We start from the raw sequence: 230,686 nt of genomic DNA on the forward strand, positions 1-230,686 counted from the left end.
AAGCAGAGCGTGGTCTAATCTATAACGCCTTTGTGGACAAAGAGGAAGATATTGTAACGGGAACGGTTCAACGCCAGGACCCTCGTAATGTTTATATTGACTTAGGTAAAGTTGAAGCGTTACTTCCTTTGAACGAATTAATGCCGAATGAGAAATTTAAACATGGCGAACGAACAAAAGCTTACATTACAAAGGTTGAGAACACGACAAAAGGTCCACAAATTATGTTGTCACGTACTCATCCCGGCTTGCTTAAACGTCTGTTTGAACTGGAAGTGCCTGAAATATTTGACGGGGTTGTTGAGATTCGTTCCGTTGCACGTGAAGCAGGTTTCCGTTCCAAAATAGCCGTTTATTCTCGCAATGATGAGGTGGATCCAGTAGGTTCTTGTGTTGGACCTAAGGGTGTCCGTGTTCAGACTATTGTTGGTGAACTGCGCGGAGAGAAAATTGATATCGTGCGTTATTCCGATAAAGTTGAAGAATATGTTGCAAATGCACTTAGTCCTTCCAAAGTACTGGAAGTTGAAGTGTTTGAGAATGAGAAGATGGCACGTGTCGTTGTGCCAGATTATCAATTGTCTCTTGCTATCGGTATTAAAGGACAGAATGCAAGACTTGCAGCAAAATTAACGGGTTGGAAAATTGATATCAAAAGTGAGACTCAAGCGGAACAGGAATTCGGTAGACCAAAAACATTCTCTGATGAGATGCCTCAAGATTCTGTCTCCGTCGATTAATTTTCTAATTAGGACGGAGGGTGCAGTATGAAGACAAGGAAAGTGCCAATGCGTAAATGCGTGGCATGTCAGGAAATGATGTCGAAGAAACAGTTAATACGTATTGTGAAGACGCCAGAAGATGAGGTACTTATTGATCTCTCAGGTAAGAAGTCTGGTCGCGGAGCTTATCTGTGCGGTAAAGTTGCCTGTTTCAAACTAGCTCAAAAGAATAAGTCATTGGATCGTGCCTTGAAACATCATGTAAAGTCAGAAATTTATGAACAATTGGCAGATGATTTTGTTGCTGCGGAAGATGAATTTCTAGACATGAAGGAGAAGTCCAATGATGAATAAGACGCTTTCTCGTCTGGGTCTTGCGATGCGTGCAGGAAAAGTAGTTACAGGTGACGAAGTCGTGCTCAAAACTATTCGTTCTTCAGAAGCTAAGCTGGTTATTTTAGCTGGCGATGCCTCACCAAATACACAAAAGAAGTTTCGTGATAAATGCGGAACATACAAAATCCCTCTGGTGATCGGATATGACCGGGAAAGTCTGGGCACAAGTATTGGGAAACCACATCGTGTTGTGCTGGCAATTACGGATCAAGGATTCGCGGAAATGATCTCCAAATCAATGGAGACAATGTCGGAGGTGGAGTATATTGACTAAACAAGAAAGTAATAAGGAAAAATTGCGCGTATATGAGTATGCTAAATCGCTAAACATGAGTAGTAAAGAAATTATTACGATTCTTAAGCGTTTGGATTTACCTGTTAATAACCACATGAGTGTAATGGAGAATGATTCTGTCACTAAAGTGGAGCAATTTTTTAAGAATATTAAGTCCAATGCAGCCGCTAAACGAGATAGCGGAGATAGCCCAGCAGTGGCAGCAACGTCATCTGTTAAGAAGGATGTCGATGTGATTAAACCAACGGAAGAGTCTCTTCCTCGTCAAGAGAATAGTTCCGTAACGGTGCAAGATGAAACCAAAAAACAACAGGAAAAGCAGGTAGGTATGAATAATAATACGAATAATAACAATGGTACAGGTACAGTAACTTCAAGACCTCAAAGTAGTAGTAATGGATCACAAAGTAGACCACAGAATAGTACAGGTTCTCAAAGACCTCAAAGTACTGGAGGTACTACAAGACCATCTTCATCTCAGGGTAGCCAAAGACCAAGCGGTCAGTCTCAAGGCGGAGGACAACGTCCAAGTAGTCCAACAGCACGTCCACAGACTCAGAACCGCGGGACAGGAGCTCCAACACGTGATGCGTCACGTAGTGAAGGTGCTGGCCAAGGTGGAGCTAACAAGAATAGATCTAACAACAATGGATCTAGACGTTTCGACGACAACAAGGGTGGTAACTACAGAAATAACCGTGGTGGCAAGAACAATAGAGGTAAAGCTCAATACCAAGCTCGTGAAAAAATTGACAATACCCCTAAGAAAATTATTGTTCGTGGTGTAACTACAGTCGGTGAATCTGCTAAATTACTTCATAAAGATGCTTCGGAAGTTATTAAAAAGCTGATTACGATGGGTGTTATGGCAACGATCAATCAGGAATTAGATGTTGAAACAGTACTCCTTCTTGCCGCTGAATTTGGTGTGGAAGTTGAAGTGAAGATCGCTGTAGAAGACGATCGCTTCGAGACTCTTGAAGAGGTCGATGAAGAAACAGATTTGAAACCGCGTCCTCCAGTAGTAACGATTATGGGTCACGTTGACCATGGTAAAACTACGTTACTTGATGCTATTCGCTCTACGAATGTTACGGGTGGCGAAGCAGGCGGAATTACGCAGCATATTGGTGCTTATCAGGTTGAAATTAACAATAAGAAAATTACGTTCCTTGATACACCAGGTCACGAAGCTTTCACAGCTATGCGTGCACGTGGAGCTCAAGTAACAGATATTACGATTATTGTCGTTGCTGCAGATGATGGTGTAATGCCACAGACTGTGGAAGCAATCAGCCATGCTAAAGCTGCTGAACTACCCATTATCGTTGCTGTTAACAAGATCGATAAACCGGGTTCAGATCCTGATAAAGTGAAGCAAGAGTTAACAGAATATGGTCTGGTTCCTGAAGAATGGGGCGGAGATACAATATTCGTTAATGTATCTGCTAAACAAAGAACAGGACTTGAAGATTTGCTTGAAATGATTCTGCTAGTAGCAGAAATGAACGAATATAAAGCTAACCCTGATAAACGTGCACGTGCGACAGTTATCGAAGCTGAGCTAGATAAAGGCCGTGGTCCAGTAGCACGAGTATTAGTACAACACGGAACACTTCGTGTAGGGGATGCATTTGTTGCAGGTAACTGCTTCGGACGTATTCGCGCAATGGTTAACGATAAGGGACGTCGTTTAAAAGAAGCAGGCCCATCAACACCTATAGAAATTACAGGTTTGACTGAAGTGCCAAAAGCGGGAGATCCGTTTATGGTGTTTGAAGATGAACGTAAAGCTCGTTCTATTGCAGACAAACGTGCTATCACTCAGCGTCAGTCTGAAATGGGTAGCAACGTTCGTGTAACTTTGGACGATCTATTCCAACACATTAAAGATGGTGAAATTAAAGGACTTAACGTCATCATCAAGGGTGATGTTCAGGGTACAGTTGAAGCTCTTAAGAGTTCACTTGAGAAGATTGAAGTAGAAGGCGTTCGCGTTAAAATACTTCACAGTGGTGCGGGTGCGATTACAGAATCCGATATTATTTTGGCTGCTGCTTCAAGTGCAATTGTTATCGGATACAACGTTCGTCCTGATCATCAGGCTGCTCTAACTGCAGAACAAGAGAAAGTAGATATTCGTCTACATCGTGTTATTTATAATGTTATTGAAGAAATTGAGCAAGCTATGAAGGGCATGCTCGACCCAATTTATAAAGAAACCATTATCGGCCATGCTGAAGTCCGTAATGTATTCACAATCACGAAAGTGGGTACTGTTTCAGGATGTATGGTTACTTCAGGAAAAATTACGCGTAATGCGGAAATTCGCTTAATTCGTAACAGCATTGTCATTCATGAAGGCAAGATTGATTCATTGAAGAGATTTAAAGATGATGCCAAAGAAGTTGCTCAAGGTTATGAATGTGGGATTACTTTGGAAAACTATAATGACGTTAAAGAATTTGACGTTATTGAAGCGTTCATCATGGAAACAGTTGAACGTAAGTAGAGAGGTGAAATAAACATGGCTAAAATTCGCACAGGACGTGTTTCAGAACAGATCAAGAAGGAATTGAGTGTTCTCATCCAAAGTGAACTCAAAGATCCTCGGATAGGCTTCGTAACCGTAACAGGGGTCGAAGTTCCAAATGATTTTGCACAAGCAAAGGTGTATCTCAGTGTGCTTGGCGACGAAGAACAAAAGAAAAACACGCTTATTGCTCTCGATAAAGCTAACGGTTTTCTTCGTTCGGAGCTCGGCAAAAGAATTCGTTTTCGGCATACGCCGGAACTTATATTTAAGTTTGACGAATCTATTGCATACGGGAGTCATATTGAAAAGTTGTTAAGCGAGATTGATAAGAATCAATGATCAGGTTTTCATAAAGGAGACGGCTATGCAGACCTACGAACAATGTCTTGATGAAGCAAAGGGATATTTGCTCAAGCATGATGATTTTCTTGTAGTGTCGCATGTTCAGCCAGACGGAGATGCAGTCAGTTCCACGGTAGCCGTGGGCTGGCTTCTCTCATGTCTAGGGAAGAAATTCACACTGCTTAATGAAGGTCCCATTCCACAACGTATGCATTTTCTAACGCTGTCAGATACGATTCTTAATATGGAGATTAATCCTCCTACACGTATGTTTCAGCATATTATTTGTGTGGATTGCGCTGATTTTGAAAGGGTAGGTTTAACGAAGCAATTTTTTGCTGAGGATGCCCTAATGCTAAATGTGGATCATCATCCAACCAACGATGGTTATGGACATGTGAATCTAATAAAAACGGATGCAGCTGCAACAGCAGAGATTTTATTTGATTTAATCAATCGATTTGATTTCGATTGGACACAAGAGGTTGCTACAGCTATATATACAGGGATGCTCACCGATACAGGTGGATTCCGTTATTCAAATACATCCCCCAAAGTGATGGCAATTGCTTCGGAATTACTTACTTATGGTGTGAATGGTCCAGAACTTTCTGAGAACTTATTAGAAGAAATGACTCCTTCTCAAATGAAAGTATTGATTAAGGCGCTTAGTACACTTGAAATGACACCAGATGGTCGCATTAGTTGGGTTCACGTTACACCTGAACATATGATGGAATGTGAAGCGATTAATGAAGATTTAGAAGGTATTGTGAACTATCCTCGAAATATTCGAGGGGTAGAAGTGGGAATTCTATTTAAGGTGATCAACGAGAATGCTGTTAAGGTGAGCTTACGATCCGCTGGAAATGTTGATGTTGCAGCATTTGCACAAAGTTTTGGTGGTGGAGGTCACGTGCGGGCAGCTGGGTGTCGCATAGAAGGTACTTTGGATACGATTATTCCACAAGTCATAGAACGGGTGAAACAATTATTATGAGTAATCTAGAGGGTATATTAGCTGTTTATAAACCAGCTGGGTTCACATCACATGATGTGGTAGCAAAAGTTCGACGTATTGTGAAGATGAAGCGAATCGGACATACAGGGACGTTAGATCCTGAAGTAACCGGTGTATTACCACTTTGTCTGGGTCGAGCTACACGTGTGGTTGAATATATGCAAGAGCTTCCTAAGGAGTATCACGCTACGCTACGTCTTGGCATGGCTACCGATACCGAGGACATGACAGGTAAGGTTATCGAACAAGTCGATTCTGTTTCTGTTACTAAGGAAGATGTAATACAGGTATTGAATTCTTTTAAAGGAGTTATATCTCAGGTTCCTCCAATGTACTCAGCTGTGAAAGTAGACGGTAAAAGGTTATATGAATTGGCACGAGAAGGTAAGACGGTGGAACGTAAGAGTCGTGAGGTTACAATTTATGAAATTGAAATGACTGACACTTCATGGGATGGCCCTTACCCTGAACTTTCTTTTCGAGCTTTATGTTCAAAAGGAACGTATATCCGAACGCTTTCTGTAGATATTGGTCGTGCTCTGGGACTACCTTCTGTTATGGTCAAGTTAGAGAGAACGAAGTCAGCAGGAATTGATGCAGAACACTGTTTAACTTTTGAAGACATTGAGCGATGTATGGAAGAGGGAACACTTGACTCGCATTTAATACCCGTTGATCAGGCCATACCTCAATTGCCAGCACATACGGTCTCTGAAGAGAAAACATCAGCAGCGATCCAAGGTCAACGACTTTCATATAAATCTGTAACACCTGATGTGACTAGTGAAACCCCGATTCGTCTGTATGATGTTAAGGGAAGATTTCTAGGTATATATCAGAAACAAGAAGAGACGGGGGCTATCGCTCCTGTGAAAGTGTTCTTACAGGAATCATAATCGGAAATTAGGCTATCTAACGGAATTGCAGGTGAATAGTTGTGAAAACTGTTATGTTATCTTATCCACTCTCGTCCGAAATGCTGTGTGATCGTCCAGGTTCACAGGTTGTGGCTATAGGACAATTTGATGGAGTTCATGTAGGACATACAAGTGTCATTTCGTCTGCTGTTTCCTTAGCGAAAGAGAAGGGGATTCCATCGGCTGTAGTAACCTTTAATCCACATCCTAAAGATGTAATGGGTAAAGGGGACTATGAAGGTTATTTAACACCCCTTAGAATCAAACAGGAATTACTTGCAGGTATGGGTGTCGATACGATGTATGTTGCACAGTTTAATGAAGTTTTTTCTCGCGTAAGCCCACAGGAGTTCTTCACGGATGTACTTATTCAACTACATATCGATACGGTTGTTGTTGGCTTCGATTTCCATTTCGGGTACAAAGGATTAGGAGATGTGGAATTGCTTCGTGAATTGGGGCAGGGAGTAATGGAGGTAGAAGTTATTCCAGCTTTCCTGTTAAAAGGTGAGAAGGTGAGTAGCTCATCCATACGTAAGGCACTTCAGGTAGGGGATTTACAACAAGCCAATGATTGGTTCGGACGTTATTATCAATTGCGAGGTACTGTGATTGATGGTGAGAAGCGAGGTCGCACAATCGGATTTCCTACAGCAAATTTGAAATTGGATGACCGATATGTCGTTCCAGTCAAAGGCGTGTATGCTATTCGTGCATTCTTCCAGGATAGATGGATTCCTGGGGTTATGAATTTAGGCGTTAAACCAACTTTTCATGAAAAAGTAATTGCTCCTAGTTATGAAGTGCATCTATTTAATTTTGACGAAACTCTGTATGGTGAGCAATTGACTGTAGAACTTGTACATTATTTGCGTGAAGAACGGAAGTTCTCTTCTGTACAGGAATTAATTACTCAGATCCAGTTAGATGCAAAACAAGCTGAGCAATTATTAGTGTCGGAATAAGTTAGGGGTACAAGACATTTACTTTTTGCAAACAGGTGTGCTATACTAATTAACGTCATTGGAGACAGTGATATCTAACCTTAGCTTGGTTACGCGATCTCACCAACGGTAACGAGGCTAACGGCGATTATAATTGAAGGAGGTGAATAGCAATGGCATTAACTCAAGAACGTAAGCACCAATTGATTGCAGAGCACAAAACTCATGAGTCCGATACTGGATCACCAGAAGTGCAAATCGCTATTCTTACGGAGAACATTACGAACCTAATTAGCCATTTCCAGACACACAAGAAGGATCATCATTCTCGTCGTGGATTGTTGAAGATGGTTGGTCAACGTCGTAAGTTGTTGAAATACCTTAAGAATAAGGATGTTAGACGTTATAGTGCGTTGATCGAGAAACTAGGATTGCGCCGTTAATAATCCAATAATCTTACTAAATGCAGCCTGGTTGTTTACCGTATGTCCTTTTAGGAGTGACTGCGGGGCAGCCGGGTTGCTTTTAAAATATAAGGAAATACAAGTCTTTTACAGTAATGTTTTCTTATATTGATCACAGAAACGGAAACCTGAAAGTGATACATTGTATCACTGGCATCAAAAGTTCAAACTTTTGATGAAGAAAGGTGTGGCCGTTTCTTCTTGTGTATTGTTATATGAAATATCAATAATAGGAAATACTGATAGAAAAAAAGGAGGGATTTCATGGAAAATCGTGTTGAAATGCAATTAGGCGGAAGAACCTTGATTTTAGAAACAGGACGTTTTGCCAAACAAGCGAATGCAGCAGTCATGGTTCGTTATGGAGAAACAGTCGTTCTGTGTACAGTAACGGCTTCAAATGAACCAAAGGATTTAGACTTTTTCCCACTTACGGTGAACTATGAGGAAAGACTATATGCTGTAGGTAAAATCCCAGGTGGATTCATTAAACGTGAAGGTAGACCAAGTGAAAAGGCTATTCTTTCTAGTCGTTTAACGGATCGCCCTATTCGTCCATTGTTTCCAGAAGGTTTCCGTAATGATGTACAAGTTGCTAATCTAGTGATGAGCGTAGATCAAGATTGTGCTCCTGATATTGCTGCGATGATCGGTACTTCAGCAGCGCTTAGCATATCTGATGTTCCTTTTAGTGGTCCTATTGGTGGAGTTGCAGTTGGTCGTAAAGACGGGCAGTTCATCATTAACCCTAACGTAGCAGATCAAGAAGTAAGTGATCTATACTTGGTTGTTGCTGGAACAAAAGATGCCATTATGATGGTTGAAGCTGAAGCAAATGAAATGCCTGAAGAAATTATGCTTGAAGCGATCATGTTTGGTCACGATGAGATTAAGAAAATTGTTGCAACAATCAATGAATTGACAGAAAAAGCTGGTAAACCGAAAATGGCAGTTAAGCTTCATGCCGTGAACGACAGCGTTAATCAAGAAGTTCGTGAATATGCTGCAGCACAACTTAAAGATGCTGTCAAAATATCGGAAAAACATGCGCGTCAGGATGCCATTGATCAAATCAATGAAGCAACGGTAACTTTCTTTGAACAAAAGTACATAGAGACACCGGAACTGATGAAAGATGTTAAAGAAATTCTGCATGATATCGTAAAAGAAGAAGTTCGCCGTTTGATTACGCATGATAAAGTGCGTCCAGATGGACGGAAATTGGAAGAAATTCGACCTATTGAATGTGACACCAATATTCTACCTCGTACACACGGAACAGGTCTGTTCACACGTGGACAAACACAAGCACTTAGTATATGTACTCTTGGTGCGCTTGGTGATGTTCAAATTCTTGATGGTATTGATCCACAGGAATCCAAACGTTTCATGCACCATTACAACTTCCCTCCATTCAGCGTAGGAGAAGCACGTCCTCTACGTCCACCAGGTCGTCGCGAAATCGGACATGGCGCATTGGGTGAACGTGCGATGGCTAAGGTCCTTCCTTCAGAAGTTGAATTCCCTTATGCAATCCGACTTGTATCCGAAGTACTTGAATCTAATGGTTCGACTTCACAAGCGAGTATTTGTGCAGGTATTCTTGCTATGATGGATGCTGGTGTTCCTATTAAAGCACCTGTTGCTGGTATCGCTATGGGTCTAATTAAAGATGATGAACATGTTTCAATCCTATCGGATATTCAGGGAATGGAAGATCACCTAGGTGATATGGACTTTAAGGTTGCAGGTACCGCAGCTGGTGTTACAGCTATTCAAATGGATATCAAGATTGATGGAATTAGCCGTGAAATCTTGCAAGATGCTTTGAATCAAGCTAGAGAAGGACGTTTGTTCATTCTAGGCAAAATGGTAGCAGCTATTGCTGAACCAAGAACAAGTCTATCTCAGTACGCTCCAAAAATTATGACGTTGAATATTAATCCTGAACGTATTCGTGATGTTATTGGTGCTGGTGGTAAAATCATCAACAAAATCATTGAAGAAACGGGCGTTAAGATTGATATTGAACAAGATGGCCGAGTGTTCATCGCTTCTACTAACGAAGAAATGAATCAAAAAGCACGTGCTATCATTGAAGGTATTGTTCGCCAAGTTGAAGTGGGCGAAATCTATGTAGGTACGGTTAAACGTATTGAGAAGTTTGGTGCATTCGTTGAAATTCTTCCGAATAAGGAAGGTCTTGTGCATATTTCTCAATTGTCAACGGAACGCGTTGCTAAATGTGAGGATGTTATTGCTATTGGTGACTCCATCACGGTTAAAGTAACCGAAATTGATCAACAAGGACGAATTAACTTGTCACGTAAAGCAACATTGACTGTTTAATCGTTGATCACAAATAGGTTCATACATGTTTTAAATGAGAGAAAAGAGACAGAAAGCTTTATATTCTGGCTCTTTTTTTAAATTCATCTCTCTATTCATATTCCATTTGTTCTGTTCATATGATGGGACAAAGGTGACAAGGGAGATGAAATATTTCATGAATACGAGAAAGTTCGCTATTCTGCTTGCTTGTTTTACGATTGTGATCGGAATTACTCAGTTGGGTAGCGTTAAACAATTTATACAAAATGGACGAGATGGCACACCATCACAAGAGGTGTCGCTACGGTTAGACAATAGTCCAGAAGAAGATCCCTTATATCTTGAAATCAAGAAAAAAGCTGAGAGTACAAAGATAGAGCCAGTAGATGCTATCGTTGATCGGGTATGGAAGGCCATTCCTGGATATAATGGAGTGGAAGTAGACGTGGATGAAACGTACAAGCTGGCCAAAACTGCAGGGAATTCAAATTCGATTACATACAAATATCGTCAACTGATTCCGAAGGTTGGGCTTAGTGATCTTGAAGTACAACCCATTTATCGAGGTAACCCATCTAAACCGATGGTATCTTTAATGATCAACGTGGCCTGGGGTAATGAATTTATTGTACCGATGCTAAATACACTAGATCAGGAAAAAGTAAAAGCGACTTTCTTTTTTGACGGGAAATGGTTAAAGAGTAATATAGAACTGGCCAAAGAAATTCAAAAAAGAGGCCATGAATTATCCAATCACGCCTATTCTCATGCAAACATGAGTCAGTTGAGTGAAGAAAAAGCTGTTCAAGAAATAAGTAAAACTCAGAAAATTCTAGAGGATGAATTAGGTGTAGAAAAGAAATGGTTTGCACCACCTTCAGGAGATTTCGATAGTGATACGGTCCGAATTGCAAAGGGGCTAGGCATGTTTACTGTTTTGTGGACGTTGGATACTGTCGATTGGCAAAATCCCTCGCCGCAGTCCGTTGTGAAGAAAATATCTAGTAAGGTTGAACCAGGGTATCTAATTTTGATGCATCCTACATCCTCCTCCTCTCAGGCGTTACAAGGGATGATCCAAGGCATTAGAGCTAAAGGTCTGAGTTTAGGGACGATAAGCGAGACGCTCTCTTCAGATCGAGTATTAGAGCGGTTAGTTGAGTGAAGCTGATTTTTTTGGTACGATAAGGAATGCATTTATACGAAGTATCTTAGGTTGCATAATAGGAGGGCCATCGGATGGAAAAAATAAAACTTAGTAACGGCCTGAGAGTAGTCATGGAGAAAATTCCAACATGCCGTTCCGTTTCTTTCGGGATATGGGTGAAAACAGGTTCGAGGTATGAGAATCTCCAGAATAATGGTGTTTCTCATTTCATTGAGCATATGCTTTTTAAGGGAACAGAACGTTTCGATGCAAAAGATATAGCGGAACAATTTGATGCCATTGGTGGCAATGTGAATGCCTTCACATCTAAAGAATACACATGTTATTATGCCAAAGTACTAGATGAACATTTGCCTATTGCGGTAGACGTCCTTGCAGATATGTTCTTTCGCTCTAACATCGATGATCAAGAATTATCGAAAGAAAAGAATGTTATTCTCGAAGAGATTTCGATGTATGAAGATACACCAGATGACATTGTACACGACCTGATGGCGAAAGCAGTGTATGGTGATCATCCATTGGCGTACCCTATTTTAGGAACAAGGGAACTTCTTGAAGGAATGAATTCAAGTCATCTTCGCTCATATATGGATCAGCACTATACGATCGAGAACACCGTAATAAGCGTAGCGGGGAACATTGATGAACATCTTGTGGAGTTATTAGAACGCCACTTTGGTGACTTTCAGGTTCATGGAAAAGAGACTGAAATCGCTGTTCCTAAGTTCCACAGTAATGTTGTATTCCATAAGAAGAAAACGGAACAGAATCATATATGTATGTCGTTCCCAGGCTGCTCAATTGAAGATCCAAGACAATATGCTATGGTGTTGTTAAATAACGTCATAGGTGGTGGAATGAGCTCTCGCTTATTTCAAGAAATACGTGAGAAACGTGGATTGGCGTATGCTGTTTATTCTTATCACAGTTCCCATGCGGATAATGGTCTATTCACGATCTATGCGGGGACAGCTCCTAAACAAACGAAAGAGGTCATGGACCTTACGAAAGAAGTTCTATTCGATATCGCAACAAAGGGTATAAGTGATGATGAGTTGCGTAAAGGAAAAGAGCAACTGAAAGGTAGTCTAATTCTGAGTCTAGAAGGTACGGGCAGTCGTATGAATAGACTAGGGAAAAATGAGCTCATGCTTGGTAAACATCATTCACTTGATGAGATGATTGCTAAAATTGAGAAGGTATCGATGGATGATGTAGAGTCAGTGTTAGATTTAATGTTTGCTGAACCTACCTCAATAGCCATGGTTGGAGCATCAGATAAAAGTATTACAGGTATAGGGAGAGATGATTTTGTTGCATTACGTTCAAATAAATAAGTTACCAGGAAATGAAGATATTCAACTTCCTGAAAAAATGTCTCGATTAGCTTCAGGGTATGATCTGTATGCTGCAGTTCCAGAAAATGTGGTATTGCAGCCAGGTGAACGAAAATTAATACCTACTGGGTTTGCGATTGCGATGCCAGAAGGTCTAGAAGCACAAATTCGTCCACGTAGTGGACTAGCACTTAAGCATGGAATCACATGTTTGAACACGCCAGGAACGATCGATGCGGACTATCGTGGGGAAATTAGAGTTCTTCTGATTAATCATGGTGATGAGCCGTTCACGATTGTTAGGAACGAACGTATTGCTCAGATGGTGTTTCAGATTGTTCCACAAGTGGAATTGGAAATGGTTGATGAACTATCGGAGACCGTACGTGGTGACGGTGGATTCGGACATACAGGTAAATAATAATTATCAATTAAAATTTTATACCTGAAAATGAGCTTACGAATACCCTTGAGAGGGTATTCGTAAGCTTTTTTTGTCCTCACATCCATCACCCCTCCTTAGGCTTTCGCATATCATGCTGATATAGTACTGGAATTGTGAAAGGAGCGACATCCTAATGCTCACTGGAGTTAGAGTTGTGTTCCTAGGCGGGGATGCAAGACAGATTGAAGTAATTCGCAAGTGTTCACAGATGGATGCCTTAGTCTCCATGGTAGGTTTTGATGAGCTCACAGATCAGCTAGTAGACATCACAAGAGATCAATTATCTACTGAGCTATTAGAGTCAGCGGATGTACTTGTACTGCCTGTCGTGGGCTGTGACGCGGATGGGAGGGTCATGACGCTGTTCTCCTCTGAGCCATTACATCTTCTTGAGGAGCATATAGCAGCATTATCGAAGGAATGCACAGTATATACGGGAATAGCAAAACCACATTTGAGAACGATGTGTGCCGAACAAGAGATTAATCTTGTGGAACTGCTCAATCGAGATGATGTGGCCATCTATAATTCTATTCCTACTGCTGAAGGTGCTTTGATGATGGCCATTCAGCAAACCGACTTCACAATACACGGATCGACTTGTATGGTTCTGGGAATGGGACGTACGGGATTTACAATGGCCAGAAGTCTACAAGGATTAGGTGCGAAAGTAAGGGTAGGAGTACGGAGTAAAGAGCACTTTGCAAGGGCAGAAGAGATGGGCTGGGATCCTTTCATGACAAGGGATTTGGGGGAAAATGTGGGCAATATCAACTTGCTTTTTAATACGATTCCGACTATGATAGTCACAGCACAAATCCTGTCCCAGATGCCCCAAACCGCAGTTATTATTGACCTTGCTTCAGCCCCTGGAGGGTGCGATTTCCGTTATGCGGAGAAGCGAGGAATTAAGGCGGTTCTTGCTCCTGGTCTGCCCGGAATCGTTGCTCCCAAAACGGCGGGTATTATCATCGCCAATGCGTTGGTACAGTTGATTTCGGAAGAAGTCAAGATTCGGGGGGATGCAGAATGAAGTGGCAGGGAAAAACGGTAGGTTACGCAATTACAGGATCACATTGTACGCTTGAAGAAGTGATGCCACAAATATCACGATTTGTAGACGAAGGTGCTAACGTAGTGCCGATTGTTTCAAATACGGTACAAAATACAGATACGCGCTTCGGATCTTCTGAAAATTGGCTAAAACAGTTGAAAGATATAACAGGGAATGATATCATTTCTACAATTGTTGGAGCGGAGCCACTTGGACCATCTAAATTATTAGATATACTTGTTATCGGGCCTTGCACGGGTACTACGACAAGCAAGCTTGCGAATGCTATGACCGATTCACCGGTGTTAATGGCAGCGAAAGCCCAGATGCGTAACTGTCGTCCATTGGTGTTAGCTATTTCAACCAATGATGGTTTAGGTCTGAACGCAGCGAACATTGCAAAGCTGTTGGTAACAAAAAATATTTATTTTGTTCCATTTGGTCAAGATAATCCTATACAGAAGCCAAATTCCCTTGTAGCAAAGATGGATCTTATTCCTGAGACATGTTATGCCGCACTTACTGGAACACAGCTACAACCTATGATTATCGAACGGTTTCAATTTGCTTAAGCACTTATAATGAATTAGAAAATGTCATAATGAGATAAGGGGAGATACGGCAAATGAGCAATCAAAAGTTTAATGTTGCTGTTGTAGGAGCGACTGGAGCAGTAGGAGAGCAGATTATAGGCCTTTTGGAGAAACGTAATTTTCCAATTGCCAAGTTGAAGCTGTTGTCATCTGCACGTTCTGCAGGCACTGTCATTAACTTTAAGGGCCAAGATATAGTAGTGGAAGAAGCTACCCCTGATAGTTTTGAAGGAATTGATATCGCATTATTTAGTGCGGGCGGAGATGTAACAAAGGAGTTTGCTCCACATGCGGTACGTCATGGTGCTGTCTGCATAGACAATACTAATGCTTATCGAATGGACCCAACTACACCGTTGGTTGTTCCTGAAGTTAATGCGGAGAAGATTGACGAGCATGTTGGAATCATAGCGAACCCGAACTGCTCTACGATTCAAATGGTAGCTGCATTGAAACCATTGCAAGATACTTACGGTATCGATCGTATTATTGTGTCTACGTATCAGGCAGTCTCCGGAGCAGGAAGTAAAGCTATTGACGAATTGCTTCGCCAAAGCAAGTCTGTATTGAATGGCGATCAGGTTGACCCGCAGATTTTACCTGTAGGCTCACTTCCGGTTAAACACCAAATTGCATTCAATGCAATTCCTCAAATTGATAAATTTCAAGATAATGGCTATACCCTTGAAGAAATGAAAATGGTCAATGAAACTAAAAAAATCATGGGTGATGACAACATAAACGTGACTGCAACTTGTGTACGTATTCCAGTTGTGTATGGTCATTCAGAGTCTGTATATGTGGAATTAAAACAGGATTATGATATAGATGCAGTTAAAACCCTTCTTGAGAACTCCCCGGGAATTACTTTAGTTGATGATCCTTCAACTCAATCCTATCCGCTCGCTACGGATGCGGCAGGTAAACCAGACGTGTTTGTAGGACGCCTACGACGGGATTTAGGACATCAACGGGGACTGAACATGTGGATCGTTTCCGATAACCTCTTAAAAGGTGCGGCTTGGAATGCTGTACAAATTGCTGAGATTATCGTATCTAAACATTCCGCACGCTCATAAGGTATAGATATATGGAGGAATGGAAATGCGCATCTTAGTTCAGAAGTTCGGCGGTACATCTTTATCCTCTCCACAGGCGAGAGAACATGTTATTTCACATATCAAAAGAGAATTAGATGGAAATTATAATCTAGTAGTTGTTGTTTCTGCTATGGGCAGACGTGGGGAACCCTACGCAACAGATACGTTGCTCGATTGGATTGTTCAGAATGGTGATGCACTACCTGATCGTGAGAAAGATCTACTGTTGTGCTGCGGTGAGATTATCTCAGCAACAACGTTGTGTAGCTTGTTAGAACGTGAAGGAATCTCTTCAACTGTTCTCACAGGGGCACAAGCAGGTTTTGAGACAGATGATCATCACGGTAATGCTAGAATTATGGATGTTCGTCCTGCTCGTATTATTGAAGAGTTCAAAAGTCATAAAGTGGTCATCGTAACAGGCTTTCAGGGGCAGACTACTTCCGGTGATTTCACGACACTTGGAAGAGGAGGTAGTGACACCTCTGCAACAGCTTTAGGTGCTGCTCTTCACGCAGAAATGGTAGATATCTATACGGATGTAAATGGTGTGTTAACTGCAGATCCGCGTATTGTTGAAGATGCGAAACCTTTAACCTATGTTAGTTATGCTGAAATATGTAATATGGCTTATCAAGGAGCTAAAGTGATACATCCAAGAGCCGTTGAGATTGCGATGCAAGCCCAAATTCCGGTTCGTATTCGCTCGACATTCTCTGAGGATGAAGGGACACTCGTGACCCATCCTGAAGGATTCCATGATGTTCAATCTGGGGTTGTGGACCGATTTGTTACAGGTATAGCTTATGTGAGTAATGTTACTCAAATTACGGTTGACTGTAGTGATGGACCTAGCAATCTTCAATTGAAAGTATTTAAATCAATGGCAGAGAATTCAATCAGCGTTGATTTTATTAACGTTACGCCTGCGGGTGCGGTATACACTGTATTTGACCAAGAGTCAGAACGTGCGCTGACTGTACTTCAAGAAATGGGTCTTAAACCGAAGAGTTTATCAGGATGCGCAAAGGTATCTGTTATCGGCGGTGGAATTAACGGCGTTCCTGGGATCATGGCCAAAATCGTTGAATCTTTAAGTGAAGAAAATATACAAATACTGCAATCAGCAGATTCAAATACAACCATTTGGGTGCTAGTTAAGAAGGAAGACATGGTTCAATCTTTACGCTCCCTTCATACGAAGTTTGAGCTGAATCGGTAGATAATGCTTACAAAGTCAAGTTTCCTACAGAAACTTAAGGATTACGCTTACGAAGTCAAGTTTCATATTGAAACTTTTAGGAGGAACGACATTGGAATTTGGAAGATTAATTACAGCTATGGTAACCCCCTTTGATGATCAGGGCCGTATTAACTGGGATGAAACCTCCAGACTAATGGATTATCTTATTGACGAACAAAAATCAGATTCCTTGGTCATTGCTGGAACGACGGGAGAATCACCTACGTTAAGTGACGAAGAGAAACTTGAGTTATTTCGGTTTGCCGTTGATAAAGCGGGAGATCGGTGCAAAATCATTGCGGGGACAGGCAGCAATAATACTCAACATTCGATTCATTTGACACAAGAGGCTGAGAAGCTTGGCGTTGATGGGGTCCTATTAGTAGTTCCTTATTATAACAGACCTAATCAAGAAGGAATGTTTCGCCATTTTGAAGCGATTGCTAAGGGTACCCAACTTCCAGTCATATTGTACAATGTGCCAAGTAGGACGGTTGCTAGTCTCTCCGTCAAGACAACCCTACGCCTAGCAGAGATCCCTAATATTGTAGCGACAAAAGAATGTGCCTCGTTAGAACAAATTACGCTGCTTGCTTCATCAGCACCTGCGGATTTCAGAGTATATTCTGGTGATGACTCTTCAGCACTTCCAACACTTGCTGTTGGTGGTTATGGAATTGTTAGTGTAGCTAGTCATATTATTGGTTCCGACATGAAGAATATGATTGATTCTTATCTCGAAGGTAATGTAAGAAAAGCAGCTGATCTACATCAGAAATTGTTCCCTATCTTCAAGGGCTTATTTGAATGTCCGGATCCACTACCTAACCCTTCGGCTGTTAAGTATGCTTTACAGTTGCTAGGACATGATGTGGGAGGAGTTCGACTACCTCTTATTACTCCTAATGAAGATGAAGCATTATTCATCAGAAACCTTATTACTAATCTGTAATTCCCAAGAAAGAGGGATTATTTATAGGTTGGATGAGCACCTCTTTAGAGGTGCTCATTTTTTAAATAAAGGTTTATAGAATAGGGAAGCTTAACACTTACATGTAAGATGACTTGTTTTTTCACTTTTTAATCATGTATAATGGGAGCAAGTGACTGGGTGCGGTATATTTTTGAAATATAATATAAATAATGGTACACGTCCAAAACCATACAAGGAGGGTAAGATTCAATTGTCTAAGAAACTAAATAACGATAAATTGACGATATTTGCTTTGGGCGGCGTCGGTGAAATCGGAAAGAATATGTATGTCATTCAATATGCAAATGACATTGTTGTAGTGGATTCTGGATTGAAGTTTCCAGAAGAGGATATGCTCGGAATCGATATAGTTATTCCAGATATTTCTTATTTAACAGAGAATCGTGATAAAGTGAGAGGCATTTTGCTAACACATGGACATGAGGATCACATCGGTGGATTACCTTACGTGTTGAAACACCTTAACGTTCCTGTATACGGAACCAAGCTTACGCTTGGATTGGTGGAGAATAAGTTAAAAGAAGCTAATTTGCTTGGCGAAACGAAACGAATTCTTATTGATGAAGATTCCGAAGTGCAAATTGGCTCAACTATGAAAGCTACGTTCTTCAGTACGAATCACAGTATTCCTGATTCTGTAGGTATTTGCATAGCGACTCCAGAGGGGAATGTGGTTCATACCGGAGATTTCAAATTTGATCATACTCCTGTAAATGGACAATTTGCTAATTTACAGCGCATGGCAGCTATTGGACAAGAAGGTGTACTTGCACTTCTTTCGGATAGTACAAATGCTGAGAAACCTGGATTTACACCATCAGAACGTAATGTAGGTGTTGTACTCGAGGATATTTTCCGCAAAGCTTCACAACGTGTTGTCATTGCAACATTTGCTTCTAACGTACACCGTATTCAACAAGTGGTTAACGCTGCTGAAGCTACAGGACGTAAGATAACCGTTATCGGTCGTAGTATGGTCAATGTAGTATCTATCGCTTCGGAACTTGGTTATTTGATCATACCAGACGGTATGTTAATTGAACCAGAAGAAGTGAACAAGATGGCTGCTGATCGTGTTGTTATTTTGTGTACAGGTAGTCAAGGGGAGCCAATGTCTGCGTTAACACGTATGGCTCGCTCTACACATCGTAAAGTTGATATCTTACCTGGAGACACAGTAATTATTGCGGCAACGCCGGTTCCTGGTAATGAGAAATTTGTAGGTCGTACGATCGATGAGTTGTTCAAACTTGGTGCTGATGTCATTTATAGCGGTTCCAATTCTGGGGTTCACGTTTCTGGTCATGGTAGTCAGGAAGAATTGAAGCTTATGCTTAATCTGATGAAACCGAAATTTTTCATTCCAATTCATGGTGAATTCCGTATGCAACGTAAACATGCTTTGTTGGCTGAATCTGTAGGCGTGGAATCAGAGAACATTTTCATTACAGAGCTTGGAGAAATCGTTGAAATCGTGAATGGTTCAGCTCGTAAAGCTGGAAAAGTAACGGCAGGAAACGTGTTGATTGATGGATTAGGCGTAGGAGACGTTGGTAATATCGTTCTTCGTGACCGTAAACTACTTTCACAAGATGGTATACTAGTTGTAGTTGTCACACTTAGTAAACAGGATGGAAGCATCATGTCAGGACCTGACATTATCTCAAGAGGATTCGTATATGTACGTGAGTCTGAAGGACTTCTAGATGAAGCTAATCGTATTGTTTCGAGTACACTTCAGAAGTTGATGAGTGAAAAGGTTAATGAATGGGCATCACTGAAAACAGGTGTGAAAGATGCATTGGGGCGTTTCTTGTATGAACAAACTCGCCGCAGACCTATGATTCTTCCTATCATTATGGAAGTGTAATTTCTAAATAAATAGACGACTAGATATAAGCAAGCACACAGTCGCCCCTATTCGCAGGCAATATTGGACGGTTCCCTGCGGAATAGGGGCATTTTATGTTGTTTTGAGAAGTTGTGTTTTATCAAAAGGGTAATGTAGTTTATACATAGTATAAATGTAGTATCTTTTCTCCCATACTAGCATAGCAGGTTATGACATGGTTGATGAAAAGGAGATATGGCATCTATGACGAATCCAAAGAATGATGAGAAGACAGTACCGAACGAGAAGGAACGCTTTGAGACGGAGGTTCCAGAGCAACATAAGGATTCTCAAGTAGTTAACACGATTGAGCAACTAGGACAAACAGCGGTACCCCATGCGGAATCAAATATATTTTGCATGACGATTATCGGTCAAATTGAGGGTCATGTCGTTCTACCGCCTCAGAATAAAACAACCAAGTATGAACATATTATCCCCCAACTTGTAGCAGCTGAACAAAGTAAGGAAATTCAAGGTATTGTGATTGTCCTGAATACGGTCGGTGGGGATGTGGAAGCGGGTCTTGCTATTGCTGAGATGATAGCTTCTCTTACAAAACCAACAGTAACCGTTGTGATCGGTGGCGGACATAGTATAGGGGTACCTATTGCCGTGGCAGCGACTTATTCCATTATTGCTGAAAGTGCTACGATGACGATCCATCCGATTCGCCTAAATGGACTAGTTATTGGTGTTCCTCAGACATTTGAGTATATGGAGAAAATGCAGGAAAGAGTCGTTCAATTTGTAACTTCTCATTCGAGAATTACGGTGGAGAATTTTAAGGAATTAATGTTTAGAACGGGAGAGTTGAATCGAGATATTGGGACGGCTGTTGGAGGAATGGATGCAGTGAAGTATGGATTAATGGATGAGGTCGGGGGAATTGGACTTGCGTTAGCTAAATTAAACCTACTGATTAACGATCAACAAGCAGCCCAACTGCAAGGGAGGCTACAATAATGACGTTATATACAGTTATGCCGATGGAAATTATTTGGGAAAATAGTTTCAAAGAACCCGAACCGACGGTAGAAATTGTTATCGAAAGTATACGCATGCAGGTTATGCCTATTGACCAGAGTAGCGCACAGATTGTGAGATTACTGGATTGTTCATTACAAGATTATTTGAATCCTTCATTTGCACCGGGTCAGATGATACGATATATTCCTTCTGTACAAAAATGATCCTTTGGACCGATAAACAGAACATAGGTACCCACGGGTAATTATGGTATAATGTTGTTTCGGGGGTGACTTTTTTGGCCAAGAGAAGGAAAAAAAGGAAGGTTACATTAGGTAGCATACTTAAATACGAAATATATGGGATTATTCTCATTACACTATCTGTTATTGCCTTATCCGGTGAAGCGACGGTCGGTTGGTCATTGTCCAAAATGTTTGGACTTTTATTAGGGAGATTTTATTTTGTCGCGCCATTGGTAGGGATATATTATGGACTGATGGTTATGATCAACAGAAAATGGCCGAATCGGTGGAACACGCGGAAGAGCGGGCTGTTGCTTGTTGTGTTCGCTTTTACTCTAATGAGTAGCATTTCGAGTATAGAATCCAAATTAGCACCCATATCTGGTTTAACATCGGGTAGTATATTTGCACAAGCACAATCGGACTTGCACGGGGATCTATTGAAAAGTTCCGATCAGATTGAGCATTCAATGATGGATAAGGATATTGGTGGCGGTTACGTCGGTGCTATCCAGTATGCTGCACTTTTTTGGTTGTTTGGTAGTATAGGATCAAAGTTGCTAATGATTGTCATGTTTATTATTAGTTTTATGCTGGTCACGAACTTATCCTATGTAGACTTAATTCGAATTGTCCGAACTAGGGTAATGAAAGTCGGCTCCTTTGTACATAAGCAATTTAGTATGCGTCAAGCAACCGGAAATAAGGCAACTTCATCTACAAGGGGGTTAGCAGAAAGAAACAGACGACTTCTTCCTGGGGATGATGACGATGATGATTTTGATGAAGTCATCCTTCCTAAAGTCAAAAGGAATACTCCTGTATTTTTTCAACTATTTGGTGGGAAAAGTGCGAAAAAAGATGATTCCTACACAGAAGAAGATTCTGAGAACATCATAGATGATATTGAAATGGTGGAACCTGTTCAGCGAAAAGGAAGAGTACGTAAATCGGAGAAACCAATCATTGACGAGGAGGTACAGTATACTTCTGATCCAATGCCAGATGACAAAGATTCTTCAAGAGAGAATATATCACCAACGGTACCGATTATACGTGATTTCTTTGAACATGTGAAAGCTGAGGGACTTACGGATGAAGATGATCTAGAAGAGGCCTTTACAGGACAGGAAGTTGCTGAGCTAAAAGAGTCAATTATGAAAAATTACGGTGAAATTTCAGGTGAACCTACATCTGAACATGGACAAGCTTCGGATATTTTATCAGATCAAGAAATGACTGATGAGTTCAATGAGATTACGGACGAAGGGTCGTCAGAGCTTGTCATTGCACCGGCTCCACCTCCAAAACCTTATGTGTTACCTCCGTTCCGCCTACTTGGTAAACCTAATAGTGCAGGGAAATCTGGAGATCAAAATGATTATATGCAGACTGCTCGTAAACTTGAAGCAACGCTAGAAAGTTTCGGTGTTCGTGCTAAAGTATTAGAAGTTGTACGTGGCCCAGCGGTAACACGTTATGAGATACAACCCGATATTGGTGTTAAAGTCAGTAGGATTGTGAACTTAACAGACGATATCGCGTTGGCACTCGCTGCCAAAGATATTCGTATGGAAGCTCCGATCCCAGGGAAATCGGCTATAGGCATTGAAGTGCCCAATAATGAAGTATCCATCGTTACGATGCGTGAAGTGATGGAGACTACGATATTTCAAGAAGCAGACTCGAAGTTGTCGGTTGCATTTGGTAGAGATATTTCAGGTCAGACGATTATTGGTAATCTGGCGAAGATGCCGCATTTACTTGTAGCAGGTGCGACAGGATCGGGTAAATCCGTCTGCATTAATGGAATTATAACGAGTATTCTTTATAAGGCGAAACCGGATGAAGTGAAATTCCTCATGGTCGATCCTAAGATGGTTGAGTTGAATGTGTATAACGGTATCCCGCATCTGCTAGCACCCGTTGTGACGGATCCCAAACGAGCATCTCTAGCACTTAAGAAAATTGTAGTTGAAATGGAGAAGCGCTATGAGTTGTTCTCTAAATCAGGTACTCGTAATATCGAGGGCTATAACAAATTAATGAAAGACAACTTACCAGCTGTGCTTCCTTTCATTGTTGTTATTGTTGATGAGTTAGCAGACTTGATGATGGTAGCGGCAAATGATGTGGAAGAGGCAATTACTCGTCTCGCACAAATGGCTCGTGCAGCAGGAATTCACCTTATCATTGCTACCCAACGTCCTTCAGTGGATGTTATAACGGGTGTAATTAAGGCGAATATTCCTTCTAGAATTGCATTCGGAGTTTCTTCCAATGTGGATTCAAGAACCATTCTAGATATGGCAGGGGCTGAGAAACTCCTTGGTCGTGGAGATATGTTATTTATGCCAATGGGCTCATCGAAGCCGATTCGGGTACAAGGAGCCTATTTAACAGATCAAGAAGTGGAGAATATTGTGGATTACGTACGTGATCAAGGTATGCCAACGGAATACGACGAATCACTCGTCCCAGAGATTGAAGAATCGACGGGGAATGGAGATGAGATGATGGATGAACTCTATGATCAAGCCGTACAAGTGATACTCGAAGCGAAGCAGGCATCGGTGTCTCTTTTACAACGTAGAATGCGGGTTGGATATACACGTGCTGCACGTCTAATTGATTCCATGGAAGCTCGAGGTATTATCGGACCTTACGAGGGAAGCAAACCACGAGAAGTGCTATTATCGATGGAGCAATATCAACAACAGAGCAGAATTAGTTCTTAAAGTGAAAAGAGTTTCCCCAATCGGGGAGGCTCTTTTTTTTCGCAGATAGAAGCTAGTTCCAGATTCACATGTTCAAAGGAGACATATTGGGTCTAGATCGGGTAACTAAGAATCTTTCTACTGGTACTCGTCGTGTGACATGCATAGGAAGCTAATGGTGAAGTCATAATAACTTTAGGCATCCTGTAAAAACACAACAGAAAGGTAGAGCTGAACTATGAACAAATCGAAAGGCTGGATCTCTATAGGATTGGTGCTTCTGTTGTCCATCTCCACGTTCGGATTTATGAATGACACATCTCAAGCAGCAATAGAACCTTTGGATCAGTCATTTGCACCGTCTCAACCGGTATTTAGCACGAATGCACTAGGAGTTGGAACGTCGGGCCAAGATGTATATGAGCTGCAAGGACGTCTTAAGTACTTAGGCTTTTATACAGGCAAGATCGATAGTAACTTTGGAAATAACACGTTGAAATCTGTCAAATGGTTTCAATCTGAGTTCGGAATGAAGGTTGATGGCGTAGTAGGAGCTAAGACGAAGTTAAAGCTATATAATGCCACTAAAGATTGGAAACCTACGGAACCCAATAACAATGCGGGAAATAAAACAACAGCCACAAAAACGAAAAAAACAGAAGAAAAGACAGCGTTAGGTTCTTCTAATTCGATGGGGCTTTCTGAAAATGATCTGAAGATCATGGCGAATGCTGTTTATGGTGAATCCCGTGGTGAACCTTTTGAAGGCCAAGTTGCCGTTGCGGCCGTGATTCTAAATCGAGTGAAGTCACCTAGCTTTCCGAATACCCCGTCAGGCGTCATATTTCAACCAGGAGCCTTTACGGCAGTAGCCGATGGGCAAATCTATTTGGAACCTAATGAAGGTGCCAGACAGGCTGTTCAGCAGGCTCTGAATGGATGGGATCCATCGGGAGGATGTTTGTATTACTTCAATCCGAAGACAGCTACGTCGAAGTGGATCTGGACACGTCCTCAAGTGAAAACGATCGGGGAACATATTTTCTGTATGTAACAAGAAAAGAAGGCAATCGAAGGTTTGTCTTCGGTTGCTTCTTCACTTTGAGGTGGGTTAGAATGGATATTATTAACGATGTCAGATTCCATATAATAACGAATAAAGGAGATTGGGACCTTGAATAAAACAAGATTTGAACACGGTATTGCAGGTCGATTACGGATTCACGTATTGCCTACCAATCGCTTTAAAACGTTCGCCATTTCTTTGTATGTGGGGATCCCGCTTTCCGAAGAAACCGTAACTACAACAGCATTAACCCCGTTCGTACTTCGTCGGGGGACAGAGACTTATCCCGAAACAACTCAATTCCGTGAAAGATTAGAACAATTATATGGTGCGGGTTTTGGATTCGATGTATATAAAAGGGGCGATTACCAAATCGTTCAGTTTCGTATGGACACCATTAACGATTCCTTTGTACAGAGTGAGGAGAGTTTACTTGCGTCATCCTTCGCATTTTTAGGTGAGGTTGTTACACGACCTGTATTAGAAGATGGCCATTTCAAAACCGCTTACGTACAGGCAGAGAAGGAGAACGTTCGTAAAAAGTTAGAGTCTATTGTGAATGATAAAATTCGATATGCTGCTGAGCGTTGTTTGGAAGAGATGTGTCGCAATGAGCCATATCGCTTACATCCACTTGGACAACGTAAAGATTTAGATCATATTACGCCAGATTCCCTTTATCGTGCATACCAGAATTGGCTCAATGATTCCAGCATGGATCTTTATGTCGTGGGAGATACCACGCTTGAGGAAGTACAGAAGTTGGTTGAACAACACTTCCACCTAGATAATACGAATCCTGTAGCATATGAATCCAAACAGTCTCTCCGTGAAGTTAACGAGGTTCGAACTATCGTTGAGAAGTTGGATGTGAATCAAGGGAAATTGAACATGGGACTTCGTACATCGATAACCTATGGCGATGACGATTATGCATCAGCACTCATGTACAATGGAATACTTGGAGGTTATCCTCATTCGAAACTGTTCTTGAATGTTCGGGAGAAAGAGAGCTTAGCTTATTATGCTTCTTCACGTTACGATGGTCATAAAGGAATCGGCACCATTCAATCCGGCATTGAGGTTCAAAATTATGAGAAGGCTGTTGAGATCATTGAGAATCAACTAGAGGAAATGCGAACAGGTGAGATTAGCGATTTGGAGATGTCTCAGACCAAGGCTATGATTCGAAACTTGTTACGTGAAATGGATGATTCTGCTTTTGAAATGATATCTTTTGACTTCAATGGTCAATTGTCAGGAAAAGAACGCACCGTAGATCAGTTGGTTCAACAGGTAGAGAGTGTTTCGGTGGAGGATGTGCGTGCTGCAGCATCTACATTTGAATTGGATACGATCTATTTCCTAAAAGGGCAGAAGGAGGAATAGCGGATGAAAAGTATACAATACGATAATTTACAAGAAACGCTATATTACGAAGTCATGGATAATGGCCTCCATGTGTACGTTCTTCCGAAGCAGGGATTCAATAAGACCTACGCTACTTTTGCCACGAAGTATGGATCTGTTGATAACCACTTTCGTGTAGAAGGTCAAGAAGAGATAGCGGTACCTGATGGGATTGCTCATTTCTTGGAACATAAAATGTTTGAGGAACCTCAAGGGGATATATTTGCAACGTTCGCTTCGCAAGGCGCTTCGGCAAATGCTTTTACAAGCTTTGATCAGACAGTATACCTGTTCTCCGCGACAGAGAATATTGAGGCTAATTTGGAAACGTTGATTAATTTTGTACAACATCCTTATTTCACAGATCAGAACGTGGATAAAGAAAAAGGCATTATTGGTCAGGAAATTGGAATGTATGAGGATAATGCGGATTGGCGTGTGTACTTTGGTCTAATTGAAGCGATGTACAAAGTTCATCCTGTGCATATTGATATTGCGGGTACAGTGGAGTCCATAAGTACGATTACGAAGGAAACATTGTATTCTTGCTACAACGCTTTTTATCATCCAAGTAATATGCTTCTATTCGTGGTGGGTGGGGTTAAGCCTGAGGAAGTATTTGAACTTGTGAGAAACAATCAAGCGAAGAAAACGTATGAGCCACAAGGTAATATTGAACGCTTCTTTGAAAAGGAACAGGTAGAAGTAGCAGAGAAAAAACGTGTAAAAAAACTAGCTGTTTCTATGCCTAAGTGTTTATTTGGTTTCAAAGAGAAACATGTGGGATTTGAAGGGGAGGAACTACTGAAGCGGGATCTAACTACCAAGCTTATGCTTGATTTACTGTTTGGTTCAAGTACTCCGTTGTATCAGAAGCTTTATGATGAAGATCTCATCTCAGATAGTTTTGGTTATGAATATAACAGCTCACCGCAGTATGCCTTTTCAATCATTGGTGGGGATACAAGGGATCCCGATCTGTTACTTCAAAGAATTCAAGAAGAAGTAGATGTAATGGTGAAGGCAGGGTTTAAGGAATCAGACTTTGAACGCTCACGTAAAAAGAAAATGGGTGGATATTTACGGATGCTTAATTCACCCGAGAATATCGCACATGAATTTACCAAATACCAGTTCCGAGGTAGCGACTTCTTCTCCATCTTACAAGTGTATGAATCGATTACACTACAAGATGTAAACGAATGTCTACAGGAGCACATTGACTGGAGTCAAGTTGCAGTATCGGTTGTGGTTAACCCTTGAACAATGAGGTAGGGAGAGACTGGACTAAATCATTTGGGGAAATGACAGTTCTGGTTACAGGCGCTAGTAGAGGGATTGGAGCGGCTATAGCAGAGCGTTTCGCGTTAGTAGGTATGAATGTTGTGATTCATTATGGAAAGTCTCATGAAGAGGCAAATGAAGTGGCACGTCTGTGCATGTCTCATGGTGCTAAAGTTCTAACCATTACGGCTGACTTGAAAGATCGAGAACAGATATGCCGCATGCGTGACAAACTTGAAAGTCATGGCTTAATGCCGGATATTCTTGTGAATAATGCTGGAATATCCCATTATGGGATGTTGTCCGACGTAACAGAGGAAATCTGGGATGATGTGATGTCAACCAATTTAAAAGGAATGTTTCTCTGTACACAAGTTTTTATGCCATTTATGATTTCTCAGCGTTATGGACGTATCATCAACATATCATCTGTATGGGGAATCTCGGGGGCTTCTTGCGAAGTTCTTTACTCAACAAGTAAAGGTGGCGTTAATGCTTTTACTAAAGCTTTAGCAAAAGAACTAGCCCCTTCCGGAATTACAGTTAATGCTGTGGCACCTGGTGCGGTCGATACCTCCATGTTGAACCATTTAGAAAAAGATGAACTTCGAATGCTTGAAGAAGAAATACCAGCTGGAAGACTGGCACGGCCTGATGAAATATCATCTCTTGTATATTTCCTGGCTCTTCCAGAATCAGGATATATTAATGGGCAAGTGATTAGTCCTAACGGTGGATGGATCACCTAAACAAATGCTTCCAGTGTTAGAGTGAATAATGAAGACGAATTAAGGTCATATTACAACTGTTGATTTTAAATCTCATGCGTCATAGCTAAGGAGGATTTATATGTCATCAACAGTGCTTAGAAATTTTGACACATGGAAAAAGTTCTTGGGTGAACGAGTGGTGCAAGCTGAAAAAATGGGAATGAGTGAAGATACCATTTCTAAATTAGCTTATGAAATCGGCGATTTCTTAGATGAAAAAGTCGATCCACAGAATTCCTCCAACCGAGCATTAAAAGAATTGTGGGAAGTTGGGGACCAACAAGAACGGCAGACAATTGCCCGTTTAATGGTTAAATTAGCCAAAAAAAACGCATAATTCCATGAGAAAAGCTCCCAAATGGGAGCTTTTCTATAATCATTACAGAGATGCTTGCCTTTCATATTTATTTTATATATCATTAACATGACCCATGATTAGTTGGATGTGAATACAGCCTCTCCCCGATGGGATAGGGGCCTGTTTTGTCGAATATATGGGAAACGTGTTAGTGAGGTGTTAAAATGGATTTTAAAGAGTCTAAACAATGGTACATGGAGTATAGGATACATAAAAACAGACCCGGATTATTGGGAGACATTGCTTCTTTACTGGGGATGTTGGAAGTCAATATACTAACAATTAATGGTGTTGAAGGCGAAACTCGAGGTATGCTTCTTGAAACAGACGATGAAGAGAAGATTCAACTTATGGGAGCCATGCTTAAAAAAGTTGATAATATAACAATTTCTGCATTACGACCTCCGAAACTTGTCGATAAATTGGCGGTACGTCATGGAAGATATATTGACAGAGATTCAGACGATCGTAAAACTTTTCGGTTCACAAGAGATGAGCTTGGTTTGCTTGTCGATTTTTTGGGTGAAATATTTAAAAGGGAAGGCAACCATGTCGTTGGATTAAGGGGCATGCCACGTGTAGGTAAAACGGAATCTATTATTGCAGGTAGCGTATGTGCGATGAAACGCTGGACGTTTGTTTCTTCAACATTACTTCGTCAAACGATACGAAGTCAGCTGTCAGAGGATGAAATGAATCCAAATCATATTTTCATTATAGATGGGATTGTAAGTACGATTAGATCCAGTGAGAAACACTATAATTTACTACAGGATATTATGAATATGCCTAGTACTAAAGTGATTGAGCACCCGGATATTTTTGTTCAAGAGTCCGAATATACATTTGATGATTTCGATATTATTATTGAACTTCGAAATAATCCTGATGAAGAGATTGTATATGATACATTTACCAATGCCTATACGGAAGATTTATAAACCTTTAATCCATTAAAAATTATAAGAAATAGGAGGTGATGGTATGTCTGAACTGGGTCAACAATTAAGAGAGGCCAGACTTGAAAAAGGAATGAGCCTTGATGATGTACAGGAAATGACAAAAATTCGTAAGCGATATTTAGAGGCCATCGAGGCAGGTGACTATAAAGTTCTCCCAGGAAGTTTTTATGTCAGAGCCTTTATCAAGACTTACGCAGAGACGGTAGGTCTTAATCCAGATGAGCTGCTAGAGGAACATAAGGAAGTGTCCTTGTCTCAACCTGAAGCGACAATGGAACCGGTTATTCAGAAACGTTCGAGTAATCGTCCTCCTACGGAACGCAATGTGAAATGGTTGTCTACCGTGTTAATGTGGACCTTCCCTATCCTGATTATTGTTGTTATTTATATTTATGTATCTTCCTTAGATGAGAAGCCAGGTGATAAGACCGTGGACTCTGGACAGAAAATAACAGGAGATCTTCAAGATCCTTCAGTGGATAAGCCGGTTACTGAGCCCACGGGTAATGGGGGGGATACAATAACTACGCCGGATCCAGAAGCTAATGGTGGGACAAACCCGATCGTGACACCACCGGTAGAGGAGATTCCTGAGATTCCTGTGACTCCTGAAGAAGTCCCTGTGACAGTGACTCAGGATAGTAAGAAAGGTAAAGACACGATATATAAGGTGTCTGGAACAGATACTACTCCTATTCCAGTAGTGATCAAGGTTAGAGGCAAGAGTTGGGTAGAAGTTTATAGAGGATCCAGTTCTAAAGGCGAAAAATTGTATTTCGGTAATACGACTGAAGGAGAAGACTTGAATTTCGATATGGACAATCAAGGAATGTACATCAAATCAGGTTACTCTCCTGCGACTGAAATTTCTGTTGCAGGTCAAGTTGTAACGGATGGAAAGACAACATCAAGAATTCTTCTGGAACGAGATACTTCTAAATCTGATGTAAGTACTGGTTCTGATTCTACGAGCACAGATACGCCTAGTTCAACAGAACCAGACGTAGATACAGGAGAATAAGGAATAAGTAGTTACTTTATAGGGAATGATATGACTAGATTCACAAGATCTTGAGTCTTTCATTTTCCGTAAAGTGAGGTGCTTGAAATGACAGTAAGTTGGATTGTAACGGGATTAGGAATTATAGTGAGTCTTCTTGGCTACTATCTTACTCCTGGTGCATGGGGTTACGGTATTTTAGGCTTTGGTATTGCACATATATATCTAGGGATTTTGGATATGTTTCGGCAACCTTCTCGTACCCGATAACGTGGATGCTTCACAAAAAAGGTGTTCCTGTTGAGGCGTTTTCTCAAGGAGTGCCTTTTTTGTTGGATATAGACTTCATTTGAAGAATCATATATATTATGACTGGTAAGTTGATAGAGAGGACGTGGGATGATGAGCTCGGAAAATTCTTTTGATATTGTATCCAAATTTGATTTGCAAGAAATGAACAATGCCCTTACCCAAGCGGAGAAAGAGATTGAAACAAGGTTCGATTTTAAAGGGAGTAAGAGTAGCCTGAAATTGGACAAAGATACACTTGTAATTATCTCCGATGATGAATTTAAACTAAATGCAGTTATTGATATCCTTCAATCCAAAATGGTGAAACGAGGATTAACACTGAAGAATGTGGAGTACGGAAAAATCGAACCGGCTTCGTTGGGAACTGTTCGTCAGAAATTAACGTTGAAACAAGGAATTGATCAGGATAATGCTAAGAAGATAAATGTGTTGATTCGTGATTCCAAATTAAAAGTGAAGAGTCAGATTCAAGGGGATCAAATTCGCGTTACGGGTAAGAGTAAAAATGATTTGCAAGCCATTATGCAGCTGTTACGTAAAGCAGATCTTTCGTTGGATCTTCAGTTTACAAACGTAAAGTAAAGATGTATTAGGATCAAGACATGGTAGTAGCTCTTGTAAATGCTTATATAAAATAATAGATCAGCAATGTGGGTTCATGCCTTTTTGACACTGTATAACCCATATATTATACTTGTAAAGATAAATTAAGGAATATTGGGTTATATCATTGGGGGAGCATGGATAATGACAGAGAGACTCGAGAATTTGACATTTAGTTGCAAGATACGTTTGGCGGATTCAAAGACTGAAGACAGGGAGGTTATCCTGTGAATTTACCCAATCGTATTACGGTAGCTAGAATACTTCTAATTCCTGTTATGATGGTGTTTTTAATGGTTGACTTTAACTTTTATCCGGACCCGATCGTATGGCATTCTTATCAATTGCCTTATAACCAACTGATCGCAGTAATTATTTTCATTATTGCAGCCAGTACGGATGGTATTGATGGTTATCTTGCTCGAAAGAATAATATGGTAACCAATCTGGGCAAACTGCTAGATCCTCTGGCAGATAAGTTGCTGGTAGCAGCTATTCTTATTTCATTAGTTGAGATGGGGAAATGCGACAGTTGGATCGCCATTATCATTATTAGTCGTGAATTCGCTGTTACTGGACTTCGTCAGATTGCATTGCTGGATGGGAAGGTAGTCGCCGCTAGTGCATGGGGTAAAGTCAAAACGGTTATTCAGATTGTAGCGATCATTGCTATGCTGATTAACAACTTTCCATTCGAGTTTATCGATGTTCCATTTGATATTATAGCTACTTGGGCTGCTGGTTTGATCACGTTGTATTCTGGAATTGATTATTTTGTTAAGAATAAGACATTATTGAATATGTCTAACAGTTAACATTGGAATCATTCATATCTGAAATTGGGGCAGTAGGGATTTTTTCCTATTGTCTTTTCTTAAAGTACGGCATTTATGATTCTACGATGTAGGCTGTTTTTGTGGAACTTATTGAAGTGTGAAGTGGAGGTTCTTAGATATGAAGGCAGAAATCATTGCGGTAGGAACAGAATTACTGTTAGGACAGATTGTGAATACCAATGCGCAATTCTTATCCGTAGAGTTGGCGGCCATTGGAATCGATGTTTATTTCCAAACGGTCGTGGGTGACAATCTAACAAGGCTCCAGGAATCCATTCAATTAGCAAGTGAGCGTGCAGATATTATTGTATTAACAGGTGGTATTGGTCCTACACAAGACGATCTAACTAAGGATGCTCTGGCCGCCCTATTGGGACGGAAATTACATATTGACCGTTTGTCTATGGATCATGTAGCTAAGTTCTTTGCCAATCGTCAAGTACCTATGACAGAGAATAACCGAAGACAAGCATTAATCATTGAAGGAAGTACACCTCTCGAGAATGTAACAGGTCTTGCAGTAGGAAATGCACTTTCACATGAAGGCAAGCACTATATCATTCTACCTGGACCACCAAAAGAGATGGCCCCTATGTTCCATGAACAGGCCAAGCCTTGGCTCTTGCAACATGCTCTAACGAATGAAACTCCGATCTATTCAACGATGTTAAAGTTTGCGGGTATTGGAGAATCCCTTCTTGAGGATCGACTATTAGACTTAATCCAGAATCAGAATGATCCTACCATAGCTCCTTATGCAAAAGAGGGTGAAGTAACCGTTCGGATTTCTACAAAAGCTCCTAGTGAAAAGGATGCGATGGTTAAGCTTAACAAATTGGAAAAACAAATTCAGTCGTTACTTCCGGAATACTTGTATGCTTCTGAAGATGTTCCCATTGAGAAGACTATTGTAGATCTGATGACTGATCTGGGATTAACTGTAAGTGCAGCGGAAAGCTGTACTGGAGGTCTATTGATGGAGAGAATTACATCGGTTCCTGGTAGTGCTACTATTTTTCTTGGTGGAATCGTGTGTTACTCCAATGCGATGAAAGAAAAGCTACTAAACGTGCCTCATGACCTTCTTGAAGGAGATGAAGCTCCAGGAGCAGTAAGCGCAGAAGTTGCACAAGTCCTTGCCGAGCAAGTTAGAATGATTACGGATACAGATTTTGGATTGTCTGTTACAGGGGTTGCTGGTCCAGCATATTCTGAGCGTAAACCCGTTGGCATGGTATATATTGCCATTTCACAGCGTGGTAAGAAAACAGAGGTTTTTGAACTTGATTTAAAAGGTAACCGAGAGACTATTCGGCTCCGTACAGTTAAAAGCTTGTTGTATCGTCTGTGGCGTGCTCTAATGCAAAATGATAAGCTACAACAAGATAGTTGAATGATTAATATAGATAGTAGTATACTGTAAATTATACGGAAGAACCGTAGCAAAACAGATATTTTGCTACGGTTCTTTTTCTATCCTAAAGACCCGTAACAAAAAGGGGAAGGGGAATAGATGACTCAAAAAAACGAATGTATGTTCGAAAAATGCTTGGCAAACGTCTTAAAACAAGGTATCATTATATTATAAATATTGAAGGATGTGAGTCTATTGTCAGATCGTAGTGCAGCGCTGGATGTAGCGCTTCGTCAAATAGAGAAACAATTCGGTAAGGGTTCTATTATGAAGTTAGGTGAATCAACACACATGCAGGTAGAGGTTGTTTCCAGTGGATCTTTGGCATTGGATATTGCACTTGGCGTGGGTGGTTTTCCAAAAGGTCGTATTATTGAAGTATACGGCCCAGAGTCATCAGGTAAGACGACTGTAGCTTTACATGCGATTGCTGAGGCTCAAAAAGTTGGTGGAACAGCGGCATTTATTGATGCGGAACATGCGTTGGATCCTAAATATGCCAGCAATTTGGGTGTTAATATCGATGAATTGCTTCTATCTCAACCGGATACAGGTGAACAAGCACTTGAGATTGCTGAAGCTCTTGTACGGAGTGGAGCGGTGGATATTATTGTCATTGACTCTGTTGCTGCGTTGGTACCAAAGGCAGAGATTGAAGGCGAGATGGGAGATTCTCACATGGGTTTACAAGCCCGTCTGATGTCTCAAGCTTTGCGTAAACTTTCAGGCGTTATTAATAAATCGGGAACAACGGCGATCTTCATTAATCAGCTTCGTGAGAAGATTGGTGTGATGTTCGGTAATCCTGAGACTACTCCAGGTGGACGGGCTTTGAAGTTCTACTCCACGATTCGCTTAGATGTGCGTAGAGTAGAAAGTATTAAGAACGGTAACGACATTATAGGTAACCGTACGAAAATTAAAGTGGTGAAGAATAAAGTAGCGCCTCCGTTTAAACAAGCTGATATCGATATGATGTACGGTCTTGGGATTTCGAAAGAAGGAGGCATCATTGATATTGGTACGGATATGGACATCGTAAACAAGAGCGGTGCGTGGTTTTCATACGAAGGCGAGCGTTTAGGTCAAGGTCGTGAGAATGCGAAACAATTCTTGAAGGATCATCCTGAGATTTCTGATGTTATTGAGAAGAAAATTCGTGAAGCTAGCAATTTAACTAATGCTGTCGTTCCTCCTACTGCATCAGAGAAAAAAGAAGAAGAGTTGGAAGAACAAGAACTGCTAGAAATGGAATAGATTCTAAATAATTGTACTCTGATTTGGTAGGGCACCCATATGTGGAATACATAGGGTGCCCTTTGTCTTGTTTATAATTTCTCTGAGGGAAAGTGAGGAGATGTAATCAATGGAAGAATGGAATGACGATCTACAAGAGGAGAACGCTGTTTCCTTGTTCCCCGATGATCAAGAATTGATCATTACAAAGGTGGAACGCGAACCCAAGCAGAAATATCGATATCTTATATCTTTTGGACAATATGTACTGTCGATTCATGAGGATGTCATGATTAAATATAGGATGATCACAGGAAATTCCTTTTGGAAAAAGGAGCTAGAAGAAATTATACTGGTTGATGAGAAGCAACAGGGATATGTTCAGGCACTTAAGTATTTAGAGAGAAAGTCACGAACGAGTAAAGAGATAGAGATTAGACTGAAGCAGAAGGAGACGTCACAGGAAGTCATAGAGGATGTGTTAGCACGTTTAAGTCGTGAGGGTTTAGTAAATGATGCAATGTATGCCCAACAGTGGGTAGAACAGCGAATTACAAGCCAACGCAAGGGAAAAGCATGGGTTAGGCAGGAACTAAGACAAAAAGGTATAGATAAAACGCTAATTACGGAAGCACTTGATGGAGTCAGCTCTGATCAAGAATATGAGAGTGCACTTATTTTAGGAAGAAAAAAGTGGAGTCATGCCAAAGGTGAAACATTAGATAAGAAAAGAAAGACGGGTTCATACCTTATGAGACGCGGTTTCTCTGGCGAGCACGTTAGACGAGTTTTAAATCAAGTGATACAAGAAGAGGAAATTGAGGATGTAGATGATGATCATTTTGAGTTTGAATAAATAAGAATACATGGGATTAAGAGTGATTCCCTTGACAATATCTTTTCACAAATACTAAAATGTAAGAGAATCTATAATCGTATAGAGAATCTTTTTCCTTCCAAAAGAGGTTCTTTCTTATGAAAGATTTTATTGAGCTAATTCATATCAATGAATTTATCGTCAGTAGTTGGCGGACAGTGCATGTGAATATGTACAAATGATCAGTGTTGATAAGCGATTGAGTATGATGTGTAGTAATTGAATGACAACTGTAGAAAAATTCCAAGGATTCCTTGGAGGAACAAACGAGGAGGTGAACAGGATGGATACCGTGATTTGGGTCTTGATCGTTCTCTTCGTAGCCGTGATCTTTGGGTTCGCCGGTTATTTTATTCGCAAATCTATTGCAGAAGCTAAGATTTCCAGTGCTGAAGAAGCTGCCGTTCATATCGTGGAGAGCGCGAAGAAGGAAGCAGAAGCAGTGAAGAAAGAAACGGTACTAGAAGCTAAGGATGAAGTCCATAGAATTCGGTCCGAGGCTGAAAAGGACACTCGTGAACGCCGTAATGAAATTCAACGGCAAGAACGTAGATTGTTGCAAAAAGAAGAGTCGCTGGATAAAAAATTGGAAGCGTTAGAACGTAAAGAAGAACAAGTGGCGAACAAAGAGAAACGAATTGAAGAAACCCAGCAACAAATTGATACGATTTATAAGAGCCAAGTAACAGAATTAGAACGAATTTCGAATTTGACTACAGAAGATGCTAAGAGCATTATTTTGACTAATGTAGAACAAGAAGTTCGTCATGAAACTGCACAAATGATTAAAGACATTGAGCAGCAAGCGAAAGAAGAAGCAGATAAGAAGTCACGTGAAATTATTACATTGGCTATTCAACGCTGTGCAGCCGATCACGTCGCAGAAACTACGGTTTCTGTCGTAACACTTCCGAATGAAGAGATGAAAGGGCGGATTATCGGACGAGAAGGTCGGAATATTCGTGCTCTTGAAACTCTCACAGGAATTGACCTCATTATTGATGATACGCCGGAAGCTGTTATTCTTTCTGGATTTGATCCAATTCGCCGAGAAATCGCTCGTACTGCTCTAGAAAAATTAGTAGCAGATGGTCGAATTCACCCTGCACGTATTGAGGAAATGGTTGAGAAATCCCGTAAAGAAGTGGATGAACGGATACGTGAGTATGGTGAACAAGCTACCTTCGAGGTAGGTGTACATGGATTACATCCTGATCTAATTAAAATTATGGGTCGTTTGAAATTCCGTACAAGCTATGGTCAGAACGTCCTCAAGCACTCCATGGAAGTTGCATACTTAACTGGACTTATGGCAGGAGAGCTTGGAGAAGACATCGTTCTGGCTAAACGTGCCGGATTATTGCATGACATCGGTAAAGCGCTGGATCATGAAGTGGAAGGGTCACACGTTGAAATTGGCGTGGAACTAGCGAAGAAATACAAGGAACATCCAGTGGTTATCAACAGTATTGCTTCACACCATGGTGATGTCGAAGCAACATCTGTCATTGCTATGTTGGTTGGTGCAGCAGATGCCTTGTCAGCTGCTAGACCAGGAGCACGTAGAGAAACATTGGAGACTTACATTAAGCGTCTTGAAAAGTTGGAAGCGATCGCTGAATCATTTGAAGGTGTGGAGAAATCCTTTGCTATTCAAGCCGGACGTGAAGTTCGCGTAATGGTACATCCTGAGAAGATTGATGATGCAGAATCGTTCCGTCTAGCACGTGATATTACGAAGATGATTGAGAATGAACTGGATTATCCAGGACATATTAAAGTAACGGTCATCCGAGAAACTCGTGCGGTTGAATACGCTAAATAATGGTAAATATGAAAAGTGGCCACATTGGGGCCACTTTTCATATTGTTTATATTTAAGGAGGAGAATCGTTATTAACGTTTTATTTATTGGAGATATTGTTGGAGAAGTTGGAAGAAAAGCACTTAAAGCTATATTGCCCGTTTTGAAATCGAAATATAACCCACACATCATTATTGCAAATGGAGAGAATTCCGCTGCTGGTCGAGGAATTACAGAATCAATAGCGAATGACTTCTATAATTGGGGTGTTCATGGTATTACCATGGGTAATCATACGTGGGATAATAAAGATATATTTGAATTTATTGATGATGAGCCAAGAATGGTCCGTCCAGCTAACTTTCCACCAGGAACTCCAGGACTTGGGCATACGGTTATTAAGGCGAATGGGAAAGAGCTGGCGATCGTCAACTTGCAAGGACGTACATTTCTTCCTGCGATTGACTGTCCTTTTCGTAAAAGCGATGAAATTATCGAAGAGTTACGTAAGAAACATAAGTGTATCTTAGTTGATTTTCATGCCGAAGCAACTTCCGAGAAAATATGCATGGGTTGGCATTTAGATGGACGAGTATCTCTAGTAGTGGGAACACATACGCATGTTCAGAGTAATGACGATCGTATTCTGCCTAATGGAACGGCTTATTTAACGGATGCAGGTATGGTAGGACCTAGAGACGGTGCTCTAGGTATGGAAAGAGAAGCTGTTATACGTAAATTTGAGAGTCAGTTACCCGTACGTTTTGTCGTAGATACCGGGAAGTGGCACTTCCACGGTGTATTTGTGCAAATTGATGAGTCTACAGGGAAAGCTACAAAAATAGAGAAAATCCGCTTAGAAGAAGATGAATGGATTATGGAATAACAAAAAAAAGGTATTTTTTCTCCTCTTCGGAATAACATCTAAGTATGTGGATGTGACCATCATCATTCCCAGGGGAGGATCAACTTATGGATGTATTAAAAGTTTCAGCTAAGTCCAATCCTAACTCGGTTGCAGGAGCGCTTGCTGGTGTTCTTCGTGAACGTGGTGTTGCTGAATTGCAAGCGATTGGAGCCGGTGCGTTGAATCAAGCTGTAAAAGCAGTAGCTATTGCCCGGGGATTTGTAGCGCCTAGTGGAGTCGATTTAATCTGTATCCCAGCTTTTACGGATATTGTGATTGATGGGGAAGACCGTACGGCGATTAAATTAATTGTCGAGCCTAGATGATATATGGATTTGTTATATGTTCATTACCTGTTTACTTTTTTAGAGGATAGCTTTACCCTTGTGGTAAAGATGATCTTTAACTGAAGTAAACAGGTTTTTTGCATGGGTATTTATGGTGAGGGAGGCGTTAAACTTGAGACGTGTAGTCGACTTTCATTGTGATGTGCTAAGTAAAATGACAGATGATCCTTCCATTTCTTTTATGAATGACCATAGACTTGATGTTACGTATGAACGATTGCAACATGGAGCCGTTTCACTTCAATGTTTCGCTATTTACTTATTAGAAAAGTGGGGACAACCACGATTTGAATACATATTGAATGGCATTGATGTCTTTCGAAATCGAGTGATCCCATCAGGGGAAGGTGTTGAATGGCTTCGTTGGAAAGATGAAGTGAGTCAGATAACACACGGGAAGCCTTGGGGAATGTTATCGATTGAGGGTGCAGATGGGCTTGAGGGTAACCTATTTTATGTGAAGACAGTGTATGAGCTCGGTGTACGATTTCTTGGATTGACATGGAATTATGCAAATTGGGCAGCTGATGGTGTGCTCGAACCAAGAAAAGGTGGGTTCACTAAGAAGGGGAGACAGCTTGTTGAATTGTGTAATGATATAGGGCTGCTGTTAGATGTATCCCATCTGTCCGAGACAGGGTTCTGGGAACTAGTGGAGATGACGAAGAGACCCTTTATTGCATCACATTCAAATGCTTATGAGGTATGCTCAAATGCACGGAATTTGAGTAATGAACAGATCCGAGCGATTGTAGCGATGGATGGTAGAATTGGTTTAACCTTTGTTCCTTGGTTCGTGAAGAGTGGCTCTAATGTTATAACTCCACATGACCTTATCCCGCACATTGAACATATGTGTGAGCTTGGTGCAGAGAAACATCTGATGTTTGGTTCAGATTTTGATGGGATTGAGTCATGGATTGAAGAGTTGGAGCACCCTGGTAAGTATATCCAATTCGCAGAACTATTACTTCAGTATTATTCGGAAGAGCAAGTGAACTTATGGTTGTCACAGAATGCATTATCTTATCTGGAAGCTTATCTACCCAGTAGAAAGGTAATTACAAAATAAGGATGGATAAATTAGATTTGTTAGTAAACAATATGACAAAACATGTAACAGAACTGAAGAAATTCGGAATTAGGTAACCCTAATATAAAGGGATACCTTTTTATTTTGAGCAAAAAGGATGTATAATGGATGTTGATGTCAGCTTGTAGAGAAAACTAGAGAAAAACTAAGGAGTGAAATTTTCATGAGTAAATCTGTACCTGTAGGTGTGTCGGCAAGACATATTCACCTTACGCAAGAGCATGTAGAAGCATTATTTGGACAAGGGTATCAATTAACAGAATTTAAGCCATTGTCACAACCAGGACAATTTGCAGCAAATGAAACTGTTGCTGTAATTGGGACTAAAGGTCAATTTGATAAAGTTAGAATTTTGGGACCAGCTCGTCCAGCATCACAGTTAGAAATTTCACGCACAGATTCCTTTGCAATTGGTGTTAAAGCACCTGTTCGCGAATCCGGAAATATTGATGGAACTCCAGGAGTTACCATTAAAGGTCCAGCTGGAGAAGTTACGATTGAAGAAGGTGTTATCGTGGCGGCACGTCATATCCACTTCCATACTTCAGACGCACAAGCTTGGGGTATTCAAGATAAACAAATGTTGAAAGTTCGTCTTGGTGGAGAACGTGGATTGGTTCTTGAGAATGTAGTAGCTCGTGTTTCTGATTCGTTTGCATTAGATATGCATATCGATACAGATGAAGCTAACGCATCTGGTGCCAAAACTGGAGATACAGCTGAAATTATTGATTAATCGATATTCAATAATTATTAAGGCATCATTCACACAATCTATTTGTGCGATTGATGCCTATTTTCGTATAAATAATTAAGGAATCACTCTAGTCAGGTGGATTGGGGAGGATCATCGTTGAAATTTTGTTCATTACTTTCTGAATATGTTAGAATATCTATATATTCAAATTGTTGAACATATAGGGAGAGAAGGTTATGTATCAAGAAATACAACATTTCAAATCGGACTTTTTCAAGGCCTTAGCGCATCCCCTACGTATAAGAATCCTCGAAGCTTTGGTTGAGGGTGATAAGAACGTAAATGAATTACAGACAATATTAGGTAGCGAGGGCTCTGCAGTTTCTCAACAACTATCTGTATTAAGAAGTAAAAACGTGGTGTATGGGATAAAAGATGGAACATCAGTCATCTATTCTTTGACAGATCCATTGATTAAGGATTTGCTTGTTGTCGCTAAACAAATATTTGATAATCATCTTGTAAATACGATCTCGATCTTAGAAAACATAAAAAATCAATAACTCCAAATAAAGAGAAGCATTTCGAACGAATAATTCCGTTCCCGATTTGCTTCTTTTTTTCTGGATAGATGGACGTGTTATCAATGGTATATTTCATTGACACTAATCACTTTAGGATATATGATTTTATATATATTCAAATAATCAGATATATTGATTGAGGGGTTAGTTATGAAATTCTCTTTTACAGGCAGATATTTAGGCTACAATAGGAGATCCTTGCAAAAAGACATCATATCAGGTCTTATTGTGGGTATCGTTGCCATTCCACTAGGGATGGCTTTTGCAATTGCATCAGGTGTTAAGCCTGAATATGGATTATATACTACGATCATCGCAGGAATACTCATTTCCTTGTTAGGGGGATCTAAATTTCAGATTGGGGGTCCTACGGGAGCTTTTATTCCCATCATCTTTGCGATTGTGATGCAATATGGATATGAGAATTTATTAATTGCTGGTTTTATGGCAGGGATATTGTTGTTTTTAATGGGTTTATTTAAGCTGGGTGGAGTTATAAAATTTATACCACATCCCGTTACGATTGGATTTACTACGGGGATAGCAGTGACTATTTTTACAGGTCAAATAGCGAATTTCTTAGGGTTACAAAATCTTGAAAAACACGAATACTTCCTGTCGAATATGAAAGAGTTGGGTATGCATATTGCAACAACTAATGGGTATAGCTTGTTAGTCGCTGCAATTTGTTTGATAGCCATCATTATAACACCTAAATTATTCTCCAAAGTCCCTGGTTCGCTTGTGGGATTGTTAGTCTCGACGCTGGTAGCAGCTACCTTATTCCCAGATAAGATTGCAACGATTGGCTCAACGTATGGAGCGATTTCGAGTAGCTTACCTAGCGCACACCTGCCGGATCTTGGAATGGATAACATTCAAAAACTAATCAAGCCCGCATTCATCATTGCGATGTTAGGTGGAATTGAATCGTTATTATCAGCCGTGGTAGCGGATGGGATGGGTAATACGAAACATAACAGTAACAGAGAACTTATGGGGCAAGGGATAGCGAATATGATTACACCCTTGTTCGGTGGGATTCCCGCAACGGGCGCTATAGCCAGAACAGCGACGAATATTAAGAATGGAGCGGTATCTCCCTTTTCTGGAATTATCCATGGAGTCGTGGTCTTGTTAGTTCTCATTCTCTTCGCACCCTATGCCTCCAGAATTCCATTAGCAAGTATGGCACCTATTTTAATGGTTGTAGCTTGGAATATGAGTGAACGTAAAGCGTTTATTCATATTATTAAAACGAGATCCGCAGAAGCATGGGTCCTATCCACGACATTCATTCTGACGGTATTCACAGACCTAACGACGGCTGTTGAGGTGGGCTTGTTATTATCTGCTATCATCTTTATTAAACATATGAGCGAGCTTCTGAGCGTATCTAAGGTCTTACCAGATCACTCAGCTAAAAATGATAAGGTAGCATCGCACATCGTAAATGAAAATCATAATTGTCCCTATATTAGTATTTATACGGTTGAAGGTGCCTTATTCTTCGGTGCGGCGAATCAATTCGAAGAATCATTAATGAGCGAAATGGATCACATGCCTAGGTTGCTCATATTGAGAATGGAGAATGTACCTTACCTGGATTCTACAGGAGAATCGAACTTTGCGAATATATTAAAACAGATTGCGACACATGGAGGTCAAGTGTTGATCTCCGAGATACAGGATCAGCCTCATCAGATCCTACAAAGAACTCATTTAGAGGAATTCATCAGACCTGAACACTTTTTTGAACAGACAGGCGAGGCGATTAGTTATGCTTTAACCCATTTGGATATATCGTATTGTCAGGGATGTAAGTCTAAGGCGTTCCGGGAGTGTCATCAAAGGTGTGCGGAGGTTCTAAGAGAACCTGTTGAATATAAACCATTACAACCTAAAGCTATGGAATAAGTGAAAAATAATGAAATGGAAGTTGCTCTCAGATTTAGATTTCTCCCATACGTAAGATGGATATACTCGTAACAGTTATGTTATAATTTCATATTGAGCCTAAAGAAAATTGCTATGGTATTTATTATAGAAGGAAGTGATAACCTATGAAAAAAGGGAGCCAAGAACCATCGGACTTAAAATCCGAAAAGGTGAAGGTCAAAGATTACTCTACATATTTTGATTTCTCTGATGCTAAGGTTCTATCGGAAGATGAGTTTGGAAAGAGAATTCGGATTAAGGGCCGTGAGATTAATATTAAGTCGGAACCTAACCATAGGCAGGAAAAACAACGGGGCAAAGAAGATGTTCAGGTGTTGTATGGTAATGCCGTTCCAGACGAGCTCAAGGGCATAGGAGAAGGCAAACATTATATTGTCTATACATTTGGTTGCCAAATGAATGAACACGATACAGAGACGATTAAAGGTCTTCTAGAGCATATGGGATATCGTAGCACAGAGGATCGTAAAGTGGCTGACATTATTCTACTTAATACCTGTGCTATTCGAGAGAATGCGGAGGATAAAGTGTTCGGGGAACTAGGGCACCTGATGCATTTGAAGACTGTGAAACCTGATCTCTTACTTGGCGTGTGTGGATGTATGGCTCAAGAAGAGAATGTGGTTAATCGGATTTTGCAAAAGCATGGTTTCGTCGACATGATCTTCGGTACACATAACATTCACAGATTGCCTTACTTGATTAAGGAAGCACTATTCAGTAAAGAGCTAGTTGTTGATGTATGGTCCAAAGAAGGCGACATTATTGAGAACCTTCCGAAGAAGCGCGAAGGTATGAGAGCATGGGTTAACATTATGTACGGTTGCGATAAGTTCTGTACGTATTGCATCGTTCCGTTTACTCGCGGTAAAGAACGTAGTCGCCGACCTGAAGATGTTATTGCAGAAGTGAGAGATCTTGCACGTCAAGGCTTCAAAGAAGTTACGTTACTTGGACAAAATGTGAATGCATACGGTAAGGATTTCACAGATATCACATACAGTTTCGCGGACTTAATGGACGATATGAGACTTATTGATATTCCGCGTGTTAGATTCACAACGTCGCATCCAAGAGATTTCGATGATCAGTTGGTTAGTGTACTAGCTAAGGGTGGTAATCTGGTAGAACATATTCATCTGCCTGTTCAATCGGGAAGTACGGAAGTTCTGAAGAGAATGAGTCGTAAATATTCGCGAGATCGTTACATGGAATTAGCTAATAAGATTAAAGAAGCTATTCCCAATGTAGGATTAACGACCGATATTATCGTTGGGTTCCCAGGGGAAACGGATGAACAGTTCGAAGAGACGATGACACTAGTTAATGAAATTGGATACGATTCAGCATTTACTTTTATATACTCTCCACGCGAGGGAACTCCTGCAGCAATTATGGAAGACAATGTTCCGATGGAAGTGAAGAAAGAGCGATTGCAGCGTCTCAATAGAGCGATTGAATTGAACAGTCGGTTGAACAATGAGAAGATGCAAGGGAGAATCGTGGAAGTGCTCGTAGAAGGTGAGAGTAAGAACAATGAGACTGTGTTAGCGGGTAGAACTCGTAGCAACAGACTAGTTCATTTTGAAGGTGGCAAAGAACTGATCGGGTCACTTGTGAATGTTGAGATAAGTGAAGTTAAGACATGGTATATTAAGGGGAAGATTGTAACGGAATCAATTATTGTAAATTCATAGATAAGGAGTGATCACTGTGGCGCAAGAGCAAGGTCAATTGAATAAATATGGGATGATGTCATATGATACACGGAACTTAGTTATTCAAGAAGACGTTATGGCTAAAGCAAAAGAGTTAGCGAACTTAATATCTAGTAGTGAAGAAGTACAGCAATTTCAGCAAGCGGAAGCAAAGATTCAGAACCATGAGCGTGTACAAGATCTAATTAGTGTCATTAAGAAGAAGCAAAAGGAGATCGTAGCTTTTGAATCTTTTGGAAATAAAGACATGGTTGCCAAGATCGAGGCTGAGATTGCAGTCTTACAAGATGAGATTGATGGTATACCTGTAGTAGTAGAATTTCAGCAGAGTCAGAGTGATATTAACTATTTATTGCAGCTAGTCATATCAGTTATCCACGATACTGTGTCTGAAAAAGTAAATGTCGAAGTGGGGACAGATTCTCCTCCATCTAGTTGCGGCTAAGAATGAACAAGGTTGCGGATATATATCCGCGCCTTTTTGTTGATGTATAAGTAAAAATAACTAAACACAGACATATAGGGGGAGCATAATATGGAAGGCTTAGACAGCATGATCTCCAAAGGTCAGGATACGTTTTGGGGATTTCTCGGATGTGAATTTATTTCAGGCAATGGACAAGAAGTGAAGATTGCGTTAAATGCTGAGAAACATCACACAAATTCGTTAGGTATTGTTCATGGTGGGGTTCTAACTTCACTTATGGATCAGGCGATGGGGATGGTAGCTACAGCGGCTAAAAATGTGGATGCATGTGTAACAACAAATATGAATGTACACTTTGTATCACCAATGAAACAAGGGCGGCTTACGGTAACTGCTATCGTAATTCATGAAGCGGGACGTAGTTTAACGACAGAAGCACGTATTCATGACAGTGAAGGTACGTTAGGATGTATATCGACAGGAAGTTTCCGTGTATTAAATATCAAATAGGTATGGAAGAATATTGGATAAGGCTTGACAAATATATTTAATAGATCATAATGATAATATCAAATAGAATGTTATGTGGTGATACGAGATGAATGAAGAAGAGAATCAACCCGAAACTTATAATGCAAAGAAATATCGTACGCCGGATGGTGTTCCTGCAGACATTGTTATGTTTACCCTGACGAAACGAGAACGCAAGACTGTTACGAAGACGTTACCTATTCGTGAACTTAAGGTCATGCTGATCCGTCGTAAGTCTTGGCCATATGCAGGTATGTGGGCATTGCCTGGGGGATTCTGCCAAGAAAGTGAATCCATCTATGACGCTGCTAAGCGAGAATTGAAAGAAGAAACGGGCGTAGACGGTGGTCATCTAGAATATTTAGGTGTCTACAGTCAACCGGGTCGAGACCCACGGGGTTGGATTATTAGTAATGCTTTCTTTGCACTCGTAGAAGAATGGATGTTGGAACAACGCCAAGCTGCGGATGATGCAGGAGAAGTAGGACTGTTCGGCATTCATGAAGCCCTCGATCAATTAGAGCTTGCTTTCGATCATCGTGAGATTATCCGGGATGCTTATGTAAGAATTCAACAGAAGATGTTGCAGACGACGATAGCTAAGCAATTTTTACCGAAGCATTTCACACTGAGTGAGCTATACCAAGTTATTCAGACGGTTGTGCCGGAATTTAAAGAGCCAAATTTCATTCGCAAAATCACTTCTACACGGAGTAGACAAGGTATTCTTGAAGAAGTGAAGGATGAGACAGGCAAGAAGGTTAGCTCCAATCAATATTCTCAACGCTCTGCACAAATGTATATGTTTACAGATGATGTTCCTTTATTATCGATCTATACTTGATTTAACAATCTTTACTTAACAATGAATTAATTAATGAGGAGTGGGATGATGAAAGCACTAATCGTCATTGATTTTACCTATGATTTCGTGGAAGGTAGTCTTCCCGTGGGACAGCCCGGCATAGACATTCAAGAGACTATTGCGATCATCACACAGAAGTATGTAGATCAAGGTGATTTCGTTATTATGGCCGTCGATCTTCATGAGGAGAATGATCCTTATCATCCGGAGACTGCTTTATTCCCGCCCCATAATATCCGAGGTACACAAGGTAGAGAATTGTATGGTGATTTAGCTGATGTCTATCAGCGAAATCAAGAGTCTATCTATTGGATGGATAAGACGAGATACAGTGCTTTTTGTGGGACAAATCTAGACATCTTACTCAAGGAACGTGGAATTACTGAGGTTCATCTAATCGGAGTGTGTACAGATATCTGCGTGCTCCATACGGCTGTTGATGCGTACAATAAGGGATATAGCATTACGGTGTTTGAGGACGCTGTGGCTAGCTTTAATCCTGGTGGACATGAATGGGCTCTACAACACTTCACAAATAGTCTAGGCGCTCATGTGATTAGAGGTTCATAAACATCTACTCCTTTTCATGTATACAACAAGGAACCGCAGAATAACAAGGGGGAGAACGTCGTGCAAACAGAAGATCTTGCGTTACATACTGATAAATATCAGATAAATATGATGTATGCGCACTGGCATTTAGGCACGCATGACCGTAAGGCAGTATTTGAAGCCTATTTCCGAAAACTTCCTTTCGGTAATGGTTATGCCGTGTTTGCAGGGTTGGAGCGAATTATTAATTATATATCTAATCTTCAATTTACAGAGGAAGATATACAATATCTCGCGGAACAAGAAGAAAATTATGATCCTGCCTTTTTGGATGAATTGCGTCAATTCCGTTTTCAGGGAACTATTTATTCCATGCAAGAAGGGGCTTTAGTATTTCCAAACGAACCTCTAATCCGAGTGGAAGGTAGGCTGATGGAAACACAGTTAGTGGAGACGGCACTCCTTAATTTTATGAACTTCCAGACGCTGATTGCCACCAAAGCATCAAGGATTAAGCAGGTTGCAGGACAGGACATGTTACTAGAATTTGGGACACGTCGTGCACAAGAGGCGGATGCTGCAGTCTGGGGAGCTCGTGCAGCTTATATTGCGGGATTCCATGCAACATCTAATATGCTAGCAGGTAAGAAATTTGGGATTCCAACGAAAGGTACACATGCGCATTCATGGGTACAGAGTTTTAACAGTGAACAAGAATCTTTCGATGCTTATGCGAAGGTACTTCCGAATCAAGTGTCATTATTAGTGGATACGTACGATACGCTGAATAGTGGTGTACCACATGCCATTGAGACAGCTAAGTACTTATCATCGATTGGGAAGGAATTATCTGCGATTCGCTTAGACAGTGGTGACTTAGCTTATCTCTCTATTGAGGCTCGTAAAATGTTAGATGAAGCAGGTCTACCTAACGTTAAGATCGTCGCATCGAACGATTTAGATGAGAATACCATTCTCGATTTAAAGAGTCAGGGTGCCCGGATTGATACATGGGGAGTTGGAACACAACTAATTACAGCGGCTGACCAACCTTCTCTAGGTGGTGTATATAAGCTTGTTGAGCGAGAAGTAGATCATGTGATGAAACCAACCATCAAAATTTCTGCTAATCCTGAGAAGGTATCTACACCTGGTAAGAAAGATGTTTATCGGATTATTGATCGAACCAGTGGTAAAGCGTTGGCAGATTATATTTGTCATCCTGAAGAGGTTCAAATACGTGAAGGTGCACCTATTAAATTGTTCAACCCGCAACATTCCTATTTACAAAAGACGATTCGTAATTATGATGCGATTCCTATGCTTGAGCCTATCTTTGTGGATGGCAATAAAGTATATGAATTACCGACACTGGATGCGATTCGTAAATTCCATAAAGAACAGCTAAATCTATTCTGGCCGCAATATCTGCGAAAGCTAAATCCAGAAATATATCGTACGAATATTAGCGAGAAGGTATGGGAGTTAAAGAAAAACATGATGGCTGAATACATGGAAGATGAGGATGTATAAGCTATAACCTAAAAGCACGTTAAAGATCCCAAGGGATCTTTAACGTGCTTTTAGGTATGAGAAATAGTGAATGATGATGTTGCTTCTGGTATATGAACCGATGGAGCGTCCTTTGCAAAAAGGACGCTCCATCTTTTTTTTTGAAAATATAAGAATTTATAAGTATTTCTGCTTATACATAGGATTATATTTCAACGCTAAACGTTTCATTGCCGCTAAAGGACGGCGAAGCCGTTTATGCTTGTATGGATATAGATCATGAAATGTTATGTATTCGTAGAGAATTATTTCTCGGGAAAGCGCAGGAGTTGTCAAATTACATTCTTGTTCGACAAGGGATTAAAGGTGCATAGACAGGCTCCGTATCGACTGAATATGATTTTTATCATATCTAAAATTTGTGATATTTCGTTAAATGAAAGCATCTACATTTTACAGAAAATATCCTGAGAGGGGTTATGTCGGTGGTAAATCTACCAAAAGTGAATGAGCTGGGTTTCTTTGAAATTCGGTTAGAATCAATTGGAGGTCTTGGGGCAAATCTTGCTGGCAAAATGCTAGCTGAAGCGGGTGTTGAAGGAGCAGGACTGAACGGGGTTAGTTTCTCCTCATATGGTTCTGAGAAGAAGGGCTCTCCTGTTAAAGCACACATCCGATTTTGTGATTTAAATACACCCATTCGGGATACATCTCCTGTAGAGCGTCCTCATGTGGTCTGTATTTTTCATGAAGCTTTAGCTAAGACCGTCAATGTAGTCAGTGGAATTTATGCAGATAGTATAGTCTTAATTAACTCGCAGAAGTCACCTGAACAATTAAAGAGTACGCTAAATATGCTCGGAGGAACAATTGCTGTCATTGATGCAACAGGGATTGCTTTAACTGAGAAGAATCGCGTTAATATGGCTATGTTAGGCGCAATGTTCCGATTGTGTCCTTTTCTAGACCCAGATACCATGAAGGACGTTATCCGCAAATCACTTGAAAGTAAGTATCCGCAAAGTGTTGCTTCAGCATTGAACACATTTGATCGTGGGTACAACGAAGTTGCGATTCAGGAGTTCCCTTTACAAGATGGATTAACAATGCCTGAATTTGTACGTGCAGATACACCTGTGCTTGGATATGAGACACAGTCCATCGGAGGAGTGATAACGAATCCTGGGAATAGCTTTTTAAAGAATCTCAGTATTTCACGTTCTGGGATGATGCCTCATTTTGAAGTAGATGATTGTATTCATTGTGCTCAATGTGACACAGTATGCCCAGACTTATGCTTTGTATGGGAAGAGCAGCCTGATAAAAAGGGAAGACCACAAATGTTCCTAAAAGGGATTGACTTCCAGTATTGCAAAGGGTGTCTGAAATGTATTGAAGCATGTCCAACAGATGCGCTTTCTAAAGTGCTTGAAGAAGATGGAGCAGCAGATGCACAGACCGTTAAGCAAGTTTTTGATTACGTTTAGAACAATGGTGAAAGGTGGGATACTCTAATGGCTGTTAATTATGAAAAAGAACTAGCTTTATCTGAAGTGGAGCAGTTAACGGTATATGAATCAGGGAATGAAATGGCTGCTTATGCTGCATATCAGATTAATTATCATGTAATGGGTTACTTTCCAATCTCCCCCTCAACCGAGGTGGCACAGTATTTGGATTTAATGAAGGCAAGTGGACAACATGATATTAAATTGATTCCCTCGGATGGAGAACATAGTTCGGCGGGAATCTGTTATGGCGCATCTACAGCGGGTGGACGTGTATTTAATGCGACTAGTGCTAATGGATATATGTTTATGTTAGAACAGATGCCAGTACAGTCAGGAACACGTTTCCCAATGGTAATGAATCTAGTATGTCGTTCTGTTTCAGGACCTCTTAACATTCATGGAGATCATTCTGATTTATATTTCGCTTTAAACACAGGCTGGCCGATCTTGATGTGTCGCGATCCTCAATCTGTTTATGATATGAACTTAATTGCGTTGAAGTTAGCTGAGCATCCTGATGTGCGACTGCCCGTGATGGTGGCTTCCGATGGCTACTTCACATCGCATCAGAAGCGCCGTGTTCAAGCTTTTGCCCATCGCGAGGATGTTCTTAAGTTCGTTGGTGAAAAGCCTCCTGAGGGCTTCCCAAATACGTTAGATAGAGACAACCCGATCACAGTCGGTCCTTATATGAATGAACCGGATTATATTAATAATAAATACCAACAGTCACAAGCGATGTACAATGCAGGAGATGTGTTTGAGGTCATTTCTAGCGAATATAAACAACTCACAGGCAGACATTATGAAATGTTAGACATGTATTGTATGGAGGACGCTGAGGTTGCTGTCTTCCTCATGAATTCAGCTTCTGAGATCATCAAAGATGTGGTCGATCAGCTTCGTAGTCAAGGAATTAAAGCGGGTTCAATCGCACCCAATATGATCCGGCCTTTTCCACAGAAACAAATAGCAGATGCGCTTCAACATGTTAAAGCTATAACCGTTGGAGATCGTGCCGACTCTTATGGGGCGCATGGTGGAAATATGGTTAATGAGATTAAAGCTGCACTGTTCACATATGGCAATACTACTACCCAAGTGATCAGCCGTATTTACGGTCTCGGAGGGAAGGAGTTCTACGCTGAAGATGGTCATCAATTATTCAATCTCGCGATCGATGCGGCCGCAAAAGGTACAGTAGAAGTTCCCTTCGATTATTATGGTCATACGGTAGGAGAAGCAGATAAGGCTCCTAAGCGGCTACTTAAGCCTATGAAGTTTGAAGATTTAAAGACAGGTTTAATTACAGTTAAGAAGGATGAAGTCACAGGGAAGTTAAGTGTTCGTATCCCTCCTATGCGATCGTTAACGAAGAAACCGAAGCGAATATCTCCTGGACATGGTGCTTGCCCTGGCTGTGGAATATTCTCGGGATTAGAGACCTTCTTCAAAGGAATTGAAGGGGATATTATTGCCCTGTATCATACAGGTTGTGCAATGGTCGTGACTACGGGTTACCCGTATTCGTCGCATAAATCTACCTTTATCCATAATCTGTTCCAGAATGGTGCAGCGACACTATCAGGTGTTGTAGAAATGTTCTGGGAGCGGAAGCGTCGGGGCGAATTGGATCATTTAGGGTTACAGGATGACTTTACATTTGTCATGGTAACCGGTGATGGAGGAATGGATATTGGGATGGGTCCTGCCATCGGGGCAGCTCTTCGAAATCATAAGATGATCATCATTGAATATGATAATGAAGGATATATGAACACCGGAGCACAGCAGTCCTATTCAACGCCTATAGGAAATCGTACTTCGACCTCGAACATAGGGAAGGCACAACAAGGCAAGACAACCCATCATAAAGATACAGCTCAGATTATGGCTGCTACTAATATACCTTATGTATTTACGGGTTCAGAAGCATTTCCTCAAGATTTGGTGAAGAAAGCCGCAAAAGCCCAATATTATGCTCAGAATGAAGGATTAGTGTATGGCAAAATATTGATCGCATGTCCATTGAATTGGCTGTCCAATGATAATGAGGGAACTCAGATCGTGAATGAAGCAGTAGATTGTTGTTTCTTCCCACTGTATGAAGTGGAACATGGATGCACAACTATCACCTATAATCCTGAGGATAAAAATAAGAAAGTCGAGCTTCGTGAATGGTTGAAATGGATGGGAAAAACACGACATCTTCTCAAACCAGAAAACCAAGAGGCATATGACAGTTTCCAGAACGAAATCAATCGCCGGTGGCATGTGTTGAAGGCGAAACATGAGAGTCCATATTTGTAAGTATATTTTAATAAAAGAAGGCCTCTCTCCTCACTAGAAGGAATAGGCCTTCTTTTTCTCATCATGGATAAGTATAATGTGGAAATCAGTTATGTGATTAGTATTTAATCTGGTTAAAAATCTGGTTAAGAAAGGAAAGGAGCACTAAAATGAAAAAGTTTAAGGCATTTGTCATTCATAAAGATGAACAAGGGTTTCGTAGTGGTGTGGAGAGTTTAGATATAGATCAATTGCCAGAAGGGGACGTTATCGTCGAGGTCTATTATTCTGGCGTAAATTACAAAGATGGGTTAGCGAATTCACCTGAAGGGAGAATCGTGAATTCATACCCTTTTGTCCCAGGCATAGATTTAGCAGGAACGGTCGTGGAATCTAGTCATCCACGCTTTAAAGTAGGAGATACCGTCTTATGTACGGGATATGGATTAGGTGTGTCCCATTTCGGTGGATATAGTCGCTATGTGAGGCTAAGTGGGGAATGGCTGGTGTCGCTTCCTACTGGACTCACCTTCAAAGAAGCAATGAGTATAGGCACGGCAGGATTTACAGCAGCATTATCCGTGGATAGCCTTATTCTGAATGGACTAACACCAGAACGTGGACCTGTATTAGTGACAGGGGCAACAGGAGGAGTTGGTAGTGTAGCCATTACTATTTTAGCTCAGCTTGGATATGAGGTTGTCGCAAGTACTGGGAAAAGTGAGCTACAAAAAGATTGGTTACATCATCTAGGTGCCACCTCCGTGATTAGTCGCGAAGATATTATTGCCCCTCCGAAAGGTGTGCTATCAAAAGAACGTTGGGCAGCTATTATTGATCCTGTTGGTGGACCTAATTTAAACAGCCTGTTAAAAAGTGTTCAGTATGGTGGAGGTGTAGCTCTATCTGGATTAACGGGAGGCGGGAACTTCGATAGTACGGTGTATCCATTTATACTTCGGGGCATACAATTGTTGGGTATTGATTCCGTCTATTGTCCGATGGAACGGAGACAGGCGATGTGGCGTAAATTGGGAGAAGAATGGAAACCTGTTAACATGTTAGAGCAAGCTGTAAGAGAGATTTCCTTAGGTGAATTGCCAAACGTTTTAGAGTCCATTTTACAGGGTGGAGCCGTTGGTCGAACCGTAGTGAAACTGGGTTAGGATGGGCAGGACATTGCTAGAATCATAGGAAATAGACAGAGTAATGGAAGGATTTGTAACGGAGTATCTACTGGTGACAGTGGTATACTCTTTCTTTTTTTTTTTTTTTGATTAAGTGGAACCTTGGAGGTGTAATAAACGTTTATATAGGAAGAGAGCGAGGGAGTATTACATGAAGAAGATTGTATCTACATTGGTCATTCTTAGCATGCTTAGTATGGGTTCTATAGCAAATGCTGCGAAACCCATATCCATATTTATAAAAGATAAAGAGGTACAAAGTACGGTCGCGCCTATCCTTGAACAAGGACGAGTTCTTGTTCCTATTCGTGTTATAGCAGAATCATTAGGTGCTAAGGTAACGTGGGAGCAGAAGAATAACACGGTAACGATCCGTAAATGGTCTGAAAGTGTCATTCTCACGCTAGGTAAGAAGACAGCGACTAGGGATGGAAAAGCGGATGAATCAGATGTAATTACATTAGATGTTTCTGTGAAAAAAGAAAACAATCGGATATATGTACCATTACGATTTCTATCTCAGCAATATGGTTATAACGTCGATTGGGACGGTATATCCGTGTTTATTAAATCCCCATTAAGTACCAAAGAACGTTCGACTCTGTATGAAGGATCTTTAAAGGAAGCGCGTACTTTAGCTAAAAAATTAATGGGGACATCTAATGTTCATTATATGAACAAGCCATTAGTGGTTACGAATGATGATGAAGAAAATCAGAGCAGTACCTTTATATTCCCTGAGGGAGAGGCGCTTCGATGTTATGTTATACAAGGAGATACGGTGTCGCTATATGAGTTCAAGGAAGATTTCCCTATTGTGACCTGGCAAGCTCATTTGCAAAAGGGGGATCCACTTCAGCAATTTATAGATAAAAAGTTTACGGCACAGAAGGGAAACACTCCCAAGATAGATAAAGAGTTTCTCTATTATGTAACTGGAGGACAGGGAGACAGCTTGTCAGAAGAAAGTGGCAAAATTGATCTTAAAGGTGTAATTGAATCAAGTGATGGAAAAGTCTCGCTAGTATTGCCAAATGAAGTTCGTAACGAGAAATAAATAGAGACAAGTGCCCAATCGTGAACTGTGACCAGACCGTATTTGTGGAAAGTTTGAAAAAGAAGACCTTTAAGAGGCAGTTAATAGGTGACTCCTAAATTCATCGGGAGTCATTTTTTTTAATGCCCATTGATATCGTTCGGAGTTATAGTAGGCGATATAATCACCAACCCTTGTTCGCAACTCAATGAGGGTCATACATGACTTGTACTCCAAATCATCCTTCATATGGCCAAAAAAATCCGGCTTCTCCATGGGTATTGTACGAATTACGCCAACGACTTAGACAATGCTTGGGCTTATTGCGGCCGATAACATCCAAGTCAAATCCCGCTTCAAGAAAAACTTCCATTGGGGTTTGACCTTCCTTGTAGGCTTTAAGCGCAGCTAGCTTAAATGTAGACGAATACGTAATACTCTTCTCCGTCACATTCTCCACATTTGGATTCATCTCTAGCTGTCTGATCTCATTTTCGTTGAATATCTTTGAAGTGCCTCCATAGCTTTTCCCCCGCTTTTTTATCCATTAGTTCGATTAAAACACAAATGACCCGCAAGAGGGTCACTTTTTTCAAAGTTTCCATCTTACGGGTCACAGTTCATCGAAGGGTGTTTGTCTCTTTTTCTAATGATTATTTATGAAGTTCTCTGATGACATGACGTAGTTCTGGTATGATAATGCGCTCCATAGCTAACTTGACGGCTCCTTTAGATCCTGGCATGGAGAACACAGCTGTATTCCCTACCGTTCCAGCAATGGCTCTACTCAATATTGCGGCGGAACCAATATCCTCACTGAAGCTCAAGAAGCGAAAAATTTCTCCGAATCCAGGTAATACACGATCCAATATGGAAGACACAGCTTCAAAAGTTGTATCTCGATGGGAAATACCCGTTCCTCCTGTTAACAAGACAGCTTCTATACTTTCATTAGAGGCAGCTTCATAGATTAATTCTCTTACGCCGTCGTAATCATCTTTGACAATAACATATTTAGTGATAGAATAACCCGCCTCTTGTAAAAGGGACATCATCAATTGCCCACTTGTATCTGTTTCTTCATTCCGTGTATCTGATACAGTAATAACCATGCAAGATACGGTGTCAGGTGCTTCACTACGATGTTGTTCTACTGAATTCATTCGTTATTCCTCTCCTTAGGTATTCATCTATTTTGCATCTATTTCTATATATAAGCATAAATCTTCCCCGATAACTCTGCAATATGCTAGTCCATATCTTTAGGTTATAGACAGAACGTCATTATTCGGAGAATGATGTGCCACTTGTATGCGGGGTATAACATCGTTAGAATGAACTATAGTTATGAGTTGTCTTTACTTTTTTCTATACAGTAAACTCGGCTAACAAAGACAGATGCATGTGGAGGAGAAGTTTAATGAATATGAATCATGTTACACCTATATATATATTGTCAGGTTTCCTAGGAAGCGGGAAAACGACATTGTTACAACGAATGGTGTCTTACTGGCAGGAACAAGGACTTCGACCAGCCGTTATTATGAATGAGATTGGCGATGTGAACTTAGAGGGTGCACTCATTGAAGAGACCGTTCCCATGACCGAAATGCTTGGTGGATGTATCTGTTGTACGATTCGAGGTGATCTTAGTCTAGAGATTTCCAATCTGATCAAGAAAGAGTCACCAGATGTCATTGTTATTGAAGCGACTGGGATTGCTAATCCTATGGAAATACTAGACGGCGTGTCGGAAGCAGCTTTATATATGAAAATTGATCTTAAAAGTGTTATTACTGTCGTGGATGCGTGCCATCTATTATCACTTTATGAGGATCAAAAGGGAAAAACGTATCGTCTGATGCAGGAACAGATTCGGTGTGCATCTTATCTTATTCTTAATAAAATTGACCGGGTAAATGAAATTCAGCAGGAGGAGTTACATAACGTTATCTCACGATGGAATGAATTCGCACCGATTATCCCAGCTGTTCGCTGTGATGTTGATTGGGTACCTTTATTTGGACAAGTTGCTCGTCCAGAGCAATGGAAGAACAAGAGTACATGTGAAGATAACCCTAATAAGGAACATCACGAAAATTGTAATCATGAACATCATGAACAAGATCATGTTCATAACCACGATCATACTCATGATGAACATGAGCATATGCATGATTCTCACGAACATGTGATGGTGTATACGCATTATTTTGATGGACCCATTGACAGCCAAGCCTTTGAGAGTCTGATTGCTCAATTACCTCGTGAAGTGTATCGTGCCAAAGGCATTATGACATTTAGTGATACTTCGGGACGATTCTTATTTCAGTATGCCTTTAGAGAATCTGATTTCTTAAAAATCACCCCACAGGGAGATGTTCCGGATGTCGTTGTATTTATTGGGGAGCATTTCTCCCAAACGGAGCTTAAGAATGCCTTGATCGATTTAGAAAAGAGAGGATAATACTCTCATTTTGTTGTTCCAAAAGAATATTTAGTATCACTATTGTATTGCTACGGCATACACATGTATAATGTTATAAATTGAACGTCTTTGAACGGGAGAGTAATGAGCGTAAACCTATACTTAGCGAGCCGGAAGTGGTGGAAGCCGGTATGTAGGAGCCTCATGAAGCGCACCCGAGAGATGGTTATTCCAACGTCGTATAGATCATTCCAATAGATCTGATCAGTAGAATAATCCGGTTGATCAACGTTAGAGATCATCAAGCGGAACAACTCAATGGGGAGAATGATATCCTCATACACGAGTGTTCAACTAGAGTGGTACCACGGGAATTATAGCTCTCGTCTCTTATTATTATAGAGATGAGGGCTTTTTTGATATTTAAAAAGTATTAAATCTGGAGGATGATTAATGATGTTAAAAGAATGGGCTTTAGAAGCAATCCAGCCACATGTCAATCTATCGGCAAAAGAAATAGAAGCTTTATTTGAACAGCCTCCCTCATCTGCCATGGGTGATATGGCTTTTCCATGTTACATGTTGGCTAAAGAGTACAGACAATCCCCACAGGCGATAGCGGTATACATTGCAAATCTGATTGATATGAAAGGTGTCAAAGCGGTAGCTGTTGGGCCTTATGTTAATTTACATTTTGACCGGAATGAGTATGCTCTTAAGATGATGGATGCATTGCAGCAATTCAATGTAGATCAATTGAACATGGGTCATGGTAAAAGAGTCATTATCGATATGTCCTCTCCTAATATTGCGAAGCCTTTTGGTATTGGCCACTTAAGATCCACCATGATTGGTGCTGCATTATACAAAATGTATCAAACAGCGGGTTATGTATCGATTAGTGTTAATCACCTTGGGGATTGGGGGACGCAATTCGGCAAGCAGATCACCGCGTATAAGCGGTGGGGTGACGATGAAGCTTTGAAGGCGAATCCGATCCAGGAGTCGTTGCGGTTGTATGTGCGTTTTCATGATGAGGCTGAACACGATGCAACTTTAGAGCCTGAAGCGAGAAATTGGTTCCGTCTGTTGGAATCAGGGGATGAGGAAGCTCTGCGACTTTGGAGATATTTCGTAGAAGTCAGTATGGAAGAGTTCAATAGAATGTACGAACGATTGGATGTTACTTTTGATCATGTTCTTGGAGAAAGCTTCTATAACGATAAAATGGGTGAAGTTGTTCAAGCGCTTGAGGACAAAGGATTATTAGAGGAAAGTGAAGGAGCACGTGTAGTAAGATTAGAGGACGCCAGGATGCCTCCATGTTTAATTATGAAATCAGACGGTACAACAATATATCCAACAAGAGATTTAGCAACGGCATTCTATCGTCATGAAGTCTTGAAAGCAGATCAGATTCTATATGTGGTCGGGGGAGAACAGAAGCTTCATTTCCAACAAGTATTTGCAGTATTAGATAAAATGGGTGCGGCGTGGGTGAAAGATTGTACGCATGTTCACTTTGGATTAATGAAATTTGAGGGGAAGAAGATGTCCACTCGTCGTGGTAAAATCGTCTATCTTGAAGAAGTGCTGGACGAAGCTATCGCCAGAGCATTGAAGATTATTGAAGATAAGAACCCTGATCTAGAAGATAAGGATCAAGTGGCACGAGATATCGGGATAGGTGCTATTGTTTTTGGTGATCTGAAGAATAATCGAGTTAACGAAGTAGACTTTTCTTTGGAAGATGCGCTGAATTTCGATGGGGAGACAGGACCCTATTTACAATATACATTCACTAGAACCCAAAGTATTTTAACGAAGAGTAATGCATTAGATCAAATTCACGAGGGTAGTCTTAACGACAATGAGCAGGGGATGTATGCAGAAGCACTAGGAGACTCAGGATGGCACCTTCTTAAGCTTCTTAACCGTTTCGAGGAGCAGTTGAGAAGAGGGATTCAGAATAATGAACCTTCTGTATTAGCTAGATATGTATTAGATGTAGCACAGGCCTTCAATCATTTCTATAGCCAGGAAAGAATTCTGAGTGAGGAAGATCAATTAAGAAAAGCACGTGTAACCTTAACACGGTTAACAGGCGAGTCCTTACAAAGAACCATGAATATCCTAGGTCTACGGACTCCAAATCGTATGTAATAAGCAACGATTAGATAATATTAATAGAATCATATATTGATTGATTCCACATATTCCTTTAACATAAAGAGTAAAAAAAGCATATCTTCTTGCACAAGTTGTGTGTGAATGGAGCGGAATATGGGAAAAGAAAAGCTGCTCGATAGTGATCATTCGAAAGATGTATTTGCATATTTTGGCCTGGCTGTATATTATTCGCAAGCTTTGGAACAACAACTGGCTAACTTATTAATGCTAATGAAGTTATCACAGGGTAAGATTCCGTCAGAAGAAGATTTCACGGAACTTTATCAACGTAAATTAAGTAGTTCATTAGGCCAATTAGTACAGGAAATTAAGCATTATTTTCCGTTCTCGGAACAGGAAACGATTCAATTAAATGAAGTTTGGAAACTAAGAAATTATATTGTCCATGATTACTTCAAGGAACGAATTCATGAGACGTTTAGTCCAGCCGGTAGATCCCGTATGATTCGAGAACTCACAAGTTTTAAAGATCAAGCGCAAGCACTTGAACGTAAACTTCAGGGTTATTCTCGTGAATTGTATCGAACACTGGGTTTGGAAAAGGACTTTACTCCTATTCGTTCTGATAAATCTTAGTAATATAACGTAACAGAAAGATCCTCACGCCAACTATCGGCCATGAGGATCTTTCTTATTTTTCATGAAATGAAATTCGTTATTACCTGTATATTATTTATACGACTCCACCAGGTATGGGTTGACCTTATTGCGAAGAGAGTACTTCAACACGCTCAGATACTGTAGGCGATTCCAGAGTATTCCCTTGTTGCAGTTGATATAACTGGAAGTATCGTCCGCCGATCTGCATGAGTTCGTCATGGCTACCTCGTTCGACAATCTCCCCGCGATGCAGTACTAGAATTTGGTCTGCACTTCGGATGGTGGAGAGACGGTGTGCAATAATGAATGTCGTACGGCCTTTTTTGAGAACCTCTAGAGCGGATTGAATAAGACTTTCTGTCTCCGTATCAATGTTAGCCGTGGCCTCATCAAGAATGAGAATTGCTGGATCATAGGCTAGTGCGCGAGCAAACGATATAAGTTGACGTTGACCCGCGGATAATGTGCTACCTTTCTCAACGACAGGTTCGTCAAAACCTTTGGGCAAGTGAGCAAGAATACGTTCTGCACCTACATCACATAAAGCTTTCTCAATTTGTTCACGTGTTATTTTATCATCACCAAGACTGACGTTGGATGCCACAGTACCTGTGAAAAGGTAGGGGTCCTGTAAGACGATTCCCATGTGATGGCGTAACCACTGCTTAGGGATATCCGTCACTTCTTGACCATCAATGGTGATTGAACCTTTCTGTGGATCATAGAATCGGAACAATAAATTGATGATGGAGCTCTTACCTGAACCCGTGTGTCCCACTAGCGCAACCGTCTGACCTTGTTTAGCTTCAAAAGAGATTTTTTTCAGCACATAGTCCTTTTTGTACGCGAAAGACACATCTTTGAATTCCACGTTTCCCTTATAACGAGGCATTTGGCCATCGGTCACGTCTTCGCCGGGTTCATCCATTAATTCAAATACTCTTCCTGCAGATACCATGGAAGAATCAAGTGCGGCAAGTTGGTTCACCATACCGGTGATGGGCTGGAAGAGTCGACCAAGAACATCGACAAAGGCATAGAGTACACCAAGAGACACAGCCGTTGAACCATTGAGTGAACCAAATCCGAAATAAGCTAATAGTACAGCGAATGAAAAGCTACGAAGTACGTTAACCAAGTTATGTGTAGTCCAAGAGTTTAAGTTAAGCATCTTGTTCTGATACTTCATATAATCCTGATTTAAGGCTTCGAATTCATCCTTCGTTTGTTGCTGACGTCGAAAGACACGAATAATAGACATTCCTTGAATAGATTCATTAATGATGGCATTAATCTCGCTAAGGCGCGACCGTATAATCGTATTATATTTCGTTGCGAATTTGCGATATAGAATAATCCATACGATTAATATAGGTACAACGAACAGGCATACAAGTCCAAGTCGTACATCAAGAAGAAATAGTGCAACATATATCCCTGTAATATAGACGATCCCAGAACTGAAATTAGCAAGGACGGCTACGAATAAATCCTTTACGGCTTCTGTATCATTAGTAATTCTAGAGACTACTTTACCTGCAGGTAAGTTATCAAAGAAATGAACCGGCAGTCGTTGAATGTGAGCATAGACATCTGTTCGCAGCTTCTGAATGACTTTGTTAGCAGATGACTGCAGCCAATACGTTTTGCCGAATTCAGTGAAGATAGTGACTAGTAATAAGATGAGATACAATCCAACAAGCTTCATAATGCCTGGGATTTCTGGCTTGTAGAAATCGAATATTTGATCAACGGTTAATGTTTTGGCAGGATAAGTATTCTGTACAGATCCTTTTGTAATCGTCAATTGTCCATCGGCATATGTTCGTTTTCCTTCAATGGATTCGACTGCTTGATCAATGAAATAAAAGCTTTTCCCTTTTTGAAGAATACGTACTTCTTGACCTTTTATTTCGTTCTCAGTAAATCGATCGCCTCGTTTTAATAAACGATCTTCATAAGGTACTACACCAACGGATGTGGGTGAATCGGTCTCATAAAAGGGTTGCTCAATACCTAGCATATGGTTATCAATCATAGCCTTGGCTATAAATGGACCCCCAAGTTCAGCCGCTACACCAATACATAATGTAATAATCGCGGCAATGAACATTCCTTTAGCTGTTAATGCGTACTGGAATAAGCGCTTTCCTACGTTCAATTAGGACACCTCCTCAGTGGTAAGTTTGTTCTCCACTTGTTGTCGTTCATATTGTTCTAAATACCAACCTCCGTGAGCAATAAGCTCTTCGTGTGTACCTTCTTCAAGGATCATTCCTTCTTCCAGTACAACAATCCAATCCGCATGTTCTACGGCGGATAAACGGTGAGTAGAGATAAGTGTCGTTTTACCGGCACGTTTCAGTCGAATGTTCTCAATAATTCGAGCTTCTGTTCTTGCATCGACTGCAGATAAGGCATCATCCAGAATGAGGATTTCAGGATTTCCGATGAATGCTCTTGCTAATGCAACACGTTGCTTCTGACCACCTGATAGGGCAATACCCTTTTCACCAACAAGGGTGTCTAGTCCATCAGATAATGTAGTCAGGTCTTTATCAAATGCGGCGGTTGCTATAGCATCCATAATGACATCGTCATTCGCATCTCTTAATCCATACTGAATATTCTGACGAACCGTCTTAGAGAACAATATTTGTTCTTGCGGAACATATCCTATCCAACTATGGAGTTCATCCTTAGCGATCTGTTTAATCGAGATACCTGAGATGAGAAGATCTCCATCGCCCGTTGGATATTCGTGAAGAAGTTGCTTAAGTAGCGTAGATTTACCACTTCCGGTACGTCCAACTACACCGAGTGTCTGCCCCTTTTGAAGTGTTAATTGAATATTTTTCAGATTGTCAACGGTTGATGTAGGGTAACGGAATGTTACATCGCGAAGCTCGATACTTCGTGGATCAGCGACCGAAGTAGGTTGAGCGACATCTTGAATATCCGGCTGAACGTTTAATACTTCGTCTACACGATCCAGTGAAGCGCTACCGCGTTGCATAATATTAATGAGTTCTCCAATGGCGAACATAGGCCAGATCATCATCCCAAGGTACATGTTAAAAGATACGAGATCCCCAAGGGTGATTTGATTCTTAAATACAAGGTATATACCAAAGGTAAGTCCAATGATATAACTCAGTCCTACGCAAAGACGAATGGTGGGTTCGAAAAAGGCATCAACCTTAGCTACATTCATATTTTTGCGATATACATCATCTGTTATGGTCTTAAACCGTTGCTGGTCGGATCGTTCTTGAACATAGGCACGAATAACACGTACACCGGCAACGGACTCAAGCACTTGGTCATTCATATCACCAAAGGCGTCTTGTGCTAAGGAGTACCGTTCGTGAATGATCTTTCCATAAATCTTCATCGCGAGTGCGATAAATGGAAGGGGGATGATCGCTGCTAACGTTAATTTCCAGCTAATGATGAACCCCATGGCAAACAGAATACTGAGCAAGTAAATCGTTGAATCGGTCATAACTAAAATACCGAAGCCAGCCGTCGCAGCAACAGACCGAAGGTCATTGGTTGCTCTCGCCATTAGATCACCTGTGCGATTTCGCTCGAAGAATGGAGGTGTCATACCAAGCAAATGATTCATATAGCGTGAACGAAGCAATCGCTCGATCAGGTTGGCACCTCCAAATAATCTGTGCATCCATATGTAAGTAATAATGTAAATTACAGCCAGAATGACAATGATGGATAAGATATAACGAATGAGTGAAGGACCCGTAATGGAGCCTGAAACAATATCATCAATCGCATTTCCCAGTAAACGCGGAGGTAACAATTCACCCATCCCACATATGATGAGCAAGATCATACCGACGAGGTAACGCTTTCTTTCTTGACGGAAAAACCATCCTAGCTTTTTTAATACTGAAAACAAAATAATCACTTCCTCTCACAAGTTGAACCTGCTAATGAACTCATTATCCATGACAACAACATGAAAAAAGACACACCATCCGTGAACGGACGATATGTCTTAGAAATGCTAACTTATCATGCGTACGGTTGTTGAGCAACCGCCGCTAAAATTGGATATTCAATTCAAAGATTCTAAGAAACGGTTTATCGTTACCTAGATTGAATCCATCAGCAGGGTTACTCCAGTATTCAGTTGTAGTTGTTGAGGTAGATATGGCATATTGTAATGAAACCCTCTAAACGCTGTATTGAACACTTTACTCACCCTTTCTTAACAAATTTTGTTAATCTCGTATGGCAGAATATTATCATCATGTGAATAAGATTGTCAATTGTTTTTTGTGGATGTTTCGTCGCTGTATGTATTTTTGGCGAAGGTTCAGGTATGATAGAAAGACACAAACAGGAATATATAGATGATGTGAAGGAGTTGAGATTCATGAATATTCGAATGAGTGCAGAAGCAGCTCGTTGGTATATAAGAGAACTAAATTTGAACAAAGGTGATGCAGTTCGTTTCTTTCCGCGTTACAGTTCCGGAGGAGGGCTACATCCAGGTTTCTCGCTAGGTATCTCTGTTGAGGGACATAGTCAAGATATCTTAGCCCAAGATGTTGAAGGAATTCGTTTCTTCTTAGAAGAGCAAGATTTGTGGTATCTTAAAGGATATGATCTGGTCGTTAATTATGTAGAAGTACAAGATGATATTGATTATGTTTATGAAGAAATTCAAGATTAATACGTAAGCCCTCTTAACAATATTTATAATGATTAGTCAATATACAAAAACTCCTTTCTGTAAGGAAAGGAGTTTTTGATTGTGTATATAACTTGGGTTGATACTAAACTAGAATCGTGATTATGGGAGATTCGTAGAGATGTTCTGCTCTATAGCGTACTGAAAATCATCCATTTCAAAGACTTGAATAGGCATACCGCCTTCAATAATTCGTTGAATGAAATCGATCTGATCCGTAAGAATTGGCATCTGTAATCGTTGAGCAATTAAGAGAAGTTCTGTTTCAATGGGATCGAAATCTTCTCCGTACACCTCGGTATCAACAGCATTAACGATTGTAAATACTATCGAATCCCCTAGAGGGATTGAAGCGCTTTTGGCCCATGGAATTTGTAAGGCACGCTCAATTTTTTTGCGATTAAGCGGCTCTTCAAGATACGTCGTTAAATGCTTCATTTGTTGTTTGACGTGTTGGTCTTGATCTAAATTACTCATGATAATTTCTGGAGTGCTCTGAAGTTCGTACAATTCAAGAATGCTTGTATAAGGAACAATATATTCAACGGGTACGGATGGCTGTAGCAACTCACCATAGATAGCGACCATGACCGCTTCTATAATTAATGGTCTGGGCATGGTATTCCTCCTGATTCTGACATGAAGTTATAAAACCATTATAGAAGGGAAAAGTCAACTTTTTAAGATCTTTTATTTTTTTAAAATGGATGCTGCCTTTGAAAAAGGACAGCATTGCCATTCTACTTGTCGGATGCAATGGACCTTAGAAATACATAATAGAAGTGACTGGGCAGCAGCCTTTGTGTTGTCCGATCGAAAGGGGAAGTGCAGGTATTGAAACACTGGAAAGCCTATTTTAAATTCATCAAGCCCTATATGAAATTAATAATTGTTACCCTAATTATTGGAATGGTGAAATTCACAATCCCTCTGACATTGCCAATGATTATGAAATATGTCGTAGATGATTTATTAATTGAAAACACATTAAGTCTTCAAGAAAAAATGTCGCAACTGATGCTTATTCTTGGGGGAACCCTAATTTTGTTTGTTGTCATTAGAGGACCGGTTGAATATTATCGTCAGTATTTCGCCCAACTCATCACGAATCGTATTTTATATGATATACGCAATAGATTGTATGCCCATTTACAAAGGTTATCCCTGAAATATTATCAGAATACAAAGGTTGGCGAAGCGATATCACGATTCATTAACGATGTGGAACAGACTAAGAATATTGTTGAAGTCGGAATGATGAATATTTGGTTAGACATGTTTACGCTGGTATTCGTATTAATCATCATTTTCTCTATGAATCCTATGTTAGCTCTGGTCGCAATTGCGATGCTTCCTCTGTACGCTATTGCAGTCAAGATTTTGTATAAAAGGTTAAAAAAACTAACAAAAGATCGATCGCAAGCATTAGCTGGGATTCAATCTTATTTACATGAACGAATTCAAGGAATATCTGTCATACGTAGTTTTACATTAGAAAAGTATGATCAGAATAAATTTGAAGGTACAAATGGTAATTTTCTTAATAAGGCATTGGCTCAGACACGGTGGAATGCGATCACATTTGCGATCATTAATACCATTACAGACATCTCACCGATTCTGGTCATCGGGTATGGAGGTTATCAAGTCATTCATGGCAATCTATCAATTGGTACCTTTGTTGCATTCTTTGCCTATTTAGACCGTTTATATGCTCCATTAAGACGATTAATTAATTCATCGACGGTATTAACTCAGGCGTCAGCGTCTATGGAAAGAGTAATGGAATTGATGGATGAACCTTATGATATTGTGGATGCTCCAAATGCCAAGGTATTAGAGGGTCATGCTAAACAAATTACGTTTGATCATGTATGGTTTAAGTATAATGAGCAGAATGATTGGATACTACAAGATATCAACTTAGATATTAGAGCAGGAGAGACCGTCGCCTTCGTCGGTATGAGTGGGGGTGGGAAATCCTCATTGATCAGTCTTATTCCCCGATTCTATGACATTCAAAAGGGTAGCATATTGGTGAATGGCATGGATGTTCGAGATATAACGCAAGAAAGTTTACGTGGTAAGGTAGGAATGGTACTTCAAGATAACTTTTTGTTTAGTGGATCTGTGAAAGAGAATATTCTATTAGGTAATCCAGATGCGGATGATGAGGCTGTCATATCTGCAGCTATTGCAGCCAATGCGCATGAGTTTATTACGAACTTACCTAAGGGTTATGACACAGAGGTTGGAGAACGTGGGGTTAAATTATCAGGGGGTCAGAAACAACGCTTGGCTATTGCACGTGTGTTCCTGAAGGATCCCGATATTCTTGTATTGGATGAAGCGACCTCAGCGTTGGATTTGGAGTCTGAACATTTGATTCAGCAGTCCTTGCAGTCACTATCATCGAACCGTACAACGCTTATTGTGGCACATCGATTGTCCACCATTACTCACGCAGATACTATAGTTGTTCTAGAGAATGGAAGTATTACCGAACGGGGTACGCATCATGACTTAATGGAATTGGACGGAAGTTATGCACGATTGTACAATGTTCAGCATTTAGAAAGTTAATGGTTCTCTTATTCGATATCGTTAAAAGAAAAAAGGGAGTGTCCACAGCCGATTTTAACGGCTTCTGGTACACTCCCTTTTCTTAAAAATATAAGAATTTATAAGTATTTCTGCTTATACATAGGATTATATTTCAACGCTAAACGTTTCATCGCCGCTAAAGGACAGCGAAGCCGTTTATGCTTGTACAGATGAATCCTTCTAGGATTTGCCGATCAATAGAGATAGGATGCCTGCAGCAATAAGCGGCCCGACGGGAACACCACGAAAGAGGGCGACTCCGAGTACGGTCCCAACGAGCAACCCTGCAACGATGGTGGGGTTACTGCCCATCAGTGTCGCACCTCGTCCGCCCAAATAGGCTACTAACATCCCTATTCCTACAGCGAGTAATGATTGCCAATGTAGGAAGGAACTTGAAATGGTGGAAAGGCTCATACTACCACTAGCAAGAGGAGACATGACACCTATGGTCAGGATGATAATTCCAACGGTTAATCCATACTTCTCTAACCATGGAAATACTTGCGTGAAGCGGGTAACCCGCAACAACAGAAGTACGATCATAGCAATAGTGACAGGTGAATTGTTACCTATGATGCCTAGACCAGCCATACCTAAAAGGATAAGTGATGTGATATCCATGAACGGATCAGCTCCTTTATTCTAATGCTGTGCACTTTGGATATGTTCAGCAATCAGACGTCCGTGGACACGACCTGTTTCAATAAATACTTCATTGGCATTACTGCCTGACGCGATAACACCTGCCACATAAAGTCCAGGAACGGAGCTTTCCATGGTATCAGGGTTAAAGACTGGTTTCTCCATATCTCCGCCTAGTTGGACGCCAGAGGATGCGAGTAATTGTCGATCAGGATGAAATCCAGTCAGCGCAAGAACAAAATCATTATCTACGATGGATTCCTCTCCATCGTTCGTCGTTACGATAACAGCATCTTCTCTAATCTCAGTCACTCTGGAATCTAAATGAAGGGTAACATTTCCTTTGGTAACCATATTCTCAAATACAGGGCGAACCCATGGTTTGATATTATTAGATACCGTCTTACCACGGTAGACAATGGTCACCTCAGCGCCTACGCGGACCAGTTCCATAGCTGCATCAATAGCCGAATTGCTTCCACCGATGATGGCCACTTTCGTGCCCGTATAAGGATGTGCTTCACGGAAGTAGTGAGTTACTTTAGGTAAATCTTCACCAGGAATACCAATATAATTAGGATGATCGAAATAGCCTGTTGCAATGACGACATATTTGGCATCATGATGTAGTTCCTGGCCACGTCTATCTTTGGTATGAACGGTAAATAACCCGTTCTCATGGCGTTCAATAGAGACGGCTTCTTCATACGAAGTAATGTTCAGATTGTAATGGGCAGCAACTTTACGATAATAGGAAAGTGCCTCATGACGGAAAGGTTTATCGTTAGGTGTCGCAAAAGGAATATCCCCTATTTCTAGTAGCTCCGCTGTGCTGAAGAACTGCATATATGTAGGGTATAGATATATGGAACGTACAATATGGTGCTTTTCAATAATGTGTGTGGATAGCCCACGACGATTACATTCTATAGCAGCTGAAAGTCCACAGGGACCAGCTCCAATAATGATGACATCTTGCATGATGAACCTCCTTAGTTGATACTGAGCTATGTTACTCAAACATTATAATTCTACCGCAAATAGGTGTTGAATGCCAGAAATGTAGGAGAAATAACAGCACAAGGTCAATGTATGCCTTGGATTCTCGAATTTAGTTAACGTAATAAAGGTTCTACATATAATATGTTATGCTTAAAGAGGGTTTATGCGAAAGCGAGAAGATTTAATGGATATGATCTGAATAGGGAGCGATTTACTTGGATATAAAAGCAATTATTTTTGATCTAGATAATACACTAATGGACCGTGATATGACGTTTCATAAATACACAGAACAATTTTTAAATGAACATTTAGGACACTTAGACCAGCAAGTACAAGATGAGATTATTGCAGATTTGAAGATTAGAGATGCAGATGGATATCGGGATAAGCAATCATTTTTTGAGGAAATGGTTGATTGTCTACCTTGGAAGGATCCCCTCACAGCACATGAGATAGAAGCTTATTACAACAAACACTATATGACTCACGCAAGTAAAATGAAGTATGTAGAAGAGACGATAGCCCACTGTCAACGTCGTGGTTATCTGTTAGCTATTATGACTAATGGTCCGCATGACATTCAATATGAGAAGATGAGTCTATTACAATTAGGAGAACAGTTCCATACGGTGATCGTGTCCGAAGATACAGGGATGAGCAAACCGGATCCGAGGATCTATGAATTAGCCTTAGATCGGATGGGCGTAGCAGCTGAGAATACAATCTTTATTGGGGATCACCCAAGGAATGATATTTGGGGAGCGTATCAAGTGGGTATTCGTGGTATATGGTTACGTCGGAACCATAATTGGGACGAGTCATGGGGGTTCAAACCTTGGAGAACGATTGATCAATTAAACGAATTAATGGACATTATATAACGTAATACATGGATACTTGACAAGAGTATTCGTCAGCGCTTATTATTTCAATATATAACAGGAAAGGGAGATGATGACAATGGCCTATATTTATAACGAACAATCCAACAAACAAAATATGGCTTATTGGACGGTCTCCATTACAACGGGTAATATTAGAAGTTGAAGATAATGATTATACACTTGTAATCATATTTCAGATTCATTCTAAACCGTGGGGACCGTTATGGTTCCTGCGGTTTTTTGATGTGTCATGAGAAGAAGAGAACGAATACCTGATCTAAGATAGGTGTGATCTCTTTCATCTAGTTGCCGCCGGGAGAAAATTCCGGTGGCTTTTTTTATATGCTCGTAACAACGATCAATCAATAATGCTATACAAAATTAGGAGGAAACGAACGATGGATTTAAACATGTTAGGTTGGAATGAATATTGGGAAAAACAATGGATTACAATAGGTATAAAGGATGTTACTCTGGCACGTATCGTAGGTGACTTCGGACATACTGGAAGGTGAGGAGAGAGTTATTATACACGGTATATTAGATAGAAAGACGTGTATCTCCCGCCAAGCTGCTGGATTTGTGACCCATGAACAGATTATAGCCGCTAATGTGGATACATTGTTTCTGGTATGTGCCCTAAACGACGACTTCAATGTCAGAAGGATTGAGAGATATCTCATCATGGCATGGAATAGTGGGGTGAATCCTGTTATTCTGCTCAGCAAGGCGGATTTGTGCCAGGATGTGGATGAACGATTACGTCTATTACAAGAAGCAGCTATCGGCGTCCCCGTACATGTTGTAAGTGCACTTGAGAATCAGGGATTTGAAGACTTAACCCCTTACCTTACACAGGGTGCTACGGTCGCATTAACAGGATCCTCTGGTTGTGGTAAATCTACCCTTATTAATTGGCTGTCGGGTGAAACTTTGCAACGTACACAGGAAGTACGAGAAGGTGATAGTAGAGGACGCCACACGACGACGCATAGAGAATTGTTTATACTCCCACAAGGCGCTGTCATGATTGACACACCTGGGATGAGAGAACTGAAGTTATGGGAAGATGAGGGTGGAGTATCCCTAACATTTGCGGATATTGAAGAGATAGGAGCAACCTGTAGATTCACGGATTGTCGTCATGAAAAAGAAGCAGGATGCGCTGTTCTAAAAGCTGTAGCAAATGGTGAGATCGGAGAGAAACGACTAATGAATTATCGGAAAACACTTCGTGAACTCAAATTTCAAGCACAAAAGGAAGCAAAATCTCGAAATAAGGTGAATATTAGAGTCACCAAATCATATGAGACGCGTCGGAGAGGTTCTGATTGGTTAAGGAATGCGGAAGATTAAAAATAAATAAGACCCTCACCAATGATGGATATATCCGTCATTGGTGAGGGTCTTATCTTATGAAATGAATATTAGAAACTTAGTGCTGCTTCAGAAGCTTGTTTCAAACCCGTTTCAACAATACTTGCTGCTTGATCTGGAGATTGGTTGTGTCCTTCGATAATGATAGTAGTAAGATCTTGTACTCCGTATAGATTCATATTGTTTCTAACGAAATTAACGGCCATTTCAGCACTAGCTGCTGGACCTTCAGAGTAAACGCCACCACTTGCGTTAAGTAGTGCCACTTTTTTGTCGGTAACGAGACCAACAACACCATTGGCTGTATATTTGAAGGTTTTACCTGCTTGGCTCAAATAATCAATATACGTATGAAGTACAGCAGGAACAGTCATATTCCACAATGGGAAAGCAAATACGACTTTGTCTGACTCCAGGAACTGAGTTAAATATTTAGAAACGGTTGCAGCTGCTTGTTGTTCTTCTGGAGTTGCTTCAATACCTTGAGCTTCTTTATAGATACCTGTAATGATCGTATTATCATAGTAAGGCAGGTTCTCTGCAAATAGATCAAGTTCTACGATTTCATCGTTAGGGTGAGATTCTTTGTAGCTATCCAAGAAAGTATGATACAACTTTACACTTACGGATTGTTCGATAGGACGATTATTTGCTTTTACGAATAAGACGTTTGCCATGATGTATAAATCCCCTTTTCACTATACAATTATTACTTGCTATAAATAGTATAGTACAACAGGTGAATAGTATTTGTCAAAGTTTTTGATTATTTGTCGAATCTTCTGGTTAATAATGAAGATTATTCAGATTTGTTTGCGGTAACCTTGATATTACCAGAGTTCGTACGAACCTTAATCAAGTCATTAGATTCTCTTAAAGATTCAGGTGAATGAACACTACCTGATTTAGTAATTAGATCGAAGGAACCCTTGAAGTTAGGATCAGGAGTTACAGTTACATTACCAGATTTAGAAGACAGTTCTAAAGAAGATGGACCTTTCTGTACTAATTTAATGTTGCCTGATTGCGCGCTGAAATTTCCGATACCGGAATAATTAATGAATTTGGTATTACCTGATCTAACAGAAGCTGTTGTATCACTTTGAATATCAGTTCCGGTCAAGTTCCCTGAATGTAAGTCAATTTTAAGTTGCTTAGCGATAATAGATTGAAGTGTCAAATTACCCGAGCTTGCTGTAAGATCAACGTTCTGTGCAGTCAGATTAGAGACTGTGCCATTACTTGAATTGAAATCGACGTTAACATCTGTAAGTGGATTCTCCTTAGGTAAAGAAACAGTCAAGTGCACTTTATGGGATCTAAACGATACACTGATGAAATGAATCGAATCATCAATCATATTGATTTCTAATTTTCCATTCTCAAGGCGGATCTGTTCCAGTTGCTCAATCGTATTATCATCAAGTGCAGCTTGTATCTCAATGGATTGTGTTCCATCGCTGCTATGAATAAATTCTATATCCGTATCGTATTCGCTATTTATAACGAGATGACTTAATGTACCGGTTTCAAAATTCCACTTCTGATGATACTCGGTAAGATCATCACCAAAGTTGAATTTATTAGATGACATCCCGATAACTCCTATTATAATAAGAATTAACCCGCCTAGAGCAAGGCGAAGTGTGTTCTTCTTCATGAATAACGGCCCCCTTTAGAAATTGTGCTATTCCAATGAATAAATGTTTTCGTTACGAATTTTAATCCTCTAAAAGTAAACATAACGGCTATCCATAACCATAGTCCCACACCCATACCCACAATCGTAGCAAATAACTTAGATATAGAGAACTCATGATTAATTAGGTATTCAGGAATGAGGAGGAGAGGGCTAACTAAAGCAGCTAATGATCCAGCACATAACCCTAACCATCCAGACCACAGACCAATGAATAGAGGGATGATCACAATATTGATGAAGATTAATCCAATATACACAAAAATATTACGTGTGACAGATACAGGCTTTTTCGTAGTCATTGTATTGATATAAGGGTCCTGTATCGTAAAGCTATCACCGAGAATTTCTTTGACGAGTTCAAATGGATCTCCTAGTTCATGTGCTATTTGTTCTTCCGTTTTCCCACTCTGCATACCATCGCTGAAATGGGTCTCATAATCCGCTATTAATTCTTTCCTTTCTTCATCTTTCATAGGAGTTAGATGGTTGTGTAATATAAATAGAAATTGTTTCTTATTCATGCTCAGTTCCTTCCTTAATCAAATGGGATAACAAGAATCCTTTATCATTTATGATTAGTACTATTTCTAGAGTAGTACTGATCAATAACTACTAGCTAATGAGTAAATTATATTATGGAGTGCTGATTAAAGCAATATATGGAAGCAAATAATGGTAAATATTCAATCCATATCTATGTCATATAAAAAGGAGTGATAAGGCATGTCAACAAATCGATATATACACATTATTACAACTATTTAAGATTAGAATTTATAAAGCTCAGAAGGAAGAAGAGTCGTATTTCAGGAAAAATCAACAATAGATTGGGGTAAATGAAGGATGATAGAGGGTAACTTGAACTCAAGACATTAAAAAGGACACCTCCTAGTTCAATGGAATTGTCCTTTTTAACGTCTTCACTGCTATATTATTCTAATAAAGAGATAACGCCAATGTGTCATCCTCGCTCTTACTGTGTAAAATAGCTTCTGATCCGACGATTTCGATGCTTATGAGAGAGTCCAAACATTTTTTTAATGCTCGTTTTCCATTTTGAATTTTTAGATCAAGAGTGGAGCTTAGGAGTCTTAATGTCTTTTGAACAGGTTGCTTGTTTTCTGTACTAAAATACACGGGCACTAACTTGTTTTGAAAGTTAATTAACATGGTCATTGAAATCACCCCATTCCTTTCATAAACCTATTGTAGTAATTCTTTCTTAAAATTAGCTTAAAAATAGATTATAAATAGTTAAGAATTCTAAAATAGTACTAGATTTAGTCTAAGTTGTGAACGAAATGGCCATTAAGAAGTGTATGTACCCTCATTTATATACCCTGATTTTGTTGGAATGTAACAGTTTTTATGTAAACATATCGCGCAAATTGACTGGCTTTTAGATGAATGTTACATTTAAACAAGAAAGCTCACCCCACATATATTTGTTCACTTTTCCATTTTGCTTTGAAAATGATGCCTAGAAGGCTTTTTTTTGATTCTGAGTCAATAATTGCAGCTTATGTTTAGCTATGGTTGTGTTATTGATAATGATTAAATGGCTTTGGGCTATTTCGAATGCATATCTTTGAAGGAGTAGATTTGCTGTGCGAAGGTTTCTATAAGGAGCGTTGAGATTTAAATATAACAATATTATGTGCTATATATTGATAATCGTCATGATGCGAATGACCTAAGTCACTCTATTAATATGCATCCTGTAAGGCCTCTTTTTCATAGAATCTATGACGATGTTTGATGGTAACCTCTTTTGTAAGGGGACATGATTACTATGTAATAAGAGTGTTTACTAGGAAAAAAGCCGCAATTCCATATAAAGCGAAATGGTCTAAGTAAAATATAAATTTACAATTTGCTCCCAATGGCATGTTGTAGTTTGTAGGAAGGAGGGTCATAATGTTCTCGATTCATACTTCTAAGCGAGATTCAATTATACTTGATAATAAAGAGTTTTTCTTCTTAGCAGGGATTATTGGTTCAGACCATTTACTTGGTGTGGAAAATCCTTATCAAGGATATGTTGCTGAAGAATTAGCTGAAGAATGGAAAAAAGCTCAGATATCTCTATTGGACAAGGGTTATTTAATTAAGGATGAGAATGAAAATAAGTTCTCTATACCACCCATTGTTTTTTCACGGGTAGCTATTGCATGTTTGGCAGAACGGACTTGTTGGTTCAAGTACAGTGATGGTAAGAATACCAAGGAAATTTATCTTCATGTAACGAATGAACGACTTGTTCAAGTATGTAATGATCATGATCATGATCATCATAGAAAATACTATAAATTGGATGATTGTGGGGATATTGGAGAGGCGTGTCATAAAATAATAGATAAATTTGATATGTTAGATGATTTACAGTCTGATATGCCTGCCTTAATGTTCTCACAACAACAGTTTAATGAAATTTACGAGCAATCTCAAAGTTCTGACGTGGACGTATTAATCCAAAAGCTTGCAGAAGCATCCGATGATATTGAAGGTTCGAGTCTATTAGCACAGTGTCTAAGACATCGTTCTGCTGAAGGTGAATTTCATTTATCCATCTGGACTGGGGAAGAATGGGAAACACAGCAATTAGCATTCCTAATGAATGATTCTATCAATTGGCTGATTCGCCAAAGTGTTGAATCTGACCAGGATTGGTTGATTGCTAGTCCTATGAGCAGGAAGGATTTTCAGGATACGTTACTTAAGTGGTTACAACAGTCTTCACAATCTGATCTGGGGTGATAAGCCATGTGTATATCCATTCAACCGGATGGTCTCGGCGCAAATACAGGATTGTTGAATGATGTTCTAATTATTCAGAATGGGTCCTATTCGTAATTCTTCTATTCTGTTTAGATTTGATCATGAAGACAAAGTGAGTTCTAATCCTCTATTGACTATGCTAACGTTTGCTGGGTGTCATGAGGGATGTCTTCTAACCGATGTGGTGAAGGATCATATACTCGCTGTAGACGGGCAATACTACTTATGGCTACAGCCTCACATCCGAAACCTTGGAGGTTTGTGGATTCTAAATTTGCTTTAGAACACATCTCATCTGATTGAAGATGATGTAGATGTCCTTGGACCTAACGTATTGTGATTGATTTCTTTCTTTTAAACATAATAGATTAATGGTTAGGTTTGATGAGTTATATTGATAGAAAGATTCTTTATTATGCATACAATTACGGCGATCTCGTCGATAAGGGGGTAGGACGTAAGAATGATCACAAACCCTGAAATGGTGGAATTGTTTCGTTACATAAGTTCACAGGATAAGGATCAAAACATTTCATCGTATCCAGGTTTACTTACATGTCGGTATGGTTATGGAAGGGCAAGGAAGACAGCCATCCAAGGGGAATTCGGGCATGATTTCATAGGTATACATATGAAAGGTGATATTTGCAATTTTGTTATATGTAATGGAATAGAACAGAGCAATCAAGAGGGATTGGCTGCACGTTATTTAGGGAATACGTTATTAGATTGGCTAGATTCGACGGATGACTGGTCTTCCAAGGGCTTTATATCGTATATGGAATATATCCCCGTTATGGTCATGAAAGAGTTGTATCACCCCACTAATCCATTGAGGATGGTTGAGGGAGAACAACAACAGTTGGATAGTAGTACGATGTACATATGTGGTCGAATAGAATTACCCACGGTCTCACAACCTACAGGGAGAATATGGATGGGTTGGCAAGGGGATACCCGTCTAAGGTACTGGCGAAATGATCTTGAAGTAAGTCAGTACTTTAAGGGTACGATGCTTAAGGAAGACCGGTGGTCAATGTCTGAAGGACCTTTGGGTGGGCAGCCCCACGTTTATCAAAGCCGACTAGAGTATGGTATGCCGATGAGACTTCAGTTGTATACCGACGGACTTCATGATTTAGATCCAATTCATGAGCGACTACCTGATGAGCAAATCCAGATTTTATTTGATGCACCACACACGGGTGGATTAATAGAAGAGGCAGCTTTCTTAGAATTTGAATGGTAAACAAAATTGAAGATATGATTTTTAAGAGTCGTACGTTCTTTCATTAAGGAAAGAGGTACGGCTTTTTGTGATGTTGTCTGCACCAAAAAAAATTCTTCATACAAGTGATTAAGTAACCCATAGTTTGGGGTAATCTGAGTTACAAGTACATTAAAAGGAGAGGTCAATATGAGCCAGGAACAAATAAACTCGAATCGTTTCGAAGGACAGACAGCTATTGTAACAGGTGCAGGTTCCGGTATAGGGAAAGCAACTGCGATTAAATTGGCTCAGCAAGGCGCAAGTGTGGCCTTATTCGATCTTCTTAACGATCGTACATCAGATACGGAAGTAGAAATCAATCGTATTCGGGAGGGCGCTGCAAGAGCATTCGATGTTGATACTTCTGATGCTGCTCGCGTAGAGAAGGCGGTCCTTGAGACAGTTGAATTATTCGGGAGTGTCGATATTGTTTTCGCTAATGCAGGAATTAATGGGGTTCTCTCACCGATTGAAGAGATGAAATTTGAGGATTGGCAGCAGACGTTAAACGTTAATTTAAACGGGACTTTTTTAACACTTAAATATACGATTCCTCATCTCAAGAAAAATGGAGGGAGTGTTATCATCACTAGCTCTATTAATGGTAACCGTACATTCTCAAGTTTTGGGATGTCCGCTTATAGTACTTCCAAGGCAGGTCAAGTAGCATTCACCAAAATGGCAGCATTAGAGCTTGCACGGTATAAGATTCGTGTGAATGCGATCTGTCCAGGTTCCATCTCAACGAACATTGATCAGAGCACAGAAAAGACGGATAAACTAAAGGATATTATTATCCCCGTGCAATTTCCAGAGGGAAGTCAGCCGTTAGCAGATGGTCCTGGAGATCCAGAACAAGTGGCTGATTTGGTCAGTTTTCTAGCCTCCAAAGAAGCATGTCATATCACGGGAGCACAGATTATTATTGATGGTGCAGAATCGTTATTGTGCTAATCTTCATATGTTCAAAAGGGGATGTCCCAAAAGTCATGAAAATGACTGACTAGGGTCATCCCTTTTTTTGTGTGTAGGCATTCTGAGAGAACGCTCCACGAATGGATTCTACTTTCTTTTTACATAGGTATCTATAGATATTGGATGGTCCTTCGCTATATAATAGGCAAGACTCATCATTAAGGAATCCGCTAAGGCTTTCATTTGGAGAAGATATAAATGCATGAATTACCTATAAATAAGATATTACCCCAGCTAAAAGAACATTTAAGTCAAAGCTCTGCAGCGGTTCTTATTGCAGAACCAGGCGCAGGGAAGACAACCTGTGTGCCATTAGCATTGCTCAGTGTACCTTGGCTTAAGGGTAAAAAGATAATGATGCTTGAGCCACGAAGATTGGCAGCACGTTCAGCCGCCCATTTCATGGCATCTCAACTCGGAGAGCGAGTAGGAGAGAGCGTTGGCTATCGTGTAAGAATGGATAGTAAAGTCGGGAAATCAACACGGATTGAGGTAGTAACGGAAGGGATTTTAACACGGATGTTGCAGCATGATCAGGAATTATCAGATGTAGGCATTCTCATCTTTGATGAATTTCACGAACGGAATATACAGGGGGATCTTGGTCTGGCACTAGCTTTGGAATCACAAGCCATGCTGAGAGAAGATTTACGTATTCTAATCATGTCAGCGACGATGGATGCAGCTCCGGTCGCATCTTTGCTTCACGATGCCCCTATCATTCATTGTGTAGGGCGCCAATTCTCAGTAGATACAGTCTATGTTCCTAATCCAGCTCATGTCCCGATGGAGAAGGCCATGTCATCTGTTATTAGACAAGCTTTGAGCAGTCACGAAGGGAATATTCTAGCTTTTCTACCCGGCGTAGGAGAGATTCGAAAGGTAAAGCGGGAACTAGAAGTGCTGTCATTACCTGATCAAACGGTAGTAAGGACACTATATGGGCAGTTAACGTTATCTGAACAGACAGAAGCGATCCGAATGGAACCTGATGGACGTCGCAAAATCGTGCTGGCTACCTCTATTGCTGAGACAAGCTTAACAATGGAGGGTGTACGTATTGTAGTCGATAGCGGTCTGATGAGAACGCAAGTCTTATCCTCAAGAAGTGGTATGGCTCATTTAACGACGGTTAAAGTGTCTAAGGCATCCGCAGATCAACGAAGAGGCAGGGCAGGACGTACGGATTCGGGGTATTGTTATAGGTTGTGGAGCCAGCAAGAGCATGATGCCCTTCAGAGTACGCACACACCTGAGATTCTGATGAGTGATCTCTCATCATTAGCGCTAGAGATTGCTGCATGGGGAGTACAAGATCCGAAGGAATTACGTTGGATGGATACACCATCTGATATGGCGTTTGGGCAAGCTGTTGATCTATTACAAAAGCTCGGTGCCTTGGATCAGAGTGGGCGTATAACTTCTCATGGCCAGCAAATGGCTAATGTGGGAATGCATCCACGATTGGCCCATATGATTCTGAAGGGTATTCCCCTTGGCTTGGGTGAATTAGCATGTAGACTTGCAGCGTTTCTACAGGAGCGAGATATTTTCAAAGGGAGTAGAGCCTCCAATGATTGCGATATTTCTACTAGAATGGAGCAATTGATGCTATGGGAGAATCAAGGAATGCCAAACGTGGATGATCCGACACTAGATGTGGCGGCCATGCATCGCATTATTCAGGAGACACGTAAATTACAGACGAGTGTGAACATCGTAGATGGTTCTACTGAACAACAGATAAATATGTGTGGTGTTCTCTTGTCATTTGCCTATCCAGATCGCATTGGGCAAGCACGAGGTGATGGAAGATTTCTGTTGTCAAGTGGACGTGGAGTAGAGATGTCTGTGCTTCAGCCTCTGAGTCGATCAGCATTTATCGTGGCGGCCATGGTCGATGATCGTGGAACGGAAGGCAGATTACTCCTGGCGGCTTCACTAACGGAAACTTCATTGTTTCAGTATCAAGAGGAAGTTATTCAAGAAAAAGATATGATCTTATGGGATCATGATTTAATGGGTGTTAAGGCTCGACGTAGATGGTTATTAGGTGCCATACTACTCCAAGAAAAAATCATTCCTAAGCCACCAGAGGAAGTCGTTGCTGATGCTTTACTTGAAGGAGTAAGGCAGGAAGGTTTGCAACTATTGCCATGGAATAAAGCATCCACCCAATTACGACAACGTCTTCAATTTATGCATTCCATCACACCAACGGATTGGCCAAGTATGACCGATGAAGCGCTGCTAGCAACAATGAAGGATTGGCTATTGATTTCTACTTATGGCATGAAGAATAGGAGCGATCTTCAACGCCTTCCATTGACAACTATCATCGAACAGAATCTTCTAACCTGGGATCAACGAAGGGATTTAGATAACAAAGCTCCAACTCATATGACAGTTCCAAGTGGATCTCGTATTCCAATTGATTATAGTGATTCTGATCAGCCGAAGGTTGCTGTGAAGCTGCAGGAAATGTTCGGCTTGCAAGATACGCCTCGCATTGGAGGCGGAAGGGTACCTATCACACTCCACTTATTATCACCCGCTCAACGCCCAGTACAGGTGACGTCAGATCTAGCCAGTTTCTGGGGAGGAGCTTACTTCGAGGTAAAGAAGGATCTTAAAGGGCGGTATCCTAAGCATTATTGGCCAGATAAACCATTAGAGGCGACTCCTACGCATCGAGTAAGACCCCAGAAGTAGCTAGAGGTTTAAGGAAGATATCGCAGGGATATCTCAATTCAATATAGAAGTTAATCACATCGAATAATGGATCTGTTTACTTTAGTAGAGATGGGGGTAAGTATAGAATGAGTCACTATTACCCAGTATCTTGAAGGAGGATTTAATAATGGATAAGAAAATTGTTGGTGTGTTTGATACAGAACAAGAAGCTTCTAGAGCCATTGAAAATTTGAAAAGTCAAGGGATTGGGATTGACCACATCTCAGTAATTACAAAAGATAGAGAAGATTTAAGACATATATCGGAAGACACCGGAACGAAGGCTCCTGAAGGCGTGGCTGCGGGTGCTGCAACAGGAGGGGTACTTGGAGGTGTAGCTGGACTTCTTGCAGGTATAGGAGCATTGGCGATCCCTGGCATTGGGCCGATTCTAGCTGCAGGTCCTATTGCTGCTACGTTAACTGGATTAGCAGTGGGTGCGGGAGCAGGTGGATTAGTTGGAGGATTAGTGGGCCTAGGTATTCCTGAAGATGAGGCTAGTGAATATGAGTCCTATGTTAATAATGGGAAGATTCTAGTGCTTGTAGATGCGGAAGGACCTGGAACGGATGTATATAACGTATTCCGTGAAGGTCGTTCACTTAATGCCAATCGCTATGATTCTCAATTAAATGATCGAGTAAGTACACCACCATATAAACCATATGTGTAATAGATCGTTTTGAAAAAGTGAAATCATATAATTTAAACTAATGCTAGCCCATGGAAGATTCTTAAAGGTAGAATGATGGCGGTATCTCATTCTCAAGAATCAACTGTGGGCTAGAGCTATTTATTTTTAACATCAGAGAGTAAGATAAAAATATATACTTATTAAAAGTATATTAGAGCATCTAATTTATCTCGAAAGCTGAAGGAGTTATTGAAATGTCGATTGATATGAGTAAAAGTGATATGAACGATCTAACATTCAGTATCATAGAAGAGGAAGACATTGAAGCGTTAACCGTAATTATGACTAGGGCATTTGATGAGGATGCTCGGATTCATCTCGGAGAAGGTCGGACGGATGGTCCAAAAGGATATAATAATGGTGAACTTCTAAGAAAATTGGCCCTTAAATCATCGAGTGAAGCGTTTAAAATTCGATTACACGGAGAACTTATTGGGGCATATATCATATGTCTTAATGATAATGGGGATAATTACCTAGATAATATATTTATCGATTCATCTGTTCAGAATATGGGGGTAGGAGGACTAATCTGGGGAGCCATTGAAAGAAGGTATCCTCATACTAAGAAGTGGATGGCAGAAACTCCAGGTTTCTCTAAGAGAAATCATAACTATTACATCAATAAATGTGGATTCCATCTCGTAGAGATTCTGGATCAAGGTGATGTGGAGAATGAAAGATATGTCTTACATAAAGATATGAGTAGTGTTAAATCGTTATAAATAGGAGAGTTTAATGGCACATAAAGAAAGAATTACTGAAATAGAACTGTTGCGTGGAATGGCCTTTCTAGCTGTGGCATTACAGCATAGTGTTGCCCATTATTCGGTTGTCCAAGGAATTGGGCTTCAAGATGGTGTTCTTATGACATTATGGATCATGATGGCCAAGTTTGCGGTACCCGTATTTATTTTTATTACTGGGATGGTGTTGTTCTACAACTACGAAGGTCATTTTAACTATTTGACATTCTTGAAAAAAAGACTGAGTGATATTATCGTTCCATACATCTTCTGGTCTTTGATCTATTTTTCACTCAACTACGGTTGGACAGAAGGATTCATTCAGCAAGGTTGGAAATGGATACTGATGTTGTTTACGGGGAAGACAAGTTATCATCTGTGGTACGTCGTTATGATCTTTCAATTCTATTTGTTATTTCCAGTATTTCGTTATTTGATTTTAAAAGTGAGAACTATGATTCGACCGAGGGCATATGTAGGCATCCTTCTTTGTTTAGGGCTGGTATTTATATGGCTTACGGATAATATTTTTACAATGGGTGATCTCATGGCTAACTTTCAGATCCCTGTGATTACAGCTATGTTTACAAAATATGTGGATCGTAATTTCTTGTTTTTCTTCTTTTATTTCGTTCTAGGCGCTTGCGCTGGACTTCGCCCAGATCTATGGAGAGAATGGATTCGTAAAGGGAAAAAGCTCTATGTAAGCTGCTTTATCCTCTTTTTCGGGTACTATACATATATCGTCGTAGAGAGCTTCCAAACAGCGAATGGACTTGCGATTACCTTTAACGCCGTGAATTTATTAAGACCTCTAATCGTCATCTTTTTAGTGAGTTCCATTTGTGTATTCTATCACTTGGCGATGAAGATGAATGAGCGTGGCGGAATACGAAGTAATCAATTGCTACTGTCCATAGGAAAATATTCCTACGGAGCTTACTTAGCCCATGCGCTCATGTTAAGAGTAAGTTATCGATTCGATGCTGCGTTATTTGCTCACTGGCCAGTTATTGTTAGAACATTCATGTCTTATGTCATTTGTGTATTGTTCTCTTATCTTGTGATGTTGTTGGTATCAAGGGTTCCTTTTGGCAAATGGGTAGGAGGAGTGCCTCTTAGAAACAAAAAGAAGGTACAGACCTCATTGAAATAAATAAAGTAAAGCAAAATCATATAAAACATATAAAGAGACTGATTCCCAATTTCCGTTAGATGGAGATTTGAATCGGTCCTTTTGTGTAACTAATTAGGTGAATAACACAACATATGAATAATTCATAATAATAAAATGGAAAAGTGTTCCTAGTTGCTATTTCTATTCTCTCAACATCAACGTTGTTATACTCATTGGAATGCATGTTCAATTGGATAATCCATGAATAAATCATATTGTGCAATTTGGAAAATAGTTGTTTATAATGAGATTGTATTGGTTAATGAAGGAAATAAGAAAGGGGAACTTATCCATGGCATTCATGATTGCCCAGCGAGCATTTATCAAAGTATACCTGATCACGATGGTTGAACAGAAACGAGTATATGGTTACCAAATGCTAGAGGAAATGCGAAAAGAGTTTAGTAACTATGGTTATTCTCCACCACAAAGTGAAATTTACCGTGCGCTCCATGAATTAGTACAAGAAGGGGTATTATACCGAACGAAGCAGTTGAAGGGAAATGACCCACGGGTTGATTTTCAAGAGATTGTATTGTATCACTTTACTGACGATGGTGCAGAGAAAGCAGAGTTGTATAAGAAACAGGTCAAGATGGATCTGGATCGTTGCCTTGGGATACTAAATAAAGCAGCAAACGATAACTATTAATGTGTTGTAGGGGAGGGTGAGATCAACATGAACAGAAAACTTCGTTGGGGCATTCTAAGCACATCTAGTATTGCACGATCTGCTGTTATGCCTGGCATTCATCAATCTGAACGTGGAGAGATCATCGCTATTGCTAGCAGAGATGCGGATAAAGCAGCTGACGTCGCTGTAGAATTTAATATTCAACGTTCTTATGGAACCTATGAAGAGTTACTAGCCGATGAGGATGTTGATGCGGTCTATATTCCCTTGCCTAATCATTTACATAAAGAATGGACGATCGCTGCAGCCAAAGCCGGAAAACACATATTATGTGAGAAGCCAGTGGCCTTAAACGCGCATGAAGCTGCTGAAATGGTGGATGTATGTCAACGTGAAGGAGTGATCTTCGCTGAAGCGTTCATGTATCGATATCATCCCAAACATGCAAGAGTCAAAGAGATTATTGCAAGTGGCGAAATTGGGGAGATTAGAGCGCTACATGCTAACTTTACTTGTAATCATTCAGATGATCTTCAGAATGTTCGATACAAGAAGTCCATGGGCGGAGGTTCCATTTATGATGTGGGATGTTACCCCATTTCGATGGCACGCATGATCTTAGGGCAAGAACCTACAGCTGCAACTGTACATGCCTTCTTCTCACCAGAACACGATGATGTCGATATGATGGCAAGTGGAATGTTGGAATTCCCGGGTTCTATCGCTTTGACTTTTGATTGTGGATTATGGGCGTTCTCGCGTTGCTATTATGAAGTCTTGGGTACCGAAGGTAGCATTGAACTTCCTAATGCTTTTGGTTGGGAGAGAACGAATGAACCTCCTCAGATTCTAGTACATACAAGTGAAGGAACTCGGGAAGAGAGAGGTGGGGTAATGAATTCATTTACCTTAGAGGCTGATGCATTTGCAGATGCTGTCCTTGATGACATTCCTCTACCTTATTCTCCAGCTGATGCAGTGAACAATATGAAAGTGATTGATGCCTGCTTACATTCAGCAAGAACCTCACTAAGAGTGAAATTGTAATTTAACTGAACAAGTTGTAAAATATATAAAGCCCCGATTCCAGATTGTTTCTGGAATACGGGGTTTTCATAAGTTGCATTCATAAGTTACATTCCTTCTTGATAATCCTTCACATCTCCTTTAGATGCCATAGCGGGTGAATTAGAAGTTCCATACTCTTCAACATGTTCCCAAACATCAGCGTCATCGAATTTACCTTTATTATGCTGGCGTTTCTCTCCTGCACCGGATGGAGGAGGGGTTATTACTTCTTCTTCGATTGGACGATCCTCGGAGTTGTTTTGTCTAGGAGTGTGCTCGACACAGTACATGGTATATGGTAATGATGTTCTTCCAAAAAGAAAGGACAGTTTCTACTTGAACGTGAAAATGATATATAATTTAAAAGGTGCCATTATAATTACACATTCAAACACAACTTAGATAGTATAATCATAGGGGGTATTCTCATTGGATGAGCATATGCAACGCAGACTAGACAAACAAAAGAAACTTTTTAGTCAATTAGGAATTCATTTGGATGCTCTTTCAATACATGAAAAAGTGTTCAGTAATAAACTTAGAGGGTATGATCCTGATGAAGTGGACTCCTTTCTAGACGAAGTGATTAAAGATTATGAACGATTCTATGCTACGATTGCTGACTTAATGGATAAATGGCAGGAACAGCAAATCGTGATGCGTGAGTTAAAAGCCGGAATCAAACCAGAGCCTGTTATGACACACACTATAGATCCTAAGCAATTAGATGACGTAATAATAAATTTGGAACATAATATTAAGCAATTAAAACTCAAGATCCGACCTGAACAGGATTTCTTTATTGATTAAACTGGATGTCTTTTTATTAGTTTAAGAAGCCAGTTGGGTTTAAATAGGTAAATATAGTTATTTGCTTTAACAGGAAGATTTCCCGTTAATGTAACTCGGTAACTCGGGAACGCAGCCAGCGTTCCAATGGTCCACTATCATCAAAAGGGCTTCGTTATAACCTTGTGAGAGAAGGGCTTTTTAGCTATATGTATTTTAAAGTATGGATGTTTGATCCTATTCTGCTATGATGGGATGAATCGGGCTATATCTAGACTCTAGTCCGTGATTGGAATTCGCATAAATAAGGAGAAGCTTATGTCTTTATATGAAACTTTCGATATTTTCAATGATAGGATGGAAAGGATAGGAACTGCGAGTCGGCAGGAGGCACATCTTCAAGGTTTATGGCATCAAACATTCCATTGTTGGGTGTATAGAGATATTAGAGGACATGGTCCAAGCCTATTGTTTCAATTACGTGATGCTGAGAAAGATACCTATCCTAATCTACTTGATATTTCTTGTGCCGGTCATTTGTTAACTGGGGAGAGTGCTGTGGATGGATTAAGAGAGCTGAAAGAAGAACTTGGACTTGACGTCTTATATCCTGATTTACGTTCATGTGGCATCTTTATTGAGGATAATACGATAACAGAGACTCTGATTGATCGTGAATTTTGTCATGTGTATACCTATGAATGTTCTAGGGATGTATCTGAATATGAATTTCAGACAAGTGAGGTTTCGGGTCTCTACTTCATTCCGATCCATCATTTCCAACAGCTTATTCAAGGAGAGATAGATTCAGTATTAGCAGAAGGGATCTCACTGAATAAGAGTACGGGAGAACGGTACGAAGAGAAAAAGGCTGTCACCATAAGCGATTTCGTTCCACATCCGAAAGCTTATTATGACTTGATTATAAGTGAAATTCAGAGCTTATGAGTAGGTTTATTAATGATGTTACCCCAAATGAATATAAACGGATTTCAATATAGATGAAGTAAGTTGTGAAAGCCAGTAACGGAGTAACAGAGGGCACATATTTTTGTGCATCGTATCGATTGAGAATTATTATCATTTATTGTGATTTGAAACACAAACCCAACTCCCCATCTTCATTAATATAAGGGTAAGTCCTAGATCATACGATCTGAACAAGAGAAGTAAAAGTCCTTATTACGAAATGGAGAGTTCAACTATGGAAAAGAAAGAATTGCAACTCGCAAAAGAATATAATCAAGATAAATTCACCAAACGCATTCTGTTTAAGAGTGGAGAGAGCGTTGTTTTTGTACTAAATTTCATGCCGGGACAAGAATTACCTACACACCAACATCCAGGAACAGCCGTATTTATTCTAGTGCTTGAAGGAACTGGAACGGTAACGGTAAATGGCGAAGAATCCTTCTTAATAAAGGATGATGTTATTTCTTGTGAAGGAGACGAGCATTTCTCATTCAAAAATACAGGAAGTACTCCGACTAGTCTCTATGTTGTTCTTAGTAAAATTCCCAATGAAGACTATGCACAGAATGTATAATCATAATTCATTGTGATCGATTATCATAATAAAGAGGAAAGAGCCTCTATGACTCTTTCCTCTTTATTATTGTATGATGATCCTTTAACCGGGTTCAATGGTGTGCTATAAGATGTTAGCGCTGACCAATAGTTGAATCCGTTTTGCCTTGAATTTCTACGAGTTTCATCAGGGTAGTTGCAGCTTGAGCTTTGGTCACTTTTTGTTGTGGATGAAATGCACCATTCTCACTTTCCATTAGACCAAGATGGAGGACAAGTGCAACAACCCCTTTATTAGTGATCGCTGCAGCATCACTAAGTTGGTTGATAGAAGTATCTTCACCTAGATAAGTTGCCAACTTACTATAGTTCACAATAGAAGATAACATGACAGCTAATTGTTCCCGAGTCAATTCTTTAGCAGGTTGGAAAGTTGTATTCTTCTCGATCCACTTACTATCCACGGCATAGTTTACTACATTATAAAAGGAATTGTCTGGTTCAATGCCTGCAACGACTTTTTGTTCCACTCCACTATAATAGCTCTGGTAATAAGGGGTTATGGACTTAACCAGCATAGTAAGCCATTCACCTTCGGCGATCACTTGATCGGGGGATAACTTACCCTCTGAATTTGGCGAAATAATGCCATACTCAACAAGCGTAGTAAGTGCCTTTTCGGCTGAGTGCCCTTTAATATCCGTTGGGACAATTGAGGATACCCGTTGTCCTAAAACTTCATATGGGGTAACCCATTTGCCAGTGACTGCATCTAAGACTTGAGAAGATGTAGAAATATCGCTCGGTGTTGGTGTATACACCAGTCGTATCTCTCTTTTGGAATCTGCACTGGAGCTATAATAGGGTCCTCCATAGGTTGAATATTGCAATTTCATGTTTGAATATTGTTTGCGATAGGCTTCTATCGCTTCTGTCTTCGTGACTGTGATGGCGGGAGTTTCTTTTAATTTCTCTAATCCTGTTGAACGGTTCGTATTATAGGATTGAAGTCTACCATAGTTATCGAAAGTAATGGTTAAGTTTTCACTGACGGGTGTTCCTTTGTAAAAACGTTGGAATTCATATCGATATTGGTTACCATTGATGCTCCAAGCATCTTCATGATTGATTAACTTCAATTCAGTACTGGCATTAGGGTACAATTTGTTGACGAGGTTAATAGCCTTCTGTTTGGCTGATTCTTTCGTCAATTTTGTCAATCCGGGAGGAGGCGTTACATCTTTATTCGAACTGCTGGATTCAAAGGTGTTATTTTGAAATTGTGTTATTTCGCCAGTGTCTGCATTAATGTCAGCATAAGTATGTGCATAGAAACCATTATTTGAATTATTAGATCCCCAATTTAAGGTCCATAACTGTTGTTCAGAATTCGAATAACTGGGATGTAAATATGAATTCTGTACTACATGGTCCGCAGGAAGTATGGCTACTGCCTGTACTAGCTTGGTGGCTTCTTCAGCAGTTAGTTGATCTTTCATGTTGCGTGGTTTAAAACGATCTTTGGTTTGAGGGATATCTGAATATGTGATAGGTGTGGGAGAGATGTTGGTACCTTCATAGGATATTCTCTTACCCGTAATAGCATCGATAGCATAGGTTGAATAATCGACGGGACGGTAGCCTAGAATCCAATCCGTAGTCCGTCCATTCATTTGAATTGGAATATAGAACAGGCTAACATCTAAGTCTTCGTTGAACTGTTTATCCGCTTCAATTTGAGTTATTTTAGCTGTTGAGGTCGGATACGTTAAGTTGTCGGAGGGCTTTGAGAACTGCACGATATTTCCATTAGCATCAATAATCACACTAATACTTTCAGCTTGAGTGGGAATACCATTCTTCAATGTTGTGAAATAAAATGAATATTGCAGAGGACCAAAGAGAGCACTACTTTGGAAACTTGAGTTATAATCCTCTAAATGAAGGTCTGATAGAGATATGGATGTCGCAGCCTTTGCAATAAAAGCCTTAGCTTCTATTAATGCTTCTTCTTTAGATAGTTTAGGAGGATAATAGGCAATATTCTCATTGTTGTTCGGTAAGGAGATGTATACATTGATTAAGTCCCCTGTCATCGCATCTACAGAAGTACTAAAACCGTGAATAGAATTCCCATCCTGGTAGTTCCATTGAATATCCCAGACCATCTGGTTCTCAGGGAGGGGGAAGCTGTGGTTATTCCCTAATGTGATCGAGGATGTTGTAGTATCCTTAAGGATGGGAAATAGCAACTTGATCTTTTTAACAGCATCTTCCTTCGAGAATTTAGCCTTTGTGGGATCTGGTGTGACAGAGCCAGGCGCTGTAACTTCTCCAGCAGCGATGGCTAATTTCATCTGATCAGAAGAAAGCGATACGGTTGTAGATGAACTACCCTCAGCTGCAAACACTAGGCTTTGAGGCAGAAGAAGCGAACAGGTCACGGCGCTTACAAGTACTACTTTAACCATTGGATACTTTAATGAATGGGTTTTTCTTTTCAACAAGAGATATCATCCTTTCATAGTTAAATCTTCCAAATAATTATAGTTTAAATTGGTTAATAATACCAACCATAATCCACTTTTAAATATACTATGAGATTACGAAATTATACATGATGTGAAATATTAATATGAACCACTGAATCTTTTCTTCTTTAGTTAAATAGAATTCTAGATGATATATTTGTGGTGATAACCTGTAAAATAATAAGAAAGTTAAATTTAAACCATTTTTTATGACATTTTGCCGCGATAATTTATTATAATAGAAATGAAGTTCGTATAAGAAAGGATGGCAGATACATATGAAATTTAATGAATATCATTATGAACGACCTGAAACGCAGGTCATCGAACAGCAGTTCAAGGCCTTAATAAGTGAATTTATTAGTGCCGACAGTTTTGAACAACAAGATCAAGTGATGAGTGCCATTAACAAACTTCGTAGTGGGGTTGAGACGCAAGGAACATTGGCGTCCATTAGACATTCTGTGGACACCAATGATGAATTTTACAAGGCGGAGCAGGATTTCTACGATGAATTTGGGCCTGTTTTTCAGGAATATGTGACTGATTACTATCGTGCACTAGTCAATTCGAAGTTCAGAAGTGGACTAGAGAACAAATGGGGAGGACAACTGTTTCAGTTGGCAGAACTCTCATTAAAGACATTCAAACCAGAAATCATTGAAGATCTTCAATTGGAGAATAAGTTAACGACAGAATATTCACAACTTATTGCTTCAGCAAAAATCCCTTTTGAAGGGGAAGAGCGAACGTTACCACAGTTGCAACCGTTTGAACAATCAATGGATCGTCAGATGAGACGTGCTGCTGCTGAAGCGAGATATACGTTCATGGCCGAGAATGAAGAGCAGTTCGATCGTATTTATGATGAATTAGTCAAAGTGCGCACGAAAATCGCAACAAAACTTGGGTTCGCCAATTACACGGAGTTGGGTTATGCCCGAATGAACCGTACTGATTACAATGCGGAAATGGTCGCGAATTTCAGGAATCAAGTGGCGGAATACATTGTTCCAGCTGCAACAAAGCTAAGAGCACGTCAGACTCGACGTATCGAGGTGGATCAACTGGCTTATTATGATGAAGGATTTAGTTTCAAGACAGGGAATGCGATACCCAAAGGAGATCCGGATTGGATCATTGAGAATGGCGTGAAGATGTATCGTGAATTATCACCTGAAGTGAACGAATTCTTTACGTATATGGTTGATAATGGACTCATGGATCTTGTCAGCAAGAAAGGGAAACAAGGTGGGGGTTATTGCACATACTTAAGCGAATTTGGATCTCCGTTCATTTTCTCCAATTTCAATGGAACGTCAGGGGATATTGACGTCCTTACGCATGAAGCAGGGCATGCATTCCAAGTATATGAGAGCCGACATTATAGCATTCCAGAGTATAACTGGCCTACAAACGAAGCGTGCGAGATTCACTCGATGAGTATGGAATTCTTTACGTGGCCATGGATGGATCTATTCTTCAAGGAAGATGCAGATAAATACCGTTTCAACCATTTAGCTGAATCATTGTTGTTTATTCCTTACGGTGTAGCCGTTGATGAATTCCAACATTTCGTATACGACCATCCAGAGGCAACTCCAACGGAACGTAAGACTGCTTGGCGCGACATTGAGAAAAAGTATTTACCACATCGTAATTATGATGGAAATCATTATTTGGAAAGTGGCGCTTTCTGGCAGAAGCAATCTCATATTTTCCAAACACCATTTTATTATATCGATTATACGTTGGCACAAATCTGTGCATTCCAATTCTGGAAGAAGATGCATCAGGATTCAAAGTCAGCTTGGGCTGATTATTTGAAACTGTGTCAACAGGGAGGAAGTCAATCCTTCTTAGGCCTTGTTAAGGTAGCAGATCTTATTTCTCCATTCGATGATGGCTGTGTGGCATCGGTTATTGGTGATATTGAGAGCTGGTTAGATGGCGTGGAAGATAACAAGTTATAATCTGAATTAAGAGAATTGTATATTATGGGGAACCCACATATGGAAGCTGCATATGTGGGTTTATTATTGTGTTAGAAGGAAAAATAGGCTTGTGAACGATTGAAAAGAAATGAACGTTCTATCGTTAGGTTATTCGAGGGGGTCTGTAAGTTTGCAGATAGGTCAAGTAGTGCAGATTCTGCTATCATCTGTCTATAGGATCCCCAGGTTTCATTGTTGCTGTGAATGAAGACAAAGGCGTCCTCAATGGATAGACCTCTGAATGACCAATTTTAAATTTGGAAACTTCACTTGATTCAGATAAAGGATCAGTTAATTTCAGCATACATCATTCTCCTATTATATGAGATTTACAGACAACACAAAGAGCCCGAAGAGCAGAGAATCTCTACTCTCGGGCTGTACGCACAGTTAATAAAGCGAACTGTGGAGGCACGGGAGGGTGGTTCTCTCTCAATACGCTTACGGAGTTAGCTGTCGGATTCGGGCTTGAGAGTGCCCTACCTAGTGATTAAGCACTAGGATTCACCCCGTGAAACCATGGTGATAGTTTCGGTTGGGTCCCCCGTTTCCCTTGAAGGGAATTAAGCGTTCGATTGGATCGTGTATATAGCAGTTGAGATGAATATACGCTGAGCAAGAAAGAAAGTAAAATCTAAAAAACAGACTTTAAATGCAACGATCTAGCTTGAGATGTACTTGGAAACGATTTCACTTGGGGTTGTCATTGATTCTCTATACGAATCCTATGTAAATCTACTGTTCTTGCATTTTGGAAGAGAAATGGAGAATTAGAGTGGGGAGAATAGAAAATGAAAGAGAAGAGACGATTAGATTGACCAATACAACCAATCGTCCCTTATTTAGATGGTGATCACTATTTACAGAAGTTTTCATCGAGTGTATGATGTCACTTCTCACTTTTTTGATCATGAAAGGGGGGGTTAAGGATTCGTTTCTTGATAACGTATGGTGCGTAATTCATTCGTATCAGGATTAAATCTAATCGTTACTAAGACTCCAATTGTCTTATTATTTTTATTGAGAATCAATTTGAAGATTTCTTCCGTCGTATCGTCAGAGATCTTCTTGCTGCCTATATGGAGGTAATCCTTAACCGAAGCATTGTATTTCTTACTCGTCTCTTTCACTGCAATGCTGCCCCACTTGGCATATGAAGGTTCCGCTTGAATAATATCTGAGTTGAATAAGATGATCGATGCTGTCATCGTGATTACCAATAAATAGGCAAATTTTTGAGTGATGGTCATAGTCTGCGCCTCCTTCAACGTTTTAGAATCAGATATAATATTTGAAAATGGCACTCATTCTATTCATACAATGGAAGTCGCTTAAGAGGAGTAGTCTCTCATATATCAACTGAGCTGTGAATAATCTAGGAGCCCCTGTATTCAATAGAAGAAGTATCGGATTCACTGAAAAAACGGATGACCATTTACTAAGCACATGTTTCTAGATAGGATACTTATGACCCATGTTTTGTAAAAAAAATATGTCGAGATAAGTACCTGTTATATGTATTATAAGTGTGGAAATGTGCTTTTTATTTTGATAGAGGAGGTTTCTATTTGCAATTACTAAAGCGATTACATCCTTCAAAGTGGCTTAGCAATCAATTGATTCGCAAAAAGATTATGTTTATCTATATGCCCCTAATTATTGTACCTTTATTTATTTTAGGTTTTGTTTCGTATCACGTCTATACAGAAGCTATCGTCAAGAAGACAGAGGAAAGCATCTCAGACAAATCCACATTGATTATTACGCTCGTCAATGGCATGCTGACGAACACGGAGAGCGCTGCGAATATGTTGACGTTGAACCTAAATAAGGTCATCGTCGAGGAGCGAGTTGATAGAGTTGATCAAGTATCCGATTTACAACTTTACACGCAAATTACGAACCAGCTAAGCTATGCTCTACTCGTTTTCCCAGACGTGGAGTCGGTGGCTTTTATCAATAAGAATAATCAGGTCTATGGTTCTTCACTTGCGATGGAGAGAAATGCGGAGATGCTACGGGATAATGAGATGATACATAGATTGGAGAATTCGAATGGTTCTAATATTTGGTTCCCTATGGAACGACGAAATTACTTGGTTACAAGCCCGGAAGAGCCGGTTCTCACACTGGGTAAACGCATCGTAAACATAAATACAGGTGAGCAGCTAGGCTATCTAATCCTGAATGTCCGAGAAAGTACCTTGTCAGATATCTATCGAAATATAGGTTCTATTCAAGCGGGATCGTTTATTATATCCGACTCGGCAGGTTTTGTGGTCTCGGCTTTGGAAGTGGACAAGGTGCTTCTTCCGTTGCAAGAAGGATCATTAAGAGATTGGGTGTTGGGACCTCAACAGCCCAATGTCATTCAGCGATCGCCTGAAGGAAGAATGCTGCTGGTAAGCACCGATATTAGAAAACTAGATTGGAAGCTGATCTCCTTGGTGCCTTACGATAGATTAACCGAAGATACGGGAAAGATTACCCGCTTAATCATTCTCATTGGTTTCATTTGTTTGTTGTTTGCTATTCTTGGAGCAGGATTGCTATCCAAATGGATCGCCAGCCCGATCATCAGTCTCTCACGGCACATGAAGCATGTTAATGAAGGGAATCTGGATCAACACCTTCAAATTAACTCAAGAGACGAAATCGGGATACTAGCCTCAGGATTCAATATGATGATGAATAGGGTTAAGGAGTTACTCATGAATATTAGTGTTGAGCAAAGAAAAAAAAGAGAGTATGAACTTGCCCTCATTCAGGCACAGATGAAGCCGCATTTTCTGTACAACACACTTGATGTTATCTATACGCTGTCAGAGATGGGGAGGGTGCGTGATGTGCAGCGAACGACGAAGGCGCTTGCTGACTTCTACAGAGTTGCTCTAAGCAATGGAAGGGATCAGATTACTCTCCAGGAAGAGCTCAATAGCGTGCAAGATTATTTAGCTATTCAACGGATTCGCTATTCTGATGTGTTTAATTTCAAGATCGACATCCAGCCTGAGATTCTATCCTGCATCATTCCTAAACTTGCGATTCAACCACTTGTGGAAAATGCGATTTATCACGGACTTAAGACGAAAGGGTCTTTTGGTGAGTTGGAGATTACCGGATGGAAAGAGGCTGACAAGGTCATTCTGAAGGTGAAGGACGATGGAGTAGGAATACCTGAAGAACGATTGTATTCTCTGATAACTGCAATGAAGGATCAAGAGAAACCGATTGGCTATGGGCTCAGTAGTGTGCATGAACGAATCAGGCTATATTTTGGAGAAGAGTATGGGTTGCATATCACAAGCATATTGGGGAACGGCACAGAGATCACAATTGAGATTCCTTACCAGATTCAGTTAGGAGAAATCGTATATGCAAAAAATAATGGTTGTTGATGATGAGGCTATCTTCCGTGAGTATTTGCGTGGGGTGTTAGACTGGGAGACTCTTGGTTTCGAGATTAATGTAGAGGCAAGGAATGGACTTGAGGCACTGGAACTCTGCAGTAAGCACCCTGTGGACATTGCGCTTGTTGATATAACGATGCCCTTCATGGATGGATTGGAGTTAACTGAGAAGCTGAAAGAGCAGTATCCTGGGATAAGCATAGTACTTATTACAGGTCATAATGAATTTGACTATGCAAGAAGAGCCGTCAGACTTGGTGTAGAAGACTACATTTTAAAGCCATTTTCAAAGGATGAGTTATTGTTGACTCTCTTGAAGTTACAGAGGGTGCATCAGAAAACACAAGTTGAGAATCTTACACTTAAGGAGAATAACCAGATGATGAAGGAAAGTCTCCTCAATCAACTGATTAGTAAGGAATATAATCTTACGGATGATGATGTCATGAAACGCCTTGCCCATTTCAATATTCAAGTTCAGAACCCGTGTTTTATTGTCGCCTGTATCGAGATTGATCATATGGATCGTAAGTGGGAGAAAGTAAGTGAACGTCTTCTGATGAAATACGCCGTTACGAATATCTTGAATGAGGCCCTTGAAGAGAGTTGGAATCATGATATCTTCAACGGACCTGAGGGGCGAATTGTATGTTTGGTCGAGCATACGAATAATCTTACAAATATCACACCTCCTTTGGAAGGATACAAGAAGCTAGGTACATTAATTAAAAAGTACTTAAATTTCACAATTACAGTTGGCGTTGGCCGTAGTAAAGAGGGATTTAAAGGCATCTCCAGTTCCTATAAAGAAGCACTTGAGGCGCTCCAAAACAAGTTTGTACTCGGTCATGACCGGGTCATAGCATATGGATCCTCCTTGACAGAGATTGGGAAGCAAGCATTCTATCCTAATGAGGTAAATGAAGAGTTACTCATGGAGCTGCGTATGAGAAATGCCGAACGAGTTCAGCAAATATTGGATGGTGTATTTGAATCTATTCGTGCAAGACGACTATCAATTGATTATGTGTATGTGATTTGTATGGGTCTTATTGCAGTGAATCTGTCTTATATTACAGAGCTAGGACATCCCATTGAGGACTGCTTTGGAGAAAATTTCTTTCCATATAGTGAAATTCATAAGTTTGAATCGGCTGATATGACATTTGAGTGGATCAAGCAATTATTTGACGTGGTCATCCAATATACGAGTAAGTATAAGAATACAAGATCCTCAAAAATTTCTCAGTCCGCCAAGTCATATATTGAGCAATGCTATACCGATCATGAGCTCCAGCTGGAGCATGTAGCAAAGCACGTATTTATTAATGCAAGTTATCTTCGTGCAGTGTTCAAGAAAGAATATGGAATGACGGTAAGCGACTACGTTACACAGTATCGGATGAAGAAAGCGAAGGAAATCCTAGGGCAAGGTGGAACACGCCTGTCTGACATCGCAGAGATGGTTGGGTATAGTGATGCTGGCTATTTTAGCAAGAGCTTTAAGAAATTCTATGGATATTCACCGAGTGAGTATGGAAAAACGCGAAGTTAGTGGATATTTCTGCGCAGATAGTACCAAAAGTAAGCAGTTTTTTCATTATCATGGATAGTGACAATCTCTATACTTAAGGTAGTAAGTCATATTTGAAAGGGGTAATAAAATGAAGAAACTCGCAATGGGGTTGGTAAGTCTAAGCCTAATATTTGTAAGCGCTTGCGGATCGGCAGGTAGTGCAGCAAATGAACCAGCTAAGACAACACCAGTTACCAAGGAAGAAGCAAAGGCTACAGAAGAGGCGACGACTGCACCGCTAGAGGCTGTCAAACTTCGTATTTATGCCCAATATTCTGACGATGACACAAAACTTCCTTATGATTACGCTGTTGCAGAATTAAAGAAAGAAATGCCGAATGTTGAATTGGAGTTAGAAGTTCAGGCTCAAGATGATGGACAGAAGATCAAAACGTATGCAGCAACCGGAAATCTTCCAGATATTTATCAAGCGAATATGAATATTATTAATACCTTTAAGAAATCTGGAAACATATTGATGCTTGACGATTACACTGATCTGTACGATTTTAAAGACAAAATGTTTGAGAGCACTATGAATACGTTGATTACCGATGACGGACATGTGTACGCCTTTCCATATGCAGGCAATGAATTTATGCTTCTATACTATAATAAAGAGCTATTCGAGAAAAATAATGTAGCACTTCCTACCACCTATGATGAACTCATGACTGCAGTTGAAACCTTTAATAAAGTAGGAATAACACCACTGGCGTTATTCGCTAAAGAGAAGTGGCCAACGGTTGCCCTTTACGATATGTTCGCTACACGAGTTGACCCGGGTGGTATTCTGAAGCTACAAAGCGGTGAAGCAAGTCCAAGTGACCCAGCATACAAGCAAGCAGCGGAAGAAATAATCAAACTAGTCAAAGCGGGTCTGCTACCCAAAGGTGCAACCAACCTAAATTATGATCAAGCAGCTTCATTGTTCTATGAAGGGAAGTCCGCAATGTTCTTTAATGGTCAGTGGGAGATAGCTACCTCAACTGAAAAACTTGGTGATAAAGTGGGATGGATGTACTTCCCTGGTGTCGATGCAGCATCCTATGAGCAAAACAAATATGCCTTTATTGGAGGAGGAGGACCTGCTGGTTACGCCGTCAATCCGGATACTAAAGATCCCGAACTTGCAGCCAAAGTAGCAGCGTTCATCTCTCTGAAATATGCTGAGTACAAATACACTGAGCGTGGTCAACCGATGGTTGCAACGAAGGTTGATAAAGCTATTGTTATGGAATATCCGCCAATGATGACGCAGCTTACTGAAGATGTCGCTAAGATAACAAGCACCACTGCATTCGACTGGGGCTTGTCCGATGCTAAATTCAAGGCCGCTATTGAAGATGCTACGCAAAGTTTGATGACCGGTGGCTACAGTGTTGAGCAATTCATTAAAGATGTAAGTAAGGCAATTCCACAGACTAAGTAGCCAGTGATATGAAATAGAACTCGCTCAAGGTAATGATCGAGCGGGTTCTATCTGTATTATATGTCAATTCTTGAATTGGATTGAGACTCGTAAGGGATGTGAAGACATGAAGAAATTCCTGGGTAATAAGGTAGCCATAACATTATTTACGCTACCTGCTCTCATTGTATATACAATTATGGTGATGTATCCACTTGTGCAAACCTTTTTTCGGAGTTTGTATCAGTGGGATGGACTTACAGCAGGAACCTTTATATGGTTTGATAACTACAAGGAACTGCTTGAGGATAGTGTATTTCACACCTCTGTTTATAATGGACTTATTTTTGCAGCCATCATTACTATTACTCAGATTTGTATTGGATCAATTCTTGCGTTTGCTGTAGCGCATGGCAAGTATAAAGGACGTAAAATTCTCAGGGTTAGTTATTTTATCCCGGTTGTTTTATCGATTACGGTAGTCTGTCAATTATGGTTGTCCATCTACAACAGTGAATACGGCTTGCTGAATAAGGTATTTGGTATCTTGGGACTTGATTATCAGCAAGACTGGTTATCGAACGGGAAGTCAGCAATTATCGCGATTGCTTTCGTCAATGCATGGCAATACATGGGCTACCATTTTGCCTTATTACTTGCAGGGGTCAGGTCTGTACCGGAACAATACATGGAGGCCGCTCGAATTGATGGTGCGAACAAATTCCAGGCCATCACAAAAGTCATGATTCCAATGATGTCGGAAACGTATAAGTTCTGTCTGATCTTTGCCGTCACGGGAGGCCTCAATGCTTTTGCAAATATGTATATTATGACCAGCGGTGGACCAGGAACTTCTACCTACACGCTTACCTACCTGATGTACCGCTCTGCCTTCCGTGTTGGAGAGTTCGGTTATGGTAGCGCTGCAGCAGCAGTGTTGGTCATCGAATGTCTGCTTGCAACACTCATTATTAACCGCCTGGTTGCCAGGGAACGAATCTCCTACTAAAGGAAGTGTGTAATTATGATCTGGTTTACAAAGCTGTTAAAAGGTAAATGGCTTCTTACGTGCTTTATGTGGCTGTATGCTCTTTTGTCAGTCTATCCATTGCTATGGATGATCTTTTACTCTCTCAAGAATAATGATGAGATTTTTGTAACCAATCCATTTGGGTTTCCCACCCATCTGCGGTTTGAAAATTATGTGGATGCTTGGTCCAAATATAATGTTCCAGTCTATTTCATGAACAGTGTTATTGTAGCAACAGTGACGGTCGCTGGAGCAATTATTTTGTCTGTGATGTTCTCCTTTGCAGCGGCTCGAATGCAGTGGCGGTTGCGCGGGATTGCACATACCTATATCATGATCGGCATGTTCATACCAATACAGGTTATAATGATTCCACTAGCCATTATGGTTCGGGATTTGCATCTTGCTAATACGTATGGCGCGCTCATTGTTCCTTATATAGCTTTTAACTTGTCCTTTAGTTCTATTGTTTTTTATGGTTTTTTTCGTAGTATACCCATCGAATTGGAAGAGTCAGCTTGTATTGATGGAGCAAGTATTTATCGCACATTCTTCAGCATCATGTTACCTATAATCAAACCGGCACTCGCTACCATGGTCATCTTTATCTTTCTCAATTCATGGAACGAGTTTACAATGGCTGTTATTCTAATTTCTAATGAAAACCTGAAGACGTTACCATTGGGCTTACTGTTCTTCCAGGGAGAATTCACGACCAATTGGGGGGCTATGGGAGCAGCAATGACGATTGCCAGCTTGCCTACCGTGCTGATCTACATGCTATTCAGTGAACAAGTGGAAAATGCGCTTACTGTTGGTTCAGCGGTTAAGGGATAGATCAAAAGAGGAAGCCAATCAAACGTAGTTCAAGCTGATTAAACGAGACTTTTCACGAGTTCTATTTAACTTGTGGGAAGTCTATTTTTCTTATATCCAGATTTATCCTTAATGCTACTCCATTTGGTATAAGATGCTAGTAATTTGTAGAGAAAGCCTAGGCACAGGAAGTCATGTAGCTTGATATATATCAATTGACGGATATACTAGAGAGATATATTATATTAAATAATAAATACGCCGTTTTTTTTGCACTGAAACTTTAGCGCGTTGTATTATAACAGCGGTGAAGCATGTCTGTTTTAGTCGAATACTGTAGGCTGTTTTGAAATGAAAAGGGGGATTTGGGATGAAGAAGAAACTGTGGGTTTCACTTATGATGTCTGTCATCATGTTGACAGCGGTGGCATGTGGTAATAACTCGGCAAAAGAAACCAATGGCACGACGGGTACGGATGCAGGAAGTAATAATAGTGCGGATAAGAAATCGTATAAGATTGCTATTTCGCAAATTGTAGAGCACCCTTCATTGGATGCTACACGGGAAGGATTCTTGCAAGCCTTGAAGGATGCCGGAATAACAGATGGTGATAATCTAAAGGTTGACTACAATAATGCACAGAACGATCAGACGAATAACATGACGATTGCTCAGAAAATAAATTCAGAAGATGCCGATCTGGTTCTAGCGATTGCTACACCATCAGCACAAGCGGTGGTACAGCAGGTTAAGGATAAGAATATATTGTTTGCCTCGGTATCTGATCCGCTTGATGCAAAGATTGTAAGTAATCTAGAGAAACCTGGTGGTAAAATTTCAGGAGGATCAGATACTAACCCTGAAGCAACGACGAAATTGATGGACTTTGTTGCTGAAAGTTTCCCTGATATAAAAAGCGTTGGACTGGTCATTAATGAAGGTGAACCCAATGCCGTTATGATGTCTAAATTGGCAGAAGAGGCTCTTGCGAAACATGACATTAAGTTAGTAAAAGCAGCGATTACGAATACATCTGAGGTAAAACAAGCAACGGAATCCTTAATCGGTCGAGTGGATGCATTCTATATTACGCTTGATAATAGTGTCGTGAGTGGTGCAGATGTAATCATTCAAGTAGCGAACGAGAAGGATATTCCTTTCTTCTCAAGTGACCGAGATACCGTTGAGAAGGGCGCCTTTGCTACGGTAGGGTTTAAATATTTCGATCATGGTTATCAAGTTGGCCAGATGGCTGTAGAAATTTTGAAGAATGGCAAGAATCCAGGAGATATGCCCGTGGGTATGCAAGAGAAACTGGATCTTATCTTGAATTTAAAAGCAGCGAAGGAACAAGGAATCGAAGTGACGGATGATATGAAGGCGAAAGTACAAGATGCAGAGAACAATATTATCCAATAAGTATGTGAAAAAGGTTAAGACTTTGCTTGTGTAAGAATGATTTGGAGTGGCCGATGATTATCGTCCACTCCCTTTACGTCTAAGAGGAGGTAATCATAATGTCGATGGACTCATTGTTGGGTGCAGTTGAATCCGGATTGTTATATGCATTTATGGCACTCGGTGTCTACATGACATTTCGGATTTTGGATTTTCCTGATTTAACGGTAGATGGAAGCTTTACGACAGGGGCTGCTATTGCTGCTGTGATGATTAACAATGGGTATTCCCCTATTCTTGCTAGCCTATCGGGGTTTGCAGGTGGGCTACTTGCTGGCATGTGTACTGGACTATTGCATACGAAAGGTAAAATCAACGGACTTATGTCAGGAATTCTGATGATGATTGCACTGTACTCTATTAATATGAGAATTATGAATAAGCCTAATATTTCTGTATATGGTATGGAGACTCTGTTTACTTCAGCCAAACCACTTATCATGATACCGATTGTGGTTATTATCGTGTTGATGTTATTGAATCGGTTCTTGTACTCGGATCTGGGATTAGCTTTAAGAGCAACCGGAGATAATGAACGGATGATTCGAAGCTTCGGTTCGAACACAGATTTCACCAAGATTGTTGGGATCAGTTTGTCTAATGGACTGGTGGCACTCTCAGGAGCGCTCATTGCTCAACAATCTTCTTTCGCTGATATCAATGGTGGGGTAGGGATGATTGTTATTGGATTGGCTTCCGTTATTATTGGTGAAGCTGTGTTTGGAGCAAAGAATGTTATTCACCATACCATTTCTGTCGTTCTAGGTTCAATTGTCTATCGTATTGTGGTTGCTCTGGCACTTCGAGTAGAGTGGTTAGATGCCTCTGATATGAAGCTCATTACAGCGGTTATCGTTATTATCGCACTCGTACTTCCGTCTTCGCGACGTATATTGAAGCAGAAGAAAATGGCCAAAAGACGATCAGCCCAAATATTGAATAGCAGACCGGACAAAACGATTGGAGGTGGTGCATAATGCTTCAACTAAACCATGTAGCTAAATTGTTCAATCCAGCGACACCGGATGAGAAAATTGCTCTTTTTAATATACAATTACATTTGAAACCAGGAGACTTCGTGACAGTCATTGGAAGTAATGGAGCGGGTAAATCGACCTTAATGAATATTATTTCAGGCGTCATGAAGCCCGATACAGGTCAAGTGAGAATTGCAAATGAAGATATTACCCATGTGCCAGAATATCGTCGGAGTCGATGGATTGGTAGAGTCTTTCAAGATCCGATGGCAGGAACCGCACCACATATGACCATTGAGGAGAATCTCGCGATGGCTTATGCACGTGGTAAACAGCGTGGATTATCATTAGGAGTGAAGGGGAGCAAACGCTCTTTGTTCCGTGAACATCTGTCACTGCTTGGGATTGGCTTAGAAGAACGTCTCCATGCAAAAGTAGGAATGCTCTCAGGTGGTGAACGTCAAGCGTTGAGTCTGCTCATGGCAACATTCACGAATCCACAAATTTTGTTGCTCGATGAACATACAGCAGCACTAGATCCCGCTCGTGCGGAACTGATCACTCAGTTAACGGAGCGAATTGTACGTGAGAAGAACCTGACAACGTTAATGGTCACACATAATATGGAACAGGCCATACGTCTTGGAAATCGTCTTATTATGATGGACAGTGGTCGAATTATATTAGATATTAATGAACACCGCAAGAAAGACTTAACCGTTGAGCGATTGCTTGGAGAATTCGAACAAATAAGTGGACATAAACTGTCCGATGATCGTCTTGTATTAGGTTAAGATATCGCGACATAAGCTATAATCTCACACTCGAAGGGTGGGGGTTATAGCTTTTTAATTTTAGTTAAAGTCATTTAAGTCCCTCGATCGAAATAAGCTTAGGATGTCGTAATTGCCCTGCGGATGTGATCTCAAGGCCAGTAACCTGTGCGCGAAGCGGGGTGTTTAACCATAATACAGTCGACTTCCGTAACCCTTCTGGTAATACGTCAAAATAATATTGTAGCTTACCTGTAGCGGGCAACTTCCTTATTTGTTCTTTTAATGAATGATTTAGACCCGAGGAAATTCTACCAAAATACGCTCCATCTCTTCTCATAGCAAGGCTAGACAAGGCACCATCTTTCATTAAAATACCAACAATCTCTATATCCATCTGGATTGACGTCTTACACTTGAACCAGTCGTGATGATGTTTGCCTTCTCTGTAAGGACTAGTCACTTTTTTGGCAACGACGCCTTCTAATTGTTGTTCTACTACCCAATTCCACAGTACCGCTCCATCCCTAAAAGTATCTGTAGTGTAGAGAGGGTGTTTCCAACCTTTAGATAATTCTTTCAGGCGTTGATCACGTTCATCAAATGGGTGTTTTCTGAGGTCATGTTCTCCAGCTTGTAAAAGATCAAACACAATATAACTGACGGGCTCACGTTCGGCTGCTATGGTAATATGTTTGGTGTCACGCATTCTACCGCGTTTTTGCAAATGCTGAAAACTAGGTTTACCCGTAGTAGGATCTAATAATATCGCTTCTCCATCTAGAACATACTTTCCGTCCATGGCTGAAAGAGCTTGTACTAACTCCGGAAAAACTATATTTAGGGATAACATGTGTTTAGAGTAAATGTCTACTTTTCCGTTCTCAATATGTGCGATAACTCGATAACCATCCCATTTCAGTTGATAGATCCATTCCTCGCCAACCGGAAGTGTGGATTGAAGAATAGGGGACATGGGCGTAAAAGGTTTCATATGTCTGAACTCCTCACTTTAATACCTAATGTTGTGTCATCATCCAATAGTAAATTATTAACGGAAGTGAGTGTAGCTATACGAATGGTCTAGCGCGAAATTGTATGATATATTTCTAATGAAAATATAATTCACCTAAATAGGAGACCTCATATGTTCAAAAAAAATGCAATCATACTATTTCAAGGGGATTCAATTACCGACGGGAACCGTGGTCGTGATGAAGATCTAAATCATGCCATGGGTCATGGATACGCACATCTTATTGCAAGCCGTGTAGGGTATGATCAACCAGAGCAACAGTACACTTTCTTCAATCGAGGGATTAGTGGGAATCGGATCGTTGATCTGTATGGTCGTTGGCAAGAGGATACGTTAAATCTGAAACCAGATGTGTTAAGCATTCTTATTGGTGTAAATGATGTGGGCATGGAATTCTCTCAAGCATGTGGCGTGTCCGCAGCTAAGTATGAGAAGGTATATGCTAATCTAATTGAAGAAACGAAAGCCGAGTTACGTGATATTGAGATCGTTGTTTGCGAGCCGTTTATTTTACCGGTAGGTTATGTCAAGGAGAATTGGAAGTCGTGGTATGATGAAGTCTCGAAGAGACAAGAAGCGGCCAAAAGAATATCCGAAACCTATGGAACGATATATGTACCTCTACAAGAGGCTTTCAATGACGCATGTAGCCAAGCAGATGAATCATACTGGATATGGGATGGCGTGCATCCAACTCCTGCAGGTCACGAGCTTATTGCGAGACAATGGTTAGACACCGTGAAGAATAAGAAGTAAATAAGTCTACGTAAATCGCAGAAAAGGTGCGTCAGAGAATGCTACCTCTAACATACCTTTTTTCTGTAAAATACATTTAGAGACTACCGATGATCTCTTCGACGACAACGAACAAGTACATCTTCGCCGGGTCTCAAATTGATGACGCGGGTGTTTCTTCTCTCTTCGTCACGGCGGTGACGGCGACAACGGACAAGCACATCTTCGCCTCTTCTTAAGTTAATTGTACGATCAACTTTAGGCTTTACTTTCTGGTTCATAGGATCTCCTCCAATAAATATTATTTCTACTACAATCACAATATATGAGAATTCAAAAAGAAAGATTGGGTTTCTATGATTATTTAATATGTTGCGATTTAAAAGGATTGCATTAATTGATTCAAAAGTATTGACATGAGGATTCTCTCGTGAGAAAATGTACGCGCGTACATTAATGGTGATTGGAGGGCTTATTATCGCATCCCGCAAGGAAGTGGCTGATCTTGCCAATGTATCTGAAGCAACAGTATCCAGAGTTCTAAACAACGTAGGATCTATGAGAGAAGAGACAAGGCAAAGAGTATTGGATGCTGCTAAACAACTGAATTATATTCCAAGCGCACTGGCTAGAAATTTTGCTACAAGTAAAAGTGGGAATATAGGTGTTATCCTGCCTTATGTACCGAAGGTTAATTTGTTCTCGACCTATTTCTTCTCTGAAATTCTAAGTGGAATTGGGAGTGAATCACGCGAATTAGGGTATGATCTGTTGCTCTTGTTTCGACCACTAGATGATGTGATGAATTATACACAATTATTTCATACACATAAGGTGGATGCTCTCATTGTCTTAGGAGCAACGGATGATTCGGTAGAATTAGAAGCTTTGCAACGTTTAAAAGATGAAGGTAGACCTTTCTGCTTAATAAATCAACATGTGGATGGCGAAGAATTCAGTGAAGTGGATGCTACCCATGAGAAGGGGAGTTATGAAGCAGTAACTCACCTCATTCAACAAGGATATAGAAAAATCGCTTTTATCAATGGACCAACCGAATATTCCAATAGTCGTGATCGCTCCACAGGTTATCGTAAGGCGCTGCTTGACCATGGGATAGAGGTTAATGAATCCATATTGTTCACAGGTAACTTTAGTCGCAAAAGTGGGTATACTGCCGCATCGTCAGTCCATGCTAGGTTAAATGAAATTGATGCTATATTTGCCTCGAACGATCGGATGGCTATTGGCATGCAACAGGGTTTAAGAGATCTAGGCATACCGTGGAACGAACTTCCAGGGATGATAGGCTACGATGATTCGGATGCAGCTGAAATGACTACACCATCGTTGAGCAGTGTGAGCGTACCCTTTTTTCAAATGGGGAAAATTGCAGCAGAGAAACTGCTACAGCCTCTACGACAATCATCAGCAGAATTACATGAACATTTCCGTATTCAACTACCGACGGAACTCATTGTGAGGGAATCATCATCTCGTCGAATATATTCAAAGGGGGAATAAGAATGAAAGAGCTCCGTATTGGTATGGTAGGTTACAAATTTATGGGTAAGGCTCATAGTAATGCTTATCGTGCACTCCCAATGTTTTTTCCTGATACGAAGATCAAGCCCAAAATGTCAGTTATTTGTGGTCGTGATGAAGAAGGTGTGACACAGGCAGCGAAGCAATTTGGTTGGTCCGAGGTTGAGACTGATTGGCGGACGTTGGTTGAGCGCGAAGATATTGATCTGATTGATATTAATGCACCAAGTAATGTACATAAGGAAATTGCTTTGGCTGCAGCCCGTGCGGGTAAACATATTTTTTGTGAGAAACCACTAGCATTAACGCTTGCAGATTCTCGTGAAATGTTAGCGGTTGCTGAAGAGACTGGCATTAAACATATGATCGGTTTTAATTATCGTTTTACTCCAGCAATTCAGTTAGCTAAGAAGTTAATTGACAGTGGTCGATTAGGTGAACTTTATCATTTCCGAGCCTGGTTTCTGCAGGACTGGATTATAGATCCAACATTTCCGTTAGTATGGCGTCTTCAGAAAGAAATTGCAGGCTCAGGTTCCCACGGTGATCTAGGTGCGCATCTGATTGACTTCGCTCATTATTTAGTGGGGGATATGAAAGAAGTTATGGGCATGAGTGAGACTTTCATTCGTGAACGCCCACTCGCTAGTGAAATGACGGGATTAACTGCAAAAGGAAGTAGTGATGGACCCAAGGGTCAGGTCACGGTTGATGACGCTACGATATTCATGAGTCGTTTTGTAAACGGTACCATAGGAGTATTTGAATCCACTCGATTTGCTGCAGGGCATCGGAGTACGAATTCCTTCGAGATTAATGGGAGCAAAGGAAGTATTAAATTCGATTTCGAACGTATGAACGAACTGGAAGTCTATTTCACGGATGATGAAGAAGATGTACAAGGTTTCCGCCGTGTTCTCGCAACAGATCCTGCCCATGCGTATTCAGAAGCTTGGTGGCCAACAGGACATACCATCGGATTTGAACATACATTCACACATGAAATGTTGGAACTTATGAATGCCATCAATGAAGGACGACAACCTTCCCCGAATTTTAACGACGGAGTGAAATGTCAGGCCGTGCTAGAGGCAGTTGAACGTTCAGTAGAAGAGCGGCGCTGGGTGTCTATTTCAGAAATGTAAACTAAACCGGTGAGGAGTGTTTTATATGAAAAAGGCGTTGATCGTATGGGGTGGCTGGGATGGTCATGAACCAGAACAAGTGGCGCAATTATTCAAAGATATTCTAGAAAAGGAACAATTCGAAGTAGAAGTATCAGATACGTTGGAAGCGTATTCTGATCTAGATAAACTTATGAGCTTGGATCTAATTGTGCCCGTATGGACCATGGGTGAAATTAGAAATGAACTTGTAGATAATGTACTGGCAGCAGTAGAGAAGGGCGTTGGAATCGTAGGTTGTCATGGAGGCATGTGCGATTCCTTCCGTACCAACGTGAACTGGCAGTTCATGACTGGGGGGCAATGGGTAGCTCATCCAGGGAATGATGGCGTTGAATATATCGTTCATATGAAATATAGCTCGAGTATGTTATTGGAAGGTATAGAGGATTTCGAAGTTAAGAGTGAGCAGTATTATCTTCATGTGGATCCTGCAGTAGAAGTCTTAGCATCAACGATATTCCCGGTAGTAAAAGGACCGCATTCGACGAATGGAAGCGTTGAGATGCCTGTTGTGTGGACGAAGCGTTGGGGAAGTGGAAGAGTCTTCTACAATTCCTTAGGTCATCATGCAGATATTATCGAGATGCCGGAAGTGACAGAGATCATGCGTCGTGGGTTCCTATGGGCAGCAGAGGGTAGATCAATGGCTGAGTATCAGAATGGTGGTTCGGATTCAGTTCAAGGAAGTTCATACACAGGAATGGCAGATAGTAACTATTAAGCATTCAGGAGGGGAATCACAGAATGAATACAATCAATGTAGGGATTATCGGGTGTGGAAAGATCAGCAGTATTTATATGGAGAATTACAAGAAATTCGAGATCATTCATGTCGTGGCATGCGCTGATATTGATATACAACGAGCTCAGGAGCAAGCTTCTAAATATGGCATACCCAAAGCTTATTCCCCTGAAGAGTTGTTAGCTGATCCCGATATCCAGTTAGTCATTAATCTGACGATTCCTGCAGCCCATGCTTCAGTATGTTTGCAAGCGCTTGCGGCAGGTAAACATGTTTATGTGGAGAAGCCCCTGGCGGTTACACGCGAAGAAGGACAACGCGTATTACAAGTAGCGAAAGAAAAGGGGCTCCGTGTCGGATGTGCACCTGAAACATTCTATGGCGCGGGAATTCAAACAGCGTTACAATTATTGAACGATGGCGTGATCGGACGACCTATTGGTGCAACAGCATTTATGATGAGTGGTGGTCATGAAGGATGGCATCCTGATCCTGAGTTTTATTATCAGGCAGGAGGTGGACCCCTGTTCGATATGGGGCCGTATTATTTGACAGCACTTATACAATTGTTGGGCCCAATTAAACGAATTACCGGAATTACAGGTAAAGCGCTAGAGGAAAGAACCATTACAAGTGAGAAGAAGCAAGGTCTAATGATTCCGGTTGAGATCCCTACACATGTGGCTGGTGTAATGGAGTTCGAAGAGGGAGCGATAGGAACCCTCATTATGAGCTTTGATATATTTGGTGGAAGCAGTCTACCACCGATTGAGATCTATGGTACGAAGGGTACATTACAAGTACCCGATCCTAATCAATTCGGTGGAAGTGTTAAATATCGCTTGATGGGTGAATCGGAATGGATTGAACAACCTTTATTATTTGGTTATGAGGAGAACATAAGAGGTATTGCCGCTGCTGATATGGCCTACGCAATCCAAAGCGGACGTCCACATCGTGCAAGTGGTGAACTAGCTTATCATGTTCTGGAGGCGATGTGGGCGTTCCACGATGCTTCCGATGAACAGAAGCATTATGACATGCGTAGTACATGTTCAAGACCAAGTCCCATGTATAAAGATCTTGAACCTTTTACATTGGATCAATAAGTAGAATGCTATTAAATAAGAGCCTCATGACGGCATACCTGCCGTTATGGGGCTGTTCTAATGAATGGGTGCATGTATAAATAAAGGGCGATGAGATGTATTCTGAATATTTCTCAGATATAATTACAATCATATCAGCATTTACTTTACGTACCCCAATCAAAATAAGAATGAGCCAAGGAGAACAATAATGTCTTACAAACAGATTAAATGGATGATCCTCTTTCTACCTACATTAACGGTGGGTTTATGGGAATATGTGCGACATACCCTATTAATACATTATGTGTCGATGGACCTTGGAAACGTTCTTAGTCCTGTTATTGTGTATCTTACGAGTCTAACGTTATTGATGCCTCTATTTCGAATGCTAGAGCATAACCAAGAGGAGTTAAATCGAGAGCGAACGGAGAAGGCAGCGTTAGAAGCTAGAGAACTCTTATCAAGAGAACTGCATGATGGCATAGCACAGTCTTTATTCTTATTGTCAGTTCAAATCGATCGCGCTAGTGCTAGAACATCTACGGTAGAGGAACAGGAAGAAATCCAAGAAATACGTAAGACGGTTCACGAAGTCAATCGATATGCTCGCCAGGCCATAACTAATTTGCGTTATCCAGCTACGATCGAGAAGAATGTATTCGAAGATTCCATGAAAGCAAGAATTAGGCATATGGCTCAAGAGACGTTAACAATTCCACCTTCTATTGAATGGGCAATTCCCGATCATTTGCTAAATTCTAAAGAAAAGATTGAGATGTTAGCCTGCATTCGTGAATCTTTACTTAATATCGAAAAACATGCGAAAGCAAACACCATTTCCATCCGTGGAGAAGGATCTGATTCATCGTGGATCGTATCTATCGAAGATAATGGGGTAGGGATGCAAGATGACCTGAATTTATATAAGGACCGTTATGGATTACGAATTATGATGGAAAGAGCACAAGAACTGGGATGGCGAGTGACCATGCCTGTGGTGCCTCTTGGAACAGTCATCGAGATCAGAAAGGAGGCGTTAACATCGTGAGTGTATACCGTGTACTTATTGTTGATGATTCTCAGCATGCTAGAGAAGCCATGATAGATATTCTAGCCGAAGATAGTGATTACGAAGTCATTGGAATCGTGTCTAGTGGTGAAGAAGCGATCGCTATAACAGAGCAACTTATGCCAGACCTCATCTTGATGGATATTCAAATGCAAGGCATAGGAGGTCTTGAGGCAACTCGGATTATCAAATTACAATATCCGTATGTCAAAATCGTTATGATAACGGTGTCTGATGATATCACGCATTTATTTGAAGCTTTAAAACAAGGAGCGCAGGGCTACTTGCTCAAGAATCTTTCTCCCTCCACATGGTTGGCGTATTTACATGCCATTATGCGTGATGATGCACCTCTTAGCCGTGAACTTGCTTTTCAAATATTGAAGGAATTCCCGATATCCGTAGCGAGTGAGGATCATATTCCGCTGACTACCAGAGAGAGAGAAATATTGAATTGGGTTGCGGCAGGCATGACAAATAAAGAAATTGCAACACAACTTGGTATTTCGGATCAGACGGTTAAGAATCATTTGAAGAATATTTTACAGAAACTTCACTTGGAGAACCGAGTACAATTAACCCGTTACGCGGTAGAAAAAGGGCTGGTGAATCGTAAATCTGGACTATTTCATAAACGAAAACGCAATTAAAAAGAGCTTCGCTTGTCCTTTATAGGATTAGCGAAGCTCTTTTAAAATATAGAATCCACAAGTATCTCTGCTTATATGCAGTTTGTACTTCAACGTTAAACGTTTCTTCGCCGCTAAAGGACGGAGTAGCCGTTTATGTTTGATTTATCCAATTGTAATTTTGCCTTCTGGGTATCGGAATGATTCTTTCTGAGGCTTAGGGCTTAGTGCATAGGCTAAGGTCAGAGGACCAAGCCGGCCTAAGAACATTAGAAATGTGATTGCAATCTTCCCAACCGTTGATAGATCAGGGGTCAATCCCATGGAGAGACCACACGTCCCAAAGGCAGAGGTAGCTTCAAAAAGAATCGTTAGAAATTGGCGATCTTCCGTAACGGATAATACCATGGTAAATGCGATGACGAGTAGAAAAGATAATAGTGTAAGTGTAATTGCTTTGTACACAACTTCCTTCGAAATTCGACTTCGGAAGAATACAACATCATCTCTACCTCGAGCCATCGTATACATGGCCCCTATGAGGATGGCAAAGGTCGTGACTTTAATACCACCACCTGTTGAACCAGGTGCTGCGCCTATGAACATCCAGATAATCATGAAAAACTGTGTGGATTGATGCAATTTAGGAATGTCTAATGTTGTAATCCCACCAGAGCGCGTAGTGACAGATTGCAATGTAGAGGCCATGATTTTATCCGAAGGATTAAGACCTTGTAAGGTATGTTCATTCGAGTATTCGAAAATAAAAATAACGACAGACCCGATCACAACTAGTGCAATGGATACCGAAAGAACAACTTTACTATGTAGGGACAATTTTCTTGACTTGCGAAACCCAAGTAGATCGGAGATGACAATAAAACCAATTCCGCCAAGAAAGATGAGTAGAATAATCACGATATTTACAAAAGGATCATTTACGTAAGAATTGAAACTACTGAATGGACCATGAACGGTTCCAAGGATATCTAGTCCAACATTAGTAAATGAAGAAACACTGTGGAATACGCCATAATATAAAGCTTGCCAGATAGGCATGTCCAATGAGAAGCGAATCGCTAATAACAGTGCTCCTACTAGTTCGATCGAGAGAGAATAGAAAATAACTTTGCGCATGAGACGCACAATACCTTCCATGCTGCCATGATTCATCGCTTGCTGTAGAACAAGTCGTTCTTTCACAGAAATCCGTTTGTTGAATACCAAAGCGATCAGGGTAGCCATGGTCGTGAAGCCTAGTCCTCCAATTTGACAAAGACTCAGAATTACGATTTCCCCAAAAGTAGATAGTTGTGTCCCCGGGTCCACAACTGCAAGCCCAGTGACACACGTGGCTGAAGTTGCCATGAATAAGGCATTCATGAAAGATAACGGGGATCCTGTAGATGATGCAATAGGTAATGCCAACAGAATAGTCCCAATTAGAATAATGATGGCAAAGCCAAATACTAGTATCTTTGGGGGTGTTAAAAAATAACGATATAGTTTATTTTTTGGTGTGAATTGCATTTGATTACTCACCTTCTAGAATGTCATTCTTCTCATTATAGTGTACCCATGAATGATAAAACAGTCCCAAACTCCCAATATTTATTATCGTGGGGTATAATAGCATGACAGAAAGTTTTGGAGGGATACATCATGATAAGACCAGCAAGAAAAGAAGATAAACTTTTTGTAACGCGATTACTTTATGATGCATTGCATGACGTTGCGCATCAATTGACGGGACAAGAGGACGAAGAAGATGTCCTTCAGGTTCTAGGACAATATTTCATTCAAGAAGAGGGTCGATTAAGTTACCATCAAATGGTCGTGAAAGAAGTGAATGGTGAGGTTGCGGGAGTTGTTGTTTCTTACGCAGGCTCTGATGCGATTGTATTGGATAAACCGATGATTGATTACTTAAGAAAGTTAAAGAACAACCCTAGTCTTGTGTTAGACAAGGAAGCGGATGAGGATGAATTTTATATAGATACGCTCTCTGTATCTCCTGCATATGGCAGACAAGGCATTGGTAAGGAATTAATGCTTGCTGTTGAGAATGAAGCCATGAAGCGACATTTCACCAAAATTGCGCTGGCGGTAGTTAAAGACAATGAGGGTGCTTATTCTTTGTATCAGAGATCAGGTTATAAGGTGGATAAAGAAATTCCGATCAATGATCACATGTATTATCATATGGTTAAGGAAATATAATGAAATTAAATATGCGGATGTGAGAGGTGTAATTAGATGGGAGAACCGATTAAGAAGAGATCTGAAGTGCTTGAAGAAACGACATGGAATTTAGATGATCTTTTTACAAGTATGGAAGCGTGGAAAGCTGAACTGAAATCGATCCGCGAGGATGTAGGGAATGTAACGCAGTATAAAGGTCGCTTAAGTGAAGGATCTGAAATATTGTTAGCATGCCTTAATGCTCAAGAAGAATTACACGAGCGTGTCTCACGTGCTGCTTCATTCGCGAGGTTACGTCAGACGGAGGATAGTACCAATTCGGACAACTTAGTAAATTCTGCTAAGTCGGGAGATATGGTATCGAGTATTGCATCCGCACTGTCTTTTATCAAGTCTGAGATCATTGCTTTACCTGATGGAACCGTAGAACAATATTTAGAAGAGAACATTGGACTAGCGGATTACAGCAGAAGCTTGAAATTATTGCTAGATTCGAAGTCTCATCGTCTTAGCTCAGAAACCGAAAGTGTTCTTGCATCGATGAGTGAAGTTCTAGATTCCCCGTATCGCGTCTATCTTCGAGCTAAGTTATCGGATATGACGTTTGAGAATGCAACGGATGAGAGTGGGAACTCACAGCCCGTATCGTTCCCTTTATATGAGAATAAATATGAGCAATCTTCAGATACAGTACTTCGTCGATCTGCCTTTGCTTCCTTTAGTCGTTCTCTTCGTACATATCAGAATACATTTGCCGAGGCTTATGCGACGGAAGTCAAGAAACAAGTCGTATTATCGCGACTACGTGGGTATGGATCTGTAACGGAAATGCTCCTACAACCACAGCAAGTGACAACTCAAATGTATGATCAAATTCTTGACACCATTCAAGAGCAATTGGCTCCACATATGCGAAGATATGCGAAGTTGAAGCAACGTGAGTTAGGACTAGAGAAATTGTATTTTTCAGATCTAAAGGCGCCTCTGGATCCGGAGTTTAGTCCAACAACGACTTATTCCGAAGCATGTAACATGATTCAAGAAGCATTGGGTGTTCTAGGGCCAGAATACGGAGAAATTGTGAATTCCGCGTTTAACGAGAGATGGGTAGATTATGCTAACAATGTAGGTAAATCTACTGGAGCATTCTGTTCTTCTGTCTATGGTCAACATTCGTACATCCTTATGACGTGGGCAGATAATATGCGGGGTGCATTCACGCTAGCACATGAAGTAGGTCATGCGGGACATTTGATGCTTGCGGCTAGAAATCAACGTTCAACCAATGCGCGACCGTCCATGTACTTTATCGAAGCACCATCAACAATGAATGAACTTCTACTTGCAGATCATTTAATGACGAATTCAGATGATGACCGTATGAAGCGTTGGGTTATTCTGCAACTTCTGAACACGTATTATCATAATTTTGTGACACATCTGCTTGAAGGTGAGCTTCAACGTCGGATCTATCGCTTAGCTATGAATGATGAGCCTATTACCGCTAAAGTTCTATCGGAACAAAAAGGAGATGTGCTCAAGTCATTTTGGGGTGATTCCGTTGAAATTGATGAAGATGCTAAGTTGACATGGATGCGCCAACCTCATTATTATATGAGTCTATATCCATACACCTATGCCGCTGGATTGACAGCTTCTACTGCCGTTGCACAGATTATTCGTGAAGAGGGTCAACCTGCTGTGGACCGATGGTTGGATGTTCTCAAAGCGGGAGGAAGTATGACGCCATTAGAACTTATGAAGTTAGCTGGTGTCGATATGTCTGATGCAGATCCAATTCATCGAGCTGTCGATTATGTAGGTTCACTAATAAATGAATTAGAATCTCTCTTTTAATAAATAGATAGATCACGTATGTACAACGTCCATACTCTTTCTTCATTACTATCATATACTAGGATATCTTGATAGTGAGGAGGAATGAGAATGAGTACGTTTTTGGATATGAGAAGTTCTATGAATTCATCTGTTTCGGGAGCACCTAATACAGAATTAACTTCTACGCCAGAATTATTTGGAGTTATTGGTCTGCAGACAGGTTTTGTACCAAATCCCATAATTACCTTGAATGGTAATATTTGTTTTGTTGGTGAAGCTGGTGATGAGTATATCATTGAGATTGTCCGTGGAGCCACGTACGTACCTTCGAATGTTATCTATCAGGCAGAAGGATCCATAAGTAGCACAAACGAATACGAGATCATATCGTTTCTTGCACAAGATTTAGCTGCCCCAGCCGCTGCAGAAAGTGTATATTCATCCTACGTATCTGGAGCCTCAACAACGATACGTAACGGACCAGAGGTGTTCTTTGGAAAAGCAGCAACGCCTTGATCCCCATGTTCATATTTTGGAGATAGTTGTAAGAACGTTCCATGTACGATTTGGAGCGTTTTTTTTGATGCCCTTATAAAGTACAATTTACCCACCTCATCTGATGATAAAGTGAGGGGGGAGTTTGTACTTTAACGTGTTTATTCAGTTAATTAGCTCTTCCGTTTATTAATATATTTGAGGCCTTACCGAAATCAAAGGCAACCTTCCCCGTAAGGGTGGCGGTACGCTCAGCTAGAACAACGGCATTTACTCCACAAGTGAAGAGAGCCACATCGAATTCACTCTTGTGATCTACGATCCAACGAAGCGTGTCTGACATTTGTTCGTATTGCCCGAAAGGAATTGTTTGTGAAATCTGGAGTGTGTAAGGTGGCGATTCCAGAACAGACTTCACTTGTAGATCTTCCCTTGTAACGATTAGTAGTCGCTGATTCTTCAACATACTCCAGAACGTGGGTGTATCAACTAATTGGCGATTCAGACAAGCATGGCATGTAAGGAGGGGAGAGATACCAAAGTGAGAAAAAACTTGATCCGTTAACTCTCTTTTTAAATAGGAGGGGGCATTAATGCTTATATCATCATGGGGTAGAATGCCTACGATATCAGCCCGCTGAACGGAGTAAGCTACTTCATCTCTTAATTTAAAATTAGGAAGAAACAACCCCTTTTGACCTCGATTAGCCTTCATTGACCATCGTTCTTGAAGTACCTGATCAATGGGCCACACTGTATCTTGTGCTAATACAAGATTCTCTCCGTCTCCAATACGTACGAGCGATAGCGCTTGACGGGTCGATAATGCATGTTCTATTCGAGTTAGAACCTCATCTAATTCAAGATATCTGCTTTGTTGCATGATCTCCCTCCTAACTGTTGTTCCTATATATATATGTTGCTAAAGCAATGCATACTGTGTCATTGACTATCTTCTATAAATTTATACCTATTTAACAATAGAGTTAATGAAGGTGTCCTATCAGATTAGACAGTGGAAACATATATTGTGAAGAACTAAGGGTTTAATTATGTAATGCCAAGGAGGGTGGCTTGGGTGGATATTATTAACAGAATTAAGGACCTTTCGGCTAGAGTCGTCGTTATTGGTCTTGGATATGTAGGGTTACCGATGGCAACTGAGATTGCAATGGCTGGTTATAACGTGTTCGGAATCGATATCGATCCAGTTAAAATTGCAGAATTACACAATGGACGATCTTATATTATAGATATTGAAGACCAAGTTATTGCATCGATAGCTGGGAATTTCCATGTTGGAACGCAATATGATGTCATTCGTCAAGCAGATATTATCATTATCTGTGTTCCTACACCATTGGCGAGGGGGAATCAACCGGATACAACATATATAGAATCTGCTATCCAGATGTCGCTTCCTTACCTCAAGAAGGAAACGCTAATTATTCTGGAGAGCACCACATATCCGGGGACGACGGAGGAGCTTATACGTCAGGTTGTGGAAAATACCAATGCGTGGTCTGCTGGAGACGATTTCTACGTCTGTTATTCTCCTGAAAGAGTGGATCCAGGGAGCAAAGATTATCACGTTAAGAACACACCGAAGATTATAGGAGGAAGTACACCGAACTGTCTGAAAGTTGGGGTTGAATTCTATGGGGGAATTCTTGATCGTATCGTTCCAGTCAGTTCTACAATGGTTGCGGAGACAGCGAAGTTATTTGAGAATACATTCCGCAGTGTGAATATTGCTCTTGTGAATGGAATGGTTCCTATGTGTGAGAAGGCAGGGTTTAGTATTTGGGAAGTGATTGATGCGGCTGCTACTAAACCATTCGGCTATATGACATTCTATCCGGGTCCTGGAATCGGTGGACATTGTATCCCAATAGACCCACTCTATTTGGCATGGAAGTCAGAGCAATATGGCATTCCACTAGAGTTTATTCAACTTGCAGATCGAACGAATCATAATATGACTCTTTATTTGGTCGAACGAATAACAGAGATGTTAAAGAGTGAGGAGAAATCTATTAACCGTGCAAGAATTGTTCTTGTTGGGATGGCTTATAAAAAAGATATTGATGATGTAAGGGAATCACCTGCCATGGCATTATTTCAAAAGTTGAGAGAAGAAGGCGCTGATGTGTGTTATACAGATCCTTTTGTTTCTCAGTTTAGGTTAAGTAAAGAAATCATAACTTCGGTTGCTCCAGATCCAATATTATGGTCTGAATCCGATATGGTCGTAATCACAACCGATCATAGTAAGGTGGATTATCAGAATATAGCGGACCACGCCCCAATGATCTTTGATACACGAAATGTAATGAAGACATGCCAAGGTGGTCGTATTGTGGTATTAGGAAATCCAGGCTAATACTCAAAATGGAGATGGAATCATCATTGAGTGAGGAGGGCGTTACTCGTGAGCGCAGATGAGAAGTCGACGATAACCATCAGTCTATGTATGATTGTTAAGAATGAAGAGAATACACTCGCAAGGTGTTTAGATTCGATTGCTGATATCGTTGATGAGATTATCATGATCGACACAGGATCTACGGACCTCACATTAGAGGTTGCTGCTCGGTATACAGAACATATACATTCTATATCATGGACTGACGATTTCGCAGCTGCCCGTAATGAATCATTTAAAAGAGCCACGCAGGATTATATCCTGTGGCTAGATGCCGACGATGTCCTATTAGAACGGGACCGTGTACTGTTACGTAAGTTAAAGGAGCATTTGACCTCCAATATCGATGCAGTTATTATGGATTATCACTTAGCAGAAGATGAAGCGGGCCGAGCGACGTTTGCATCTCGTCGAACGCGACTAGTGAAGCGGGATAAGGGATATCGTTGGTATGGGTGTATTCATGAAGACCTAGATATAAGTCGTGGGAACGTTGTATTCACTGATATAGCGATCACACATCGCCGGTCTGAATCGGATCACACAGAACGCAATCATCATATTATGACAAAGTGGTTGACTGAAGAAGAACCACTTGAGGGTCGTATGTTATATCATTACGCGAATGAATGTTGTGATCGACAGGAGTACCCACAAGCTATAACTGCATTTGAGAAGTTATTATCGGAATCGGCGGGGTATCGAGAAGATCGGATTGGGGCTTGCTTAAGATTATCTCAATGTTATGATCAATTAGGAGACATGGAGAATAAGCTTCATAGTCTATTTCGTTCGTTCCGCTATGACAGGCCACAGAGCGATATTTGTTGTGCTATTGGTGAGTGCTTCATGACATGGAAGGAATGGCATACAGCCATTCACTGGTACGAACAATCCGTAGAGCAACAAATCCATAGACATGGGTTGAGACCTGTATCGTTAATCTGTTATACTTGGTTGCCGCATATTCGGTTGAGCTACTGTTATGCGAGTATTGGGGATATGAAACGTTCCTATGAAAACAACGAAAAAGCCCTTATATATTTACCTGAAGACATAGCTCTACTAGGTAATCGAACAAAGCTTAAAAACGCGCTGGGATTATGATAATCTTCCAATATTTGATCGTAAAAGCCTATGCTTTAATTTGATAGGATAGAAGAGCACCCTATTCTATTATAAAGCGAGGCTTTTCTTTTGATAAAAAACCGAATACATTCATCAATCTATAAACTTAGTACACTCATGCTACTCATTATTTTTATGGGAGTGGGTACTGTACCATCGACCATTTCAGCTAATACAAGCAGCAAGCTTCCTTTTGATGATATTTCGAATAGTTATGCTCAGAAAGAAATTGTTCGATTAGCTGGTCTGAACATCATTAATGGTACGAAAGTAAGGACATATGAGCCTCGGAAAGCTGTGACTAGGGCAGAGTTTATAACGATGATCGGCAGGGTGCTACGACTGGAACCTGTAGATAACGCCATTGCGTCCTTTACGGATGTTCGAAAGAAGGAATGGTATTATGGGTGGGTACAAGCAGGGGTGAACTTAGGTATAGTGGATGGGGTTCGCCCGGGATTCTTCGAACCTACCCAAGAGATTAGCCGTCAAGAAGCGGCTGCATTAATAGTCCGCGCGATGAAACTTAAGGATGGAACAACGACTAGTAAACTCACATTCGTTGATTCCGATGATATCGCTACGTGGGCCATTCCGTATGTCTATACGATTCAGAAGGAATCGATCATGTCCGGTGAAGGACATAAGTATCGTCCCAATGATGCTATTACTAGACAAGAAACGGCAGTCGTATTGGACCGGATCCTAGACAGTTCATTCGGGGTTAAAGTGAGGAGTGGGCAGAGTGCTTCTGTTATTCATATGGGATGGCAATACGATAGTACAACAACAGAATTCATAGATCAAGTGGAGTCATCAACCGTTAATACATTGGTACCTAGGTGGTTCTATCTAGAGAATAATGCCGTCATATCGGACCATTCCAATGTAGAATTATTGACCTACGCTAAACAAAACAATAAGAAAATATGGGCGATGTTGGGAAATCACTCGAACTCGGAACTGACACATGAGATATTATCTAGTTCAACCTTGAGAAATAAAGCGATCCAACAAATCACTACGTATGTTCAAAAGTATAAACTAGCAGGTATCAATGTTGACTTTGAAGATGTGAATCCTACGGATCGTAAGAATTTAACCACATTTATTACTACACTTGCTAACCAGCTTCATGAGATAAATGCCGTTCTATCTATTGATGTTTCACCAGATTTAGGAACGGATTGGACGGAAGGGTTTGACTATGCAATGCTGGGTAAATCTGCAGACTATGTCGTGTTAATGGGTTATGATGAGCATTGGGGCGGGTCAACGGTAGCTGGATCTGTCTCTTCACTTCCTTGGGTAGAGAAGGCATTAAGCAAATTGCTCAAATCGGTTGCTTCTAATAAAGTTATAGTTGCACTGCCACTGTATACGCGTGACTGGTCTGTATCTTCAAAGAAGGTCCTATCAGAAGAAATAACGCTACCGTTACAGAATCAAAGAATCATTAAGAGGAATGCTAAACTAACATTTGATACTAGCACAAGTCAATATATAGCTAAGTATACTTTGTTAGGGACGAAACATAGCATTTGGATGGAAGAGAGTCGGTCCTTATCGCTCAAAGCCCATATGGCAGCTAGTAAAGGGGTTGCCGGTTATGCATATTGGTATATGGGTGGTGAGACTCATGATATTTGGGCCGCACTTCGGAATGTCGTTCGTTATTCAGCCTATTAATATGAGAAAATTAGATTTATAACGTGAAAGGAAATTGTAATGAAGAAATCAGCAGCACCTATTCCCATCATCATCCCCCTTCTTATCGGTGTTATCGCAGTCTCCTTTTCGTCCATATTCGTGAAATGGTCTACAGCACCCGCATCGATCCAGGGGATGTATAGACTACTATTCACGGTATTCATGATGCTCCCATTTGGTTTTCGGCGGGGTGCTGAATTGCGCTCCATCTCGGTTAAGAACTGGATCCTATTAGGAGCATCTGGTTTTTTTCTTGCATTACATTTTTTGTTATGGATGGGATCATTAACCTATACGACGGTTTCTAGTTCAACGATTATACTAGCACTGGAACCGGTGTTTATTTGGTGCGGAGCTTATTTTTTATTCAAAGAGAGAATGGCTTCTTTCGCGAAGTTGGGTATGCTAATTGCTGTTGCTGGAGCTGCCTTGATCGGCTGGGGGGATATCGGAATTTCAAATGAAAATCTATATGGAGATTTAATGTCTTTCCTAGGAACGCTTGCTGTCGCCGTACATATGTTAATTGGTCAAAAGCTGCTGTCACAAGTGTCGCCTTACGTATATAACTTGATCGTATTTTCATCTGCGGTGGTAGTGTTTGCTATCTATAATGTGACCATGGGGATATCATTTACGCATTATAATGAGCGAGAATGGGGAATCTTTCTATTATTAGCCATCGTTCCAACCGTGTTCGGACATATGTTGTTTAATTGGTTATTGCAATACATATCTGCTACAACCATTTCTATGAGTATCCTAGGGGAACCCATAGGTGCCAGCTTGCTAGCCTTTTTATTGTTAAATGAGACCATGAGTAATGTACAGATTTGTGGAGGACTTATGGCTATAACGGGTATGATTCTTTTTATGAGAGTCACGAACAGGACGAATAAGAGGGAATCAGTTCATGAGTTAGATGTTGTCTAGCATATCGATTTTATCAACAATTCATTTTGGAAGAATGACATAATTTCCATAACAATGTAAAATAAAAATAGTTATAAAAATCACATGATCTTCACTAGGTGGAAATCAGTCAAGCATGTATTGTGGGAGGAACTGAAAATGCCGGAAAAGGATTCTATTGATGAACTGCCCAAAGAGCAATTCAATACAAGCGAGTTATTAAAAGCTTTAATAGCTTTTAAAAATGGAGATTTCTCTTATCGAATGCCGTATGACCTCGTTGGCCTAGAGGGTAAAGTTGCGGATTCGTTTAATGAGATTATTGAAATGCAAGAAAGCATGGTAGTAGAGATCCAAACAGTCGCTAAGGTTGTAGGAAAAGAAGGTAATCTATCGAGACGTTTCTCTCATATAAATACAGGTGGATCTTGGACGGTTGCTGTTGAAGCATTGAATGGTATGGTCATTGATCTCATTCAACCTACCAGTGAAATGGTCCGTGTCATCAATGCTGTTGCGGAGGGAGATCTCTCCCAGACTGTAGATCTAGAATTTGAAGGGCGTCCATTAACAGGAGAATTTAAGAAGTCTGCTAACAATATAAATATGATGGTGAATCAGCTAAGTAAATTTGCTTCCGAAGTCACACGTGTTGCGCGTGAAGTGGGCACTGAAGGGAACTTGGGTGGACAAGCTGATGTTGAAGGTGTATCGGGTACTTGGAAGAATTTAACCGATAGTGTTAATAATATGGCCACGAACCTGACAGATCAGGTCCGCAATATAGCTGTTGTAACCACGGCTGTTGCCAATGGAGATCTTTCAAAGAAAATTACGGCAGATGTTCAAGGTGAAATACTTGAGCTGAAGATTACAATCAATACAATGGTAGATCAATTATCAATGTTCGCTTCAGAGGTTACTCGTATGGCACGTGATGTTGGTACCGAAGGTATATTAGGTGGACAGGCAGAGGTAAGCGGCGTGGCAGGAACTTGGCGTGATTTGACAGAGAGTGTTAATTACATGGCTAGTAACTTGACGAATCAGGTCCGCAATATAGCTGAAGTTACAACAGCCGTTGCCAAAGGTGATTTATCGAAGACCATTACGGTAGATGCCAAAGGGGAAATTCTAGAGTTAAAGAGCACGATTAACACGATGGTGGATCAGTTAAGCAATTTTGCATCTGAGGTTACAAGGGTAGCGAGAGAAGTCTCAACTGAAGGTAAACTTGGAGGACAGGCTGATGTTAAAGATGTATCTGGGACATGGAAGGATTTAACGGATAACGTTAATTTCATGGCGGGCACATTAACAGATCAGGTTCGGAACATCGCTGAAGTTACGACAGCGGTTGCAAAGGGTGATCTATCCAAGCAAATTACGGTGAATGCCAAAGGTGAAATCCTTGAACTGAAGAATACCATCAATACCATGGTAGATCAGTTATCCACGTTCGCATCAGAAGTAACACGTGTGGCCCGTGAGGTTGGAACGCTGGGTATGTTGGGTGGACAAGCGAAGGTTAAAGGTGTTGCGGGAACATGGCGTGATTTGACGGAAAGCGTCAATTACATGGCTTCCAATCTAACCGATCAAGTTCGAAATATTGCAGTCGTCACGACCGCGGTTGCTAATGGGGACTTATCTAAGAAAATTACAGCAGATGTTCAAGGTGAAATTCTGGAACTCAAGAACACTATTAATACGATGGTAGATCAACTATCTACGTTTGCATCGGAAGTTACACGAGTATCCCAAGAAGTAGGTACGGAAGGTAAGCTTGGCGGACAAGCGCAAGTGAAGGGCGTAGGTGGAACTTGGAAGGACTTAACTGAGGGCGTTAATGGGATGGCTCGTAATCTGACAGATCAAGTGCGTAATATCGCCGACGTAACGACGTCAGTAGCTAAGGGTGACTTGTCTAAAAAGATTACCGTAGACGTTAAGGGTGAGATGCTTGAGCTGAAGAATACAATGAATACGATGCTAGATCAGCTCAGTAACTTCGCTTCAGAGGTTACTCGTGTGGCCCGTGAGGTCGGAACGGAAGGGAAACTTGGAGCCCAAGCAGATGTGAAAGACGTCTCTGGAACTTGGAAAGACCTGACGGATACCGTGAATTATATGGCTAGCAATTTAACGATTCAAATGCGTAACATTGCAGGTGTCACAACAGCTGTTGCGAACGGAGATTTATCTAAGAAGATAACCGTTGATGTAAAAGGTGAACTTCTGGAACTGAAGAATACGATTAACACCATGGTGGACCAACTGAACTCATTCGCATCAGAAGTAACTCGTGTGGCCCGTGAGGTAGGTACTGATGGGAAGCTCGGAGGGCAATCACAAGTACGTGGTGTTGGCGGAATATGGAAGGACCTCACAGATAACGTTAACATCATGGCGACGAATCTTACGGATCAAGTTCGTGGAATTGCCAAGGTTGTGACAGCTGTTGCGAATGGTAATCTGAAGCAGAAGTTAACGGTCGAAGCAAAAGGTGAAATCGCAGAGTTGACAGATACTATTAACAACATGATTGAGACACTGGCTACGTTCGCAGATCAGGTTACTACAGTAGCTAGAGAAGTCGGAGCTGAAGGGAAACTGGGCGGGCAAGCGAGCGTGCCAGGTGCAGCAGGAACGTGGCGTGATCTTACGGATAATGTTAACTATATGGCGAGTACCTTAACAACCCAAGTGCGGGCTATTACCAATGTAGCCACTGCCGTGACGAAGGGAGACTTATCTCGTACCATTGATGTCGCCGCAGCAGGTGAAGTTGCAGCATTGAAAGATAATGTGAATGAGATGATTCGTAATCTCAAAGAAACGACTCGAATTAATACGGATCAAGATTGGCTGAAGACGAATCTGGCTAAGTTTTCCCGATTGTTACAAGGTCAACGGGATTTATATGCTGTATGTCGTATGATTCTTTCAGAATTAGCACCATTGGTGTCCATGCAACATGGTGTTATCTATATTAACGAAGTAGTGAATGATGAGTCGGTATTATCCCTATTTGCAAGTTATGCTTATCAACAGCGTAAACATCTCTCCAATGAGTATCGAGCTGGTGAAGGGTTGGTTGGTCAATGTCTAATTGAGAAACAACGGATATTATTAACGAATGTACCAGGTGACTATGTTATGATCTCGTCTGGTCTAGGTGAGGCAACACCACTTAACATCGTTCTACTTCCAATCATATTTGAAGATCAAGTCCTTGCTGTATTAGAGTTAGCTTCATTCCGTGCTTTCGGAGAGATTGATATTGCCTTCCTAGATCAATTGACGGAATCGATAGGTATTGTTATTAATACGATGCAAGCGAACCAACGTACTGAAGAACTTCTAATTCAATCACAGTCTTTAACAGAGAAGCTACAGAAACAGCAAATGGAGTTACAGAACACGAATGAAGAATTAGAGGATAAGGCGAAACTCCTAGTTCTTCAGAAAGCAGAAGTCGAGAGTAAGAATAACGAAGTTGAAATTGCGAAGAGTTTCTTAGAAGAAAAAGCAGAACAATTAGCTTTGACTTCCAAATATAAATCTGAATTCTTAGCTAATATGTCTCATGAACTTCGCACACCACTTAATTCATTACTATTGCTCGCAGAACAACTTGCTGAGAATCCGGAAGCTAATCTATCCAGCAACCAAGTTAAATTTGCCAAAACAATTCAAGATTCCGGGTTCGATCTCCTTAATTTAATTAACGATATCCTAGATTTATCTAAGATTGAATCAGGAACGATAACACCGGATTATACGGAAATTAAATTGTTGGATTTAGTGGATGGATTAGATCGTACGTTCCGTCATATGGTGGATGATAGCAGACTTGAATTCCACATCAAGACGGAATCGAATGTTCCTGATACCCTAGTGACGGATGTAAAGAGACTCCAACAAGTTCTGAAGAATCTCTTGTCCAATGCATTCAAGTTCACGGAAGAAGGACAGGTCATGCTTCAGATCCGTAGAGCAACCGATGGATGGAATGTAGCAAATTCGACGTTGAGTAATGCGGCAATGGTGTTGTGTTTCTCTGTAAGTGACACCGGGGTAGGCATTCCAGAAGATAAACAGCGCATTATATTTGAAGCCTTCCAACAAGCTGATGGAAGCACCAACCGGGTATATGGAGGTACTGGACTAGGTCTTGCCATTTCTCGTGAAATTGCGAGTATGCTCGGTGGAGAAATTACATTATATAGTGTCGTTGATAAAGGAAGTTACTTCAATTTATACTTGCCGGTAGATGCTGAGTATCAAGAGATTGAAGTGGAGACGAAATATATCCCTGAGGTCATTGATGTCACACCTCCTGAGCGGAGATATACGGATAGTAGAAAATCAGACAATGATATCATCGATGATCGTGACCTGATCGAACCAGGTGACCGTGTGTTTCTAATTATTGAGGACGATTTAAAGTTTAATGAAATTGTCTTAGAACTTCTGCATAAAAGAAATATCAAAGCTGTTATCACAACCAAAGGTTCAAATGCACTTGAACTAGCCAGAAAGTATAACCCTGTTGCCATTACGCTTGACCTGCGATTAAAAGACACGGACGGATGGCTTGTTATTGAACACTTAAAGAATGATGTGAGTGTGAGACATATTCCTGTCTGCGTAATTAGTGTGGAGGAAGATAAAGTCCAACTGATGCAAAAGGGTGTATACGATTATATTTGTAAGCCTGTTAATAACGAGGAACTTGAGAATACATTGGATAACTTAAATCGTTATGCAGATCAGACTATTCATAATCTCCTGCTTGTGAATAGTGATGATGGCATTCGCCAGCAGTGGAAAGAATGTATCGATAATGAAGATGTACAAGTGCACGATACAGACTCGGGTCGTCACGCATTAGAGTATTTAAAAGCTAATGATGTGGAATGTCTATTAGTAGACAATGAATTGCAGGATATGGAGGTCCTTCATTTCATTCGGGAGATACAAAAGAATTCCAAAAATAAATTCTTAAGAATTGTGTTGTTTAGAAAGCAGAAATGGACACACGAGGAAGAGCATGATCTTGAAGATCTAATGAAAGTGGCTGTTATTCGTGAAGTGAAGTCGACGATTCAGATGATGGATGAAACAAGTGTATTCCTACATCGCAAGTCTGAGAATCTACCTGAAGGATCGCGTGAAGCGATTATCAAACTTCATCAATCTGATGAAATGATTAAGTATAAGAAGGTACTTGTTGTGGATGATGATATCCGTAACATATTTGCTCTCACAACCATTCTTGAACGTCATAATATGATGGTAACTTCTGCAGAGAATGGGCACGAAGCCATTACACTTCTAGAGCAATCACCGGACATTGACATTGTACTAATGGATATTATGATGCCGATTATGGACGGATATGAGACTACTCGTGCAATTCGTGAAAAACCTGAGTTTCAAAAGTTGCCAATTATTGCATTGACTGCGAAAGCAATGGCTGGCGATCGTGAGGAATGCTTAGAAGCAGGGGCCTCAGATTACATTACGAAACCCGTAAATAGTGCACATCTATTGTCCATGATTCGTAGCTGGTTAGATGAAGAAGTTGAAGAAGTATCTGAAGAGGATTAAGTGTTGAGTATAGCAGGTCAAGTTTTTTTTCCTTGAACCTGCTATTCTTATTTTTGATCATCCAAGATAAGGATGGTTGTTGGAATTAAAATACAGTAAGACATACTTTCGTATGCATCTTTTTGTCATAACTTTTGTATGCTATACGGAGATGGTGTATAATCTTGTTGTTTGGACTTGAATTTACTTCACCAACTCGAAACAGTTTGGTTATAATAAGAAGACCATAATAGAATGAGGGATAAGAGCATGATTACAATTAAAACGAAAGATCAGATTCAAAAGATGAAATTAGCTGGTGAAATATTAGCGGCCTGTCATCGTGAAATTAGTAAGATGATTGTTCCTGGAATAGCTACGCTTGAGATTGATCGATTTGCTGAAGAATTTATGATTAAGAATGGCGCTACACCGGAACAAAAAGGGTACAATGGGTATCGCTTTGCTACATGCGCTTCTGTAAATGATGTTATTTGTCATGGATTTCCGACGCATACGAAGCTAAAAGAAGGGGACATCGTGACCATCGATATGGTCGTTAATTTAAATGGCTGGTTAGCGGATTCAGCTTGGTCATACCCCGTAGGTCAGATATCTGAGAAATCACAGAAACTCTTAGATGTAACCAAAGAATCCTTATATAAAGGGATTGAGATGGCAGTTGTAGGAAACCGCATTGGAGATATTTCGCATGCTGTTCAAGTCCATGCTGAAGCAGAAGGGTTCTCTGTCGTACGAGAATTCATAGGACATGGTATTGGCAAGGATATGCATGAGGAACCTCAAGTTCCACATTATGGTCCAGCAAATGTCGGTCCAAGATTGAAAGAAGGCATGGTCATTACCATTGAACCTATGCTTAATACCGGTACTTATCGTAGCAAAATAGATGCAGATGGTTGGACAGCTAGAACAGTTGATGGTGGCTTGTCGGCACAGTATGAACATACTTTAGCTATTACGGCTGACGGTCCGATCATTCTAACGGATCAAGGTCTATAAGAAACATAATCATGTAACACAAGCAGCAGGTCAAGGTGTCAGCCTTGATCCGCTCTTTGGTGTTTCCGGTATATTGTGGCTTATTTTTTAGTGGTAGTTAATCTACCTTTGCACCATAAGAACGTGTAAAGGTAGCCGCTTGGGTGAGATCCATTCTAACGCCTTTGATGTCGAGAGACTTAAAGTCAATTCTATCGAGAATAGCACCGCGTAGATCAGCACCCGCTAGTTTGGCTTGACTCAATTGAACGCCAGTTAAATTGGCTTCTCTCAGATCAGCTTTTTCTAAATTGGATTGAACAAAATCTGCTTCCGTAAACCGGACTTTCCGTAAGTCTTGCTTGCTTAGGTTTACATGTCGCAGATTCGTGTAGGACCAATCTCCTTCTTGTATTGTGATTCCATCCATGCGTGCTTGAACAAAGTCGGAACCTACCATTTTGCAATTTTCAAATTTAGATACGAACAAGTTACTTCCTTTAAAAATGCAATTGGTAAAGGCAGAGCCAATATGCTGTGACGCATTAAGATTCGCATTTGTGAAATTACAATTAATAAATTGGCAGTTTGTGGTTGAGACTTCTTCTAAGGGTGTTCCGCTAAAGTTACATTCTTGAAAGGTACAATTCGTCAGTTCGCCATAGCATAAATCGGATTTACTGAAATCAATATGATCATAGTTTTGATCTATATGAAAAAACATCATATCATCTCCTTAATAGGTTCTATTATAATATATCTATCTATATTTGATAAAGAATTAGAAATGGGAATATCGTAAAGTTGAATATCTACTGTTAGTTTGTTATGGTTAATTGTAAGATCTACGAAGACTATATCATCTTTTGAAAGTGAGAAGTGAAACAATGAAATCAATTGCATGGGTTACAGATAGTACATGTACTATTGACCCTGATTTTGCTAGAGAGAATCACATTTATATTGTTCCTTTGCGACTTATATTTGGAAACGATTGTTACAAAGAAACGATAGAGATAACGAACGACGAAGTATACGAGAAACTTAAGGTTTATGAAAAAGCAGGCAGTTCACAACCTCCGATAGGGGAGTTTATTGAACTGTATGAATCGTTAAAAGATAAATATGATGAAATCATAGCAATTCATTGTTCTTCCTCACTTAGTGGAACTTTTCACAATTCGATCCAAGCAGCAGAAATAGCTGAGGCAACGGTCATTGGGATAGATACAGAGGCAGGTGCCTTTCCGATTAGAGAGATGATTATGTATGGGCTTAGATTGCAACATGAGGGATTATCAGCACAGGAGATTAAGAATAACATTCAACCTATGATTGATAATACGAAGTTTTTCCTTATTCCTGCTAATTTACACCAACTTCATCGTAGTGGCAGAGTATCAGGTACACAGTTGTTGATTAGTAACTTGCTTCGAATCCAGTTAATTATACGTTTCGATCATGGTAAGATTCTTGTTGATGAGAAAATACGTACCTTTAAGAAAGCAAAGCATAGAATTATTGAACATTTAAAGACTGACATCGAAAAGATAAAAACCGTTTGTATTATGCATGCAAATAATTTATCCGTAGCGCATGAGATTGAACAGGAGATCGCTGAAGATCATCCACATCTCAAAATTGAAATTATGACATTCATTCCTGTGGTTGGAATTCTTGCTGGTGAGGGAACGATTGGATTATCATGGATTAATAATTATTAACCACAATATGTTATGGAAGCGTTCATATTTATGAGAGCTGTAGGCGAATGTGCCTGCAGCTCTTTTTTATTAATGGAGCTACTTATTGAAATCCAGACTAGGGTTAGCATATGTTGAGCAAAATACAATGAGTGAGTGTCATTTTGACATGGAATTTGTATTATTTTGAAAATTCATATATAATATAAAAAGTAAGTACATAACATTAAGGGAGGAACTATAATTATGGAAAAAGGGTTTTTTGAAGCAATTAAAAATAGACGTTCAATTTATGCAATTAGTAAAGAATCTGTGGTGTCTGACGAAAGAATTCAAGAAATCGTGAGCGATGCTGTAAAACATACGCCATCTTCTTTTAACTCTCAAAGTGCAAGAGTGGTCGTTCTTCTTGGAGAGCAACATGATAAACTGTGGAATATTACTGAAAACACACTTAAGAAAATGGTTCCTGAAGATAAATTTGCACCAACAGCTGAGAAAATGGCAATGTTCCGTAATGGTTACGGTACCGTGTTGTTCTTTGAAGACCAAGAAGTTATTGAAGGATTGCAGACGGCATTTGCTTCTTACGCGGATAATTTCCCAATCTGGTCTCTACAATCATCAGGAATGCATCAATTGGTTATTTGGACAGGTCTTGAAAATGAAGGTTTCGGCGCATCATTACAGCATTACAATCCATTGATTGATGATGAAGTGAAACAAACTTGGAATATTCCAGCATCATGGAAACTTTTAGCTGAAATGCCATTTGGAAAAGTAGTAGCACCAGCTGGAGAGAAAGAATTCAAGCCTTTAGAAGATCGAGTTAAAGTGTTTAAATAATACTACAAGTGTCAGAAAATTATTTCTAACTAAAGCCGGTCCTCGATACTATAATTGTTCATATAGTATAGGGGGGCTTTTTTATTATTTGAGAATTTGTTGCAATGTAGACTATAATATAGTGTACATACAACAATATAGTAAGTGATTGACAGACGGGAGAGTAGAAAATAATGCAACTCATAGATCAGACAAATGTTCAGTTGATCATAGATCAGCTCAAAAACCAAGACCTATATATCCATCTTGAGATGACAACGGGAGCTTATGCCTCTCACCATGATGACTCAAAGTTCACAGCATCCACATTTATCCGTAATGGACATATTCGATATACTTTAGGTTCAATTGAAGGAAGTGGGCCTTATCGTGTTGGGCTCAAGATCGATCAAGGATGGGTATACTCTCAAGGATTAACGCATTGGGATGAGACGGATACGGAACGTCTAATACTCGCAGGTCATGATAACGACGGTAAATTAGTCGTATCTCTACAATTAAGTAAAGAACCATTTTAATATTAAATAGAGAGAGAGGGTTAACTCATATGGAACGTCAGATATTAGTAGTACTACCACATCCAGATGATGAATGCTTTGGTCTCTCTGGAACATTAGCCAAGCACATCACTGAAGGCACACCTGTAACGTATGCCTGTTTAACTTTAGGAGAAATGGCTCGGAACATGGGCAATCCACTATTTGCTAATCGAGTCACACTTCCAGAGATTCGTAAAATGGAACTGCTAGAATCATGTAAGTCTATTGGGATAACCGATGTAAGAATGATGGGTTATCATGATAAAACGATTGAATTCGAAGATCATGAAGCAATGAGCGAGAGACTTGGAGATTTGATCAAGGAGCTGAATCCTTCTCTTGTTGTTACTTTTCATCCCCTGTATAGTGTTCATCCAGATCATGATGCTACAGGCGCAGCAGTTATACGTACGATCGCGAAGATGCCGAAGGACCAAAGACCAGTCGTCCATTGTATGGCTTTTACGAAGGGCTGTGAGGAAATATTGGGACATTCTGACGTAAAAGTCGATGTTAGTGCTTTTCTTAAGCAGAAGATCGGCTCGATTCAATCTCATCGTTCACAGTGGCAGTTACCTGTAGATAGCCAAATGGTAGAGAGCGAAGCCATGAAGGAAAGATTCGGAACTGAGCGATTCTGGACTTATGTTATAGAATAAAATGAGATTAGGGTACTTGCAAGTTTGAAATAGAAAATAAGAAGCCGAGCCTTTAAGCTCGGCTTTGTTGTATAGTCCATGATATGAAAGTGTTAAAAATGGATGAATTCGGTACAATATAAGAAGTAGAGTAAGACTATACGCTAAGAGGGTAGTGTGATTTGATCGTGAAGAAGAATAACAAGCCCATGATTCTAATGTTCCTAATGTGTATAATCCTCGTCCTTGGAGGGTGTGGTTCAACGGAATCGAGCCAGACAACTCCTAATTCTTCATTAGGTAATGAGGCGGAATCACCGAATCCTTCGCAATCCTCTCCTGATGGGACTGGATCGGGTGATCAGAATGATCCTTTAGAAGTAGTAACCGACTCCACACAAGAACTCTTGGAGACGATGAGTATGGATGAGAAGATAGGACAGCTGGTTGTCGTTGGCATGGATGGGACACAACAGAATGAGGATACTCAGAAATTTATTAAGGACTACCATGTGGGTGGATTTATCTTCTATAAAGATAATATTGAGAATACGGAACAATCATTACGTCTGTTTAACGAGTTGAAGAGTAGTAATGAGGGCAATAAAGTCCCACTCTGGATGAGTATAGATGAAGAGGGGGGCCGAGTGACTCGGATGCCTAACGAATTTCTGAAGCTACCTACGAATCAAGCTATTGGGTTGAAAAACGATAGCGAGTTATCCAATCAAATTGGGCAGATTCTTGGTCAAGAATTAAAAGGTTTTGGATTGAATATGGACTTCGCTCCTGTGCTTGATATTAATAGTAACCCGAATAACCCAGTCATTGGAGATCGTTCTTTCGGTGATCAAGCGAAACTCGTCAGCTCGCTTGGTATAGCCACGATGAAAGGCATCCAATCCCAAGGGGTTGTGCCGGTTGTTAAACATTTTCCAGGTCATGGAGATACGTCGGTCGACTCTCATATCGGCTTGCCTGTTGTGGAGAATGATCTAGAACGGTTACGTAAGTTAGAATTAGTTCCTTTTCGAGAAGCTATTCAACAACAAGCAGAAGTCGTTATGATTGCACATCTTCTGATGCCTAAGGTAGACCCAGATAACCCCGCATCCTTATCTAAGATTGTTATTACGGATATTTTACGTGAGGAGCTAGGCTTCAATGGCATTGTAATGACGGATGATATGACCATGGGAGCCATTGCTGACAATGTTGACTTGCAGGAGGCTTCCGTCCAAACGATCCTAGCGGGTACTAATATTGTTCTTGTTGGTCATGATGCACAGAAAGGCGTAGCCGTAATACAAGCTTTGACAGATGCAGTGGAGAACGGTAAAATTTCAGAAGATGTGCTCAACAGTCGAGTCTACACGATATTGAAGCTTAAAGAGAAATATGGATTAACGAACGAAGCTGCCAAAGGGCCCAATGTCCAATCTCTAAATTCAGATATACGAAAGATACTTGACCAGGTAGGGAAGTAACGAAATAAAAAAGACAATCTAAGGGAGGCATTATACATGGTAGATCATCATGGGAAATTGTTTGTGTTTGTTGGCTCATACGCTGAATCGGAAGATAGCGGTGTATATGTGTATTCTTTGGATGAAAGTACAGGGGAATTAACCCGTTTACAAGACGTTGCTGGACTTAAAAATCCGACTTTTTTAAATATAGACCCGAATCAACACAAATTATATGCCATTTCAGAAACACAGCCCTTGGAAGGTACTAAAATCGGGGAAGTTGTTGCCTACTCCATCGATCATACCACGGGCAATCTCAAGTTGCTTGATCGCAAGAATAGTGTAGCTGCGACCACATGCCATATTCAACGCGATCCATCAGAGAAGTTCCTTACCGTGACTAGTTATCATGGAGGAATGATCGGTCTAATGGCTATTGAACAGGATGGAAGCGTAGGAGAACTATTAGATGTGCAACAGCATGAAGGCCACAGCGTACATAAGAATCAGGATCGACCACATCCACATTCCTCTTTCTATAGTCCAGATGGTAAATATGTATTTGTGCAAGATCTTGGATTGGATATCATTCAAGCCTATCATATCGATCCAGACAAGCAGCAGCTGATCAAGAAGGGAACAACTCATCTCCATCCAGGAGCTGGACCTAGACATCTCGTGTTTCACCCACATGGAACGTACGCTTTTGTCATTAACGAACTGAACTCGACCATCACATCGTTTGCCTATGATGCTGAGAGCGGTGAATTAACGGAGCAAGAGACAGTGCCAACACTTCCGTCAGATTTCACAGGGGAGAATGGTTGTGCAGAGATTACAACTTCTCAAGATGGTAAATATGTGTATGGCTCAAATCGTGGACATGATAGCATTGTTGTCTATGCTTTTGATGAAGAGTCAGGCAAACTTACTTATGTGGAACATGTATCTGTAGAAGGAGAACATCCTCGTCACTTCGCGATAACGCCCAAAGGAGACTACCTCATCGTGGCTAATCGTGATACGAACAACCTTACCACATTCCGTGTGAATCAGGAGTCGGGTAGACTGGAATATACGGGCATAAGCGTAACGGTGTCTAAGCCGGTATGTGTTCAACCTTATTATTTGTAAATATCGATTAACACCGAAAATCTAACTTTTATAAGAAGAACCTATTCAATTCAGTAAATGCTGAAGGATAGGTTCTTTTTAGTATGATAAAGGGGAATTCGAGTGAATAGGAGAAGTAACTAATATGTCGTAAAATCATGGGATATATGAGTAAATCAAACCTATATATTGGAGAGTGTTATGATGGAGAGCTATAACAAAACCAAATTAAGTGATGCCCAACTGAAGATCATTATGGATCAAGCATTTAGTCAATCGATTCAAACAGTAGAAGAACTATCGGATGGCTGGGCTAATGTTGCGATCCAGATCGTCGCTTGATTCCGTCTGAATATTTCATTATGGAATTTATTGAAGGTACACCTTTAAATAAAATAAAAGAAACGTTATCTAAAGAAGAGCTAGAAGGAATACAAAAACAGATCGGTGAATACAGTCGACAAATTAATGCATGTAAAGGTGCGAAATTTGGCTATTTTCATGATAGTGATGAATTGAGAAGTTCTTGGACGGATGCATTTCGTAGAATGATGGACGATGTATTGGCTGATGGTAGAGATTTAAATGTTGAACTTCCGATCTCCTATGCCGATATTGAAAAAGAGGTAGAGAAAAGAATAGATGCTTTGGATGAAGTGACCGAGCCTTTTCTTGTTCACTGGGATTTATGGGACGGAAATGTGTTTATCCATGAAGGAAGGATTTCTGGCATTGTTGATTTTGAAAGAGCATTCTGGGGAGATCCTCTGATTGAATATTATTTCGGTAAATTTGGTAGATCCGCTGCCTTTGATGAGGGATATGGTAGAGGGGTGATTACAGAGTCGGAGCGGGTAAGACGAGAATTATATGATCTGTATTTAGATCTGATATTAGTTATTGAATGTGACTATCGTAAATACGAAGATCGGAGTCATATTCAATGGACACGGAATAATTTTGTAGAAGGATTTAAAATACTACAGAATAATTGAGAAAGGTTTCACAATAAATAAAGCCAGAATATGCCAATGTAAGTTATAATGATGTTAGGAGCCAATATCAGGATAAACACGGGATCGAGAATGACAAAGATACAGATAACAACTATTGTAAGCGTGTCACTTCCCGAGTCTGGGTAATAATTATTTGTTTGGTTCCATATAATCCAGCAAAAGGCGGTGAGATCAATGGAACTTTGGGCAATATGGCTCATCATCGGAATCGTACTATTTGTTATTGAGATGCTGACATTAACCTTTTATCTGTTATGGATTGGGATTGGGGCAATTGCGGCAGGACTTATTGCTTTGGTAGTACCTGATTTATTTTTCGTGCAAGTCGTTGTTGGATGTTTAGTGGCGTTAGTGTTAACTTTCTTTACGAAACCTCTTACAAGATTTATGCGGAAATCTAAAGGGTTTACGGATGTGATTGATGATTTAGTTGGTAAGCAAGGTGTTGTTATTGAAGACATTGAGATCGGTAAGAATGGCATAGTTAAGTTGGGCAACGAAACATGGAGTGCTACATCGTATCAGCCTTTACAAAAAGGGGATGTCGTCATTGTAACCCAACGTGGTACCACGGTATTAGAAGTTCAAAAATGGGAAGGGGTTTCTTAAATGATTTATGTTGTATTGATTATCCTCGTTATTGTTGTTGTTTTTATTTCACTGACAATCAAAATTGTACCTCAGCAACGCGTAGGGGTTGTGGAACGTCTCGGTAAATTCCATCGTTTGTTAACACCTGGACTAAATATTCTTATTCCTATTATTGATCATGTAAGGGTATATCACGATTTGCGTATTCAACAGGCGAATGTTCCTCCGCAAACGGTAATAACGAAAGATAATGTTCAAGTTGAGATTGATACGATTATATTCTATCAAGTTGTGGGTCCAGATCAGGCTACATATGGTATTTCCGATTATGTCTATGGTGTTCGTAACATATCTACAGCAACCATGCGTCAGATCATTGGTAAGATGGAATTGGACGAAACGTTATCCGGTCGGGAAAAAATATCGATGGAGATTCGTGTTGCTTTGGATGAAGCGACAGAGAAGTGGGGCGTACGTATTGAACGGGTTGAAGTTATTGATATTCAGCCACCAAGAGATATTCAAGAAGCGATGGATAAGCAGATGAAGGCTGAACGTAGTAAGCGTGCGATTGTACTTGAAGCAGAAGCTGCTAAACAAGACATGATTCTACGTGCTGAAGGTGACAAACAAAGTAAAATCCTTAAGGCTGAAGGGGATAAAGAAGCCCGTATTCGTGAAGCTGAGGGGTTAGGGCAGGCTCAAGAGCTTGAAGCGATTGGTCAAGCGAAAGCGATTCTAGCTGTTGCTGAAGCAGAGAAGAATCGAATTGAGATGATTCGGGATGCTGGACTTAATGAGAGCGTCCTAGCTTATCAATCATTCGAAGCATTGACTGAGATTTCTAAAGGACCTGCTAATAAGGTGTTTATTCCTTCCAATGCGGTGGAGATTCTTGGTAGCCTGGGTGCAATTGGAGAGATTTTTAAATCTAAAAAGTAATATTGGATCTAAAGAGAGCCTAAACAGTAGTTAATGTTTAGGCTCTCTTGGTATAAAAAACGATGCTTAAGTATCTGCAGAAATAGTGAGGAGACCGCGGTTATGATTAAATATCCATTCTTGAAAAAAGGAGCAACAATAGGAATAACAGCGCCCTCATCCGGAGTTCATAGGATCGATTAAGTACATGATATCCAGATTAACATGAGCTTCTTTAACTACGCTTAATTTTCCTTGTTCCATTGCAGATCCGCTCGTCATTGATGAGATTGATTACCGAACGACGATGAATGATACTGCCGCTCAATTTTTCTTCCCAATTATCTCTCTGAACGGTATGAGAAAGGTTTCATCAATCTCACCTCCAATAAGTCGTTTGGCTCTTGGGGTGAAATATTCCGAGACAGGGTACTGGCTACCTCGATCCTAAGCCGTCTCCTGCATCATTTCGTACCTATAGATTTCATGAAGTAACCATAGTCTGAATAATGGAAACAGGCTTCGTATTGTCGTACAAACAGGATGCTCTTGTAATCCCTCAAAAGTATGTCCATGTGTGACATACATTCCTTATAAGTGCATTTTCTTGATCATGAAAAGGCTCAATCTAGAAATCAGTGGTTGATATTTTCAACCAGATAAGCGATGCCTATTGCATTCGACTAAAATGCCAAATTTGTAGCAAACTTCGGTTTTGAGCCTATATCCACCTGTACTTTAACAATAGGTTCATAAATTTTGATACGCTACATCCCCCCCATCTTTCGATATTTTACATGCCCAAAACAAAAAGAGAAACTCGAAATCATGAAATTGCCCGATATTTTTTAATTTTTTTCTCAATATTACTTACTTTGTGGCAACTTGTTGCGTTATATATAGTAGGTGGATTTTTTAACCATTTTAAACGTATTCATAGAAGGGAGGTGATCGGAAAAATTCTCATAACAACAAGCAGAGGGATGATAATCGTATAGTGTACTAATTTACAAGGGTTTCCTCTTCTTGGGCGCCTGTCTTATAGTTTTTCGTATTAAACTAAAGGAGGCAATAAGGATGAAAAAGGTTGTTGGGCTACTACTTGTTTTTTTGTTTATCATTCCTATTAATGCTTTTGCGTCTGATGTTAATATTAACGAGGTAGTACCGAAGGTCGAGGTCTCAGAAGACTTTGCATCACTCCCTGATAGTATCACGGTCGAAGGTGATTATGTTTGTGTGGATGATACTGATGATAACCTAACGGTTCAATCAGTTGATGGTCAGATTGAGCCGCTTTCTACTTGTTCTGGAGACGGAGGATATGCTCGTTTAGATGCAGCCTTTAATGGTGTCAGGTGGGAGATTAATCCTCGATTTTCCACAGTACATACTTTTACCGGTGTTTTGATAATATCAAAATTTGTAGGTGGTCTCCCCGTACCATATGATTCTGTATCGATAACTTGCACAGGCGCATTAGGTGGAGCGTGTGGAGATACCGTAAGTTTAGGTTTATCATCAGGTGCTTACAGTGTCAGCATGACTGGGACGGCAAGAGACGCTTCAGGCCTATTTTTTTGGACTGTACCGCCATGCAGTATAGGAATAAGTATCTAATATGACACTTTCTCGAAATGATAAGCAGTTGCGCATAAGTAACTTCTGCCCTATGGATTTGAATTTTCTTTTATTTATCGAAAATATCTATGAGTGCTATCATAAAGGAGAAGAGGTCTTTCCAGGTAGATACTTAATCTCAAATGACCAAGAATTACTAGAATCTGAGAGTTTTAATGAAATTTTTCATACATGTTGGGATGAAATTGTAAAAGAATTTGAACAGCAACAATACATGGACAACCCTTTAAACACGCTTCATTATAGAGATTGTTATAAGAGTTTGTTTAGAAGGGATTCAGTATTCCATACAGCTGAAAGAGTATGGAATACTTTTTCCTTGTGGTGGTGGTCTGATTACGGTATTAAAGCCTACATGGAGAGATACACTGATCTATTTATGCCAGAACTTGCTGAGCAGATATGGAAAGGGCTTTACGAAAATAATATTGAAATTGATGACGGTAGTTCTCTTTATGTCATTCTACTGTTCAAACAGCCTGTTATGGTAATCCCGAAGAGTTCAAACAAGCTATTTTTCTCAACTATCAATAACTTTGTATATAAAAAGGAGGAGATTGTCAGCGAAATTGTTGATTTATTTGTTTAAGTTATCACCCCTAGTAGCTCTGAAATGAGTTCAGACTGCCTCAAACGTGATAATCTGATTTTAGTGCGAATGCATCGGCAAAAGCCCCGTCAACCTTAATTGGTGAACTGACCCCAAAAATTAGACACATGTAGACTTAGGCTGCTATAGAGGACTGGAGGCGGTATTCTACCGGCGACAGTCCTCTTAGCTTTTGTATAGTCCTTCGGTGGTAACAAAATACCATATTTCTGCTGCATGATGACATAATGATGTTTAGCGGTCACCGGCTTAGAGTAGGAAAAATCGACTGTTTATGCTCGTACACGCCCTTAGCGTATATTTTCGTTAAAATGTTGGCTAGACCCCATAAAAAACTCCCTAATCTTGACTATATATTCCTCTCCCCTCGGTAAGTATTTCGGCTAATTTTGGGGAACTTTCAACTGCTGATATTAGTTATTTTACAAGTAATGTTCAAATTACTATAAGATGAAGTCATATTCATGTGGAGTTCAGTTGAGAAAGACCGTGGTATTTGGGTTATTGTCCATGATAGTAGCCATTTTATTTATCTTCACGATATTATAGTAGAAGGAAGTCTAAAATCGCATTGATTACGTGGGTGCAGATGTAATGAGGAGACCCGAGGGAATATGATTAAATATCCATTCTTGAAAAAAGAAGCAACAATAGGAATAACAGCACCTTCATCTGGAGTTAACAATGAATTGCATGACTTGCTAGAACGTTCATGTCATCGTATGAAGATGAAAGGATTCCATGTGATTTGTGGAGATACGGTACGAGTGCAGGATAAGGCAAAGTCATCTCCTGCCAAAATACGTGCTAATGAGTTTAATACGATGATGTCTGATGAACAGATCGATCTCATCATTCCTCCATGGGGTGGAGAACTATTAATCGAAATACTTGAAGATATTGATTTTGAAAATTTGAAGACAAAGTGGATCTTAGGTTATTCCGATATAAGTGTGCTGTTACTAGCCATTACGTTAAAAACAGGCATAGCGACGGCTCATGGAACGAATCTCATGGATTTAAGAGGAGAATATACCGATCATACAACAGGGATGTGGCAATCAGTATTATCCACAAGAACTCATAAATTTAACGTCCAACATTCATCCCTCAAATTCCAAAAAGAATGGCAATTTACTAACCCTTCACCTTGTGTTTATCATCTAACGGAAGACACATACTGGGGCGTTGTTTCGAATATGAAGGTGAATATCCAAGGTCGCTTACTGGGGGGATGTATCGACGTCATTAGACATTTGATTGGCACCCCGTTTGGTGATGTTGAACATTTCCAGAAACATGTTATCCATGGTGACTCGATTGTGTGGTATTTAGAGAACTGCGAAATGAAAACAACAGACTTACGTAGATCATTAGTTCAAATGAAGTTAGCTGGGTGGTTTGAGAATTGCTCGGGTATTCTGTTCGGTAGAAGTGATGCTAACCAACCTGTTGAGAATTATACTGTTGAAGATATCTATCAAGAAATTTCAGAAGAACTTCAAATCCCTATTATCTACGATGTTGATTGTGGACATGTTCCACCACAAGTGACTTTTATCAATGGGGCATATGCAGAGATTGAAGTAGAAGATGGCAAAGGAACTGTTAAGCAATATTTCAAAGAATAGATAAGTGAGTTGGGTATTCGACATGAACATAAGAAGACTTAAAAAGTCGAAAATATAGCCATTAGGCTGTCTTTTCGACTTTTTAAGATGAATGACTACTATTTAAACGGAATCTTATAAATTCTCCGGATTACGAACTCAGCGATTATGTAGAGTAGTGGTATCGTTGTATAGATGCTGATCGTATAGCTTGTACTATACGTGATACCCAATCCATGATGGAAAATAAAGGTGAAGATATGAATAAACATATTCGTAAAGCAGAACGCGTAACTTCGAATCATCCATTTTCGATGTAGATTGATTTGTTTCTTTTTAATTTGGATGAGTGCAATTAGAGTCATTACCGGCCAAATGATATTTAGTGTATTGAATGCGACGCTATTCAGTTTCCCGCCGGTTGAATAAGGTGCCATGTAGCCAGAGGTTAAGACAACAAGAAGGACGGATATAACATATACATAACCATTGAGTCGATGGAACTTACGATATTTACTCAACATTCGATTAGAAAAATTGATTGCTCCTGATACCATAGCTATACAAGCAACAACTACATGGATATACATGATATTTAACCAAAGTGGGATGGGTAAAGGACGGCCAAGTCCAACTTTATGGCTTAGAAAATCAATAGCTTGGGGATCGTGAATGAAATTTTTATACAATACAAAAATGATGAAAAGGATGGAAACGATTAGCATAAGTTGATATAAACGCTTGCTTGAGAACATTGGATTAAACCTCAATTCGGAGTTGGTATCTTTTATTATTGTAATCCAAATGTCGTATTTATTCACTATTTGCAAGTCGACCAGCTACCTATCAATTAAACATGAAGGAATAATTTGTAATAAATAATCTTGCTGCTGTCTTAAAATGATGTTTAATGAATGTGATAGTATGTATAAATATAAATACAGTGAGCATTGATGTATCCAACTGGAGGGATATAAGAACATCAGCAGCGATTACAAGTATTATCTTGAGTCTTGTGAGTTATCATTTATGGTTCACGAAAGATCTACGAATGGCTCCATGACTAGGTATTCGTGCGAATGGAATCCCATGGGCTTAATAAGTTATAATGATTATAATATCTATTAACTAATAAAGGGACTGATAGCTAATGCGACAAACGGCGGCAGAGATGATGAGACGCTCTCAACTATTGCTCAAACAAAAAAAATTACTGTTTCTAGTCGTTGTTCTACTAATTGGATTAATTATTATGGTGTTTAGTAAGATTTCTTACATTTTCACACCTATCAAAATTATTCTCAGTACAATTTCTATACCCATCATATTAGCTACTGTGGCTTATTATTTGTTTAACCCACTGATTGATTTCATGGAACGACGAAAGATTGGACGTGGTTATTCGATCCTTATCCTGTACGCAGTCATTATTGGATTATTAACGGTTCTCATTGTCGAAATCATTCCAGTGGTTCGCAATCAAGTAACGGAGTTTATTGAGAATCTTCCAGTATACAGTGAGGAAGCGCAGCTGTTATTCGAGAATTGGATAGGTAGCGACCTATTCTCTCAGATTCAGCAGAATCTTGGGTTTAATGCACCCGATCTGATGGGTGAGATTTCTACTAGAGCTTCATCGGTTTTTAACAATACATTTAAAGGGATTGGTACTGTAGTAGGTGCTGTAACAGAATTTATTCTAGCCTTTATTATTGCACCTTTCATTTTGGTGTATTTATTGAAGGATGGAAAGAAACTTCCTCCGTATCTTCTGAAGATTCTTCCAACGAAGGCTCGTCCAGGAACATTAAAAGTATTAGGAGAAATTGGTCATCAAATCAGTTCATATATTCGTGGTCAGATTATCGTGAGTGTTTGTATTGGGGGCTTACTCTATATCGGTTATCTTATCATCGGTCTAGATTATCCTGTGGTACTTGCAATCATTGCAGCTTGTACAAGTATGGTTCCGTATCTGGGCCCTACGATTGCCATTGCACCTGCCATTATTATTGCTTTAGTAACATCACCGATCATGCTTCTCAAGATGGTTATCGTATGGACGATTGTACAATTGATTGAAGGGAAATTTATATCACCACAAATTATGGGTAAGACGTTGAGTATTCATCCTATTACCATTATTTTTGTTATTCTCGTAGCAGGTAAACTATTCGGAGTTCTTGGAATTATATTAGCAGTACCTGGTTACGCCATATGTAAAGTCATTGTGATGCACTTATTTCAATGGTTTAAGAGCACATCAGATTTGTATGCACCTTTACCGGAAGTTATGGCGAATGAAGAACCTGCGGATAGTGATATTTAATGAGGAGTTATGACATGGATCCCACAATCGATATATCATATAAACCGCCGTTACCTAAGGAATACAATGCTTTAAGAGTGAGAGCAGGAATGAGTCCTAGAGACGAAGTGGGAGCTGCTATAGCTTTGAACAATGCAATCTTCACTGTTACTTTGAGAGACTCCCATCAACTCATTGGCATGGGAAGAGTGGTCGGTGATGGAGGGTGCTTCTATCAAATTGTAGATATTGCGGTAGATCCGACACATCAAGGCAAGGGACTAGGAAAAGTGATTATGTCGCATATCATGGATTATCTAGACAAGAATGCATTTAAAGATTCCTATGTGAGTCTAATAGCTGACGTTCCCGCTGATCATTTGTATAAGAAATTTGGCTTCGAATACACTCAACCAAGATCTATTGGTATGTATAAGAAATACTAGAGTAACTATACTTAGCGATAAGTTCTTCGTTACTGCTGGCATTATTCGTGTTACTTACAGAATAGGACGGAGCATCTTTATTATGAAAAAATTCAAGAAATTCTATATCGAGATAACAAGTGTATGCAACTTGGCATGTTCCTTTTGTCCACAGACGAAGCGACAAGCGAACTTCATAAAGATTGAAGATTTCACCAAGATACTTGACGAGATCAAGCCACATACGGATTATATCTATTTCCATGTGAAGGGTGAGCCGCTTCTTCATCCCAAAATCGATCAACTATTGGATCTAAGCCACGAGAGAGGATTTAAGGTTAATATTACGACGAATGGCACACTTCTACATAAGGCAAAGCATAAAATCATGATGAAACCCGCCTTACGACAGTTGAATTTCTCGTTACATAGTTTTGATGGTCACGAGGGTTCAACGGATAAGGAAGGGTACGTATCTTCGGTTCTTACTTTTGCTAAAGAAGCCGTGGAGAAATCAGATGTTCTGGTATCACTTCGATTGTGGAATTTGACAGAAGACAACATAACTAATGCTGAACGTCATCGAAATCGGCAAATCTTAGCATGGATTGAGCAGGAATTTGATCTAGATTATAAAATAGAAGAAAAGGTCGTTCCCGGTAGTGGCGTGAAGATTGCGAAACAGATCTATCTCAATCAAGATCATGAATTTAAGTGGCCAGATTTGAAGGAAGAGGAAGACGAGGGTAAAGGATTCTGTCATGGGCTTCGTAATCAAGCAGGCATCCTTGTAGACGGAACGGTCATTCCTTGTTGTCTTGACGGTGAAGGTGTCATTAATTTAGGGAACATCAATCAGACACCATTCTCAGATATTGTGGAGAGTGAACGGGCGAATAACCTTTACAATGGATTCTCAAGAAGAGAAGTTGTAGAGGAGTTATGTAGAAAATGTGGTTATCGGAAAAGATTCTCTTAATGTGAACCAATGAGCGGGTGTCTCATCATGGGGATGTTCGTTTTCTATGGGAAAAGTAAAGAGTAGAAATCGTGTAAAAAAGGAGATCAGTCCTATGAAAAAATGGTTTCGTTTTCGCTGGTGGAAGCTGCTAATCCTCATTGTGATCTTGATTGGTATTGGGATGGCAGTCTATCTGAAACCTTACGCTCCGGATGCACGAGCACTTGAGGCGATGAAGGGTGGCAATGGAATTACGGTGTCTGAACAGAGTAAGTGGATTCAGTTCGATCCAAAGAAATCGGAGGGGTCTAGCGTCATTTTTTATCCTGGTGGATTAGTTAAACCTGAGAGTTATGCACCTATGGCTAAGGAACTTGCCTCCCAGGGTCATCGGACTTATATTGTAAAAATGCCATTGAATCTCGCTGTACTTGGAGGAGATCGAGCGGATGCTATACTCAACATGGATTCGAAGGAAAGGTTTGTCATCGGAGGTCATTCACTAGGTGGCGTTATGGCATCGCGTTACGCATCAGCACATCGAGACCAGATCGAGGGAGTATTCTTTCTAGCAGCCTATCCTGATTCAAAAGGGAGCTTACTCGAAACGGATGTACCTGTGATATCGTTGACAGGATCGGATGATGGCGTCTTGAAAAAGGATGCGTATGAATCTGCTAAACAGTACCTTCCGGAATCATCAGAATATGTCGTGATCGAAGGTGCTGACCATGCCCAATTCGGGAGTTATGGCGATCAACAGGGAGATAATCCTGCAGGGATTACACCGGAATTACAGCTTCAAGCGGTAATAGATAATTTAACGAAATGGATGGAAATGTGGGAATGACGCCAATACGAGGTTTATTGAAAAATTGATACTCGGTAGGGGCTCTCTTGAAGTGAGTAAACGAGCAGCGGCTACTATAGGCTGTTCGTTTTTTTGTATGAATAAAATCCATGAAATCTGTAATACAACTCGTCATATCTTGACATGGTATGCAGTGTTGTTCAGCAGTAACGCTCCATATGGTATAATGGTAGAATCGGATTCAGCAAACTAGAGGATACTTGGTTTGAAGTTACAGGAGTTAAAGGAATGACAACATATAATAACGATGCAATCAACATATCGGTACAACTTGGAAAGGAACGATGTGCATGGCAGTACACGAGGATAATAAGTCATCGAGAGTTCAAGAAATGATTCATGTAATGACTACAAGCGGTTGGCGGATTACAGAACAACGTAAGAAATTAGCAGAAATATTTACGGAAGCGAATGGCTATTTATCTCCCAAAGAGGTATATGATCAGATGACGATCCCTTATCCGAGTGTTAGTTTTGATACGGTGTATCGTAATTTACGCTTACTGAGCGAAATGGGCGCATTGGAGCAATATTATTCAATGGAGGGCGGTTTGAAATTTAAAGCCAGCTGTTCAACACATCATCACCATCATCTCATCTGTGTGAATTGTGAGAAAACACTAACGTTCGATTATTGCCCTATGGAGCAGTCTTTGAAATTACCGGGTTCTTTTAAAATCATGAATCATCGCTTCGAAGTATATGGGCTATGCGAGGAATGCCAAGCGGGGCTGGAAAGTAAAACCTAAATTCACTTATAATATTCAGGCGCATGCTCAATATCAATAAGGATTTGAGCACTAAATTTTTTTAGATCATCTAGAGACACCTTGAAATTCGGAATCCAACCTGAAAGAAAAATAATAATCAGATAGAGGTCGGTTGTTTGTTCATAATACCATTTCCACTCGAAAGATTCGTCGTAATGCGAGAAATACCCATTATAAAGTTCCATTGGAAAATTATCTAACATCTTGATAAAACTACTTAATGTTTGGTTTGTCCAGCCAAAATCAACTGCAACATCGTTTTCGAATTGGGGATTAGTGATAGTAACAAGTATATTGCATCCTTGATCTAAGTTTTTGTTTCGTTTAGTTATTTGAAAATCTAAAAGTTTACGATTATTTAAATGATCTCTTAATATAGCCATAATAAACCATTACTCCTAACATGAATTATAGTAATCCTAGTTAGTATATATTAAGTGCATCAAGAAAAGATACCTGAAAAAAAGGATCGCAAAGTATGTACCCATACAGGGTATAAGCGTTGCGATCTTTTTATAATTACATGTGTAATTATATTTCCTGATCCTTAAAGGCTACTAGCTCTTCCAGAGAATAGCATCGATATCCATAGCAGGGATAATGCCTTCTTTAGAAGCCCGGTGAAGTAGTGCCTTAATGGCACCGTAACCATCATTACCAAGATTGGCACTAAACTCGTTTACATATAAATCAATATGCGCTTGAACGACTTCAGGAGACAATTCTTGGGAGTGATGGAGGACATATTCCTGGGAAGCTTCTGGATGAGCCCACGCATATTCGACAGATTCACGAATCCAAGTCGTAATCTGATTTAAATCTAATGATTTACGAGCGATAATAGCTCCCAAAGGGATGGGTAAGCCAGTATCTTCTTCCCACCAACTTCCTAAGTCGGTCATTAACGACAAACCATAATCGGGGTATGTAAAACGAGCTTCATGAATGACGAGTCCAGCATCAATGAGGCCATCACGTACGGCAGGCATGATCTGGTCAAAAGGCATGACTATAATTTCACCTATTCCACCTGGAATGTTCTGTGCTGCCCATAAACGAAACAATAAATAGGCGGTAGAGCGTTCGCTAGGAACAGCAACACGACGACCGGCGAGAGATGCGGGATCACTCGTAATCTTATCTCTACCGGATGTGAGAACTAATGGACCGCAACCCCGTCCGAGAGCACCACCACACGGTAGTAATGCATATTCATCGGATACCCAAGGTAAAGCACCATAGGATATTTTGAGAATATCAGGACCATCAGCTCCTTGAGATAACGTATTCGTAATATCAATATCCGCGTATGTAACTTCTAATTCTGGTGCACCAGGGATTAAACCATGGACCCAGGCATGGTATATGAACGTGTCATTAGGACACGGAGAAAAAGTAATCTTCATGTTAGTACCTCCAGTAGTATTGTGCTCGCTGCTTCAAGCGCTTCGAAAGCTTCTTTCATCTTCCATGCTGCTCGATCCCTTGGACCCACAGCATTAGATATCGTCCGAATTTCAAGAACGGGGATGTTATAGATCTGGGCTGCAACAGCTACACCATAACCTTCCATCGCTTCTGCAGTAGCTCCGGGTATACGCTTGTTCAACATCATCGCACTCTCCGATGAACCTGTCACTGTAGACACGGTAAGAATGGGACCTGTATGAACGGAAAGACCAGCACGTTGCAATGCATTCGTTACTAGTGATACAAGGTTGGATTCAACAGAAACACGGGAAGATCCAAAGCCTAGTTCATCTACGCTGCAGAAGCCTTCAGAAGTCTCTGCTCCCAGATCTGCGGCTACAATGTGACTTCCGACCACAATAGAGCCAAGTTCTGCTTGTCCAACAAATCCTCCACCAATACCAGCGCTAATCACTAGGCTATAATCGCCTAAGGCGAGTGCAGTTGCTGTATTTGCAGCAGCAACGGGAGAACCAACGCCTGCGATTCGAACATCAAATTGATTAGATCCATGAATACCACGAAGGACAGCGTCTCTCTCTGCCTCGACAGCGGTCATAATCAGTATGCGTTTCTCTGAATCAAGAGGCTTCTCAGCATTCTTGACTGTTTCAATCCTGTTATCTTGCTTCAAAGTTATCCCCTCACTCGCGTATTTATTATCTAATACGTACCGTTACGATTAGACTTCTCAATATATAAAGTTACCGTTAACAGCTGAGGATGTAAAGGGGAAGGGACATAGAGTAATGCGTTCAGCGGATACACTAGATTGTTGATCCCCATAGAATCAGGCATATACAAGCTATTTCACGAATAAACTTGTTCCATAACGCCATATTTAAGCAAACCTTGGACAAGGAGTTGATGAACTCATGATGGATACAATGTCTCCTAACATTTCTATATTAGGCATAGGTACTGCACTCCCTACATACCGAATTGAACAAGGTGAGGTGCTAGATAAACTAGAGGAAGCCTTACAGGACTCCCCCAATTCTGTACGGTGGGCTAGAAGAATCTTTAAACAATGTGGTGTAGCGACCCGATATACGTGTGAACCTAACCTCGTCGCCAAAGGTTCAACGAATCGTTATCTGCCATCTAAGGGACTTCAAGATGTTCCTTCTACCGCAGAACGCATGGAAATTTATAAAAGAGAATCTATTCCCTTAGCGATACAAGCAGCGAAAGGCGCCCTACTTGATGGTGAGATTGAGGCTTCACAGATCACGCATCTGATAACGGTGAGTTGTACAGGGCAATTTCTTCCGGGACTGGATGCTGTTCTTGTGAAGGAAATGGGATTATCTCCACATGTGAATCGGATTCCATTAACTTTTCAAGGATGTGCTGCTGGGTTGAAGGCAATTCAATTAGCCAGGACGTTGATGGAGGGGCAATCAAGTAGACATATACTCATTGTCTGCGTGGAGTTATGTACACTTCATTTCCAACCTTCGAGCGACCGTGAGGCTTTGTTTGGTGCATCATTCTTCGGCGACGGGGCATCAGCATGCGTGATCGGTAGCGCAAATACGAACAGTAAAGGCCTGTTTCAATTAGGTGAGGGCCATTCTATTCTTTTGCCTGAATGTAGTGAGGAAATGATATGGGAAGTCGGCAATTATGGATTCGATCTCTATCTGTCTACAAATATCCCCAAATTGTTAGGACGTTATCTGACTGCGGAAATGGATGCACTCTTAGATGGAGAAGAGGCTCCTAGTTTATGGGCCATTCACCCTGGTGGTAGAGGTATAATTGATGTCGTTCAACAGATGTTCCAATTAACTGATACTCAGGTTCATTCTAGTCGAAGTATTTTACATGATTATGGTAATTTATCTTCAGCCACCATTCTGTTTGTTCTAAAAGCAATGCGTGAAGATCTTCTAGCTCATAAAGTAGAATCATCAAGTGGTGTAGCCTTAGCTTTTGGACCTGGATTAACAGCAGAACTAATTAAGTTTATGTACCTTCCTTCTACCATTCTGCAAGAACGGGTTATCGATCATGTTCATTCTTAAAAAGTTGCAGAAGAGAGCCGAAGAGCCTGAATTAATGGATGATTTCAGTATGGGCGGAACTGACCTTCACGAAGCACTACGAGATCTAAGGCTATTGAATCAAATATTTGTTGCTTCTAGTCCTACTATTTATGGTATCGAACGCTTGTGGATTCTGGCAGGACGTCCGAAACAACTATCTATCCTTGATGTGGGAGCGGGTTCTGGAGATGTAAATAGGCGTGTTCTGAAGTGGGCGGATAAGAGAGGCATTGATATTACGATCCAGCTAGCAGATGTCACAGAGGAAGCCTGTGAAGAGGCACGCCAATTCTTTCACGATGAACCACGTGTAAGTGTACGATTAGTGGATGTGAAAGACATACCTGAAGCAAGTGTGGATATCGTGAGTGGATCGCAATTTGTTCATCATTTTACGGGAGATGAGCTTAACAGAATCGTGACCTATATGCATAAAGCGTCGAAGATCGGTGTTGTCATCAATGATATTCATAGACAATGGATTGCGTGGATCGCTGTTTGGATTGTCAGCCGTGTGGTATCTACTAATCGTTATATTAGACATGATGCAACATTGTCTGTGGCCAAAGGGTTTCGTGCTACGGATTGGGTTGCGCTAAGAGAAGCTTTAAGAATCCCGCAACTTCGTTACTCATGGAGACCTTTATTCCGTTATGCGGTTGTCATTCCACAGCACCCTTCTCAAGGAGAAGATGGAGGTTCAGCGCCATGGGACAAATAATGGATGCGGTCGTGATTGGTGGTGGAATTGCTGGGTGCAGTCTTGCCAAACAACTAGCAGATCTGGGTTGGAGAACCACATTATTAGACAGGCAAGTATTTCCTCGCCATAAACCCTGTGGTGAATTTCTATCTCCGGAATCTCAAGAGATGTTAAGTAAGCTTGGACTGGGTGATGTTATGGAATCGTTACAACCTCAGTTGATATCCAAAGCGAGATTAATATTTGAACGTGGAAGTTCAGTAGAAGTTCCACTACCAGGAACAGCTTGGGGAATAAGTCGCTACAAACTTGATGCTGCACTTCACGAAGCTATCATTCAAGCAGGCGTTATCGTACGGACGGGTATGCATGTCATTTCCGTCAAGCAACATGGTGAAGGGTACGAGGTAAAGATCAAACAACGAGGTGAAGTGGAGGTCATTCAAGCACGCACCGTGTATGCAGCATGGGGATCTCATCGCCACGCTAGTATGTTCGTGGAACCGTATAAATCGAATACAACAGATTCGAGTATGGCTTCTTATGTCGGGATTAAATCACATTATTCAGGCATGGATCATGAACTTGTTACGGAACTATTTTTCGTGAAGGGCGGATATGTTGGGATTTCTCCTGTCGAGAATGGTTACTCGAACGTGGCTGCGTTACTGGATAAAGAAGTGGTTAAAGGTTCGGGGACAACCGTACCTGCGATTCTTGAATCGGTTTCAAGAGAGAATACACAATTAGTAGAGAGAATGAGACATGCTGTTCCAATTGAGGGGACACAAGTATCTATCGCTCCCGTACATCTATCTCTTCGTCCGCTAGCGTGGCATGTCATTCCACATCTAGGGGATGCAGCCGTCGTGATCCCACCGCTCTGTGGAGATGGCATGTCGATTGCCCTGCGATCTTCTTTTCTATGTAGTGCTCTCGCTGATCGGTATCTACGTGGGGAGATATCCCTCTCTCAATGGCAAGAGGATTACACACAAGAGATGAATCATGAATTTGGAGGTCTTATCAGACGTGGAAGGCTTGCACACAACTTATGTTCCATACCCCAATTGACAAGGTGGTTTCCAAGTGCAGTAAGGCTATGGCCACCCCTTGGAAAGTTTCTAGTGAAAGCCACACGATTGAAACCGTATAAAGGTTAGCTATTATTGTTTAGGAGAGCTGTATCATGGTGTATCGTATGCTTGCTAAACTTTCCTATCGGTTTCCGATATGGATCATCGTATTGTGGACGGCATTTTTTGTCGTGTTTGGTACGTATGCGTTGAAGCTACCAACTGTACTTAAGGATCACGGTCTTGTGTCAGATGGGAGCTTTACACGCGTACAGGAAGTATTATCATCCGATTTTGGAATTCCCAATGAGCCCATTATGTTAGTTTTTGAAAAAGAACCATCTGTAACCAAACAGCAGTATCATCGATACATAGAGAGTGTTCTAATGAGTATGCAGGAGATTGAGGGACTATCTCTACACATTTCTCCGCTTGATCGAGAAGGAATGTTCCATGGTAATGTGGCGTATGCACTTCTTGGATTTCGTCAACATGCCTATGAGATCGGACCGGTGCTAGAACAGATTAGAGAACGCCTACCTAAGTTTTCGCACATTTCAGTGGGTGTGACAGGCAAATCGGTTATCCAAATGGATGTGAATCAAGCAAGTCGTCACGGATTGAAGACAGCTGAGCTAATCGGTTTACCCATAGCCTTTTTAATATTAATATTTGCGTTCAGAGGTATTACCTTTGCCATACTTCCGCTTATCATAGGAATTATTGGAGTAACAGGTACCCTTGGTATCATGACGTTGGTCGGTACGGTAATGGAATTATCTAATTTTGTATTAAGTGTGATTCCGATGGTAGGGTTAGCGTTGAGCATTGATTTTGCGCTTGTGATTATTAGTCGGTTTCAGGAGGAACTCCCCGGAAGAAATATAGAAGAGTCGTTAATTATATCGATGAGCACGGCGGGACGAGCTGTAGTATTCTCAGCAGCATGTGTAATACTTGGCTTAATGGCGATTCAGTTTATTCAATTACCTCTGTTCATAACGGTTGCCTTAGGTGCCATGGTTGTTCTAATCATATCCCTCTTACTTAACTTAACGTTGCTTCCAGCGCTACTTAGTATAGTAGCTCCATATATAGCTGCCAGACCTATAGTCCCCAACAGACAGAAATCTCAACAAGCCGACACATTTCATAGAACTCAGGAAAACCAGCATCACCATGCTAAGTTACAATCTTTAGGCTTCTGGGATCGCTGGTCACGTATGATTATGAAAAGACCTGTCATATCCGTACTTGTCGCATCGATCGTGTTACTTAGCTGTCTTTTACCATTACGCCATATGGTGATTAGCATACCTGATGATAATTCACTTCCAAAGGGATATGAATCACGGATAGCAGCAGAGCTTTACAAAGATCACTTCACCTCAGATTCTAGCTCCGAGGTTGTTATAATTGCGGAAGGAAGAAATGCTATATTCACATCTCAAGATTGGATTGACGCGTACCAATGGGTGCAACGGTTGAAACAAGATCCAGGGGTGATCAGCATAGAATCCATATTTGATCAGTTTCCATTGTTGACCGAGCAACAGTTACTTCGTATGCTTCAGAATCCAACTTTTATGACGAAGATGGAGCCAGAATTACAATCTGCGATCAGGGATAATAAAATGCTCTTGCGGTTGACAATACAAGGTACCGCTGGTTCGAAAGTAGCTTCGGATTGGTTACGGGATTTGGAAGCGAAGGGAGCTTCTGCGGAACTACCATTGGTCGTTGGGGGAGAGGCGAAGTATCAACAGGAGATATTTGATGAAATTTCGAGGCATATCGGTTCTATCCTATTATTCATTGGTGTGACTAATTTTATTGTGTTATGCCTTGCATTCCGATCTATTCTGATTCCAATTAAAGCGATCGTTATGAATCTACTGAGTCTAGGTGCTTCGTTCGGTATATTAACCTTTATTTTTGAAAAAGGGAGATTGGGATTAGAGCCTAATGCGATTGCGATAATGATCCCTGTGTTTGTATTTGGTATGGTATTTGGAATTAGTATGGATTACGGAGTGTTCCTCTTATCTCGCATGTCTGAAGTCTATGAACGTACAGGTGATCACATGGAAGCTGTCACTTCTGGGTTATCTACAACAGGACGGATTATCACATCGGCAGCTGCAATTATGATTGCGGTCACCTTACCCTTTGCCTTCGCAGATGTCGTAGGGGTAAAGCAACTAGGTATCGGAATTGCAGCAGCGATATTTATGGATGCCACCATCATTCGATTGGTCCTTGTTCCTTCATTGATGTCTCTTCTTGGACAAATGAATTGGTGGATGCCATTTCAGAGAAAATAGGAGTCTGAACTTAGAGTGGATTCCTTTTACAAATAAATCAATAAATTTGGTATTCTTAAAGTATTGAACGCAACCGAAAGGAGACCCTATGTCTTTTCTAAAGAGGATTAGTCTAAATTGGGATAGTTTGTCTCGTGAAGATGAACATCAATTTCCATTTCAAATCCCTGCACTGCGTAGTTTAAACACCTTACAGTTAGAGAGCAATGTGACCTTTCTAACTGGAGAGAATGGTTCGGGTAAATCTACTTTATTGGAATCGATCGGACTCAGTTGTGGATTTAGTATCATTGGGGGAAAAGATCTGGTCATTCAGAAAGAGAAAGATAATACCTCGCTTGCATCGATTATGAAATTAAGTTGGATGCCTAAAGTGAATCATGGGTTTTATTTTCGAGCGGAGACGTTTGATGCATTCGCGAATTATATCGATGAGTTAGCAGATGATCCCGATGTGGGGAGTTCTGCTTATGGCCCGTATGGTGGGAAATCCTTGAATGAACGGTCACATGGACAAGCCTTTTTAACCTTTTTTAACAATCGATTAGATAAAAAGGGGCTGTATTTATTAGATGAACCAGAGTCGGCGTTATCTCCACAGAGCCAGCTATCCTTTATGAGATTGATATGGGAGATGGAACAAAGTGGACAAGCGCAGTTCATTATTGCGACGCATTCTCCAATGCTCATGGCATATCCTCATGCTCAAATCCTACATTTCTCAGAGTCATCAATAGACCCAATAGAATACGAAGATACGGAACATTATAGCTTGACCCGAGATTTCCTGAATCATCGTGAACGGTATTTCGATATGCTGTTCTCTGATGATGAGTGAGAGCTTAGAGATTAGGGTGTAAAACAAACGCCGGTGACCGGTGTTTCCATATTAGTGTTATGGAGTTTTGCTCTCATCCATGTACAGACTAAATGAGGTCAACCAGTAAATACTGGCTAACCTCATAATACGACGGGACACGATAGCTTAATAAAGACACAAAGGCAGCAGGTCACTGGATCCGCTGTCTTTGTTTAACTAATGGGAGGGTAGTTCGAATATATGGTATTATTTGTTTATTAAGCTAATGATTGAGTTACTTCGTTAACAGTACAGTAGTGAGGGGGTTAGTAACATTAAACAGAAAACCTTTGTTGGATTGTTCGCCTCAATATTTCTCATTTTATATGGTATATGGAAACTGATTGATTTTATTGAACCAAAAGTTGGCCCAGTAGGTAACGGTCTTAGTGATACTGTTGTGGTAATAGTATGGATATTGTTTGGTATATCAATGATTTTGGGTGTTGGGGGAGTGATTTATTTTTCTTATTTAATTTTTAGGAAGAAATGAATAATTGAAAAGCTAAAAATTTGTCGTTCCTATAAAATGGTGGTGTTTAATAAAAATGTTAAAACAAAATAAACGGATCAAAAAGATATTTTCAGTTCTTACTTTTAGTTTGATGATTGCTTTGCTTGTCTCCTGCTCTTCATCCCAAGGTACACCGAATGCTACAGCCATCTCTTTGAAACACTCCTTGTCTATGGATGACTTCGATCAGTTTCAGACATTATTCACTGAAGAAAAAAGGCTGTCTGCCACAAAGGGATTATTCGAAAAAATTAAGGGAATCAATTCAGCAGGTGCAGAATTTAAAAGCTATACAGTCATCACATTAGATAATGGTGAGATGGTACTTGTGAATTTAATCCCAGACGAGGAACAAGCTATCCAGAGCATAGCGGTTATTCCTCAGGAGTATAAAGTTCTATTTACCGAATAGAGACTTATTACGCTAACGGAACAGGGGATAGTTTGCTAACAGACTTTAATGGTTTGAATAATCAGAAATCGATAGCACCATAACAATAGGCAACCGAGATCATCTTCTGCTACCTATTAAGATATTCTAACTTAAATATTTCAAAATATACTTATCAGTATGTTCACTTAACTCAATCCCCTAAAGAAAGTATGAATGAGCGATCAGCCATCGTGTTTGCTGCATCTGAAGAGATATCTCAGAAAGTGAGAAACGGTGGATTCCAGATTCTTAATGATGAACTTTTTATCAGTAGCGGCACATCTTGTTTGTATCATACGAATGCTGTAGATGTTTTGAGAAATGCCGGGATTATGGTTAAAGATGCGTTGGAGCTATCAAGTCTTGAGATGATAAAACAATATGTAAGCTGTGGAAAAGGGTATGCTTTAGTTCCTGAAATAGCTATCAACAACGAACTTAAGACGGGTACACTAAAGATCCTACCGTTTAATTCCAAAATGAGTTTTTCGTAGGGCCTAATTGTTCATAAAAATCGTGAGCTTAGTTTTACGGCACAAAGTTTTCAATCTGAACTCCTGAGTTTTTTTAATAGGAAAGAGTATAGAGAATTAAATTGATTCGATTTCAAAGAGCAAGGAGATGTAGATGATGAAACAAAACAAATACGATGATCCAAATTTCTTTTCTGCATATAAGCAAATGCCCCGTTCAATCAATGGACTTGAAGGTGCAGGAGAATGGCATGTGTTAAAAGGATTAATGCCAGAATTACGAGATAAAAGTGTGCTTGATTTAGGTTGCGGTTACGGTTGGCATTGTCTATTTGCGCGCGAGAAACAAGCACGTTCAGTAATAGGTGTAGATATATCTGAAAGGATGCTTCAACAGGCTCGCGAACAAACAAATGATCCTGCCATTTCATATGTACACTTACCTATTGAAGACATTCAATTTGAAAATGCACAATTTGATGTGGTTATCAGTTCATTGGCTTTTCACTATATCGAATCATTCGCAGACATTTGTGCAAAAGTACATGCTTATCTAAAGCCAGGTGGGACTTTCATTTTTTCTGTTGAACATCCTATTTTCACTTCTCGTGATGAACAAGATTGGTACTATGATGAACAAGGAAATCGTATGCATTGGCCCGTAGATCAATATCAATCAGAAGGCGTACGCACAACATCATTCTTAGCACCCAATGTTATTAAATATCACCGAACCATCTCTACATATATGAATGACATAATTGAGGCTGGATTTGTATTGAAAGCCGTTAAAGAACCCATGCCTTCAGATGAATTGTTAAAGAATGACTCGATGATGCAAGATGAGAATCGTCGACCGATGTTCTTGATTATTTCTGCAGAAAAAGCGTGAGTCTGGGAACTGACTATTCGGACGATACTGTACATTTTTCTAATTAAGATAACGGGAAGACTTGTTTATTTGAGGGAACTATTTCACTCTTTCGTCGCAAGAAAAATCTGATGGTAGGAGATGTTAGCTATTTATGAAATATTTCAAGAAATGCTTAAAATCTGTACTTATTGGTGTAGTTCTTCTCTCGGCAGCAACGGTAGTAAACGCATCCAGCTCGATTCATGTTGCACTTAATGGTAATCCTGTATCCACGGATGTTATGCCTAAAATTGAGAACGGGCGAGTGCTTGTACCGATCAGCACGATCGCAAAAGCATTTGGGGCTAATGTCCATTGGAATAAGGATTCCAAGACAGTTGAAATTAGTACCGAGGAAAACGTATGGGATGACGATTTAGCGAAGAATATCTACTGGCAACCCATTCATGACCTAATCATGCAATATATCATCGGCTTTGATTCACGGAACCTCGACATAGTGAAGTCTCTTCGTTCCGAAGATTTCGACAGCGACGTGATTGGTCCCGAAATTACCATCCCAATAGGCGGAATCTTTCCAGCCGTAATTGACACCCAATTTATAGACGTGAAGCAGGATAAAAATTTTATTATTGCGGTACGAGTTGCAATTGTGAAGCAAGAGGCAGGTCTAATAAAACAAACCCTGGATTTTGTGTTAGAACCAGCAAAAACAGATTCGACATACGGTTACTTAATTAAAGGCATTTGGCAAGTCAAAGAGGAAAAGTTGAAAGAATATTCTCCGGTTCCCGGGATTTCTTTTCATAGCGAAGATATAAAATAAGGGTATCCAGATAAAACCGTCTCTCTAAGGATCAGTCATGTATGGCATTCAACCTTATTGGGACACCTTAGCCCATTAAACAGCGGCAGTCTAGGAATTTATTTTCTCGTCCACGCCTACCGCTGTTTCTATAATTGTGGCAATTCATATCTCATGATAGCTGACGATTTAATAATTTGAAAAACGGTCTTGACATAAAGTGCATTCAACAAAACAAGTGAATCAAAAGCCAAATGGAGCAACGGTATTGCATTTCGCGCGTAAAGATGGAATGTAATTGCAACCATGCGTTATGGACTTCACTTTATTTTTACTTTTCAGGTTTTTCTGTCTATACATCCAATTTGTTAGGAGTGACTACGAATGCGTATCGAAAAAGAGAAAATATACCCTAATTGCCCAACTATAATGAGAACAGTAGAGGTTGGCGGACTTACTAAATTGCAGCTTATTCAGAAATTGCAACAATACTCTATCTTAATAAATGAGCTCGGAGAGAGGCTATTAGCAGACAATAAATTTACGACTTCTGATACAAAGTACAGCCTACATACTGTTGAACTAACCGTTATTGCCCTTGGTTTTCCGGATGGAGCTACTACGCCTCAAATTTTTAATAGAGCAAGAGAACTTGGGTTGGAACTGTGTCCTCTTGAGCTAGGACTGCACCTTAGACTGAAGTATCTGGATCAGCCTGAAGGTTTTGCGGGTAATCCCATACAGCGACATCAAGCTCCTTCCGGTTCCATCACAATAGCATCGGAGATACTAACGGAAGATGATGATTTTCCTAAAGGTTTTTATCTTAGACGAATTGATGACGCGTTATGGCTGCGTGGATACATTGCTGACCATATTCATGTTTGGAATCCTGATGACCATTTTATCTTTTGTCAAACAAATTAGACCATTTCGATATGCTTTTCTCCTCTGATGAGTGAGAAGAGGGAAGAGTTCCGCTGAAACGGCTGTGCCGCCCTTGGAAAAGGATGGCGCAGCCGTTTCTACTTGTTTAACGAGCAGGTATAACGGAACTATTTGAGCAATTTATAAGAATATTAAGAAGTTCTTCATAATTATCGTAAATCTTTGTTAATATATTCCGTCTATAATTAAGCTAATGAAGGATGAATGCAGGAAGGTAGGTTGGAAATGGAACACTTTTATGTACTTGTTGTTGATGATGAAAAGGAAATACGGGATGTTATTGAAATTTACTTGAAAAATGAAGGAGTTACCGTGTTAAAGGCAAAGGATGGGATTGAAGCTTTAGAAATCATAAATGAACACCCAATCCATCTCATTATATTAGATATTATGATGCCCAAGTTGGATGGGATTTCCACTACATATAAAATTCGGGAGCAGAAAAACATTCCTATCATTATTTTGAGTGCAAAAAGTGAGGATGCTGATAAGATATTAGGCCTACATATGGGAGCGGATGATTATGTCACAAAACCGTTCAATCCAATGGAACTCGTCGCCCGCGTGAAATCCCAGTTGAGAAGATATGTGACTCTCGGTACTTATGAAGGTATTAAAAAAATAATTGATCTAAATGGCCTCACATTAGACAAATCAGCAAAAGAAGTGACCGTACATGGAGACCCCGTGAAGCTTACTCCAATTGAATATAAAATTGTTGAATTACTTATGACTAACGCCGGAAGAGTATTCTCGATCAATGAAATCTATGAACGTGTATGGAAGGAGCCTTGCTATAACGCAGAAAATACGGTAGCCGTCCACGTTAGAAAAATTCGCGAGAAAATTGAAATTGATCCGAAAAATCCAAGATACTTAAAGGTGGTATGGGGAATTGGATACAAAATGGAAAAATAGAATCATCATGGGTGCTTGCGTTTTTATGTTTTGTTTTGGCATAAGTGGGATCGCATCCTTCTTCACAAATAGCAACGATTACGTTCATCAGGACTATTTCCACACTCCTGAGTTTCAATACGAGCTCGACCGATTCGCCGGGGATTTAAGCATGTTCGAGCTAAACAATATGAATTTAAAGGAAGCGAAAAAAGCGATAGTGGTCTCTGAAGACGAAATTAATGAGTATCGTGATCGGTTTGGATATCTAATTACTAACATAAAAGATGAGTATGAATTTCTTATACAGCAAGCAATGGAAATGGATGACCAAGATGTAGCGGATATCTATCTAGCGGAAAGAGATAAAAAAATAGAGGATATTACCAATGGGATCAAGAATGATGAATTTATTAAAACAAAGGTTATAAATGAAAAAGAACAAAAAATAGATGAGTTCAACAAGGAACGAGAGGATCACCGTGCGGAATTTATGAAATACAAAGATGCTTTTTCTTACTATTTTAAAAATAGTGAAACTGGAAAAGTCAATACAAATCTAAACAACTCACAAGATGAATTAACGAAAGACGATATGTCTCCCAACAACATGTTGTTTATAACCAATTATTCTATATCCAGAGAATCTATGATGTATTATTATAGCATTCCGACTGAACTGGAAAGTTCATTTGTTCCTTTTGAAGGACAGATTGCGGTATCTAAATCTCTATCTTCATCGAACCCGGTTATGATCGAATATGAACGCTATAAACAGATGCAAATGATATGGTTGGTGTATATTTTAACAAGCGTAATCGCCCTTATTCTGTGTTTCTATCTCTTGAAAAAAGAGAAAGTTAATCTTGCTGGAATTGAAAAATGGCGACCCTATTATAATAAGGTTCCCATTGATTTGAGAATATTTATCTTCGCGACAATAGGAATTGTTTCTATGATCTACCTAGTTTTAATTAATGAACAAATTTTTTATAACTTTGACAATCTATTTATTTACGGCTGGGATATATTAATCTGCTTAGTAGTGGGATCAGTCCTTTGGTTTCTTACCCTTGTTCAAGGGAAATTTCTTACTGCAGAATTAAAGGATAGGAAAAACCTTAAAAAAGTATGGGAAAAGGCAATCTTGTCTAAAGCATGCCGAAGCATTAAGGCATTGTTCAATAAAGTAATACGTAGTCTGAAAGATGTTTTTATAAATAAGAGCATGGGCATGCAGTTGTTTATCGTATTAGCGGCAGTATTTGGGTTAGGTTTATTATCGATCATGATTATCGTAGATCCTATCTTTCTTGTTATATATATATTATTGCTTGGGTTAATAGGGCTTCCAATAGTAGTGGTGTTGATTAAAAACATCGGGTATTTCAACCGGATTGTAAACAAAACAAATGAATTGACTGTTGGAAATCTAGGCGAGGATATGCAGGTATCAGGGACATCTGTTCTAGCCATGCTCGCTAGTAATATCAACATGTTAAAGCAAGATGTAAAACAATCGCAGAACGAACAGGCAAAGAGTGAACGCCTAAAAACAGAGTTAATTACAAATGTAAGTCATGACCTAAGGACACCGCTAACCTCTATTATTACGTATACTGAGCTATTAAAAACGACGAATTTATCAGATGAGGAAAGGAAAGCCTATCTCGAAATTATTGACAGAAACTCCAAGCGGTTAAAGGTGTTGATTGATGATCTATTTGAAGTTTCGAAAATGGCCAGTGGAAATATGGAGTTGACAATGGAAAAGGTGGATCTCGTCCAGCTATTACAACAGGCACTTGCGGAATATGATGACACTATTAATGAATCCTGTCTGCAATTCCGGATTTCGTATACGGATATGCCAGTTTACGCCTTAGTCGACGGGAAAAAGTTATGGCGTGTCTTTGATAACCTAATTGGAAATGTTCTTAACTATTCGCTTGAGAACTCGCGCGTTTATATTACAGTGCGTAAGCTTGACAATCAGGTGATTCTTTCGTTTAAGAATGTCTCGAAATATGAACTTAGTGAAAATATGGATGAGCTATTCGAACGGTTCAAACGTGGAGATTCTTCGCGTCATACGGAAGGTTCTGGACTAGGGTTAGCCATTGCGAAATCAATCGTGGACATTCATGAAGGTAGTCTTGATATTGAAACGGATGGCGACTTATTTAAAGTGAGTATTTCTCTGAAGCTAGTGGATTAATGAAATGAAATTTGCGTATGTTTAAAGATCATCCGTGGTTGAAAGTGGAATAACGGTGAGATTAATAAATAGTAAATAACATAGATACGACCGGGGCGCAGTACAATAAATCCGGTCGTATCTTTGTTTAATATCATTCATGGGCAGTATGTTGTTTTATTTTTTTAATAGAAACTGACAAAAAAGTATCCTGACATTATAATTGTATTATATATCCATAATGGCACTTACCAGGAAGACGGCATGCAATTTCAACCAATGTATATTGATGGGGAATTATTTCTACCGAAATTCGAATTAAATATGACATCGAACCAATCGATAGGCATTATAACGGACTTGAAGCGAAAGCAGTTTTTAATGAAACAATTGGTTGATCATTCCCAATTTTATTTATTTCGAGCTCAACAAGGCGAGTATATGCGTTTAACGGTAGAAGAGCTCATAACCTTTCTAAGCAAAGTAACGGAGAGGAATGAGCATGTCGCTTTGTTAATGGATTATTTTGCTTTAAAAGAAGTACGGAAGGTAAAAATAAAGGATCTAAGCCCATCGAAAAGGATGTATGTGGCATTGCTGCGTGTCTTTTTTGCGCATCAGCCTACACTTGTACTGGAGGAACCCTATTTTTACTTGGAAGAACAAGATCGTCGTCATTTTAAACGGATTTTAGATGACCTTTCGAAAGAAAAGCAGATTTTAGTTATAACTTCGAATTTAGAGGATGCCATTATTTCCTGTGATGCAATTTATCGATTGAACGAATTTGGATTTCATCAATTGGATATTCGGGACTCAGAAGAGGATAAGCAGGAAGTACAGAAACAAGATGAGGCCAATATAATCTTGCAGAAGATCTCTACCAAACGAAACGACAAAGTGATTTTATTTAATCCGCCTGAAATCGATTACATAGAAAGTATAGATGGTTCGATCCTTGTTCATGTGGGTGGGGAAAATTATGACTGTGTTTTGACGTTGACCGAGCTTGAGAAGAAGTTGATAAATTTCGGTTTTTTTAGATGTCATCGATCCTATATCGTTAATCTGCAAAAAATAAGAGAGATTATTACATGGACGAAGAATAGTTACAACTTGCGGTTAAATACAGGTCAAGATGCTGTGGTTCCGTTATCCCGTTCAAAATTGCAGGAATTAAAAACACTTCTTAATATATAAAATGTTTGCGAAGCAAACATAACTTCGTAAGCATATGCCATTTCCGGGGAAATATCGCACCAATCAGGTATTGATGGTACCATTCAGGCGATAACAGCTACATTTCAGCTGATTTTGATGGCACGAAGCTGGCAATATGTATATGTTTAAGTCATCAATGCTAAGGAAGTGGTGTTAATGGATGTTGTCCAGGTAGAACGTATTCGTAAGAGATTTGGAAATAAGGATGCGTTAGCAGATGTGTCTTTTTCAATTCCGAAAGGGGAAATTTTTGGTTTCTTAGGTCCGAGTGGTTCGGGAAAAACAACATTAATAAAGATTTTAACTGCACAGTTAAATCCGACAAGTGGATATGCTAGTGTATTTAATCAGCCAGCGGAGATGATGCAGGAGTCTGCACAGAAGATACGCTTTGGCATTTTGACGGATAACAGTGGTCTATATGAGAGGTTATCGATTGAGGAAAATCTAGATCTGTATCGTAAGTTATATGATCTACCTAGATCTTCGGTCGATAAGGTGCTGCAGTTTGTAAACTTAAGCGGAGAGCGCAAAAAGAAAGTTAATCTCTTATCGAAAGGGATGCGTCAGCGTGTTATGTTGGCATGCGCGATTATCCATGAGCCAGAATTATTATTTTTAGATGAACCTACTTCGGCTTTAGATCCTGTAAACTCAGCACATATTTATAAAGGTTTACGCTACTTAAATGAGAAAGGGACAACGATTTTTTTAACTACGCATGATATGGCTGAGGCAGAATTGATATGTAACCGTGTAGCGATATTGTATCAGGGACAAATCCAAACCATCGGCTCACCCAAGGAACTTAAACGACAGCATCGAGAAAACGTAGTTCGTGTTGAACTAATCAATGGAGAAACTTATGAGCTCCCGATCGATGAGGGAACGGCTGATCAAATCGCCGATTGGATGAAACGAGGGTTAATTGATCGATTAGAAACGAAAGAGCCAAGTCTAGGAGATATCTTTATTAAAATGACAGGAAGTGAGTTACTATGAGTATCTCATTAAAACGTGCCCGGGCGATATTTGTTAAGGATTACAAAGAGTTTTCACGCAATTATGCTGTTTCTATTATGTTAATTTTCCCAATACTCATAGCGTTCCTTTATAAAGGCCAAGGCATAACCTCGGGTGGAACATTTGGTTTTGTTCTGAATTTTTCGTTTGCGCTGTTAACGAGCTTTGTACAAGCATGCTTGATTGCGGAAGAAAAGGAGCGCAACACCTTACGTTCATTAATGATGACTCCTGCCACGGCCATGGATGTTTTAATCGGCAAAAGTGCTCTAGTCTTTGTAATGTCTTCTGTCGTTCTGGCTGTTGTTACATATATATTTGGCTATGATCCAGCACCAATATGGGCATTTCTGGTAGCTATCATTCTTACAATTATTCTATACACAGCAGCCGGGACGATATGTGGTTTATTCTCCAAGACGGTGCTTGAAGCATCATTATCTGTGTTTCCTGTGCTGATCGTATTCACTGCGGCACCATGGGGATCGTTACTAGTGAAGGATTATCCGATATTTAAAGTGCTGGAGTATGTACCAAGCAGTCAACTTGTGCAGTTGCTAGATATAAGCAATACAGGCTTTACGACGGGAGATTTATTAAAACCCCTGCTCATTATTTTGGCATGGACGATTGTATTAACGATTGTGTCTATTGTTTTGTATCAACGACGGTTAAAGGATGAGTAGTAAAAAAAATTACAAAAGAGCATCTGACATTGTCAGAAATCTATTTTCTTTCGAGTCAGTATTATAGGTCGATCGATTTTGCGAGGTGCTTCTTGTGAAGGAACGGGATACGGATATATTGCCGCATTCATAGGAACACGCAAGTATGTCACGCAATAATTCCACACTTGAAGAAGCCATGATTTTCAACTTTCGTTGAGCATCATGGCTTTTGACTATTTAATTATAAATAGTTGTATCGTTTCTATCTTGAGTGAATTCTAAAAGTACTATATTTTTTAAAGTATAAACTTTAATTTTTAAATAGAATAGTAAGGTAAATATTGTTAAATTTAATACTGTAAACGCTTTCAATAAGAGTGGTAGAGTTCACTTGATGATCATAGACATCCGAATGGCACTTTCACCAATTAGATTGGTAGAGTGAGTGTATTGAAAATCTCTTCCAAACAGAAGATCTATTTTCCGTAATAGAATCAGTACAATTTCTTGAACAATTACCGCATTAGAGGAATGAACATCATGATAAGCGGCTTAGGGGGAAATGAATTGAATTGGGGAAGAAGAAACTTCACGCGAAGTGTGGCATTTCGATGGATCGTGTCGTACGCCGTGATCTTATGCATACCCGTTATTCTTAGTGTCATCATTTACAGCCAGACTAGGGGAATCGTGAAATACGAGATCGAGAGGGCAAGCAGTGCAATGCTGTTGCAAGTGAGATATATCGTGGACGCAGAGCTAATTCAGACTGAGCGTTTGGCCACTCAGCTATCCATTCATCCGGATGTACGGAGATTGTTAACTTCGCCAGCAAATGAAAGTGCCTATTCTATATATGGAATGAAACAAGAACTGAACAAGTTGCTATCCACTAACGATTTTATTAAGGGAATATACCTCTATTCAAAACCTCTGCAATCCGTACTCTCTAGCGAAACATATGTAAAGGATCAGCTATTTTACGAAATGAAACATCAGACGAATACGTTCACTTACAAGGACTGGCTTGAGTTGATCAACCGATCTCAGTCTGAAGGTTATGTATCGATTCCAGTTGAGAACCAAGGTGAGATCGCATATACCCCATCCTACATTCGGTCGTTGCAGATGCAAACGGAGGGTGACTCGGCCGGAACGCTTATAATACCGCTTAATACTGAGAAGATTATGACTCTGCTAGCGAACATCGATTGGGTGGAACAAGGTCAAGTGTTCATCATGGATACGAATAACCAAATCCTGTTTCAGAACGCTGAGGATTCTACAATAAATCTATCGTCGTACCAAGAATGGAACGACCACGGGACGGGCACCTTTACCGACACTTTTCAAGGAATTGAATCGATGGTAACGATTGAGTCGTCTGATACAACGGGTTGGAAGTATATCAGTGTGTTTCCAACCGACGTCTTCTGGGAGCGTGCCAGGACCATTCGTACGATGAACATACTTGGGCTTTTACTTTGCTGCGTAATCGGTGGCGTGGTCATTTATTATTTCGCTCGTAAAAACTATGATCCTGTAAAACAACTGGTGAGTGTGTTTTCCCGGAGTGCCTTGCAAGGGACTGGACCGGACATGGACGAATATATGTTCATTCGGAGAAGTGTGCTCGCGACAATTCGAGAGAGGGACGATATGAACAATAAACACGTTCAACAGCTTCGGGTTTTGCAGAATTACTACCTAGGGAGGCTGTTAAAGGGGCAGGTGGATCGGAACGTTCCGTCGTCGGAGCTGGCGAAGACTCACAATTTGTCTTGGACGTCCGATCGTTTCGCCGTTCTGTTATTTTATATCGATAGCGAGGAGGGGGGGATAAAAGATCTAACCTTGTCTCAGTTTATCGTGTCCAATATCATTGCGGATTCGGTCGGTGACTGCCTAACGTTACATTTCACGGATGTAGACGGAACACTCGCAGCGGTTGTAAACGTCGATCCGGATCGTGAGGAGCAATGGAAAGAGGATATAGAGGAAAACTTAGCGCAAGCTTGCGAATTCATTACGGTCCGGTATAAGCTTCGCTTTACGACGGTAGGGAGTGAGCTTCAAACTGGCTTGGATGGTGTACATCAGGCGTATATTCAGGCTTTGGAAGCCCAAGAATTCAGTATGCTGTTAGGAGAAGGGATGTTGATCTGGTACGGGGATATCAAACCGAGCGAGAGTAGTTATTTCTTCACGGTGAACGACCAGATGATTCTGATCAATTACTTAAAGGCCGATGAATTCGAGAAGGCGAAGCAAATGATCGACAACGTTATACAACAAGCTTTCCAGAGGGAAACGTCGTATGAAATCGCGAAGTGTGTCCTGGTTGATGTAGCGACTACGCTGATCAAGACGATTCCCGACCAAGAGCAAGCCGGTATGGCTTGGGATGAATGGCGTCCATTAAAACGACTGTTGTCATGCTCAACGAAGATGGAATTCCATCAAGAGCTTCTCGACATATTTGATCGGATATGCACTGTGCTTCGGTGTAAGCAGAATGTACAGACGAGCGCAGGGATCGGTGAGAAAATTGTGGGATTCGTGCAGGAGAACTACAACGATAAGAACTTAAGCGTGTCACTGATTGGGGAACAATTCCGATTGACACCGCAGTATGTATCTCGATTGTTCCGTGAACAGATAGGTCGGGGGCTACACGATTATATTAGTCAGACTCGTGTTGAAGCTGCCAAGGCGCTGTTGCTAGAAGGAGCGAGTATTGATGAGACAGCAGGTCGGGTCGGATTCACAAGTGGTCATGCGTTCATTCGTGTATTCAAGAAGTATGAAGGGATCACACCAGGGAAATACAAGACAATCCAGTAACAGATGAAGAAACAGAATGTCTTTGAAAGGAGCCTAATTACCATGGGAGTGCGCAATTTGGGTTTTCTGAGGAAGAATGGAATCGCGATCGTCTGCTTAATCTTATTCACGTCCGGATGCTTAGAAGGGAAAAGTACGGAAGAGCGATCGTTGACGAAGTCAGAGAGTGCAATTCGAGAACAACACTTTCCCGCAACCTCCGATGATGCGTTCGAATATCCCATGCAAGGAGTTCCGGAGCTAACGTTAATGACGGAATTTGCCGATATGGGGCTACCGAATGAGGGACCGATTGACGAGGAATATGAGAAACGAACAGGCATTGCGATTAGACATCTCGGTGGTGTCCCCATGCAAGACAATAAATTCAGTTATCTTCTTGCCTCTGGGAACTTACCAGACATCTTTATGAATAACTGGCTTCAATTTCCCGGAGGTCCCGAACGAGCTATTCAGCAGGGGTATATCCTTCCTCTGAACGACGTTATCGATCGGTATGCGCCGAATTTCAAGCGTGTGTTAGAAGAAAACCCCGAGATTGATAAGATGGTAAAGACGGATAGTGGTATCTATTATGCGTTTCCATTCATTCGCTCGGAGGTGGGTAAGGTGTACGGGGGACCGATCATTCGTAAGGATTGGCTTGACGAATTGGAACTCCCGATCCCTACAACAATGGATGAGTGGTACGAGACCTTGAAGGCATTCAAAGAGAAGAAGGGTGCGACGGCACCGTTGACGCTCCGAACCCTATTCATGGGGGAACGAACGGCAGGTTTCGCAGGCGCTTTCGGTGTTATGGGGAATTTTTATATGGAAGACGGGAAGGTAAAGTACGGTTATCTAGAATCGGAATATCGGGAATATCTGGAGACGATGGCTAAGTGGTATCAGGAAGGGTTGATCGATAAAGATTTTGCCGTACTAGATTTGGAATCCGTGGACAAAAAAATGACTTCTGGGGTAAGCGGAGCAACCATTGGCTGGTTTTCTTACATTGAGAAATATAATCTCACGATGTTATTTAATGATCCGACGGCTCGTTATATTGCAGCCCCATACCCAACGTTGAGAAAAGGGGAAATCCCGAAATTCGGACAGCTTGACAACGCTTATGCAGGTACTAGTTCGGCAGCGATCAAGTCCACGACGAAAAACCTAGAAGCAGCAGTTCGGTGGTTAGATTACGGTTATTCGGTAGAAGGAAGCCTGCTGAACACGTTCGGCATCGAAGGTATTACGTATACAATGGAGCAGGGAGAACGGAAGTATACCGATTTGGTCGTAGCGAATCCCGATGGTTTATCTAGTGATCAGACGATGCTTCAATATGCCCACCAAACGAACTTCCCAATGATACAACATGATTCACAACTCGAATGGAAGTTCGAAGAAACAAATCAGGCCATTGAAGTATGGAGAAATACGAAGCATGAAGATTATTTGTTGCCACCGATTACGCCAACGTCGGACGAGGCCAGCGAGTTAGCTACACTGATGGACGGGGTGGATGAGTACGTAAAAGAAGTGGAACTTCGAATCATTCTGGGTGTGAACTCTATCGATGTGTACGACGATATGGTGAAGCAACTGAAGCTATTGGGGATTGAACGGATCTTAGAAATAAAACAAGCTGCATATCAACGATATATAGACAGATGACCTCCGACGGCTTGGAGGTCATCTTTTTTTATCTGATTCTAGAAAGGGCCCATTCGTTTCAAAATGTCACTCGTGATTTCCTTGTTTATGTACATCATTATTGTTATTGAACATTGATGGTCGACGGTTTCTCTTATACATTGATGGAGCGACAGAAACGTTAGAACCGAGTCCTGCTAGGGAAAATTCTCGTAAGGAAGTGATGACGGAATGGCAGCTCATGCGCAAGACAAGGCTGTAAGTACAAGTTCACTTTGGAAACACGTTAGAAAGGAATGGAAGCTTTATTCGTTCTTAGTTATACCTGTAATCTACTTTATCATCTTCAAGTATGTACCTATGCTTGGAAGTATTATTGCATTCCGGAAGTATAGAGGTGGACCGAATATTTTTGGGTCGGAATGGGTTGGGTTTACGTACTTCGAGATGTTTATGAAGGATCCGACGTTCTGGAGAGCCTTCTTCAACGATTTAAGCTTAAGCGTAAGTTATCTCCTGGTTAAATTTCCGATTACCTTGGTATTCGCACTGCTACTGAATGAATTGGGAAGAATCAGGTGGAAAAAATTTGTACAAACCGTATCCTACCTTCCCCATTTCATTTCTATGGTTATCGTGGCTGGGATGGTTAAGGAAATAGTTTCCTTAACGGGACCTATCAACTATGTATTGGGTTTACTCGGGCTTGATAAGATCTCTTTCATCTCATTACCGGAATGGTTTCCGACGATTTACGTCACCTCCGGCATCTGGCAAAGTCTTGGCTGGGGAACGATTCTATATTTGGCGGCGATGACTGGCATCAATACGGCACTCTATGAAGCAGCGAAGATGGATGGAGCGGGCCGGTTTCGATTGGCAATGCATGTCACGATTCCTGGTATTTTACCGACGATTATGGTGCTATTGATTCTAGATATCGGCAGTATCTTAGGTTCGAATTTCGAGAAAATATTGCTCTTGTATAATCCTCTGACTTATGAAACGGCTGATGTTATCTCCACATATGTCTACCGAATGGGTATCACTGGAGGCAACTTCAGTTATGCGACGGCGGTAGGTTTGTTCGAAGGCGTCATAGGACTGATATTGGTAACAATCGCAAATGAAGTATCGAAGAGAACTACGAAATCCAGCTTGTGGTAGAAAGGAGTCGATCTTTGGTGAAGCGAACCTCAACCTTTAGCGCGTTCAATATTATTAATGGATTATTCATGATGTTGATAGTCTTCTTCACATTATATCCATTCATTTATCTCGTGGCGCAGTCCTTTAGTTCTGAAGCCGCTATCTATGCTGGGAAAGTGACGATCTTTCCTGTTGAATTCACGACCAAAACATACGAAGTCATACTGAGTAAGCCAGACTTTTTCCGCTACTACTGGAATACGATTGTTTATTCCGTGGTAGGTACGCTTATCGCGGTTACTGCAACGGCTGTAATGTCGTATCCTCTATCAAAAGATAGACTACGCCTCAATAAGTTTTTTATTCCATTTGTTCTGTTTACGATGTATTTCGGGGGCGGTCTCATTCCGAACTACATTCTGGTCGCGAAGACTTTGGGCATGCGAGATACGATCTGGGCTATTGTCGTCCCGGGGGCGATCAGTGCTTTCAATGTCATATTGATGAAGACGTTCTTTGCCGGATTACCGAACGAATTGGAAGAAGCGGGGCGTGTCGACGGTCTCGGTGTGTTCGGGATATTCACAAGAATTGTTCTTCCTTTATCGAAGCCGATCCTGGTGACGATTATGCTGTTCGTTATGGTCGGTATGTGGAACAACTGGTTCGGCCCCTCGCTCTATTTGCAGTCGAAAGAGAAGTGGCCAGTCGCTTTATATTTGAAACAAATTATTGACAATGCGGTCAGTCCGGCAGAAGTCGGGGCCACGTCGGAGCAAGCTAGCCAAATCGCAGCAAGCGTCAAATCGACAGCTATGGTTCTCACCTCGTTGCCAATTATCTGCATATACCCTTTTGTACAGAAGTATTTCGTACAAGGGATGATGATTGGGGCAGTAAAAGGGTAACCGATATAATCGGAAGGGCTACTGCCTTTTTCGTTATATAAAAACACAGGAGCTAATAAAGGGAGGTACGTTATGAGTAGATTCAGTAAAGCAACACTAATGATGATGTTGGTAATGACGGTCGCGTTGACGGCAGCATGTAGTTCGTCTGGAAATGAGGGCGCCTCCAAAAATGGAACACCTGCTCCATCGAATAGTAAAGGTACGAAAGAGGGTTCGGATGTAGCAACGGATTACAAATTTGGGGAAGGACAGACGTTCCATTCCAATGAAGCGGTAACCTACTCCCTGATGTACAGCGACCACGAGAACTATCCTTATAATAAGGACTGGCGACTTTGGAGCGCTATTCAAGAAAAAACGAACGTAACCTTCGATCTGGCGACTACGGCTAGAACAGAATATGAGAATCAAAAGTCTCTGTTGGTGAACAGTGGAGATGCGCCATACATTATTCCTAAGACGTATGATGAATCCTCATTTGTATCAACGGGCCAGATTGTAGCTGTCAGTGATTGGGTGCAATACATGCCGAACTTCACGAAAGCCATAAAAGATTGGGGCATGGAAGAAGATTTAAAAGCTAAAATGAAGGATGATGGGAAATATTACGTCCTTCCAGGAATGTGGGAAATTGCGGGAGGCGGATATTCCTATATCATCCGCAAGGACGTATTCGAAGCGGCTGGTGTAGACGTCGAGGGACAACAAGCCAACTGGACTTACGATGATTTCGCTGCAGCTATGATGAAAGTGAAAGCATTTACTGGGAAGCCATATGTCTTCTCAGATCAATCGAAGGGTGAATCTACCCTGAATATCGCCGCCATTCAATATGGCGTCACCGGAGGATGGGGAATAGCCAACGGCCTGGTCTACGACCACGACAAGCAACAATTTATTTTCGCTGATGCGTCGGACGACTTCAAGACATACCTTGAATATTTCAATAAACTCGTGAGCGATAAGATTATGGATCCTGAATCCTTCACACAAGAGGACGATATTGCAAAGGCTAAGTTCTTCCAGGGAGATAGCCTCGTAATTAACGGTAACTACCAGGTTATGTCGGATTTCAAGTCCAAGATGGCAGATCCGAAAAGCGAGCTATACATGATCACTGCTCCTGGCGGACCTAAGGGTAAGCTCCAAAACGAAACCTCACGTCTAGAGAACGGCGTTATGATCAGCAAGAACGCGCTTGACGGTCTTGGAGAAGAAGGATTTATCAAGATGCTTCGTTTCGTCGACTGGCTCTGGTATTCTAATGAAGGCCAGACACTAACCTTGTGGGGCGTAGAAGGGGAAACCTATACCAAGGATGCGGAAGATAACATTGTGCTCAATAAGGATATCTATTTCAATGGATTAAATGAGGGTGCTGCGAAGCAATTAAACGTAGATTATGGATTCGCTAATGGTGTCTTTGCATACGGTGGTGACACAAAACTGAAGATGTCCAAGATGTCGGAAGGTGAGAAGGACTATACGAATCGCACCCAGACGACACGGGAGCCGCGCAAGCTACAGCCTCCTATCATGGGTTCGGTTGAGGAAACAGAACAGATGAATCTCATCTCAACGCCGCTTATTGATTACGTGAAGACGATGACATTAAAGTTCATTACGGGTCAAGAAAGTCTTGATACGTGGGATAAATATAAGGCACAGGTCGAAGCGAATGGTAGTACGCGGTATACGGAAATGGCAAATGACATTTTCCAGAAGAATAAGAGCTTACTAGGTTACTAATTACTATAAACGGTGCTAGGTGTTTGGCTTCCGAAGGAGGATATGCACCTAAGGTTGTCATGTAATTCTTAATGAACAAAAAGAAATGGATAGAGACTTCAGATATATTCTGAGATCTCTATCCATTTCTTATTTGTTTCTCAGTTTTATTTCGAAGAAGTAAACAAACCTGATCCTAGAAGCCCACTCCAGAAATCGTTGAATTGTGGAATATCGAGCTGTTGATTCGCATCGGATAGAGCTGTCGCTGGATCGGGATGTACCTCAACCATAATGCCGTCGGCACCAGCAGCGAGTGCTGCCTTAGCGCATGGTAGGAATATATCCTTACGACCTGTAGAGTGTGTCACATCGACTAGGACAGGCAAGTGGGTTTCTTGCTTCAACAACGGAACCGCTGAAATATCTAATGTGTTACGTGTCGCTCTTTCATACGTACGAATACCTCGTTCGATGAGCATGACTTGAGAATTACCATGGTAAAGAATATATTCTGCAGCATGAATGAATTCATCAAGGGTTGCGGCAAGGCCACGTTTCAATAGAACGGGAATTTTGGCTTCTCCAGCGGCTTTTAATAGCTCGAAGTTCTGCATGTTACGAGCACCAATCTGGATCACATCAATCGTCTCGGCTGCAATCTCCATATGAGCAGGATGGACAATCTCACTGATGATCGAAAGACCGAACTCATCGCCAACTTCTTTGAGCATCTTCAATCCGTCGATACCAAGTCCTTGGAAATCATACGGCGAAGTGCGGGGTTTAAATGCACCACCACGCATGACCGTAACACCAGCTGCTTTAAGAGCCGCTGCTACTGTACGTAATTGTTCCATAGATTCTACAGAGCAAGGGCCAGCGACCATAATGGGAGAGCCATTTCCGACAACAGTATTTCCTTTTAGAGGAATGACCGTATTAGATTGATGCTGTTTACGGCTGACCAATAAGGTACGCTTATGTTCTTTCTCTTGAACGTCAAGTGAAGCTTTGAATATCTCTTTGAACAAGTGTTTAATGGTGCTATTGTCGAAAGGACCTTGATTACTAGCTATGAGTTGTTCTAGCATTTCTTTTTCACGAATAGGGTCAAACTTAGGTACGCCTTGTTTCTCTTTCACGACACCAATTTCATGACTAATGCGCGCTCTCTCGTTCAATAACTCCAACAATGTACTATTCACCTTATTAAGTTCTGCTCGTAATTGATCCAATTGTTCATTCATTTCCACATAACCTCCATATAAAATAATAAAAAGCCGTCTTGCAAGGGACGGAAAATTCCGCGGTACCACCCTCGTTAGACAGCCAAATGTTTTGGTTTCTCACTTAACACGGATAACGGCGTGTGCCGGACTTCCTTACTGCAACCCGGGTGCGTTCAGGAAGTCGACTCTGGAGTGAATTTCATCCTTGCAATTCCTATCGGTTCGCTCTCAATCTATGGCGTACCGTCCCTGTTAGGGTGCAGTGGATTACTTGTCTCCATCATGGTCTGTATTTCACATCAAATTTTTATCATTATATGCACGAAAGATAATATAATGCAAGTATTTGCTTTAACGCATTGACGTAAAATGGTTCGTATAGAGATATCTCAAAACCCCATCATGATGAGTGTAACAATTATAACATTCAACCGAAGTCATGAAGAAATATATTAGAGCCAAATTTACAAATAAATGGAATATTGTAGACTGAATTAGGAGTGAGGGAGTTGAGTTAGGTCATGAAATCTAAACATGAACAATCGTGGATATTGTTTATTTTACAGTTGTTTTTAGGTACGGGAGGTGTATTCGGTGGGGTGGTATTGATGATTGATCCAACAGGAGAACTAATGGGACTATGAATAACATGACATATATTCAGCATACTCGCAAAATCATGGGGGGATCAATTTCAAAGCGTATGAATTGGGTTCATAATGGATACAATCTTCAAAAAACAAGAGCCCATTTGCTATGGGCTCTTGTTACCTTAAGTGACCTTCAAATTTTCCATATGAGTAGATGGGATATATATAATTATTGACTAGCCTCGACACAGGCTTTCAATGTTTCCTTGATCCAAACGCGGATATCATCTTTTTTGTACTGTAGGATAGGCATTGTATCTTCTGGATCTAGATAAGCGTCACGGTCTTGTACTTCTGCGATGTAGCTCAAATGTATACCATGTTCCTTGCCGGAAGCTTCTGTTTGAATATCATATTGCTCCATCGTTGGTTTAATGGATTCGAGCGGAACGACCTGAATTTTGCTGTTGGATTGTTGTAATGCGTCGGCAATCATTTGATAGAACTCGCTGTATTTCATATTTGTGTCACATATGGCGTATTTACCTTTATGCTGGCCAAATTCAATTGCGCCTACAGCTGCTTCTGCTACTTGCTTCGCAGTTACCATTGCTGTACCACCCTGTTGAATAGGAACCAAGTCTTTACCTTTGACTCGATCAATGAACATCGTCCAGAGTGGAGTACGTCCAGGCATTACACCAAATATATAAGGGAGACGAAGACTCATGACATCCATCTTATCTTCGCCCTCCATGATCGCAACTTCCTCTTGCAATAGGCGTGTACGTGGATAAGCATTATGTTCTTTTAAGTTTAAATCTATCCATTTTTCGGAAAAGTGCGAAAAGTACGAGTTAAACAAGACAAATTTTTTCACGCCCGCTTTTCTCGCTAGTCTAGCTATTCTTTGAGTAGGAAGGACGTTAGCTTCATAGAAAAACTTGCTTGCCGGTGCTTGTGGAACAACTCGCTCATCAGCTCCTGCTGCATAGACAAAAGCGTATACCCCATCTAATAATTCCATGATTTGATCATCGGTATATGTATTCAGGTCGCCTAAGAGCGTTTCAACTTCTTCAGGAAATAAGTTCTCATCTGGAAAAGGAGGAAGGGATATGGAAGATACTTTATACCCTCTTTTCAACAACTCATTAGTAGTGTAATAGCCTAGAAATCCAGTTCCACCTAAGATAAATACTTTCTTCATAATATCTTCATCTCCTAAAAGGGTATGTATGCTAAAGTTAAATCAAATATATCATATCTCATATAATAGTTAGTGATTTTTATCACAAATTTAAAATTAAATTTAAAATAATGAATCTTTTAAATATATAAATGCGGACGTCAATGGTATGGGAATCTGAGGATTTCCCATACCATTGACGTCCGCATATTGCTCTGGAATTCCTATTGTAGCTTCCACGAATTATTGAGATCTAGATTGCTGCTAATTGAGCTGTTTCCATTTGGTATCCATCACTTGTGGAACATAGTGTTCCATGCGTTGGATAAGGTCTATAGGGTCACTAGAAACATTGATTAGACTTAGATTCGAAGTGTTAGAGAACCCCTCTTGTACACTGTAATTGATCATGTTCAGAAGTGGGTCGAAATAACCACTAACATTTAAAATTCCAATTGGCTTGCTGTGTATTCCAATCTGAGACCAGCATAAAACCTCGAATAGTTCCTCATATGTTCCGAATCCTCCGGGAAGGGCAATAAACCCATCTGCTAATTTCCCCATCGTGGCTTTGCGCTCGTGCATGCCTTCAACTTCAATTAATTCGGTTAATTGTTGATGCACAATTTCGCCTTTAAATAACCCTTTGGGCATAATGCCCGTCACTTCTCCACCATTAGCGAGTACGGTATTTGCAATCACACCCATAAGGCCCATATTGGACCCACCATAGACTAAGCGATATTGTTCTTGGGCCATATAGTTGCCAAGCTCAGCTGCCTTGAGTTGATACTCTGGACGTTCTCCTAGATTGGAGCCTGCAAAAACACAAATTGCCTTCATCTCATTCACTCCGATCTATCTGTTGATTATATTAGCTGTTATTTTATTATACAGAAGAACTTATCTATATTTGTTAAATTAATGTGTTCATTTCATCATCATACCGATTATGTTGTAATCAAGGAATCAACCACTACTGAGAAATGATGCGGTTATAAAAATGAGACCTGAGACTGTATGACTGGAACTATGTTCCTAGTAAAATGGAGATTGAAATGGGTAAAGGATATCCTTATATGTTATTGACCTATCCACTGAAACATTCGTTCAATGGCGCCAAGATGAGTGTTGAGTGGGAGATGGTGATCGCCCCCTTCAAACGGATGGAGTTCAACGGGTACACCTACTTCCATAAGCTTGTTATACATATTAAGACCGTGACTGAAATCGACCTGAGTATCCTGAGTGCCATGCATGATCAGCACTGGGCAATGAATCTGTTCTATCATATCGATAGGGGAGCGTTTCTTATAGGATTCTGGTGTTCTGGTGGGTGTACCACCAATAACGCGTTTTAACATTTTACGTAAATCGATTCGTTCTTCATAAGTTTGTGCGAGATCCGACACCCCACCCCACAAGATTAATCTATGAACGTTAGAAAGGGTTGCTGTTGTGTGTGTGGCATTGATTGAACCTCGTGAGAATCCCATAATTGAAATGCGATTGGCATCTACAAAAGGGAGACTCTCGAGAAGGCGATAGGCGGATAGAACATCTTCTTGATCGCTCCCCCCGAATTCATCACGACCTTCACCACCCTCATTCCCTCGATAGGTGGGCGCAAAGATAATATGACCGTAATTTGAAAATTGCTCGAGCCAGTCGATCTTAACTCGTCCTACTTTACCTATGCCTCCACGGCAATAGATCAATACAGGCCATTGCTTAGATCGAATATCTTGTTGTGCTGGAGGATATGAGCAGGATAACTTTGTCACTGGAAGATCCGTAGTAGAACCTATGGATTGATGAATAAGGCTTTCCAATTCTGAGATGGGTAGGTCATAACCATAAGGGAAGCTAAGATACCCTTTTACCTTCAGACCATCGGATATGTATGTCATGTGAGTAATCATATTTTATCAGCTGCCCCTAGTGTTTGTTTGATGTGATTTATTGTCGCATATTCTATTCTTATACCCTAATTGTCTGGAATCAAGTCATTTGTTTAGTTATTGGGTGAACTCATTTTCAAATATAAATAAAGTCTCATATATTGATTTGGATATGTGTTGTAGGACGGACTTTACATTAATATATTAGTTAAAAAAGGAGGTCGTGCGTACTGTCTCATTATGTTCAACGCATTTTTGCGTTTACAGTTGTAATTCTTTTGCTGTGGATCAATCCATTTGCAGAAAGAGTAAGTGCAGCAAGTGCAAGTTCACACAGTTCGGATTTAATTGTGGTGAATAAGAAGACCAATACATTGGCTTTCTTTAGGGATGGGAAATTGGAAAAGGAATATGCGGTTGCCACTGGAAAGGATCCCGAACTAACTCCTGAAGGGAAATTCAGGATAGCGAACAAAATCAAAAATAGACCGTATTACAAAGAAAAAATTCCTGGAGGAGACCCGCGCAATCCATTGGGGGATCGGTGGATCGGACTAGAAGTAAATGGTACCATGGGAACAACGTATGCCATACATGGAAACAGCAATGAAAATTCGATTGGTAAGTATGTCAGTGCTGGGTGCATTCGCATGCACAATGCTGAGATACATGAACTGTTCACACAAGTGAAAGTAAACTCATATGCCGTTATCACTTCTTCTAACCTAACGTTTGAGCAGATTGCAGAGAAGAATGGGTATGTATTGGGACTTAAGGTTTTTGAGGGCAAAGTAGTTATAAATGGTGAAGAACGAAAACTAAATAATCCACTTGCAATCGTCGATTCACGTATTTTCATACCGATGAGAGAATGTTTAGAAATGTTAGGAGCTCAAGTACAGTGGAACAATAAAACACAGACGACAACCATCATCATAGGTGGTCGAACGATAACTCACAAGCCACTGACCAACCAAGCGACAGTGAATGGAAAAGCGATCACCATTACACCATCCATGTATCAAGGCACAACCGTCATGCTCCCACTGCGAAACATCCTAGAGTTGTCCGGTATTCAAGTAACATGGGACAGTAAGAATAATGCCATTATAATGTCAAATTAATCATCAGTTGTAAAGCCACGAAAGTGGCTTTTTTTGCGCTTATTAATGGATAAAAGCGAGTGGAAAGAGGGAATGTTTACAAATTTCACGAATGTAATAAAGAGCGTCATGAATACAGATGTGGGGGAAGAATCTGCGAAGGGTGCCGCAGATATTACGTTATGTGAAATTCTGGTAAAGTTTAAAACAACTAAACCGAATAGATCGATTATCTTAGAAAACAAATATTTTTATAGTTGGGAAGTGAGAATAAGCGTGAAGGACAGGATGAATCAAATAAGAGTGAGGTCATATTTAGACTTTACAATACAGCAAAAATTACTTCGTGTATTGTTTGTATTTTCGTTAGGGTTAATATTGGGTTTTTTGGCTAAATATGCGGATACTGTTTCCATTAACGCAGACAGTAAAACTATACATAGATTTTATACATATGGATTAACTATTATCAGAGAAATCACAACCAGTCTAGGAATTTGGGTTCTAATAGGCACAATTCTCGCTTCGAGGAGTCGTTCTCCCAAAGCTGCGGCACTACATGTATTTATATTCTTCGTAGGAATGCTGGTAGCGTATTATTCTTTCTCTACTGTATTGTTTGGTTTCTTCCCTAAATATTATTTTTTTGCTTGGGGTATTTTTGCTGTGTTATCGCCAATTTGTGCGTATATTATATGGTATGCCCGCGGAAGTGGTTGGATTGCTGCTTTTTGTTCAGCACCTCCGATAGTTTTACTTTTGATAAATGGAGATGGCTTCTATCATACTCATTCTCTACTTCAAGGCTTTGATTTGTTTTTGGCAATATTGTTATTTATCATTCTCCCAAGTAACAATATGCAACGTTTGCGTGTATTACCTTTTGTTGCAATTATGTATTTATTATGTAGGAATTTGAATCTGATATCCCTGTTCTTTGGGTGGGTATGATTATTGTTACGCATAACCTTGATCAATTTGAGTATTAATTCGAAGAGGAGTTAGACTAGGGACATAAAGGAAACTTACATATATATGAAAGTGAATTCGAAGAAGGCCACAACATCACTTAAACAGAACATTCCTAAGTCGTCGCTTTCGCTCCTAGGTCACCAAGAGGGATTTCGGAGAAGTGGAATCAGGTGACACATGTAACTGTCTAATTCTAATGACCCGTTCCCTTCGGTCACTTAAGCCACTTGAACGTCAGGAATGCCAAACCGTTAGTACGCCAAGAAGCTTGGCTCATCTGAAGAGGTGAAATTCCTTGTGGGGCAAGGTCTAACCAACTACCTCTATCGAGTGTTGCGCTGACACAGGTAACTGCTAAGTGAAGTGTACACAGAGAGCCATGTAGGTGCCAAAAGGAGATGTACCTCCTGAAGTATATTCAGTCTCGTCAATGTAGTTCGGGAAAAAGAACAAAGAACAGACGACGTGTTTAACGTCACGGAAGTCCAAGCAAGAGAAACGTTAAAAGAAAATACGAAGTGCGTTTTTTTTTTTTTGGAGGTAAGATTCTGGAGGGTCTGTCGTGTCATGTATGGAGAGATGAGTCAGGAACTTGGGAGTCCCTAAGAGCTCCTACTCCAAGGAGTAGGTAGGCTCGACAAGCGAAAAAGAGGAAAGCTGATGGCGATTAGGGAATCGGATCTATTCATAGTACTCCGAGATCGGGAGAGCCGATTACATGGGGAAGGGACGTGTGCGCCAAGTAGGTTATGTCATTTAGCAGGTGGTAACCCTGCCTAATAAGGGAACTACAGCCTGAATCAGGAGCTTGTTTTGGTCAACGGAGGTTAAGTAAAGTAAAAATGTGAACGTTGTTAATAAATATTAGTTACTCCATAATGAAAGCGTAACCAAAGTGCGACTACAATTGAATTGGGGGTTGAATATGAAAACGGGTATAAAGAATGGATCAGTTTGGTTTAAGAGAACTTCAATCTTGCTGTTGTTTTCACTGTTGCTGGCCGCATGCTCTGGAGAAGGAGGGTCCAACAACGGAAATAAGGACAAGGATTCAACGGATAACCAGAATCAGAATCAGAACGTGGTGGTGGATGAGAGTCCGCTTGGGAAATATGATCCCCCGATTGAAGTATCATTTGTCAGACACTTGAGCGATGTCGTGGAGAATAATGTGCTGGGCGTACTGAAAGACGAAACCGTCGAAGATAATCGCTGGTCACAATTGTATGAGGATCAGCTAGGCATCAAAATAAAGTATGACTGGATCGTTAAAGGCGACGACACCTCAGATCAATACCTTCAGAAAATTAACGTAACGCTAGCCTCCGGGGATTTACCGGATGTCATTCCGGTGAATGCTACACAGCTTAAGCAATTAGCGGATTCAGACCAGATTGAAGATATGACAGAGTTGTACGAAAAATATGCTTCCCCGTTCACTAAAGAAGTGCTCTCGGGAGAAGGAACGAGCGTTTTTGATGCAGCGTCCTTCGAGGGAAAGCTGATGGCGATTCCTAATCTAGAATCTTCAATTGAACGGTCGATGTACATCTGGATTCGTACGGATTGGCTGGAGAAGTTAGGGTTACAGCCGCCTAAGACTATGGCAGATGTTCTCGCCATAGCGGAAGCCTTTACGGAGAAGGATCCGGACGGGAACGACAAGAAGGATACTTTTGGTCTTGGACTCACCAAAGATTTATGGGGTGGAGCAATGGGGCTTGAGGGATTTATGGCCGGATATAATGCCTACCCGAATATTTGGGTGGATGATGGTACGGGCAAGCTCGTATATGGCAGCATTCAGCCTGAAGTAAAGAAGGCGCTTCAGGTGTTACAGGATATGGCCAAAAAAGGGCAGTTGGACCAGGAGTTCGGGGTTAAGGACGGAGGCAAGGTCTCCGAGTTGATATCTGCAGGCAAGATTGGGATGGAATACGGAGAGCAATGGAACTCCATCTGGCCACTTCAACTCAACCGGGACAATGATCCAAATGCACAGTGGCAGGCATTCCCGATCGTCTCTGAATCAGGGGAAACGCCAAAGGTGCCGCTTAAATTTAGCACAACCCGTTTCTTTGCTGTCAAGAAAGGTGCCGCACACCCGGAAGCGGTAATCAAATTGTTCAATATGCATCTGGAGAAGAACTGGGGCGAGACTGCTGAATTCGGCAAGTACTTTGCGCCTCCGGAAGCTGAAAGTGTATGGCAACTATCGCCGGTAACGCCATATCCAGTTACGAAGAATGTAGATGCTTTCAGAGAGATTGATGCCGCCCGTAAAGCTGGTGATTTCTCCAAGCTGGTGGGAGAAGCCAAGACGATTCAGGAAAAGTTAGAGTCGTATGCATCGGGATCGAAGGAAGGCTTCGCATTGTGGGGCTGGGAGCGGATTTACAGTGAGCAGGGTTCCATGGGTATAGCCGACCAGTACATTAAGAACGACCAGTTCTTGCAGGAAAAATTCGTCGGCGCTCCGACTCCGACAATGGTAGAGCGCAAAACGACGCTTGATAAGCAGCAAAATGAGATGTTCGTCAAGATCATTTTAGGAGAGCCTATTGAGAAATTTGACCAGTTTGTGAAGGATTGGGGAAAGCTGGGTGGAGACCAAATTACGCAAGAGGTCAACGAATGGTACGAATCGACTAAAAGATGATTTGCCTTGGAGGAAGAAATCAACGGTTTCTTCCTCCATTCCATTCTTGCTTGCACATGTGGAGGATAAAAATGAGAACGAAACTATTAAAAGAATTACCGCTTCATTTAATGCTTTTGCCGGGATTGGTGATGATAGTCTTATTTTCGTACGTTCCAATGGCGGGCGTAGTGATTGCCTTCCAAAAGTTCATTCCTGCCAAGGGTTTGTTCGGGGACCAGAAATGGATCGGCTGGGATAACTTTGAATATGTGATGAACTTGCCGAGTTTCACGCAAATATTGTGGAACACACTGTTTATTTCGAGTCTCAAGCTTATTCTGGGTCTGATTATTCCAATTATATTCGCCGTGCTTTTGAACGAACTCAAGAACAATGTGATTAAACGGTCCGTACAAACAGCGATTTATTTACCGTATTTTTTATCCTGGGTTGTACTTGGAGGCATATTGATCGATATTCTTTCTCCTTCCGGAGGAATTGCAAATGAATTTCTTGGATTATTTGGAATTTCGAAGATCTTTTTCCTCGGTGACAACGACTGGTTCCCCTTTACACTCATCGCTTCGGATGTCTGGAAGAACTTTGGATATGGGACGATTGTGTATCTGGCAGCAATCACCGGCATTGATCCGGGGTTATATGAAGCGGCCACGATTGATGGTGCCAACCGCTGGCGTAGAACATGGCATATCACCATTCCGGGAATACGGATGGTCATCGTGCTTTTGTCGGTACTGAGTTTGGGACAATTGTTAAATGCCGGATTTGATCAGGTATTTAATTTATATAGTCCGCAGGTATATGAAAGCGGTGATATCCTGGACACCTTTGTGTACCGGATCGGTTTGCTGGATGCGCAGTACGGCGTGGCAACCGCTGTTGGTTTCTTTAAATCGGTCATATCGCTTACTTTAATTTCAAGCTCGTATTTACTGGCCTACCGGTTTGCAAAATATCGGATTTTTTAGAGGAGGGAGTACCTTGGAGCAAAGGCTAGCGCCCAATCAGGCAGAATTAACTGTCAGTCACAAGAAAAAACGCTTAGACTGGATTTCCATAATGAATGCCGTATTTCTGATCTTCGTATCACTGCTTTGCCTTTTGCCTTTGATTCATATCATAGCCGTATCATTCAGTTCAAGCGCGGCGGCTTCCGCAGGTTACGTAAGACTCTGGCCTGTCGATTTCACTTTTGCTTCCTATATGTATACGATGAGCCGTAATGAATTTTGGCAATCTATGCTCGTTTCTCTGACGCGGATCGGCATCGGAACTCCGCTGAATCTACTTTTGACCATTTTGGTTGCTTACCCGTTATCAAAGGAATCGCATGCTCTCCGGTTCCGAAGCATCTATGCCTGGACCTTTTTTATTACGATGCTGTTCAACGGAGGTTTGATTCCCTGGTACATAACTATCAAAGAGTACGGCTTGCTTGATTCGATCTGGGCGCTAGTGCTGCCCGGTGCGGTTCCCGTGTTCAGTGTCGTCCTGCTGCTTAACTTTTTTCGGGAGATTCCGAAGGAACTTGAAGAAGCAGCGCTCATTGACGGAGCAGGCCATTGGAGGATTGTGTGGTCCATTTTTGTGCCGATTTCGAAGCCGGCACTTGCTACGCTTGCCTTGTTTTCGATGGTCGAGCATTGGAATAGTTGGTTTGACGGACTGCTACTTATGGGGAGTCCGGACCACTATCCGCTGCAAAGTTATATTCAGACGATCGTAATCCAACAGAACCTGTCGAACATGTCGCGCGATGCAATGCTCAACCTGGCACTTATTTCGGACCGGACCTTAAAATCGTCCCAAATTTTTCTTGGTTCGCTTCCAATCATTCTGGCATATCCGTTTTTGCAGAAATATTTCGTTAAAGGCATCGTTCTCGGCAGTGTGAAAGGGTGACAGTGGGAAGGTTTCAAATATAATCTGTTTGTCTCCTTAAATCTGGGATATAATTGAAAGAAATTACTTTGGAGGTATCGGCATTGTTTTTCCAAAAGGACTTTTCGCTGCGGAACACGATATTTCTACGATTGATTGTGACCTTTCTTCTGATTATGCTGCCTATTCTGTTGTTTGCGGTCTATCTATACCAATGGATCGTGCAAACCACAAGCGCGGACATTATGAAGACTTCGAATGCTCAAACCGTATTCTACCTAAACGATATGGAAAATGAGATAGACCGGATAAAATTGCTGCAGTACAGCCTGCTGGAGGATGAATATCTGAACAAGCTGGCTCTGACTTGGGAAACGCTGACGACGATTGACCGCACGGTGAACCTCAATTCGCTGATGAAACGGCTGTTCACCGTTCAAAACAGCAGTATGTATATTAAGGATGTAAAAATCCATATCTTGTCCATCGGCAGAACGGTTTCAGCCGTTGGCGGAGTGCGGGAATTTGAATCCGAACGCTTCCATGAAATCCGCTCCGTCTTTGGAGAACGCGGTTCCCAGATCATTGAATGGCACGGAGGATTTTTTCTTAACGCTATGAAGCAGGCGGGAATAAAGGGAGCGGAGCCATTGTTCACGGTGGAGATCGAGCTTGATACCCAAAAACTTCAATTAGCGCTAGGACAATTCAACACGTATCCCGGCAGCGGCACGTTGCTGCTGTCGGATAGTGCTACCGTTGCCTTGTCCAGCGTGACAGGGACGTTGGCGGAGGCCGACCAGTTTTTGTACCATCGGCAAATACGTTTGGTTTCATCTGGCGAAAGGTTAATGATTGATAGGGACCAATATTATATTGTTCAGGCTGGCTCATCGAAATTGGGATTGTCCATTTACCGTATTATTCCGGAAGGGGTCATTAAGACCCCTATAAGAAAATTTTATATATGGGCCTGGGTATTTGCCATAGCTGCGCTCGCCATCATTATTGCTTTTGCACTATCCACCTACAAGTTTATCCATAAGCCAATGTTGACCCTGGTGAAGAGCTTCAGGAAAATGGAGCAAGGGGCATTGGATATTCATATCGCGCATGGCTCCAATGATGAGTTCCGTTACTTGTACAAGAGCTTCAATCAGATGGCCGCTAATTTACACTCCTTAATCGACCAGGTATACAAACAGAAGATTATGGCGCAAAGAGCGGAGCTGAAACAGCTTCAATCGCAGATTAACCCGCATTTTTTGTATAACAGCTTCTTTATCCTCAACACCATGGCAAAAACGGGCGACACAGAACGAATCGAACAGCTCACGACACTTCTCGGCGAGTATTTTCAATTTGTGACCAGAAATGCATCCGATGTGGTTTCGATGGAACAGGAGATTCATCATGCAAGAATGTATACGGAAATTCAAGCCATGCGATTCTCCAGACGGATTCAAGTCCATTTTGAACCGCTGCCGGAAGAGCTTAGGACAGTACTTGTCCCCCGATTGATTGTTCAGCCTATTATTGAAAACGTGTTCAAGCATAGTCTTGAGAAAAAGATCATGAATGGCCTAATTATTGTCCGTTTTGAACAGGAAGGTCTCGAAATCCGCATTATTATTGAAGACAACGGTGAACAGTTGACTGATGAAGCATTAAAGAAAATGAAGAAGACCCTTGAGGTTTATCAGGACCAGGCCGAGACGACGGGGATGGTGAACATTCACCGGCGGATTCGCATTACATTTGGTGAGAAAAGTGGATTGCGGGCCAACCGAAGTGAGTTAGGGGGACTTAAGGTGACAATCCTGCTACTGGCTGGAGGTGACGACACTGATGTACAGAATGCTTATCGTTGATGATGAAGAAATTATCACGGATGGCCTTGCAGTTATTTTTGGAAAAATGAACCTCGAACTGGATCTTTATAAAGCGTACTCCGGTCAAGAAGCACTGAGTCTGCTGGGGAGTACGAGAGTGGATATCGTCTTGTCTGATATTTGTATGCCTGGAATGGATGGGCTGGAACTGATGAAAAAAATTCACCTGAACTGGCCGCAGTGTAAAGTGGTTTTTCTGACGGGACACAGTGACTTTGATTATGTCTATCAGGCAATTCAAGCCCCGGGTGTTCAATATGTGTTGAAAAACGAAGGGTATCCGAAACTGATTGAGGCCGTAAAGCGGGCATTGAAGGAATTGGATGACACCATGAGGGTGAACAATCTAATCCGCCAATCGAGAGAGCAACTGGATACGCTTGAGACATTGGCTCAAGGAGAGTATTTCCGCCATCTTGTCCATAGTATCAAACTTGAGCAGGATGTGGAGGAAGATTTCAAGCAATTGCGCATACCGCTGGATGCATCTATACCCGTTTTGATTGCACTCGGCAGTTTATCTTATCCGCAATCATCTCAATCGTATGCCGACCGCCAGGAGTTAGCTCTCGCGGTTAAGTTTCTGTCGGAGAGGCTGCTGAAGGAGAGGACGGTCTGTCTCGGGATAATCGATCGACACGGAGATCTGATCTGGCTCATTCAGCCGGATCGGCAAAAATACGCGGATAAACCGGACACCTTTGAACAGACAGTTATATTTCTGGAAGGAACGTTCGAATTAATTCAGCAAGCATGTCTGGAATCACTGGATATAATGGTTGCCGTTACGCTGGGCGTAGAAGAATCAGCCTGGGTCTCGCTCCCTTTTTCATACGAGAAAATAAGACAATTCCAGCATTACCGGGTCGGTGATGGAAACCGGATGGTCCAGAAGGTGCTACCAATGGAGCCTGTATTGCCTGACTCCGTTCGTGACCGGTCATTGCGCGACAAATCCGAGACGCTGACCGCACATTTGGAGGCTGGAAGAAAAGGTGAATTTTTCACGCTTTTTGACGAGATGGTCGAACCTGCCGGTCATGAATCGGAGAGGGGAAGTCCTTACCTCACAGAGTTGTATTTCACCGTAGCACTGATACTTATGTCTTATATCAACAGGTGGGAAGCAGATGAGCAGATAGGCGCGCACGGTTTAGTACAATTGGAGAAACACCGTTCTTGGGAAATAGCTTTCGGCTTCTTGAAGGACAATGCGAATTTCCTCTTCTCGATCAGAAAAAACAGGGAGCAGAAGAGGGCGGCCAGTGCCATCGACAAGGTGTGCTCATATATTGAAGATAATATTAGTCAAGACCTATCACTTGTGCGATTGGCAGATGTGATCCATTTCAATCCCTCCTATTTGTCCCGTCTGTTCAAGCAGGAACGGGGCGTTAATCTGTCAGAATATATTGAGGAAATGCGAATCGGCCAAGCCAAGGAACTGCTCAAAAAAAAGGAACTGAAGGTGGCTGAAGTCGGTTCGTTAATCGGGTATGTGACGCCGCAGTCGTTCACCCGTTTTTTTAAAAAATGGACTGGGATAACACCACAGGAGTACCGGGTTGATATGCAAAGTAGTTAAACCTACGACTCTCCCAAAAGGTAAGCGTCAGCAGTATCCGTCTTTACTTTACGAAGTTGAGACTTCTTAAGCCGATACCCGGGAAAAGTAGATCAAGAACGGCGCGAAAATGAAGCTGTGTTTCACCATGCAGTCCAGTCCAACGCTGGCATTGGCGACATATAACAAGGAGCTGTTGAATATATTCGCTAAGCTCAAAGTCTAACGACCCTTTTCCTACGATCACTTAAGTTATTTGAATATCAGGAATAAAGTAAAAAAACCAAGACAAACTGTAGCTGTTGTCTTGATTTTCAATATAAATACTAATTTCGAATTGATTAAAAGTTTTGGTTTAAGCATCTACTCTTTCTGCTTTACGCGTCTGTCTTGTATGGATTTTTTTCATTGCAAATCTTGCTATAGGCTGAGCATTGAAGGAGCACTATATGGCGACTATAGCACTGATAAGGCATGGTTGTACCAGTTGGAATAAAGAAGGACGAGCACATGGGAACTCTGATATTCCGCTGGATCAGGATGGGGTTAATCAAGCAGAACTTTTAGCGACGAGATTAAGATCAGAGGATTGGAATCATATTTATTCAAGTACTTTAGCAAGAGCAAAGCAAACTGCTCTTATTGTAGGGAGGCTATAGGAGTAGATATACACCTTGATGATCGTCTTCGGGAAAGGTCAGGAGGATTGATTGAAAGTACTACTGAAGAGGAACGAATAGAAAAGTGGGGAACAGGTTGTAGAGAATTAGATCTTGGACTTGAGCCAATTGAGATATTCCAAAAAAGAGGTGGAGAATTTTTAGAAGAAATAATGATGAAGCACCAAGGAGAAAAGGTGTTGGTGGTTTCTCATGGTGCCTTAATTCAATTTAACTTTATCAAGTTAGTTCCTGATTTTCCTACTAAACATTTTGGGAATACATAGCATCTCTTCAATTTTGCTTGCCCCTGAAACAATGAATTGTGTAGATTCATAAAATGCGTCGCCTCTGCCTGCGGCAATTTCGGGGAAGCAGATTCAGGAGATTCCACTTAAGATAAGAGCAATCTAAAGCTGGATCGTGTGTTGCTGATGCGAGAAAGTTAAGCGAAATATCCAAAGCATAGAAAGTGAGGAACCCAATGAACAACAGAAGGATTTTCTGGAGTCTAGGGTTATTGATGATAGTGATCATTGGACTTGTTTATTATTATAATTTATCGCCAGAAATTTCTAAAGACGATTTAGTTATTGAAAGTGAAATTCAAAAGTTTGACAAGGATATGTATCTAGTAGAGTTAGCAATAACTCGAACGAAAAAAGAAACGAAGTCTAATTTTATTTATCCAGTAATTCAAGGACTTGGGAATCTCTCCTTTATAGAGAAAGATAATTTATATAGTCCTTCTTCCATTGGAACAGACTTTGAAAGTTATGTAATACTGAATAATGAAATCAAGAGTGAACAGTTAAAGCTAGATGAAATAGGGTTCTCTGTACCAGGTGAGATTGGAACTTATATGATGAAATTCACACTAAGTAACTTGGGAGATATCCAAATGCTAAAAAATCCAAGTATTTATTATGTTCATAAAGAAGAGAAGTTTGGAAAAAAATTAAATTGGATAACAAAAGTACCTATAAAAACAATTGATTAAATGGTTTAGAAGATGTCGGATACATTCGTACGCTTCTCGGTCACCAAGAGTATTTTCTGAGAAGTGGAATCAGGCGACACATCCAACCGGCTAAGTCTGACGACCCGGACCTACGGCCCTTAAGCGCTTGGACGTCAGGAATGCGCAACGTTATTATGAAAGAGATGCAGATTAAGAGAAAAGTTCATTTTTTACAGCTGGTTCTAACTGTAGTTGTACTGTTTTTTTAAGGCAAGAAAGGGAGAAGATTCATAGATGTCCGTAACTACTTAACAGAACACTCATACATTGACGCAACATACTGACAGAATTGTCATGGAGGAATAAATATATGAAAACTGATGGGTGGATTCCTCTCGATGAATTAAATGATAGTCAATATATTTGGACAGGGACGAAAGTTAGATTGTATGGTGTTGGTCTAAATGTGAAGGACAAGGCTGAAGACTATTGTGATTACCTAGTATCATATATCTACGATAATAATGAATACTTACAATTAACTAACCTATCTCATGGCGAAGCAGGAAATATTATCTGTGTCATAAAAAAGGATGAACCAAACCAATATTCATTAGGTAGAACTCTAAAGGAAATGATGGGAATTAAAGATACATGTGTACTGTTTGAATGAGTAGCTGTCATTCCCTTCGGTCACTTAAGCCGCTTCAATGTGAGGAATGCGCAAGTTATGTGGAAGATCAGCTATAAGTCAAATCATCTAAACTTAGGAATTCATATGGAAGAGTTTATTGAATTAATTAGTTTGATAGAAATAGAGATTAGATCCAATGAAATTTATTGTGAATTAATTGATAAGGGGGAAATTTGAAATTGAAGTTTTTATATTTAACAATATCGGCCATTTTAATATTTTTAATTGTTGGTTGTTCACAGCAACAAACCTTTGAAACTTTTTTTCATCAAAAGATGGAGCGTATGCATATTGGGGAACAAGATTATTTCTACAAGCTTGTTTACAAGGAATTTAATGTAGTACATCATGATGATGTGGTGGCAGTTTTTAAAGAAAATAATAAACATGGAGAGCAAATTTTTATAGCTTATTTTGAGAAACAGGATAATCAATGGAGTTGGATACAGACAATAGGGGCTGAATGGGATTCCCCAGTGAAATGGTCTTCAATGAACCAAACACCTTTTATATACTTTGGTACAATAAGTGGCAATTCGATTAGCGAAGTATATGCAGGTGATGAAACTGGGGTAATCGTTGATGTTGAAGAGGATAAGAAGTTTTGGTATGCAATTAATCCTATTAAAGATGTGGAAGTAATGGTGGTAAAAGAAGATGGTACTAAAGAAATTATTAAGAATATTAATCATGAAGAAGTATCAAGTAAATAATTTCAAGAAATGGCTTACTTATATTCAAACGATACGATAGTTAGAGCAGCATTAGTGAATGGAGTATATCCCCATATCTATGGCGAGTTAAATATAGACTCTGTATTAAGAACAAGTGATTTTGATCCTAATAGATGGAATATTATCATTACCCCAACATCGCATTCAACGCTGGGTGTTGGAACCAGCCCGGCCATGGGGTACGGAAGGGATATTTCAGGGAGGCAAATTCACCGGATACATTCAGTCGGCTAAGTGGCGTATTTGCACAAAAACAACTGAAGGAATTTCCAAATACCATCGTATCGTATTGTAAATAAATTACAATTAGGTGGAACATGAAAGCTTTGGATTACTTAAGAAGAGTCTATTATAGGCTTTGTTATTATTATCAGAAATTTCAAATTGATTGTAATGTCTTTTGTAGTTGTTGGAATCGTTGATTATTTTTTTCTTTCAATAAGTATTCAAAGGGACATCGTGATCACAACAATCTTAGATGAAATGATGGTTTTTTATGGAAGGAAGAATTTCAGGATGCAGATAATAACGGAAAGATTAGTACTGAGGGATTATAGTTCAAATGATTTGAATAATTTAATGTTACTTAAGTCTAATAGGTTAGTTTCCTTAAAAATCAATTTTCAGGAGGAATAAATGAATATTAGTCATATTACTTACAATATTGACGAAGTAACATTTCAATTAAAGGAAGATATCGATTTTAGTTGGCTACTAAAATTAGGTTATGTATTTGCAGTATTCGATCAACAGGATTCAGGTAATATCTGTTTTGGAGTGGAGAGTGAAGGGCAGAAGAAGTTTGTTAAATACGCTGGTACCAGGCCTGTTGATTATCAAGGAGAACCCTCCGAAGCAGTATCGAGACTGAAAGATGCAATTCCTTTATATTATGAACTCAAGCATTCTTGTTTAATAGAAATCTTGGATCATTTTAGTGTTAATGGTGGTTATGGTTATGTTGCAATTTTCAAATGGTTTAATGGCGAATGCCTTCATTCTCACTGGTCGTATCCTCCTCCAGCTAAATACACAAATCCCGATTCTCCCTTTTATAAATATAAGCACTTATCGATCGAGCAAAGATTGAACTCATTAGAACGTATTATTGATTTTCACGTATTTGTAGAAGAAAAGGGATATGTTGCAATAGATTTTTATGATGGAAGTATACTTTATGATTTCTTGAATCATGAAACTAAAATTTGCGATATTGATTTTTATCAAAGAAAACCATTTTACAATAATATGGGAAGGCTTTGGGGGTCTTCAAGATTCATGTCACCTGAAGAATTTGAATTAGGAGCAGAAATTGATAGCCGAACGAATGTTTATAATATGGGTGCCATTGCGTTTGGGCTATTAGGTGGTGAGCTTGATAGGTCCTATGAGAAGTGGGAGGCCAACCAAGAACTTTATAATGTTGCTTACAATGCAATTAACGAAGACAAGCTAAAGAGATATCAATCGATTAGGGAATTTTTAAATGCTTGGAATAAAAATAAGGAATGCTGAGATGCAATGATAATAAAAAAAATAAAGGATGTGTCTTAATGTCACGACTTTTTGGTGATCGCATAATTCTGAGAGAGTATTGCAAGGAAGATTTAAAATTTATAAGACAATGGTGTAATGACCCGGAAATCGTAGATAATCTATCCGATATATTCTTATTTCCGCATACAGTAAACGGAACAGAACAATATTTAAATTCAATACTTGAAGGGAAGACAGAGCAGAAAGGGTTTGTAATTGCACACAAAGACACTGAGGAGTACATTGGACAGATTGATTTATTTAGAATGGATTGGAAAAATAGATCGGCTGAACTAGGAATAGTGATTGGAATTAAAGAGTACCTTGGCAAGGGATATGGTACTGAAGCAATAAAAACGCTACAGGATTTTGTGTTTAACAGATTAAATTTAAATCGATTACAACTGGAAGTACATGATTTTAATGAAAGAGCTTATAGATGTTACTTAAAGTGTGGATTCAAAGAAGAAGGAAGATTAAGAGAGAAGAATTTTATTAATGGACGATATTCGGACACGATTACTATGAGTATATTGAAAAGAGAATATGAAGAGTTAAATAACCGGTAACAGAGACTGTACAATGAACTAACTATCAGCTGTGTTTGCTGCAACGCATATTACATAAAGATAAATTTCATATGTCACTATGATTGAAGATTAGAATTAGTGTAAAAGATAGTAGTGATTCTTAAGAAAATAGTAGAGACCACCGGATTAAATCCTAAGTGGTCTTTTTTTTACCAAATTTATTACTATTGACTCATGTTAATATTCTTGTATGATACCCACACTGGGCATGTGGTCCTTACGTTAGAGCATAGGGGATTCAAGACTTTTGCTACTCTCGTTTTTATATCTTATTCTAAATTATCTATTGCGTATTGCGCTTCTTCCTTACTGAACTTTTCTCCGTATTCCGAAATCAATTGATCGTAAATAGCCGAATCTGACATACTCATAGATTCTGCATATGAATGTGCCTTTTTTAATGCATTTTCTTTCCAATCGAATACAATGTTATCGATAGCATATTGAGCAGCTTCTGGAGGGAAGTTCTCTCCATATTCAGAAGTCAACTGTTCATAAATTCCTGCCTTTGACATCTGCATAGTTTCTGTATATAACTCTGCTTTCTTTAACGCCGACTTATGTTCTCTAGGGACACTTTCCTCTTTAGCCAATTCTTCAGCCGCAAGCTTCGCTTCAGCATCTGCCTTATCTTTAGCTGCTTGATCTTCTTTCTGTTTAGCATCATCTTCTGCTTTGGTAGAAGTTTCATCAACCTTTGCGGACACAACTTTTTCATTATTAGTGCTGGAGATAGGTTCCGTTTTAGCGGTTGGGCTAGCTATAAGGGCCACTATAAATAAAATAAAGCACGCCAATGAATACAAGAACTTTTTCTTTGCTGTACCCTTTTTCTTAATCAAAGATACAACCCCTAGTATGATTAATATAACAAATGCTAAAAAACTTATAAGACTAATAAACATCCACATTTTTTATAATCCTCCTAATTTCAATGACATAAGACAAATATAGTCTATCAGAACTAGGTAAATATATCCATAATATATTATATTTTTAAGATTTATACGAAGCTTAAAAAAATAATTTAATTTTAAATAATCGTATTAGATAAATTATGTAAAGCGATTTTACATACAAGATTATTTGATTATGTAATACCCAATGGATGTAATTAATATATTTAAGTATCAGAATTGCATGTTCAGGGGGGACTTATTATTAATGGGAGCTGGAGGCGCTTTCAGTCCATTCGCAGTAAGCTAATTGCTACTTTACTAATAGTGATTGCGGCACCTACGTTGATTGTACTCTACAATTACTTCAAGACATCGGCTAGAGTGGTGGAGCGGGAGGTATATGCAGCCAACCAGAGCCTGATTGAACAGGCGGCTTTGACGATTAATGATAAAGCTAAACGGATGATTCAAGCCACCTATTTGCTAGAAACGGATATGGCCCAGACTTACGGAAACCGCACCTTTAATTGGGACTACGGGAATGTGGAGGCAATGGGGGCGATCTTTCAGATCCAGAAGCGGATGGGATATTTGCGTGACATTCTACTGGATGATAGCGCTTTTATAGGACTAGCTGATGCGGATGCGAATATTGTAACAACATTGAATAATTTCAACCGTAAGGCCGCCAGCGATATCATCCACGAACCTTGGTTCAAGGCAGGTATAGACGGAAAAGGGTACCCTTACTGGAAGAAAGCCTATCGGCTCCCAGTAAATCTGGGATACACCAACAACGGACCGAATAAGGAGTTCATGTTGCTGGCACGGTCTTTCTCTTTTGAATCCTCCATCCACGATTCAGGTCTGGCTGTAGTAGGCATACCTGTAAGCCAGTTTTATGGGGAAACCTCCCAAGGACTTCCTAATAATACGCAGCTGCTCATTCTGGATCAGAACGCAACCCTGTATGACATTTATGGGAAGAAGCAGTACTCGCTGACGAAGCAGCAGCTAAGAGACAGCGAAACAAGTCCGGCGGTGATGAAGAAGTTGACGTTACATAATAAGGCTTATTTGATGAATTTGGCCACCGTACCACAGATCGGCATTTCTATAGTGTCGCTGCAGCAGATGGGGGACTTCTCAGCCCAGTTGGATAATTCCCGGACGAAATCGATTGCCCTGTTCCTGTTGTTCTTCTGCGTCGGAATCATTATAGTGATCTACATTCTGTTGCGCCTAACCAAACCGCTGTATACGCTAGTACGTTCCATGAGCCGGGTGGGCAGCGGGAATTTCAGCACCAAGGTGGAAGTACGGGGGAAGGATGAGGTTGCGATGCTCGGCAGCCGTTTCAATAAAATGGTGTCCCAGCTGGAGGAATTGGTTCGGCATGTGGCAGAGGAGCAGCGGGACAAGGAGGAGGCGCATTTCCAAGCACTCCAAGCACAGATCAATCCCCACTTTTTGTTCAACACACTGAATTCAATCAAGCTGATGGCCATGTTATCCAATACCAACCGTAACGTCAGCGATATGATTACAGCATTAGGCAAGCTGATGGAATTCTCCATGAAGCAGAATACACTGTTTGTTACGTTGGGGCAGGAGCTGGAATATTTGGAGTTGTACATGTCGCTACAAAAAATCCGGTATCACGACAACATTACCGTCTCTATTAAGGTCCCGGAAGAACTTCTGGAATGCACCGTACTGAAATTCACACTTCAGCCGCTAGTCGAGAACAGCATTATTCATGGCTCGCAGGTGCCCCTGCACATCCGCATTGAAGCCGAACACCGTGATCAATACATACTGTTGCATATCCGGGATAACGGAAAAGGAATTACTCCTGAGAAAATCCGTGCAATCTCCAATCAGTTGACACAGGATCATGTGAAGACAAGTGGCATCGGCCTGCTCAATGTAGATCGGAGAATCAAAATCCATTGTGGACAGGAATGCGGGCTTCAGTTATCGCAGCAGGATGACGGTGGTCTTCAGGTGACGGTTCGTATCCCACATCGGAAGGAGCAGGAATGATGACAACAAAGGTGTTGATTGTGGACGATGAGATTCTGGTCCGGGTGGCGATAAAAACGCTGATTCCTTGGGAGGAGCAAGGATTCGAGGTGATCGGGGAAGCGACGAACGGGGTGGAAGCTCTGGAGATACTCAGCCGTAAGTCCTGTGATATTATTCTAGCTGATATCCGGATGCCGGAGATGAACGGGTTGGAGCTGATGAATCATGTGCGCGTGAGATGGCCAGCTACAAAGGTAATCATTTTATCGAACCATAACGACTTTGAATATGTGCAGAAAGCGCTGCGTCTGGGGGCGGTGGATTATACGCTTAAGCTCGCTTATACCCCTGAAGAGCTACTCGATAAGTGCAAGCGGATACAGCAGTCCTTACGTAACGAACAGCTGAAGCGTAGGGAAAAACACAAGCTCGAGTATAAAATACAGCATTTGGAACGGAAATCCACCGAGTTGATTCTACTCGATTTGTTGGTCAAGCAAGGTTCCCAGCTAGAGGTGGACAACCTGCAAAGAGACGGACTTCTTCCACCGTTTGTGCTAAATGGCTGTCGTGTAATTGTGGCGGGAGTGGATCACTACCAGCAGGTGTTGGAGGAGAACCGATTTAAAAGCGAGCAGTTGCTGATGTACACGGTCAGCAATATCTTGGCGGAAATCATGAGGAAATACGCGGATTTCCAGTTGGTGGATATGTATAATCACAAGCTCGTGATCCTGTGCGGTGCCTATTCAGAAGAGATGTTAGATGAACTATGGGAAGCGGTGGGAACCTTTGTTAAAGTGAATGTTAGCTTCGGTGTCTCTGGAACCAGCTTCAGCCCATATCAATTAAATGAAGGCTGTCGGCAAGCGGAGCAGGCGCTGGAACGGCACTTTTTCCATCCTACGAGACATGTGCTGTATCCGTTGGACAGCTTGGACGAGGTGCGCGACAAGTTCAGCATTTTGCAGAACGGACATTGGACCGACTTACTGGAAAGGGCCGGAGAAGATGTCATTCTAGAGGAACTACGGCAGTGGACCCATCAGTTGCAGAAGGAAGAGGGAATGGGAGTCGCCTGGGTAAGGGAGCAGTGGTTGCAATGGCTACATTTGATCTGCCAGCAGATGGGACAGCCTGAACATATTCTCTATGTCATGCCGGAATATCAGGGGAGATACCCCTTTGATGTGATCCGTAATGCCGAAACGCTCCAGGAAATCAGTAACTGGTTTCTTGGCTGGCTTCCCGAGGCGGTCGCTATTGCGAGACAGAACAAACAGCCGGTATACCGAGATGAGGTGACGCAGATTATTAAGATAATGGAAGAAGAGTATGCTTCATCCCTTAAAGTGGCTGACCTGGCCCAAAAAGTAGGGTTTGCGGAAAACTACCTCAGCGTAATGTTCAAAAAGGAGACCGGCGTGAAAATTGTGGATTATCTGACGCAAATCCGTATGCAGAAGGCAAGAGAGCTACTGCGCAATCCCACGTACAAAATATATGAAATCTCGGAAATGGTCGGTTACACCGATTCCAATCATTTCAGCAAGTATTTCAAGAAAGTAGAAGGATTATTTCCGCTCGAATACCGCAAAGTCATGACAGGCAGGTAAACAGGTAGCTTGGAAATTCCCTCTTAGAACAAAGAATATGCCGTTCGTTATTCGGCAGTGATTTGTTATAACTAAGTTGTAGTTCCGTCCTATACAACGAAAGGGGAAATGATAATGAAGCGAGGATTACTATTAAGTCTGACATCCGTTCTGCTGGCTGGCTCGATGTTAAGCGGATGTGGAGGTAATAACGGAGACTCGGCCAATACGTCGCAGGAGAGCACGAATGCTTCTGGCGGTTCGAAAAAGATAGAACTTAAATGGTGGGGCGGCGTGCCAGAAGAGAATGGACCCAAGGCGGTAGTAGACCGCTGGAACGCCGAGAATCCTGATATTCAGGTCGAATATGTTCGGTTCGTCAATGATGACCCGGGGAACGTGAAACTTGAAACCGCGCTACTCTCTAATACGGATGCTCCCGATCTATTCGTGAACTATGCCGACGCCCAATTGGATCATCGCATAAAGGCCGGAATGGTGGAACCATTGGAGGGTTTGATTGAATCTAGTGGGTTTGATCTAGAGGGAATCATCGGCTCGGAGAACATTACGAAAGTTGACGGCAAGATATATAACCTTCCAGGGTCTAGAGATGTGCGTTACGTTGCCTTCAATAAAGCTTCCCTCGATGCTGTGGGTGAGCGGGTCCCGGAACCGGGCTGGACATGGGATGAATATGAGGCATTGGTCAAGAAGCTGACGAAAGAGGGGCAATATGGTGCCTTTCTTAACCCGATCTTAGAACCGATTGCTACAGATGTGTTGAACTCAGCACAATCCAAGGATTCCTCTTATGCTGCGGACGGAAGCTCTAACTTCGATCATGAATCATTCCGCAAGGGTCTGGAAATGCAAAAGAGGTTGTTTGACGCCAAAGTTCTTATGCCTTATGCGGAAGGGGTTGCGAATAAGGCGCAGCCTCAGGATGAGTTGCTGAACGGTAGAGCGGCATCTACTTATACTTCCGCCTACTTTGTCCGTTACATCAAGGATGACACCGCTTATCCGAATCGAGATTATCAGATTGCCTTTGCGCCGATGCCTCAGTGGACGGCAGGCAGCAATGTGAATAATTCGAAGTTAAATGATATGACCTCAATCAATGCCAAGAGTCCGAACAAGGAAGCTGCAATGAAGTTCCTGAGCTGGTTCCTTGTAGAGGGCAATACCGAGATGCTGCCGGGCGGGCGGATTCCATCCAGTAAGAAAGCCGATGTCAACCAGATAGCGGAAGCTATTATGGGCGATAAGGCAAAGTACTTTGATGTAGATTCGTTCGTGAAGCTGCTGAACACGCAATACATCACTGCAGAAGTTACTCAAACGGCCGGCTTAACCGAAATGCGCAAAGCCGTTCTTGAAGAAGCAGAGACATATTTCATGGACGCACAGGATTTGGATACAACGGTTAAAACGATCAAGCAACGGGCCGATGAAGCGATTGTCGCGGCAAAGAAATAATTCAAAGCTATCTCCGAGCTATCCGGAGATGGCTTTTTTTGCTATCTGGGGAATAGTTATAGTCACGCAGAAGAAGGGTTCAAAGAATATCACGGTATTTGCATAGTTTATGACATTCTGAGGAGGAGGAAGCCTCGCTATAATACAGGTAGAAGGAGTTGAGTGTATGAGAGGAAAAACGAGGGAGAATATCGCCGGCTATTTATTTATTCTTCCGAACCTGCTGGGGTTTGCGGCCTTCATACTGTTCCCGATGGCATTTAGTTTTGTGCTGATGTTCACAGACTGGAACTATCTCAAAGGGCTGGGTGGTCTAAGTTTTTCTGGTCTTGATAATATAATCAAGCTAGGGGGTGATCCAATCGTCTGGAAAGCCCTGCTGCATAATGTGATTTTTTCCTTGAGCAGCGTTCCATTGGCTTTGGTGATTGGTCTGCTACTAGCCGTTATATTGAATAGGCTTGTATATATGAAGACGTTGATCCGTACTATGATTTTCCTGCCTTATATGAGTAGCATTATAGCGATATCCGTAGTCTGGCGGGTCCTATATAATCCTTCTCAAGGTCCAATTAATTCGGTGCTCAAGGCGCTCGGCGTGGATAACCCCCCAGGATGGCTGGCAAGCCCGGATTGGGCATTAGCGGGCGTAATCATTATGACAGTATGGACTTACATCGGCTATGCGATGATTCTGTACATGGCCGGTATTCAGGGGATCTCAAAGGATTTATATGAGGCCTCAGCTATCGATGGAGCCAACGCATTCAAAAAATTTCTGCATATCACCTTGCCCATGCTAAAGACGACAACTTTTTTGACTGCGGTTACACTGATTATTTCATCCTTTCAGGTATTCGCGTCCGTGCAGGTCATGACTAACGGCGGCCCCATGCGTTCCTCCAGTGTGCTGGCGCTCTATATTTATGAACAAGCTTTTGAACTACGAAATATGAGCTACGGGGCAACCGTTTCCTGGCTACTGTTTCTCTTTATATTCATTGTCACTCTGGTGCAATGGCGCTCGCAGCGCAAATGGCAGGACCAATTCTAGGGAGGAAGGGTGAAGCTAGTGTATAAACGCCATACTTATAGATTGGTCGCAAAAATATTCATCACAGCTGTATTCCTCCTGATTGGAATCCTGATGCTGCTTCCCTTTATCTGGATGCTGTCCGCATCCTTCAAGAATACTTCGGAGCTGTTCCGCTATCCGATCGAGTGGATTCCCGATACGCTAAATACTGGCAACTATAAGAGGGTATGGAATGGTGCTGTTTCTTTTGGCGTGTATTACTGGAACTCGATCAAAATCACTTTTTTTCAGGTGTTGGGTTCCCTGATTACCAGTTCGATGGCAGGTTATGCTTTCGCAAAACTGCGCTTCCGCGGCAAGGAGACCATCTTTCTCTTGTATCTGGCTACCATGATCATTCCAGCACAGGTCTTCTTTGTTCCGCGGTTTATTTTATTTGACAGTCTGGGACTGGTGAATACGCATCTGGCTATAATTCTTCCTGGGATGTTCACTGTGCTAGGCACCTTTATTATGCGGCAGTTCTTCAGTACGTTACCGGGCGAATTACTGGAAGCGGCTAAGGTGGATGGTGTCGGTCATTGGAGAATGTTCTGGCAAATTTGTCTTCCGCTAACGAAGCCGGCATTGGTCACGCTTCTCATTCTTACGTTCACTTGGCACTGGAATGAATATGAGAATCCGCTGATCCTGCTGCGGGACCGTAAATTGTTCACGATTCCGCTGGGGCTGACTATGTTTACGGATGAGAACGGTACTGATTATCCTCTGATAATGGCTGCTTCCGTGTCGGCTCTGGCTCCGCTGGTACTCGTTGTTAGCATCTTTCAGCGCTGGTTCGTTGAGGGAATTGCCAGTTCGGGACTTAAAGGCTAAATATATGAAACTACAGAAGGGAGAATTATAAATGATGATTCATAAAAATGAGCATTATCAATTTGTTGTCGTTGGCGGAGGAATGGCTGGGTTTTGTGCGGCTATCGCCGCAGCACGCCACGGGGCGCGCACCTGTTTGATTCAGGACAGACCGGTATTCGGTGGCAATAGCTCCTCGGAGATCCGGGTGACGCTACACGGGGCAGCTGCTTTTCATACGTATGCTAGGGAGACAGGGATTATCTCCGAGCTATTTGTTGAAGAGCGGGCCCGCAATCACGAGGAGATTACCGAGAATGGTTGGACGAACAGTGTCTGGGATATGACGATGTACGATATGGCGCAAAGCACGCCGAACTTGACCTTCCATTTGAATACTTCTGTCCATGAGGTTGTGATGAAGGACGACCAGACGATTCAATCGATTATGGCTCGTATAGCCAATGCGGAGACAACTATTGAAATTTCAGCGGATTTGTTCATTGATTGCACAGGAGACGGTGTCATTGCCGATCTTGCAGGATGCGAGTGGAGAATGGGCTCCGAAGGGCGCGCCGAATTCAATGAGCCGCATGCGCCAGAGATGGCTAGTGGAGACACAATGGGTAATTCCATTCATTTCAAGGCCAAGGATATGGGGCGCCCCATTCCGTTTGTTGCTCCGGAATGGGCCACCAAATACGAAGATGCAGCCTATTTCTACGAACAGGGACGTAAACCGTACGATATCCGTAGCGGATACTGGTGGATCGAGATTGGGGTGCCGTGGCATACCATTACAGATTCCGAAGACATCCGGCATGAGCTGACCAAACATACGCTGGGCATCTGGGATTGGATCAAGAACCGGGACCCTAAGACGAAGGAGTTGGCCGCCAACTATGCGCTGGACTGGATCGGACAGGTGCCGGGTAAGCGAGAAAGCCGGAGGATCATGGGAGAATATTTCATGACCGAGCATGATCCCGTCAACCGGAAGGTGTTCGAAGACGAAGTCGCTTATGGCGGCTGGTTTCTAGACCTGCATACACCAGGCGGACTGCTGGCCATGACTAGTGAGCATTCCAGCTCCGAAAACTACAGCGAGACTACTGAATATGCAATCAAAAGCTACTGTGGTCCCTACGGCATCCCTTTTCGAATCATGCTTGCAAAAGATGTGGATAACCTGATGATGGCTGGTCGTAATGTCAGTGTGACGCATGCCGCGCTTGGTACGGTGCGGGTCATGGCAACCGGCGCGCTGATGGGCCAGGCGGCCGGGACGGCTGCAGCGATCGCCCTGAAGAAAGGTATCGCAATTAAGCAGGTTACGACAGAAGCGATGCCGGAATTACAGCAGACCCTGCTGAGGGATGGTTGCTTCCTACCGAATGCTGTGAATGTGGATGCGGCTGATCTAGCTAGGGATGCGACAGTCACTGTCAGTAGTGAGGTGGCAGTCTACGGTGCAGGGCCGGAGAGTAAGGATCATCTGCCGAAACTGGCAGAATGGAATGACTGTAAGGATTGGAGTGAGCAGGATGAGATACTGCACAGAAGACGCGGCCAATGGATTGCCGTCTCCTCCCCGCAGATCGACTGCTTATCTGTCTGCTTGAGTAACATGACAGATGAATCGCAGACGGTAGATGCAGTGCTGCTCAAGGTGGATCATATCTGGGACTACCGCTCTGAGCCACAAGACGGAGAGCTGGCCAGCTGTACGCTAACCGTTCCTCCGGGAGGAAGGCACTGGATCGAATGGGCCAGCCCTGCAGGTGCCGGGCAAGGATTGCAGCCAGGTTCTTATGTCAGGCTGGATCTAACAGCCAATCCGAACGTAATCTGGCATGCCGCGGGCACGATTATTCCCGGACATATCAGCGCCTTCGAGATGGGTGAGGGCAGAATGCGGCGTTACGAGAAGGGAATGACCATGAGCTATATCATCTCCCCGCCGCAAAAGGCTTTTGGCGGCAATAACATCATAAGTGGGGTTACCCGGCCTTACCGGTCAACCAATCTATGGCGCTCCGATCCGATGCAGCCCCTGCCGCAGTGGGTTGAACTGTCCTGGGATACTAAGCAGAGAGTGGGGACAGTGGAAATTACTTTTGCCGGGCATCTGTTTCGCGAATATCATGCATATGGTCCGTTATATCGAGATCCACAATGTGTTAAGGATTACAGAATTCAGGCATGGATCGATTGCGAGTGGAAGGATGTAGTTCATGTCGTGGACAATTACCTCCGGCATGTACGCCATACATTTCTGGAGACGATTGTTGCAGAGAAGTTGCGTGTGCTCATTGAAGCAACAAACGGTGATCCTTCTGCGGCAGTTTATGAAGTGCGTTGTTATGAATAATAGAGATATGGTCTTACTGGCCTCCATCTCCTAGCCGCTTCATTTGGAATTTCAGAATTGTAGCTTCCTCAACTATTCAACTAGCTAATCCCATGATGTAGCAGACCGCACTGAGGGAGAGATCCCTGCAGTGTTGTCTGTTTTTTGTTGCAAAGAGGATGGAGATATCAAAGAAAAGAAGGAATCAAAGCTAAGAGCAAAGAAGGTTTATGGTCATAAGACTAGAAAGAGGAATAATAATGAGTCCATTTTTAACATATCTGATCAATGAAATAACGGCTAATATAACTGAGGTTCAGGCAATAATTCTTAGAGGCTCACATCTTAATGAAAATACAGTGGATTTCTGGTCAGATTTGGATGTGTTAGTAGTCTTAGAACCATTAGTACACATAGATGAAGAGGTGTTTATTCAAACAATAAATAAATCTGGATAAATTATCGGAAGTGAATTGTATATCAATCCGGAATCAATATTGTATAGAACCGCTATCGAACATAACCAATCAATAGAACTTCTAGACGTATCTATATGTACTTACAATGAATGGTTACTGGTTGAAGCATCAAGTAATATTTCATTAGTTGTATATGGACATATCGAGTTATGTGAACCGGTTAGAGATCATGAGACTAGATTTTCTTTTAACTCCTATGAACCTATAATTGGTGAAATATGGTATAAATATGTTATTACTATTAAGAAATTTGCTCGAAGAGATCATTTGATCGGTCTACATTTACTCCTTGAACTTGTTAGGGAGTATTTAGTAATAGAGATGATCGAGAGGGACATTCAACATAACACGAATATACATAGACATGGATTTAATTAAGAATTACCTGATTATATTAAGTTATCTCATTTAAATGATTCAAATATAGAAGTCATATTAAACTATATTGAGAGACTAGCATTTGAGTATGATAAAAAGTTACAGCATCATGTATCGGGATATTTGAGTCAATTTGATCGAATTGCTAAATATATAGAAGAATCTCGTCAACAAATCAAGTAACGTTTTTTGAATGTCCCAATTGCAAAAGAGTCTACACATCAGACGATTTATAAGAGACATTAAATGAATTGGAGGGTCAGGGGGTATGAGGATGCCTAGTCATGACTATGAATCTAAACTTGCATTGAAAAATGCCATCCATAACGGCTATCTATCTCTAGATAATGAATTTGATGGGATTCAAGAATATCAAAAGGATATCCGTATTCAAGAGGTAGATCGGACACCCGCAGAAATCATCGCTTACCAACTTGGTTGGATGAATCTTGTTATGGGGTGGGATAGGGATGAGAAAATGGGTAAAACCGTCATTACGCCTACTCCGGACTATAAATGGAATCAACTTGGTGGATTGTATCAATACTTTTATCATACATACTCGCATTATTCTTTAGAGGAATTAAGATATGTATTCAAAGAAACAGAACAACAATGGCAGGATTGGATTGATTCATTGAATGAAGAGGAACTTTTTACGCAAGGTGTTTGGCATTGGACAGGTTCCAATCCGAAATGGGCTATGGTCAAATGGATTCACATTAATTCAGTAGCGCCTTTCAAGAGTTTTCGTTCTAAGATTCGTAAATGGAAGAAACTGCAGTTGTAGAACTAAAATAAAGAAATAGAACGGAGTGATTTTAATGCCTTGGCCAATGGTCCATTTCTTGGTTGCAAGTGGATTGTTATCCAAACCATCTTCTGAGTTTTTACTGGGAAGCATTGCTCCCGATTCAATTCATGTAAGGACTAACGAGAGAATAGAGAAAGCAAAAACACATTTAATGCGTGAGGAAGGCAAGTTCCCAACAGATGAAGATCTTAAGGAGTTTTTTGAACACAACAAATATTTGGCATTTAATGATTTGAGGTTTATGCAATATTTATGCGGGTACATCGCCCATGTCTATGCTGATCGAGTATGGACATTTGATATTTATCCAGCGTATGAATTACATCCCAATAGTCGGAGGATTTATACGCAGGATGTAACAAAGTTTGAATTCTTGATATATCGTAATAAGCCGGAGACTAGAGAACTAGTAAGTAGGCTTGAAGCAGGCAAGGCGTTTGAGTTAGGTGGATTGTTTGAACAAGAGGTTTACTATTATAGAGAAGAGAAGATACGTTTCATCAATAACGGTGAGAATGAACCTATTAGTGAGCCAAGTATCTTAACAATGAATAAGTTAGAAGAATTTATTAATACAACTGTGTTAGGGTTACGAAAAATTTTTATAGAGTGGGATGTACTCAATAAGCTTGAAGAAAGCTAGTGAATTCAGCTAACATCGTAGTCAGGTACTGATTGGACGTCCTTAGGGAATTAGCATAGAAGCATAAGAGTATCTCGTAGAGAGGGGAGACTTAAATTGAGGAAGTGTTTAGTATTTACGACATTGTTGATCTTATTATCTTCATGTAGTTCAGAAGCAAAGAATGATTCATTACACGCGGATATGTCTTCTAGTGAGGCTAAACAGCAAGGATATGTTGTGTCAGGCCCATCAGGCCAAGCGAATATAGATAAAATTGAAACGTTCTATGAAGATTATCAGAACAAGAAAAGTAATAGTAATAGTATCACACTTGCTCGGTATACGGATGAAGGTGACCCCATTTATATAGACCTTGAGTCCGATGGAGATAAGATTTCATATTCCTACGATAACACCTGGGATGAATTTGGAGGGCAAAATAAAGGAGTACGAAAAACAAGTTGTACAATCATGGGTCAACGACTCGATCCACAAGAAGACCGTATTGGAACGGAATATTACCTAACTTCTTGTAGCGATGATATAGGATATAGTGATATAGAGAAAGAAGAGTATTATTTACTATTCATAAACGGTGGGAAGTAATAGTTAAGAAATCTAAATGAAATAAGGGAGAATCAATATGACGACATATCATTATCTACCAATGAATGAACAATATGCTTCAGCGATTTGTAAATGGATGTACCCGGAACCTTATAATCTATACGATATGGGTGATAGTAGCGAGAGTATTGATGATCTGTTGAATGGTGATTACTTTTATGCATTAGATAGCCAGGATATGTTAGTTGGCTACATCTGTAGCGGGAACTCTTCTCGGGTACCTGGTGGATATCCAATAGGTATATATGATAACAATAAATACTTGGATTTCGGGGTTGGCTTGAGGCCGGATTATACGGGTAAGGGTAATGGGCTAGAATTCTTGTCTCAAGGTATCGAGTATCTAATGAAAGAGTCTAATGTTCATAATATTCAATTGGTTGTAGCCGCTTTTAATGAGAGAGCAATAAAAGTATATGAGCGTGCGGGCTTTGTTCAAGGATGTAGTTTTAAGAGTAAGGTGGATGACGAAGAGGTTGACTTTATTGTGATGCGTTGTTCCTTACATAAAACAATATAACAGTTTAGTAGCTCTCACGAATATAACGAAGGAGAAATGAAGATGAGTGAGTTTACATCAGGATGTTTAACATTAGTGAAATATAAAGAATGGCTTACGAAACTTTCCCCAACGTATATGACAGAACTTAATGATGAATGGTTAGTCTTTATCACTAAAGATACTTTTGTTGATGAGGATATTCCAGATAGTTTATATGAAATTTCAAACCAGTTTCCAGTAATGTACTTCTATAATTTTGAAGATCATTGATGGGGGTATAGTATCGTTAGCAACTCTCAAGAGGTAGCAAATATCCATGTGTCATATGAGTTAGAATACACTATGCTCATGAGTCTTGTAGAAGAAAGGTATCCGGAAGAAGACCCTTATGAATTTTTATATGATGACGTTAATGGCAGCAAGATTAGAGAGAACTTAGAAGTAGAAATTCAAAATTCTAAAGAATATAAAGAGCTAATTAATCAGCAATTTTTGAACTGCAATTTAGATGGTTTTAAACTTTTTGGTATAAGTGATGAACAAATAAACCAATTAGAGGGGATTTTAACTAGTGACTATTTGACGCAACTTGAGTCTGATCATCAACTAGTAGAAGAATTTAAAGAGATATTACATATTCAAGAAATGAGTTGGATCCGTTCAGATAGGATTGATGAACTGGAAGATTAGTCTACCCAGCTGGCAATCCGTGTCGGACTAAAAGGAGAGTTTACAAATATATGTATAAGGTTGTATTTTTCGATGTTGACGGGACCCTATTAAGTGAGATTGATAGAACTATGCTACCAAGCACGAAAGAAGCCATTGCAAGATTGATAGAGAAAGATATAAAAGTGGTGGTCGCGACAGGAAGGCCATTCAATATGTGCGACGAGTTAAAGATGTTGGGAATTGACACTTTTATCTCTGCAAATGGTGCTCTTGTTAAATGTAAGGAGGAAACGATATATAAGTCAGTGTTAACGACAGAAACGGTTCTAGATGTCTCGACATTCGCCGAATTGAACGGTCACGGTATTTCCTATTTCACGGAACGATATGCTATGAATGGGATAGGTACTGGCAATCAGCGAATTAGGAGTGCATTAATGGAGACTTTGATGCTTGCGGATTATCCCGAAAAAATAAGCTCACTTTCAGAAGAAATATATGGTATGTGCTTGTATGCAGACGATAACGAAGCTCAAAAATTCGTAGATCAATTTCCTTCACTCCGTTTCAAACGTTGGCACGACTACATTATGAATGTGTATGATCACACGGAAGCCTCTAAATCATTGGCGATTAGACATGTGTTGAATCATTTTAACATTTCTAGATCAGAAGCCATTGCTTTTGGTGACGGTGGAAATGACATCGATATGTTGGAGTATGTAGGATTGGGAATTGCCATGGGGAATGGTGAACAACAGCTACAACGTAGTGCGGACTTTGTTACCAAAAAAGCAAGTGAAGGTGGCATTTACTATGCATTAGAAAAATTTGGTGTTATTTAGGAAATGCCAGCATTTACACCTGATTTAAATCCACTGAGAGAAACAATTATAGGACTGACCTTGAAAGATTTTGGAATATATAGATTTGAGAATGCATGAATTAGATAACACAGGGAGCTGCTTACTATGTTCGGACTTTTTAAAAAGAAGGCTGATTCTTTAGATCATCAACTTGCGAAGTTAGCGGAATTTGGCGTAACTTTTAATGAAGGGATAGAGCCTGCTATATTTCTTGAAGAAGTTTCTAGAGATTTTTTTGAGGAAGACCCCTATCTATCATTATTGATCTGTATGGGTGGCGAAATCTCAAAGGGTGATACATTTGTCGATGCTTCAGATCATATCTGGTATTTCGATACTGAGTGTATTGAAGATCATGGTGTGTATTCGGAAGTGATTGAAAGACTAAAGAAAATGACTGAACTCGATATTCGTAATATTAAAGATTGTGTAGATATAGAGAATGGAGTAGTGTGGGTATCCTTTACATATGATAACCAACAGGTTAAATGGGATTTACAAATGGATTATGATTGGTTAGATGTTGGGATTTTTGAAAAGTTCAATGATCTCATTAAGAATAAATCTTCTAAGAGAATAGTTGTGACATCCATAGACCAATCTTGTCTAATTATTTATTCAACAGAAGAACAACTGAGGGGAATCAATAGATTAGTGAAGTACAAACTCGGGTAGAACAGATCTGAGTTAATGAACGTTTAAATTATTAGTTTAGTTGTGGAAGCCGATATCATACATAATAATTGTAAAATACGATTATGACTTGATATAAAGGACGGATCTAATGAATTCTTATTCTGGGAAGTCCCAATTTTTGCCTTCATAATTTAGTAATGTGTTAACAATACTAACCTTTATGAAGGGGGGATCTCGGGAAATGAAAGAAGCAGATTGCAGTTCAGCTAGTAATAGTAACAACTCTAATAAGGCTAAGGCAGAACAAGGAGACATGAAGTGGTGGCAACTGTCATTAATCGGTGTCGGTTGCACGATAGGAACGGGTTATTTCCTTGGATCAACAATTGGTATAAAAACAACGGGACCATCGATTGTCTTTTCATTTATTCTAGCAGCTTTAGGAACGTATATCGTCTATAATCTACTCGCCAAAATGACTGCTTTAGATCCGCAGGAAGGCTCCTTTTGTTATTATGCTAACAAAGCATTTGGACGTTGGGCTGGGTTTAGCTGTGGTTGGAATTATTGGTTCTCAAATATTCTAATTATGGGTAGTCAGTTGACTGCGCTTTCGATATTATCACAATTTTGGTTACCAAAAATTCCACTTTGGATATTTGCGGCAAGTTACGCCATTATAGCAATCATTGTCGTGTTATTTGGAACAAAAGGGTTCGATCGAGTCGAGAATATACTTGCCGTGATTAAGACAGCTGCAATTGTTATGTTCATTGTTTTAGCGGTATGTGCTGTGTTCGGTTGGTTCGGTCTAAAAGGAGCGGAGCCCCCATCATTTCCTAATACCTATAGCGAACTATTTCCCAAGGGTCTGAAAGGGTTTTGGACATCGCTTATTTATGCCTTTTATGCGTTTGGAGGCATTGAAGTCATTGGTCTGATGGCGATGCAGCTCAAAAAGAAAGAAGATGCACCGAAAGCAGGGACAGTTATGCTTCTTGTCCTAACCGTCATTTATGTCATATCTATGGGATTAGCTGTAACCATGGCTTCACTGGAGGCATTTACTGAAAAAGAAAGTCCGTTTGTTACCGCGATGGATAGTTTTCATTTGGGCTTTTTTCCACATGTATTCAACGGGGCCATTATTCTGGCTGGGTTTTCAACCATGACTGCTTCATTATTTGGGGTGACAAATCTTTTAGTTACCATTGCAAATGATGGAAATGCGCCTAAAGTGTTTGCCAAAAAAATAAAGTTCAAGAAGTTACCTTTATTTTCATTACTTCTCGCTACAATTGGGTTAATTGCATCAATAGTCACAGCATTGTTATTGCCCGGCAAGATCTACGAATATATAACGACATCGGCTGGTATATTACTATTGTATAACTGGGCTTTCATTATTTTGTCGTCTTTCAAAATTTTAGAAATAAAATTGTGGAGTAAAGTTCTTGCATATGTAGGACTTTTGCTAATGGCGGTAGCTGTTAGTGGAACATTGCTTGAAAAGCATATTCGGCCTGGATTCTATGTTAGTTTGTTATTGATTGCGCTAATTGCAATTGCTGCAATTATTATGAAGAAGAAGGTCTGGAATAAAGAAGGTGTATAGTATTGCGTTGTAAATTGTCCTATGCAAAAAGGTGAAGTAAACCGTTTCTCCGTTTACTCCACCTCATGAAAAGACGTAGGCATGCCATTATAGCAACTCTATATTTCCTTCTTTACAATCTTTAAGGATTTGATCATTCCATACCGCTACCTGTACTTCACCGATATGTGCCTTTTTCAGCAAGAACATACACAATCTAGATTGCCCAATGCCACCGCCAATGGTGAAAGGTAGACTTTCATCAAGTACAGACTGATGGTATTCCAGTGACTTCCTATGTTCCGTGCCAGAAAGTTCTAGTTGTTCTGAAAGACTACTCTTATCGACTCTAATTCCCATAGAGGATACTTCGAACGCTCGCTCAAGAACGGGGTACCATAGTACGATATCGCCATTTAAACTCCAATCATCATAATCTGGAGATCGACCGTCATGCGGTTCTCCTGAGTTCAACTTGCCACCAATTTGCATGACAAACACAGCACCATATTGCTTAGCGATCTGGTCTTCTCTTTGTGCAGGGGAAAGATCAGGATACAAATATTCAAGTTCTTGAGTGGTAATGAATTGAATTTGTTCAGGAAGTATAGGTTCTAACTCAGGGAAAGCTAGATGTAAGTGTGCTTCCGTGGATTTAATGGTCTTGTAAATTTTAAGAACTTCCGTTTTCAAAGTTAACAAGTTACGCTGTTCATGTAAAATAATCTTTTCCCAATCCCATTGATCTACATAGATCGAATGGACATTGTCTTGCTCTTCATCTCTTCTGAGAGCCTTCATATCCGTATATAAACCTTCCCCGAGCTTAAATCCATATCTAGATAACGCCGTACGCTTCCACTTCGCTAATGATTGCACAATTTCAAGTTGAACATCATTTAGATGCAAGGCCTCGAAGGTGACCATTCTCTCTACACCATTCAAATTATCGTTAATACCAGTTCCATTTTTTAAGATAAGGGGTGCAGATACTTTCATGAGGTTGAGTGATTTGCTAAGTTCATGTTCGAAGTGATCTTTCACTATTTTAAGGGCTTTCTCTGTTTGCATTGAATTCAGTTTTGATTCGTAACTCTTGGGAATAACTACGGTTGGCATATTACATTCGTCCTCCAATTAAATAGGGAAAGTAGGCCTTAGCCCCGATATTTTGTACCCTGTATCTTATGAAGGACAGATAAAATGGTGACCAATCTAAAAGAAAAGCGATTTTATCCCTAGATAGCCAAAATATATCCCAAACCCAAGTAGCGATACCCCTGAGATAATAGAAATCACTTTAAGAATATGTTCATTGAGGAATTTCCGAAATACGGTGGTTAACGAAGCAATAAATATATCCCATAAACTTAAGCCAATAAATATCATACAACTATAAATTAATAGCGAACTTGTGCCATTCACTTGGGCCGTTTTTGCAAGTATTGAACCATAGATCCCCAACCAGAAGAGAATGGATAATGGACTTGTAATAGACATGATGAAACCAGTCAGAAAACAACTGATTAAAGAGTCCTTCTTCCTGTTATAAGAAAGTGTGACGGAGTTGATACCCATGATACTTTCAACCCCCGAATAAATAAGCACAAAACCACCAAATAACCAAAGGAAAATTTGAACGATAGGAATATCTAAAAAATGAACCATCCCCAAATATACCAGTAGCATAAAGATAGCATCCGCAATCATGGATCCTGCACCTACAACCCAAGCGTGCCAAAAACCGTTTTTGATTCCTTTATCTAAACGGACAGAGTTTACGGGGCCAATAGGAGCTGCTAACGTTAATCCTAGAATGATATAACCGAATAAAATATTTATACTCACTGATAAATACCTCCTAAATGCAGTTAACTTGTACCATTCTATGTGAAAAGCTGCGTGTTAAGACTCATAGAAAAACAACCAGTGCTATTTTAGGAGCTTTTACATTTTAGAGGTTCGTTTTTTGATTTCGGTATTCAAGCAAGGAATATGAGAATTTTATGTCGAATAAGAAGAATAGGTTAGATCTGTATATATTTAGTGTGGAATGATTATTGGTAGAGTATAGTAGAAAAGTATCATTTTATTATTCAGATCGAATATGAAAGAGGGTATCACTTGAGAAAGCATATCGTATTCGACTTCGACGGAACACTTGTGGATTCTATGGGAATTATCGTAAAGGTATATAATGAGTTAGCAGAACAGTATAAATTTAAGACGTTGGATCAAAAAGAGTATCAAATGATAATGAAGCTTCCATTAGGTGAGAAAATTAAAGCTCTTGGTGTTCCGATGTCCAGAGTGCTATTAATTAGAAAGTTTTCAAAGGACTTTAAAAATAAATATAAATCATATTTACCTACACTTCATTTTTTTGATGGGATTCTTGATGTGCTTGGTCAGCTGAAGAAAAGGGGATATGTGATCTCGATTATTACTTCTAATGCAGAGTCTAATATTAGAGATTATTTGAAAAATAAAGACATTAATGTATTCGAATATATTAAATCTTCCAAAGGCTTATTTGGCAAAGACAAAACGATTAAACAGTATATGAAGGATCACAACTTAATGAATACTGAGTTAATATATATTGGTGACGAAGTAAGAGATATTCAAGCAAGTAAGAAGATTCATGTGGAAGTCATTGCTGTATCTTGGGGAATTGATATAAGTGAGGTATTATTAGCTGAGCAACCCAATTATTTCGTTGAAGATCCAATAGAAATATTAGACATCGTGTAATGAAAACAAAAAACTATGAAAAAGAGAGGTAATGATATGGATATAAGATAGCCAATCGGAACATTTACATGCGAAGGTGAGATTACATCAGAGCAAAGAGCAATCTGGATTCAAGAAATAAATGAGCTACCTAAGAACCTGAGAGAGACCGTTAAAGACTTAACAGAAGAACAATTAAATCTACCCTATCGTGAAGGAGGTTGGATGATCCGTCAAGTAGTGCATCATATAGCAGATAGTCACATGAATAGTTTTATGAGATTTAAATTAGCGCTAACAGAAGACGAACCCACGATCAAACCTTATTTTGAAAATCGTTGGGCATTACTTGAGGACTCCACTGAAGCTGATATTGAATACTCTTTAAGCTTAATTGATGATGGGTTATTCTATTGAAATCGATGGATGAAACTCAATTTAATAGACAATTTCATCACCCGGAATCTAAACAAATGACCAGATTAGATTACAATCTAGGGATCTATGCGTGGCACGAAAATCATCATACCGCCCATATAAAAATGGTGAGAGATCGTTTGAAAATTTAACGAATTGGGTAAACTTATAGGTTTGGATATTTATTGAAGAAAAACTATTGCAAAAATACAGGTCAATATGCTACTATTGACCCAAGCACTGGAAACGTTACCGAGAACGGTTCCAATACAGTTTAGGGAAGCGTTGTCAAAACCTACTGCGAATAGATGGTAACGGTTTCACTACGAAGGCCTTTGAAACAAATTTAAAGAAAAGAAGGGGAAAAAATGAAGAACAAATTTAAAAAAATGTTAGGACTCTTGCTAGTGTCTTCTATGGTTATCGGTTTAGCGACTGCATGTGGTAACAAGAACGAAAAAGCAGAAGTTAAAGAAGATTCACCAAAAGCCGAAACAAGTAAAGGTGGAGAAATCTACTTCTTAAACTTCAAACCTGAAATTGCTGAAACATACGAGAAAATAGCTGCAGATTACGAAGCAGAAACAGGCGTGAAAGTAAAAGTTGTAACGGCTGCTGCAGGAACTTATGAAACAAAATTAAAATCTGAAATTGCAAAATCTGATGCTCCTACCATCTTCCAAATGAATGGACCTGTTGGTTATGAAGCTTGGAAAGATTATGCACTAGATTTGAAGGATACGAAATTGTACAGCTACTTGACTGATCCAACACTAGCAGTTACTAGTGGAGAAGGCGTGTACGGTATCCCTTACGTTGTAGAAGGTTATGGAATTATCTACAATGACGCTATCATGAAGAAGTACTTTGCATTAGCTGACAAAGCTGTTTCTATTTCATCTACAGCTGAAATTAACAACTACGCTACACTAAAAGCTGTGGTTGAAGATATGACTGCTAAGAAAGATCAATTAGGCGTTAAAGGTGTATTCGCTTCCACTTCTCTAGGTGCTGGTGAACAATGGAGATGGCAGACACATCTAGCAAACATCCCATTATACTATGAATTCAAAGACAACACAAACTTTGATAACACAATATTAGCGGGTCTTGATTCTAAAGAAATTTCATTCAAATACGGAGATAACTTCAAAAATGTCTTCGATCTTTACATTAATAACTCTGTAACAAAAGGTGCGTTATTAGGAAGTAAAACAGTAACAGATTCAATGGCTGAATTTGCTCTTGGTCAAGTTGCAATGGTTCAAAATGGTAACTGGGCTTGGGGTCAAATTAATGAAGTTGATGGAAACGTAGTTAAGGCAGAAGACATCAAGTTTATGCCTATCTACTCTGGTATTGCAGGTGAAGAGAAACAAGGGTTAGCTATTGGTACAGAGAACTATTTCGCAATCAACAGCAAAGTATCTGCTGACAAGCAAAAAGACTCAATCGCTTTCTTAGAGTGGTTGTTCTCTAGTGATAAAGGTAAAGCTTATGTAACAAACGACCTAGGTTTTATAGCACCATTCAACACATTTAAAGACAACGAAAAACCAGCAGATCCACTAGCAAAAGAAGTATTAGCATGGATGGAAAAAGATGGGATATCATCATTAGCATGGACGTTTGCTGCATTCCCGAATGAAGAATTCAAAAACAAATTTGGTGATGCATTGTTGGAATATGCTCAAGGCAAAAAGACTTGGGATGAAGTTTCAACAATAGTTAAAGATTCATGGAAAGCTGAAAAAGCAAAATAATATAAGTACTATTACGACGGATTGCGCAGTCCAAGCTTAATTGACCTAAACAATCCGTCGTATGTTTAATTGGATGATGGAATCATATTTATGCCACTGCGTACTGACGGTACACAGTGGCTAAATATTATGGGTAGAGAGAGAAGAGAAATTTTAATACTGAGTAAGGAGAAGACAACATGGAAAAAGCGATAAAAAAATATTTTGCTCTTTTCGCATTGCCAACTTTACTGGCCTTCGCTGTAGCATTTGTAATTCCATTTCTTATGGGAATATATTTGTCTTTCACAGAATTCACAACAGTAACAGATGCAAAATGGGTTGGATTAAGTAACTATATCAAGGCGTTTTCAAACAAAGAATTTCTAGATGCATTATGGTTCACGGTTAAATTTACGATTTTATCAGTACTTACCATAAATGTGTTCGCATTTATTATTGCAATGTTATTAACAAGAGGAAAAAAAGGTACAAATTTATTTAGAACGATATTTTTCATGCCTAACCTAATTGGTGGGATTGTACTAGGATATATTTGGCAATTGATCCTTAATGGTGTTTTGTATTACTTCGATGTTACTCTTACGTTCGATGCTAAGTATGGTTTCTGGGGTTTGATCATACTAATGAATTGGCAATTAATAGGTTACATGATGATTATCTATATTGCAGGTATTCAGAATGTTCCTAAAGATATAGTTGAAGCTGCAAAAATCGATGGAGCGAGTCGCTTCAACATTCTACGTAATGTGACCATTCCATTGGTTATGCCAGCTATAACAATTTGTTTGTTTTTGACATTGTCAAATTCATTCAAACTATTCGACCAAAACTTAGCTTTAACTGCTGGTGCACCATCAAAACAGACTACGATGTTAGCATTAGATATCTTCAACACTTTCTATAGTACAACAGGTTGGGAAGGCGTAGGACAGGCGAAAGCAGTTGTATTCTTTGTTCTAGTCGCTTTGATCGCATTAATTCAACTTGTTCTTACTAGAAGAAAGGAGGTTGAGAATTAATGGAAACTCAAACTTCGAAGTTTAAGGATAGTATCGTCTATATCATATTAGTGATATTGGCCGTTTCCTTTCTAGCTCCTATATTTATCGTTCTAATGAACTCATTTAAAGGGAAGTTTTACATTAGTGATACACCATTTCTACTCCCTAACAGTACAACGTTTAGTGGGTTAGATAACTATATTGGTGGGATAAGCAAGACCGATTTTCTCAGTGCCTTCGGAATGTCATTGTTCATTACAGTATTTTCTGTAGCAGTTATCGTTCTATTTACTTCAATGACCGCATGGTATATCACAAGAGTTAAGGGTAAATTCACGAATGCGTTATATTATGTGTTTGTGTTCTCAATGATTGTACCTTTCCAAATGGTCATGTTCACAATGTCTAAAGTTGCTAATATCATACATCTTGATAATCCAATTGGGATTATATTGATTTATCTAGGATTTGGATCTGGATTATCTGTGTTCTTATTTAGTGGATTTGTTAAATCGATACCGCTCGAGGTAGAAGAAGCAGTTATGATGGACGGATGTAATCCAGTTCAAGCCTTCTTCAATATCGTATTACCTATTCTTAAACCGACTGCAATTACGGTTGCAATTCTAAATGTTATGTGGGTATGGAATGATTATTTGTTACCTGATTTAATTATCGGTACGGAGTATAAAACAATTCCTATTGCTATACAATATCTAAAAGGTGGATATGGTTCTATAGATATGGGAGCTATGATGGCGATGCTAGTATTAGCTATTGTACCTATCGTAATTTTCTACCTATCTTGTCAAAAGTATATTATCGAAGGTGTAGTAGCAGGAGCGGTTAAAGGATAATAAATTTTAGATGAGTGGGTATTCTATTCAAAGAGTAGGGTTCCGTTCTTGGTGTGTTTAATATCCGAGAATAACCTACTCTTTTTTTTAACTTCATGGTCCTTAATACTGGTATTTGTATTGTATGAATTTAATTTCATCTTTGTATATGTGATAACATGCAAATGATCTTGTTTGATTGTCTTATACAACTTTAATTGCTATATTTATGATATTAAGAACCTGGATATGTAGTTCTATTTAAAGTATAGCGGGACTGTGCCATAGAGATAATAATGCATGGTTAGAGAAAGAGAATTTACAAGGGATTTCATGGGTAAAACTACAGTGTAAGGGAAGAACCGAAATGGAAAGAATTACAATTATTGATATTGCAAAAATGTGTGGGGTTGGCGTAACCACAGTCTCTAGAGCGATCAACAATCATCCAGATATTAATGAAGAAACAAAGATGATGATTATGCATGTAATTAAAGAAAATCATTATGTTCCTAATAATAGCGCGAGAAATTTAAAGCGTGCTGCTTCGAAAACGATAGCGGTATTAATTAAGGGGATTACGAATCCTTTCTTTAATCACATGATTAAAGTATTTGAGGAAGAAATAAAGAGAAAAAAGTACTCCTTTTTTCTACAACGTGTAGATGAGAATCAGGATGAAATTGATGTTGCTATAGAACTTGAAAAGGAAAAGCGACTAAAAGGAATTGTGTTTCTAGGAGGATATTTCTCACACTCTAAAGAAAAACTGACACAATTAACGGTACCGTTTGTACTTAGTACAATAGGAATGACTGCGGAGTTCGAACCTAATGATTACTCTTCTGTATCCGTGGATGACTTTAAAGAAAGTTATAAATTAGTTGATTATTTATGTAATCTAGGGCATACCCAAATCGCAATCATTGCTGCATCTATGGAAGATGTGAGTATCGGGAAATTACGATATGAGGGATATAAGAAAGCTTTAGAGGATCATGGTCTGGCATATAATACGAATTTGGTACGGTTTATGAAGGAAGATATTGAGAGTTATACGATGGAAAATGGGTATGCTGTAACGAAAGAATTATTAGAATCAAAGGAAGAGTTTACAGCTATTTATGCTATCTCGGATAGTCTTGCTGTGGGTGCATGCAAAGCCATCTTTGAAGCTGGAAAGCGTGTACCAGAAGATTATTCAGTAGCTGGGTTTGATGGACTTGATATATCATTTTACTATAATCCTTCCATTACAACGATGAGACAACCGGTAGAGGAAATTGCCGAAGAAACGATAAAACTCCTTTTTGATCTGATCCATAAGAAAATAACTCACGCACATAAAATATTCCCGGCTGAATTAATTATAAGAGATTCTACTAGACCTCCTGATTATATAAAATAGTAAAAAATAAAAGCCTTACTACATCTAAAATGTAATAAGGCTTTTAAAATTGTTTGGAAACGTATGTTAACAGCTATTATCCTTCAAATATACGATCCACAATCTTGTTAATATGTATTCTTTTTCATCTCTTCACAGTGGAGACATGCGACTTTAGTCGTGTGAGGAAACTGTGTCGCTGAAAGCGAATTGTACTTATCCTGAATAATAACATACTCCACACCTTTCTTCTGATTCTCACCACTCACTTCACTAAATATATGATATAACATTTAGTGAAGGGGGTGAGCATGGTGAAAACCACCATTACAGCAAAGATAAAGATTAACCCTACAGAGGTTCAAATATCTCAATTAGTTGAAACAATGTCTGTGTATAAGAAAGGATGTAATTTTGTTTCAGAAATGGTATTTGACACTAAGAATCTCAATCAAGCTTCTTTGCATAAGGTTACATATGAGACCCTTCGTACTCAATATGGATTGCGTTCGCAAATGGCACAATCTGTATTGAAAACTGTAATTGCTAGATACAAGACCAACAAGAGTAGTGGTCATGAGTGGACACTTGTCACTTTCAAGAAGCCTGAATATGATCTCGTTTGGAATAGAGATTATTCTCTATTCCAAAGATAATTTTTCTTTGAATACACTTGAAGGAAGAGTAAAAGTTCCCTATGAAGCAAAAGGTATGGAACAATACTTCGATACTGAGTGGTCTTTCGGAACAGCTAAACTCGTTAGCAAGTATGGGAAATGGCTTTTGCATATTCCTATGACCAAACAAGTAGAAGATGTTTCGGATAAAGATATCGAACAAGTTGTTGGCGTTGACTTAGGTATAAACTTTGTCGCTACAACTTACGATTCTCAAGATAATACTTTGTTTTTCAATGGAAGACGAATTAAACATAAACGTGCAAAATACAAACATCTCAGAAAACAACTGCAACAACTCGGAACTGCCTCCTCACGCAGAAAGATAAAACGAATTGGACAACGAGAATCCCGTTGGATGACTGATGTAAATCATCAGATCAGTAAGGCACTCGTCGATCATTATTGAGCAAATACGTTATTTGTTATGGAAGACTTATCAGGTATTCGAAATGCAACTGAAAAAGTTAGAGTTCAAGATCGTTATGTGTTCGTATCTTGGTCTTTCTTTCAGTTCCGTCAAATGCTTGAATATAAAGCTGTTATGTCTGGCTCGAAAGTTATTGCAGTTGATCCAAAATACACTTCGCAGACATGTCCAAAATGTGGTCATACAGAGAAGGAAAATCGAGACAAGAAGAATCATGTTTTTTGTTGCAAAACGTGCCAATACACATCTAATGATGATCGTGTAGGAGCAATGAATCTTCAACGAAAGGGAATTGAGTACATCGTTGAAGTAACTACATAAGCATGTCTTTTGTAGTTGGGTAGCTGTCAACCTGCCCTGATGTAACGCCATACTAAGGAAGGAGATTCTCAAGAATCGTTCGCACTTCTGGGCAGTTACAAGCTCGTGACTTTAGTCATTGAGTTGTTGACCGTATCTCTCTTCTCATTCAACATTGAAAGTATCAAAGCAAAAGAATACAATACAAAAGTAGTTGTTTCTAAGACCCTTAACAGACTTATACGTATTTTGCTGTACAACACGAAAGGGGTGATATATTGAAGGGAATTAATTATCTTACAATTGCTATTTTGAATTTTCTAGCAGCTGCTGCATTTGTTGTAACAGATGTCATCTCTGATCATAGTAATTGGAAAATAACATATGGCTTTGGATTTGTAGCATTTTTATTTTTTATTGCTGGGATTGGGAATACGATCAAACATTTCAAGGATAATTCAACAACGGATTGATGAAGGTTAGACTTCCTACAGTGATTAGAACCGAAGTGATTAGTTAGCTAAGTCCCCCGTGCTTTCCGCGATATAGTATATCATATAGTGGATGGGGGTTCACTTACGTTCAGATACTTTAATATTGATGAAAGTAGTGAGAATGAAAATATGGCGATACATACGACTATTTACTTCGTAAGACATGCAGAATCACCTTATATTAAGGGAGAAGAACGTACTCGAGGGTTATCCGAAAAAGGTCTACGGGATGCAAGGATAGTTAAAGAGCTACTGGTCAATGAAAGAATCGACATCTTCATCTCAAGTCCATACGAAAGAGCTATTGAAACGATTAAGAACTTAGCCCATGAACTTTCTGAAGAGATTGCAATAGAAGAAGATTTAAAAGAAAGAGTCATAGGAGACTTCGGAAACTTGGATTTCAAAGAAGCGAAAAGAAAGTTGTATAATGACTTCGATTTCATGTACCCCAATGGAGAATCAAGTCATGAAGCTCAGGATCGTGCGATTGCAACGGTTGATAAGGTACTTCATGATAATCAGGGGAAGAAGATCGTGCTGGGCACACATGGTGATATCATGACCTTAATGATGAATCACTTTGATGCGAAATATGATTATGATTTCTGGGCGTCCACGTCAATGCCGGATATCTATAAATTGAATTTGGAAAGAAGTGAATTGCGACATGTGGAGCGATTGTGGAAGTGAGCCAAGATATTGAGGTAGAATACTACATATTTGAAAGAGAAATACACATACTGGTATAGACATAAGAAGATGAACTCGCAGGGTAACACGTAGGTTAAAGGACATTTCGTTATTTTAGCTCATCTCTAAAAGTTATTCAATATGAATAATAACATGATAAATACATGTGATATTTCTGATATACTATTCATAAAGCGTACTTTCGGAAGGAGTAAATGTTGAAATGGGAATTAAGGGAGCAGTGTGCAAACTACGAGGTCTATACAAATTAGGTGAGATGTCTTCAAAAATACGTGGAAAAGTCTTCATTAATAAAATGGGGGAAATTCAGGTTGGTAAAAACCTCTCCATCGTAGGACATCCATGGGCAGTTCAACTGACCAGTAATAAAAAAAGCTAGCTTAACAATAGGACATCATGTGTATATTAATGCTGGAGTAGGGATCGCGGCTAGTACAGGGATTATCATTGGGGATCACGTTAAAATCGGCCCAAGAACGAGTATTTTTGATAGCAATTATCACCGGATGGATTCTGCGGACAACGGTGAATTGAGTGCAAAAATTGTTATCGGTCATAATGTTTGGATCGGAGCAGATTGTACAATTCTTCCAGGTGTCACGATTGGAGATAACTCTGTGATTGCCGCAAAGAGTACCGTGAATAGGGATATTCCAAACAATGTATTGGCGGGAGGATGCCCGGCGAAGGTGATTCGAGAACTCATCATAGAAGACGGTTGGGTTAGAAATTAACTTATACCATCTTTTACTAGATATTACTTGCAATACGTTTGTTTTACATAATTTTACTTGACAATCAACGGTGGGGTTATGTAATATTGTACCAATCTTATATATGTTAGGCTCTGACCAAAGACATGATTTCCTTTTCCGGACTGCCCAGAGAGTGAAGTGATGGCTGCAAGCTTCTCCTGTACCGGTTGTGAGATTACCCCTTTGTAGCTGTGATGCTGAACCCGTTGATTCTGTGAATGGACTCGCGTTGTATGTATCACCGTTTTATCTACGTTACAGGATACTAATGATTAATGAAGGACCTTGTTACTAACAGGTTGTGGCGAATAGCCCAATAAGTGATGTGACGGGTTGAATTAGGGTGGAACCACGAGTTGAACGCACTCGTCCCTTTGGGGATGTGATGCGTTTTTTTGCGTTCAATAAATTTAAGAAATGGAGGCTAATCATGATGAGCGAGATTAACGTAACGCTGCAAGATGGAACAGTTAGGAGGTATCCGCTAGGTACCACAATATTGGAAGTAGCAGAATCAATCAGTACAGGCTTGAAAAAGAATGCGGTGGCTGGAACAACGAACGGCACACTCGTTGATCTCCATCATGCGATAGACCATGATTGCCTCTTAGAACTGGTTACATTGGATAGTCAGATAGGGTTAAACATATATAGGCATACTACTGTACATGTGATGGCACAAGCGATTAAAAGGTTGTACGGATCCAAAGCTGTTAAGCTAGGAATTGGACCGATTATCGAAGATGGATTCTATTATGATATCGATATGGAGCAACCGTTATCTGTGGATGATCTTGTAGCGATTGAGATCGAGATGGAGAGAGTTATCCAAGAGAATCTACCCATTCTACGTCGAGAGGTAAGCCGAGAAGAAGCTATCCGTATTTTTAGAGAGTTGGAAGATCCCTTAAAGCTAGAACTCATTGCAGATTTACCTATAGATGCGGTCATTTCCTTATATGAACAAGGAGAATTTATAGATCTCTGCCGCGGGCCACACTTACCGTCTACTGGACGGATTAAGGCGTTCAAGCTATTAAGCGTAGCAGGTGCGTATTGGCGGGGGAATTCGAATAATAAGATGTTACAGCGCATCTATGGAACTTCTTTTCCAAAAAAAGTAGAACTCGAGGAACATTTAGCCATGTTGGAGGAAGCCAAGAAACGTGATCACCGCAAGCTGGGTAAAGAACTTGAACTATTCATGTTCTCTGAAGAGGCGCCGGGAATGCCATTCTACCTTCCTAAGGGCATGGCGATCCGCAAAGGACTTGAACAATTCTCTCGTGACATACAAAGACAATGGGATTACGAAGAGGTATTTACTCCCCTGATGATGAACAATCGGATGTGGGAGCAATCTGGACATTATGAGCATTATCGCGAGAATATGTATTTTACGAATGTGGACGAAACAACATTTGCACTCAAGCCGATGAATTGCCCAGGGCATATGCTGATTTACAAAAATAGTCTTCACTCCTATCGAGATTTACCAATCCGCCTGTCTGAGTTCGGTCAAGTGCATCGGCATGAGTACTCAGGGGCGTTAAACGGTATGATGCGAGTTCGTACCTTTTGTCAAGATGATGCTCACATCTTTGCACGTCCCGATCAGATTGAGGAGGAGGTTAGTCGAGCCATTGCATTGATCGATCACATGTATAAGGTGTTCGGTTTTGAATATAAGATCGAGTTATCTACTCGTCCAGAAGATTATATGGGATCAGAGGAATTGTGGGATACGGCTGAACAATCGTTACAGAGTGTTCTGGAACACCGCGGTATATATTATCGTGTGAATGAAGGAGATGGCGCGTTCTACGGTCCTAAGATCGATTTTCACATTCAGGATGCACTCAAACGAAGTTGGCAGTGTGGCACGATTCAATTGGATTTCCAAATGCCTGAGAAATTCGATCTGTCCTATGTTGGTGAGTATAACCAGAAGCATCGGCCTGTTGTTATCCACCGTGCGATATTTGGTTCCATTGATCGGTTTATCGGTATTTTGACTGAGCATTATAGTGGAGCATTCCCTTTGTGGCTTGCGCCAGTACAGGCGAAGATCTTGCCCGTGTCCGAGAATTATAATGATTATGCTTATGAGGTGAAGAAATCGTTAGTACAGGCTGGGATCAGAGTAGAGGTTGATGTGCGAAATGAGAAGCTAGGATACAAGATTCGTGAAGCACAGCTAGAGAAAGCTCCTTATATGCTGATTGTGGGTGAGAATGAGAGGGATTCAAGTAGTGTGTCTGTTCGAAATCGGAGCGAAGGTGACCTTGGCATTACAAGTGTGACAGAGCTGATTAAGAGGGTACAAGAGGAGATTCAAATATAGATATATGGAACATCATACGAAACAACCGGTTGCTTAAGAGCAAGCCGGCTGTTTCGTATGATGTTTAGAGTAAGTCATTATACAATTGATTTATGGAAACCTGCTGAATCACATCAGGAAGATAATGACCGTTGGAGCAGACTGATAACATGTGCGCATCATCCATTCTGAAGCTTTTGAAATGGAATCCACTGGCTTCTGGTGAGTACCATACTCCGGTATCCTCTCTGCGATTCATAGAGAAAGAGGTGAGAGGGATAGATAATCCCTTACCAACAGCTTTCATATAACTTTCTTTCAAGGTCCATAATTGATAGAAGTATTCTAACTGTGCATCACCTGTTTTTGACGCAAGTATTTGGTTTTCTTGAGGTGCAAAGAGGTTTGCTGCGAATGCAAGATTCAAAGGTACAGTCTTCTCCACATCAACACCTACAGCGTGACCTCTATGATCCAAGATCATTGCTACCCAATTCCCTGAGTGAGAGATATTGAAAGTTAAATCTGGATTGTTGTGTAGCAAAGGTTTACCATATGGATTGTAGTCAAATTTGAGTTCGTGATGGTTCACACCCATATCATGAGATAACGTTGAACGAATCAACACCTCACCCAACAAGGAGCGGTAAGCATCCTCTTGATGGACGAAACGTGAAAATTGTTGCTTTTTTTTATCAGAGACATTAGCCAGAAAAAAGTTTAAGTAATCCGACGGTATGTTTGCCGGGATTTGTACGACCATAATTGATTGCATGAATGTATCACCCAATCGAATATTTCTACAATAAGAACGAGAAGTCCTTTATTTTGTCTGTAAAACATGAATTAAAAGAAAGAGAGCGAAGGATGGTTTTGACTCGAAATGTAGAATTGTTATGATGCAAATGTATGTTCTGTGGTAGAATAATAAATATTCATTTAAGAGAATAACTCAACAAGTATGTTGAGATTAGTTAGATACATAAGAATTGAAAATAAATCTAGCCAGAGGAGAACAAAAAAACATTATATGATGACACAACTAAAGCAAATTCATCCTTTATCATGGACCATTATCTTGGGGACTATTTTTGGTAGAATGGCCACGTCTATGAGTATACCTTTTCTATCTATTTATTTGATTAAAACGATGGGGGCTTCCCCGTCACAGACCGGAATTGTTGTAGCGGTAAGTTCTTTGATCGGTGTGTTTGCAAGTTTCTATGGAGGCTATATTTCGGATGTAATAGGTCGTAAAAAGGTGATATTCATCTCGATCTTCGGGTGGGCTCTTGTCTTTATAGGATTCGCTGTGGCGGACAAAATATGGATTTTCTTTGTTATGAATGCACTTAACGGCTTGTGTCGTGCCATGTTTGAACCCACTTCTCGGGCCTTACTTGCAGATATTACACCCCAGGAAAGCAAACTTCTAGTGTTTAACCTGCGTTATGCTGCCATTAATCTAGGTGTTGTATTTGGTCCTATTATAGGTTTACAAATGGGAGCTTCAGGATCGAACTGGTCTTTTGCCGTTGCGGGTGTGGTCTATATTCTATATGGTGTGACCTTGATTATCCAATTCTTTAGATACCCTAAATTGGGTACTGCAGTTAGTAACGCTAGCGAACGAGTGACATTAGCAGGTGCGTTCCGTGCTACGAGTGGCGATCGAGTATTTATGTTTGTGTTGATTGGCATGATATTCTGCGTACTGGGATATGGACATTTCAGCTCCACGTTAGCGCAATATATGGAGATGAGTCCACGGATTGAAAATGGCGCAACGTGGTTCGGTTACATGTTATCGCTTAATGCGATTGTCGTGCTGGCATGCCAGTTTCCTGTAGTTAAATTTGCCAGTAAATTACCACCTATTATTCCGCTGATCCTAGGGAGTATATTCGTATCTTGCAGTCTACTGATATTCGGGTTCTTTCAATCTTTCATTGGATTAATGGTGGGTGTAGTTATATTTACGATAGGTGAAGTTCTGATGTTTACGATGACAGATATGCTTATCGATCGTATCGCTAAGCCAGAATTACGTGGGACCTATTTCGGGATGATAGGATTTAACAATTTGGGAAATGTAATGGCACCTTTACTTGGTGGCTTTTTGTTGGAGGCTTTAGGTGTAGATTCATCCATCATTATTTTCACGATTATTGCTGTAACATCAGCCTTCGGCATCCCGTTCTTACTATCCGCCAATCGGAACATGAAGAGAGAAGAACAGATGGAGAGAGGAAGTTCGATGGAGATAGAAGGCTAGATGATGAGAGGAAATTTGATGGAATTGGCAGGATGCAAGAGTTTGGATATTACAAATATTGCAAAAAATATAGTCCTAGCTGGTACTTTCAATCGATATGATGGGTCATTTGCTAATGTGCTGTAATACAGAATAAAGTTATCGGGAAAAACCCCCTGCTATATGATGATGAGAACCTCTCTTTTCTCTTTCTAACTGGACAAAATACCGCTAATTCGACGATTAGCCCTCAAAAATAGCTCGAATTAACGAATTAGCTGGAGATAGTCCAGTTAATTTCTCTTCTAGTAGTTTTCAAGCTACATTAACTGGAAAATTTCCTGTTAATCTTCTTTTGCAAAAGCATCTATTCTTGAATCTGAAACCCTCGAAGTCGAGGGTTTTTTATTGCCTCGAACTGTCAGTCCGAATCCTATCAAAATGAAAACTAATATAAAAATACATCATATGAAAAATTCATAATAGATAACATATAGATAAATTAAGCCACATTAGCACGTACACATCACATTGTATTTACTTATTCTTTGAAAAAGGGATAATCCTAATTCATACTGCTGAAAAAAACAATAAAAAACGGACAGAACCAGCTTAGCTAGTTCTATCCGTTTATGCTTGTACACGATCATCCGTGCTAGTACACGAACTATCGAATTGCTTGTAGTTATGCCAAGCTATCCTTACAGAAGTAGTAAATCGTCGTTACTCCCACCGAAGTAAACTAGCAAGTCGTTACTCCCTCTGAAGTAATGCTGCGCCTGCAATTCCAGGGTTGGTCATTTGATATGGATCGAGGATGATGTTCAGTTCTTCTTCCGTCAGAACGTTGTACAGGAGACAGAGACTACGTACCGATTTACCGGTGGTAATGGCTTCGCGTGCGATTCGAGATACGACTTCATATCCTAGGTGAGGATTAAGGGCAGTGATGATCCCTACGCTGTTCTCAACATATTCACGACAATGATCTATGTTGGCCTGAATACCTTCAATACAGTGTTCTCTAAATACGCGGAAACCTTGATTCATAATCTCCAACGACTGTAGTAAGTTGTATACCAGTACCGGCTCCATCACGTTCAGTTCCATTTGACCTGCTTCCGATGCAAGGCAGATGGTATGATCATTACCCATAACTTGGAATGCAATCTGGTTAATGACTTCGCACATCACAGGGTTTACTTTACCTGGCATGATGGAGGAGCCTGGTTGGCGGGATGGAAGTGTAATCTCAGCTAATCCAGCTCTTGGGCCAGAAGCCATTAGACGGAGATCACTAGCCACTTTAGACATGTTCATCATGCAGATTTTGAGAACTGCGGATACCTCGGTATAGGCATCTGTGTTCTGTGTTGCATCTACTAGATGTTCCGCTGGCTCCAATGGAAAACCACTTAATTCTGCAAGGATTTCGGCTACACGCTGAATATAACGTACATCAGCATTAAGACCCGTACCGACTGCTGTTGCACCCATATTAATATGAAGTAGGTTATTCTTGGTGGCTGCAAGTCGTTTGATATCTCTTTCAAGTACGCGTGCATAAGCTTGGAATTCTTGTCCGAGACGGATAGGGACAGCGTCCTGAAGATGGGTTCGTCCCATTTTGATAACACTGTCGAATTCCGTTGCTTTATCACTGAATGCTGTATGTAATTCTTTCATTGTCGAGAGCAACTTCTCGATCATAGTCAGTACTGCTAAATGTACGGCAGTGGGGAAGGAGTCATTCGTAGATTGAGCCATATTGACATGATTATTGGGACTGATGTCTGCATAACTTCCTTTTTCCTTACCTATCAGTTCAAGGGCACGATTAGCTATGACCTCGTTAGTATTCATATTGATAGATGTACCCGCACCACCTTGAATAGGATCAACAATAAATTGATCGAACCATTTCCCTCCAATAATTTCATCAGCCGCGAGAACGATAGCATTTCCTTTGCTAGATAGTAATCGTCGGATCTCCATATTGGCTATAGCTGCACCTTTTTTAACCATGGCCATAGCACGAATGAGTTCGGGATGTATGCGTTGACCAGTAATTGGGAAATTCTCTGCTGCTCTGATGGTTTGAATGCCGTAATAAGCTTCTGATGGAACTTCTTTTGTACCCAGAAAATCTGTTTCCAATCTCATAATATGAATTCCTCCGAGTGTGAATAATTAGTAATATCATCCTGGTGTAAGCACTTTATTTACCAGACTCGCTCTCATTATAGTTGTTTCATGTCAGCTTATCAATTGTTATCTTCTTTCCAATCGTAACAACTCCGTTATAGCAAGTAATAGATTCGTGTTGGATTCGTTCAGCAAGCTGGTACCAGATTATCCATTAAATAAAAAAAGCAAGGCTCGTCAATGACGAACCTTACTTGATAGGGTTGGATTAAAGAGAGTTGGGTACTTGAACATCGGGATTAACTTCGGTTTCATAATCAACACCATCACACTCAAATCCAAATAGTTGGAAAAATTCGCGGCGATAGCCTTCCAGATCCGTAAGCTCATTGACGTTCGCTGTTGTTAACTGATTCCATATCTTTGTAACTTCCGCTTGAACATCTTCGCGGAGTTCCCAGTCATCAATGCGTATACGTCCTTTTTCATCCACAGGTGTACCTTCTTCAGTATATAATCGTTCTGTAAACAGGCGATAGGTCTGTTCAATACAACCTTCGTGGATACCCTTTTCCTTCATCACTTTGTATAAAGCAGAAATGTATAACGGTACGACAGGAATTGCAGAGCTAGATTGTGTCACAAGACCCTTGCTAACACATACATAAGCACGACCGCCGCCTATAGCAAGTTGATCATTCAATTGTAATGCCGTTGCTTCTAGATGATCTTTCGCTCGACCAATGGAACCGTCTCGATACACAGCTTGCGTGAGTTCTGATCCGATATAGGAATAAGCGATCGTAGTCGCATGATCTGCTAGAACACCAGCATCTCGAAGAGCGTGTATCCATTGTTCCCAATCATCGCCACCCATAACGGTCACGGTATCTCGAACTTCATCTTCTGTGGCCTGTTCAATCGTAATCTGGCTCACTTCACCTGTATGGAAGTTGACTGTTTGATTGGTATATGGTTTACCGATAGGTTTAAGAACAGAGTTAACCATTTCACCCGTCTGAGGATCTATTCTTCTCGCGGAAGCTACACTATAGATCACTAGATCAACTTGACCTAGTTCAGTACGGATGAGTTCAACTGTTTTGTCTTTTGTCTCGGAAGAGAAGGCGTCACCGGTCACACTGAACGATTTAAGACCAGCTGCGGCTGCCTCTTTCTCAAAAGCTGCGGAGTTATACCATCCGGCTGAAGCGGTACGTTTCTCACTTCCGCTGCTAGGGCGATATACGCCAACTGTATTTGCTTGTGCTCCAAAAGC

Annotated in this window: 209 protein-coding genes, 3 pseudogenes, 1 riboswitch and 2 other annotated features (2 of these 215 cut by a window edge); of the genes and pseudogenes, 179 read left to right on the plus strand and 33 right to left on the minus strand. The window is 40.5% G+C overall.

Annotated elements, in window-relative coordinates; translation table 11 throughout:
* The 52 genes from nusA to AC1D7X_RS04135 all read left to right on the plus strand — a co-directional run.
* Positions 1-740, plus strand: partial view of a transcription termination factor NusA gene (gene nusA, locus AC1D7X_RS03880; protein ID WP_495456225.1) — the 3' portion only. It extends 358 nt beyond the left edge of the window; 740 of the gene's 1,098 nt are visible here — the last part of the coding sequence; its start codon lies off the left edge, out of view; its stop codon occupies positions 738-740.
* A 27-nt stretch (positions 741-767) separates the two neighbouring features.
* On the plus strand, positions 768-1,076 hold the full coding sequence (gene rnpM / locus AC1D7X_RS03885; RefSeq protein ID WP_495456224.1) for an RNase P modulator RnpM: 309 nt from the start codon (positions 768-770) through the stop codon (positions 1,074-1,076).
* Entirely contained in the window at positions 1,069-1,392 is a 324-nt protein-coding gene (locus AC1D7X_RS03890) for a L7Ae/L30e/S12e/Gadd45 family ribosomal protein (RefSeq protein WP_495456390.1), read from the plus strand. The genes rnpM and AC1D7X_RS03890 overlap by 8 nt, the downstream gene beginning before the upstream one ends.
* Complete coding sequence (gene infB / locus AC1D7X_RS03895) at positions 1,385-3,925, plus strand: translation initiation factor IF-2 (protein WP_495456223.1); 2,541 nt, start codon at positions 1,385-1,387, stop codon at positions 3,923-3,925. Before AC1D7X_RS03890 ends, infB begins: the two co-directional genes overlap by 8 nt.
* Before the next feature lie 15 nt (positions 3,926-3,940).
* Positions 3,941-4,288, plus strand: coding sequence for a 30S ribosome-binding factor RbfA (gene rbfA / locus AC1D7X_RS03900; RefSeq protein WP_495456222.1), 348 nt, complete (start codon positions 3,941-3,943; stop codon positions 4,286-4,288).
* A gap of 25 nt (positions 4,289-4,313) precedes the next feature.
* A complete protein-coding gene (locus AC1D7X_RS03905; RefSeq protein WP_495456221.1) occupies positions 4,314-5,291 on the plus strand; it encodes a DHH family phosphoesterase in 978 nt (325 codons plus the stop codon).
* On the plus strand, positions 5,288-6,208 hold the full coding sequence (truB, locus tag AC1D7X_RS03910; protein ID WP_495474686.1) for a tRNA pseudouridine(55) synthase TruB: 921 nt from the start codon (positions 5,288-5,290) through the stop codon (positions 6,206-6,208). The genes AC1D7X_RS03905 and truB overlap by 4 nt, the downstream gene beginning before the upstream one ends.
* A 53-nt stretch (positions 6,209-6,261) precedes the next feature.
* The gene (locus tag AC1D7X_RS03915; protein ID WP_495474769.1) at positions 6,262-7,194 is read left to right on the plus strand and encodes a bifunctional riboflavin kinase/FAD synthetase; all 933 of its coding nucleotides are present in this window, start codon (positions 6,262-6,264) and stop codon (positions 7,192-7,194) included.
* A gap of 152 nt (positions 7,195-7,346) precedes the next feature.
* A complete protein-coding gene (rpsO, locus tag AC1D7X_RS03920) occupies positions 7,347-7,616 on the plus strand; it encodes a 30S ribosomal protein S15 (protein ID WP_495456218.1) in 270 nt (89 codons plus the stop codon).
* Positions 7,617-7,901: 285 nt separating this feature from the next.
* Positions 7,902-9,986 carry a polyribonucleotide nucleotidyltransferase gene (gene pnp, locus AC1D7X_RS03925; RefSeq protein WP_495474687.1) on the plus strand — a complete coding sequence of 695 codons (2,085 nt, stop codon included), beginning with the start codon at positions 7,902-7,904 and terminating at the stop codon, positions 9,984-9,986.
* Positions 9,987-10,143: 157 nt separating this feature from the next.
* A complete protein-coding gene (locus AC1D7X_RS03930) occupies positions 10,144-11,133 on the plus strand; it encodes a polysaccharide deacetylase family protein (RefSeq protein ID WP_495456216.1) in 990 nt (329 codons plus the stop codon).
* A gap of 74 nt (positions 11,134-11,207) precedes the next feature.
* Entirely contained in the window at positions 11,208-12,476 is a 1,269-nt protein-coding gene (locus AC1D7X_RS03935; RefSeq protein WP_495456215.1) for a M16 family metallopeptidase, read from the plus strand.
* On the plus strand, positions 12,451-12,897 hold the full coding sequence (dut, locus tag AC1D7X_RS03940; RefSeq protein WP_495456214.1) for a dUTP diphosphatase: 447 nt from the start codon (positions 12,451-12,453) through the stop codon (positions 12,895-12,897). Before AC1D7X_RS03935 ends, dut begins: the two co-directional genes overlap by 26 nt.
* Before the next feature lie 157 nt (positions 12,898-13,054).
* Complete coding sequence (dpsA, locus tag AC1D7X_RS03945; protein ID WP_495456213.1) at positions 13,055-13,954, plus strand: dipicolinate synthase subunit DpsA; 900 nt, start codon at positions 13,055-13,057, stop codon at positions 13,952-13,954.
* Positions 13,951-14,547 (plus strand): dipicolinate synthase subunit B, encoded by a 597-nt coding sequence (locus AC1D7X_RS03950; RefSeq protein WP_495456212.1) that lies wholly within the window; start codon positions 13,951-13,953, stop codon positions 14,545-14,547. The genes dpsA and AC1D7X_RS03950 overlap by 4 nt, the downstream gene beginning before the upstream one ends.
* A 53-nt stretch (positions 14,548-14,600) precedes the next feature.
* Positions 14,601-15,647 carry an aspartate-semialdehyde dehydrogenase gene (locus AC1D7X_RS03955; RefSeq protein ID WP_495456211.1) on the plus strand — a complete coding sequence of 349 codons (1,047 nt, stop codon included), beginning with the start codon at positions 14,601-14,603 and terminating at the stop codon, positions 15,645-15,647.
* 25 nt (positions 15,648-15,672) lie between these two features.
* Positions 15,673-16,890, plus strand: coding sequence for an aspartate kinase (dapG, locus tag AC1D7X_RS03960; RefSeq protein WP_495456210.1), 1,218 nt, complete (start codon positions 15,673-15,675; stop codon positions 16,888-16,890).
* Between the two features lie 91 nt (positions 16,891-16,981).
* Positions 16,982-17,863, plus strand: a complete 882-nt coding sequence (gene dapA / locus AC1D7X_RS03965; protein WP_495456209.1) for a 4-hydroxy-tetrahydrodipicolinate synthase — start codon at positions 16,982-16,984, stop codon at positions 17,861-17,863.
* Between the two features lie 232 nt (positions 17,864-18,095).
* Positions 18,096-19,775 carry a ribonuclease J gene (locus AC1D7X_RS03970; RefSeq protein WP_495456208.1) on the plus strand — a complete coding sequence of 560 codons (1,680 nt, stop codon included), beginning with the start codon at positions 18,096-18,098 and terminating at the stop codon, positions 19,773-19,775.
* Positions 19,776-20,000: 225 nt separating this feature from the next.
* On the plus strand, positions 20,001-20,762 hold the full coding sequence (locus AC1D7X_RS03975) for a ClpP family protease (protein WP_495474688.1): 762 nt from the start codon (positions 20,001-20,003) through the stop codon (positions 20,760-20,762).
* Positions 20,762-20,989, plus strand: coding sequence for a YlzJ-like family protein (locus AC1D7X_RS03980; RefSeq protein ID WP_495456206.1), 228 nt, complete (start codon positions 20,762-20,764; stop codon positions 20,987-20,989). Before AC1D7X_RS03975 ends, AC1D7X_RS03980 begins: the two co-directional genes overlap by 1 nt.
* A 74-nt stretch (positions 20,990-21,063) precedes the next feature.
* Positions 21,064-23,748 carry an FtsK/SpoIIIE family DNA translocase gene (locus tag AC1D7X_RS03985; protein ID WP_495474689.1) on the plus strand — a complete coding sequence of 895 codons (2,685 nt, stop codon included), beginning with the start codon at positions 21,064-21,066 and terminating at the stop codon, positions 23,746-23,748.
* 217 nt (positions 23,749-23,965) lie between these two features.
* Positions 23,966-24,781 (plus strand): spore cortex-lytic enzyme, encoded by an 816-nt coding sequence (sleB, locus tag AC1D7X_RS03990; RefSeq protein ID WP_495456204.1) that lies wholly within the window; start codon positions 23,966-23,968, stop codon positions 24,779-24,781.
* 120 nt (positions 24,782-24,901) lie between these two features.
* Complete coding sequence (gene yfmF, locus AC1D7X_RS03995; protein ID WP_495456203.1) at positions 24,902-26,182, plus strand: EF-P 5-aminopentanol modification-associated protein YfmF; 1,281 nt, start codon at positions 24,902-24,904, stop codon at positions 26,180-26,182.
* 3 nt (positions 26,183-26,185) lie between these two features.
* Entirely contained in the window at positions 26,186-27,466 is a 1,281-nt protein-coding gene (gene yfmH / locus AC1D7X_RS04000; protein ID WP_495456202.1) for an EF-P 5-aminopentanol modification-associated protein YfmH, read from the plus strand.
* Positions 27,467-27,507: 41 nt separating this feature from the next.
* Positions 27,508-28,236, plus strand: a complete 729-nt coding sequence (gene ymfI, locus AC1D7X_RS04005; RefSeq protein ID WP_495456201.1) for an elongation factor P 5-aminopentanone reductase — start codon at positions 27,508-27,510, stop codon at positions 28,234-28,236.
* 100 nt (positions 28,237-28,336) lie between these two features.
* Complete coding sequence (locus AC1D7X_RS04010) at positions 28,337-28,594, plus strand: DUF3243 domain-containing protein (RefSeq protein ID WP_495456200.1); 258 nt, start codon at positions 28,337-28,339, stop codon at positions 28,592-28,594.
* 185 nt (positions 28,595-28,779) lie between these two features.
* A complete protein-coding gene (locus AC1D7X_RS04015) occupies positions 28,780-29,556 on the plus strand; it encodes a DUF3388 domain-containing protein (protein WP_495456199.1) in 777 nt (258 codons plus the stop codon).
* A 43-nt stretch (positions 29,557-29,599) separates the two neighbouring features.
* Positions 29,600-30,598 carry a helix-turn-helix domain-containing protein gene (locus AC1D7X_RS04020; protein ID WP_495456198.1) on the plus strand — a complete coding sequence of 333 codons (999 nt, stop codon included), beginning with the start codon at positions 29,600-29,602 and terminating at the stop codon, positions 30,596-30,598.
* An 87-nt stretch (positions 30,599-30,685) separates the two neighbouring features.
* Positions 30,686-30,847, plus strand: coding sequence for a hypothetical protein (locus AC1D7X_RS04025; RefSeq protein WP_495456197.1), 162 nt, complete (start codon positions 30,686-30,688; stop codon positions 30,845-30,847).
* Between the two features lie 132 nt (positions 30,848-30,979).
* Positions 30,980-31,471, plus strand: a complete 492-nt coding sequence (locus tag AC1D7X_RS04030; RefSeq protein WP_495456389.1) for a YajQ family cyclic di-GMP-binding protein — start codon at positions 30,980-30,982, stop codon at positions 31,469-31,471.
* 248 nt (positions 31,472-31,719) lie between these two features.
* Positions 31,720-32,307 (plus strand): CDP-diacylglycerol--glycerol-3-phosphate 3-phosphatidyltransferase, encoded by a 588-nt coding sequence (gene pgsA / locus AC1D7X_RS04035; protein WP_495456196.1) that lies wholly within the window; start codon positions 31,720-31,722, stop codon positions 32,305-32,307.
* Positions 32,308-32,446: 139 nt separating this feature from the next.
* Complete coding sequence (locus AC1D7X_RS04040; protein ID WP_495456195.1) at positions 32,447-33,721, plus strand: competence/damage-inducible protein A; 1,275 nt, start codon at positions 32,447-32,449, stop codon at positions 33,719-33,721.
* Positions 33,722-33,937: 216 nt separating this feature from the next.
* Complete coding sequence (gene recA, locus AC1D7X_RS04045) at positions 33,938-34,999, plus strand: recombinase RecA (RefSeq protein WP_495456194.1); 1,062 nt, start codon at positions 33,938-33,940, stop codon at positions 34,997-34,999.
* A 109-nt stretch (positions 35,000-35,108) separates the two neighbouring features.
* The gene (locus tag AC1D7X_RS04050) at positions 35,109-35,834 is read left to right on the plus strand and encodes a regulatory protein RecX (protein WP_495456193.1); all 726 of its coding nucleotides are present in this window, start codon (positions 35,109-35,111) and stop codon (positions 35,832-35,834) included.
* A gap of 304 nt (positions 35,835-36,138) precedes the next feature.
* Positions 36,139-37,680 carry a ribonuclease Y gene (rny, locus tag AC1D7X_RS04055; RefSeq protein WP_495456192.1) on the plus strand — a complete coding sequence of 514 codons (1,542 nt, stop codon included), beginning with the start codon at positions 36,139-36,141 and terminating at the stop codon, positions 37,678-37,680.
* Between the two features lie 70 nt (positions 37,681-37,750).
* Entirely contained in the window at positions 37,751-38,545 is a 795-nt protein-coding gene (locus AC1D7X_RS04060) for a TIGR00282 family metallophosphoesterase (protein ID WP_495456388.1), read from the plus strand.
* Positions 38,546-38,631: 86 nt separating this feature from the next.
* Positions 38,632-38,892 (plus strand): stage V sporulation protein S, encoded by a 261-nt coding sequence (locus tag AC1D7X_RS04065; RefSeq protein WP_068534754.1) that lies wholly within the window; start codon positions 38,632-38,634, stop codon positions 38,890-38,892.
* 133 nt (positions 38,893-39,025) lie between these two features.
* Complete coding sequence (locus AC1D7X_RS04070; RefSeq protein WP_495456191.1) at positions 39,026-39,985, plus strand: dipeptidase; 960 nt, start codon at positions 39,026-39,028, stop codon at positions 39,983-39,985.
* Between the two features lie 184 nt (positions 39,986-40,169).
* Positions 40,170-40,742, plus strand: a complete 573-nt coding sequence (pduL, locus tag AC1D7X_RS04075) for a phosphate propanoyltransferase (protein ID WP_495456190.1) — start codon at positions 40,170-40,172, stop codon at positions 40,740-40,742.
* A gap of 197 nt (positions 40,743-40,939) precedes the next feature.
* Positions 40,940-41,266 carry an ArsR/SmtB family transcription factor gene (locus AC1D7X_RS04080; RefSeq protein ID WP_495456189.1) on the plus strand — a complete coding sequence of 109 codons (327 nt, stop codon included), beginning with the start codon at positions 40,940-40,942 and terminating at the stop codon, positions 41,264-41,266.
* A 171-nt stretch (positions 41,267-41,437) separates the two neighbouring features.
* Complete coding sequence (locus AC1D7X_RS04085; protein WP_495474690.1) at positions 41,438-43,204, plus strand: SulP family inorganic anion transporter; 1,767 nt, start codon at positions 41,438-41,440, stop codon at positions 43,202-43,204.
* Positions 43,205-43,350: 146 nt separating this feature from the next.
* Positions 43,351-44,943, plus strand: a complete 1,593-nt coding sequence (gene miaB, locus AC1D7X_RS04090) for a tRNA (N6-isopentenyl adenosine(37)-C2)-methylthiotransferase MiaB (RefSeq protein WP_495474691.1) — start codon at positions 43,351-43,353, stop codon at positions 44,941-44,943.
* A gap of 52 nt (positions 44,944-44,995) precedes the next feature.
* Positions 44,996-45,409: a YlbF/YmcA family competence regulator gene (locus AC1D7X_RS04095; protein WP_495456387.1), complete on the plus strand. Its 414-nt coding sequence runs from the start codon at positions 44,996-44,998 to the stop codon at positions 45,407-45,409.
* Between the two features lie 90 nt (positions 45,410-45,499).
* Positions 45,500-45,901, plus strand: coding sequence for a PaaI family thioesterase (locus tag AC1D7X_RS04100; protein ID WP_495474692.1), 402 nt, complete (start codon positions 45,500-45,502; stop codon positions 45,899-45,901).
* A gap of 88 nt (positions 45,902-45,989) precedes the next feature.
* Positions 45,990-46,766: an NUDIX domain-containing protein gene (locus AC1D7X_RS04105; protein WP_495456185.1), complete on the plus strand. Its 777-nt coding sequence runs from the start codon at positions 45,990-45,992 to the stop codon at positions 46,764-46,766.
* Between the two features lie 48 nt (positions 46,767-46,814).
* On the plus strand, positions 46,815-47,357 hold the full coding sequence (locus AC1D7X_RS04110) for a cysteine hydrolase family protein (protein WP_495474770.1): 543 nt from the start codon (positions 46,815-46,817) through the stop codon (positions 47,355-47,357).
* A 60-nt stretch (positions 47,358-47,417) separates the two neighbouring features.
* Complete coding sequence (locus tag AC1D7X_RS04115; protein ID WP_495456184.1) at positions 47,418-48,872, plus strand: nicotinate phosphoribosyltransferase; 1,455 nt, start codon at positions 47,418-47,420, stop codon at positions 48,870-48,872.
* Between the two features lie 464 nt (positions 48,873-49,336).
* Positions 49,337-50,338, plus strand: a complete 1,002-nt coding sequence (locus tag AC1D7X_RS04120) for a 2-oxoacid:acceptor oxidoreductase family protein (RefSeq protein WP_495456183.1) — start codon at positions 49,337-49,339, stop codon at positions 50,336-50,338.
* 27 nt (positions 50,339-50,365) lie between these two features.
* A complete protein-coding gene (locus AC1D7X_RS04125; protein WP_495456182.1) occupies positions 50,366-52,672 on the plus strand; it encodes a thiamine pyrophosphate-dependent enzyme in 2,307 nt (768 codons plus the stop codon).
* Positions 52,673-52,821: 149 nt separating this feature from the next.
* A complete protein-coding gene (locus AC1D7X_RS04130) occupies positions 52,822-53,817 on the plus strand; it encodes an acrylyl-CoA reductase family protein (protein ID WP_495474693.1) in 996 nt (331 codons plus the stop codon).
* 172 nt (positions 53,818-53,989) lie between these two features.
* Entirely contained in the window at positions 53,990-54,895 is a 906-nt protein-coding gene (locus tag AC1D7X_RS04135; protein WP_495456180.1) for a copper amine oxidase N-terminal domain-containing protein, read from the plus strand.
* Between the two features lie 69 nt (positions 54,896-54,964).
* Here AC1D7X_RS04135 and AC1D7X_RS04140 read toward each other — a convergent pair whose 3' ends face one another.
* The 3 genes from AC1D7X_RS04140 to AC1D7X_RS04150 form a co-directional block, all read right to left on the minus strand.
* On the minus strand, positions 54,965-55,150 hold the full coding sequence (locus AC1D7X_RS04140; RefSeq protein ID WP_495474694.1) for an IS3 family transposase: 186 nt from the start codon (positions 55,148-55,150) through the stop codon (positions 54,965-54,967).
* Positions 55,113-55,418: an HTH domain-containing protein gene (locus tag AC1D7X_RS04145; protein WP_495474771.1), complete on the minus strand. Its 306-nt coding sequence runs from the start codon at positions 55,416-55,418 to the stop codon at positions 55,113-55,115. Before AC1D7X_RS04145 ends, AC1D7X_RS04140 begins: the two co-directional genes overlap by 38 nt.
* 109 nt (positions 55,419-55,527) lie before the next feature.
* Positions 55,528-56,037 (minus strand): MogA/MoaB family molybdenum cofactor biosynthesis protein, encoded by a 510-nt coding sequence (locus tag AC1D7X_RS04150; protein ID WP_495456178.1) that lies wholly within the window; start codon positions 56,035-56,037, stop codon positions 55,528-55,530.
* A gap of 257 nt (positions 56,038-56,294) precedes the next feature.
* On the opposite strand from AC1D7X_RS04150, the gene AC1D7X_RS04155 reads away from it, so the two are divergent.
* The 3 genes from AC1D7X_RS04155 to AC1D7X_RS04165 all read left to right on the plus strand — a co-directional run bounded on the left by AC1D7X_RS04155 (position 56,295) and on the right by AC1D7X_RS04165 (position 60,068).
* Positions 56,295-57,341, plus strand: a complete 1,047-nt coding sequence (locus AC1D7X_RS04155; RefSeq protein ID WP_495456177.1) for a CobW family GTP-binding protein — start codon at positions 56,295-56,297, stop codon at positions 57,339-57,341.
* Positions 57,342-57,422: 81 nt separating this feature from the next.
* Positions 57,423-57,696, plus strand: a binding site (T-box leader).
* Between the two features lie 62 nt (positions 57,697-57,758).
* The gene (gene argS / locus AC1D7X_RS04160; protein WP_495456384.1) at positions 57,759-59,465 is read left to right on the plus strand and encodes an arginine--tRNA ligase; all 1,707 of its coding nucleotides are present in this window, start codon (positions 57,759-57,761) and stop codon (positions 59,463-59,465) included.
* A 120-nt stretch (positions 59,466-59,585) separates the two neighbouring features.
* Positions 59,586-60,068 carry a hypothetical protein gene (locus AC1D7X_RS04165; protein WP_495456176.1) on the plus strand — a complete coding sequence of 161 codons (483 nt, stop codon included), beginning with the start codon at positions 59,586-59,588 and terminating at the stop codon, positions 60,066-60,068.
* A gap of 127 nt (positions 60,069-60,195) precedes the next feature.
* Here AC1D7X_RS04165 and AC1D7X_RS04170 read toward each other — a convergent pair whose 3' ends face one another.
* Both AC1D7X_RS04170 and AC1D7X_RS04175 read right to left on the minus strand, forming a co-directional pair.
* A complete protein-coding gene (locus AC1D7X_RS04170; RefSeq protein WP_495474772.1) occupies positions 60,196-62,205 on the minus strand; it encodes an ABC transporter ATP-binding protein in 2,010 nt (669 codons plus the stop codon).
* A 48-nt stretch (positions 62,206-62,253) separates the two neighbouring features.
* Positions 62,254-64,011 (minus strand): ABC transporter ATP-binding protein, encoded by a 1,758-nt coding sequence (locus AC1D7X_RS04175; RefSeq protein ID WP_495474695.1) that lies wholly within the window; start codon positions 64,009-64,011, stop codon positions 62,254-62,256.
* Positions 64,012-64,491: 480 nt separating this feature from the next.
* Between AC1D7X_RS04175 and AC1D7X_RS04180 the strand changes: the two genes are divergently transcribed.
* Positions 64,492-64,791: a HesB/YadR/YfhF family protein gene (locus AC1D7X_RS04180; RefSeq protein WP_495456174.1), complete on the plus strand. Its 300-nt coding sequence runs from the start codon at positions 64,492-64,494 to the stop codon at positions 64,789-64,791.
* Between the two features lie 120 nt (positions 64,792-64,911).
* On the opposite strand, the gene AC1D7X_RS04185 is transcribed toward AC1D7X_RS04180, so the two are convergent.
* Positions 64,912-65,427 carry an ADP-heptose synthase gene (locus AC1D7X_RS04185; protein ID WP_495456173.1) on the minus strand — a complete coding sequence of 172 codons (516 nt, stop codon included), beginning with the start codon at positions 65,425-65,427 and terminating at the stop codon, positions 64,912-64,914.
* 216 nt (positions 65,428-65,643) lie between these two features.
* Here AC1D7X_RS04185 and AC1D7X_RS04190 point away from each other — a divergent pair, with 216 nt between their 5' ends.
* Positions 65,644-67,392 carry an ABC transporter ATP-binding protein gene (locus AC1D7X_RS04190; RefSeq protein WP_495456172.1) on the plus strand — a complete coding sequence of 583 codons (1,749 nt, stop codon included), beginning with the start codon at positions 65,644-65,646 and terminating at the stop codon, positions 67,390-67,392.
* A 201-nt stretch (positions 67,393-67,593) separates the two neighbouring features.
* Here AC1D7X_RS04190 and AC1D7X_RS04195 read toward each other — a convergent pair whose 3' ends face one another.
* Positions 67,594-68,037, minus strand: a complete 444-nt coding sequence (locus tag AC1D7X_RS04195; protein WP_495456171.1) for a DUF441 domain-containing protein — start codon at positions 68,035-68,037, stop codon at positions 67,594-67,596.
* 21 nt (positions 68,038-68,058) lie between these two features.
* Entirely contained in the window at positions 68,059-69,069 is a 1,011-nt protein-coding gene (locus AC1D7X_RS04200; RefSeq protein WP_495456382.1) for a YpdA family putative bacillithiol disulfide reductase, read from the minus strand.
* A gap of 206 nt (positions 69,070-69,275) precedes the next feature.
* Between AC1D7X_RS04200 and AC1D7X_RS04205 the strand changes: the two genes are divergently transcribed.
* Positions 69,276-69,944 carry an HAD family hydrolase gene (locus AC1D7X_RS04205; protein ID WP_495456170.1) on the plus strand — a complete coding sequence of 223 codons (669 nt, stop codon included), beginning with the start codon at positions 69,276-69,278 and terminating at the stop codon, positions 69,942-69,944.
* A gap of 585 nt (positions 69,945-70,529) precedes the next feature.
* Positions 70,530-71,303, plus strand: a complete 774-nt coding sequence (rsgA, locus tag AC1D7X_RS04210) for a ribosome small subunit-dependent GTPase A (protein ID WP_495474773.1) — start codon at positions 70,530-70,532, stop codon at positions 71,301-71,303.
* A gap of 71 nt (positions 71,304-71,374) precedes the next feature.
* On the opposite strand, the gene AC1D7X_RS04215 is transcribed toward rsgA, so the two are convergent.
* The 4 genes from AC1D7X_RS04215 to AC1D7X_RS04230 form a co-directional block, all read right to left on the minus strand.
* Positions 71,375-72,001 carry an FMN-dependent NADH-azoreductase gene (locus AC1D7X_RS04215; RefSeq protein ID WP_495456168.1) on the minus strand — a complete coding sequence of 209 codons (627 nt, stop codon included), beginning with the start codon at positions 71,999-72,001 and terminating at the stop codon, positions 71,375-71,377.
* 122 nt (positions 72,002-72,123) lie between these two features.
* Positions 72,124-72,984 carry a DUF4097 family beta strand repeat-containing protein gene (locus AC1D7X_RS04220; RefSeq protein WP_495456167.1) on the minus strand — a complete coding sequence of 287 codons (861 nt, stop codon included), beginning with the start codon at positions 72,982-72,984 and terminating at the stop codon, positions 72,124-72,126.
* Positions 72,981-73,547, minus strand: coding sequence for a DUF1700 domain-containing protein (locus AC1D7X_RS04225; RefSeq protein WP_495474696.1), 567 nt, complete (start codon positions 73,545-73,547; stop codon positions 72,981-72,983). Before AC1D7X_RS04225 ends, AC1D7X_RS04220 begins: the two co-directional genes overlap by 4 nt.
* Before the next feature lie 415 nt (positions 73,548-73,962).
* Positions 73,963-74,202: a hypothetical protein gene (locus AC1D7X_RS04230; protein WP_495456165.1), complete on the minus strand. Its 240-nt coding sequence runs from the start codon at positions 74,200-74,202 to the stop codon at positions 73,963-73,965.
* A gap of 741 nt (positions 74,203-74,943) precedes the next feature.
* Here AC1D7X_RS04230 and AC1D7X_RS04235 point away from each other — a divergent pair.
* The 12 genes from AC1D7X_RS04235 to AC1D7X_RS04290 all read left to right on the plus strand — a co-directional run bounded on the left by AC1D7X_RS04235 (position 74,944) and on the right by AC1D7X_RS04290 (position 87,436).
* Positions 74,944-75,783 carry a hypothetical protein gene (locus tag AC1D7X_RS04235; RefSeq protein ID WP_495456164.1) on the plus strand — a complete coding sequence of 280 codons (840 nt, stop codon included), beginning with the start codon at positions 74,944-74,946 and terminating at the stop codon, positions 75,781-75,783.
* A gap of 484 nt (positions 75,784-76,267) precedes the next feature.
* Positions 76,268-77,053, plus strand: coding sequence for a hypothetical protein (locus AC1D7X_RS04240; RefSeq protein WP_495456163.1), 786 nt, complete (start codon positions 76,268-76,270; stop codon positions 77,051-77,053).
* Between the two features lie 168 nt (positions 77,054-77,221).
* Complete coding sequence (locus tag AC1D7X_RS04245; RefSeq protein WP_495456162.1) at positions 77,222-78,028, plus strand: SDR family oxidoreductase; 807 nt, start codon at positions 77,222-77,224, stop codon at positions 78,026-78,028.
* A gap of 219 nt (positions 78,029-78,247) precedes the next feature.
* Positions 78,248-80,761 (plus strand): ATP-dependent helicase HrpB, encoded by a 2,514-nt coding sequence (gene hrpB, locus AC1D7X_RS04250; protein ID WP_495456161.1) that lies wholly within the window; start codon positions 78,248-78,250, stop codon positions 80,759-80,761.
* 148 nt (positions 80,762-80,909) lie between these two features.
* Positions 80,910-81,455, plus strand: a complete 546-nt coding sequence (locus AC1D7X_RS04255) for a general stress protein (protein ID WP_495456160.1) — start codon at positions 80,910-80,912, stop codon at positions 81,453-81,455.
* Between the two features lie 215 nt (positions 81,456-81,670).
* Positions 81,671-82,201 carry a GNAT family N-acetyltransferase gene (locus AC1D7X_RS04260; RefSeq protein WP_495474697.1) on the plus strand — a complete coding sequence of 177 codons (531 nt, stop codon included), beginning with the start codon at positions 81,671-81,673 and terminating at the stop codon, positions 82,199-82,201.
* A gap of 13 nt (positions 82,202-82,214) precedes the next feature.
* Positions 82,215-83,378: an acyltransferase gene (locus AC1D7X_RS04265; protein ID WP_495456158.1), complete on the plus strand. Its 1,164-nt coding sequence runs from the start codon at positions 82,215-82,217 to the stop codon at positions 83,376-83,378.
* A 313-nt stretch (positions 83,379-83,691) separates the two neighbouring features.
* Complete coding sequence (locus AC1D7X_RS04270) at positions 83,692-84,051, plus strand: replication termination protein (RefSeq protein ID WP_495456157.1); 360 nt, start codon at positions 83,692-83,694, stop codon at positions 84,049-84,051.
* Between the two features lie 27 nt (positions 84,052-84,078).
* Positions 84,079-85,080, plus strand: coding sequence for a Gfo/Idh/MocA family protein (locus AC1D7X_RS04275; RefSeq protein WP_495456156.1), 1,002 nt, complete (start codon positions 84,079-84,081; stop codon positions 85,078-85,080).
* A gap of 450 nt (positions 85,081-85,530) precedes the next feature.
* The gene (locus AC1D7X_RS04280; protein ID WP_495456154.1) at positions 85,531-85,911 is read left to right on the plus strand and encodes a DivIVA domain-containing protein; all 381 of its coding nucleotides are present in this window, start codon (positions 85,531-85,533) and stop codon (positions 85,909-85,911) included.
* Positions 85,912-86,208: 297 nt separating this feature from the next.
* Entirely contained in the window at positions 86,209-86,838 is a 630-nt protein-coding gene (locus AC1D7X_RS04285) for an NUDIX hydrolase (protein ID WP_495456153.1), read from the plus strand.
* 256 nt (positions 86,839-87,094) lie between these two features.
* Positions 87,095-87,436 carry a cupin domain-containing protein gene (locus AC1D7X_RS04290; RefSeq protein WP_495456152.1) on the plus strand — a complete coding sequence of 114 codons (342 nt, stop codon included), beginning with the start codon at positions 87,095-87,097 and terminating at the stop codon, positions 87,434-87,436.
* Positions 87,437-87,551: 115 nt separating this feature from the next.
* On the opposite strand, the gene AC1D7X_RS04295 is transcribed toward AC1D7X_RS04290, so the two are convergent.
* Complete coding sequence (locus tag AC1D7X_RS04295; protein WP_495474698.1) at positions 87,552-89,924, minus strand: YcdB/YcdC domain-containing protein; 2,373 nt, start codon at positions 89,922-89,924, stop codon at positions 87,552-87,554.
* 302 nt (positions 89,925-90,226) lie between these two features.
* On the opposite strand from AC1D7X_RS04295, the gene AC1D7X_RS04300 reads away from it, so the two are divergent.
* Positions 90,227-91,921, plus strand: a complete 1,695-nt coding sequence (locus AC1D7X_RS04300) for a M3 family oligoendopeptidase (RefSeq protein WP_495474699.1) — start codon at positions 90,227-90,229, stop codon at positions 91,919-91,921.
* A 443-nt stretch (positions 91,922-92,364) separates the two neighbouring features.
* A riboswitch (cyclic di-AMP (ydaO/yuaA leader) is annotated at positions 92,365-92,522 on the minus strand.
* Positions 92,523-92,865: 343 nt separating this feature from the next.
* Here the strand turns inward: AC1D7X_RS04300 and AC1D7X_RS04305 are convergent.
* A complete protein-coding gene (locus AC1D7X_RS04305) occupies positions 92,866-93,192 on the minus strand; it encodes a DUF3889 domain-containing protein (protein ID WP_495456149.1) in 327 nt (108 codons plus the stop codon).
* A gap of 318 nt (positions 93,193-93,510) precedes the next feature.
* Between AC1D7X_RS04305 and AC1D7X_RS04310 the strand changes: the two genes are divergently transcribed.
* The 8 genes from AC1D7X_RS04310 to AC1D7X_RS04345 all read left to right on the plus strand — a co-directional run bounded on the left by AC1D7X_RS04310 (position 93,511) and on the right by AC1D7X_RS04345 (position 103,415).
* Positions 93,511-95,340: a sensor histidine kinase gene (locus AC1D7X_RS04310; protein WP_495456148.1), complete on the plus strand. Its 1,830-nt coding sequence runs from the start codon at positions 93,511-93,513 to the stop codon at positions 95,338-95,340.
* The gene (locus tag AC1D7X_RS04315) at positions 95,318-96,907 is read left to right on the plus strand and encodes a response regulator (protein ID WP_495474700.1); all 1,590 of its coding nucleotides are present in this window, start codon (positions 95,318-95,320) and stop codon (positions 96,905-96,907) included. Before AC1D7X_RS04310 ends, AC1D7X_RS04315 begins: the two co-directional genes overlap by 23 nt.
* 109 nt (positions 96,908-97,016) lie before the next feature.
* A complete protein-coding gene (locus tag AC1D7X_RS04320) occupies positions 97,017-98,360 on the plus strand; it encodes an ABC transporter substrate-binding protein (protein ID WP_495474701.1) in 1,344 nt (447 codons plus the stop codon).
* 106 nt (positions 98,361-98,466) lie between these two features.
* Entirely contained in the window at positions 98,467-99,348 is an 882-nt protein-coding gene (locus AC1D7X_RS04325; protein WP_495456145.1) for a carbohydrate ABC transporter permease, read from the plus strand.
* A 15-nt stretch (positions 99,349-99,363) separates the two neighbouring features.
* Entirely contained in the window at positions 99,364-100,206 is an 843-nt protein-coding gene (locus AC1D7X_RS04330) for a carbohydrate ABC transporter permease (RefSeq protein ID WP_495474702.1), read from the plus strand.
* Between the two features lie 349 nt (positions 100,207-100,555).
* Complete coding sequence (locus AC1D7X_RS04335; protein ID WP_495456143.1) at positions 100,556-101,605, plus strand: ABC transporter substrate-binding protein; 1,050 nt, start codon at positions 100,556-100,558, stop codon at positions 101,603-101,605.
* A gap of 98 nt (positions 101,606-101,703) precedes the next feature.
* Positions 101,704-102,621 (plus strand): ABC transporter permease, encoded by a 918-nt coding sequence (locus AC1D7X_RS04340; protein ID WP_495456142.1) that lies wholly within the window; start codon positions 101,704-101,706, stop codon positions 102,619-102,621.
* Positions 102,621-103,415, plus strand: a complete 795-nt coding sequence (locus AC1D7X_RS04345) for an ABC transporter ATP-binding protein (RefSeq protein WP_495456141.1) — start codon at positions 102,621-102,623, stop codon at positions 103,413-103,415. The genes AC1D7X_RS04340 and AC1D7X_RS04345 overlap by 1 nt, the downstream gene beginning before the upstream one ends.
* 70 nt (positions 103,416-103,485) lie before the next feature.
* Here the strand turns inward: AC1D7X_RS04345 and AC1D7X_RS04350 are convergent, their stop codons facing one another.
* Positions 103,486-104,388 (minus strand): ATP-dependent DNA ligase, encoded by a 903-nt coding sequence (locus tag AC1D7X_RS04350; protein ID WP_495456140.1) that lies wholly within the window; start codon positions 104,386-104,388, stop codon positions 103,486-103,488.
* A gap of 153 nt (positions 104,389-104,541) precedes the next feature.
* On the opposite strand from AC1D7X_RS04350, the gene AC1D7X_RS04355 reads away from it, so the two are divergent.
* Entirely contained in the window at positions 104,542-105,186 is a 645-nt protein-coding gene (locus AC1D7X_RS04355; RefSeq protein WP_495456139.1) for an SGNH/GDSL hydrolase family protein, read from the plus strand.
* Between the two features lie 83 nt (positions 105,187-105,269).
* Here the strand turns inward: AC1D7X_RS04355 and AC1D7X_RS04360 are convergent, their stop codons facing one another.
* Complete coding sequence (locus AC1D7X_RS04360; protein ID WP_495456138.1) at positions 105,270-105,446, minus strand: hypothetical protein; 177 nt, start codon at positions 105,444-105,446, stop codon at positions 105,270-105,272.
* A gap of 157 nt (positions 105,447-105,603) precedes the next feature.
* Between AC1D7X_RS04360 and AC1D7X_RS04365 the strand changes: the two genes are divergently transcribed.
* From AC1D7X_RS04365 to AC1D7X_RS04390, 6 genes are all read left to right on the plus strand, one after another.
* A complete protein-coding gene (locus AC1D7X_RS04365) occupies positions 105,604-106,689 on the plus strand; it encodes a LacI family DNA-binding transcriptional regulator (RefSeq protein WP_495456137.1) in 1,086 nt (361 codons plus the stop codon).
* Between the two features lie 2 nt (positions 106,690-106,691).
* Positions 106,692-107,855: a Gfo/Idh/MocA family protein gene (locus tag AC1D7X_RS04370; protein ID WP_495456136.1), complete on the plus strand. Its 1,164-nt coding sequence runs from the start codon at positions 106,692-106,694 to the stop codon at positions 107,853-107,855.
* 25 nt (positions 107,856-107,880) lie between these two features.
* Positions 107,881-108,618, plus strand: coding sequence for a ThuA domain-containing protein (locus AC1D7X_RS04375; RefSeq protein ID WP_495456135.1), 738 nt, complete (start codon positions 107,881-107,883; stop codon positions 108,616-108,618).
* Between the two features lie 23 nt (positions 108,619-108,641).
* On the plus strand, positions 108,642-109,748 hold the full coding sequence (locus AC1D7X_RS04380; RefSeq protein ID WP_495456134.1) for a Gfo/Idh/MocA family protein: 1,107 nt from the start codon (positions 108,642-108,644) through the stop codon (positions 109,746-109,748).
* 190 nt (positions 109,749-109,938) lie between these two features.
* On the plus strand, positions 109,939-110,778 hold the full coding sequence (locus AC1D7X_RS04385) for a sensor histidine kinase (RefSeq protein WP_495456133.1): 840 nt from the start codon (positions 109,939-109,941) through the stop codon (positions 110,776-110,778).
* A complete protein-coding gene (locus AC1D7X_RS04390; protein ID WP_495456132.1) occupies positions 110,775-111,449 on the plus strand; it encodes a response regulator in 675 nt (224 codons plus the stop codon). Before AC1D7X_RS04385 ends, AC1D7X_RS04390 begins: the two co-directional genes overlap by 4 nt.
* Before the next feature lie 144 nt (positions 111,450-111,593).
* Here the strand turns inward: AC1D7X_RS04390 and AC1D7X_RS04395 are convergent, their stop codons facing one another.
* Positions 111,594-112,958: a TrkH family potassium uptake protein gene (locus AC1D7X_RS04395; RefSeq protein WP_495474703.1), complete on the minus strand. Its 1,365-nt coding sequence runs from the start codon at positions 112,956-112,958 to the stop codon at positions 111,594-111,596.
* 132 nt (positions 112,959-113,090) lie between these two features.
* Between AC1D7X_RS04395 and AC1D7X_RS04400 the strand changes: the two genes are divergently transcribed.
* From AC1D7X_RS04400 to AC1D7X_RS04410, 3 genes are all read left to right on the plus strand, one after another.
* Positions 113,091-113,648 carry a GNAT family N-acetyltransferase gene (locus AC1D7X_RS04400; protein WP_495456130.1) on the plus strand — a complete coding sequence of 186 codons (558 nt, stop codon included), beginning with the start codon at positions 113,091-113,093 and terminating at the stop codon, positions 113,646-113,648.
* A 36-nt stretch (positions 113,649-113,684) separates the two neighbouring features.
* Positions 113,685-115,487 (plus strand): oligoendopeptidase F, encoded by a 1,803-nt coding sequence (pepF, locus tag AC1D7X_RS04405; RefSeq protein ID WP_495456129.1) that lies wholly within the window; start codon positions 113,685-113,687, stop codon positions 115,485-115,487.
* A 90-nt stretch (positions 115,488-115,577) separates the two neighbouring features.
* The gene (locus AC1D7X_RS04410; protein ID WP_495456128.1) at positions 115,578-115,985 is read left to right on the plus strand and encodes a hypothetical protein; all 408 of its coding nucleotides are present in this window, start codon (positions 115,578-115,580) and stop codon (positions 115,983-115,985) included.
* Between the two features lie 148 nt (positions 115,986-116,133).
* Here AC1D7X_RS04410 and AC1D7X_RS04415 read toward each other — a convergent pair whose 3' ends face one another.
* Positions 116,134-116,847 carry a GT-D fold domain-containing glycosyltransferase gene (locus tag AC1D7X_RS04415; protein ID WP_495456127.1) on the minus strand — a complete coding sequence of 238 codons (714 nt, stop codon included), beginning with the start codon at positions 116,845-116,847 and terminating at the stop codon, positions 116,134-116,136.
* Between the two features lie 195 nt (positions 116,848-117,042).
* On the opposite strand from AC1D7X_RS04415, the gene AC1D7X_RS04420 reads away from it, so the two are divergent.
* From AC1D7X_RS04420 to map, 6 genes are all read left to right on the plus strand, one after another.
* Positions 117,043-118,347: a nucleotide sugar dehydrogenase gene (locus AC1D7X_RS04420; protein ID WP_495456126.1), complete on the plus strand. Its 1,305-nt coding sequence runs from the start codon at positions 117,043-117,045 to the stop codon at positions 118,345-118,347.
* Between the two features lie 48 nt (positions 118,348-118,395).
* Entirely contained in the window at positions 118,396-119,496 is a 1,101-nt protein-coding gene (locus AC1D7X_RS04425) for a glycosyltransferase (protein WP_495456125.1), read from the plus strand.
* Between the two features lie 90 nt (positions 119,497-119,586).
* On the plus strand, positions 119,587-121,206 hold the full coding sequence (locus AC1D7X_RS04430; protein ID WP_495474704.1) for a glycosyl hydrolase family 18 protein: 1,620 nt from the start codon (positions 119,587-119,589) through the stop codon (positions 121,204-121,206).
* Positions 121,207-121,245: 39 nt separating this feature from the next.
* The gene (locus AC1D7X_RS04435; protein ID WP_495456123.1) at positions 121,246-122,160 is read left to right on the plus strand and encodes a DMT family transporter; all 915 of its coding nucleotides are present in this window, start codon (positions 121,246-121,248) and stop codon (positions 122,158-122,160) included.
* Positions 122,161-122,298: 138 nt separating this feature from the next.
* Positions 122,299-127,755, plus strand: a complete 5,457-nt coding sequence (locus tag AC1D7X_RS04440) for a HAMP domain-containing protein (RefSeq protein WP_495474705.1) — start codon at positions 122,299-122,301, stop codon at positions 127,753-127,755.
* A 249-nt stretch (positions 127,756-128,004) separates the two neighbouring features.
* Positions 128,005-128,757: a type I methionyl aminopeptidase gene (gene map, locus AC1D7X_RS04445; protein ID WP_495456121.1), complete on the plus strand. Its 753-nt coding sequence runs from the start codon at positions 128,005-128,007 to the stop codon at positions 128,755-128,757.
* Between the two features lie 97 nt (positions 128,758-128,854).
* Here map and AC1D7X_RS04450 read toward each other — a convergent pair whose 3' ends face one another.
* Entirely contained in the window at positions 128,855-129,460 is a 606-nt protein-coding gene (locus AC1D7X_RS04450) for a pentapeptide repeat-containing protein (protein WP_495456381.1), read from the minus strand.
* A 163-nt stretch (positions 129,461-129,623) separates the two neighbouring features.
* Between AC1D7X_RS04450 and AC1D7X_RS04455 the strand changes: the two genes are divergently transcribed.
* The 14 genes from AC1D7X_RS04455 (at position 129,624) to AC1D7X_RS04520 (ending at position 141,454) form a co-directional block, all read left to right on the plus strand.
* A complete protein-coding gene (locus tag AC1D7X_RS04455; protein WP_495456120.1) occupies positions 129,624-130,460 on the plus strand; it encodes a DegV family protein in 837 nt (278 codons plus the stop codon).
* Between the two features lie 225 nt (positions 130,461-130,685).
* Complete coding sequence (locus tag AC1D7X_RS04460; RefSeq protein WP_495474706.1) at positions 130,686-131,285, plus strand: nitroreductase family protein; 600 nt, start codon at positions 130,686-130,688, stop codon at positions 131,283-131,285.
* Positions 131,286-131,458: 173 nt separating this feature from the next.
* Positions 131,459-131,803 (plus strand): YojF family protein, encoded by a 345-nt coding sequence (locus AC1D7X_RS04465; RefSeq protein WP_495456118.1) that lies wholly within the window; start codon positions 131,459-131,461, stop codon positions 131,801-131,803.
* Positions 131,804-131,832: 29 nt separating this feature from the next.
* Entirely contained in the window at positions 131,833-132,483 is a 651-nt protein-coding gene (gene bshB2, locus AC1D7X_RS04470; protein WP_495456117.1) for a bacillithiol biosynthesis deacetylase BshB2, read from the plus strand.
* Positions 132,484-132,650: 167 nt separating this feature from the next.
* Positions 132,651-133,949, plus strand: coding sequence for a beta-N-acetylhexosaminidase (gene nagZ, locus AC1D7X_RS04475; RefSeq protein ID WP_495474774.1), 1,299 nt, complete (start codon positions 132,651-132,653; stop codon positions 133,947-133,949).
* Positions 133,950-133,985: 36 nt separating this feature from the next.
* A complete protein-coding gene (locus AC1D7X_RS04480; protein WP_495474707.1) occupies positions 133,986-135,065 on the plus strand; it encodes a lactonase family protein in 1,080 nt (359 codons plus the stop codon).
* 180 nt (positions 135,066-135,245) lie between these two features.
* Positions 135,246-135,386 (plus strand): hypothetical protein, encoded by a 141-nt coding sequence (locus AC1D7X_RS04485; protein WP_495474708.1) that lies wholly within the window; start codon positions 135,246-135,248, stop codon positions 135,384-135,386.
* Between the two features lie 20 nt (positions 135,387-135,406).
* Entirely contained in the window at positions 135,407-136,039 is a 633-nt protein-coding gene (locus tag AC1D7X_RS04490; protein WP_495474709.1) for a phosphotransferase family protein, read from the plus strand.
* Positions 136,040-136,234: 195 nt separating this feature from the next.
* The gene (locus tag AC1D7X_RS04495) at positions 136,235-136,669 is read left to right on the plus strand and encodes an NfeD family protein (protein WP_495474710.1); all 435 of its coding nucleotides are present in this window, start codon (positions 136,235-136,237) and stop codon (positions 136,667-136,669) included.
* The gene (locus tag AC1D7X_RS04500; RefSeq protein WP_495456112.1) at positions 136,670-137,593 is read left to right on the plus strand and encodes an SPFH domain-containing protein; all 924 of its coding nucleotides are present in this window, start codon (positions 136,670-136,672) and stop codon (positions 137,591-137,593) included.
* Between the two features lie 351 nt (positions 137,594-137,944).
* Entirely contained in the window at positions 137,945-138,067 is a 123-nt protein-coding gene (locus AC1D7X_RS04505; RefSeq protein WP_495474775.1) for an ATP-binding protein, read from the plus strand.
* A 582-nt stretch (positions 138,068-138,649) separates the two neighbouring features.
* Positions 138,650-139,192 (plus strand): hypothetical protein, encoded by a 543-nt coding sequence (locus AC1D7X_RS04510; protein ID WP_495456111.1) that lies wholly within the window; start codon positions 138,650-138,652, stop codon positions 139,190-139,192.
* 1 nt (position 139,193) lies between these two features.
* A complete protein-coding gene (locus AC1D7X_RS04515; protein ID WP_495456110.1) occupies positions 139,194-139,802 on the plus strand; it encodes a hypothetical protein in 609 nt (202 codons plus the stop codon).
* Between the two features lie 635 nt (positions 139,803-140,437).
* Complete coding sequence (locus AC1D7X_RS04520) at positions 140,438-141,454, plus strand: S66 family peptidase (RefSeq protein ID WP_495474711.1); 1,017 nt, start codon at positions 140,438-140,440, stop codon at positions 141,452-141,454.
* A gap of 98 nt (positions 141,455-141,552) precedes the next feature.
* Here AC1D7X_RS04520 and AC1D7X_RS04525 read toward each other — a convergent pair whose 3' ends face one another.
* Positions 141,553-142,188 carry a DUF2306 domain-containing protein gene (locus tag AC1D7X_RS04525; protein ID WP_495474712.1) on the minus strand — a complete coding sequence of 212 codons (636 nt, stop codon included), beginning with the start codon at positions 142,186-142,188 and terminating at the stop codon, positions 141,553-141,555.
* 395 nt (positions 142,189-142,583) lie between these two features.
* Between AC1D7X_RS04525 and AC1D7X_RS04530 the strand changes: the two genes are divergently transcribed.
* The 5 genes from AC1D7X_RS04530 to AC1D7X_RS04550 all read left to right on the plus strand — a co-directional run bounded on the left by AC1D7X_RS04530 (position 142,584) and on the right by AC1D7X_RS04550 (position 146,747).
* Positions 142,584-143,762 (plus strand): AI-2E family transporter, encoded by a 1,179-nt coding sequence (locus AC1D7X_RS04530; protein ID WP_495456107.1) that lies wholly within the window; start codon positions 142,584-142,586, stop codon positions 143,760-143,762.
* Between the two features lie 14 nt (positions 143,763-143,776).
* Positions 143,777-144,187, plus strand: coding sequence for a GNAT family N-acetyltransferase (locus AC1D7X_RS04535; protein WP_495456106.1), 411 nt, complete (start codon positions 143,777-143,779; stop codon positions 144,185-144,187).
* A gap of 82 nt (positions 144,188-144,269) precedes the next feature.
* Positions 144,270-145,145, plus strand: coding sequence for a radical SAM/SPASM domain-containing protein (locus AC1D7X_RS04540; RefSeq protein ID WP_495456105.1), 876 nt, complete (start codon positions 144,270-144,272; stop codon positions 145,143-145,145).
* A 94-nt stretch (positions 145,146-145,239) separates the two neighbouring features.
* On the plus strand, positions 145,240-145,977 hold the full coding sequence (locus tag AC1D7X_RS04545) for an alpha/beta hydrolase (protein ID WP_495456104.1): 738 nt from the start codon (positions 145,240-145,242) through the stop codon (positions 145,975-145,977).
* Positions 145,978-146,288: 311 nt separating this feature from the next.
* Positions 146,289-146,747, plus strand: a complete 459-nt coding sequence (locus tag AC1D7X_RS04550; RefSeq protein ID WP_495474713.1) for a Fur family transcriptional regulator — start codon at positions 146,289-146,291, stop codon at positions 146,745-146,747.
* Positions 146,748-146,749: 2 nt separating this feature from the next.
* Here the strand turns inward: AC1D7X_RS04550 and AC1D7X_RS04555 are convergent, their stop codons facing one another.
* The 3 genes from AC1D7X_RS04555 to AC1D7X_RS04565 form a co-directional block, all read right to left on the minus strand.
* Complete coding sequence (locus AC1D7X_RS04555; RefSeq protein WP_495474714.1) at positions 146,750-147,151, minus strand: hypothetical protein; 402 nt, start codon at positions 147,149-147,151, stop codon at positions 146,750-146,752.
* 174 nt (positions 147,152-147,325) lie between these two features.
* Entirely contained in the window at positions 147,326-148,174 is an 849-nt protein-coding gene (locus AC1D7X_RS04560) for a 1,4-dihydroxy-6-naphtoate synthase (RefSeq protein ID WP_495474715.1), read from the minus strand.
* Positions 148,171-148,872: a futalosine hydrolase gene (locus AC1D7X_RS04565; RefSeq protein WP_495474716.1), complete on the minus strand. Its 702-nt coding sequence runs from the start codon at positions 148,870-148,872 to the stop codon at positions 148,171-148,173. The genes AC1D7X_RS04560 and AC1D7X_RS04565 overlap by 4 nt, the downstream gene beginning before the upstream one ends.
* Positions 148,873-149,116: 244 nt before the next feature.
* Here AC1D7X_RS04565 and AC1D7X_RS04570 point away from each other — a divergent pair, with 244 nt between their 5' ends.
* From AC1D7X_RS04570 to AC1D7X_RS04665, 20 genes are all read left to right on the plus strand, one after another.
* A complete protein-coding gene (locus AC1D7X_RS04570) occupies positions 149,117-150,268 on the plus strand; it encodes a type III polyketide synthase (protein ID WP_495456379.1) in 1,152 nt (383 codons plus the stop codon).
* A complete protein-coding gene (locus tag AC1D7X_RS04575) occupies positions 150,255-151,010 on the plus strand; it encodes a methyltransferase domain-containing protein (RefSeq protein WP_495456099.1) in 756 nt (251 codons plus the stop codon). Before AC1D7X_RS04570 ends, AC1D7X_RS04575 begins: the two co-directional genes overlap by 14 nt.
* Complete coding sequence (locus AC1D7X_RS04580) at positions 150,998-152,155, plus strand: NAD(P)/FAD-dependent oxidoreductase (RefSeq protein ID WP_495456098.1); 1,158 nt, start codon at positions 150,998-151,000, stop codon at positions 152,153-152,155. The genes AC1D7X_RS04575 and AC1D7X_RS04580 overlap by 13 nt, the downstream gene beginning before the upstream one ends.
* A 26-nt stretch (positions 152,156-152,181) precedes the next feature.
* Entirely contained in the window at positions 152,182-154,392 is a 2,211-nt protein-coding gene (locus tag AC1D7X_RS04585; protein ID WP_495456097.1) for an MMPL family transporter, read from the plus strand.
* An 88-nt stretch (positions 154,393-154,480) separates the two neighbouring features.
* Positions 154,481-155,230, plus strand: a complete 750-nt coding sequence (locus tag AC1D7X_RS04590) for an AAA family ATPase (protein WP_495456096.1) — start codon at positions 154,481-154,483, stop codon at positions 155,228-155,230.
* Between the two features lie 569 nt (positions 155,231-155,799).
* The gene (locus tag AC1D7X_RS04595) at positions 155,800-156,177 is read left to right on the plus strand and encodes a hypothetical protein (protein ID WP_495456095.1); all 378 of its coding nucleotides are present in this window, start codon (positions 155,800-155,802) and stop codon (positions 156,175-156,177) included.
* A 191-nt stretch (positions 156,178-156,368) separates the two neighbouring features.
* On the plus strand, positions 156,369-156,692 hold the full coding sequence (locus tag AC1D7X_RS04600; protein ID WP_495456094.1) for a LysR substrate-binding domain-containing protein: 324 nt from the start codon (positions 156,369-156,371) through the stop codon (positions 156,690-156,692).
* 136 nt (positions 156,693-156,828) lie between these two features.
* Complete coding sequence (locus AC1D7X_RS04605) at positions 156,829-157,563, plus strand: class I SAM-dependent methyltransferase (protein WP_495456378.1); 735 nt, start codon at positions 156,829-156,831, stop codon at positions 157,561-157,563.
* A gap of 133 nt (positions 157,564-157,696) precedes the next feature.
* The gene (locus AC1D7X_RS04610) at positions 157,697-158,371 is read left to right on the plus strand and encodes a stalk domain-containing protein (RefSeq protein WP_495456093.1); all 675 of its coding nucleotides are present in this window, start codon (positions 157,697-157,699) and stop codon (positions 158,369-158,371) included.
* A 363-nt stretch (positions 158,372-158,734) separates the two neighbouring features.
* Complete coding sequence (locus tag AC1D7X_RS04615) at positions 158,735-159,277, plus strand: helicase (RefSeq protein ID WP_495474717.1); 543 nt, start codon at positions 158,735-158,737, stop codon at positions 159,275-159,277.
* A 246-nt stretch (positions 159,278-159,523) separates the two neighbouring features.
* Positions 159,524-160,216 carry a response regulator transcription factor gene (locus AC1D7X_RS04620; RefSeq protein WP_495456091.1) on the plus strand — a complete coding sequence of 231 codons (693 nt, stop codon included), beginning with the start codon at positions 159,524-159,526 and terminating at the stop codon, positions 160,214-160,216.
* Complete coding sequence (locus tag AC1D7X_RS04625) at positions 160,194-162,413, plus strand: sensor histidine kinase (RefSeq protein ID WP_495474718.1); 2,220 nt, start codon at positions 160,194-160,196, stop codon at positions 162,411-162,413. Before AC1D7X_RS04620 ends, AC1D7X_RS04625 begins: the two co-directional genes overlap by 23 nt.
* Positions 162,414-162,656: 243 nt before the next feature.
* Positions 162,657-163,592 carry a LytTR family DNA-binding domain-containing protein gene (locus AC1D7X_RS04630; protein ID WP_495474719.1) on the plus strand — a complete coding sequence of 312 codons (936 nt, stop codon included), beginning with the start codon at positions 162,657-162,659 and terminating at the stop codon, positions 163,590-163,592.
* A 177-nt stretch (positions 163,593-163,769) separates the two neighbouring features.
* On the plus strand, positions 163,770-164,615 hold the full coding sequence (locus AC1D7X_RS04635; protein WP_495474720.1) for an ABC transporter ATP-binding protein: 846 nt from the start codon (positions 163,770-163,772) through the stop codon (positions 164,613-164,615).
* Positions 164,612-165,322, plus strand: a complete 711-nt coding sequence (locus AC1D7X_RS04640; protein WP_495474721.1) for an ABC transporter permease — start codon at positions 164,612-164,614, stop codon at positions 165,320-165,322. The genes AC1D7X_RS04635 and AC1D7X_RS04640 overlap by 4 nt, the downstream gene beginning before the upstream one ends.
* 549 nt (positions 165,323-165,871) lie before the next feature.
* A complete protein-coding gene (locus AC1D7X_RS04645) occupies positions 165,872-168,148 on the plus strand; it encodes an AraC family transcriptional regulator (protein ID WP_495474722.1) in 2,277 nt (758 codons plus the stop codon).
* A gap of 42 nt (positions 168,149-168,190) precedes the next feature.
* Positions 168,191-169,810: an extracellular solute-binding protein gene (locus AC1D7X_RS04650; RefSeq protein ID WP_495474723.1), complete on the plus strand. Its 1,620-nt coding sequence runs from the start codon at positions 168,191-168,193 to the stop codon at positions 169,808-169,810.
* A 210-nt stretch (positions 169,811-170,020) separates the two neighbouring features.
* Positions 170,021-170,956: an ABC transporter permease gene (locus AC1D7X_RS04655; protein WP_495474724.1), complete on the plus strand. Its 936-nt coding sequence runs from the start codon at positions 170,021-170,023 to the stop codon at positions 170,954-170,956.
* Positions 170,957-170,973: 17 nt separating this feature from the next.
* The gene (locus AC1D7X_RS04660; RefSeq protein ID WP_495474725.1) at positions 170,974-171,846 is read left to right on the plus strand and encodes a carbohydrate ABC transporter permease; all 873 of its coding nucleotides are present in this window, start codon (positions 170,974-170,976) and stop codon (positions 171,844-171,846) included.
* Positions 171,847-171,918: 72 nt separating this feature from the next.
* Positions 171,919-173,598: an ABC transporter substrate-binding protein gene (locus AC1D7X_RS04665; RefSeq protein WP_495474726.1), complete on the plus strand. Its 1,680-nt coding sequence runs from the start codon at positions 171,919-171,921 to the stop codon at positions 173,596-173,598.
* 146 nt (positions 173,599-173,744) lie between these two features.
* Here AC1D7X_RS04665 and AC1D7X_RS04670 read toward each other — a convergent pair whose 3' ends face one another.
* Positions 173,745-174,827, minus strand: coding sequence for a bifunctional 3-deoxy-7-phosphoheptulonate synthase/chorismate mutase (locus tag AC1D7X_RS04670; RefSeq protein WP_495474727.1), 1,083 nt, complete (start codon positions 174,825-174,827; stop codon positions 173,745-173,747).
* Positions 174,828-174,867: 40 nt separating this feature from the next.
* Positions 174,868-175,102 (minus strand) — a binding site (T-box leader).
* Positions 175,103-175,330: 228 nt separating this feature from the next.
* Between AC1D7X_RS04670 and AC1D7X_RS04675 the strand changes: the two genes are divergently transcribed.
* Positions 175,331-175,453 (plus strand): hypothetical protein, encoded by a 123-nt coding sequence (locus AC1D7X_RS04675; RefSeq protein ID WP_495474728.1) that lies wholly within the window; start codon positions 175,331-175,333, stop codon positions 175,451-175,453.
* A 175-nt stretch (positions 175,454-175,628) separates the two neighbouring features.
* Here AC1D7X_RS04675 and AC1D7X_RS04680 read toward each other — a convergent pair whose 3' ends face one another.
* The 3 genes from AC1D7X_RS04680 to AC1D7X_RS04690 form a co-directional block, all read right to left on the minus strand.
* A complete protein-coding gene (locus AC1D7X_RS04680; protein ID WP_495474729.1) occupies positions 175,629-176,609 on the minus strand; it encodes an NAD-dependent epimerase/dehydratase family protein in 981 nt (326 codons plus the stop codon).
* Positions 176,610-176,852: 243 nt separating this feature from the next.
* The gene (locus AC1D7X_RS04685; RefSeq protein WP_495474730.1) at positions 176,853-177,431 is read right to left on the minus strand and encodes an LOG family protein; all 579 of its coding nucleotides are present in this window, start codon (positions 177,429-177,431) and stop codon (positions 176,853-176,855) included.
* A 239-nt stretch (positions 177,432-177,670) separates the two neighbouring features.
* Complete coding sequence (locus AC1D7X_RS04690) at positions 177,671-178,510, minus strand: alpha/beta hydrolase family protein (RefSeq protein ID WP_495474731.1); 840 nt, start codon at positions 178,508-178,510, stop codon at positions 177,671-177,673.
* A 257-nt stretch (positions 178,511-178,767) separates the two neighbouring features.
* Here AC1D7X_RS04690 and AC1D7X_RS04695 point away from each other — a divergent pair, with 257 nt between their 5' ends.
* The 13 genes and pseudogenes from AC1D7X_RS04695 to AC1D7X_RS04755 all read left to right on the plus strand — a co-directional run bounded on the left by AC1D7X_RS04695 (position 178,768) and on the right by AC1D7X_RS04755 (position 193,716).
* Positions 178,768-179,613 carry a L,D-transpeptidase family protein gene (locus tag AC1D7X_RS04695; RefSeq protein ID WP_495474732.1) on the plus strand — a complete coding sequence of 282 codons (846 nt, stop codon included), beginning with the start codon at positions 178,768-178,770 and terminating at the stop codon, positions 179,611-179,613.
* Positions 179,614-179,646: 33 nt separating this feature from the next.
* A complete protein-coding gene (locus AC1D7X_RS04700) occupies positions 179,647-180,543 on the plus strand; it encodes a hypothetical protein (protein ID WP_495474733.1) in 897 nt (298 codons plus the stop codon).
* Positions 180,544-181,489: 946 nt separating this feature from the next.
* Positions 181,490-183,223 (plus strand): extracellular solute-binding protein, encoded by a 1,734-nt coding sequence (locus tag AC1D7X_RS04705; protein WP_495457789.1) that lies wholly within the window; start codon positions 181,490-181,492, stop codon positions 183,221-183,223.
* 71 nt (positions 183,224-183,294) lie between these two features.
* Positions 183,295-184,194, plus strand: coding sequence for an ABC transporter permease (locus AC1D7X_RS04710; RefSeq protein ID WP_495457790.1), 900 nt, complete (start codon positions 183,295-183,297; stop codon positions 184,192-184,194).
* Positions 184,195-184,285: 91 nt separating this feature from the next.
* Positions 184,286-185,128 carry a carbohydrate ABC transporter permease gene (locus tag AC1D7X_RS04715; RefSeq protein WP_495457859.1) on the plus strand — a complete coding sequence of 281 codons (843 nt, stop codon included), beginning with the start codon at positions 184,286-184,288 and terminating at the stop codon, positions 185,126-185,128.
* A gap of 68 nt (positions 185,129-185,196) precedes the next feature.
* Positions 185,197-186,978, plus strand: coding sequence for a sensor histidine kinase (locus tag AC1D7X_RS04720; protein ID WP_495474734.1), 1,782 nt, complete (start codon positions 185,197-185,199; stop codon positions 186,976-186,978).
* Positions 186,956-188,584 carry a response regulator gene (locus AC1D7X_RS04725; protein WP_495474735.1) on the plus strand — a complete coding sequence of 543 codons (1,629 nt, stop codon included), beginning with the start codon at positions 186,956-186,958 and terminating at the stop codon, positions 188,582-188,584. The genes AC1D7X_RS04720 and AC1D7X_RS04725 overlap by 23 nt, the downstream gene beginning before the upstream one ends.
* Before the next feature lie 428 nt (positions 188,585-189,012).
* Positions 189,013-189,509, plus strand: a pseudogene (locus AC1D7X_RS04730) (histidine phosphatase family protein).
* Positions 189,510-189,706: 197 nt separating this feature from the next.
* Positions 189,707-190,222, plus strand: coding sequence for a hypothetical protein (locus AC1D7X_RS04735; protein WP_495457793.1), 516 nt, complete (start codon positions 189,707-189,709; stop codon positions 190,220-190,222).
* Between the two features lie 331 nt (positions 190,223-190,553).
* Positions 190,554-190,856, plus strand: coding sequence for a hypothetical protein (locus tag AC1D7X_RS04740; protein WP_495457794.1), 303 nt, complete (start codon positions 190,554-190,556; stop codon positions 190,854-190,856).
* A 194-nt stretch (positions 190,857-191,050) separates the two neighbouring features.
* On the plus strand, positions 191,051-191,590 hold the full coding sequence (locus tag AC1D7X_RS04745; protein WP_495457795.1) for a hypothetical protein: 540 nt from the start codon (positions 191,051-191,053) through the stop codon (positions 191,588-191,590).
* Between the two features lie 657 nt (positions 191,591-192,247).
* Positions 192,248-193,126 (plus strand): serine/threonine protein kinase, encoded by an 879-nt coding sequence (locus AC1D7X_RS04750; RefSeq protein ID WP_495474736.1) that lies wholly within the window; start codon positions 192,248-192,250, stop codon positions 193,124-193,126.
* 38 nt (positions 193,127-193,164) lie between these two features.
* Positions 193,165-193,716 carry a GNAT family N-acetyltransferase gene (locus AC1D7X_RS04755; RefSeq protein ID WP_495457797.1) on the plus strand — a complete coding sequence of 184 codons (552 nt, stop codon included), beginning with the start codon at positions 193,165-193,167 and terminating at the stop codon, positions 193,714-193,716.
* Between the two features lie 290 nt (positions 193,717-194,006).
* Here AC1D7X_RS04755 and AC1D7X_RS04760 read toward each other — a convergent pair whose 3' ends face one another.
* Complete coding sequence (locus tag AC1D7X_RS04760) at positions 194,007-194,648, minus strand: Ltp family lipoprotein (RefSeq protein WP_495474737.1); 642 nt, start codon at positions 194,646-194,648, stop codon at positions 194,007-194,009.
* A gap of 330 nt (positions 194,649-194,978) precedes the next feature.
* Between AC1D7X_RS04760 and AC1D7X_RS04765 the strand changes: the two genes are divergently transcribed.
* The 17 genes from AC1D7X_RS04765 (at position 194,979) to AC1D7X_RS04845 (ending at position 211,196) form a co-directional block, all read left to right on the plus strand.
* The gene (locus tag AC1D7X_RS04765; protein WP_495474738.1) at positions 194,979-196,682 is read left to right on the plus strand and encodes a cache domain-containing sensor histidine kinase; all 1,704 of its coding nucleotides are present in this window, start codon (positions 194,979-194,981) and stop codon (positions 196,680-196,682) included.
* The gene (locus AC1D7X_RS04770) at positions 196,679-198,280 is read left to right on the plus strand and encodes a response regulator (RefSeq protein ID WP_495474739.1); all 1,602 of its coding nucleotides are present in this window, start codon (positions 196,679-196,681) and stop codon (positions 198,278-198,280) included. Before AC1D7X_RS04765 ends, AC1D7X_RS04770 begins: the two co-directional genes overlap by 4 nt.
* A 114-nt stretch (positions 198,281-198,394) precedes the next feature.
* Positions 198,395-199,741, plus strand: a complete 1,347-nt coding sequence (locus tag AC1D7X_RS04775) for an ABC transporter substrate-binding protein (protein WP_495457801.1) — start codon at positions 198,395-198,397, stop codon at positions 199,739-199,741.
* Between the two features lie 166 nt (positions 199,742-199,907).
* Positions 199,908-200,795, plus strand: a complete 888-nt coding sequence (locus tag AC1D7X_RS04780) for a carbohydrate ABC transporter permease (protein WP_495457802.1) — start codon at positions 199,908-199,910, stop codon at positions 200,793-200,795.
* Positions 200,796-200,804: 9 nt separating this feature from the next.
* On the plus strand, positions 200,805-201,653 hold the full coding sequence (locus tag AC1D7X_RS04785) for a carbohydrate ABC transporter permease (protein ID WP_495474740.1): 849 nt from the start codon (positions 200,805-200,807) through the stop codon (positions 201,651-201,653).
* Positions 201,654-201,684: 31 nt separating this feature from the next.
* Positions 201,685-204,003: an FAD-dependent oxidoreductase gene (locus AC1D7X_RS04790; protein WP_495474741.1), complete on the plus strand. Its 2,319-nt coding sequence runs from the start codon at positions 201,685-201,687 to the stop codon at positions 204,001-204,003.
* A 239-nt stretch (positions 204,004-204,242) separates the two neighbouring features.
* Positions 204,243-204,440 (plus strand): hypothetical protein, encoded by a 198-nt coding sequence (locus AC1D7X_RS04795; protein WP_495457804.1) that lies wholly within the window; start codon positions 204,243-204,245, stop codon positions 204,438-204,440.
* Between the two features lie 39 nt (positions 204,441-204,479).
* Positions 204,480-204,839 (plus strand): hypothetical protein, encoded by a 360-nt coding sequence (locus AC1D7X_RS04800; protein WP_495474742.1) that lies wholly within the window; start codon positions 204,480-204,482, stop codon positions 204,837-204,839.
* A 274-nt stretch (positions 204,840-205,113) separates the two neighbouring features.
* Positions 205,114-205,629 carry a ClbS/DfsB family four-helix bundle protein gene (locus AC1D7X_RS04805; RefSeq protein WP_495474743.1) on the plus strand — a complete coding sequence of 172 codons (516 nt, stop codon included), beginning with the start codon at positions 205,114-205,116 and terminating at the stop codon, positions 205,627-205,629.
* Between the two features lie 34 nt (positions 205,630-205,663).
* The gene (locus AC1D7X_RS04810) at positions 205,664-206,296 is read left to right on the plus strand and encodes a zinc dependent phospholipase C family protein (RefSeq protein WP_495457807.1); all 633 of its coding nucleotides are present in this window, start codon (positions 205,664-205,666) and stop codon (positions 206,294-206,296) included.
* Positions 206,297-206,392: 96 nt separating this feature from the next.
* Positions 206,393-206,884, plus strand: coding sequence for a DUF4362 domain-containing protein (locus AC1D7X_RS04815; protein ID WP_495457808.1), 492 nt, complete (start codon positions 206,393-206,395; stop codon positions 206,882-206,884).
* A gap of 37 nt (positions 206,885-206,921) precedes the next feature.
* Entirely contained in the window at positions 206,922-207,425 is a 504-nt protein-coding gene (locus AC1D7X_RS04820; RefSeq protein ID WP_495457809.1) for a GNAT family N-acetyltransferase, read from the plus strand.
* 42 nt (positions 207,426-207,467) lie between these two features.
* Complete coding sequence (locus AC1D7X_RS04825) at positions 207,468-207,677, plus strand: hypothetical protein (protein ID WP_495474744.1); 210 nt, start codon at positions 207,468-207,470, stop codon at positions 207,675-207,677.
* A 78-nt stretch (positions 207,678-207,755) separates the two neighbouring features.
* Entirely contained in the window at positions 207,756-208,097 is a 342-nt protein-coding gene (locus tag AC1D7X_RS04830; RefSeq protein ID WP_495474745.1) for a hypothetical protein, read from the plus strand.
* 50 nt (positions 208,098-208,147) lie between these two features.
* The gene (locus tag AC1D7X_RS04835) at positions 208,148-208,924 is read left to right on the plus strand and encodes a Cof-type HAD-IIB family hydrolase (RefSeq protein ID WP_495474746.1); all 777 of its coding nucleotides are present in this window, start codon (positions 208,148-208,150) and stop codon (positions 208,922-208,924) included.
* Between the two features lie 126 nt (positions 208,925-209,050).
* Positions 209,051-209,620, plus strand: a complete 570-nt coding sequence (locus tag AC1D7X_RS04840; RefSeq protein ID WP_495474747.1) for a hypothetical protein — start codon at positions 209,051-209,053, stop codon at positions 209,618-209,620.
* A 202-nt stretch (positions 209,621-209,822) separates the two neighbouring features.
* The gene (locus AC1D7X_RS04845) at positions 209,823-211,196 is read left to right on the plus strand and encodes an amino acid permease (RefSeq protein ID WP_495474748.1); all 1,374 of its coding nucleotides are present in this window, start codon (positions 209,823-209,825) and stop codon (positions 211,194-211,196) included.
* A gap of 87 nt (positions 211,197-211,283) precedes the next feature.
* On the opposite strand, the gene asnA is transcribed toward AC1D7X_RS04845, so the two are convergent.
* Together asnA and AC1D7X_RS04855 are read right to left on the minus strand one after the other, a co-directional pair.
* On the minus strand, positions 211,284-212,294 hold the full coding sequence (asnA, locus tag AC1D7X_RS04850; RefSeq protein WP_495474749.1) for an aspartate--ammonia ligase: 1,011 nt from the start codon (positions 212,292-212,294) through the stop codon (positions 211,284-211,286).
* Between the two features lie 96 nt (positions 212,295-212,390).
* Positions 212,391-213,023, minus strand: coding sequence for a LysE family transporter (locus tag AC1D7X_RS04855; protein WP_495474750.1), 633 nt, complete (start codon positions 213,021-213,023; stop codon positions 212,391-212,393).
* Positions 213,024-213,299: 276 nt separating this feature from the next.
* On the opposite strand from AC1D7X_RS04855, the gene AC1D7X_RS04860 reads away from it, so the two are divergent.
* The 12 genes and pseudogenes from AC1D7X_RS04860 (at position 213,300) to thrS (ending at position 225,029) form a co-directional block, all read left to right on the plus strand.
* Positions 213,300-213,929 (plus strand): HAD-IA family hydrolase, encoded by a 630-nt coding sequence (locus tag AC1D7X_RS04860; RefSeq protein ID WP_495474751.1) that lies wholly within the window; start codon positions 213,300-213,302, stop codon positions 213,927-213,929.
* Positions 213,930-213,983: 54 nt separating this feature from the next.
* A pseudogene (locus tag AC1D7X_RS04865) lies at positions 213,984-214,477 on the plus strand (YfiT family bacillithiol transferase).
* 216 nt (positions 214,478-214,693) lie between these two features.
* Positions 214,694-216,088, plus strand: coding sequence for an ABC transporter substrate-binding protein (locus AC1D7X_RS04870; protein ID WP_495474752.1), 1,395 nt, complete (start codon positions 214,694-214,696; stop codon positions 216,086-216,088).
* A 179-nt stretch (positions 216,089-216,267) separates the two neighbouring features.
* Complete coding sequence (locus tag AC1D7X_RS04875; protein ID WP_495474753.1) at positions 216,268-217,110, plus strand: carbohydrate ABC transporter permease; 843 nt, start codon at positions 216,268-216,270, stop codon at positions 217,108-217,110.
* Entirely contained in the window at positions 217,110-217,949 is an 840-nt protein-coding gene (locus AC1D7X_RS04880; protein ID WP_495474754.1) for a carbohydrate ABC transporter permease, read from the plus strand. Before AC1D7X_RS04875 ends, AC1D7X_RS04880 begins: the two co-directional genes overlap by 1 nt.
* Before the next feature lie 346 nt (positions 217,950-218,295).
* On the plus strand, positions 218,296-219,336 hold the full coding sequence (locus tag AC1D7X_RS04885) for a LacI family DNA-binding transcriptional regulator (RefSeq protein WP_495474755.1): 1,041 nt from the start codon (positions 218,296-218,298) through the stop codon (positions 219,334-219,336).
* Between the two features lie 293 nt (positions 219,337-219,629).
* A pseudogene (locus AC1D7X_RS04890) lies at positions 219,630-220,743 on the plus strand (RNA-guided endonuclease InsQ/TnpB family protein).
* A 257-nt stretch (positions 220,744-221,000) separates the two neighbouring features.
* On the plus strand, positions 221,001-221,195 hold the full coding sequence (locus AC1D7X_RS04895; protein WP_495457821.1) for a hypothetical protein: 195 nt from the start codon (positions 221,001-221,003) through the stop codon (positions 221,193-221,195).
* 150 nt (positions 221,196-221,345) lie between these two features.
* Positions 221,346-221,909 carry a histidine phosphatase family protein gene (locus AC1D7X_RS04900; protein ID WP_495474756.1) on the plus strand — a complete coding sequence of 188 codons (564 nt, stop codon included), beginning with the start codon at positions 221,346-221,348 and terminating at the stop codon, positions 221,907-221,909.
* Positions 221,910-222,132: 223 nt separating this feature from the next.
* Positions 222,133-222,309 carry a hypothetical protein gene (locus tag AC1D7X_RS04905; RefSeq protein ID WP_495474757.1) on the plus strand — a complete coding sequence of 59 codons (177 nt, stop codon included), beginning with the start codon at positions 222,133-222,135 and terminating at the stop codon, positions 222,307-222,309.
* 19 nt (positions 222,310-222,328) lie between these two features.
* A complete protein-coding gene (locus tag AC1D7X_RS04910; protein WP_495474758.1) occupies positions 222,329-222,664 on the plus strand; it encodes an acyltransferase in 336 nt (111 codons plus the stop codon).
* Between the two features lie 451 nt (positions 222,665-223,115).
* A complete protein-coding gene (thrS, locus tag AC1D7X_RS04915; RefSeq protein WP_495457824.1) occupies positions 223,116-225,029 on the plus strand; it encodes a threonine--tRNA ligase in 1,914 nt (637 codons plus the stop codon).
* A gap of 64 nt (positions 225,030-225,093) precedes the next feature.
* Here thrS and AC1D7X_RS04920 read toward each other — a convergent pair whose 3' ends face one another.
* Positions 225,094-225,783, minus strand: coding sequence for a 4'-phosphopantetheinyl transferase family protein (locus AC1D7X_RS04920; RefSeq protein ID WP_495474759.1), 690 nt, complete (start codon positions 225,781-225,783; stop codon positions 225,094-225,096).
* A gap of 255 nt (positions 225,784-226,038) precedes the next feature.
* On the opposite strand from AC1D7X_RS04920, the gene AC1D7X_RS04925 reads away from it, so the two are divergent.
* The gene (locus AC1D7X_RS04925) at positions 226,039-227,283 is read left to right on the plus strand and encodes an MDR family MFS transporter (protein ID WP_495457826.1); all 1,245 of its coding nucleotides are present in this window, start codon (positions 226,039-226,041) and stop codon (positions 227,281-227,283) included.
* Positions 227,284-228,015: 732 nt separating this feature from the next.
* Here AC1D7X_RS04925 and aspA read toward each other — a convergent pair.
* Positions 228,016-229,425 (minus strand): aspartate ammonia-lyase, encoded by a 1,410-nt coding sequence (gene aspA / locus AC1D7X_RS04930; protein WP_495457827.1) that lies wholly within the window; start codon positions 229,423-229,425, stop codon positions 228,016-228,018.
* A gap of 250 nt (positions 229,426-229,675) precedes the next feature.
* On the minus strand, positions 229,676-230,686 hold the 3' portion of the coding sequence (gene fabV / locus AC1D7X_RS04935) for an enoyl-ACP reductase FabV (protein WP_495457828.1). 180 nt of this gene lie beyond the right edge of the window; the window shows 1,011 of its 1,191 coding nt (coding positions 181-1,191); the start codon falls outside the window, past its right edge; the stop codon is at positions 229,676-229,678.

Source organism: Paenibacillus sp. Y568, from assembly GCF_059445545.1.

Excerpts from the sequence above, each read along its gene's own strand:
- rnpM (WP_495456224.1), top strand. The coding sequence starts at position 768 with ATGAAGACAAGGAAAGTGCCAATGCGTAAATGCGTGGCATGTCAGGAA.
- AC1D7X_RS03890 (WP_495456390.1), top strand. The coding sequence starts at position 1,069 with ATGAATAAGACGCTTTCTCGTCTGGGTCTTGCGATGCGTGCAGGAAAA.
- rbfA (WP_495456222.1), top strand. The coding sequence starts at position 3,941 with ATGGCTAAAATTCGCACAGGACGTGTTTCAGAACAGATCAAGAAGGAA.
- AC1D7X_RS03905 (WP_495456221.1), top strand. The coding sequence starts at position 4,314 with ATGCAGACCTACGAACAATGTCTTGATGAAGCAAAGGGATATTTGCTC.
- truB (WP_495474686.1), top strand. The coding sequence starts at position 5,288 with ATGAGTAATCTAGAGGGTATATTAGCTGTTTATAAACCAGCTGGGTTC.
- AC1D7X_RS03915 (WP_495474769.1), top strand. The coding sequence starts at position 6,262 with ATGTTATCTTATCCACTCTCGTCCGAAATGCTGTGTGATCGTCCAGGT.
- rpsO (WP_495456218.1), top strand. The coding sequence starts at position 7,347 with ATGGCATTAACTCAAGAACGTAAGCACCAATTGATTGCAGAGCACAAA.
- pnp (WP_495474687.1), top strand. The coding sequence starts at position 7,902 with ATGGAAAATCGTGTTGAAATGCAATTAGGCGGAAGAACCTTGATTTTA.
- AC1D7X_RS03930 (WP_495456216.1), top strand. The coding sequence starts at position 10,144 with ATGAATACGAGAAAGTTCGCTATTCTGCTTGCTTGTTTTACGATTGTG.
- AC1D7X_RS03935 (WP_495456215.1), top strand. The coding sequence starts at position 11,208 with ATGGAAAAAATAAAACTTAGTAACGGCCTGAGAGTAGTCATGGAGAAA.
- dpsA (WP_495456213.1), top strand. The coding sequence starts at position 13,055 with ATGCTCACTGGAGTTAGAGTTGTGTTCCTAGGCGGGGATGCAAGACAG.
- AC1D7X_RS03950 (WP_495456212.1), top strand. The coding sequence starts at position 13,951 with ATGAAGTGGCAGGGAAAAACGGTAGGTTACGCAATTACAGGATCACAT.
- AC1D7X_RS03955 (WP_495456211.1), top strand. The coding sequence starts at position 14,601 with ATGAGCAATCAAAAGTTTAATGTTGCTGTTGTAGGAGCGACTGGAGCA.
- dapG (WP_495456210.1), top strand. The coding sequence starts at position 15,673 with ATGCGCATCTTAGTTCAGAAGTTCGGCGGTACATCTTTATCCTCTCCA.
- AC1D7X_RS03975 (WP_495474688.1), top strand. The coding sequence starts at position 20,001 with ATGACGAATCCAAAGAATGATGAGAAGACAGTACCGAACGAGAAGGAA.
- AC1D7X_RS03980 (WP_495456206.1), top strand. The coding sequence starts at position 20,762 with ATGACGTTATATACAGTTATGCCGATGGAAATTATTTGGGAAAATAGT.
- sleB (WP_495456204.1), top strand. The coding sequence starts at position 23,966 with ATGAACAAATCGAAAGGCTGGATCTCTATAGGATTGGTGCTTCTGTTG.
- yfmH (WP_495456202.1), top strand. The coding sequence starts at position 26,186 with ATGAAAAGTATACAATACGATAATTTACAAGAAACGCTATATTACGAA.
- ymfI (WP_495456201.1), top strand. The coding sequence starts at position 27,508 with ATGACAGTTCTGGTTACAGGCGCTAGTAGAGGGATTGGAGCGGCTATA.
- AC1D7X_RS04010 (WP_495456200.1), top strand. The coding sequence starts at position 28,337 with ATGTCATCAACAGTGCTTAGAAATTTTGACACATGGAAAAAGTTCTTG.
- AC1D7X_RS04015 (WP_495456199.1), top strand. The coding sequence starts at position 28,780 with ATGGATTTTAAAGAGTCTAAACAATGGTACATGGAGTATAGGATACAT.
- AC1D7X_RS04020 (WP_495456198.1), top strand. The coding sequence starts at position 29,600 with ATGTCTGAACTGGGTCAACAATTAAGAGAGGCCAGACTTGAAAAAGGA.
- AC1D7X_RS04025 (WP_495456197.1), top strand. The coding sequence starts at position 30,686 with ATGACAGTAAGTTGGATTGTAACGGGATTAGGAATTATAGTGAGTCTT.
- AC1D7X_RS04030 (WP_495456389.1), top strand. The coding sequence starts at position 30,980 with ATGAGCTCGGAAAATTCTTTTGATATTGTATCCAAATTTGATTTGCAA.
- AC1D7X_RS04040 (WP_495456195.1), top strand. The coding sequence starts at position 32,447 with ATGAAGGCAGAAATCATTGCGGTAGGAACAGAATTACTGTTAGGACAG.
- AC1D7X_RS04050 (WP_495456193.1), top strand. The coding sequence starts at position 35,109 with ATGGAAGAATGGAATGACGATCTACAAGAGGAGAACGCTGTTTCCTTG.
- rny (WP_495456192.1), top strand. The coding sequence starts at position 36,139 with ATGGATACCGTGATTTGGGTCTTGATCGTTCTCTTCGTAGCCGTGATC.
- AC1D7X_RS04065 (WP_068534754.1), top strand. The coding sequence starts at position 38,632 with ATGGATGTATTAAAAGTTTCAGCTAAGTCCAATCCTAACTCGGTTGCA.
- pduL (WP_495456190.1), top strand. The coding sequence starts at position 40,170 with ATGAGTAAATCTGTACCTGTAGGTGTGTCGGCAAGACATATTCACCTT.
- AC1D7X_RS04080 (WP_495456189.1), top strand. The coding sequence starts at position 40,940 with ATGTATCAAGAAATACAACATTTCAAATCGGACTTTTTCAAGGCCTTA.
- AC1D7X_RS04085 (WP_495474690.1), top strand. The coding sequence starts at position 41,438 with ATGAAATTCTCTTTTACAGGCAGATATTTAGGCTACAATAGGAGATCC.
- miaB (WP_495474691.1), top strand. The coding sequence starts at position 43,351 with ATGAAAAAAGGGAGCCAAGAACCATCGGACTTAAAATCCGAAAAGGTG.
- AC1D7X_RS04095 (WP_495456387.1), top strand. The coding sequence starts at position 44,996 with ATGATGTCATATGATACACGGAACTTAGTTATTCAAGAAGACGTTATG.
- AC1D7X_RS04100 (WP_495474692.1), top strand. The coding sequence starts at position 45,500 with ATGGAAGGCTTAGACAGCATGATCTCCAAAGGTCAGGATACGTTTTGG.
- AC1D7X_RS04105 (WP_495456185.1), top strand. The coding sequence starts at position 45,990 with ATGAATGAAGAAGAGAATCAACCCGAAACTTATAATGCAAAGAAATAT.
- AC1D7X_RS04110 (WP_495474770.1), top strand. The coding sequence starts at position 46,815 with ATGAAAGCACTAATCGTCATTGATTTTACCTATGATTTCGTGGAAGGT.
- AC1D7X_RS04125 (WP_495456182.1), top strand. The coding sequence starts at position 50,366 with ATGGCTGTTAATTATGAAAAAGAACTAGCTTTATCTGAAGTGGAGCAG.
- AC1D7X_RS04130 (WP_495474693.1), top strand. The coding sequence starts at position 52,822 with ATGAAAAAGTTTAAGGCATTTGTCATTCATAAAGATGAACAAGGGTTT.
- AC1D7X_RS04135 (WP_495456180.1), top strand. The coding sequence starts at position 53,990 with ATGAAGAAGATTGTATCTACATTGGTCATTCTTAGCATGCTTAGTATG.
- AC1D7X_RS04140 (WP_495474694.1), bottom strand. The coding sequence starts at position 55,150 with ATGGAGAAGCCGGATTTTTTTGGCCATATGAAGGATGATTTGGAGTAC.
- AC1D7X_RS04150 (WP_495456178.1), bottom strand. The coding sequence starts at position 56,037 with ATGAATTCAGTAGAACAACATCGTAGTGAAGCACCTGACACCGTATCT.
- AC1D7X_RS04155 (WP_495456177.1), top strand. The coding sequence starts at position 56,295 with ATGAATATGAATCATGTTACACCTATATATATATTGTCAGGTTTCCTA.
- argS (WP_495456384.1), top strand. The coding sequence starts at position 57,759 with ATGTTAAAAGAATGGGCTTTAGAAGCAATCCAGCCACATGTCAATCTA.
- AC1D7X_RS04165 (WP_495456176.1), top strand. The coding sequence starts at position 59,586 with ATGGGAAAAGAAAAGCTGCTCGATAGTGATCATTCGAAAGATGTATTT.
- AC1D7X_RS04170 (WP_495474772.1), bottom strand. The coding sequence starts at position 62,205 with ATGTTCATTGCCGCGATTATTACATTATGTATTGGTGTAGCGGCTGAA.
- AC1D7X_RS04180 (WP_495456174.1), top strand. The coding sequence starts at position 64,492 with ATGAATATTCGAATGAGTGCAGAAGCAGCTCGTTGGTATATAAGAGAA.
- AC1D7X_RS04185 (WP_495456173.1), bottom strand. The coding sequence starts at position 65,427 with ATGCCCAGACCATTAATTATAGAAGCGGTCATGGTCGCTATCTATGGT.
- AC1D7X_RS04195 (WP_495456171.1), bottom strand. The coding sequence starts at position 68,037 with ATGGATATCACATCACTTATCCTTTTAGGTATGGCTGGTCTAGGCATC.
- AC1D7X_RS04215 (WP_495456168.1), bottom strand. The coding sequence starts at position 72,001 with ATGGCAAACGTCTTATTCGTAAAAGCAAATAATCGTCCTATCGAACAA.
- AC1D7X_RS04220 (WP_495456167.1), bottom strand. The coding sequence starts at position 72,984 with ATGAAGAAGAACACACTTCGCCTTGCTCTAGGCGGGTTAATTCTTATT.
- AC1D7X_RS04225 (WP_495474696.1), bottom strand. The coding sequence starts at position 73,547 with ATGAATAAGAAACAATTTCTATTTATATTACACAACCATCTAACTCCT.
- AC1D7X_RS04230 (WP_495456165.1), bottom strand. The coding sequence starts at position 74,202 with ATGACCATGTTAATTAACTTTCAAAACAAGTTAGTGCCCGTGTATTTT.
- AC1D7X_RS04235 (WP_495456164.1), top strand. The coding sequence starts at position 74,944 with ATGTTCTCGATTCATACTTCTAAGCGAGATTCAATTATACTTGATAAT.
- AC1D7X_RS04240 (WP_495456163.1), top strand. The coding sequence starts at position 76,268 with ATGATCACAAACCCTGAAATGGTGGAATTGTTTCGTTACATAAGTTCA.
- AC1D7X_RS04245 (WP_495456162.1), top strand. The coding sequence starts at position 77,222 with ATGAGCCAGGAACAAATAAACTCGAATCGTTTCGAAGGACAGACAGCT.
- hrpB (WP_495456161.1), top strand. The coding sequence starts at position 78,248 with ATGCATGAATTACCTATAAATAAGATATTACCCCAGCTAAAAGAACAT.
- AC1D7X_RS04255 (WP_495456160.1), top strand. The coding sequence starts at position 80,910 with ATGGATAAGAAAATTGTTGGTGTGTTTGATACAGAACAAGAAGCTTCT.
- AC1D7X_RS04260 (WP_495474697.1), top strand. The coding sequence starts at position 81,671 with ATGTCGATTGATATGAGTAAAAGTGATATGAACGATCTAACATTCAGT.
- AC1D7X_RS04265 (WP_495456158.1), top strand. The coding sequence starts at position 82,215 with ATGGCACATAAAGAAAGAATTACTGAAATAGAACTGTTGCGTGGAATG.
- AC1D7X_RS04270 (WP_495456157.1), top strand. The coding sequence starts at position 83,692 with ATGGCATTCATGATTGCCCAGCGAGCATTTATCAAAGTATACCTGATC.
- AC1D7X_RS04275 (WP_495456156.1), top strand. The coding sequence starts at position 84,079 with ATGAACAGAAAACTTCGTTGGGGCATTCTAAGCACATCTAGTATTGCA.
- AC1D7X_RS04285 (WP_495456153.1), top strand. The coding sequence starts at position 86,209 with ATGTCTTTATATGAAACTTTCGATATTTTCAATGATAGGATGGAAAGG.
- AC1D7X_RS04290 (WP_495456152.1), top strand. The coding sequence starts at position 87,095 with ATGGAAAAGAAAGAATTGCAACTCGCAAAAGAATATAATCAAGATAAA.
- AC1D7X_RS04300 (WP_495474699.1), top strand. The coding sequence starts at position 90,227 with ATGAAATTTAATGAATATCATTATGAACGACCTGAAACGCAGGTCATC.
- AC1D7X_RS04305 (WP_495456149.1), bottom strand. The coding sequence starts at position 93,192 with ATGACCATCACTCAAAAATTTGCCTATTTATTGGTAATCACGATGACA.
- AC1D7X_RS04315 (WP_495474700.1), top strand. The coding sequence starts at position 95,318 with ATGCAAAAAATAATGGTTGTTGATGATGAGGCTATCTTCCGTGAGTAT.
- AC1D7X_RS04320 (WP_495474701.1), top strand. The coding sequence starts at position 97,017 with ATGAAGAAACTCGCAATGGGGTTGGTAAGTCTAAGCCTAATATTTGTA.
- AC1D7X_RS04325 (WP_495456145.1), top strand. The coding sequence starts at position 98,467 with ATGAAGAAATTCCTGGGTAATAAGGTAGCCATAACATTATTTACGCTA.
- AC1D7X_RS04330 (WP_495474702.1), top strand. The coding sequence starts at position 99,364 with ATGATCTGGTTTACAAAGCTGTTAAAAGGTAAATGGCTTCTTACGTGC.
- AC1D7X_RS04335 (WP_495456143.1), top strand. The coding sequence starts at position 100,556 with ATGAAGAAGAAACTGTGGGTTTCACTTATGATGTCTGTCATCATGTTG.
- AC1D7X_RS04340 (WP_495456142.1), top strand. The coding sequence starts at position 101,704 with ATGTCGATGGACTCATTGTTGGGTGCAGTTGAATCCGGATTGTTATAT.
- AC1D7X_RS04345 (WP_495456141.1), top strand. The coding sequence starts at position 102,621 with ATGCTTCAACTAAACCATGTAGCTAAATTGTTCAATCCAGCGACACCG.
- AC1D7X_RS04350 (WP_495456140.1), bottom strand. The coding sequence starts at position 104,388 with ATGAAACCTTTTACGCCCATGTCCCCTATTCTTCAATCCACACTTCCG.
- AC1D7X_RS04355 (WP_495456139.1), top strand. The coding sequence starts at position 104,542 with ATGTTCAAAAAAAATGCAATCATACTATTTCAAGGGGATTCAATTACC.
- AC1D7X_RS04360 (WP_495456138.1), bottom strand. The coding sequence starts at position 105,446 with ATGAACCAGAAAGTAAAGCCTAAAGTTGATCGTACAATTAACTTAAGA.
- AC1D7X_RS04365 (WP_495456137.1), top strand. The coding sequence starts at position 105,604 with ATGTACGCGCGTACATTAATGGTGATTGGAGGGCTTATTATCGCATCC.
- AC1D7X_RS04370 (WP_495456136.1), top strand. The coding sequence starts at position 106,692 with ATGAAAGAGCTCCGTATTGGTATGGTAGGTTACAAATTTATGGGTAAG.
- AC1D7X_RS04375 (WP_495456135.1), top strand. The coding sequence starts at position 107,881 with ATGAAAAAGGCGTTGATCGTATGGGGTGGCTGGGATGGTCATGAACCA.
- AC1D7X_RS04380 (WP_495456134.1), top strand. The coding sequence starts at position 108,642 with ATGAATACAATCAATGTAGGGATTATCGGGTGTGGAAAGATCAGCAGT.
- AC1D7X_RS04385 (WP_495456133.1), top strand. The coding sequence starts at position 109,939 with ATGTCTTACAAACAGATTAAATGGATGATCCTCTTTCTACCTACATTA.
- AC1D7X_RS04395 (WP_495474703.1), bottom strand. The coding sequence starts at position 112,958 with ATGCAATTCACACCAAAAAATAAACTATATCGTTATTTTTTAACACCC.
- AC1D7X_RS04400 (WP_495456130.1), top strand. The coding sequence starts at position 113,091 with ATGATAAGACCAGCAAGAAAAGAAGATAAACTTTTTGTAACGCGATTA.
- pepF (WP_495456129.1), top strand. The coding sequence starts at position 113,685 with ATGGGAGAACCGATTAAGAAGAGATCTGAAGTGCTTGAAGAAACGACA.
- AC1D7X_RS04410 (WP_495456128.1), top strand. The coding sequence starts at position 115,578 with ATGAGTACGTTTTTGGATATGAGAAGTTCTATGAATTCATCTGTTTCG.
- AC1D7X_RS04415 (WP_495456127.1), bottom strand. The coding sequence starts at position 116,847 with ATGCAACAAAGCAGATATCTTGAATTAGATGAGGTTCTAACTCGAATA.
- AC1D7X_RS04435 (WP_495456123.1), top strand. The coding sequence starts at position 121,246 with ATGAAGAAATCAGCAGCACCTATTCCCATCATCATCCCCCTTCTTATC.
- AC1D7X_RS04440 (WP_495474705.1), top strand. The coding sequence starts at position 122,299 with ATGCCGGAAAAGGATTCTATTGATGAACTGCCCAAAGAGCAATTCAAT.
- map (WP_495456121.1), top strand. The coding sequence starts at position 128,005 with ATGATTACAATTAAAACGAAAGATCAGATTCAAAAGATGAAATTAGCT.
- AC1D7X_RS04450 (WP_495456381.1), bottom strand. The coding sequence starts at position 129,460 with ATGTTTTTTCATATAGATCAAAACTATGATCATATTGATTTCAGTAAA.
- AC1D7X_RS04455 (WP_495456120.1), top strand. The coding sequence starts at position 129,624 with ATGAAATCAATTGCATGGGTTACAGATAGTACATGTACTATTGACCCT.
- AC1D7X_RS04460 (WP_495474706.1), top strand. The coding sequence starts at position 130,686 with ATGGAAAAAGGGTTTTTTGAAGCAATTAAAAATAGACGTTCAATTTAT.
- AC1D7X_RS04465 (WP_495456118.1), top strand. The coding sequence starts at position 131,459 with ATGCAACTCATAGATCAGACAAATGTTCAGTTGATCATAGATCAGCTC.
- bshB2 (WP_495456117.1), top strand. The coding sequence starts at position 131,833 with ATGGAACGTCAGATATTAGTAGTACTACCACATCCAGATGATGAATGC.
- AC1D7X_RS04480 (WP_495474707.1), top strand. The coding sequence starts at position 133,986 with ATGGTAGATCATCATGGGAAATTGTTTGTGTTTGTTGGCTCATACGCT.
- AC1D7X_RS04485 (WP_495474708.1), top strand. The coding sequence starts at position 135,246 with ATGATGGAGAGCTATAACAAAACCAAATTAAGTGATGCCCAACTGAAG.
- AC1D7X_RS04490 (WP_495474709.1), top strand. The coding sequence starts at position 135,407 with ATGGAATTTATTGAAGGTACACCTTTAAATAAAATAAAAGAAACGTTA.
- AC1D7X_RS04495 (WP_495474710.1), top strand. The coding sequence starts at position 136,235 with ATGGAACTTTGGGCAATATGGCTCATCATCGGAATCGTACTATTTGTT.
- AC1D7X_RS04500 (WP_495456112.1), top strand. The coding sequence starts at position 136,670 with ATGATTTATGTTGTATTGATTATCCTCGTTATTGTTGTTGTTTTTATT.
- AC1D7X_RS04510 (WP_495456111.1), top strand. The coding sequence starts at position 138,650 with ATGAAAAAGGTTGTTGGGCTACTACTTGTTTTTTTGTTTATCATTCCT.
- AC1D7X_RS04515 (WP_495456110.1), top strand. The coding sequence starts at position 139,194 with ATGACACTTTCTCGAAATGATAAGCAGTTGCGCATAAGTAACTTCTGC.
- AC1D7X_RS04520 (WP_495474711.1), top strand. The coding sequence starts at position 140,438 with ATGATTAAATATCCATTCTTGAAAAAAGAAGCAACAATAGGAATAACA.
- AC1D7X_RS04525 (WP_495474712.1), bottom strand. The coding sequence starts at position 142,188 with ATGTTCTCAAGCAAGCGTTTATATCAACTTATGCTAATCGTTTCCATC.
- AC1D7X_RS04530 (WP_495456107.1), top strand. The coding sequence starts at position 142,584 with ATGCGACAAACGGCGGCAGAGATGATGAGACGCTCTCAACTATTGCTC.
- AC1D7X_RS04535 (WP_495456106.1), top strand. The coding sequence starts at position 143,777 with ATGGATCCCACAATCGATATATCATATAAACCGCCGTTACCTAAGGAA.
- AC1D7X_RS04540 (WP_495456105.1), top strand. The coding sequence starts at position 144,270 with ATGAAAAAATTCAAGAAATTCTATATCGAGATAACAAGTGTATGCAAC.
- AC1D7X_RS04545 (WP_495456104.1), top strand. The coding sequence starts at position 145,240 with ATGAAAAAATGGTTTCGTTTTCGCTGGTGGAAGCTGCTAATCCTCATT.
- AC1D7X_RS04550 (WP_495474713.1), top strand. The coding sequence starts at position 146,289 with ATGGCAGTACACGAGGATAATAAGTCATCGAGAGTTCAAGAAATGATT.
- AC1D7X_RS04555 (WP_495474714.1), bottom strand. The coding sequence starts at position 147,151 with ATGGCTATATTAAGAGATCATTTAAATAATCGTAAACTTTTAGATTTT.
- AC1D7X_RS04560 (WP_495474715.1), bottom strand. The coding sequence starts at position 148,174 with ATGAAGATTACTTTTTCTCCGTGTCCTAATGACACGTTCATATACCAT.
- AC1D7X_RS04570 (WP_495456379.1), top strand. The coding sequence starts at position 149,117 with ATGGATACAATGTCTCCTAACATTTCTATATTAGGCATAGGTACTGCA.
- AC1D7X_RS04575 (WP_495456099.1), top strand. The coding sequence starts at position 150,255 with ATGTTCATTCTTAAAAAGTTGCAGAAGAGAGCCGAAGAGCCTGAATTA.
- AC1D7X_RS04580 (WP_495456098.1), top strand. The coding sequence starts at position 150,998 with ATGGGACAAATAATGGATGCGGTCGTGATTGGTGGTGGAATTGCTGGG.
- AC1D7X_RS04585 (WP_495456097.1), top strand. The coding sequence starts at position 152,182 with ATGGTGTATCGTATGCTTGCTAAACTTTCCTATCGGTTTCCGATATGG.
- AC1D7X_RS04590 (WP_495456096.1), top strand. The coding sequence starts at position 154,481 with ATGTCTTTTCTAAAGAGGATTAGTCTAAATTGGGATAGTTTGTCTCGT.
- AC1D7X_RS04595 (WP_495456095.1), top strand. The coding sequence starts at position 155,800 with ATGTTAAAACAAAATAAACGGATCAAAAAGATATTTTCAGTTCTTACT.
- AC1D7X_RS04600 (WP_495456094.1), top strand. The coding sequence starts at position 156,369 with ATGAATGAGCGATCAGCCATCGTGTTTGCTGCATCTGAAGAGATATCT.
- AC1D7X_RS04605 (WP_495456378.1), top strand. The coding sequence starts at position 156,829 with ATGAAACAAAACAAATACGATGATCCAAATTTCTTTTCTGCATATAAG.
- AC1D7X_RS04610 (WP_495456093.1), top strand. The coding sequence starts at position 157,697 with ATGAAATATTTCAAGAAATGCTTAAAATCTGTACTTATTGGTGTAGTT.
- AC1D7X_RS04615 (WP_495474717.1), top strand. The coding sequence starts at position 158,735 with ATGCGTATCGAAAAAGAGAAAATATACCCTAATTGCCCAACTATAATG.
- AC1D7X_RS04620 (WP_495456091.1), top strand. The coding sequence starts at position 159,524 with ATGGAACACTTTTATGTACTTGTTGTTGATGATGAAAAGGAAATACGG.
- AC1D7X_RS04630 (WP_495474719.1), top strand. The coding sequence starts at position 162,657 with ATGCAATTTCAACCAATGTATATTGATGGGGAATTATTTCTACCGAAA.
- AC1D7X_RS04635 (WP_495474720.1), top strand. The coding sequence starts at position 163,770 with ATGGATGTTGTCCAGGTAGAACGTATTCGTAAGAGATTTGGAAATAAG.
- AC1D7X_RS04640 (WP_495474721.1), top strand. The coding sequence starts at position 164,612 with ATGAGTATCTCATTAAAACGTGCCCGGGCGATATTTGTTAAGGATTAC.
- AC1D7X_RS04650 (WP_495474723.1), top strand. The coding sequence starts at position 168,191 with ATGGGAGTGCGCAATTTGGGTTTTCTGAGGAAGAATGGAATCGCGATC.
- AC1D7X_RS04655 (WP_495474724.1), top strand. The coding sequence starts at position 170,021 with ATGGCAGCTCATGCGCAAGACAAGGCTGTAAGTACAAGTTCACTTTGG.
- AC1D7X_RS04665 (WP_495474726.1), top strand. The coding sequence starts at position 171,919 with ATGAGTAGATTCAGTAAAGCAACACTAATGATGATGTTGGTAATGACG.
- AC1D7X_RS04670 (WP_495474727.1), bottom strand. The coding sequence starts at position 174,827 with ATGAATGAACAATTGGATCAATTACGAGCAGAACTTAATAAGGTGAAT.
- AC1D7X_RS04675 (WP_495474728.1), top strand. The coding sequence starts at position 175,331 with ATGAAATCTAAACATGAACAATCGTGGATATTGTTTATTTTACAGTTG.
- AC1D7X_RS04680 (WP_495474729.1), bottom strand. The coding sequence starts at position 176,609 with ATGAAGAAAGTATTTATCTTAGGTGGAACTGGATTTCTAGGCTATTAC.
- AC1D7X_RS04685 (WP_495474730.1), bottom strand. The coding sequence starts at position 177,431 with ATGAAGGCAATTTGTGTTTTTGCAGGCTCCAATCTAGGAGAACGTCCA.
- AC1D7X_RS04690 (WP_495474731.1), bottom strand. The coding sequence starts at position 178,510 with ATGATTACTCACATGACATACATATCCGATGGTCTGAAGGTAAAAGGG.
- AC1D7X_RS04705 (WP_495457789.1), top strand. The coding sequence starts at position 181,490 with ATGAAAACGGGTATAAAGAATGGATCAGTTTGGTTTAAGAGAACTTCA.
- AC1D7X_RS04710 (WP_495457790.1), top strand. The coding sequence starts at position 183,295 with ATGAGAACGAAACTATTAAAAGAATTACCGCTTCATTTAATGCTTTTG.
- AC1D7X_RS04715 (WP_495457859.1), top strand. The coding sequence starts at position 184,286 with ATGAATGCCGTATTTCTGATCTTCGTATCACTGCTTTGCCTTTTGCCT.
- AC1D7X_RS04725 (WP_495474735.1), top strand. The coding sequence starts at position 186,956 with ATGTACAGAATGCTTATCGTTGATGATGAAGAAATTATCACGGATGGC.
- AC1D7X_RS04735 (WP_495457793.1), top strand. The coding sequence starts at position 189,707 with ATGAACAACAGAAGGATTTTCTGGAGTCTAGGGTTATTGATGATAGTG.
- AC1D7X_RS04740 (WP_495457794.1), top strand. The coding sequence starts at position 190,554 with ATGAAAACTGATGGGTGGATTCCTCTCGATGAATTAAATGATAGTCAA.
- AC1D7X_RS04750 (WP_495474736.1), top strand. The coding sequence starts at position 192,248 with ATGAATATTAGTCATATTACTTACAATATTGACGAAGTAACATTTCAA.
- AC1D7X_RS04755 (WP_495457797.1), top strand. The coding sequence starts at position 193,165 with ATGTCACGACTTTTTGGTGATCGCATAATTCTGAGAGAGTATTGCAAG.
- AC1D7X_RS04760 (WP_495474737.1), bottom strand. The coding sequence starts at position 194,648 with ATGTGGATGTTTATTAGTCTTATAAGTTTTTTAGCATTTGTTATATTA.
- AC1D7X_RS04770 (WP_495474739.1), top strand. The coding sequence starts at position 196,679 with ATGATGACAACAAAGGTGTTGATTGTGGACGATGAGATTCTGGTCCGG.
- AC1D7X_RS04775 (WP_495457801.1), top strand. The coding sequence starts at position 198,395 with ATGAAGCGAGGATTACTATTAAGTCTGACATCCGTTCTGCTGGCTGGC.
- AC1D7X_RS04780 (WP_495457802.1), top strand. The coding sequence starts at position 199,908 with ATGAGAGGAAAAACGAGGGAGAATATCGCCGGCTATTTATTTATTCTT.
- AC1D7X_RS04790 (WP_495474741.1), top strand. The coding sequence starts at position 201,685 with ATGATGATTCATAAAAATGAGCATTATCAATTTGTTGTCGTTGGCGGA.
- AC1D7X_RS04795 (WP_495457804.1), top strand. The coding sequence starts at position 204,243 with ATGAGTCCATTTTTAACATATCTGATCAATGAAATAACGGCTAATATA.
- AC1D7X_RS04805 (WP_495474743.1), top strand. The coding sequence starts at position 205,114 with ATGCCTAGTCATGACTATGAATCTAAACTTGCATTGAAAAATGCCATC.
- AC1D7X_RS04810 (WP_495457807.1), top strand. The coding sequence starts at position 205,664 with ATGCCTTGGCCAATGGTCCATTTCTTGGTTGCAAGTGGATTGTTATCC.
- AC1D7X_RS04820 (WP_495457809.1), top strand. The coding sequence starts at position 206,922 with ATGACGACATATCATTATCTACCAATGAATGAACAATATGCTTCAGCG.
- AC1D7X_RS04825 (WP_495474744.1), top strand. The coding sequence starts at position 207,468 with ATGAGTGAGTTTACATCAGGATGTTTAACATTAGTGAAATATAAAGAA.
- AC1D7X_RS04830 (WP_495474745.1), top strand. The coding sequence starts at position 207,756 with ATGAGTCTTGTAGAAGAAAGGTATCCGGAAGAAGACCCTTATGAATTT.
- AC1D7X_RS04835 (WP_495474746.1), top strand. The coding sequence starts at position 208,148 with ATGTATAAGGTTGTATTTTTCGATGTTGACGGGACCCTATTAAGTGAG.
- AC1D7X_RS04840 (WP_495474747.1), top strand. The coding sequence starts at position 209,051 with ATGTTCGGACTTTTTAAAAAGAAGGCTGATTCTTTAGATCATCAACTT.
- AC1D7X_RS04845 (WP_495474748.1), top strand. The coding sequence starts at position 209,823 with ATGAAAGAAGCAGATTGCAGTTCAGCTAGTAATAGTAACAACTCTAAT.
- asnA (WP_495474749.1), bottom strand. The coding sequence starts at position 212,294 with ATGCCAACCGTAGTTATTCCCAAGAGTTACGAATCAAAACTGAATTCA.
- AC1D7X_RS04870 (WP_495474752.1), top strand. The coding sequence starts at position 214,694 with ATGAAGAACAAATTTAAAAAAATGTTAGGACTCTTGCTAGTGTCTTCT.
- AC1D7X_RS04875 (WP_495474753.1), top strand. The coding sequence starts at position 216,268 with ATGGAAAAAGCGATAAAAAAATATTTTGCTCTTTTCGCATTGCCAACT.
- AC1D7X_RS04880 (WP_495474754.1), top strand. The coding sequence starts at position 217,110 with ATGGAAACTCAAACTTCGAAGTTTAAGGATAGTATCGTCTATATCATA.
- AC1D7X_RS04885 (WP_495474755.1), top strand. The coding sequence starts at position 218,296 with ATGGAAAGAATTACAATTATTGATATTGCAAAAATGTGTGGGGTTGGC.
- AC1D7X_RS04900 (WP_495474756.1), top strand. The coding sequence starts at position 221,346 with ATGGCGATACATACGACTATTTACTTCGTAAGACATGCAGAATCACCT.
- AC1D7X_RS04905 (WP_495474757.1), top strand. The coding sequence starts at position 222,133 with ATGGGAATTAAGGGAGCAGTGTGCAAACTACGAGGTCTATACAAATTA.
- thrS (WP_495457824.1), top strand. The coding sequence starts at position 223,116 with ATGATGAGCGAGATTAACGTAACGCTGCAAGATGGAACAGTTAGGAGG.
- AC1D7X_RS04920 (WP_495474759.1), bottom strand. The coding sequence starts at position 225,783 with ATGCAATCAATTATGGTCGTACAAATCCCGGCAAACATACCGTCGGAT.
- AC1D7X_RS04925 (WP_495457826.1), top strand. The coding sequence starts at position 226,039 with ATGATGACACAACTAAAGCAAATTCATCCTTTATCATGGACCATTATC.
- aspA (WP_495457827.1), bottom strand. The coding sequence starts at position 229,425 with ATGAGATTGGAAACAGATTTTCTGGGTACAAAAGAAGTTCCATCAGAA.